The sequence below is a fragment of the Riemerella anatipestifer ATCC 11845 = DSM 15868 genome (genome assembly GCF_000252855.1).
Taxonomy (GTDB): Bacteria; Bacteroidota; Bacteroidia; order Flavobacteriales; family Weeksellaceae; genus Riemerella; species Riemerella anatipestifera.
On record NC_017045.1, the window covers coordinates 1,268,775 to 1,499,460 of the forward strand.

At 35.1% G+C, this 230,686-nt stretch carries 203 protein-coding genes, 2 tRNA genes, 3 rRNA genes and 1 pseudogene (2 of these 209 only partly in view); 117 read left to right on the plus strand and 92 right to left on the minus strand.

Features of this window, described 5'->3' with window-relative positions:
• Positions 1-716: the 3' portion of a citrulline utilization hydrolase CtlX gene (gene ctlX, locus RA0C_RS06095; protein WP_013446959.1), read on the plus strand. 205 nt of this gene lie to the left of the window's left edge; 716 of the gene's 921 nt are visible here — the last part of the coding sequence; its start codon lies off the left edge, out of view; the stop codon is at positions 714-716.
• Between the two features lie 62 nt (positions 717-778).
• On the opposite strand, the gene RA0C_RS06100 is transcribed toward ctlX, so the two are convergent.
• The 5 genes from RA0C_RS06100 to prfA all read right to left on the minus strand — a co-directional run bounded on the left by RA0C_RS06100 (position 779) and on the right by prfA (position 5,044).
• On the minus strand, positions 779-1,273 hold the full coding sequence (locus tag RA0C_RS06100; RefSeq protein ID WP_017686229.1) for an energy transducer TonB: 495 nt from the start codon (positions 1,271-1,273) through the stop codon (positions 779-781).
• A gap of 71 nt (positions 1,274-1,344) precedes the next feature.
• A complete protein-coding gene (lysA, locus tag RA0C_RS06105) occupies positions 1,345-2,547 on the minus strand; it encodes a diaminopimelate decarboxylase (protein WP_013446961.1) in 1,203 nt (400 codons plus the stop codon).
• A 35-nt stretch (positions 2,548-2,582) separates the two neighbouring features.
• Positions 2,583-3,488 carry a type IX secretion system protein PorD gene (porD, locus tag RA0C_RS06110; RefSeq protein ID WP_004917092.1) on the minus strand — a complete coding sequence of 302 codons (906 nt, stop codon included), beginning with the start codon at positions 3,486-3,488 and terminating at the stop codon, positions 2,583-2,585.
• A 54-nt stretch (positions 3,489-3,542) separates the two neighbouring features.
• Positions 3,543-3,956, minus strand: a complete 414-nt coding sequence (locus tag RA0C_RS06115; protein WP_004917089.1) for a RapZ C-terminal domain-containing protein — start codon at positions 3,954-3,956, stop codon at positions 3,543-3,545.
• Positions 3,956-5,044 (minus strand): peptide chain release factor 1, encoded by a 1,089-nt coding sequence (gene prfA, locus RA0C_RS06120; RefSeq protein ID WP_013446962.1) that lies wholly within the window; start codon positions 5,042-5,044, stop codon positions 3,956-3,958. The genes RA0C_RS06115 and prfA overlap by 1 nt, the downstream gene beginning before the upstream one ends.
• Positions 5,045-5,165: 121 nt before the next feature.
• On the opposite strand from prfA, the gene RA0C_RS06125 reads away from it, so the two are divergent.
• Positions 5,166-5,588, plus strand: coding sequence for an OsmC family protein (locus RA0C_RS06125; RefSeq protein WP_013446963.1), 423 nt, complete (start codon positions 5,166-5,168; stop codon positions 5,586-5,588).
• A gap of 49 nt (positions 5,589-5,637) precedes the next feature.
• On the opposite strand, the gene RA0C_RS06130 is transcribed toward RA0C_RS06125, so the two are convergent.
• From RA0C_RS06130 to smpB, 3 genes are all read right to left on the minus strand, one after another.
• Positions 5,638-6,378 carry a YebC/PmpR family DNA-binding transcriptional regulator gene (locus RA0C_RS06130; protein ID WP_013446964.1) on the minus strand — a complete coding sequence of 247 codons (741 nt, stop codon included), beginning with the start codon at positions 6,376-6,378 and terminating at the stop codon, positions 5,638-5,640.
• 107 nt (positions 6,379-6,485) lie between these two features.
• A complete protein-coding gene (locus tag RA0C_RS06135; RefSeq protein WP_013446965.1) occupies positions 6,486-7,952 on the minus strand; it encodes an OmpA family protein in 1,467 nt (488 codons plus the stop codon).
• Between the two features lie 76 nt (positions 7,953-8,028).
• Positions 8,029-8,487 (minus strand): SsrA-binding protein SmpB, encoded by a 459-nt coding sequence (gene smpB / locus RA0C_RS06140; protein WP_004917075.1) that lies wholly within the window; start codon positions 8,485-8,487, stop codon positions 8,029-8,031.
• A 96-nt stretch (positions 8,488-8,583) separates the two neighbouring features.
• On the opposite strand from smpB, the gene RA0C_RS06145 reads away from it, so the two are divergent.
• From RA0C_RS06145 to RA0C_RS06180, 8 genes are all read left to right on the plus strand, one after another.
• The gene (locus tag RA0C_RS06145) at positions 8,584-10,206 is read left to right on the plus strand and encodes an ABC-F family ATP-binding cassette domain-containing protein (RefSeq protein ID WP_013446966.1); all 1,623 of its coding nucleotides are present in this window, start codon (positions 8,584-8,586) and stop codon (positions 10,204-10,206) included.
• A gap of 85 nt (positions 10,207-10,291) precedes the next feature.
• Positions 10,292-10,822, plus strand: a complete 531-nt coding sequence (locus RA0C_RS06150) for an RNA methyltransferase (protein WP_004917069.1) — start codon at positions 10,292-10,294, stop codon at positions 10,820-10,822.
• A 40-nt stretch (positions 10,823-10,862) separates the two neighbouring features.
• Positions 10,863-12,668 (plus strand): DUF885 domain-containing protein, encoded by a 1,806-nt coding sequence (locus RA0C_RS06155; RefSeq protein ID WP_004917066.1) that lies wholly within the window; start codon positions 10,863-10,865, stop codon positions 12,666-12,668.
• A gap of 112 nt (positions 12,669-12,780) precedes the next feature.
• A complete protein-coding gene (locus tag RA0C_RS06160; RefSeq protein WP_004917063.1) occupies positions 12,781-17,757 on the plus strand; it encodes a translocation/assembly module TamB domain-containing protein in 4,977 nt (1,658 codons plus the stop codon).
• A 17-nt stretch (positions 17,758-17,774) separates the two neighbouring features.
• Positions 17,775-20,096 (plus strand): translocation and assembly module lipoprotein TamL, encoded by a 2,322-nt coding sequence (gene tamL, locus RA0C_RS06165; RefSeq protein WP_004917060.1) that lies wholly within the window; start codon positions 17,775-17,777, stop codon positions 20,094-20,096.
• Between the two features lie 13 nt (positions 20,097-20,109).
• A complete protein-coding gene (locus tag RA0C_RS06170; RefSeq protein ID WP_004917057.1) occupies positions 20,110-21,018 on the plus strand; it encodes a YihY/virulence factor BrkB family protein in 909 nt (302 codons plus the stop codon).
• 15 nt (positions 21,019-21,033) lie between these two features.
• Positions 21,034-21,843, plus strand: a complete 810-nt coding sequence (locus RA0C_RS06175) for an SDR family oxidoreductase (RefSeq protein ID WP_004917054.1) — start codon at positions 21,034-21,036, stop codon at positions 21,841-21,843.
• A gap of 8 nt (positions 21,844-21,851) precedes the next feature.
• Complete coding sequence (locus RA0C_RS06180) at positions 21,852-23,225, plus strand: aldehyde dehydrogenase (protein ID WP_013446967.1); 1,374 nt, start codon at positions 21,852-21,854, stop codon at positions 23,223-23,225.
• An 80-nt stretch (positions 23,226-23,305) separates the two neighbouring features.
• Here the strand turns inward: RA0C_RS06180 and ftsZ are convergent, their stop codons facing one another.
• The 13 genes from ftsZ to mraZ all read right to left on the minus strand — a co-directional run bounded on the left by ftsZ (position 23,306) and on the right by mraZ (position 38,941).
• A complete protein-coding gene (gene ftsZ, locus RA0C_RS06185) occupies positions 23,306-25,111 on the minus strand; it encodes a cell division protein FtsZ (protein ID WP_013446968.1) in 1,806 nt (601 codons plus the stop codon).
• A gap of 30 nt (positions 25,112-25,141) precedes the next feature.
• Positions 25,142-26,509 (minus strand): cell division protein FtsA, encoded by a 1,368-nt coding sequence (gene ftsA / locus RA0C_RS06190; protein ID WP_004917047.1) that lies wholly within the window; start codon positions 26,507-26,509, stop codon positions 25,142-25,144.
• A gap of 22 nt (positions 26,510-26,531) precedes the next feature.
• On the minus strand, positions 26,532-27,221 hold the full coding sequence (locus RA0C_RS06195) for a cell division protein FtsQ/DivIB (RefSeq protein WP_004917045.1): 690 nt from the start codon (positions 27,219-27,221) through the stop codon (positions 26,532-26,534).
• Positions 27,222-27,302: 81 nt separating this feature from the next.
• Positions 27,303-28,661, minus strand: coding sequence for a UDP-N-acetylmuramate--L-alanine ligase (gene murC / locus RA0C_RS06200; RefSeq protein ID WP_004917044.1), 1,359 nt, complete (start codon positions 28,659-28,661; stop codon positions 27,303-27,305).
• Positions 28,662-28,663: 2 nt separating this feature from the next.
• On the minus strand, positions 28,664-29,791 hold the full coding sequence (gene murG, locus RA0C_RS06205; RefSeq protein ID WP_004917042.1) for an undecaprenyldiphospho-muramoylpentapeptide beta-N-acetylglucosaminyltransferase: 1,128 nt from the start codon (positions 29,789-29,791) through the stop codon (positions 28,664-28,666).
• A 26-nt stretch (positions 29,792-29,817) separates the two neighbouring features.
• The gene (locus RA0C_RS06210; protein ID WP_004917040.1) at positions 29,818-31,059 is read right to left on the minus strand and encodes an FtsW/RodA/SpoVE family cell cycle protein; all 1,242 of its coding nucleotides are present in this window, start codon (positions 31,057-31,059) and stop codon (positions 29,818-29,820) included.
• A 6-nt stretch (positions 31,060-31,065) separates the two neighbouring features.
• A complete protein-coding gene (gene murD / locus RA0C_RS06215; RefSeq protein ID WP_004917036.1) occupies positions 31,066-32,391 on the minus strand; it encodes a UDP-N-acetylmuramoyl-L-alanine--D-glutamate ligase in 1,326 nt (441 codons plus the stop codon).
• 27 nt (positions 32,392-32,418) lie between these two features.
• Positions 32,419-33,660: a phospho-N-acetylmuramoyl-pentapeptide-transferase gene (mraY, locus tag RA0C_RS06220; protein ID WP_004917034.1), complete on the minus strand. Its 1,242-nt coding sequence runs from the start codon at positions 33,658-33,660 to the stop codon at positions 32,419-32,421.
• Positions 33,661-33,694: 34 nt separating this feature from the next.
• Positions 33,695-35,155 (minus strand): UDP-N-acetylmuramoyl-L-alanyl-D-glutamate--2,6-diaminopimelate ligase, encoded by a 1,461-nt coding sequence (locus RA0C_RS06225; protein WP_004917031.1) that lies wholly within the window; start codon positions 35,153-35,155, stop codon positions 33,695-33,697.
• A 13-nt stretch (positions 35,156-35,168) separates the two neighbouring features.
• Positions 35,169-37,160: a penicillin-binding protein gene (locus RA0C_RS06230; RefSeq protein ID WP_004917027.1), complete on the minus strand. Its 1,992-nt coding sequence runs from the start codon at positions 37,158-37,160 to the stop codon at positions 35,169-35,171.
• A complete protein-coding gene (locus tag RA0C_RS06235) occupies positions 37,150-37,506 on the minus strand; it encodes an FtsL-like putative cell division protein (protein ID WP_004917023.1) in 357 nt (118 codons plus the stop codon). Before RA0C_RS06235 ends, RA0C_RS06230 begins: the two co-directional genes overlap by 11 nt.
• A 21-nt stretch (positions 37,507-37,527) precedes the next feature.
• Complete coding sequence (gene rsmH, locus RA0C_RS06240) at positions 37,528-38,421, minus strand: 16S rRNA (cytosine(1402)-N(4))-methyltransferase RsmH (protein WP_004917020.1); 894 nt, start codon at positions 38,419-38,421, stop codon at positions 37,528-37,530.
• A 19-nt stretch (positions 38,422-38,440) separates the two neighbouring features.
• Complete coding sequence (mraZ, locus tag RA0C_RS06245; RefSeq protein WP_013446970.1) at positions 38,441-38,941, minus strand: division/cell wall cluster transcriptional repressor MraZ; 501 nt, start codon at positions 38,939-38,941, stop codon at positions 38,441-38,443.
• 217 nt (positions 38,942-39,158) lie between these two features.
• On the opposite strand from mraZ, the gene RA0C_RS06250 reads away from it, so the two are divergent.
• The 3 genes from RA0C_RS06250 to RA0C_RS06260 all read left to right on the plus strand — a co-directional run bounded on the left by RA0C_RS06250 (position 39,159) and on the right by RA0C_RS06260 (position 41,076).
• Positions 39,159-39,923 carry an alpha/beta fold hydrolase gene (locus tag RA0C_RS06250; protein ID WP_004917015.1) on the plus strand — a complete coding sequence of 255 codons (765 nt, stop codon included), beginning with the start codon at positions 39,159-39,161 and terminating at the stop codon, positions 39,921-39,923.
• 66 nt (positions 39,924-39,989) lie between these two features.
• Entirely contained in the window at positions 39,990-40,616 is a 627-nt protein-coding gene (gene yihA / locus RA0C_RS06255; RefSeq protein WP_004917013.1) for a ribosome biogenesis GTP-binding protein YihA/YsxC, read from the plus strand.
• The gene (locus RA0C_RS06260; protein ID WP_004917011.1) at positions 40,609-41,076 is read left to right on the plus strand and encodes a GNAT family N-acetyltransferase; all 468 of its coding nucleotides are present in this window, start codon (positions 40,609-40,611) and stop codon (positions 41,074-41,076) included. Before yihA ends, RA0C_RS06260 begins: the two co-directional genes overlap by 8 nt.
• Positions 41,077-41,084: 8 nt before the next feature.
• Here RA0C_RS06260 and msrA read toward each other — a convergent pair whose 3' ends face one another.
• Positions 41,085-41,714 carry a peptide-methionine (S)-S-oxide reductase MsrA gene (gene msrA / locus RA0C_RS06265; RefSeq protein ID WP_004917008.1) on the minus strand — a complete coding sequence of 210 codons (630 nt, stop codon included), beginning with the start codon at positions 41,712-41,714 and terminating at the stop codon, positions 41,085-41,087.
• A gap of 196 nt (positions 41,715-41,910) precedes the next feature.
• Between msrA and lon the strand changes: the two genes are divergently transcribed.
• The gene (gene lon / locus RA0C_RS06270) at positions 41,911-44,301 is read left to right on the plus strand and encodes an endopeptidase La (RefSeq protein WP_004917006.1); all 2,391 of its coding nucleotides are present in this window, start codon (positions 41,911-41,913) and stop codon (positions 44,299-44,301) included.
• Positions 44,302-44,402: 101 nt separating this feature from the next.
• On the opposite strand, the gene RA0C_RS06275 is transcribed toward lon, so the two are convergent.
• The 19 genes from RA0C_RS06275 to RA0C_RS06370 all read right to left on the minus strand — a co-directional run bounded on the left by RA0C_RS06275 (position 44,403) and on the right by RA0C_RS06370 (position 64,120).
• Positions 44,403-45,236: a GLPGLI family protein gene (locus RA0C_RS06275; RefSeq protein ID WP_004917003.1), complete on the minus strand. Its 834-nt coding sequence runs from the start codon at positions 45,234-45,236 to the stop codon at positions 44,403-44,405.
• 745 nt (positions 45,237-45,981) lie between these two features.
• Positions 45,982-46,089 (minus strand): 5S ribosomal RNA (gene rrf / locus RA0C_RS06285).
• Between the two features lie 111 nt (positions 46,090-46,200).
• A 23S ribosomal RNA gene (locus RA0C_RS06290) occupies positions 46,201-48,950 on the minus strand.
• 161 nt (positions 48,951-49,111) lie between these two features.
• Positions 49,112-49,185, minus strand: a tRNA-Ala gene (locus tag RA0C_RS06295).
• Between the two features lie 16 nt (positions 49,186-49,201).
• Positions 49,202-49,275, minus strand: a tRNA-Ile gene (locus RA0C_RS06300).
• Positions 49,276-49,473: 198 nt separating this feature from the next.
• Positions 49,474-50,990, minus strand: a 16S ribosomal RNA gene (locus RA0C_RS06305).
• Together the 16S, 23S and 5S rRNA genes with 2 tRNA genes alongside form the textbook arrangement of a ribosomal RNA operon.
• Positions 50,991-51,395: 405 nt before the next feature.
• Positions 51,396-52,061, minus strand: a complete 666-nt coding sequence (locus RA0C_RS06310; protein ID WP_004917610.1) for a hypothetical protein — start codon at positions 52,059-52,061, stop codon at positions 51,396-51,398.
• Positions 52,054-52,917 (minus strand): dTDP-4-dehydrorhamnose reductase, encoded by an 864-nt coding sequence (rfbD, locus tag RA0C_RS06315; protein ID WP_004917607.1) that lies wholly within the window; start codon positions 52,915-52,917, stop codon positions 52,054-52,056. The genes RA0C_RS06310 and rfbD overlap by 8 nt, the downstream gene beginning before the upstream one ends.
• 20 nt (positions 52,918-52,937) lie before the next feature.
• Positions 52,938-53,432 (minus strand): acyl-CoA thioesterase, encoded by a 495-nt coding sequence (locus RA0C_RS06320; protein WP_004917605.1) that lies wholly within the window; start codon positions 53,430-53,432, stop codon positions 52,938-52,940.
• Between the two features lie 62 nt (positions 53,433-53,494).
• Complete coding sequence (locus RA0C_RS06325) at positions 53,495-53,995, minus strand: OmpH family outer membrane protein (protein ID WP_004917603.1); 501 nt, start codon at positions 53,993-53,995, stop codon at positions 53,495-53,497.
• A gap of 55 nt (positions 53,996-54,050) precedes the next feature.
• A complete protein-coding gene (locus RA0C_RS06330; RefSeq protein WP_004917601.1) occupies positions 54,051-54,581 on the minus strand; it encodes an OmpH family outer membrane protein in 531 nt (176 codons plus the stop codon).
• 15 nt (positions 54,582-54,596) lie between these two features.
• Complete coding sequence (locus RA0C_RS06335; protein WP_004917598.1) at positions 54,597-57,149, minus strand: BamA/OMP85 family outer membrane protein; 2,553 nt, start codon at positions 57,147-57,149, stop codon at positions 54,597-54,599.
• Positions 57,150-57,181: 32 nt separating this feature from the next.
• Positions 57,182-57,928 (minus strand): isoprenyl transferase, encoded by a 747-nt coding sequence (locus tag RA0C_RS06340; RefSeq protein ID WP_004917596.1) that lies wholly within the window; start codon positions 57,926-57,928, stop codon positions 57,182-57,184.
• Between the two features lie 4 nt (positions 57,929-57,932).
• A complete protein-coding gene (gene porG / locus RA0C_RS06345) occupies positions 57,933-58,817 on the minus strand; it encodes a type IX secretion system protein PorG (RefSeq protein WP_004917595.1) in 885 nt (294 codons plus the stop codon).
• Between the two features lie 81 nt (positions 58,818-58,898).
• Entirely contained in the window at positions 58,899-60,203 is a 1,305-nt protein-coding gene (locus tag RA0C_RS06350) for a TIGR00341 family protein (protein WP_004917592.1), read from the minus strand.
• Complete coding sequence (locus RA0C_RS06355) at positions 60,203-60,856, minus strand: phosphatidylserine decarboxylase family protein (protein ID WP_004917590.1); 654 nt, start codon at positions 60,854-60,856, stop codon at positions 60,203-60,205. The genes RA0C_RS06350 and RA0C_RS06355 overlap by 1 nt, the downstream gene beginning before the upstream one ends.
• A 13-nt stretch (positions 60,857-60,869) precedes the next feature.
• Positions 60,870-61,748, minus strand: coding sequence for a phosphatidate cytidylyltransferase (locus tag RA0C_RS06360; RefSeq protein ID WP_004917589.1), 879 nt, complete (start codon positions 61,746-61,748; stop codon positions 60,870-60,872).
• A gap of 21 nt (positions 61,749-61,769) precedes the next feature.
• Positions 61,770-62,354: an LUD domain-containing protein gene (locus tag RA0C_RS06365; protein WP_004917587.1), complete on the minus strand. Its 585-nt coding sequence runs from the start codon at positions 62,352-62,354 to the stop codon at positions 61,770-61,772.
• A 104-nt stretch (positions 62,355-62,458) separates the two neighbouring features.
• Positions 62,459-64,120 (minus strand): DUF6909 family protein, encoded by a 1,662-nt coding sequence (locus RA0C_RS06370; protein WP_013446972.1) that lies wholly within the window; start codon positions 64,118-64,120, stop codon positions 62,459-62,461.
• 164 nt (positions 64,121-64,284) lie between these two features.
• Here RA0C_RS06370 and rlmD point away from each other — a divergent pair, with 164 nt between their 5' ends.
• From rlmD to RA0C_RS06385, 3 genes are read left to right on the plus strand one after another with little or no spacing between them, the layout of a single operon-like run.
• Complete coding sequence (gene rlmD, locus RA0C_RS06375; RefSeq protein WP_013446973.1) at positions 64,285-65,694, plus strand: 23S rRNA (uracil(1939)-C(5))-methyltransferase RlmD; 1,410 nt, start codon at positions 64,285-64,287, stop codon at positions 65,692-65,694.
• 1 nt (position 65,695) lies between these two features.
• Entirely contained in the window at positions 65,696-66,175 is a 480-nt protein-coding gene (locus tag RA0C_RS06380; protein ID WP_004917581.1) for a DUF6452 family protein, read from the plus strand.
• Positions 66,141-66,797, plus strand: a complete 657-nt coding sequence (locus RA0C_RS06385; RefSeq protein WP_004917579.1) for a DUF6048 family protein — start codon at positions 66,141-66,143, stop codon at positions 66,795-66,797. The genes RA0C_RS06380 and RA0C_RS06385 overlap by 35 nt, the downstream gene beginning before the upstream one ends.
• Positions 66,798-66,859: 62 nt before the next feature.
• On the opposite strand, the gene asd is transcribed toward RA0C_RS06385, so the two are convergent.
• From asd to mutL, 5 genes are all read right to left on the minus strand, one after another.
• Positions 66,860-67,867 (minus strand): aspartate-semialdehyde dehydrogenase, encoded by a 1,008-nt coding sequence (gene asd, locus RA0C_RS06390; protein WP_004917578.1) that lies wholly within the window; start codon positions 67,865-67,867, stop codon positions 66,860-66,862.
• A gap of 98 nt (positions 67,868-67,965) precedes the next feature.
• Positions 67,966-68,403 carry a hypothetical protein gene (locus RA0C_RS06395; protein ID WP_004917576.1) on the minus strand — a complete coding sequence of 146 codons (438 nt, stop codon included), beginning with the start codon at positions 68,401-68,403 and terminating at the stop codon, positions 67,966-67,968.
• An 85-nt stretch (positions 68,404-68,488) separates the two neighbouring features.
• Positions 68,489-69,469: an endonuclease/exonuclease/phosphatase family protein gene (locus tag RA0C_RS06400; RefSeq protein WP_013446974.1), complete on the minus strand. Its 981-nt coding sequence runs from the start codon at positions 69,467-69,469 to the stop codon at positions 68,489-68,491.
• Positions 69,470-69,483: 14 nt separating this feature from the next.
• Entirely contained in the window at positions 69,484-70,218 is a 735-nt protein-coding gene (locus RA0C_RS06405) for a rhomboid family intramembrane serine protease (RefSeq protein WP_004917573.1), read from the minus strand.
• Positions 70,219-70,233: 15 nt separating this feature from the next.
• Complete coding sequence (gene mutL, locus RA0C_RS06410; RefSeq protein WP_004917570.1) at positions 70,234-72,030, minus strand: DNA mismatch repair endonuclease MutL; 1,797 nt, start codon at positions 72,028-72,030, stop codon at positions 70,234-70,236.
• A gap of 379 nt (positions 72,031-72,409) precedes the next feature.
• Here mutL and RA0C_RS06415 point away from each other — a divergent pair, with 379 nt between their 5' ends.
• The 4 genes from RA0C_RS06415 (at position 72,410) to msrB (ending at position 77,321) form a co-directional block, all read left to right on the plus strand.
• Positions 72,410-72,949, plus strand: a complete 540-nt coding sequence (locus RA0C_RS06415; protein ID WP_004917569.1) for a hypothetical protein — start codon at positions 72,410-72,412, stop codon at positions 72,947-72,949.
• Between the two features lie 25 nt (positions 72,950-72,974).
• Positions 72,975-76,094, plus strand: coding sequence for a T9SS type A sorting domain-containing protein (locus tag RA0C_RS06420; RefSeq protein ID WP_013446975.1), 3,120 nt, complete (start codon positions 72,975-72,977; stop codon positions 76,092-76,094).
• A 380-nt stretch (positions 76,095-76,474) separates the two neighbouring features.
• Complete coding sequence (locus RA0C_RS06425) at positions 76,475-76,765, plus strand: hypothetical protein (protein ID WP_013446976.1); 291 nt, start codon at positions 76,475-76,477, stop codon at positions 76,763-76,765.
• 40 nt (positions 76,766-76,805) lie between these two features.
• A complete protein-coding gene (gene msrB / locus RA0C_RS06430) occupies positions 76,806-77,321 on the plus strand; it encodes a peptide-methionine (R)-S-oxide reductase MsrB (RefSeq protein WP_004917564.1) in 516 nt (171 codons plus the stop codon).
• Between the two features lie 121 nt (positions 77,322-77,442).
• On the opposite strand, the gene RA0C_RS06435 is transcribed toward msrB, so the two are convergent.
• Both RA0C_RS06435 and RA0C_RS06440 read right to left on the minus strand, forming a co-directional pair.
• The gene (locus RA0C_RS06435) at positions 77,443-77,901 is read right to left on the minus strand and encodes a hypothetical protein (RefSeq protein WP_004917563.1); all 459 of its coding nucleotides are present in this window, start codon (positions 77,899-77,901) and stop codon (positions 77,443-77,445) included.
• Positions 77,873-78,367, minus strand: coding sequence for a hypothetical protein (locus tag RA0C_RS06440; protein ID WP_004917562.1), 495 nt, complete (start codon positions 78,365-78,367; stop codon positions 77,873-77,875). The genes RA0C_RS06435 and RA0C_RS06440 overlap by 29 nt, the downstream gene beginning before the upstream one ends.
• 106 nt (positions 78,368-78,473) lie before the next feature.
• Between RA0C_RS06440 and RA0C_RS06445 the strand changes: the two genes are divergently transcribed.
• Positions 78,474-78,842 (plus strand): helix-turn-helix domain-containing protein, encoded by a 369-nt coding sequence (locus tag RA0C_RS06445; protein WP_004917561.1) that lies wholly within the window; start codon positions 78,474-78,476, stop codon positions 78,840-78,842.
• Between the two features lie 4 nt (positions 78,843-78,846).
• Here RA0C_RS06445 and RA0C_RS06450 read toward each other — a convergent pair whose 3' ends face one another.
• Together RA0C_RS06450 and RA0C_RS06455 are read right to left on the minus strand one after the other, a co-directional pair.
• Complete coding sequence (locus RA0C_RS06450) at positions 78,847-79,278, minus strand: nucleoside deaminase (protein ID WP_004917560.1); 432 nt, start codon at positions 79,276-79,278, stop codon at positions 78,847-78,849.
• 63 nt (positions 79,279-79,341) lie between these two features.
• Positions 79,342-79,842, minus strand: a complete 501-nt coding sequence (locus tag RA0C_RS06455; protein ID WP_004917559.1) for a superoxide dismutase family protein — start codon at positions 79,840-79,842, stop codon at positions 79,342-79,344.
• 118 nt (positions 79,843-79,960) lie between these two features.
• On the opposite strand from RA0C_RS06455, the gene menD reads away from it, so the two are divergent.
• On the plus strand, positions 79,961-81,634 hold the full coding sequence (gene menD / locus RA0C_RS06460; RefSeq protein WP_004917558.1) for a 2-succinyl-5-enolpyruvyl-6-hydroxy-3-cyclohexene-1-carboxylic-acid synthase: 1,674 nt from the start codon (positions 79,961-79,963) through the stop codon (positions 81,632-81,634).
• 88 nt (positions 81,635-81,722) lie between these two features.
• A complete protein-coding gene (locus RA0C_RS06465; protein WP_004917557.1) occupies positions 81,723-83,855 on the plus strand; it encodes a S46 family peptidase in 2,133 nt (710 codons plus the stop codon).
• Between the two features lie 77 nt (positions 83,856-83,932).
• Here RA0C_RS06465 and RA0C_RS06470 read toward each other — a convergent pair whose 3' ends face one another.
• Complete coding sequence (locus RA0C_RS06470) at positions 83,933-84,835, minus strand: DUF3078 domain-containing protein (RefSeq protein WP_013446978.1); 903 nt, start codon at positions 84,833-84,835, stop codon at positions 83,933-83,935.
• Positions 84,836-85,578: 743 nt separating this feature from the next.
• Between RA0C_RS06470 and RA0C_RS06475 the strand changes: the two genes are divergently transcribed.
• Together RA0C_RS06475 and RA0C_RS06480 are read left to right on the plus strand one after the other, a co-directional pair.
• The gene (locus RA0C_RS06475) at positions 85,579-86,769 is read left to right on the plus strand and encodes a phosphoglycerate kinase (RefSeq protein WP_004917555.1); all 1,191 of its coding nucleotides are present in this window, start codon (positions 85,579-85,581) and stop codon (positions 86,767-86,769) included.
• A 74-nt stretch (positions 86,770-86,843) separates the two neighbouring features.
• A complete protein-coding gene (locus tag RA0C_RS06480) occupies positions 86,844-87,341 on the plus strand; it encodes a hypothetical protein (RefSeq protein WP_004917554.1) in 498 nt (165 codons plus the stop codon).
• Positions 87,342-87,395: 54 nt separating this feature from the next.
• On the opposite strand, the gene RA0C_RS06485 is transcribed toward RA0C_RS06480, so the two are convergent.
• The gene (locus tag RA0C_RS06485) at positions 87,396-88,400 is read right to left on the minus strand and encodes an adenosine deaminase (RefSeq protein WP_004917553.1); all 1,005 of its coding nucleotides are present in this window, start codon (positions 88,398-88,400) and stop codon (positions 87,396-87,398) included.
• Positions 88,401-88,648: 248 nt separating this feature from the next.
• Between RA0C_RS06485 and RA0C_RS06490 the strand changes: the two genes are divergently transcribed.
• Together RA0C_RS06490 and RA0C_RS06495 are read left to right on the plus strand one after the other, a co-directional pair.
• A complete protein-coding gene (locus tag RA0C_RS06490; protein WP_013446979.1) occupies positions 88,649-91,594 on the plus strand; it encodes a SusC/RagA family TonB-linked outer membrane protein in 2,946 nt (981 codons plus the stop codon).
• 20 nt (positions 91,595-91,614) lie between these two features.
• Positions 91,615-93,078, plus strand: coding sequence for a RagB/SusD family nutrient uptake outer membrane protein (locus RA0C_RS06495; RefSeq protein ID WP_013446980.1), 1,464 nt, complete (start codon positions 91,615-91,617; stop codon positions 93,076-93,078).
• Between the two features lie 80 nt (positions 93,079-93,158).
• On the opposite strand, the gene RA0C_RS06500 is transcribed toward RA0C_RS06495, so the two are convergent.
• Positions 93,159-94,712: a M20/M25/M40 family metallo-hydrolase gene (locus RA0C_RS06500; protein WP_013446981.1), complete on the minus strand. Its 1,554-nt coding sequence runs from the start codon at positions 94,710-94,712 to the stop codon at positions 93,159-93,161.
• A 370-nt stretch (positions 94,713-95,082) separates the two neighbouring features.
• Here RA0C_RS06500 and RA0C_RS06505 point away from each other — a divergent pair, with 370 nt between their 5' ends.
• From RA0C_RS06505 to RA0C_RS06515, 4 genes are all read left to right on the plus strand, one after another.
• Positions 95,083-95,604 carry a hypothetical protein gene (locus RA0C_RS06505; RefSeq protein WP_013446982.1) on the plus strand — a complete coding sequence of 174 codons (522 nt, stop codon included), beginning with the start codon at positions 95,083-95,085 and terminating at the stop codon, positions 95,602-95,604.
• A gap of 166 nt (positions 95,605-95,770) precedes the next feature.
• Positions 95,771-95,944: a hypothetical protein gene (locus RA0C_RS10565; RefSeq protein ID WP_013446983.1), complete on the plus strand. Its 174-nt coding sequence runs from the start codon at positions 95,771-95,773 to the stop codon at positions 95,942-95,944.
• A 21-nt stretch (positions 95,945-95,965) separates the two neighbouring features.
• Positions 95,966-97,210, plus strand: coding sequence for a hypothetical protein (locus RA0C_RS06510; RefSeq protein ID WP_014411302.1), 1,245 nt, complete (start codon positions 95,966-95,968; stop codon positions 97,208-97,210).
• 18 nt (positions 97,211-97,228) lie between these two features.
• On the plus strand, positions 97,229-97,795 hold the full coding sequence (locus RA0C_RS06515) for a DUF6705 family protein (protein ID WP_004917547.1): 567 nt from the start codon (positions 97,229-97,231) through the stop codon (positions 97,793-97,795).
• A gap of 215 nt (positions 97,796-98,010) precedes the next feature.
• Here RA0C_RS06515 and RA0C_RS06520 read toward each other — a convergent pair whose 3' ends face one another.
• Positions 98,011-98,889, minus strand: a complete 879-nt coding sequence (locus tag RA0C_RS06520; protein ID WP_004918508.1) for an IS982-like element ISRa1 family transposase — start codon at positions 98,887-98,889, stop codon at positions 98,011-98,013.
• A gap of 115 nt (positions 98,890-99,004) precedes the next feature.
• Between RA0C_RS06520 and RA0C_RS06525 the strand changes: the two genes are divergently transcribed.
• The gene (locus RA0C_RS06525) at positions 99,005-99,442 is read left to right on the plus strand and encodes a DUF6705 family protein (RefSeq protein WP_015345384.1); all 438 of its coding nucleotides are present in this window, start codon (positions 99,005-99,007) and stop codon (positions 99,440-99,442) included.
• Between the two features lie 211 nt (positions 99,443-99,653).
• On the opposite strand, the gene RA0C_RS06530 is transcribed toward RA0C_RS06525, so the two are convergent.
• The 4 genes from RA0C_RS06530 to RA0C_RS06545 form a co-directional block, all read right to left on the minus strand.
• Positions 99,654-100,484 carry a class I SAM-dependent methyltransferase gene (locus RA0C_RS06530; RefSeq protein ID WP_004920430.1) on the minus strand — a complete coding sequence of 277 codons (831 nt, stop codon included), beginning with the start codon at positions 100,482-100,484 and terminating at the stop codon, positions 99,654-99,656.
• Positions 100,485-100,544: 60 nt separating this feature from the next.
• Positions 100,545-102,407 carry a tRNA uridine-5-carboxymethylaminomethyl(34) synthesis enzyme MnmG gene (gene mnmG / locus RA0C_RS06535; protein WP_004920431.1) on the minus strand — a complete coding sequence of 621 codons (1,863 nt, stop codon included), beginning with the start codon at positions 102,405-102,407 and terminating at the stop codon, positions 100,545-100,547.
• 176 nt (positions 102,408-102,583) lie between these two features.
• The gene (gene ybeY / locus RA0C_RS06540; protein WP_004920434.1) at positions 102,584-102,997 is read right to left on the minus strand and encodes an rRNA maturation RNase YbeY; all 414 of its coding nucleotides are present in this window, start codon (positions 102,995-102,997) and stop codon (positions 102,584-102,586) included.
• Between the two features lie 16 nt (positions 102,998-103,013).
• Entirely contained in the window at positions 103,014-105,179 is a 2,166-nt protein-coding gene (locus tag RA0C_RS06545; protein WP_013446986.1) for a patatin-like phospholipase family protein, read from the minus strand.
• Positions 105,180-105,297: 118 nt separating this feature from the next.
• Here RA0C_RS06545 and RA0C_RS06550 point away from each other — a divergent pair, with 118 nt between their 5' ends.
• The 8 genes from RA0C_RS06550 (at position 105,298) to RA0C_RS06585 (ending at position 117,158) form a co-directional block, all read left to right on the plus strand.
• Positions 105,298-106,200 (plus strand): GYDIA family GHMP kinase, encoded by a 903-nt coding sequence (locus tag RA0C_RS06550; RefSeq protein WP_013446987.1) that lies wholly within the window; start codon positions 105,298-105,300, stop codon positions 106,198-106,200.
• 133 nt (positions 106,201-106,333) lie between these two features.
• Positions 106,334-107,938 (plus strand): phosphoenolpyruvate carboxykinase (ATP), encoded by a 1,605-nt coding sequence (gene pckA / locus RA0C_RS06555; RefSeq protein WP_004920444.1) that lies wholly within the window; start codon positions 106,334-106,336, stop codon positions 107,936-107,938.
• Positions 107,939-108,094: 156 nt separating this feature from the next.
• Entirely contained in the window at positions 108,095-108,460 is a 366-nt protein-coding gene (locus RA0C_RS06560; RefSeq protein WP_004920445.1) for a hypothetical protein, read from the plus strand.
• A 126-nt stretch (positions 108,461-108,586) separates the two neighbouring features.
• Positions 108,587-109,669 carry an efflux RND transporter periplasmic adaptor subunit gene (locus RA0C_RS06565; protein WP_004920449.1) on the plus strand — a complete coding sequence of 361 codons (1,083 nt, stop codon included), beginning with the start codon at positions 108,587-108,589 and terminating at the stop codon, positions 109,667-109,669.
• A gap of 11 nt (positions 109,670-109,680) precedes the next feature.
• Positions 109,681-112,848 (plus strand): efflux RND transporter permease subunit, encoded by a 3,168-nt coding sequence (locus RA0C_RS06570; RefSeq protein WP_013446988.1) that lies wholly within the window; start codon positions 109,681-109,683, stop codon positions 112,846-112,848.
• Positions 112,838-114,274, plus strand: coding sequence for a TolC family protein (locus RA0C_RS06575; RefSeq protein WP_013446989.1), 1,437 nt, complete (start codon positions 112,838-112,840; stop codon positions 114,272-114,274). The genes RA0C_RS06570 and RA0C_RS06575 overlap by 11 nt, the downstream gene beginning before the upstream one ends.
• Before the next feature lie 43 nt (positions 114,275-114,317).
• Positions 114,318-115,700 (plus strand): phosphoglucosamine mutase, encoded by a 1,383-nt coding sequence (gene glmM / locus RA0C_RS06580; RefSeq protein WP_013446990.1) that lies wholly within the window; start codon positions 114,318-114,320, stop codon positions 115,698-115,700.
• 78 nt (positions 115,701-115,778) lie between these two features.
• Positions 115,779-117,158 carry a tetratricopeptide repeat protein gene (locus RA0C_RS06585; RefSeq protein WP_013446991.1) on the plus strand — a complete coding sequence of 460 codons (1,380 nt, stop codon included), beginning with the start codon at positions 115,779-115,781 and terminating at the stop codon, positions 117,156-117,158.
• Here RA0C_RS06585 and RA0C_RS06590 read toward each other — a convergent pair.
• From RA0C_RS06590 to RA0C_RS06600, 3 genes are read right to left on the minus strand one after another with little or no spacing between them, the layout of a single operon-like run.
• Positions 117,155-117,373 carry a DUF3820 family protein gene (locus RA0C_RS06590; protein ID WP_004920464.1) on the minus strand — a complete coding sequence of 73 codons (219 nt, stop codon included), beginning with the start codon at positions 117,371-117,373 and terminating at the stop codon, positions 117,155-117,157. The genes RA0C_RS06585 and RA0C_RS06590 overlap by 4 nt on opposite strands.
• Entirely contained in the window at positions 117,363-118,484 is a 1,122-nt protein-coding gene (locus RA0C_RS06595; RefSeq protein WP_004920469.1) for an AI-2E family transporter, read from the minus strand. Before RA0C_RS06595 ends, RA0C_RS06590 begins: the two co-directional genes overlap by 11 nt.
• Before the next feature lie 22 nt (positions 118,485-118,506).
• Complete coding sequence (locus RA0C_RS06600; protein WP_004920472.1) at positions 118,507-119,247, minus strand: hypothetical protein; 741 nt, start codon at positions 119,245-119,247, stop codon at positions 118,507-118,509.
• A gap of 44 nt (positions 119,248-119,291) precedes the next feature.
• Between RA0C_RS06600 and RA0C_RS06605 the strand changes: the two genes are divergently transcribed.
• The gene (locus RA0C_RS06605; RefSeq protein ID WP_004920475.1) at positions 119,292-120,269 is read left to right on the plus strand and encodes an aminodeoxychorismate synthase component I; all 978 of its coding nucleotides are present in this window, start codon (positions 119,292-119,294) and stop codon (positions 120,267-120,269) included.
• Complete coding sequence (locus RA0C_RS06610; protein ID WP_004920479.1) at positions 120,253-120,846, plus strand: aminotransferase class IV; 594 nt, start codon at positions 120,253-120,255, stop codon at positions 120,844-120,846. The genes RA0C_RS06605 and RA0C_RS06610 overlap by 17 nt, the downstream gene beginning before the upstream one ends.
• Positions 120,847-120,884: 38 nt before the next feature.
• On the opposite strand, the gene RA0C_RS06615 is transcribed toward RA0C_RS06610, so the two are convergent.
• Together RA0C_RS06615 and RA0C_RS06620 are read right to left on the minus strand one after the other, a co-directional pair.
• Positions 120,885-121,073 carry a DUF6132 family protein gene (locus RA0C_RS06615; RefSeq protein WP_004920480.1) on the minus strand — a complete coding sequence of 63 codons (189 nt, stop codon included), beginning with the start codon at positions 121,071-121,073 and terminating at the stop codon, positions 120,885-120,887.
• 2 nt (positions 121,074-121,075) lie between these two features.
• Entirely contained in the window at positions 121,076-121,360 is a 285-nt protein-coding gene (locus RA0C_RS06620) for a heavy-metal-associated domain-containing protein (protein WP_004920483.1), read from the minus strand.
• Between the two features lie 117 nt (positions 121,361-121,477).
• Between RA0C_RS06620 and RA0C_RS06625 the strand changes: the two genes are divergently transcribed.
• Positions 121,478-123,679 carry a TonB-dependent receptor plug domain-containing protein gene (locus tag RA0C_RS06625; RefSeq protein WP_004920485.1) on the plus strand — a complete coding sequence of 734 codons (2,202 nt, stop codon included), beginning with the start codon at positions 121,478-121,480 and terminating at the stop codon, positions 123,677-123,679.
• On the opposite strand, the gene RA0C_RS10620 is transcribed toward RA0C_RS06625, so the two are convergent.
• The 5 genes from RA0C_RS10620 to RA0C_RS06650 all read right to left on the minus strand — a co-directional run bounded on the left by RA0C_RS10620 (position 123,676) and on the right by RA0C_RS06650 (position 130,348).
• Positions 123,676-123,810 (minus strand): hypothetical protein, encoded by a 135-nt coding sequence (locus tag RA0C_RS10620; RefSeq protein WP_015345381.1) that lies wholly within the window; start codon positions 123,808-123,810, stop codon positions 123,676-123,678. The two genes, RA0C_RS06625 and RA0C_RS10620, sit on opposite strands and share 4 nt — an antisense overlap.
• A gap of 161 nt (positions 123,811-123,971) precedes the next feature.
• Positions 123,972-125,087: a Fic family protein gene (locus RA0C_RS06635; protein ID WP_004920486.1), complete on the minus strand. Its 1,116-nt coding sequence runs from the start codon at positions 125,085-125,087 to the stop codon at positions 123,972-123,974.
• Between the two features lie 194 nt (positions 125,088-125,281).
• The gene (locus tag RA0C_RS06640) at positions 125,282-126,556 is read right to left on the minus strand and encodes a DUF6080 domain-containing protein (protein ID WP_004920491.1); all 1,275 of its coding nucleotides are present in this window, start codon (positions 126,554-126,556) and stop codon (positions 125,282-125,284) included.
• Positions 126,557-126,595: 39 nt separating this feature from the next.
• The gene (locus RA0C_RS06645) at positions 126,596-128,128 is read right to left on the minus strand and encodes a protein adenylyltransferase SelO (protein WP_013446993.1); all 1,533 of its coding nucleotides are present in this window, start codon (positions 128,126-128,128) and stop codon (positions 126,596-126,598) included.
• 63 nt (positions 128,129-128,191) lie between these two features.
• On the minus strand, positions 128,192-130,348 hold the full coding sequence (locus RA0C_RS06650; protein WP_013446994.1) for an outer membrane beta-barrel family protein: 2,157 nt from the start codon (positions 130,346-130,348) through the stop codon (positions 128,192-128,194).
• Between the two features lie 165 nt (positions 130,349-130,513).
• Here RA0C_RS06650 and RA0C_RS06655 point away from each other — a divergent pair, with 165 nt between their 5' ends.
• From RA0C_RS06655 to RA0C_RS06735, 17 genes are all read left to right on the plus strand, one after another.
• A complete protein-coding gene (locus RA0C_RS06655) occupies positions 130,514-131,710 on the plus strand; it encodes a pyridoxal phosphate-dependent aminotransferase (RefSeq protein WP_004920496.1) in 1,197 nt (398 codons plus the stop codon).
• A 254-nt stretch (positions 131,711-131,964) separates the two neighbouring features.
• Entirely contained in the window at positions 131,965-135,363 is a 3,399-nt protein-coding gene (gene ileS, locus RA0C_RS06660) for an isoleucine--tRNA ligase (RefSeq protein WP_013446995.1), read from the plus strand.
• Between the two features lie 26 nt (positions 135,364-135,389).
• Positions 135,390-135,770: a TraR/DksA family transcriptional regulator gene (locus tag RA0C_RS06665; RefSeq protein ID WP_004920503.1), complete on the plus strand. Its 381-nt coding sequence runs from the start codon at positions 135,390-135,392 to the stop codon at positions 135,768-135,770.
• Between the two features lie 85 nt (positions 135,771-135,855).
• Positions 135,856-136,494: a lipoprotein signal peptidase gene (locus RA0C_RS06670; RefSeq protein ID WP_004920506.1), complete on the plus strand. Its 639-nt coding sequence runs from the start codon at positions 135,856-135,858 to the stop codon at positions 136,492-136,494.
• A gap of 4 nt (positions 136,495-136,498) precedes the next feature.
• Positions 136,499-137,140: a SanA/YdcF family protein gene (locus RA0C_RS06675; protein WP_004920509.1), complete on the plus strand. Its 642-nt coding sequence runs from the start codon at positions 136,499-136,501 to the stop codon at positions 137,138-137,140.
• Positions 137,141-137,219: 79 nt separating this feature from the next.
• Complete coding sequence (gene lepA, locus RA0C_RS06680) at positions 137,220-139,016, plus strand: translation elongation factor 4 (protein WP_004920511.1); 1,797 nt, start codon at positions 137,220-137,222, stop codon at positions 139,014-139,016.
• A 199-nt stretch (positions 139,017-139,215) separates the two neighbouring features.
• A complete protein-coding gene (locus tag RA0C_RS06685; protein WP_004920516.1) occupies positions 139,216-139,545 on the plus strand; it encodes a HesB/IscA family protein in 330 nt (109 codons plus the stop codon).
• 56 nt (positions 139,546-139,601) lie between these two features.
• Positions 139,602-140,018: a four helix bundle protein gene (locus RA0C_RS06690; protein WP_004920519.1), complete on the plus strand. Its 417-nt coding sequence runs from the start codon at positions 139,602-139,604 to the stop codon at positions 140,016-140,018.
• Positions 140,019-140,117: 99 nt separating this feature from the next.
• Entirely contained in the window at positions 140,118-141,563 is a 1,446-nt protein-coding gene (sufB, locus tag RA0C_RS06695; protein WP_013446996.1) for a Fe-S cluster assembly protein SufB, read from the plus strand.
• Positions 141,564-141,640: 77 nt separating this feature from the next.
• Positions 141,641-142,507 carry a substrate-binding domain-containing protein gene (locus RA0C_RS06700; protein WP_013446997.1) on the plus strand — a complete coding sequence of 289 codons (867 nt, stop codon included), beginning with the start codon at positions 141,641-141,643 and terminating at the stop codon, positions 142,505-142,507.
• Between the two features lie 68 nt (positions 142,508-142,575).
• On the plus strand, positions 142,576-142,887 hold the full coding sequence (locus RA0C_RS06705; RefSeq protein ID WP_013446998.1) for a hypothetical protein: 312 nt from the start codon (positions 142,576-142,578) through the stop codon (positions 142,885-142,887).
• A 20-nt stretch (positions 142,888-142,907) separates the two neighbouring features.
• The gene (locus tag RA0C_RS06710) at positions 142,908-143,639 is read left to right on the plus strand and encodes a copper resistance protein NlpE (protein ID WP_013446999.1); all 732 of its coding nucleotides are present in this window, start codon (positions 142,908-142,910) and stop codon (positions 143,637-143,639) included.
• A 55-nt stretch (positions 143,640-143,694) separates the two neighbouring features.
• Positions 143,695-144,102: a hydroxyisourate hydrolase gene (uraH, locus tag RA0C_RS06715; RefSeq protein ID WP_013447000.1), complete on the plus strand. Its 408-nt coding sequence runs from the start codon at positions 143,695-143,697 to the stop codon at positions 144,100-144,102.
• A gap of 55 nt (positions 144,103-144,157) precedes the next feature.
• Positions 144,158-144,646 carry a GlcG/HbpS family heme-binding protein gene (locus RA0C_RS06720; protein WP_014615085.1) on the plus strand — a complete coding sequence of 163 codons (489 nt, stop codon included), beginning with the start codon at positions 144,158-144,160 and terminating at the stop codon, positions 144,644-144,646.
• Positions 144,647-144,677: 31 nt separating this feature from the next.
• Complete coding sequence (gene sufC, locus RA0C_RS06725; protein ID WP_013447001.1) at positions 144,678-145,418, plus strand: Fe-S cluster assembly ATPase SufC; 741 nt, start codon at positions 144,678-144,680, stop codon at positions 145,416-145,418.
• A gap of 114 nt (positions 145,419-145,532) precedes the next feature.
• Positions 145,533-146,813, plus strand: a complete 1,281-nt coding sequence (sufD, locus tag RA0C_RS06730) for a Fe-S cluster assembly protein SufD (RefSeq protein ID WP_013447002.1) — start codon at positions 145,533-145,535, stop codon at positions 146,811-146,813.
• 66 nt (positions 146,814-146,879) lie between these two features.
• On the plus strand, positions 146,880-147,407 hold the full coding sequence (locus RA0C_RS06735; RefSeq protein ID WP_013447003.1) for a hypothetical protein: 528 nt from the start codon (positions 146,880-146,882) through the stop codon (positions 147,405-147,407).
• On the opposite strand, the gene RA0C_RS06740 is transcribed toward RA0C_RS06735, so the two are convergent.
• Both RA0C_RS06740 and RA0C_RS06745 read right to left on the minus strand, forming a co-directional pair.
• Positions 147,370-148,131: a type III pantothenate kinase gene (locus RA0C_RS06740; protein WP_013447004.1), complete on the minus strand. Its 762-nt coding sequence runs from the start codon at positions 148,129-148,131 to the stop codon at positions 147,370-147,372. The genes RA0C_RS06735 and RA0C_RS06740 overlap by 38 nt on opposite strands.
• A gap of 27 nt (positions 148,132-148,158) precedes the next feature.
• On the minus strand, positions 148,159-150,021 hold the full coding sequence (locus tag RA0C_RS06745) for a M1 family metallopeptidase (protein ID WP_013447005.1): 1,863 nt from the start codon (positions 150,019-150,021) through the stop codon (positions 148,159-148,161).
• A 118-nt stretch (positions 150,022-150,139) separates the two neighbouring features.
• Here RA0C_RS06745 and RA0C_RS06750 point away from each other — a divergent pair, with 118 nt between their 5' ends.
• The 8 genes from RA0C_RS06750 (at position 150,140) to RA0C_RS06785 (ending at position 157,063) form a co-directional block, all read left to right on the plus strand.
• Positions 150,140-150,496 (plus strand): hypothetical protein, encoded by a 357-nt coding sequence (locus RA0C_RS06750; protein ID WP_013447006.1) that lies wholly within the window; start codon positions 150,140-150,142, stop codon positions 150,494-150,496.
• Between the two features lie 163 nt (positions 150,497-150,659).
• Positions 150,660-152,168, plus strand: a complete 1,509-nt coding sequence (locus RA0C_RS06755; protein ID WP_014615084.1) for a sensor histidine kinase — start codon at positions 150,660-150,662, stop codon at positions 152,166-152,168.
• Positions 152,169-152,186: 18 nt separating this feature from the next.
• The gene (locus tag RA0C_RS06760; RefSeq protein ID WP_004920563.1) at positions 152,187-152,873 is read left to right on the plus strand and encodes a response regulator transcription factor; all 687 of its coding nucleotides are present in this window, start codon (positions 152,187-152,189) and stop codon (positions 152,871-152,873) included.
• Between the two features lie 160 nt (positions 152,874-153,033).
• Entirely contained in the window at positions 153,034-153,687 is a 654-nt protein-coding gene (locus tag RA0C_RS06765; RefSeq protein ID WP_004920566.1) for a DUF4290 domain-containing protein, read from the plus strand.
• On the plus strand, positions 153,687-154,994 hold the full coding sequence (murA, locus tag RA0C_RS06770) for a UDP-N-acetylglucosamine 1-carboxyvinyltransferase (RefSeq protein WP_004920568.1): 1,308 nt from the start codon (positions 153,687-153,689) through the stop codon (positions 154,992-154,994). The genes RA0C_RS06765 and murA overlap by 1 nt, the downstream gene beginning before the upstream one ends.
• Before the next feature lie 24 nt (positions 154,995-155,018).
• Complete coding sequence (gene miaA, locus RA0C_RS06775; RefSeq protein ID WP_004920572.1) at positions 155,019-155,927, plus strand: tRNA (adenosine(37)-N6)-dimethylallyltransferase MiaA; 909 nt, start codon at positions 155,019-155,021, stop codon at positions 155,925-155,927.
• 1 nt (position 155,928) lies between these two features.
• Positions 155,929-156,486, plus strand: a complete 558-nt coding sequence (locus tag RA0C_RS06780) for a thioredoxin family protein (RefSeq protein WP_004920573.1) — start codon at positions 155,929-155,931, stop codon at positions 156,484-156,486.
• A gap of 28 nt (positions 156,487-156,514) precedes the next feature.
• Positions 156,515-157,063: a hypothetical protein gene (locus RA0C_RS06785; protein ID WP_013447007.1), complete on the plus strand. Its 549-nt coding sequence runs from the start codon at positions 156,515-156,517 to the stop codon at positions 157,061-157,063.
• Positions 157,064-157,212: 149 nt separating this feature from the next.
• Here the strand turns inward: RA0C_RS06785 and rpmA are convergent, their stop codons facing one another.
• Both rpmA and rplU read right to left on the minus strand, forming a co-directional pair.
• Positions 157,213-157,470, minus strand: coding sequence for a 50S ribosomal protein L27 (gene rpmA, locus RA0C_RS06790; protein ID WP_004920580.1), 258 nt, complete (start codon positions 157,468-157,470; stop codon positions 157,213-157,215).
• Between the two features lie 34 nt (positions 157,471-157,504).
• On the minus strand, positions 157,505-158,131 hold the full coding sequence (gene rplU / locus RA0C_RS06795) for a 50S ribosomal protein L21 (protein ID WP_013447008.1): 627 nt from the start codon (positions 158,129-158,131) through the stop codon (positions 157,505-157,507).
• Between the two features lie 210 nt (positions 158,132-158,341).
• On the opposite strand from rplU, the gene RA0C_RS06800 reads away from it, so the two are divergent.
• Positions 158,342-159,022 carry a hypothetical protein gene (locus RA0C_RS06800; protein WP_004920587.1) on the plus strand — a complete coding sequence of 227 codons (681 nt, stop codon included), beginning with the start codon at positions 158,342-158,344 and terminating at the stop codon, positions 159,020-159,022.
• A gap of 89 nt (positions 159,023-159,111) precedes the next feature.
• On the opposite strand, the gene murB is transcribed toward RA0C_RS06800, so the two are convergent.
• From murB to RA0C_RS06835, 8 genes are all read right to left on the minus strand, one after another.
• Positions 159,112-160,131 carry a UDP-N-acetylmuramate dehydrogenase gene (murB, locus tag RA0C_RS06805; protein WP_004920589.1) on the minus strand — a complete coding sequence of 340 codons (1,020 nt, stop codon included), beginning with the start codon at positions 160,129-160,131 and terminating at the stop codon, positions 159,112-159,114.
• A gap of 67 nt (positions 160,132-160,198) precedes the next feature.
• A complete protein-coding gene (locus RA0C_RS06810) occupies positions 160,199-160,837 on the minus strand; it encodes an MBL fold metallo-hydrolase (RefSeq protein WP_004920592.1) in 639 nt (212 codons plus the stop codon).
• Between the two features lie 16 nt (positions 160,838-160,853).
• Positions 160,854-161,963 (minus strand): TolC family protein, encoded by a 1,110-nt coding sequence (locus tag RA0C_RS06815; protein ID WP_014411307.1) that lies wholly within the window; start codon positions 161,961-161,963, stop codon positions 160,854-160,856.
• Between the two features lie 20 nt (positions 161,964-161,983).
• Positions 161,984-162,259 (minus strand): hypothetical protein, encoded by a 276-nt coding sequence (locus RA0C_RS10570; protein ID WP_231919851.1) that lies wholly within the window; start codon positions 162,257-162,259, stop codon positions 161,984-161,986.
• Positions 162,240-163,544: an HlyD family secretion protein gene (locus RA0C_RS06820; RefSeq protein WP_013447009.1), complete on the minus strand. Its 1,305-nt coding sequence runs from the start codon at positions 163,542-163,544 to the stop codon at positions 162,240-162,242. The genes RA0C_RS10570 and RA0C_RS06820 overlap by 20 nt, the downstream gene beginning before the upstream one ends.
• Positions 163,545-163,554: 10 nt before the next feature.
• Positions 163,555-165,207 carry an ATP-binding cassette domain-containing protein gene (locus RA0C_RS06825; protein WP_013447010.1) on the minus strand — a complete coding sequence of 551 codons (1,653 nt, stop codon included), beginning with the start codon at positions 165,205-165,207 and terminating at the stop codon, positions 163,555-163,557.
• 254 nt (positions 165,208-165,461) lie between these two features.
• Positions 165,462-167,906, minus strand: coding sequence for a bifunctional UDP-N-acetylmuramoyl-tripeptide:D-alanyl-D-alanine ligase/alanine racemase (locus RA0C_RS06830; RefSeq protein WP_004920603.1), 2,445 nt, complete (start codon positions 167,904-167,906; stop codon positions 165,462-165,464).
• Positions 167,907-167,912: 6 nt separating this feature from the next.
• Positions 167,913-168,500 (minus strand): thymidine kinase, encoded by a 588-nt coding sequence (locus RA0C_RS06835; RefSeq protein WP_004920607.1) that lies wholly within the window; start codon positions 168,498-168,500, stop codon positions 167,913-167,915.
• A 63-nt stretch (positions 168,501-168,563) separates the two neighbouring features.
• On the opposite strand from RA0C_RS06835, the gene RA0C_RS06840 reads away from it, so the two are divergent.
• From RA0C_RS06840 to fabG, 3 genes are read left to right on the plus strand one after another with little or no spacing between them, the layout of a single operon-like run.
• On the plus strand, positions 168,564-169,406 hold the full coding sequence (locus RA0C_RS06840; protein WP_004920609.1) for a hypothetical protein: 843 nt from the start codon (positions 168,564-168,566) through the stop codon (positions 169,404-169,406).
• A 4-nt stretch (positions 169,407-169,410) separates the two neighbouring features.
• Positions 169,411-170,085, plus strand: coding sequence for a 16S rRNA (cytidine(1402)-2'-O)-methyltransferase (rsmI, locus tag RA0C_RS06845; RefSeq protein ID WP_004920612.1), 675 nt, complete (start codon positions 169,411-169,413; stop codon positions 170,083-170,085).
• A 48-nt stretch (positions 170,086-170,133) separates the two neighbouring features.
• Positions 170,134-170,877, plus strand: a complete 744-nt coding sequence (fabG, locus tag RA0C_RS06850) for a 3-oxoacyl-[acyl-carrier-protein] reductase (protein WP_004920615.1) — start codon at positions 170,134-170,136, stop codon at positions 170,875-170,877.
• Between the two features lie 208 nt (positions 170,878-171,085).
• Here fabG and RA0C_RS06855 read toward each other — a convergent pair whose 3' ends face one another.
• The gene (locus RA0C_RS06855) at positions 171,086-173,167 is read right to left on the minus strand and encodes an outer membrane beta-barrel protein (protein ID WP_004920618.1); all 2,082 of its coding nucleotides are present in this window, start codon (positions 173,165-173,167) and stop codon (positions 171,086-171,088) included.
• Positions 173,168-173,194: 27 nt separating this feature from the next.
• Positions 173,195-173,572: a DUF3887 domain-containing protein gene (locus RA0C_RS06860; RefSeq protein WP_004920621.1), complete on the minus strand. Its 378-nt coding sequence runs from the start codon at positions 173,570-173,572 to the stop codon at positions 173,195-173,197.
• Positions 173,573-173,696: 124 nt separating this feature from the next.
• On the opposite strand from RA0C_RS06860, the gene RA0C_RS06865 reads away from it, so the two are divergent.
• Complete coding sequence (locus RA0C_RS06865; RefSeq protein ID WP_004920624.1) at positions 173,697-174,455, plus strand: helix-turn-helix domain-containing protein; 759 nt, start codon at positions 173,697-173,699, stop codon at positions 174,453-174,455.
• Between the two features lie 165 nt (positions 174,456-174,620).
• Positions 174,621-174,875 (plus strand): hypothetical protein, encoded by a 255-nt coding sequence (locus tag RA0C_RS06870; RefSeq protein WP_014615080.1) that lies wholly within the window; start codon positions 174,621-174,623, stop codon positions 174,873-174,875.
• Positions 174,876-174,949: 74 nt separating this feature from the next.
• Here RA0C_RS06870 and rnr read toward each other — a convergent pair whose 3' ends face one another.
• The 4 genes from rnr to RA0C_RS06890 form a co-directional block, all read right to left on the minus strand.
• Entirely contained in the window at positions 174,950-177,115 is a 2,166-nt protein-coding gene (rnr, locus tag RA0C_RS06875; protein WP_004920628.1) for a ribonuclease R, read from the minus strand.
• A gap of 65 nt (positions 177,116-177,180) precedes the next feature.
• Positions 177,181-177,612 carry a ribose 5-phosphate isomerase B gene (rpiB, locus tag RA0C_RS06880; protein WP_004920632.1) on the minus strand — a complete coding sequence of 144 codons (432 nt, stop codon included), beginning with the start codon at positions 177,610-177,612 and terminating at the stop codon, positions 177,181-177,183.
• Between the two features lie 84 nt (positions 177,613-177,696).
• Positions 177,697-178,800 (minus strand): glycosyltransferase, encoded by a 1,104-nt coding sequence (locus RA0C_RS06885; RefSeq protein ID WP_004920635.1) that lies wholly within the window; start codon positions 178,798-178,800, stop codon positions 177,697-177,699.
• Entirely contained in the window at positions 178,797-179,009 is a 213-nt protein-coding gene (locus RA0C_RS06890) for a YgjV family protein (RefSeq protein ID WP_004920638.1), read from the minus strand. Before RA0C_RS06890 ends, RA0C_RS06885 begins: the two co-directional genes overlap by 4 nt.
• A gap of 146 nt (positions 179,010-179,155) precedes the next feature.
• On the opposite strand from RA0C_RS06890, the gene RA0C_RS06895 reads away from it, so the two are divergent.
• The 5 genes from RA0C_RS06895 to RA0C_RS06915 all read left to right on the plus strand — a co-directional run bounded on the left by RA0C_RS06895 (position 179,156) and on the right by RA0C_RS06915 (position 185,015).
• Complete coding sequence (locus RA0C_RS06895; protein ID WP_013447012.1) at positions 179,156-181,663, plus strand: ATP-dependent Clp protease ATP-binding subunit; 2,508 nt, start codon at positions 179,156-179,158, stop codon at positions 181,661-181,663.
• Positions 181,664-181,734: 71 nt separating this feature from the next.
• Complete coding sequence (locus RA0C_RS06900; RefSeq protein ID WP_013447013.1) at positions 181,735-182,700, plus strand: Gfo/Idh/MocA family protein; 966 nt, start codon at positions 181,735-181,737, stop codon at positions 182,698-182,700.
• Positions 182,701-182,721: 21 nt separating this feature from the next.
• Positions 182,722-183,141 (plus strand): SufE family protein, encoded by a 420-nt coding sequence (locus tag RA0C_RS06905; protein ID WP_013447014.1) that lies wholly within the window; start codon positions 182,722-182,724, stop codon positions 183,139-183,141.
• Positions 183,142-183,150: 9 nt separating this feature from the next.
• Positions 183,151-184,113 (plus strand): glycosyltransferase family 9 protein, encoded by a 963-nt coding sequence (locus tag RA0C_RS06910; protein WP_013447015.1) that lies wholly within the window; start codon positions 183,151-183,153, stop codon positions 184,111-184,113.
• On the plus strand, positions 184,113-185,015 hold the full coding sequence (locus RA0C_RS06915; protein ID WP_013447016.1) for a glycosyltransferase family 2 protein: 903 nt from the start codon (positions 184,113-184,115) through the stop codon (positions 185,013-185,015). Before RA0C_RS06910 ends, RA0C_RS06915 begins: the two co-directional genes overlap by 1 nt.
• A 20-nt stretch (positions 185,016-185,035) precedes the next feature.
• Here RA0C_RS06915 and surE read toward each other — a convergent pair.
• Positions 185,036-185,763: pseudogene (surE, locus tag RA0C_RS06920) on the minus strand (5'/3'-nucleotidase SurE).
• Between the two features lie 134 nt (positions 185,764-185,897).
• Between surE and RA0C_RS06925 the strand changes: the two are divergent.
• Both RA0C_RS06925 and RA0C_RS06930 read left to right on the plus strand, forming a co-directional pair.
• Entirely contained in the window at positions 185,898-188,018 is a 2,121-nt protein-coding gene (locus tag RA0C_RS06925; protein WP_013447018.1) for a carboxy terminal-processing peptidase, read from the plus strand.
• A 76-nt stretch (positions 188,019-188,094) separates the two neighbouring features.
• Positions 188,095-188,970: a mechanosensitive ion channel family protein gene (locus RA0C_RS06930; protein ID WP_013447019.1), complete on the plus strand. Its 876-nt coding sequence runs from the start codon at positions 188,095-188,097 to the stop codon at positions 188,968-188,970.
• A gap of 11 nt (positions 188,971-188,981) precedes the next feature.
• On the opposite strand, the gene RA0C_RS06935 is transcribed toward RA0C_RS06930, so the two are convergent.
• Genes RA0C_RS06935 through RA0C_RS06945 form a run of 3 tightly spaced genes read right to left on the minus strand, consistent with a single transcriptional unit; the run spans position 188,982 to position 190,714 of the window.
• Positions 188,982-189,779, minus strand: coding sequence for a GLPGLI family protein (locus tag RA0C_RS06935; protein WP_004920662.1), 798 nt, complete (start codon positions 189,777-189,779; stop codon positions 188,982-188,984).
• Positions 189,780-189,805: 26 nt separating this feature from the next.
• Complete coding sequence (locus tag RA0C_RS06940; protein ID WP_004920665.1) at positions 189,806-190,213, minus strand: thiol-disulfide oxidoreductase DCC family protein; 408 nt, start codon at positions 190,211-190,213, stop codon at positions 189,806-189,808.
• A gap of 6 nt (positions 190,214-190,219) precedes the next feature.
• Complete coding sequence (locus tag RA0C_RS06945) at positions 190,220-190,714, minus strand: heme-binding domain-containing protein (RefSeq protein ID WP_004920668.1); 495 nt, start codon at positions 190,712-190,714, stop codon at positions 190,220-190,222.
• A gap of 104 nt (positions 190,715-190,818) precedes the next feature.
• Here RA0C_RS06945 and aroQ point away from each other — a divergent pair, with 104 nt between their 5' ends.
• The 5 genes from aroQ to RA0C_RS06970 all read left to right on the plus strand — a co-directional run bounded on the left by aroQ (position 190,819) and on the right by RA0C_RS06970 (position 196,512).
• Complete coding sequence (aroQ, locus tag RA0C_RS06950; protein ID WP_004920670.1) at positions 190,819-191,235, plus strand: type II 3-dehydroquinate dehydratase; 417 nt, start codon at positions 190,819-190,821, stop codon at positions 191,233-191,235.
• Between the two features lie 100 nt (positions 191,236-191,335).
• The gene (locus RA0C_RS06955) at positions 191,336-192,604 is read left to right on the plus strand and encodes a PSP1 domain-containing protein (protein WP_004920673.1); all 1,269 of its coding nucleotides are present in this window, start codon (positions 191,336-191,338) and stop codon (positions 192,602-192,604) included.
• Positions 192,604-193,074 carry a gliding motility lipoprotein GldH gene (locus RA0C_RS06960; RefSeq protein WP_004920675.1) on the plus strand — a complete coding sequence of 157 codons (471 nt, stop codon included), beginning with the start codon at positions 192,604-192,606 and terminating at the stop codon, positions 193,072-193,074. Before RA0C_RS06955 ends, RA0C_RS06960 begins: the two co-directional genes overlap by 1 nt.
• A gap of 12 nt (positions 193,075-193,086) precedes the next feature.
• On the plus strand, positions 193,087-195,456 hold the full coding sequence (locus RA0C_RS06965) for a penicillin-binding protein 1A (RefSeq protein ID WP_004920678.1): 2,370 nt from the start codon (positions 193,087-193,089) through the stop codon (positions 195,454-195,456).
• Positions 195,457-195,759: 303 nt separating this feature from the next.
• Positions 195,760-196,512 carry a ThiF family adenylyltransferase gene (locus RA0C_RS06970; protein WP_004920681.1) on the plus strand — a complete coding sequence of 251 codons (753 nt, stop codon included), beginning with the start codon at positions 195,760-195,762 and terminating at the stop codon, positions 196,510-196,512.
• Here RA0C_RS06970 and RA0C_RS06975 read toward each other — a convergent pair.
• Entirely contained in the window at positions 196,509-197,267 is a 759-nt protein-coding gene (locus RA0C_RS06975) for a response regulator transcription factor (protein ID WP_004920684.1), read from the minus strand. The genes RA0C_RS06970 and RA0C_RS06975 overlap by 4 nt on opposite strands.
• A 394-nt stretch (positions 197,268-197,661) precedes the next feature.
• Here RA0C_RS06975 and RA0C_RS06980 point away from each other — a divergent pair, with 394 nt between their 5' ends.
• Together RA0C_RS06980 and RA0C_RS06990 are read left to right on the plus strand one after the other, a co-directional pair.
• Positions 197,662-198,243, plus strand: coding sequence for an ATP-binding cassette domain-containing protein (locus RA0C_RS06980; protein WP_004920687.1), 582 nt, complete (start codon positions 197,662-197,664; stop codon positions 198,241-198,243).
• 648 nt (positions 198,244-198,891) lie between these two features.
• Complete coding sequence (locus RA0C_RS06990; protein WP_004920695.1) at positions 198,892-199,671, plus strand: GLPGLI family protein; 780 nt, start codon at positions 198,892-198,894, stop codon at positions 199,669-199,671.
• Positions 199,672-199,842: 171 nt separating this feature from the next.
• Here RA0C_RS06990 and RA0C_RS06995 read toward each other — a convergent pair whose 3' ends face one another.
• Positions 199,843-200,379, minus strand: coding sequence for an SPOR domain-containing protein (locus RA0C_RS06995; RefSeq protein ID WP_004916114.1), 537 nt, complete (start codon positions 200,377-200,379; stop codon positions 199,843-199,845).
• 214 nt (positions 200,380-200,593) lie between these two features.
• On the opposite strand from RA0C_RS06995, the gene RA0C_RS07000 reads away from it, so the two are divergent.
• From RA0C_RS07000 to RA0C_RS07130, 28 genes are all read left to right on the plus strand, one after another.
• Entirely contained in the window at positions 200,594-201,943 is a 1,350-nt protein-coding gene (locus tag RA0C_RS07000) for a c-type cytochrome (protein ID WP_013447021.1), read from the plus strand.
• A 24-nt stretch (positions 201,944-201,967) separates the two neighbouring features.
• Complete coding sequence (locus tag RA0C_RS07005; RefSeq protein WP_004916116.1) at positions 201,968-205,018, plus strand: TAT-variant-translocated molybdopterin oxidoreductase; 3,051 nt, start codon at positions 201,968-201,970, stop codon at positions 205,016-205,018.
• A gap of 17 nt (positions 205,019-205,035) precedes the next feature.
• Positions 205,036-206,433 (plus strand): NrfD/PsrC family molybdoenzyme membrane anchor subunit, encoded by a 1,398-nt coding sequence (gene nrfD / locus RA0C_RS07010; RefSeq protein ID WP_004916117.1) that lies wholly within the window; start codon positions 205,036-205,038, stop codon positions 206,431-206,433.
• Positions 206,420-206,941, plus strand: a complete 522-nt coding sequence (locus tag RA0C_RS07015) for a DUF3341 domain-containing protein (protein WP_004916120.1) — start codon at positions 206,420-206,422, stop codon at positions 206,939-206,941. The genes nrfD and RA0C_RS07015 overlap by 14 nt, the downstream gene beginning before the upstream one ends.
• Positions 206,934-207,620, plus strand: a complete 687-nt coding sequence (locus RA0C_RS07020) for a c-type cytochrome (RefSeq protein WP_004916122.1) — start codon at positions 206,934-206,936, stop codon at positions 207,618-207,620. The genes RA0C_RS07015 and RA0C_RS07020 overlap by 8 nt, the downstream gene beginning before the upstream one ends.
• Before the next feature lie 14 nt (positions 207,621-207,634).
• Positions 207,635-208,966 carry a hypothetical protein gene (locus tag RA0C_RS07025; protein ID WP_004916124.1) on the plus strand — a complete coding sequence of 444 codons (1,332 nt, stop codon included), beginning with the start codon at positions 207,635-207,637 and terminating at the stop codon, positions 208,964-208,966.
• A gap of 85 nt (positions 208,967-209,051) precedes the next feature.
• Positions 209,052-210,224 carry an NTF2-like N-terminal transpeptidase domain-containing protein gene (locus RA0C_RS07030; protein WP_004916126.1) on the plus strand — a complete coding sequence of 391 codons (1,173 nt, stop codon included), beginning with the start codon at positions 209,052-209,054 and terminating at the stop codon, positions 210,222-210,224.
• 5 nt (positions 210,225-210,229) lie between these two features.
• Entirely contained in the window at positions 210,230-210,766 is a 537-nt protein-coding gene (locus tag RA0C_RS07035; RefSeq protein WP_004916128.1) for an adenine phosphoribosyltransferase, read from the plus strand.
• Between the two features lie 66 nt (positions 210,767-210,832).
• Positions 210,833-211,546, plus strand: coding sequence for a YfgM family protein (locus tag RA0C_RS07040; protein WP_013447022.1), 714 nt, complete (start codon positions 210,833-210,835; stop codon positions 211,544-211,546).
• Positions 211,547-211,575: 29 nt separating this feature from the next.
• Entirely contained in the window at positions 211,576-212,061 is a 486-nt protein-coding gene (ribH, locus tag RA0C_RS07045) for a 6,7-dimethyl-8-ribityllumazine synthase (protein WP_004916130.1), read from the plus strand.
• Between the two features lie 17 nt (positions 212,062-212,078).
• A complete protein-coding gene (ypfJ, locus tag RA0C_RS07050; RefSeq protein WP_004916133.1) occupies positions 212,079-212,933 on the plus strand; it encodes a KPN_02809 family neutral zinc metallopeptidase in 855 nt (284 codons plus the stop codon).
• Positions 212,934-213,019: 86 nt separating this feature from the next.
• On the plus strand, positions 213,020-213,349 hold the full coding sequence (locus RA0C_RS07055) for a hypothetical protein (protein WP_013447023.1): 330 nt from the start codon (positions 213,020-213,022) through the stop codon (positions 213,347-213,349).
• A gap of 121 nt (positions 213,350-213,470) precedes the next feature.
• Positions 213,471-214,565, plus strand: a complete 1,095-nt coding sequence (locus tag RA0C_RS07060; protein WP_004916136.1) for an acyltransferase family protein — start codon at positions 213,471-213,473, stop codon at positions 214,563-214,565.
• A gap of 55 nt (positions 214,566-214,620) precedes the next feature.
• A complete protein-coding gene (locus tag RA0C_RS07065) occupies positions 214,621-215,265 on the plus strand; it encodes a DUF4271 domain-containing protein (RefSeq protein ID WP_004916137.1) in 645 nt (214 codons plus the stop codon).
• 22 nt (positions 215,266-215,287) lie between these two features.
• On the plus strand, positions 215,288-216,031 hold the full coding sequence (locus RA0C_RS07070; RefSeq protein ID WP_013447024.1) for a uroporphyrinogen-III synthase: 744 nt from the start codon (positions 215,288-215,290) through the stop codon (positions 216,029-216,031).
• Positions 216,032-216,122: 91 nt separating this feature from the next.
• A complete protein-coding gene (locus tag RA0C_RS07075) occupies positions 216,123-218,171 on the plus strand; it encodes a S9 family peptidase (RefSeq protein ID WP_013447025.1) in 2,049 nt (682 codons plus the stop codon).
• A gap of 271 nt (positions 218,172-218,442) precedes the next feature.
• Positions 218,443-218,679, plus strand: coding sequence for a 50S ribosomal protein L28 (gene rpmB / locus RA0C_RS07080; RefSeq protein ID WP_004916140.1), 237 nt, complete (start codon positions 218,443-218,445; stop codon positions 218,677-218,679).
• A gap of 10 nt (positions 218,680-218,689) precedes the next feature.
• Positions 218,690-218,872: a 50S ribosomal protein L33 gene (gene rpmG, locus RA0C_RS07085; RefSeq protein ID WP_004916141.1), complete on the plus strand. Its 183-nt coding sequence runs from the start codon at positions 218,690-218,692 to the stop codon at positions 218,870-218,872.
• Between the two features lie 22 nt (positions 218,873-218,894).
• Positions 218,895-219,044 carry a DUF4295 family protein gene (locus RA0C_RS10310; RefSeq protein ID WP_004916142.1) on the plus strand — a complete coding sequence of 50 codons (150 nt, stop codon included), beginning with the start codon at positions 218,895-218,897 and terminating at the stop codon, positions 219,042-219,044.
• A 100-nt stretch (positions 219,045-219,144) separates the two neighbouring features.
• Positions 219,145-220,101, plus strand: a complete 957-nt coding sequence (ftsY, locus tag RA0C_RS07090; RefSeq protein WP_004916143.1) for a signal recognition particle-docking protein FtsY — start codon at positions 219,145-219,147, stop codon at positions 220,099-220,101.
• Between the two features lie 40 nt (positions 220,102-220,141).
• Positions 220,142-220,396: a GlsB/YeaQ/YmgE family stress response membrane protein gene (locus RA0C_RS07095; RefSeq protein ID WP_004916144.1), complete on the plus strand. Its 255-nt coding sequence runs from the start codon at positions 220,142-220,144 to the stop codon at positions 220,394-220,396.
• 186 nt (positions 220,397-220,582) lie between these two features.
• Entirely contained in the window at positions 220,583-223,102 is a 2,520-nt protein-coding gene (gene topA, locus RA0C_RS07100) for a type I DNA topoisomerase (protein WP_013447026.1), read from the plus strand.
• Positions 223,103-223,113: 11 nt separating this feature from the next.
• Positions 223,114-224,178 carry a formimidoylglutamase gene (locus tag RA0C_RS07105; protein ID WP_013447027.1) on the plus strand — a complete coding sequence of 355 codons (1,065 nt, stop codon included), beginning with the start codon at positions 223,114-223,116 and terminating at the stop codon, positions 224,176-224,178.
• 1 nt (position 224,179) lies between these two features.
• Positions 224,180-225,172 carry a glycosyltransferase family 2 protein gene (locus RA0C_RS07110; RefSeq protein WP_013447028.1) on the plus strand — a complete coding sequence of 331 codons (993 nt, stop codon included), beginning with the start codon at positions 224,180-224,182 and terminating at the stop codon, positions 225,170-225,172.
• 9 nt (positions 225,173-225,181) lie between these two features.
• On the plus strand, positions 225,182-226,306 hold the full coding sequence (locus RA0C_RS07115; RefSeq protein WP_004916152.1) for an EpsG family protein: 1,125 nt from the start codon (positions 225,182-225,184) through the stop codon (positions 226,304-226,306).
• A 161-nt stretch (positions 226,307-226,467) separates the two neighbouring features.
• Positions 226,468-227,256, plus strand: coding sequence for an MraY family glycosyltransferase (locus RA0C_RS07120; protein WP_228481896.1), 789 nt, complete (start codon positions 226,468-226,470; stop codon positions 227,254-227,256).
• Between the two features lie 202 nt (positions 227,257-227,458).
• Positions 227,459-228,358 carry a polysaccharide biosynthesis/export family protein gene (locus tag RA0C_RS07125; RefSeq protein WP_013447029.1) on the plus strand — a complete coding sequence of 300 codons (900 nt, stop codon included), beginning with the start codon at positions 227,459-227,461 and terminating at the stop codon, positions 228,356-228,358.
• Positions 228,359-228,360: 2 nt separating this feature from the next.
• Positions 228,361-230,686, plus strand: partial view of an exopolysaccharide transport family protein gene (locus RA0C_RS07130; protein ID WP_013447030.1) — the 5' portion only. The gene runs 185 nt beyond the window's last position; only the first 2,326 of its 2,511 coding nucleotides appear in the window; its start codon is at positions 228,361-228,363; the stop codon falls past the right edge of the window.

The window sequence follows — 230,686 nt, forward strand, 5'->3', positions numbered from 1 at the left end:
CACCCGACTCTATTTTCCCAAACAACTGGGTGAGTTTTGGTGCTGACGGAAGAGTTATCCTCTACCCTATGTACGCTCCTAATAGAAGAGACGAACGCCGTATGGATATTTTAGAAAATCTTAAAACCCAAGGATTCAAAATAAATGAAGTTGTAGATTTAACCTCTTCTGAAAAAGACAATGTTTTTCTAGAAGGTACAGGCAGTATTATTTTTGACCATGATAATAAATTGGCTTATGGCTCAGTTTCGTTAAGGTTAGACGAAAAGCTTTTCCGTGAGTTTTGTGAGAAGTTTGGTTATACACCTGTGGTTTTCCACTCTTACCAAACAGCTGGTACAGAAAGATTGCCTATCTACCATACCAATGTGATGATGTGCGTTGCAGACCGCTTTGTGGTCATCTGCCTAGATTGTATTGACGACCTTGAGGAACGCCAAAATGTGGTAGATACAATTAAAAAATCAGGAAAAGAAATTATAGAAATATCCGAAGAGCAAATGCAAAATTTTGCTGGAAACATGCTTCAGGTACACAATGATGAAGGAAAGAAATTTTTGGTAATGAGCCAAAGTGCCTACCAATCTCTTTCTCCTAGCCAAATAGAAAGTATAGAAAAATACTCAGAAATTATTTACTCTGACCTTAGCACTATAGAAACCAACGGCGGCGGTAGTGCAAGATGTATGCTTGCAGAAGTTTTCTTACCCAAATAAAAACAAGAAGGTTATAAAAGTAAATAGGCGAAAATCTGCTCTAGATTTTCGCCTATTTTTATCTATAATCCGTAAGTATCGTAAGATTCTGGACTGAATAAAGTCTTAATTTTTATATTAGACTTAACAGGAAGTCCGTTACAGGTTGCTGGTTTCCAAGCTTTCTTAACACGCTTTATTGCATATCTTACATCTGTTTGAAAATAATCATCATTCTTTAATCTCGGAAGCACTTCTGTTTTACCAACTCTTCCTTTTTCATCTATTTCCAAATTGATAGAGAATAACCCTTTGGCATAATAGGTATCTTTATCCAAATAAGCCACTAAATATTTTGCTAAGTCTTTAGAAAAAAGTGCATCTCCTCCTTCAAATCTAGCATGCTCATAGTTTGAAAAACATTTATTATCAGCTACAAATATCGGCTTACTTATTTTAACAAGAATGTGAGTATTAGTTCCTCCAAAGAAATTATAACCCTCTTGCATATCCTCTATATCCTGCCCAAATGCAGCAGTTGAAATCAAATAAAATAATAATAGAACTAACTTTTTCATACTCCTTCTCTTTTCAAAATTCTTAGTGTAAAGGTACAAAAAATGCCGCTCTAAAAACGGCATTTTACTTATTAAATCACCTCTATTTGATTTCTTAATAAGTCTTCAAACTCATCTCTTTTTCTTATCAAGTGAGCCTTACCATCTAACCAAAATACCTCTGCAGGCTTAAGTCTAGAATTAAAATTAGAACTCATCTCAAAACCATAAGCTCCTGCATTTCTGAATACTAAAATATCACCTTCTCTCACTTCATTTATTTTTCTATCCCAAGCAAATGTATCTGTTTCACAAATATTTCCTACTACAGTATAGATTCTTTCTGGTCCGTTAGGGTTAGATAAGTTTTCTATTTTATGATAAGAATCATAGAACATTGGGCGAATTAAATGGTTAAACCCAGAATTAACACCGACAAACACCGTTGCTGTAGTTTGCTTAATGACATTAGATTTCACTAAAAAATGTCCACTTTTTCCTACTAAAAACTTACCTGGTTCAAACCAAAGTTGAAGCTCTTTACCTTGCTCTTCGTTAAACTTAGCTAAAGCCTTTTCTACTTTTTTACCAAGGCTTTTAACATCAGTCTCCATATCTCCCTCTTGATAAGGGATTTTAAAGCCACTTCCCATATCTATATACTTAAGGTTAGGGAAATGCTCCGCCAATTCAAACATAATTTCTAGACCTTGTAAAAATACATCAGGGTCTTTAATCTCGCTTCCTGTATGCATATGAAGCCCCTCTACATTAAGCCCTGTGGTCTTAGCTACTCTCTCAATATGACGCATCTGGTGAATAGAAATTCCAAATTTGGAATCTATATGCCCTGTAGAAATTTTATAATTACCTCCTGCAAAAATATGCGGATTTACCCTTACAAAAATAGGGTAAGAACCTCCAAATTTAGTCCCAAACTGCTCTAGGATAGAAATATTATCAATATTGATGTGTACGCCTAATTCTACTGCCTCTTCTACCTCCGAAATATCCACGGAATTAGGTGTAAACAAAATCCTATCTTTAGAAAAACCTGCCTTCAAGCCTAGTTTAACTTCGTTAATAGATACACAATCTAAAGAAGCTCCTAGCTTTTCTACATATTTAAGTATATTGATATTTGTAAGTGCCTTAGCTGCATAGAAAAATCTCGTTTTCTCCGAAAACGAAGAAGTTAATTTTTCATACTGTTGCTTAATAGACTCTGCATCATATACATACACAGGTGTACCGAATTCTTCTGCTACACTCAGCAAATTCTGATTGGTTATCATAACATTATAATTATTGTAAAGTTATTGTATTTGGTTTACTTCCACTTGTCCCACTTACCATCTATATCTTTAGGAGCAAATACAGACATAAGACTCTTAAGCTCTGTCATATTTACGGAAGCATTGTTACCGCTATTGAAAATATTATAGATTTCGTCCTTTTTTGTATCAATAAAAATATTGAAAGGATAATTCATTTGAAACCCATTTTCGTAAGTTCTAAGATTTAACAAAGCATCAGCCACAGCCTTTTTAGAATTACTATTGGTATTTAGGTTGTACATATTATCTAAGCCTTGACGATGATATTGATAAAATGCCTGTCTAAAAGCAGAAAAATCTGATTTTAGGATATTATCTATCAATGCCCCTCGTGTCCTTTGTCCTTCCATTTGCGACCACCCTTTATAATTTTGATTTTGAGAGTTTTGAGCAATTTTTTGTGATTTTTCAAACCAAGGTTCGCCACCTTTATTCTGGAAAGAATCTGCATCGTAACCCAAAATAAGGTAAACATAGAAGCTTACCACATCTATTAGATTTTTGCCTGAAAATTGTCTTTCATTAAAAATTAAATTCTCATTTTCGGCATATTCAAAACTAAAGTTAGTGTCGTTGATATTGAGAAGCGGACTTTCATATTGTGTATTAAACACGGGACGAGTAGATTGCACCACCAAACTACCTCTAAACGAATTATTACCCGTTCTTTCCGAGATAATAATGGCAAAGTTGCATTTTATTTTTTCAAAATTCTGAAGTTTTTTCCCTGTCCAACTGGTATTATTTATAAACTCTCTTAAGTTTTTTTCTAGCGTCTTAAATACTTGTGTATTGCTCCCTCCTACCTGTGCAAAATTAATCTGCACATTAGCGTGAAGCTCTTGCCCAAAAGCCAAAGCTCCAAAAAGAATTCCAAAAAAAGCGATTATTTTTTTCATATCAAAAACTTATAAACCAAGTATTTCTAACGCTCAAAAAGAGAATATATTTTCTCAGTTAAGGTGAGGTTGCTCGTTATGTCTCAAACATACTTCCGCTTGAGGATATTTTTCTCTGATGAAATCTGCAGTTTTAATCGCTGCATACACAGAACGATGTTGACCTCCCGTACAACCAAAGGAAACTTGTAAACTCTCAAACCCTCTTGCTAAATAATCTTCTATGTTTATAGAAATGATTTTTTGTGCCAAATCCAAAAACTGAGGCATTTTAGTTTTTTCTTCTAGATAGAGTTGTACCTCCTGCTCTGCTCCTGTTTTAGTCTTATACTCTTCTTGTCTACCAGGGTTTAAGATGCCTCTACAGTCAAACACAAAACCGCCTCCATTATCTGTATCATCTTTAGGAATACCTCCTTTCTTATAGGAAAAGCTATATACTTTTATCTTTAATTTATTCTGTTCCATTATCCTATATTTTCTTCCTCACCTTTCATTTTCTCTGCATTTTCTGCCATAATTAAGGCATCTAGCATCTCTTGAATATCACCATTCATAAAATTATCCAAGTTGTAAATAGACTTGTTAATTCTATGGTCTGTAACTCGCCCTTGAGGATAGTTGTATGTTCTAATTTTAGCCGAACGGTCTCCCGTAGAAACCATCGTTTTTCTTTGAGCCGCAATATCTCCTTGTACTTTTTGCAACTCTATATCGTAAAGTTTTGTTCTAAGCATTTCCATTGCTAACTCTCTGTTTGCCAACTGAGAACGAGCTTGCTGACACACTACTACAATACCTGTAGGTTTATGCGTAAGCTGTACCTTAGTTTCTACTTTATTTACATTCTGCCCTCCTGCACCTCCAGAGCGAGAAGTTTGCATTTCTATATCAGCAGGATTGATTTCCACATCTACCTCTTCAGCTTCAGGCAATACCGCCACCGTAATTGCAGAAGTATGTACTCGCCCTTGAGATTCTGTCTCTGGAACTCTCTGTACACGGTGCACACCAGATTCAAACTTCATAATACCATAAACGCCATCTCCCTCCACTCGCATAATGAGTTCTTTATATCCCTTTGATGCTTCGTTAGAATCAGTTACTTCATGCTTCCAACCCTTAGACTTAAAATACATGGTGTACATTCTGTAAACATCTTCAACAAAGATAGCCGATTCATCTCCTCCCGTTCCCGCACGAAGTTCTACCATTACATTCTTATCATCTGCTGGGTCCTTTGGAATGAGTAAGTATTTTAACTCTTCCTCTATTGAAGGAATGCGGTCTATCGCCTCTTGCTTCTCCATTTTAGCAAGGTCTACCAAGTCTTTATCAGAACCGTCAGCTATAATTTCATCTGCCTCTTTTATGGCATTGAGTGCAGTAGAATATTCATCAAAAACCTTTACTATTTTCCCCAAATCACTATATTCTTTATTAAGTGAGGAATATCTTTTTTGGTCAGAAATTACATCAGGCTGAATAATCAAATCCGCTACTTCATTATAGCGTTGTTTTATGGCTTCTAATTTTGGTATTAAACTCTTTGACATTGTTCTCTAAACTATTAGTGAGCAAAGATAAGGATTTTTTTATGTAGTAAGAGATACTAAACACTATTACATTTCTAAGAAAAATAATTATCTTTACAAGCATAACTAATCCTTTTGAAAAATGAAAATAACTCTCAACAGAATTAATGACGATTTTTTATTTGAATGTAGCAATAGTGCAGGCAATAGCATTCTTCTAGACAACACTTCTCAACCTAACCCTAAAGGCGTTTCTCCTATGGAAACCATGTTAATGGCAGTGGCAGGCTGTAGTGGAATAGATATGGTTTCTATCCTAAAAAAACAAAGACAAAATTTAACGAGTTTTAAAGCTGAAGTGGAAGGAACAAGAGTACCTATTGATGATGCTAAGCCTTTTAAAGCAATCTCCGTGAAATTTTTATTGGAAGGAGAAATCGACGAAAAGAAAGCTTTGAAAGCTGCTCAGCTTTCTTTTGAAAAGTATTGTTCAGTATCCAAAACTTTAGAGCCCAATGTCAGCATTGATTATGAAGTTTATCTCAATGGCTCACTCCTTTCGTAAACAAGAAATAAAAAAGGCTACCTATATTCTAAGTAGCCTTTTTTTTATTTTATAGCTTCTGCATTAGCTCGTCTGTAATTTCCATATTATGGTATACATTCTGTACATCGTCATCTTCCTCAAACCTTTGTAACATTTTCATATTCGCAATAAATTGCTCTTCTGATACAGATTTGCTAATATTAGGTATCCTCTGTAATTCTGCATTCTTAACTTCTGTCCCCAGTTCATCTAACTTATGAGATAAAGATCCAAAATCCTCAAACGCTGTAGTTACTATAACTTCTGTTTCATCAGAGTCTATATCTTCTGCACCTCCATCTATCATCTCCATTTCAAAATCTTCCCAATCCATCTTTATCAAAGATTTTTCTAGCGTAAATATCCCTTTTCTATCGAATAGGAAAGAAAGCTCTCCATTCTTCCCAAGATTACCATCAAATTTATTAAAGATAGCTCTTACATTAGCCACAGTTCTAGTGGAATTATTAGTAGTACATTCTACAAAAAATGCAACACCTCCTTGTCCGTACCCTTCGTAAGTAATCTCTTCATAATTCTCAGCATCTGCACCACTTGCCTTTTTAATGGCTCTTTCTACATTATCTTTAGGCATATTAGCCCCTTTAGCATTTTGTATGCACCTTCTCAACGCAGGGTTAGAATCTGGATCTGGACCTCCTGCCTTTACAGCTAATGCAATATCTTTTCCTATTTTAGAAAAAGTTTTTGCCATTTTATCCCAACGAGCCATCTTAGAGGCTTTTCTATATTCAAATGCGCGTCCCATAATTATAATAACAATTTAGATGTGCAAAAATACTAATTTTAATACAATAAAAAAACGCCCTCTTACAAGAAGAGGACGCTTTTCTATTTAAGATTAGAAAATACTAATTATTTTCTTTTCTTTTTTACTACTTTTTTCTTCACTACTGGAAGATCAGACTTCTGAAGAGCTTCCCAAGCAGATCCGCTGATTGCTTCTACAACCACTTTTCTGTCTTTCATTCTCTCTTCGTTAGAAGCAGATGCAGGAACTGTAGCTTCAGCAGAACCAACTCCTTTAGATTTTAACTGAGATGGGTTAACACCTCTAGCTTCTAAAGCAGCTACTACAGATGCAGCTCTTTCTCTAGAAAGTTTCAAGTTATAGTTAGCATTACCTTTAACATCTGTATGACCAACTACTAAGAAAGTACCTCCGTTAGAAGACTTAATCACTTCAGCAGCTTGATCTAACTTAGTATTAGATTCAGATCTGATAGATGCTTTATTAAAGTTAAAGAATATACCCTTTAATGCTCCTGTTGCTTCAACTGCATACGCTTCCTGAGGCTTAGGACAACCTTTGTATTCTGGAAGACCTGGAACATTAGGACACTTATCATCTTTATCTAATACTCCATCATTATCTGTATCTGGCCAAGGGCAACCGTTATTTTCAGCTGGTCCTGCTACATCAACACAAGCATCGTCTTTATCCAATACACCATCTTTGTCTGTATCTGGCCAAGGGCAACCATTGTTTTCTACTGGTCCTGCTACTTCTGGACAGTTATCATCTTTATCTGGAACACCGTCACCATCTGTATCTGGACAACCTTGGAATTCAGGTAAACCTGGTGTTTCTGAACATAAATCGTCTTTATCTAACACTCCATCCTTATCCTTATCTCTGTTACCAAATCTAAAGTTCAATGAAGCTGACGCTTGCCAAAAGTTAGCCAATCTAGACTTATCTACTGGAGTAGAAACATAATCCCCTTGGATACCAAGACCAAAGTTCTTAGTTAACCAAATGTTTGTACCTAAACCTGTTGATAAAGCAAAATGATCCGCTCTTCCTTGAGTGTATGGTTTATTTTCGCTATACCCCGCGTAAGTTACATCATTGTAGCTATCAGTCACAGGGAACGTAAGACCTGTATAGTCGTGTCTCAAATAGTTGGCTCCAACTCTTACATAAGGGTCAAACCATGCATCTTCGTTGCCAAAAAGAAGACCTGCAAATTTAAGCTGAAGACCAAGTCCAGTCATCAACATAAATTCTTTACCCATTCCAATTCTCTTATTATCAATATTACCTACTGAAGTTTGCCAGTCAAGAACTAACGCCTTGTTCAAGTTTCTAGCAACTGTAAGCTTAGACAATGGCGGAGTAATTGTAAAATTATTGATATTGTACAAACTCTTGCCTGTAAATGCTGTTTTAAAAACATCTCCAGCACTTCCTCCAGCAGCTACATGATTCACGCCATGAGCACCAACACCTATTAACCAAGGATTGCTAGTAGTCTGAGCAGAAACAGTAGTAGCAACAGTAAGTGCTAATGCTGAAATTCCTAATTTTAGATTTTTCATAGAATTAAATAATTAAATAATTGATAATGCAAATTAAATATATTTTTTTGTTACTGCCAAAATTTTAGCTATTTTTTTAGTTTTTTTTGAATACGCGATTCAATTTAACTTTTGCTTCTCTCTCCTTAATCGCTTCTCTTTTATCGTAAAGTTTTTTACCTCTTGCTAATGCAATCAAAACTTTAGCTTTACCTCTATCATTGATATAAACCTTCAATGGCACTATGGTATTACCCACATCTTTCATCTTCTTACTCCACTTATCCAACTCTCTTTTGTGAAGAAGCAATTTTCGTTCTCGCTTTATTTTATGATTATAGAAAGTCCCTAATTTATATTCATCTATCGTCATATTGATAACATAGAGCTCCCCTTCTATAAATTGACAAAAACTTTCTGTAATGGACGCTTTAGAAGATCTCAAAGCTTTAATTTCTGTCCCTGTTAAAACTATTCCAGCTTCAACTTGTTCTAAAATTTCATACTCAAAACGAGCTCTCTTATTAGAAATACTGACTGTCCTCTGAATATTCATCGTTTAACTGCAAATACAATTACTATACCAATCATTGAAATACAAAAGTTGTATTTTAAAAATTCTTCTTACTTTTGTGCAAATTTACAAAACTATATGTTAACAGTATCAAACTTATCTTTACAATTCGGGAAAAGGGTTCTTTTCGACGAGGTTAATATAAAATTCACTAAGGGAAATTGCTATGGTATCATCGGCGCTAATGGTGCTGGAAAATCTACTTTCCTAAAAATACTTAGTGGTAAACAAGACCCTACTACAGGTAATGTGTCTTTAGAACCGGGCAAAAGAATGTCTGTGCTAGAACAAGATCACTTCGCATACGACCAATATACAGTCTTGGAAACCGTTTTAAGAGGCAATAAAAAACTCTTTGAAATCAAGGAAGAAATGGACGCTCTATATGCTAAACCTGACTTTTCTGACGAAGATGGTATAAAAGCTGGTGAATTAGGCGTTATTTATGATGAAATGGGCGGTTGGAATGCTGAAGCTGACGCTCAAACTATGCTTTCTAACGTTGGTATTAAAGAGGATATGCACTACCAAATGATGAGTGAATTAGAAAACAAAGATAAAGTAAGGGTATTACTTGCTCAAGCTTTATTTGGTAGTCCCGATGTACTCATCTTAGACGAGCCTACTAACGACTTAGATATTGATACTATAGCTTGGCTAGAAGATTTTCTTGCAGATTATGAGAATACAGTCATCGTAGTATCTCACGACAGACACTTCTTGGACGCTGTTTGTACTCACATTGGAGATTTAGACTATTCTAAACTCAATCTTTATACGGGTAATTATTCATTCTGGTATCAAGCCTCTCAACTAGCGACTAAGCAAAGACAACAGGCTAATAAAAAAGCAGAGGAAAAGAAAAAAGAACTTCAGGAGTTTATTGCAAGATTCTCTTCCAATGTGGCTAAAGCAAAACAAGCTACCGCTAGAAAGAAAATGCTAGACAAACTTAATATTGAAGATATAAAACCTACTTCTAGAAGATACCCTGCCATTATTTTTGAACAGGAAAGAGAAGCAGGAGACCAAATTCTAGAAATTAAAGATTTAGAAAAAACCAAAGATGGAGAGTTACTATTCTCAGGGATAGACCTTAACTTAAAAAAAGGAGATAAGGTAGCTGTCTTATCTAAAAACTCTCTAGCTATTACCGAATTTTTCCAAATTATTTCTGGAAACTCTAAAGCGGATAAAGGTTCTTATCAATGGGGCGTAACCACTTCACAGTCTTATATGCCTTTGGATAATACGGAATTCTTCCAAGAGGACATCAACTTAGTGGATTGGCTAAGACAGTTTACCAAAAACGATGAGGAAAGACACGAAGAATATATGAGAGGTTTCTTAGGGAAAATGCTTTTCTCTGGAGACGAGGCACTTAAATCTTGTAGAGTTCTTTCGGGAGGAGAAAAGATGCGTTGTATGTTCAGTAGAATGATGCTTCAAAGAGCTAACATTTTACTATTAGACGAACCTACCAACCACTTAGACCTAGAGAGTATTACTACACTTAACAACTCTTTGGTAGCATTTAAAGGAACTCTACTTTTAGCGTCTCATGACCACGAAATGTTAGAGACTGTTTGTAACCGTATCATAGAATTAACTCCTAAAGGTATTATTGATAGACACATGACTTATGATGAATATCTTCAGGATAAAAAAGTAAAAGAACTAAGACAACAGATGTACTCTTAAGAGTAAAAAGGATAATGACAATAGGAAGAGAGGGCTGTAATTTGATAGATTTCAGTCCTCTTTTTCAATAATAAAGATAGGAATAATGACAAAAAAATTAAAACTAGAAGAACTAGGCAGAATTGATATAGAAACTTTTAAAAAAACTTCTAAAACACCTCTCGTGGTTGTTTTAGACAATATTAGAAGCATGCACAATGTTGGTGCTTTGTTCCGAACTGCCGATGCATTCTTAATAGAGAAAATCGTACTCTGTGGCATTACACCACAACCGCCTCACAGAGAAATACACAAAGCCGCATTGGGGGCTACCGAAAGTGTAGATTGGGTTTATCAAAAAGACATCTCAGAAGCTATAAAAGAACTAAAAACACAAGGTTACAACATTATTGGAGTAGAGCAAACCACAGATAGTATTTCTTTATCCGATTTTGAAATAAATCCTAACCAAAAGTACGCTTTAGTCTTAGGCAACGAGGTTGAAGGTCTATCTGACGAAGCCCTTCCTTTATACGATAACTTTATAGAAATACCACAGCTCGGCACCAAACATTCGCTTAATGTAAGTGTTTGTGGAGGTATCGTAATATGGTCTTTTTTTAAAGCCTTAGTATAAAATTTTTAATTACTTTTGCTCGATATATAATTTATTGAATATGAATACCACAAAGTTTTTTTTAAAGTTTATCATATTATCCTCCGTTATACTAGCCTTATTTTCATGTAAAAAAGGAGATACACCTTTTGTTGTAAATACCACACCTAAGACCAGCTTAGACAGCATAGCAGAGGAATACTATGAAGGTTACCTTCAGTTTCATCCATTAGAAGCTACTGCACAGGGCGACCCAAGGTACAACGATAAATTACCTAGCTTAGAAAAAACTAAAATTACTGAAGAGATTGCTTTCTACAGTGATATGATTAAAAAGCTAGAAACTGTAGATTATGAATCTCTTCCTGATGATAAAAAAACGGTTTTCAATGTACTAGATTATTTATTAAAAGATTTAGTAGAAGGCTATGCCTATCATCCAGAATATATACCGTTTACACAATTTTCGGGATTACCATTAGACTTTCCCCTTTTGGGAAGCGGGAGTGGAAATCAGCCATTCAAAACAGTAGAAGATTATGATAACTGGCTAAAAAGAATGCAAGAATTTCCTAAATGGATGGAAACAGCTCAGGAGAACTTTAAACTAGGTATCAAAAATGATATTGTATTGCCTAAAAGTCTAGTGGTAAAGATGATTCCTCAAATGAGAGCCGAAGAAATCATCTCTAAAGACTCCAACAAAAACATATTTTATAAGCCTCTTAAAAATTTCCCTGTAGGCTTTAGTAACGCCGAAAGAAATCGTATTACTAAAAACTATCAAGAGGTTATTGTATCTAAAGTTATTCCTGCTTACCAAAAAATGGGAGATTTTCTTGAAAAGGAATATTTACCAAAGGCAAGAACTACCGACGGCTACAATGCTCTACCAAAAGGTAAAGAAATCTATAACTATCATGTAAAGCGCTGGACAACCACCAACCAAACTCCAGAAGAAATCCACAATATTGGATTAAGCGAAGTTGCGAGAATAAGAGGTGAAATGGAACAAGTAAAAGAAGAGCTCAAGTTCAGCGGAACTCTAGAAGAGTTTTTGGTGCATTTAAAATCCGACCCTAAGGCAATGCCTTACCAAACGTCTCAAGAAATTTTAGATGGGTTTAATGCTATCTTATCAAAGATTAAACCTAAGCTAAAAACGATGTTTAATAATGTTCCAAAAACAGGCTTTGAAATTAGACAAACCGAAAAATTCAGAGAAGCATCTGCTAGTGCAGAATATCAACCAGGTACTCCAGATAGAAAAAGAAACGGTATTTTCTACATTCCAATTCCTAATCCTAAAGCCTTTAATGTAACTTCTGGTATGGAATCTCTTTTCCTTCACGAAGCTATTCCTGGGCATCATTATCAAATTGCTTTACAGCAAGAGAATCTTAATTTACCAAAATTTATGCGTTTTGGTTGGATAGGTGCTTATGGAGAAGGTTGGGCTCTCTACTGTGAGTCTTTAGGAAAAGAATTTGGACTTTATACCGACCCATATCAAAAAATGGGAGCCTTGAGTGATGAAATGATGAGAGCCGTTAGACTCGTTATAGACACTGGACTACACACAGGGAAACTTAATAGAGAAGAAGCTATAAAATATTTCCTAAGCAATGTAGCATACGATGAAGCTGGAGCCACAGCAGAAGTAGAACGCTACATGTCTATGCCAGGACAAGCACTAAGCTACAAGACTGGAGCATTGAAGATACAAGCACTAAGAGCTAAATATGAAAAAGATTTAGGCACTAAATTCAACTTAGCTAAATTCCATGATGAGCTCTTAAATCAAGGTTGTCTTCCTCTACAAGTTCTTGAAAGAAAAATGGAAATTTGGGCAAAAAACCAAAAGTAGAAGTATGAAAATAGAGAAGTAATGTATAAATAGAGGTTTGTATTTTTAAGAATTCTTACAATCATCATTTTTAACACAAAATTTAGTTAGAAACTTTATTAAATTTGATTCATTGAAAAATAGTATAAAAAACACACTTAGAATAGGAGCTATTATTTTAGGAAGCGTTGTTATAATATTAAGTATATTAGTATTTAGCCTTAATATTCCTGTCGTTCAGAACTTCGTTAAAGACCGTGTTGTAAGTTATGTTGAAACTAAAATAAAAACTCCTATAAGCCTAAAAAGAGTTTGCATTAGCTTCCCTAATAGATTAGGACTAGAAGAACTTTATTTAGAAGAAAAAAACAAGGATACATTACTGCACATCAATAAATTAGACGTTGGTTTAGATATTTTTCAGCTTTTGCAAAACAAAGCAGACTTCACATCTATTGAATTAGATGGACTTAGAGCCAATGTGAAAAGAGACGAACAAGGGCGTTTTAATTTCGATTATATACTGGACGCTTTCGCTAGCAACAAAGACGAGGAAAAACAAGATTCTAAGCCTTTCATTCTATCTCTAAATAAAATAAAACTACAACGCGTTAATGTCAATTTTAATGATTTTCAGGAAGGAAACCATCTGAAAATAGAATTCAATAATTTCGAAACAAAAGTTAAAGACTTTAACCTTGAGAAAAACATTTATGCCCTCAATGGTCTTACCGCTGATGGTCTCAAACTGAGATTAAAACAAGAGATTTTAAAAGAAGCTATAAAAGAAACTGCAAAAACAATAGATAGTCTTTCAGCCAAAAAACCGATGCAGATAAAACTAGATTTTCTGCGTTTTACCAATTTTGATGTAGACTATGCAGATAATACCACTCAATCTTATTTCAAGGTTTTATTTAAAGAACTATCTGGGGATTTTAATAATATAGATTTACCTGAAAATAAATATGATATAGACCAAATTAAACTTCTAGGTGCCAAAATAAATGTGGATCTCAAAAGCTCTTCTCAAAACAAATCTTTACAAGATGAGCTTCCAGAGAACCCTGCAAAAGTCAAGAGTAAAACTCCCAATGTAAAACTTAATTTACTAGCTTTAGATGATGTGATATTGTCCTATAATGATAATGCCCAAAAACATCAACAGGGATTTGATGCTAATCATTTAAACTTCAAAAAACTCAATGTAAATATTAGAGATTTTAGAATGTTGAATGAAGAGCTGACTGGTTCCGTAAAAAAAGTAGAACTTTACGAAAAGAGCGGGCTTGCAGTAAAGAATTTCAAAACTGACTTCGCGTACAAGAAAAATATAGCATACCTTAAAAATCTGCTTTTGGAAACCAACAACAGTATTCTTAGAGACGAAGCTGTAATTACCTATAATTCTCCGCAACAACTGTCTAGTAACATAGGCTCTGCTGGGCTAGCCATTAACCTTAGAAACTCTAAAATAGGCTTCAGTGATTTGTATTTATTTGCTCCTGATTTAAAGAAAAATGAGATACTTAAACAATATCCCAATTCGGTGCTAAACATAGATGCTAACTTAAGAGGGAAAGTAAATGACTTAAATATAAACACATTACGCATTAGCGGTTTAGGTAGTACAACATTGGATATTTCGGGACAAATAAAAAATGTAACTAATCCTAATTTACTAAACTATAATCTCGCTGTTAAAGAACTAAAGACAACTAAAAAAGATATACAAAACTTAGCTCCTAAAAATAGTATCCCCTCAAACATTGAACTACCTCAAACTATTTCTTTAAAAGGCACTGCTAGAGGCAGTACTTCCTCTGTTTTATCCCACCTGAAGATAAATACCAGTTTAGGAGACCTTAGACTAGATGCCTATGCTAACCTTAAACCCAAAAATGGAGAAAAATACACCATCTTAGCAGAAGCGGAACAACTCGTTCTAGGAAAATTATTAAGGAATAAAGATTTAGGAATATTTTCAGGAGAAATAAAAGCAAATGGAGTAGGGTTTAACCCTAAGACGGCCCAAACATCAATCAACGGAAATATTAAAAAATTTGACTTTAAAGGCTATCGCTATACAGGTGTTAATCTGAAAGGGAGTCTAATGACAGGGAAATTAAATGCTCACATTCTATCTAAAGACCCTAATGCCAATTTAGATTTCAAGCTAGCTGGAAACCTCAACAAAACCTCAAGTGTACAACTTAGCGGAAATATTGAATTGCTAGACCTATACAAACTAAATTTATACAAAGAGCCTCTAGCCTTATCAGGTAAAATAGATAGTGATTTTAGTAATATCAACCCAGATTTTCTCAACGGTTATATTCTTTTAGAGAAGTTTAAAATTACACATAAAGACCAAACTTTACCTTTACAAGAAATTAAACTTGAAGCATTATCTACCCTCACCGATAACAAAATAAATTTAAAATCACAAGTTGTAGATGCCTCTATACAGGGTAAATACAAACTTACCCAAATTTCTGATGTTTTTCTAAAAACACTTAATAATTACTATGAATTTAACCCTGCATCTAAGTACAAAAAGAGCTTAGAATCTAACCAGCACTTCACGCTGGATGCTAAGGTAAAAGATGACAACCTTCTAAGAATATTTGTACCTGATTTAAAATATTTTAATGGAGGAGATATAACAGGTGCTTTTGATTCAAACCAGTACAAGATAGAGTTTCAGGCGGATTTTCCAATAGTAGAATATGCAGAATATAAACTTAGTGGGCTATCACTTAATGTAAACAACAATCAAGAAGAACTAAGATATAGACTCGGTCTAACAGAGGTAACTAATGAAAATTTAGCTTTACATCAACTCGATTTGAATGGAAGCATTAAAGACAATAATATTGGTATTAACTTCAGTACCAAAGACTCCAAAGGAACAGAGCAATATGCATTAGCTGGTATATTTAGAAATGAAAAAAACATCAACAAATTCAGTTTCGTTCCGCAAGGTTTAATGCTCAACTATGATAGATGGCGAGTAGAAGAGCAAAATGTTATCGGTTTTGGGCGGGAAGGTGTATTTGCTAGTAATTTTAATCTTACCAAAGGAAACTCTTCTATTTCGTTGCAAAGCCAAGAACAAAAATTAGGTAGCCCATTAAGTATCTCCATCTCTAATTTTAAAGTAGAAGATATTACAGAGATGGTAAAAAAAGATAGCCTTATTGCTAGTGGTTCTATCAATGGGAATGCATTGGTCTCTACTTTTAAGCCCAACTTAAAAGTAGAAGCCGATGTGAATATATCTAACCTAAAACTAAAAGGAAAAAAAGTAGGAAATCTAGATATACAAGCCAATACCAAAGCGATTGATTTAATTGATACCAAAATTGCCCTCACGGGAGAAGGTAACGATGTACAATTAGAAGGCAATTATCATCTCAAGAAAGGGGATTTAGGATTTATTGTAAACCTTAACACTCTCCCTACTAAAACTTTAGAAGCATTTGCACTAGGTAATATAAAAAATGGAGAAGGCTATTTTAGTGGAAAACTAAACATCAATGGTACGACTCAAAAACCTCAAATAAAAGGTGGGATAAAATTCAATAATGTAGGGCTAGAGATTGCTAAAACAGGAACCGTTTTTAAAAATATTAAAGATGAAATAAGATTTTCAGGACAAAATATTGTTTTTGAACAATTTAAACTACGCGATGCAGAAAATAACAGTTTACTCGTAAACGGAGATATACAAACCGAATATTTCAAGAAATATGCTTTCAATCTTGATGTTAATGCCAAAGATTTTAAGCTAGTAAATTCTGAAAAAGATAATGATAAGATGATGTACGGCGTACTCTCCCTAGATACCAATCTAAGGATAAGAGGTAATTTGGATTTGCCAAAAGTGGACGGGACATTATCTGTAACCGATGCCACAGATTTCACCTTTATACTCCCTCAAAGTACTCCTACGAAACAGGATAGAGAAGGTATCGTTGAATTTGTAGACAAAGCCAAATTTGGATTGGCTAAAAATGAGGCAGCAGACACTTTAAGCTCCAAAAATCAACTTAAAGGTATGGAGGTCTCGGTTAATATAGATGTAGATAAAAATGCGAAAATGTCTTTGGTCATAGACAAAGCCAATGGCGATTTTGTAAAACTACAGGGGCAAGCACAGCTCACAGGAGGCATATCTCCTTCGGGAAGAACCACTCTAGTAGGTGTCTATGAGGTACATTCTGGAGTCTATGAAATGTCCGTGAATATGCTCAGAAGAAAATTTGAAATCAAAAAAGGAAGTACCATTACATGGAATGGTGAGCCTACCGAAGCCGATATGAATATAACGGCAATTTATACCACAGAAACGGCTCCTCTAGATTTGGTACAGCAACAATTAGCTGGTTTAAGTCCAAGAGAACTCAACCAATACAAACAGCGTATTCCATTTAATACCCATCTCATTATGAAAGGGGAGCTTATGAAGCCCGAGATTTCTTTTGACATTACCACAGAGGATAAGAACGCAGCAGTAAGTTCTACCGTAATATTAAATACAGAGCAAAGACTAGCACAGCTTCGTCAAGAGTCTTCAGAACTAAACAAACAGGTCTTTGCCCTACTCCTTCTCAATCGTTTTATTGGAGAAAACCCTTTTGAAACAAGCTCAGGAATATCTGCTGAATCAATGGCAAAACAAAGTGTTAGTAGAATTTTAAGCCAAAGTTTAAACGATTTAGCTGGAGATTTAATTGCTGGTGTAGAACTTAATTTTGATCTAGAATCGTCAGATGATTATTCTACTGGAGAAAGAACCTCAAGAACAGACCTAAATGTAGCTTTGAGTAAAAAATTACTTAATGATAGGCTCAAGGTATCTTTAGGTAGTAACTTTGGATTAGAAGGAGCTACTAGACCTGGAGAACAAGCCTCTAATATAGCAGGAGATATTATGGTAGATTATATGCTTTCTAAAGACGGCAGATATCTTCTGAGAACTTACCGAAAAAATCAATATCAAGTAGCGCTACAAGGGCAAGTTATAGAAACAGGATTGGGCTTTGTAATTACTTTGGATTACAATGACCTTAGAGAAATATTAAAAAAGAAAAAGAATAAAAAGTAATAGATATCTTCATTATAATGAAACATATAATCAAACGATATTCAATACTAATATACATTGTTTATACTGGTATTTTCATCACAGGATGCTCTGGAGCCTCTACTCTTAAAGAAGGAGAAATTTTATATACTGGAGCTAAGGTCAAAATAAAATCAGACCGATTAAACAAAGGTGATATTTCTGAACTGAAAAAAGGCACAGAGAGTCAACTTTCTCCTAAACCCAATGCTTCGTTTTTGGGAATGCGCCCTAGATTGTATTTTTATAAATGGGCGGGAGAAACTAAACAAAATAAAGGTCTGCGATATTGGATTAAAAATAAACTAGGAGAAAAACCTATTCTTCTGCAGGATGTGGATAGAGAATTTAATAAAGAAATTGCAGTTAATTATGCAGAAAATATTGGTTATTTTAATACTAAAGCAAAATATGACACCCTTACAAAAGGTGGAACTGCTAAGGTTTTATATACTATAACTCCTTACAATAGATATTTTATAGATACCGTAAACTTCCTATCTAATACTAACGAAGAGGTAATGGAAGATATAAAAGCCACACAAAAACAAAGCCTAATAAAACCACAAGAACCTTATAATCTAGAAATAATAAAAAAAGAAAGACTCCGCATAGATACTTATATGAAGGAGAATGGATATTATTATTTTAGTCCTGATAATATTATTATTCAAGCAGATAGCACCTTAGGAAATAGCAAAGTTGCAATCAATGTAAAACTAAAAGACCAAACTCCAGAACTTAGCAAAAAAAAGTTTAGTATAGATAAAGTAATTATCTACCCTGATTATAGCATACAAAATGTAGAGAAAGGAAATATTACCATTCCCACTACAACCGAAGGACTGGAAATTTACAGAGATATGTACATTATAGACCCTGAAAAAAAATTTAAACCGCAAGTTTTTGATAGGACTATGTACTTTCACTCAGGTGAAGTTTATAACAGAAAAGACCATAATCTTACGCTTAAAAGACTTATAAATCTAGGTGTTTTTAAGTTTGTGAAAAATCAGTTTATCATTTCAGATTCTCTAAATAATAAGTTTGATGCGTACTACCTACTCACCCCAAACAATTTTCAATCACTCCGTATGGAAGCATTAGGTAAGACTAATTCTGCAAACTTTAACGGTGGAGAGATAAATATCAATTGGCTTCACAGAAACTTATTTAAAGGTGCAGAGCAACTAAGGGTTACTGCTTATGGAGGGATTGATGTGCAAGCTGGAGGTCCTAGAGCTTTCAGTAATATATTGAGATTTGGAGGCAACGCTCAACTTACTTTTCCAAAGATTATAGCTCATTTTAAGTTTCATACCAGTTCAGAATTTGTTCCAAGGACACAAATAAATCTAGGATACGACTATCAGCGTAGAACGGGGCAGTATACTCTGCATAACTTTAGTACCTCTTTTGGCTATTTATGGAAAGAAAATGCAGAGAGAGAACACGACCTTAAGATATTTAGCGCTACTTATGTTAACCCTCAGAATATTTCAGATGAATATCAATTTTTAGCAAATCTTTATCCTAGTTTAGCTAGAGCTATAGAAAAACAGTTGGTTTTTGGACCTGTGTATCAGTACACATACACCAATACCATCATACCTAGAACACATCAGTTCTATTTTCACGGATTAGCCGATTTATCAGCTAACCTTACAGGGCTATTATCCAATGCAAATGCAAAAGAAGGAAGACAAAAAACCATACTAGGAGTACCCTTTAGCCAGTATGCGAAATTGGACACAGACTTTCGCTATTACTACAATATAAACTCTAAAAATACTTTGACTGCAAGACTAATGATGGGATTAGCTTATCCTTATGGCAATTCTCTCACAGTGCCTTTTTCTAGACAATTTTTTGTGGGAGGAAGTAATAGTATAAGAGCCTTTAGAGCTAGGACACTAGGTCCAGGTAGTTATGACCCAAGAAACCAACAAGGCAGTTTCTTTTTAGACCAAGCAGGAGATATTAGGCTAGAAACTAATTTAGAATATCGTTTAAACCTCTATCGTTTTCTTAACTTAGGTCTCTTTTTAGATGCTGGTAACATTTGGCTTATCAATGATGATCCTACTCGCCCAGGTGCTAAGTTTGGTAAAGATTGGGCTTCTGAAATTGCTATAGGAGGAGGCTTAGGACTTCGATTTGATTTTAATATATTTGTACTAAGGACGGATCTTGCCATTCCTATAAGAGTACCCTATTATAACAAAGGGGAACGATGGAGATTTAACCATATTGATTTTAACAATTCTTCTTGGAGAAAAGATAACCTAATCCTAAACATAGCCATAGGCTATCCTTTTTAGAAAAAAGACCATTATGAAAGATAATCTTAAATTTTACTGGGAAACCATTAGAAAAGCAGGAGCAGATTGGAGCAACTCAAATGCAGATAGAGATGCGGCAGGAATTGCTTACTATGCTATATTTTCCATACCTGGATTACTTATAATTTTAATTTGGGTTATGGGGATTATTTTCGGAGATACCAATTTTCAACAAAAAATATTACAAGAGGTTACAAAAATTATGGGAGAAGATACCGCCAAAAGTTTAGATGGTATCTTAATATCTTCTATGATAGACCAAGACGGAATTATTATGAGAATTATTGGAGTGGTAACTCTCATTTTTGGTGCTACCACCTTATTTTTTCAACTTCAAAAGTCTCTCAATGAATTATGGGGTGTAAAAGCAGCTCCCAAAAAGGCTATACTCAAATTTCTAGTAGACCGTGCAAATTCACTAGGAATGATACTCATTATTGGCTTTCTAATGATGATTACAATGATTTTATCTACACTTATAGGGCTAACTAATGATTTTATCTCTCAACACCTAGGGCTAGAGACCTATTATATTATACAAATCATAAATACACTTGTGGGGTTCCTTATTGTTGTTCTACTGTTTGCTCTTATGTTTAAAGTCCTTCCAGATGTTCAGCTTTCTTGGCGTTCTGTATGGGTAGGAGCATTTATTACCGCATTTTTGTTTACTTTAGGTAAATCTCTATTAAGTCTTTACTTCAGTCATTTTAAACCTACATCTGCTTTCGGAGCAGCTGGATCCGTTATTCTAATTATGATGTGGATAAATTATACTTGCAGACTCATCTTTTTTGGAGCAGTATTTACCAAAGTTTATACCTACCGTAGAGGTCTAAAAATACAGCCTTCTCAACATGCTAAATGGACTTCCGACAGAAGAGAGCCTTCTTCATACTAACCATTCTCTCTAGGTATGAGCAAAAAATTTCAACATAAAAATATCCTCATCACAGGAGGCGCTAGCGGCATCGGTAAAATTATGGCTAGACTTTCGTTAGAGAAAGGTGCTAAAGTGATTATTTGGGATATTGACCAATCAAAAATTGATGAAACTATCCTCCAGTTTTCATCACTAGGTTCTATCTTCGGATATAAGGTAGATGTTTCCAATTATGACGAAGTACAACACTTCGCCATAAAAACTAAACAAAAGATTGGTAATGTTGATATTCTAATTAACAATGCAGGGATTGTGGTAGGCAAATATTTCCACGAACACTCTCAAAAGGATATTTTAAAAACCATAGAAATCAATACCAATGCACCGATGGTAATCACTAATTTATTTTTACAGGATATGCTTACGCAAAATTCAGGACACATCTGTAATATTGCCTCTTCGGCAGGATTGGTATCTAACCCTAAAATGTCCGTATATGCAGGGAGCAAATGGGCTGTTGTTGGTTGGTCTGACAGCCTTAGGCTAGAAATGGAACAGCTGAAAAAAAACATTAAAGTAACCACCATTATGCCTTACTATATCAACACTGGAATGTTTGATGGCGTGAAATCTGTTCTCCCTATATTAGCCCCTGAAAAAGCGGCTAAAACTATCATTAGTTCTATAGAAAACAACAAAAAAATGGTAACACTTCCTAGGTATATCTATCGTTTGACTCGTATAGGTCAAGGACTATTTCCTCTTCGTTTTTTTGATTGGTTTGCGGGAAGTTTACTAGAAATCTATAAAACAATGGCTGACTTTAAAGGTCATAAAAAATAATTATACCAATGGAAACTCCAAAAGCCCAAATATCAGCACTCGTCCAAAAGCAAAAAGCATTTTTTGCAACTCAACAAACCAAAGCCATTGATTTTAGACTAAAGCAACTATCTTTACTAAAACAAGCCATACTAAAGTATCAGCCCGAAATAGAAGAAGCCTTATGGAAAGATTTACACAAATCTAAAGAAGAGGTTTACCTTACGGAAATCAGCATTGTTCTAAGTGAAATTAATTATCATTTAAAAAAAATAAAAAGTTGGGCTCGTCCTAAGAGGGTTTGGTCGCCTATTTCGGTACTTCCTGCATCTAGCCGTATCATTTACGAACCTTTGGGTGTGGCTCTTATTATCTCTCCGTGGAATTATCCGTTCCAGCTTCTTATCAATCCTCTAGTAGGAGCTATTTCCTCTGGCTGTTGTGCTTTACTAAAAGCTTCTCCTGACGCTCCAAATCTCGCTAATGTAGTGGAGAAAATGCTAACAGAATATTTTCCGCTAGATTATATTGCCCTTGTTAAAGGTGGACGAGAAACCAACACCTACTTGCTAGAGGAACGCTTTGATTTCATTTTCTTTACAGGAAGCCCATCTCTAGGAAAAGTGGTTATGAAAGCGGCGGCAGAAAATCTAACGCCCATCGTGCTAGAATTAGGTGGTAAAAGCCCTTGTATTGTAGATAAAGATGCAAACCTCAACCTTGCTGCTAAAAGAATTGCGTGGGGAAAACTCATCAATGCTGGACAGACCTGCATCGCTCCAGATTATCTTTGGGTACACCGTTCGGTAAAAAAAGAGCTTCTTGAAAAAATAGCTTACCACATTAAAGAAATGTATGGCTCTGATGTTAAATCTAGCCCTTTTTATCCTCGTATTGTAAATGATAAATCAGTAGAAAGGCTTTCTAAATTTCTTAATGAAGGGAATATCTATTTAGGTGGAGAAGTAGATTCCAGTCAAAAATACATCGCACCAACTATTATAAATAATGTAGAACCTCACTTCGCTATTATGCAAGAGGAAATTTTTGGTCCCTTATTACCTGTAATAACATTTGACCATATTGATGAACCTATCTCGTACATCAACCAACATGAAAAGCCATTAGCTTTATATTATTTTGGTAAAACTAAAACTGCTAAAGAGGTAATTTCAAAAACAAGTTCGGGCGGAGTTTGCATCAACGATACGCTTATGCATATTGCCAATCATCATCTTCCTTTCGGTGGTGTTGGGAATAGTGGTATGGGCAAGTACCACGGGAAGTACAGTTTTCTAGCCTTCAGTAATGAAAGAGCTATCGTAAAAACACCAACATTTTTAGACCTTCCGTTCAAGTACGTTCCTTTCAGGTTTTTTGAATGGGTAAAGAAAATGATATAGTTTTACCAATAAAAAACCTCAGAATAAATATTTATTCTGAGGTTTTTAAAGAAGTCAATCAAGTATCAAAAATGTAGAAACTAATCTACATCTTTATTCAAAAATTTGTTTTCTCTAAGTTCTACTCTGCCATTGTTATCAGCTAAAAAACTACTGATACGCTCATCAGATGGGCTATCATCTAGTTTAATATTTTTTCTTCTAAAAGCAGGTACTGTTTCAAAAGTATTTTCCTCATCTACATTTTGGTAACGAGAATTAAATTCTTTTAGCTTATTTCTTCTCTCCTGTACTTTAGAGTCTTCTACTTTTTTCTCTATAAAAGTAAAAAGTGTTTCCTCTTGAGCTATTTCTTCATTACGAAATATAGGTTTTTCTTCTACTTCATGAATTACTTGAGGCTCTTGAGACGCAACAGTATTAGATACTGTTTTTACTTCCTCTTCAAAAGTAGGCTCTTCTTCTTTTATTTTAAAGCTGAACTCTACAGGTTTTTCATCTAAGAATAAAGATTTAGTAGGTTGTATGCTACTTTCGTCTTTTGATTCAAAAGTAAAAGATATTCCTTTTGGTTCTTCGTATCCTTCATCATAAGAGAATAAATCTAGTTCATTACTTCCTTCTTCAAATTCTTCATTAACCTCTTCAACATAGGTCATTGGTTGTATTTCTTGAACCGCTAACTGCTCTCCGCTTAATCTATTTGCTGAAAACTGTGGTGAAGAAAAATCATCTTCTTCATCTAACTTCACGATGTTTTTCTCTGTAACAACAGAACCTAATCCTGCATTCTTAGCATCAGAAGAAATTTTAAATGGAGATTCTCTTCTAACTGAATTTGCCGTTTCGTGCAATGGTACCTTAACTACTTCTGTAGGACCTGCATTGATGTGGTTTTCATTAGTAAATCCCGTAGCAATTACCAATACTCTAATAGCATCGCCAAGTTCTTCATCTGTCCCTACACCAAAGATAATGTTAGCTGTATTTCCTGCTTCGTTTTGGATATAATCGTTGATAAGACCAATTTCGTCCATCGTAGCTTCAGAAGCCTCATCAGAACCACTCTGAATAAGAAGCAATACATCTTGAGCTCCTGTAATTTTGTTATCGTTAAGAAGTGGAGAGTCTAATGCCTTTTTAACAGCTTCTTCTGCTCTCTTCTCACCTGTAGCACTTCCCGTGGACATCAAGGCTGTACCTGAATTCTGCAACACAGACTTAGCATCACGGAAGTCAATATTGATAACAAAAGAACCCGTAATTACCTCTGCCATACCTTTGGCTGCATTGGTAAGCACCTCATCTGCCTTAGAAAAACCTTGTTTAAATCCTAAGTTACCAAACTGTTGTCTTAGTTTATCGTTGTTTATCACGATGAGAGAATCCACATTATTTCTTAGTTTCTCTAGCCCTGCTTCAGCTTGGTCTAATCTTCTTTTTCCTTCAAAAGAAAACGGAACTGTAACGATAGCGACCGTCAAAATCCCCATTTCCTTCGCCGCCTTAGCAATAATAGGTGCTGCACCCGTACCTGTACCACCACCCATACCAGCGGTAATGAATACCATTTTGGTATTTTGTCCTAGAGTGCTTTTTATCTCGTCTATACTTTCTATTGCAGCCTTTTCTCCCACTTCTGGGTCTGCACCAGCACCTAAGCCTTCTGTAGTTGTGATACCTAACTGAACTTTATTAGAAACGGGATTGTTATTTAGTGTTTGTGCATCTGTATTACAAATGACAAAATCTACACCGTGAATCCCTCTTTCATACATATGTTTTAAGGCATTGTTTCCACCACCACCTACACCTATCACCTTGATAATAGATGAGTTGCCTTTTGGTAAATCAAATTCAAAACCTGTTTTATTGGTATTTTCCATTACTTCATTTTAAATGACTAAATTACTTAATTATTCCGATTCCTCAAAGAATTTTTTTATCTTTTCTAAGATGTTTTGCCCTATAGTAGGCTTTTTAGAGGCATTTTGCTGAACCACAGTCTCATTATGAGTTGGTTTATCACTATCTAAAATTTTATCTTCTTGGTTGGTTTCATCAGAAACTGTTTGGCTAGAAACAGATACTTCTTCCTGAACTAAAGAATTAGTTTTTTTATCTCTAATAGACAAACTTTCCATTAAAAGCCCTATAGATGTTGCAAATTCAGGGCTTTTTAAATGCTGATTTTTATCGTTCGAAATATATTCATTAGCGTAACCTATACGACTATCAAACCCTGTGATATAATTTGCGAGCTGTCTCAGATGTTTTAGATTAGAACCACCACCTGTAAGCACAATCCCCGCAATGAGTTTTCTTTTTTTCTCGTGTGCTCCATAGGCTTTAAGTTCGGTGTTTACCATCTCCAAAATTTCTTCCACTCTGGCATGAATAATTTTAGCCAATGTTTTTAGAGAAATTTCTTTTTCAGTTCTTCCATGAAGCCCAGGAATGGTAACAAAAGTACTCTCCTTCTCCAATTCTGGAACAGCAGACCCAAAACGAACTTTAAGCTGCTCCGCGTGTTTTTCGATAATAGAACAGCCATCTTTAATATCTTCGGTAATAATACCTCCTCCATAAGGGATAACACAAGTATGACGGATAATATTATCCTTAAATATTGCAATATCAGTAGTACCACCACCTATATCTACAATAGCTACTCCAGCCTCCTTTTCTTCCTTAGTCAAAACCGCTTCGGACGATGCCAATGGCTCCAAAGTAAGCGACTCCATCTCTAGCCCTGCTTCTTTAACGCATCTGCTGATATTTTTAATGCTACTCATCTGCCCTACCACCACATGGAAATTAGCTTCAAGACGCTTTCCGTGCATTCCTATTGGTTCTTGGATTTCGCCCTCCGAGTCTACCTTATATTCTTGTGGAAGTACATGGATAATCTCTTCGCCAGGAAGCATCACCAATTTCTTAACTTGATTTTTGAGCTCTTCTATATCCTCCTCGGTAATGTATTGGTCTGGATTTTCTCGCATAATGTAATCCGAGTGTTGCAAAGAACGGATATGTTTACCTGCAATACCCACCGTTACCTTAGTAATAGGCACACCTGCACTTTTTTGAGCCTCGCTAACAGCTGTTTTAATGGAATTGATGGTTTGGGCAATGTTGTTTACAATCCCTTTATGTACACCTAAACTAGGTGCCACACCTACTCCCATAACCTCTATCTTACCGTACTGATTACGACGACCAACGATAGCAACAATCTTGGTGGTCCCAATGTCTAATCCTACTGAATACTCTTGGCTTTCCATTTATTTTGATTTGAATTTGATTTTATTTGTTCTTTTCTTCTTCTTTATATGTTTCTTCTTTGTAACCTTTACTAAGTGTAGTTACAATCTGATTATCATATTTCAATGATATTTTGGTGTATTTATCAGATGGTTGATAAACCAAATACTTTTCTACAAACGCTTTGAAACCTTTAACTTTGAAATCTATATTTTCCAAGCTTCCTAGTTCTACTCTGTAGTTTTCTTCATTGGCAATAAGATAATAATTTTCTCTCTCTTTTACAACACCAATGAAAAACTTTTTACTAAAGTCGTCTTGATTTATCTTTTTTACCAATTCTATCAATTGAGGATATTCCTCTGGTTGCACATTACCACTTATGAGCATACACGATGCTGAATAGTTACGATTGATAGGAAATTCCACCCCTTTCTCATCTACATAAAACTCTTTCTTCCCTTTACTTAGCCTAAACACAGGCACTCTTTGCATAATATCTATATGCAATATACCATCAAGACTAAGATAAACATTGGCACTATCTACTGCAGAATATTCTGCAATTTTTCTTTCTAATTTTGGGATATCAATATCCCCAACTCTATTGGTAGTATTGGCTTTTTTAACAATGCTTTCTATTTCTTTCTCATCAATAAAATAGACTGGCTTCTCTCCTTGAATAATATTAACAGCCACTTTATCCATAGAGGCATTATTAAATCTTTTCATTGAAAAGTTTAACAAAAATCCCAGTAGGATAATCGTAACAGCTATTTTTAATATTCTGTATTTGTTCTTCATTTTAAAGTTCTATGCTTCCTTTAACCAGCTTACAATACCATCATAAAGCGTGTCTATATCTCCTGCACCTACTGTAAGTAAAATGTCAAAGTTTTTATTTTTAATTTTACCAAAAGCCTCCGACAAACTAGAAACCTCTTTATCTGCCAGTGTTACTTTTTCTAGCAACCAATCTGAACTAATGCCCTCAAAATCCTTCTGCAATTCTCTCGCAGGATAAATATCTAAAAGCATCAACTCGTCTCCTTGCGATAAACTTTTAGCAAAATCATCTGCAAAATCTCGCGTTCTACTGAACAAGTGCGGCTGGAATACTACCAAAAGTTTTTTATCTGGATAGAATGTTCGTATAGAGCCAATTACCGCATTAAGCTCCGTAGGATGATGGGCATAATCGTCTATATAAATCTTTCCATTAGGGAAAATATGCTTGGTATATCTCCTTTTGATACCTCTAAATTTAGACAAGGCCTCTTTTAAATCTTCCAAAGAAACACCCATTTTGTGCAAAACAGCCAATGCTGCCGTAGCATTTTCCACATTATGAATACCTGGTATTTCCCAACTAAAGCGTTGAGTTTCTCCATATGGAGTATAGAAATTAAATGATATAGAATCTCCCTCCAACCTCAACTCGTCTGAATAATAGTCTGCCTTTTCGTTCACAGCATAGGTGGTTACGCTTCTATCTAAGTTTATACCTTTTCGTACAAAAAGCTGACGCTCCTCCGATACCAAATGAGCAAAATCTCTAAAGCCTTTTTCTATGGTAGATTTGTCCCCATAAATATCTAAATGGTCTGCATCTGTAGAAGTTATAATTGCCCAATCTGGAGCTAAATTAAGAAAGCTTCTATCGTACTCGTCGGCTTCCACTACGGAATAATCTTTCCCATTAAATATAAAATTAGACCCAAAGTTTTCGGCAATACCTCCCAAAAATCCAGAAAATGACAAATTAACTTCCTTACAAAGATGGGCTACCAAGCTAGAAGTAGTAGTTTTACCGTGAGTTCCTGCAACAGCGATGCACTCGGTTTCGCTAGTAATAAGCCCTAGAACCTTCGCTCGTTTAAATACCGGAAAGCCTTTTTCTTGGAAAAAATCTAAAATCCCTAGTTGTTTAATTGCTGGCGTATAAATCACTAAAGTGTCTTCGGGTTTAAAGGCTTTTATTTGCTCATCAATACTATCTTCAAAACTAATTTTTATCCCTTCCGAAATAAGAGCCGAAGTTAGTTTAGTAGAAGTTTTATCATAGCCTAAAACCGTTTTCCCAATGGAATGGAAGTATCTCGCCAAAGCAGACATACCTATCCCTCCAATGCCTATGAAATAAAAATTTTGATATGTACTAATATTTTGCATTTCTATTTAAAAACTTTAATTATTTCATCTACAATTTCCTCTGTCGCCTTTGGTTTTGCGAAATAAGATAGGTTTTGCCCCATTTCCTTTCGTAAATTTTCGTTGCTACAAATTTCTGAAAGTGTATTCCAAAAACGCTCTTTCATTTCCTCATCTTTTACCATTCTCGCTGCATTTTTCTCAACTAAAACCATTGCATTTTTGGTCTGGTGATCCTCTGCTGCGAAGGGAAGAGGCACCAATAAAATAGGCTTCTTAACTACCGCTAACTCCGAAATAGCAATCGCACCTGCTCTAGACACAATCACATCTGCCGCAGAATAAGCTAATGCCATATCTGTGATAAATTCCTTTATTTGGATTGTATCTTCTTCTAAATTAACCTTATCTTTAATCGTTTGATATTCTGTTTTTCCTGTTTGCCAAATCAGTTGCCAATCTTCCTTTTTAATCCTTTCCAAATTTTCTAACCAACCATTATTAAGTGTTCTAGACCCCAACGAACCTCCTACGGAAAGAATACTCAATTTACTAGGGTCTAATCCTAACTTTTCTTTAGCCGTAGCAGTATCTGTAAGCCCCTCCATTAAAGATTGTCTAATAGGATTTCCCGAAAAAATCGTCTGGGTTTTTGGAAAAAAATGAACCATATCAGGATACGCCGTAAAAACAGCCTTGGCTTTCTTTCCTAAGAAAAGATTAGTTTTCCCAGGTAGAGAGTTTTGCTCCTGAACAAAAGTAGGTACCCCCAAACGAGAAGCTATATATAAAGCTGGACCACTGGCGAATCCGCCTGTCCCTATTGCCACATGAGGCTTAAAATCCTTTATAATACGATTGGCCTTTCTAACACTAGAAATAATCTTGAAAGGCAGTTTAAAATTTGCTAAAAGACTGCTCCTATTAAATCCTGAAATGTTAAGTCCTTCTATTCTAAACCCCGCTTGAGGCACTTTCTCCATCTCCATCTTATTCTCTGCCCCAATGAACAAAAATTCCGCTTTAGGAAAACGCTTTTGTATCTCTTGAGCAATGGCTATCGCAGGGAAAATATGTCCTCCCGTACCACCACCACTCATTAATACTCGAGGTGCAAAATCTTGATTGATATGATGTATATTTTCTGACATTTTATTCTTTAATATTAAATTAGCTTTTAGGCAATATCATTTATTTCCTCGATGTTTTGTTTTTTACCAATGCCTTCTTCATCATAGATTTGTATTCTAGAGCTGATATTAAGTATTAAGCCTAATTGAGCGTAAGTTACTAACATAGAAGTACCTCCGTAACTTATCAGTGGTAGAGGTTGCCCTGTTACAGGAATGAGATTAAGTGCCACCATAATATTAGCACTTAACTGAATGAAAATCATAATTCCTAAAGAAAGCACCAATAGAGAACCAAAGAAAGCCCTAGTTCTACTTGCTATAATTAGTATTCTTATAATGATAATAAAATACATACCCAATAAGCCAACTGCACCTATTACACCATATTCTTCCACAATAATGGCAAAAATAAAGTCTGATGCCGACTGTGGCAACCTCTGTTTAAGAGCACTTTTGCCTGGTCCTTTACCTGTAATACCTCCGTGTACTATGGCCGCCTTAGCATGCATCACTTGATAGTTTTTAGCCTTTACAGCATCTCTTTCAGCACTATCCAATTGTGCATCTTTTGAAGAGGAAAAAGATTCTACCCTGCTTATCCAAGTATGAACACGGTTGTTGGGCATTAAATTAGTGTTCAATGCTACCAAAATAAAAATAATAGACGCTAAGCCCGACAAAGAGACAAACCCTGCAATATACTTCCACGGAAATTGCCCTATTATAAGGACAATTAGTGAAGTAGCTAAAATCATCAATGCCGTGGAACCGTTATCTTTAGCCACTAAAATAAATACCAATAATATAGGTCCAAAAACATACATAATGTTTTCTATGGGAAGCCTCTGTCTTTGAATATTTTTAGTTAAATAACGGCATAGATAGATAACTAACATCAAAGCTGCCAATGCTGACGGCTGAAATGAAATTGCAGTACCTGGTATTTTAAGCCACCTAGAAGCACTCGCCCCATCTATGGTTTGCCCTGTAAAAATAGTAACTCCTAAAAGAATTACAGAAATTACAAGAAGTATGGAACTCAACTTTCCTATAAACTCATATTTTATCGCTCCGATGACTCTCATCAAAAATAACCCTAAAGCAATGAACATCACATGCTTGATAAGGTGGCTGGTGGTTGTTCCTGTATTTACAATGTACTCTAAATTAGAACTTGCCGAATAAACAGGAAGTATGGAGAATACAGAAATAAGAATTACTGTAATCCACAGCACTCTGTCTCCTTTTAGATATTCTATTTTTTTATTTACTTCTGTATGCTCCATGGTTTATTATTTTAGAACCTCAGCTTTAAACTTTTCACCTCTATCTTCGTAGTTTTCAAACAAATCAAAACTTGCACAGCACGGCGAAAGGAGTACAGCATCTCCTGCTTCTGCTATGGATTTTGAAATTTTAATAGCTTCCTCCATACTAGAAGTATTATAAATAAACTCTTTTTTATCTCTAAAGAAATCTATAATCTTTTGGTTATCTATACCTAAGCAAACAATCGCTTTTACTTTCTTTTTAACCAATTCTTCTATTTCGGTGTAATCATTGCCTTTATCCACTCCTCCTACAATCCAAACGGTAGGCTGAGTCATACTTTCTAAAGCATAGTAAGTAGCGTTTACATTAGTCGCTTTACTATCATTGATAAATTTAACTCCATTAAGATTAGCTATTTCCTGTAACCTATGGTCTACAGCTTGGAAAGTCATCAATGAATTTCTAATACTTTCATTACTAATATTAAGTATTTTACCCGCTATAGACGCTGCTAAGCTATTAGCCACATTATGATTCCCAATAAGAGCTAAGTCTCTAATTTTCATAGTAAACTCACCTTGAAATTTTACCACAATGTTTTCATCGTTCATATATCCACCCTCTGAGAGAGTTTCTTTTATGGAGAATGGTACTTTTTTAACCTTTAAATCTAACTCTTGAAGAATTTTTTGACTCATTTCATCATCTTTATTATAGATGAAGAAATTATCATATTCTTGATTTTCAGTAATTCGGAATTTAGCTAAAGCGTACTCCTCATAATTATAATTATATTGGTCTAAATGGTCTTGACTCAAATTAAGAAGCAACGAAATGTATGGTCTAAAATTCTGAATATCATCTAATTGAAAACTACTGATTTCCAAAACATAATAGTCAAAAGATTCATCGGCTACTTGTTTCGCAAAACTCTTGCCTATATTACCTCCCAAACCTACATTCATCCCATTATCTTTAAGGATATGATAGATGAGAGAAGTAGTAGTCGTTTTACCATTACTGCCCGTAATTGCCACAATTTTGGCATTAGTAAATTCCGATGCAAATTCTATTTCGGAAGACAGTCTTATCCCTTTCTGATTGATTTTAAATACAATATCTGCCTTTTTAGGAATACCTGGGCTTTTAACCACCCAATCGGCATTTAAAATTCGTTCTTCATCGTGCTGACCTTCTTCAAATTCTATATTATTCTCTATCAGTTGTTTTTTATACTCTTCTTTTATACTTCCTCTATCGGATACAAAAACCTCCATACCTTTCTTTTTAGCAAGGTAGGCTGCCCCAAAACCACTTTCTCCAGCTCCTAAAACTACTATTTTCATATTCCTTAATGTTTTTATTGAAAATATTTATCTAATTTTAAGTGTAATTAAACATACAATCGCTAAAACTACCCCTATAATTATCATTCTATTAACAATCTTACTTTCGTGGTAGCCACTCTTCTGATAATGATGATGAAGAGGAGACATTTTAAACAATCGGTTATTTTGAGCATATTCTAATCCATACTTTTTCTTTCTGTATTTGAACACTGCTACTTGAAGCATTACCGATAAGTTTTCAATTAAAAATATTCCACACAGCACAGGTATCAATAATTCTTTTCTTAGAATAATGGACAAAACCGCAATAACTCCGCCTAGCATTAAACTACCTGTATCACCCATAAATACTTGGGCAGGATAGGTATTATACCAAAAAAAACCAATAACCGCCCCTACCATCGCCACCGCAAAAATGGTAGTTTCTCCCATATTAGGCAGAAACATAATATTGAGATAATCCGCAAAGATGATGTTACCCGAAACATACGCAAAGAAAGCTAATGTGAGTAAAATAACCGCACTCGTACCTGCAGCTAAACCATCTATCCCATCGGTAATATTAGCTCCATTAGAAACAGCTGTAACAATAAATATCGCCATCGGAATGAAAACCACCCAAGCCCATTCTTCTGCTTCTTGCTCATCCATCCAAAAGAGAATACCACTGTAATCAAACTCGTTATTTTTAATCATCGGTACGGTAGAAATTACTTTTTTTTCTTCCTTCATAAAGTTCTGTTCTACATTGTTACGATTAATCTCTTTTGCATCTGCATATTTTCTTTTAACGGTAACATCAGAATTAAAAAACATTGTGACCCCAACAATTAGCCCTAAACCAACTTGACCTATGACTTTAAATTTACCACTTAAACCGTCTTTATTCTTCTTTATTTTCTTAAGATAATCGTCTATAAAACCTATTGCTCCCATCCAAAGCACGGATACAATGAGTAGAATAATATAGATATTCGTAATCTTAGTAAAAAGCAATACAGGTATCAAAGTGGCTATAATGATGATAAGTCCTCCCATAGTAGGAGTTCCTTCTTTTTGTTTTTGCCCATCTAATCCTAAATCTCGCACTAGTTCTCCCATCTGTTTTCTACGAAGAAAATTGATGATTTTTTTACCATAAACCAATGCAATAATAAGCGACAACAGAACCGCCATAGCAGCCCTAAAAGAAATGTATCTCAATAGGTTAAGACCTGGTATATGTATGCCGTTAGCCGTAAGATATTCGTATAAGTAGTATAACATAGTTTGTATTTCTTGTTTTTAAATTATTGTTTTTCTATTTACTCATCATTTTACACAATTCTAATATCACCTCTTTATCATCAAAGTGATGTTTTACCCCATTAACTTCTTGATAAATTTCGTGACCTTTCCCCGCCACAAGTATAATATCTTTTGGCTCTGCAAATTTTATAGCCATTTTAATAGCTTCTCTTCTGTCTGGAACTACCGTATATTTGCTAAAGCATTGTGGCTCCACGCCCGCCTCTATTTCTTGGATAATGGTGTTAGGATCTTCTGTTCTAGGGTTGTCTGATGTAATAATTGCTAGAGTAGATTTTTGTGTAGCTATTTTACCCATTTCAGGGCGTTTGCTATGGTCTCTATCGCCACCGCAACCAAACACACTAATCAACCTTTCGTTTTTAGTTCGTATTTCGTTGATAGAGTCTAGAATATTCTCTAAAGCATCTGGCGTGTGTGCATAATCTACCACAAAAAAGATTCCGCCTTCTGACTTTATCGTTTCAAACCTACCATTAACTCTTTTCAGTTGAGAAATTGCCGTAAGTATTTCCACCTCATCAAACCCTAACTCTCTCGCTATACCAAACACTAAAAGCAAATTATAAACATTAAACTTCCCTGTTAGGCTCGTCCAAACTTCTTTACCATTAAAATTGAGCAGCATTCCGTTAAAATCCACCTCTAACAATCGTCCATGGTAATCACTTAAAGTTTTTAATGCATAGGTTTTCTTTTTAGCCTTGGTGTTTTGGAGCATTACCAATCCGTTTTTATCATCTAGATTAGTAATTGCTACCGCTGAATCTGGCAAATTATCAAAAAATGATTTTTTGGTATTAAGGTATTCTAAAAAAGTTTTATGATAGTCTAAATGGTCGTGAGTAATATTGGTAAAACCTGCCACTTTAAAATGCAAACCTTCCGTTCTGTTTTGATGAATGCCGTGAGAAGAAACTTCCATAAAGGCATACTCGCAACCTTGTGCCACGGCTTTTGCCAATAGTTCATTAAGTTTAACCACGTCTGGTGTAGTGTGTGTAGATGGGAAAACTTCGTCGCCAATCCTATACTCCACCGTGGAAATAAGTGCAGATGGATAACCTAAATTCTTAAAAACATCAAAAAGCAAAGTAGATACAGATGTTTTACCATTAGTCCCTGTAACTCCTACAAGATTAAGCTTTTCTGAAGGATTACCATAGAAGTTAGAAGCCAATTGCCCCAATACTTTAGACAAATTTTTCACTTTAATATAAGTGATGGTTTCATCTAAAATTTCAGGTAAATCTTCCAATACAATAACTTTAGCTCCTTTTTCTACTGCAGAACCAATGAACTGGTGTCCATCTGAAACACTCCCTTTGATAGCTACATAAAGGCTTTTTGCTTCCGCCTTTCTACTATCAAAAACAATAGAGCTTACCTCAACATCTAATGCACCGATGGTTTCTAAAACTGGTATATTATGTAATAACTCTCTGAGTAACATATTTTATCAATTTTTATTTTTGTAGTGTAAGGTAAATTTTTTGGTCTTTCTTTATGATAGTTCCTTCTTTAGGAAACTGTTCTAAGACTTTACCTACACCTTTATAATCTACACGATAACCCAAATTCTCCAACTGTGGAATAACTTCTCTACCTGCCATACCTACTAATGCAGGCATCTGCCGACGGTTTATTGCTATCTTTACCTTAGGAGCGGTCATCTTATTTAAATTCACTTTTTTATCTTGGAGCATTTCTTTTTCCACATTCAGTGGTGTTTTTAAGAAAGTTTTTCCTGCTATTTCCTTAAATACAGGAGCCGCCACCGTACCTCCGTAAAACCCAATAGAAGTATCGGGCTGATTAACCATAACGATACAAGTATATTTTGGATTATCCGAAGGATAAAACCCTGCAAAAGACGCCTGATATTTCATTGGTCCAGCTTTCCAGTATTCAAATCTTGCCGTCCCTGTTTTTCCCGCCATTTTAAGATTAGGTGTGAAGATACTTTTTGCTGTACCTTTTTCTACCGCTTTAGTAAGTGCATCTGTCATCATTTTTATAGCTTTATCTGATGCCATCTTATTTACCATTACTTCTGGTTTGGCTTCGTATGTAATCTTACCGTCTTTCATTATTTTGTCTATGAAAAGAGGCTTTACCATTTTACCATTATTAGCAATACCATTATAAAATGTAGCTAACTGCAACAATGTAAAATTAGACGAATAACCGTAAGACAAAGACGCTAGAGTAGCCTTATTCCATCTCTTATCTTCTGGAGTAACTATCTTTGGTTTTGTAATCCCTGGAAGTTCTATATCCATCTTATCAAACATCTTCCATCTTTTAAGATGATTAAGGAATACCTCTGGTTTATCTGCATAATATTTAGTAATGAGTTTTGCCGTACCCACATTGCTTGATTTTGCCAAAACATCACTAATCTCATAAGTTCCTCCACCGTGTCCGTCAGAAATTCTTTGCTTAGCGTAAGTCCATACTCCGCCACCTACATTTACGGTTGTATTTTCATCTATAAAACCGTCGTCCATCGCTGCCAAAAGAGAAACTACCTTAAATGTAGAACCAGGTTCCGTAGCATTTTTTATAGCATAATTATATGAATCTACATAAACTCCACTTTCTTTTTTTCTGAGATTTACCATTGCTCTTACCTTTCCCGTTTGGGTTTCCATAACGATAACCGTCCCATGGTCTGCATTAAAACTTATTAGCTGCTTCTCCAATGCAGAGTGAGCAATATCTTGTATTCTTAAATCAAGAGTAGTATAGACATCTTGCCCATCAATAGGTTCTTTAGCCTTCCAATGGTCAATGGGTTTCCACTGGGTCGAATTTACCCTTTGCTCCAATCTTGAACCATCTTTACCCGATAGATATTCACTAAACGCTCCTTCCAGTCCAGATTTATAAGCTTCGTTATCCATACCTATAGTTCCCGAACCTATTTTTGCGGTAGCTAATTCTCGCTTGTATTTTCTATCAATGATAAAACCACCCTTATTTTTACCTTTATTAAAGATAGGGAACTTTCTTATACGGTCGTATTCATCAAAATCTAAATCTCTTTTAAGAGAATAATACTGATTGCCTTTTTTCCTTTGAGCATCAAAAGTTTCCCTAAAGTAATGTTTAGGTTTCCCAAACATTTTGCTTAAAGAATCGGTAAGCGCTCCTATATTTTTGCTATAAAGAGTATCTTTTATAGTCTTAAAATCTATATAAACATCATACCTCATAACTGTAGTGGCAAGTATAGAACCATCTGAGGCATACAAGTTGCCTCTCACTGCTTTTAGCGTTGCCTCTCTATAGTTTTTATTGATATAATCTTCTTCTATCTCCTGAACATTAGTATTTTGCAATAAGAAAATACGAATAATGAAAGTAATAAACAAAAAGAAAGCAGCACCTCCAAAAAGGTACCCCCACATCAATGTCTTGGTTCTTTTTCTATCAAATTCGTTCTTAGTTTGCATTAGTAGAATCTAATTTTATAATCAATTTATGAGGGTGATTCTCTAGCGGAACCAAAGAATCCTTCAGTACTTCTTTTCCCAATTCACTCTCTAGTTTTATTTTGATTAGTTTACTTTGTACGTATGCATTTCTAGATTTATATTCTTCCGTTTGCTCTTTCAAAGTATTGATTTGCTTTATTTTTTTGCTCGCTAAATGGTTGGTATAGATAATCCCTGCCATCATCACGGCTAATAATATAAAGTATTTGTAATGAGCTTGTATCTCATCACGATTTAAGAAATTACCCTTAACAATATCACTAAAGGTTAGTTTCTTTTTTTTATATGTTTGTTTTTTAGCCATCTCTAACTTTCAAAAAAACATTTATACCTTAATACCTACCCTCATTTTAGCACTTCTCGCTCGAGAGTTAGCCTCAATTTCTTCTTCCGTAGGAACAAACGCTTTAGATTGTAGCAACTCAAACGCTTTGGTATAGTTCCCATAAATATCTCTTTCAGGCTCACCATCAAACATTCCATTCTTCAAGAAACGCTTTACCAGCCTATCTTCCAAAGAATGATAAGATATCACCACCAATCTTCCTCCTGGTTTTAGAATTCTATAAGCCTGTTCCAACATTTCCTTTAAAGCCTCTAATTCTTGATTAACCTCAATTCTTATCGCTTGAAATAACTGTGCGAAAAATTTATTCTGCTTATGTGGAGGAATATATTTAAAAACACTTTTTAAATCTTCCGTTGTCTTAATCGGTTTTGATTTTCTGTAATGAACTAACTCTCTCGCCAATCTCCTTGCTTCTCTTAACTCCCCATAGTGATAAAATATATCAGCCAAATGCTCTTCTTCATACTCATTAACCACCTTTTGAGCATTCAAACCTTGCATTACATTCATTCTCATATCTAACGGCGCATCACTCCTTGTAGAAAAACCTCTTTCCGCTGCATCAAACTGATGAGAAGACACTCCCAAGTCAGCCAATATCCCATCTACTTGGGTAACCCCATAAAGCATAAGAGAGTTTTCTAAAAACCTAAAATTCTGATTGATAATTGTAAAACGCTCATCATCTAATTTATTTTCCAAAGCATCTAAGTCTTGGTCAAAGCCAAAATGCCTTCCAGCAGAAGACAGCCTAGAAACAATTTCCCTAGAATGTCCACCACCTCCAAAAGTACAATCTACATAAACCCCATCTGCATTTAGCACAAGAGCATCTACACTTTCTTTTAATAAAACTGACTGATGATACATCTTTTTAATTTACTATAATTTACAAACCTTCCCAATCACTCCCCATTACTTCCTCCGCCAAGCTAGCAAAGTCTTCTTCTTTCATTACTATATTTTCTTCATAGGATTTTTTATCCCATATTTCAAAAAAATCTCCTACACCAGAAATTACGATTTCTTTTTCCATACCAGCAAAGTCTTTTAAATCTTTAGGTATCTGAACTCTATCCGATTTATCCACCTCTACCGCCTTTACTCCCGCAGTGAAAACTCGTATGAAATCTACATTTTTCTTTACAAACCTATTCAGTTTATTTAGCCGCTCCATTAGAGCCTCCCAAGTACTTACAGGATAAACTTCCAAACATTTCTGAAACACCGCTCTCTTTATCACAAAATCTTTTCCGTGAGTTTCTGACAAAAGTTTAGCTAACGCCGAGGGCAGCTTTATTCTGCCTTTATCATCTATCTTACACTCATATGTTTCAAAGAAATAATTCATCGGATACAAAAATAGATAATATTTTCTAAAAATTTCCACTTTTTTCCACTTTTTAACTCATTGTGGATAAGTTTTATCCAATCCAATAAAGCAACCTAATTATCTGATTATCTAAGCGTAACGAAATATTTAACTCCCCTCCATCAAAACTGTAATTACACAAGGTTTTCTAAGTATAATAAAAATAAAACATTATGATTTTTATATCGTTTGTTTAATCATTAATTCGTACTTTTGCAAGGTTTAGTAGTGTTTTATGATTTTTAAAACTAAAAAAGAAAAGAAATTCAATTTTATTGAAGAGGGAGAGGGTCACCCTCTGGTACTCCTACACGGGCTTATGGGAGGACTGAGTAATTTTGATGATATGGTAAAATTCTTTTCTGAAAAAGGGTATAAAGTCTATGTCCCAGAACTACCTATATATGACCTTCCTGTTCTGAACACGAATTTAACTGCTATTTCAAAATTCGTTGCAAAGTTTATAAAAGAGGAAGTTAAAGAGCCTGTCACTATTGTAGGCAACTCTATGGGAGGACATATAGGGCTTATTCTTACACTATCAAAACCTGAACTTGTTAAAAACTTAGTTCTTACAGGAAGTTCAGGATTATATGAAAAATCTTTTGGAGATAGTTTCCCTAGAAAAGGAGATAAAGAGTATATTAGAAAAAAAACACAAGAAGTTTTCTATGACCCTGCTGTAGCTACAGACCAATTAGTAGATGAAGTATTTTCTGTAGTTAATGATAGAATGAAAGGCATTAAAACCGTAATGCTAGCTAGAAGTGCTATAAAACACAATATGATAAAAGATTTACCTAAGATTACTTGTCCAACCTGCATTATTTGGGGCAAACAGGACAATGTAACTCCGCCAGAGGTGGCCGTAGATATGCACAAATATATCCCCAATTCAGATTTATATTGGATAGATAAATGTGGACACGCAGCTATGATGGAAAAACCACAAGAGTTCAACGAAATTCTCCTCTCTTGGCTCAAGAAGGTTAATAAATAAGAACTAAAAAATAGAGGAAGCCTAAATGCTTCCTTTTTTATTATTTAAAATTTAATACTAATAAAAATGATTTCTATAAAAAGTGCCGAGTTTGTTAAAAGTAGCCAAAAGTGGCAAGAATGCCCCGAAGCTAATCTTCCAGAATATGCATTTATAGGGCGTTCTAATGTGGGCAAATCCTCGTTAATCAATGCCATTACAGGAAATAAAAATTTAGCTAAAACCTCCCAAACTCCTGGAAAAACCCAACTCATCAATCATTTCATTATCAACGAAGAGTGGTATTTAACTGACCTCCCTGGTTATGGTTATGCCAAAGTTTCTAAGACCCAAAGAAAAGATTTTGAAAAGTTAATCACCAATTATATCCTCAACCGAAAAAATTTGGTAAATCTTTTCATTCTCGTGGATATAAGACATACACCTCAAAAAATAGATTTGGAATTTATTGAATGGTGTGGCGAAAGTGGCATTCCGTTTTCTATTGTTTTCACGAAAGAAGACAAACTAAAACCTAATGCTGCTAAAAAAAATGTGGAAGACTACACCAAAACACTATTAGAGAGTTGGGAAGAAGCTCCACAAATGTACATTACTTCCGCCGAAAAGAAAACAGGCACAGAAGCTATTTTAGAATACATAGAACAAACCAACCTATTTTTACAACAGAATAAAGTTAACTTTAATGAATAGCATCAACTATACAGATTTAACTTGGCATATTAAAGCCTTCAACGAACTTTCCGTTTCGGAACTTTATAAAATTATGGTTGCTAGGCAAGAGGTATTCATCATAGAGCAAGCAGTGAAATACCAAGACGCTGATAACACAGACCAAAAAGCCTTTCATATATGGGCAGAGAATAGCAAAGGGCAACTATTGGCTTACTGTAGAATCTTCCCTGAAGGTGTAAAATACAACGAAACCTCAATAGGAAGAGTACTCACTACCTCTCTTGGAAGGGGAAAAGGCATAGGAAGACAACTCGTATCTTACGCCATAGAAGCCATAGAGAATATATATAAAACTTCCCGAATCAGAATATCTGCCCAAGACTATCTTTTGAAATTCTATTCAGAATACGGTTTTTCTGATACTGACAAAAAGTATTTAGAAGATAATTTACCACACACAGAAATGGTTCGACAGTAATTTTAATATTACTTCAACCAACCTAAAGCTCCAAAATAAGCTTTAAATTTAGCGACTTTTGGTCCCACCACCGCACTACAATAAGGCTGAGTGGGATTATCTTTATAATACCCTTGATGATAGCTTTCTGCTTTCCAAAACTTTTTAAAAGGAGCAAGCTCTGTAACATAAGTACCACTCCATTTTCCTGTTGCTTCAGATGTTTTTATAGCCTGTTCCGCTTTTTGTTTTTCCTCTTCCGAACGATAGAAAATAACTGAACGATATTGTGTTCCTATGTCTTCTCCTTGTCGGTTGAGTTGAGTTGGGTCGTGTAGAAAAAAGAACACCTCCATCAGCTGTTCAAAAGAGATTTCATTGGGTCTATAAGCTATCTGTACCACTTCCGCATGTCCCGTTTCTCCTGTACACACCTCTTCATAAGTTGGATTTTCTTTATGACCTCCTGAGTAGCCAGACTCTACCGTTTCCACTCCTTTTAGCATATTGAAACAACTTTCCACACACCAAAAACAACCACCTCCTATGGTTAAGTATTCTATATTTTCCATATTCTCATTTTTATTTAAAGAAACTTGGTTATTTTTACAATCAACCAAACTTATAAAACTCACCAAAAGTATTAAAAAATTCTTCATCAAAACAAGTTTTCATTTTGTTAATAGCCAATTTCTATCTTAAAAACCTACACCTAAAATTGGCATAGGAATTGGGACTATAAAGCACTGCTTTAATTCTACTTATTTAAAAGTAAAATAAAGACAAAAGTAACGATTATAAAAACAAAAAAGCGACAGTTTGTCACTTTTAACATTTATTTGAAGCCATAAAGATATGATTGATATTGAAGAACTTTCTCTAGACGGACTTTTAAATGAAAATTTCAGTTTCGTAACTGAAGAAATTCAAGAAAAGGCAGAAAATACAGAGCAAAACTTATTTCCTATCCTTCCTGTAAGAGATATGGTGATGTTTCCTAAAATTATTATGCCTATTACTGCAGGGAGAGAGAAATCTATAAAATTACTACAAGATGCACAGCTTAATAACGAAGTTATAGGCATCATTTCTCAAAAAAATGCTAAAGAGCAAAACCCTACAGAGAAAGATTTATACAAAGTAGGGACTACTGCCAAAATACTTAAAATCATTAAACTTCCTGATGGTAATATCACCGCAATTATGCGAGGTGTCAGAAGGTTTAAACTAAATAAACTCGTAGAAAAAGAACCTTTCTTAAAAGCCGAAATAGAAAAGCTAAACGAAACATCTACCAAAAGCAAAGAAGAGTATGAGGCACTTATAGAAAACATTAAAGACTTAGCTCTTAAAATTATAGAGTTAGACCCACAAATTCCTAACTCGGCAAGGTTTGCAATTACAAATATTGAATCTCAAGAGGAACTCCTCAATTACATCTGTGCTAATGCAAAATTTACCGCCGAGGAAAAACAAAAATTATTAGAGACCAAGAGCTTTTTAGTTCGTGCAAAAAAATGTTACGAACTAATGCACGATGAGTTTAATAAATTAGAACTTCGCAACATTATCCATCAAAAAACTACAAGAGAGATGGATAAAAACCAGAGAGAGTATTTTCTGAATCAACAAATAAAAGCCATACAAGAAGAGCTTGGTGGAGGTCCAGAAAATGATGCCGCAGAACTCCAAGAGAAAGCAAAAAAAATAAAGTGGAATGAGGAGATAGAACAACATTTCCAAAAAGAAATACACCGTCTTAACAGACAAAATCCTCATTCTCCAGACTACAATGTACAAAGAAACTACCTTGATTTTTTCACAGATTTGCCTTGGGAACATTACTCCAAAGATATATTTGATTTGAATAGAGCTGAAAATGTACTCAATTCTGAACACTTCGGTATGGAAGATGTTAAAAAACGGATTCTAGAATACATTGCCGTTCTCAAGTTAAAAAACAATATGAAATCTCCTATCCTTTGCCTTGTAGGACCTCCAGGCGTGGGGAAAACCTCATTAGGAAAATCTGTAGCAGATGCTTTAGGAAGAAAATACATCAGAATTTCTTTAGGAGGACTACATGACGAAAGCGAAATTAGAGGACACCGAAAAACCTACATCGGTGCTATGGCAGGACGCATACTCCAATCCATTAAAAAAGCTGGGACTTCCAACCCCGTTATCGTATTAGACGAAATAGACAAAATAGGTCAAGGCATACACGGAGACCCTTCCTCTGCCTTGCTAGAAGTCCTAGACCCAGAACAAAACAAAACTTTCTACGATAACTTCCTAGAGATAGGATACGATTTGTCTAAAGTAATGTTTATTGCAACAGCCAACAGCCTAAATACCATTCAAAGACCACTATTGGATAGAATGGAGGCCATTCAGCTTTCAGGCTATACCGTAGAAGAAAAAGTACAAATTGCAAAAAAACACTTAATAAAAAAGCAAATTGCAGAGAATGGATTAAAAAACACCCAACTAAAACTAGGAGTTAAAGAAATCACTCATATCATAGAATCTCACACTAGAGAAAGCGGCGTGAGAAATCTAGAGAAAAAAATAGCCAAAATAGCACGATGGGTTGCCCTGCAAATTACAATGGAAAAAGAGTATAATCCTAAAATCAACATTGCTACCATTGACGAAATATTAGGCGTTCCTATCAAAAAAAATCTATCCGAAATGCTCGATGTTCCTGGTGTAGTTACAGGTCTAGCGTGGACGAGCGTAGGGGGTGATATTCTTTTCATTGAAAGTATTTTATCCGAAGGAAAAGGAAATCTCACTATGACGGGTAATCTAGGAAATGTAATGAAAGAATCTGCCACCATTGCACTAGAATACATCAAAGCAAAGCACCAAAGCCTAGGAATAGAACAAGAAACTCTATCCAAAAACAACATACACCTGCACATTCCCGAAGGAGCTACACCAAAAGACGGTCCTTCAGCAGGTATAGCTATGCTAACCTCAATGGTTTCTAGCTTCAGAAATAAAAAAGTAAGACCTCATATCGCTATGACGGGCGAAATTACTCTAAGAGGTAAAGTACTCCCAGTAGGAGGCATCAAAGAAAAGCTGTTAGCCGCATCTAGGTCAGGCATCAAAGAAGTTATCTTATGCGAAGACAATAAGAAAGACTACGAAGAGATAAAAGATAAGTCGTTAAATAGCCTAAAAATCCATTATGCAAACACAATGGAAGAAGTCATCAATCTTGCCTTGGAAAGTTGAAAATTTAAAACAATAAGGCTATCAAATCAAAAATCTCCACCGAATTATACTACAGTGGAGATTTTTTTGATGCAATAACATACCTCTTTTCAAGCAAAACATCATTTAATTACTGGATAAGGAATAGCTTTATCCAATTCTATAGGAAGATAATGCTTTATAATCGACTCTTGCATCATTTTTCTTTTTTGGTCTAATTGAGATATTGAACTAATGTCCTCCCCATTGATATTCACAGAACCTCCACCTTTTAAAATTCTAGTCAAATACGCCACTGGATCTCTATAATCATCTAGCATCAACTTCACCAATTGCTCATGATCTATTTTCAACGGATTTTTTCCATAATAAGTTTCTAAAAAGTTTCTTGTATCATATACTTCAGGCAAAACTTTATTCTTTATCAAAACATAGTGAAACTTTCTCTCTGTATCATATATTTCGTAAATCAACCCAGGCAGACTATTAAATTTATAAGGTCCTTCCATCACTGGAATTTCTTTCGCAAACCAAGCTTCCCAATCTCTACCCCCAAAATGCGTCCGAGCCTTTTGCAATATAAAATTCTCAGGGCTTTTTTTAGTTATTGGCGTCACTTCCCAATGAATAGCATCTGAAGAAGGAATCACAAAGTAATCGCCATCATTATTAGTGAAAAAATTAAGATGTGTTTTTTTATTCCTCTCTCTCTTCAGTACTTGTTTCGTAGACGAAACTGTTCTGAAAACGTGCCCTGGTGTTTTTTGGGATAACGAATCACTTTCCAAAAATTTAAAATCATAAAACTTAACCTCTGTTGGATTTACATCTAATACCATTAAATCCTTCTGTGGCACCTCACCCACCTGTCTGGTAAGTTGATAGATAAATCTATTAGTCTGTGCAGATATGGTATAAGTATAAACTAATAAAGCAAAAAAAATAATTCTGGTCATAATAACAATATTCCTAACTTTTAATTACAAAAGATAAACAATGGCTAACCGAGAAAACGATTAGCCACTGTTTAAATTCTAATTTTGACAAGTCGTAGTTGTGGTAGTTGTAGTCGTTACAACCGTATTACCATTAGAAGTCGATGTTGTTGTTGACGTTGTAGTGGTAGTTACACATCCTCCTCCGTCAGTAATAGCTAAACTACTTGTTTGTGATGCATTCACAAATCCCGCCACTCCTAAAGCGGCTACTAATATAATTTTTTTCATAATTAAACACCCAAGAAGCTTTGGTTTTCATATCTTGGTATCGCAAAGCTAGAAACAAAATCTGATTTATCCAAATTTTTCATGATAAAAATCATGTTTTAGTATAAGTCTAATACTAGAAATCATATATCTAAATTATTCTAGTATATAACTATAACTCGATGTAACAAAAAAGACTGCAATATGCAAATATCAATCGTTTACACTCCTACAATGAGTTCCAGCTTTAGATAAGCCATTTTAAACTTTCAGAAAACACTGCGAGAAGTTATCCTATCTCTCGCACCGTTTTAATGAAAACGGTACAAGGAGTTTTATAATACCTACGCTGATGTGTTGCTTTACCCTACAACCCTCCGCTGTCTTAGGCTACGCCGAGGCGACGTCTGATAAGACAACACTCCTCCTTCCTTAACACTTCATAACCAAACAAAAAAGCCTCTAGCATTACTGCTAGAGGCTTTTCAAAAATAAAAACTGGCGGCGACCTACTCTCCCACTTTCGTAGTACCATCGGCGCTGGTGGGCTTAACTTCTGTGTTCGGAATGGGAACAGGTGAGCCCCACCGCTAAAACCACCCTAAAGTTCTTTATATAAAAATTAGTGTGTCCTAATTCTTTTTATCGGTAATTTTCATCACAAAGACAAAACCTTGCTCGCACTTATAAGGCTTTTTTAACATAACACCCATTAGGCTATAAATCTACGGGTAATTAGTACTACTCGGCTATGCTGTTACCAACTTTACACCTGTAGCCTATCAACGTGGTCATCTCCCACGACCCTTAAAAGATGTCTCATCTTGAGGCAGGTTTCGCACTTATATGCCTTCAGTGCTTATCCTTACCAAACTTAGCTACTCTGCGGTGCGCCTGGCGGCACAACAGATACACCAGAGGTTTGTTCAAATCGGTCCTCTCGTACTAGATTCAAGCCCTCTCAAACATCTAACGCCCGCAATAGATAGAGACCGAACTGTCTCACGACGTTCTGAACCCAGCTCGCGTGCCACTTTAATGGGCGAACAGCCCAACCCTTGGGACCTTCTCCAGCCCCAGGATGTGACGAGCCGACATCGAGGTGCCGAACCTCCCCGTCGATGTGAGCTCTTGGGGGAGACTAGCCTGTTATCCCCGGAGTACCTTTTATCCTATGAGCGATGGCCCTTCCATACGGAACCACCGGATCACTATGTCCTGCTTTCGCACCTGATCGACTTGTTGGTCTCACAGTCAAGCACCCTTATGCCATTACACTCTACGCACGGTTACCAAGCGTGCTGAGGGTACCTTTGAAAGCCTCCGTTACTCTTTTGGAGGCGACCACCCCAGTCAAACTACCCACCACGCAATGTCCTCGTTTCCGAGTTAGGCTCTAAGTAAACAAAGGGTGGTATTTCAACAACGGCTCCACCAACACTAGCGTGCCAGATTCACAGCCTCCCACCTATCCTACACATTGTTTACTCAAAGTCAATACGAAGTTATAGTAAAGGTTCACAGGGTCTTTTCGTCCCATTGCGGGTAATCGGCATCTTCACCGATACTACAATTTCACCGAGCTCGTGGCTGAGACAGTGCCCAGATCGTTACACCATTCGTGCAGGTCGGAACTTACCCGACAAGGAATTTCGCTACCTTAGGACCGTTATAGTTACGGCCGCCGTTTACTGGGGCTTCAGTTAATGCCTTCGCTTACGCTAAGCACCTTCCTTAACCTTCCAGCACCGGGCAGGTGTCAGACCCTATACAGCATCTTTCGATTTAGCAGAGTCCTGTGTTTTTGATAAACAGTCGCCTGGGCCTCTTCACTGCGGCCAACATTTCTGTTGGCGTCTCTTCTTCCGAAGTTACGAGACTATTTTGCCTAGTTCCTTAGCCACGATTCACTCGAGCACCTTAGGATTCTCTCCTCGACTACCTGTGTCGGTTTTGGTACGGGTTGCTTCACTTCGGCTTTTCTTGGAACTGCTTTCCCTACAACAACTTCGCCCGTAGGCTAGGTCTCAACTATTCCGTCAGTCTTCAGTAAGTACGGCAATCCGTCCCCTTTTTAGTGTGAGCAAGTATGGGAATATTAACCCATTGTCCATCCACTTCCCCTTTCGGGTACGCGTTAGGTCCCGACTAACCCTCAGCTGATTAGCATGGCTGAGGAAACCTTAGTCTTTCGGTGAGGGGGGGTCTCGCCCCCTTTATCGTTACTTATGCCTACATTTTCTTTTCTATAAGCTCCACAATACCTCGCGATACTGCTTCTGCGCCGATAGAATGCTCTCCTACCGATGTATTAATACATCCCATAGCTTCGGTAATATGCTTATGCCCGATTATTATCCATGCCGGACCGCTCGACTAGTGAGCTGTTACGCACTCTTTAAATGAATGGCTGCTTCCAAGCCAACATCCTAGCTGTCAATGCAGTCCAACCGCGTTATTTCAACTTAGCATATATTTAGGGACCTTAGCTGTTGGTCCGGGTTCTTTCCCTCTCGGACATGGACCTTAGCACCCATGCCCTCACTGCTGATGAACATTTATTAGCATTCGGAGTTTGTCAGGAATTGGTAGGCGGTGAAACCCCCGCATCCAATCAGTAGCTCTACCTCTAATAAACTTAACATCAACGCTGCACCTAAATGCATTTCGGAGAGTACGAGCTATCTCCCAGTTTGATTGGCCTTTCACCCCTACCCACAGGTCATCCGAAGACTTTTCAACGTCAACCGGTTCGGTCCTCCACTTTGTGTTACCAAAGCTTCAACCTGCCCATGGGTAGATCACAAGGTTTCGCGTCTAATCCTACTAACTATTCGCCCTATTCAGACTCGCTTTCGCTTCGGCTCCGTAACTTAATTACTTAACCTCGCTAGTAAAATTAACTCGTAGGCTCATTATGCAAAAGGCACGCCGTCACAGCAATAAGCTGCTCCGACCGCTTGTAGGCGTACGGTTTCAGGTTCTCTTTCACCCTTCTATTCGAAGTGCTTTTCACCTTTCCTTCACAGTACTTGTTCACTATCGGTCTTTCAGGAGTATTTAGCCTTGGAGGATGGTCCCCCCATATTCAGACAGGATTTCACGTGTCCCGCCCTACTCTTGTATCATCTAAATATGCCTTTCATGTACGGGGCTATCACCCTCTATGGCCACTCTTTCCAAAGTGTTCTATTAAACATATATAAACTTTTGGGCTAATCCGCTTTCGCTCGCCACTACTTACGGAATCTCTTCGATTTCTTTTCCTCCGGGTACTTAGATGTTTCAGTTCTCCGGGTTTGCTCTGCTTGCGCAGTAATACATCTTCAATGTATTGGGTTGCCCCATTCGGATATCTACGGATCAATTCGTGTGTGCCAATCCCCGTAGCTTTTCGCAGCTTACCACGTCCTTCGTCGCCTCTGAAAGCCTAGGCATCCGCCATACGCCCTTAACGATTTCTTTCCTAATATTTTTGGTTACTCAAGCACTTATAAGTGCTCGGTTTTCTCTTTGTGATGTCTTTTACCGTTAATGTCAATGTGCTTTACGCTCGCTAAATATTTAATGAACTGATGTTGTATTTGGCTCCATCCGTCACTTTTAAATTAAATATCTAACCCTTGTGGAGAATAAGGGAGTCGAACCCTTGACCTCCTGCGTGCAAGGCAGGCGCTCTAGCCAGCTGAGCTAATTCCCCCTCTATCTTAAATTAGTAGTCTCGGGCAGGCTCGAACTGCCGACCTCTACATTATCAGTGTAGCGCTCTAACCAGCTGAGCTACGAGACTGTCTTAGATGTCAGAGTTTAGATTGTTAGAATTTAGACTTGCATCCTTTTTCTAACTTCCAACTTCTAGTTTCTAATCTCTTTCTTATCCCTGATACTAATCTTAGGGGTTATTTCTTTTATATACCAACCAGTAAAAAAACCAAAGCTACTTTAAGTAAGCTTTCTTAATTTTGTTTATACTCCAAACGAGTCTCTAAAATGAGATGTTCCAGCCGCACCTTCCGGTACGGCTACCTTGTTACGACTTAGCCCTAGTTACTAGTTTTACCCTAGGCAGCTCCTTTTACGGTCACCGACTTCAGGTACCCCCAGCTTCCATGGCTTGACGGGCGGTGTGTACAAGGCCCGGGAACGTATTCACCGCGCCATGGCTGATGCGCGATTACTAGCGATTCCAGCTTCATAGAGTCGAGTTGCAGACTCCAATCCGAACTGAGACCGGCTTTCGAGATTTGCATCACTTCGCAGTGTAGCTGCCCTCTGTACCGGCCATTGTATCACGTGTGTGGCCCAAGGCGTAAGGGCCGTGATGATTTGACGTCATCCCCACCTTCCTCTCTACTTGCGTAGGCAGTCTCACTAGAGTCCCCAACTTAATGATGGCAACTAGTGACAGGGGTTGCGCTCGTTGCAGGACTTAACCTAACACCTCACGGCACGAGCTGACGACAACCATGCAGCACCTTGAAAATTGTCCGAAGAAAACCGTATTTCTACAGCTATCAATTCCCATTTAAGCCTTGGTAAGGTTCCTCGCGTATCATCGAATTAAACCACATGATCCACCGCTTGTGCGGGCCCCCGTCAATTCCTTTGAGTTTCAACCTTGCGGTCGTACTCCCCAGGTGGCTAACTTATCACTTTCGCTTAGTCTCTGAACCATATAGCCCAAAAACGAGTTAGCATCGTTTACGGCGTGGACTACCAGGGTATCTAATCCTGTTCGCTCCCCACGCTTTCGTCCCTCAGCGTCAGTTATAACTTGGTAACCTGCCTTCGCAATCGGTGTTCTGAGTAATATCTATGCATTTCACCGCTACACTACTCATTCCAGCTACCTCAACTATACTCAAGACTAGCAGTATCAACGGCAGTTCTACAGTTAAGCTGTAGGCTTTCACCACTGACTTACTAGCCCGCCTGCGGACCCTTTAAACCCAATAAATCCGGATAACGCTTGCACCCTCCGTATTACCGCGGCTGCTGGCACGGAGTTAGCCGGTGCTTATTCGTACAGTACCTTCAGCTACCCTCACGAGAGTAGGTTTATCCCTGTACAAAAGAAGTTTACAACCCATAGGGCCGTCGTCCTTCACGCGGGATGGCTGGATCAGGCTTGCACCCATTGTCCAATATTCCTCACTGCTGCCTCCCGTAGGAGTCTGGTCCGTGTCTCAGTACCAGTGTGGGGGATCACCCTCTCAGGCCCCCTAAAGATCATTGACTTGGTGAGCCGTTACCTCACCAACTATCTAATCTTGCGCGTGCCCATCTCTATCCGCCGGAGCTTTCAATACTAATTGATGCCAATCAGTATATTATGAGGTATTAATCTTCCTTTCGAAAGGCTATCCCTCAGATAAAGGCAGGTTGCACACGTGTTCCGCACCCGTACGCCGCTCTCAAGTATCCGAAGACACTCTACCGCTCGGCTTGCATGTGTTAGGCCTCCCGCTAGCGTTCATCCTGAGCCAGGATCAAACTCTCCATTGTATGTTTTTCCTGTCCCACTCAAAGTTTTGTTACGCTTTGGTTTTTTCCTTACTTGGTTGTTATAGTATCTTTCAATGTTCTCTATTCTTCTCGCTAAACCTCTCACTGATCATCTCAGTTCCGATTTGCGAGCGCAAAAGTAAAAAGTTTTTTTTAATTGACCAAATGTTTTTGAAAAAATTTTAATTATTTTTTTCAACACCAATAAACACCCCTCGCAACACTCCTCCTTATTCTTAAGGCTTATTACTATTAAGTATTTAATCTATCAATCCACTCCTACTCTCTCGTATCGAGGGTGCAAAAATATAAATTCTTTACCATTAACTCCAAATGTTTTACATCCTTTTTTTATCAATCATATATAATCGACTGATTTGCAAAAGAGAAAAATTTTGAACCTAACTAATGAGATGTGTAGAAATTTAATAAATAGTTAGCATAAACCTCGTCTAATCTTTCTAAATCTCCTGTCTTTAGATTGAGAAAACCGTCTTTTCCTCTAAGTGATGTATTGGATACATTAAAATATAATGAGTTATTAGTTCCTGTTTTCGTTGGAAGTTTAATCCTAGAACCAAGAAATCCACCTACTGAAACATCTATTGGCTTTTCTGTTAAATTTATTTTATAATAAGATTTTGGTAAAAGAGTTAATCTTTTATCTTCTATTTTTAATTTCTGAGCTTTGTCTCCTGTGTTAAATAAATAAACTTCATCATGAACCCTTGTTATATTTTCTACATTTATAGAGTACAATAATACTGTATAGTATTGTTTATTTTTAGCGTTTAGCCCATCTATAGTTTCAGGAAATATAATTTGATAAGCATTAGCTCCTATAAATTTAGCCTTATTGTATATTGCTACATAATTAACTCTGTCGTCCGAAGATGCATTAGCTACCTCTAATTTACCTAAATAGTGTGCTTTTTCAATATCTTCTTGGATAAGTCTAAAGAACGATTTATCTGTACTTTCTATTTTATCTTTAATTTCTACTAGGTCGTATCGTTGAGAAAACCCAACAATTGATAGACATAGGCTAAGGGCTAAAACAAATTTATTCATTTTCTTTAAGGATTTCTATGCAAGACTCTAAACTAGGTTGCCAATACTTTATTTCTATCTGATAATCTTTTTCTATTTTATCTAAAGCAAAGGTACTTCTATGTGGTCTCTTAGCTGGAGTAGGATAGGCTTCTGTTGGAATAGGGTTTAGTTTAATATTACTTTTTGAGAATTCTTTAATTTTTGTAGCAAACTCGTACCAAGTGGTCTCTGAATAGTTAGAGAAATGATAGATACCCATTTTCTTTGAAGGTGTTTCTATGATTTTCATTACAGCTTCTGCCAAATCATTTGCATTGGTTGGCTGACCGAATTGGTCGTTTACTATATTTAATTCATCTTTTTGAGAAAAAAGGTGAAGCATTGTTTTTACAAAGTTTTTATTAAACTCAGAGTAAAGCCAAGAAGTACGAATGACTATTGTATTAGGATTATTCTCTAAAGCCAATTCTTCCCCTCTAAGTTTAGACTTCCCATAAACGCCAAGAGGATTGGTAAAATCATCTTCTGAATATGGCAAATTTGTGTCTCCGTCAAAAACATAATCGGTGCTGATGTGTATCAATAATGTTTGATTTTCTTGACAAGCTTTTGCTAGATTTTCCACGCCATTAGCGTTAATGTTATAGGCTTTTTCTTGCTCCTGCTCCGCCAAATCTACAGCGGTGTATGCCGCAGCATTGATACAAACTGATGGTTTTTCCTCATTAAAAATATCTAAAACAGCTCCTTCATCTGTTATATCCAACTCTTTTGAAGTTTTAAATACAAAGTTATATTGTGGATAGTTTTGCTCTAACTTTTTGAAACAATTACCTAGTTGTCCACCAGCCCCTGTAACTAAAATTTTACTCATATCTTATCTTAATATTTACACTATATCCCCACAAATTTATTTATTTTTCTCAAGTTATCAACTCTTTCTTGGAATGTTTTTTCCGATATTTCTACCAAGAATTCACCAAACTGTTCCATAATTTCTGGAGTGTGTTCTTGTGATTTTCTTGTTTTAAGGTTAAAGTGAATAACCTTTACCCATAATACAGCGTAAACTAAATCAGAATCCAGAGCCTTCATTAAAATTTCTACTAAAGCTGTTCTTTTATCCATCATAATGGTTTTACTTGTAATTTTAGCTTTAGTATTAGCTCTTATTTCTCTTAGGTATGCTATTTGGTTTTCTATAGCAATCCAAGTACAGCCTGTTTTTTGTGCATATTCTTGATAGGTAAATCCGTAGTTATCTTCCACATGATCTTCTCTTGCATTGAGCATATACTCCAAATATTTTACATTATTAAGATGCCCTATTGGATCACAATCTGCGAAACGAATTTTAACTATACTCTCAAACTCTTTTAATTCTCCCATATATTATATTTAAATAAAAAAACCACTCAAAAAGAGTGGCTTTATAGATATTTTCAACTTAATTAAAGTCCTAATTCTTTTTTAACAGCTGCAGTAGCATCAGCTCCTCCTTTGTAGATTAACCCCATAGTGTTAGAGTCAAAAATAAAGTCCCAACCGTTAGCTTTAGCTGCTTTTTCTGTAGCTTCCATAAATTTCTTATCTATAGGAGCGTAAGCTGCTTGTTGCTTTTCCGTATAATCTTTCTGAGCAGCTTCTGACATTTGCTGAATATTCTGTTGTTTTTTCTGCAACTCTCCTTCTTTAGCAGTTCTCTGAGCTTCAGTCATTGTAGCTGCTGCTTTTTGGTAAGCTGCAACTTCTTCTTGCCAAGCCTGTGCTTGTTTCTGAATTTCTGCTTGTTTTGCTTTAAATACACTTAACAATTGTTCATCTGCTTTTTTCTTTTCAGGCATCATGCTCAAAATTGCTTCTACATCTACCGTAGCTACCTTCTGTGCTTTTGCAGTACCCATAGATACAAACATCATTACCGCTGCAAATAATACGCTTAATTTTTTCATAATAATAAATAAAGTTTAATTTTTCTAGTTTTTTTATTTCTCCCTGCAATTATACTTATTTTTTTTGATTTTTAAGTAAAATATCCAATACTTTATCGGTATAATCGTACTTTTTATCAGTAAATAGTATATTTGCATCGTTACCCTTATCAAGAACTATGCCTAAACCATTTTTATCACTAACCTGCTTTATGGCATTCCAAATTTGATCTTGAAAAGGTTTAGTTAAAGATGTTCTCAATTTATTAACCTCTCCATCTGTTCCAAATCTTTTAGAAATAAGCCCTTTAAGCTCTTTTTCCAAATCTAAAACTTCTTTCTCTCTTGATTTTAGTTGCTCTCCTACAAGAAGAACTTTCTCATTTTCAAACAATGCTTTTTTAGCTTCGTAATTGGTTTGCATTTGGCTAATTTCTGTTTGCCAAGTTTGTACCTGAGTTTCCAATCTTTTTTCTGCCTCTTTGTATTGAGGATACTTCTCCAAAATGTATCGTGTGTCCACAACTCCTATTTTCTGAGCTTTTATACCAAAACTTAGAAATAATAGGCTGAAAATGAAAACAATTTTCTTTAAAAAATTTATCATCTTTTTAATATTAGATTATAGAGGTTGATTCATCAGGAAGTGAGTATTCCAGCCAGAAGGTTGTGTACCTCCTATTGTTCTATCAAATCCGTAAGCAAAGTCAAATCCAATTAAACCAAACGCTCCCATAAATACTCTAATACCAACACCTACAGAACGCTTCAACTGGAACGGATTATAGGTTGAAAAACTATTCCAAGTGTTACCTCCTTCAGCAAAAGTAAGTGCATAGATTTTTGCCGTTTGGTTCATAGAAATTGGATATCTTAATTCTACTGCAAAACGGTTATATAATGTACCTCCACCTGTTGGCGTAACATCTTCTGTTAACCCACCTGTCATAGATGCGTTCTGATAACCACGCAATGGTATAAGTTCTCTACCGTCAAACCTTCCTGCAAAAAGCCCTACACCTCCTAAATAGAATCTCTCGAAAGGTGGAGCTCCTAGTTGTCTATTATACCCGTCCATAAAGCCCATTTCCGCAGTAGAACGCAGTACTAGTTTACCAACAACCGTATTATAGGTTTCGGCTCTAAGTTTTACTTTGTAAAATTCTAACCAATTATATTTTGCCGCAGTGGACATAGTACTATAATCTTTATTCGAAAATAAAGAATACGGTGGTGTAAACTTTACAGAAGCCTCTATATTAGACCCTTGAGTAGGGAAATGAGGGTCAAACCCTGCTGAATTTCTACTAAGTGAAACATTAAACGCAAAGTTATTTGCAGAACCATTACTTACTTGCTCTGACCCGAACTGGAATGGAAAGTTATTAAAGTTATAGCCCTGATAAGAAATCCCTGTATAAAGAGAGAAATTATAATCTGGCCATAATAGTCTTCTTGTTAAACCTACATTCGCAGAGAATATATTTAACCTTTGACTACCTCCTGTAAGGTCTGCATATTTTACTATGGAGTTATTTAAACTTATAGATAAAGCAGTTGGACGGCTACCAAACAACCAAGGCTCTGTAAAAGCAAAACTATAATTTTGGAAGAATTGCCCTGCCTGTGCTTGTAATGATAATACTTGCCCATCTCCTTGAGGAACAGGTTTAAAATCTTTACCTCTCAAGAAGTTTCTAAGAGAAAAGTTATTAAACGTTAGCCCTAAAGTCCCTATAAATGAGTTACCTCCATAACCTGCTTGTAGCTGCACTTGTGAAGAGCCTTTTTCTACCAAACTCCAAGCAACATCTACGGTATTATTTTGTGGATTAGGCTTGATGTCATATTTAATTTGCTGAGGGTCAAAAAACTGCATTCCAGCTAAATCAAAATAGGTTCCCTTAATATCTCTTTTAGAGAATAAATTCCCTGGTCTTGTTTGTAGAGAACGAAGTATTACATGGTCGTGTGTAGTCGTATTACCACTCCACGTTACTCTATCCCAAGAGGCTTTTTCTCCCTCCTTAATTCTTATTTCTAAATCTATAGAGTCTCCCTTTATTGCTTTCTCTACAGGCGTTACTTGGGAGAAAAGATAACCGTTATTAAGGTATAAAGACTTGATATCCGAGTCATCTTCTTTACCACCATCTTCACCTACTTTTTTATTAAATCCTACGGCATCATAAATATCTCCTTTTTTATACCCTAATACTTTCTGTAAAAACTCTGTACTATAAGCTGTATTTCCAATGAAATTAATGTCTCCAATATAGTATTTTTTACCTTCATTGAGTTTTACATTAATTTCATAATTATTGTTTTTATTTCTCCAAACCGAATCGGAAACAATTACCGCATCACGATAACCTAAAGAGTTATAATAGGTTACTAAGTTTTTCTTATCTTCTTCGTATTTCTCTTTAACAAACTTAGAAGATTTTAATATTCCTAATAAAAATCTTTTTTGTTTAGTTTCTTTAAATGCTTTTTTTCTAAGTTTTTTAGATGAAATATTCTCGTTTCCTTCAAAAGTAATACGGTCTATCTTTATACGCTTCCCTCTCTGCACCTCTATCGTCCAGTCCATCATATTAGGATCTTTAGGATTTGCTGTATTCTTTACATTCACCTTAGCATCAGAGAAACCTTTATCTATCTGCTGTTTGGCAATATTATGTTTTACCGAGTTTATTAAATCATTAGTGATTTTTACCCCAGGTTTTAAATCATTGTCTTTTATGATTTTTTCAGCCTTAGATTTACTTACTTTCTTATCTATCCCTACTACTTTTACTTCTCCTAAATCTTTTAGGTCTTCTAATAAAAACCTAAGCACAATATTTTGCCCATCTACACTTTGGACATAGACTTCTACTTCGGAGAAATATTTAGAGTTCCAAAGTTTTTTTATAGCCTCACTAATTTTTTGCCCTGGCACCTCTATCTGCTCTCCTTTTCTAAGTCCTGTAAATCTCAACACTTGATCTGGACTGTATTTCTTGATACCATCTACCACTATATCCTTCAAAATATAGTTTCCTTGTAGGACATCTACTTGTGTGGTACTTTCGTTCTGTACACCCTGCTGAGCATTAGTCTTAGGCACCTCTTGTCCAAATAAATGAGCTGACGCTGCAAATAAAAGAACTGGTAAAAATTTATATCTCATTATATAAAATCTATTCTTTTTCAATTAAAATATTAAGGAGCTACCTGCTCACTAGTTTTACCGTATCGTCTCTCCTTATTTTGGTAATCTACGACACATTGGAAGAAATCGTCTTTAGAGAAATCTGGCCATAGAACATCTAAAAACTGTAGTTCTGCATAGGCTATTTGCCATAAAAGGAAGTTGCTAACCCTTACTTCTCCACTCGTCCTAATCAGTAAATCTACATCTGGAATGTCTTTGGTAAACAAATTTTGGCTTATCGTTTCCTCTGAAATCGCCTCTACCGAAAGTTCTCCATTTTTAACTTCGGTGGCAATTTTTTTCACTGCTGTTAAAATCTCATGCCTAGAACCGTAACTTAGAGCTAAAACTAAATTTCCTTTGGTATTATTTTTAGTTAAATCTACTACATTTAGCAACTGGTCTTTAACCAAAGAGGGTAATCTTTCCACATCGCCTATAACATGCATTCTCAACCCTTTATTGAATATATCTTCCGCTTCCGCCAATAAAGTATCTGATAACAAATTCATAAGCGTATCTACCTCATCGGAAGGTCGTCCCCAATTTTCCGTAGAAAAGGTGTATAGTGTAAGATAAGGTACTCCTATCTCATTACAAGCATTGATAGCATTTCTTACAGCTTCAATAGCACTTTTATGTCCAAAGGTTCTTTCTTGCCCTTTGGATTTTGCCCATCTCCCATTGCCATCCATTATAATAGCGATGTGTTGAGGCAATTTGTTTTTATCAATTTTGTTCTTTATTTCTGACATTTTCTTAATCACAATAACATGGTGGACGCCCAAAAGAATAAGATATACCTAAAGTAACTGTATTTACCCAGTCGTTAGAGTTTAGATTTCCTACTCTTTTTGATTCCACATAAGGTTTTATAATTGTATTTATTTCTTCTTTTGATAACACCGTGTTACCTCCTCTTATAGCCTTTACAGCCTCTTTATCATAAAGAATTTTTACTTGGCTTTCTTGCATATTGCTGTAATCAATATTATCCGTAAAGGTAGGGCGAAAGGTTATCTCACCAAACAAAGCCCAATTATAATTAAACTTATACTTTAATCCTACACCAAATGGTATAGACATCGTCAATTTGTTAGCCATCGCTCGTTGCTCTTCAGGGTAATCTTCAATCGTAGGAGGCGTAAAAGCTCCTGTAGCATCCACTAGCTGATAATTAGAAAAATCTAATGTAGTATTGACGCTAGAATAAAGCATAGCTCCTATACCTCCGAAGATATAAGGGCTGAGCATAGGAGATTTCTGTTCATTATTAACTGGCAAAAACTGATACTCAAAAATAGACTCTAAACTATAAATGGAATTTGTGCCGTAGTTTCCTCTCTGATTACGATAGATTTCGTTAGCAACTTTATCGTTAAACTGAATATTGGTATATCCCAAATTAAATCTTAAAGTTTGATAAGGATTAAAGTTCATCCTATATAAAACTCCTATATGAATAGGTAAACCAAATTCAGACATCCTACTCAATGACAATGGTTTATGAAGAATATAATCGGTCTTCCCAATATCCCCTACTAGATTACTCATCCCTGCATAAACACCCACCTCATGCCTTTGAGCAAAAGATGTCGCAGAAATAGTAAATATACTTAACAGACCGAAAATTATTTTTTTCATAATTTATTGTTTTTGAGTAAAACAATGTGCAAATATAAACCTTTTTAAAGTTAAGCCAATCTTAAAGAAGCGTTAAAAAAACTATTGGGTATTGTAAATAATCTCTAGTTTTGGATTATTAACTCTCACTTTAAGCCATTCGTTAATTTTACTCTTCTCCACTTCTCTAATAGGAGCTTCTGCACTTATAAGCATCACATTCTTTTTAATTATAGACGAATCCGTAACCTCATCCATAGTGCTGAACGCAAACTTCTTTATATTATTATTTTGAACCTTAAGCTCTTTAAATATTTGCTCGGTTTCTTTTTTATGAGCGTTGATACTATCACTCCTCATTACTAAAAACTTTTTGAGTTGTTGCTCCGAATCATTAGCAGGAACAATATTATTCTGCCCATTAGCCGATGGCACAAAATTAAACCCTTGTTTTATAACTAATTTCACACCCTCCAAGTCGTAATTATTAGCCTTCTTTTTGAGTGCTTTCATACTCTCTTCACTTAGCTTTTCTCCACCGTAAGTTAGTTCTATTTCACCATTCTCATAACTAATTTTCTTACTTAAAAGAAAATTGTTTTGAAATACAGCCTCACCGCTAATAAAACGAGAGGCATTTCGTTCAAACTTGTTTTTATTTACCATTACATAACCAAAGTAAGTGCTTGGTATCAAAGTAAGAACGACTAAAAACCACATGATTTTCCTAGAGCGTTTCTCTATCCTCTCATCTTTGAAATGATAACGAGGGAAATCCACTACCTTAAGCACAATAAAGGTTGCTAAGGCTATATAAACCGTATTGATGAGATATAAATATAAAGCTCCAAAAAAATACGAAAACTGCAATGTTGCCAGCCCATATCCTGCCGTACACAAAGGAGGCATAAGTGCCGTAGCAATGGCTACTCCCGGTATTACATTACCTTTCAGTTTACTATAAGTAGCCACAATACCTGCTAAACCTCCGAAAAAGGCTATAAGTACATCGTAAATATTAGGAGAAGTTCTCGCCAATATTTCCGAATAGGCATCGCTAATAGGAGAAACTAGAAAATAAATTGTGGAAGTTACCAAGCCAACACCAGAAGCGAAGGCATAGTTTTTAATTGCTGTTTTAAGCATCCAAGGGTCGTTAATTCCAACAGAAAAACCAATCCCCATAATAGGTCCCATAAGTGGTGATATAAGCATTGCTCCTATAATCACCGCAGTAGAGTTCATATTAAGCCCCAGACAAGCTATAAATATGGCAAAAATTAAAATCCACAGATTAGTCCCTTTAAATGGAATATTTGCAGCTATGTTTTCTTTAACATTATCAAATGTTTCTTGCTGAGAAAGAAGGCTAAAAACTTCTTTTAATTTGATTAGTTTTTCTAACATTAGCTTTTCAGTTTAGCGATTACATCTAAGCCTCCCTTAGTTTTATCTCCTATTTTGCAAAGTACCTCTGTATCTAGTGGTAAAAACACATCCATACGAGAACCAAATTTAATAAATCCAAACTCGTGCCCTGCTTTGGCTACATCTCCTTCATTACAGTAGAATACAATTCTCCTTGCAACATAACCTGCAATCTGACGGAATACAATATTAGCCCCTAAAAGAGTTTTAACGGCAACCGTAGTTCTTTCGTTTTCAGTAGAAGATTTTTCGTGCCACGCTACTAGATATTTACCTGGGTGATATTTTTTGTAAACTACCTCTCCACTCACAGGATAACGGCAAATATGAACATTAAGTGGCGACATAAAGATAGATACTTGAATGCACTTCTCTTTTAAGAATTCATTTTCTTCTACTTCTTTTATCATTACTACTTTGCCGTCCACAGGTGCTATTACATTTTCTCTATGTTCCAAAATAGTTCTATTAGGCACTCTAAAAAACCATAAAACCAATCCTAAAAGCACCAAAAGAGGAAGTATAATAACCAGTGCCCACCCTTTCAAAAAATAAATGGACAAGCCGCTTACTATAGCCACCACACTTCCTACCACAAGTAATGTTCCTTTAGATTCTTTGTGTAATTTCATTATTATCAGTTTATTAAAATAACTTTTCTATCGCAAAATATAAATATAATACTGGAGCACATACCATAAAGCTGTCCAGCCTATCTAAAATTCCTCCATGACCGGGAATGATATTTCCACTATCTTTAACTCCGAAAGTTCGTTTTAATTGGCTTTCTAGCAAATCTCCCATAGGTGCAAATACAGATACCAGCACTCCTACTAATATCCAATTACCTCTAAGTTCCGTATAGTTTTGCTCTATAAAAAAACCTAACAACATTGTGCATAACACTCCACCAATAAAGCCTTCCCAAGTTTTCTTAGGGCTTATTTTAGGAGCCATTTTATGTTTTCCAAATAATCTTCCAAAAACATACGCAAAGGAATCACTGCTCCAAATAAGAACAAACATCCAAAATACTTCCATAGAAAAGGATTCTGGTAAACCTTTAATAAAAGTAGGTAGACCCAATGCAAAAGAAAAAGGTATCACGGTATAAATAACAGCAAAGATGAGTTTGCCATTTTCGTAATAAAGTTCTTTAGGATAACGGAACAATGTTAATGCCGCAATAGGTAATAATGATAATCCTAATATTTCTGATAGTGTAATGTTAGCATAAAAACCATTATAGAAATACTTCATACTAAAGCGGTAATACACAAGAAGTACAGCTGGGAAAACCAACCATTTCCAAAAGGTATTATCAAATTTCATCATTCTCACGCATTCCCATACGCCTACAAACAACAGAAATGTAATTAGTCCAAAATAGAGTTGTTCTGCCCCTACCACATAATTACCTAATAAATTATTGATAGTAATAGCTCCATAAGGCGTTGTACAAGCAATTATCACCAGTGCATAAACACCACCAAATATTATACGGAGTAATAAATTTTTATCCAAAACAGAATTGATTTAGTTAATTTAATCTTCTAGCAAAAGAAGAAAAAGTTTGGTATTCTTTTTTTGAGGGTCATCTAAATGTGATTGTCCTCCACTTATTGAAGTCAGATTTTTAAGAGTACTCTTTCTCCGTTTCACTTTCATCATCGCTTCGTTGAGATTGGTTACTATCTGAGAAACTGTTGCTATAATCACAATTTTCTCTGGAAGTCTAGAAGAGTTATAGTGTAAGATATTATTGTGAGAAAGCATAATTTTGCCATCATAAGCGATAAGATATTCACAAGTGATAAAAGCCGCATCGTTAAAAAGTTCTAATCTTTCTGTAGAAGACACCCCTATCACATTTAAGAAATCTCTAAGGTTTTCATCACAACAGAAAATAGAAGACATACCCTCTAACTTTACGATTTGATTGAGCGTTTTAAGAGCTTCTGCCTCGTCTGCACAGTAATTGAAAATCCCTCCAGAATGTGTAAACAACTGGGCAAATTTATAATCTAAATCTGCAGAACTAAGCTTATCACCTAATTTTATGATATTAGGCTTCTCTGCTTCCTCTTCTGTATTAAAAATTTTACCGACGATGTTCTTAAACCAACTCAAACCAACAGAGGTTTTTCAATATTTTCAACAAAAATAGTAAATATTTATTATATATGGCATTAAAAATTAAATTCTCAATCTTTAATGAAACGATAATAAAAGCCTTAATTCAATATTTTTTCTAAAATCCTCAATGTGATAAGATAGGTAGGCTTAACGCCTGTAAGCCCCAATCCTCCCGAAGAAAGGGTACTACCTGTTTCTAAAGGGTTATCCGAAGCATAGTAAGCATAACACACAAACAAATCTGGACTGATGTGATTTCTTATTTTAGAAGCTACTTGTATGGCTTTTTGGTAATGAGCTCCTTCCATCTCAAGACCTATGGCTTTCCAAGAGGTAGTCATAAAGAATGAAAGAATGTCCTTATTTTGCAAGGAAGTCCCTAATACCGTAATCATAGACCCTTGAAATGCCTTTAGTTCATCATCTTGAAAATCGGAGAGGCTTAACGCATTTTCAAAAGGGTAATTGTCTGCTGTTCCTTCAAAAATATGAGAGGTAGGTATCATAATATCTCCTTTTTTACCTTCCAAAATCCCTGCTTTACCCATAATAGAAATGGAACGAACCGGCATAAAACACATTTCGCTCTCTACTTTAAAAGGTTTTAAAAGCTCGTCCATAATTTCAAAGGCTTGTTCTCCAAAGGCATAATCAAACACCAAAATCACATCTTCTTTACCAATAGCTTTTCCTTGAAAAGGGGTATTCTCTGAAGTAAATTTCTTTAAATCTATAATTTGAACATCTATATTACTTCCGCTTTGGTCGTCTATATAGATAAGTCCTTTTGATAAGGCATAGTCCGAAACTTTTTTTCTTAGATTAGCATCATTGCTAATGTTTTCATATAGAGAATAATCTACACTACCTTTATTTTTGATATTAAGAGCATCATTAGCGTAAAGCATATTTTTAACACTGTGCATATTGGCACTGATGATATGCAAAGGTCTTTTGTGTAAGTTATTATCTACCAAAACTTCCTTAACCTTGTTTGCCCATTTTTCACCAAAGAAATGATGCCCCACACGCTCCTGAAGTATCGCACTAAAGAAGATTTCTCTTGCTCGTTCTTGTCTCCAATCTGCCAAACTTACCTCACCCATATTATAGATGATTTTGAATAATCGGTCTGGATTTTTTTCATCACCAAACTTTTCGTAAGCGTCTAAAGTTTCCTCAAAGGTTCTTCCCAAAAAGGCAGAAAGTTGTATCAATGCTACTTCTTTTTCTTTTCGTGTAAATTTCTTTTCGCCTTTAGCGACCTCTTCTATTGCCTTCCAAATACGGCGAGGCGTACCACCGTTTTCTAAATCAAAGCCGATGTTTCTTATTTTATCTGCCTCTATGTAGAAGAAAGTTAAGTGGGTGAGTATATCGTAAATTTCCGACCTTCCTAGAAGCACCTCAATATTCATTTGATGAGCATCTATCCTGTAGCAGTTTCGCCTTCTCTTTTTAGGAACGATAGGCTGAAAACTCGCTTTGTGGAAACCCTCATCTGAAGTTAAATGTATAAAAGCACATTCTTCTATACCTTCTGGCAAACGGTCTAGCACATAGAGTAACCCATCTAGCTCCACCTTTTTAGACGAAGACATAGAACCGTAGATTTCGGGCTGTATGACCATCAACAAATCTCTAAGACTCTCTCCCGATACACCACTTGGCTTGAAAAAGCCTCTGTAAAATAAGTGCCTCATACTCACAAACAACCTCTCAATAGCCTCCGTTGTTTCTCTTGCTCTAGACTTTACCATAATGTTAAAAAGAATAAATTTGACTACAAACTTACATAATTTTCCAAATTTATAAGTCTTTAGCTTAATTATCATAGTAATATTCGTCTCTGTATGCCTTTTTTGATTTTCTTTTTAGAAGTCTATTTTAAAACCTTATTTTTGCATCAATTAGTTTTAGAATTATGGGGAGAAAGCATAAAAACATCATTATAGAAAACCTAAAGTTAGTATCAGCGGGAGCTAAAGGCGTTGCTGTGGGAAAAACCACCGAAGGCAAAACGGTGTTGGTTTCGGGAGCAGTCCCAGGTGATACGGTAAACGCTAGAGTGAAAAAATCTAAAAAGCAATACTACGAAGCCGAAGCTGTAGAGATTGTAGAATTTTCTCAAGATAGGGTAGAGGCTCAATGCAAACACTTTGGGGTATGTGGTGGTTGCAAATGGCAAAACTTGTCTTACGAAAAACAACTAGAATTTAAACAGTCTGAAGTCCTTAATAATCTCAAAAGAATTGGTGGATTAACCGATTTTGAGGCTTTACCGATTTTAGGCTCTCCGCAAGAGTATTTTTACAGAAACAAGATGGAGTTTTCTTTCTCTAATGCTAGATGGCTGACTTCCGAAGAAATACTTAATGGAGCTGATATTGACAATAAAAACGCTCTAGGCTTCCATATCCCTGGTATGTGGAGTAAAATTTTGGACTTAAAAGAATGTTTCCTACAAGAAACGCCTTCTAACGAAATAAGACTTGCTGTAAAAAATTATGCCGATGCCAACCAGTTAGAGTTTTTTGATGTTAAAAATCAGGAAGGTTTTTTAAGAACACTAATGCTAAGACAAAACTCCAAAGGCGAGTGGATGGTGCTGTTCCAATTCTACAAAGAACAAAAGGAAGACCGAGAAGCCTTATTTGAATATCTCCTCAACACTTTCCCTCAAATCAAAACTTTGGTGTATGCCATCAACCCTAAACCTAATGACTCCATCTACGACCTAGAGGTGGAAACCTACTATGGCGATGGTTTTTTAATAGAAGAAATGGAAGATTTGCAATTTAAAATAGGTCCTAAATCTTTCTTCCAAACCAATTACCAACAAGCCTTAGCCCTTTACCAAAAAACACTAGAGTTTGCCGATTTAAAAGGAGACGAAGTGGTGTACGACCTCTACACAGGCACAGGGACTATTGCACAGTTTGTAGCGAGAAAAGCCAAGCAAGTGATTGGGATTGAGTCTGTACCAGAAGCCATAGCTGCCGCTAAGGAACACGCTAAGCACAACGGTCTAGACAACTGCACCTTCTACTGTGGGGATATGAAAGATATTTTTACTGATGAATTTTTAGCTCAACACCCTAAGGCAGATGTTCTAATCACCGACCCTCCTAGAGACGGAATGCATCAAAAGGTAGTGGAACAAATTCTAAAGTTAGCTCCAGAAAAAATAGTCTATGTAAGTTGTAACTCTGCTACACAAGCAAGAGATTTAGCCCTGATGAAAGAACATTATCGTGTGGAGAAAATCCTTCCTGTGGATATGTTCCCACAAACGCATCACATAGAAAATATTGCCCTACTAAAGAAGATTTAAAATGAAATTATTCAAACTTGTTTTTGTTTTAGGAATGCTACTGTCTCTCGCCTCTTGTGGAAGCGATGACGATATTTGCGAAAGTGGACTAAGCTCTCCTAGAATGAAACTTAAATTTAAAGACAGCTCTAACAAACTCTACCAGCCAGATACCCTTATTATTGGGGTAAAACTGACAGGGGAGGAGAACATTAAAACGGTAGTTTCTGCCTTAAAACCAGATTCGGTACTCGTGCCATTGAGAGTAGATGATACCAACTTTACAGACCTCTACATTAGTACTAGTGCCAAAGGAATGCCCTCCAAAGTAAGGGTGCTTTACACGCCTGTTTCAGAATATGTTTCTCCTGCTTGTGGTATGCGAAGGCTCTACAACGACCTATCGGCTGTTTTGGAAAATGCCACTCCTGTTAAAAATATAGAACTCAACGAAAAGAATGTCCACGATGAAAATAAAACCCATCTTTATCTTATTTTTTAGTGTTTTTTTCCTAAACCTATCTGCTCAAGACAAAGACAACCTAAAAACAAAATGGAAATATCAGCCTAACGCTATGGTGGGGATCAATGTTTTAGGGGCAGGGCTTTCAGTATTTTCTAAGCAAAAGAACATTCAGTTTTTTGTTTCAAGCGAAATTAAAGGCAAACTCAATGGGATTATAGAAGGTGGTTATGCCCAAAACATTTATGACAAAAATGCTTATAATGCAACTACTTCGGGTATTTTTGGTAAGCTGGGAGCCTTCTATATGATGGTAACTGATGCCGAAGACCGTCGTAATGGATTCTATGCAGGAGGTAAACTCGCTACTGCTTTTTATCAGCAAACCTACCACGCCATTCCTACCAAAGGCTCTCTAGGGCAAGTTTTTACGACTAGTTTGCCCACTTCTCGGCAATCCTCTTATTGGGTAGAAGCTACCGTGGGCGGAAGGGTAAGGCTTTTTAATTCTAACTTCTTTATAGATGTTAATGCACAACCCAAATACTTGCTTTACACCACAAAACAAGACGGCGTTTTCCCTATGATTGTCCCTGGATTTGGACGAAGTTCTGGGAAATTTAATATGGGATTTGCTTGGAATTTAGCGTATTATTTTTAACAAAAAAATCCCTTTTGAAAAAAATTCAAAAGGGACTTTATCGGTTTTTATAAACTTACTCTTTAAACCAACTGATGTTTTACCAAATATTCTGCAATTTGTACCGCATTGGTAGCTGCTCCTTTTCTTAGGTTATCTGCTACAATCCAGCAGTTAAGTGTATTAGGTTGAGAAATATCTCTTCTTAATCTACCCACAAAAACATCATCTTTACCTTCAGAGTATCTTGCCATAGGATATAGATTTTGGCTCAAATCGTCCTGAAGCGTTACACCACTAGTATTGGCTAATATTTGTTTCACCTCTTCTAAATCAAAATCGTTTTCAAACTCTATGTTTACGCTTTCAGAATGTCCGCCTTGCACAGGTACTCTTACCGCTGTAGCCGTGAGGTTAAAGCTATCGTCTCCCATAATTTTCTTAGGCTCACGCATCAGTTTAAGCTCTTCTTTGGTGTAGCCTTCATCAGAAAACACATCGCAATGAGGCAAAGCATTTTTGAATATTTCATAAGGGTAAACCTTCGGAACTGATGCTTCTCCACCTTCTACAGAAGTTCTAATTTCATCATTAAGCTGGTCAACCGCCGCCTTACCTGTCCCTGTAACCGACTGATAGGTAGATACTACCACTCTTTTTATTTTATACTTTTTATGCAACGGATTAAGCACCATTACCAACTGAATTGTAGAACAGTTTGGATTAGCAATAATCTTATCGTCTTTGGTTAAAACCTCTGCATTTATTTCTGGAACTACCAATTTTTTAGTAGGATCCATTCGCCACGCTGAAGAGTTATCCACCACAAAAGAGCCTACTTCTGCAAACTTAGGAGCCCACTCCAAAGAAGTGCCACCACCTGCGGAAAATATAGCAATGGCAGGTTGCTTTGCTACGGCATCTTCCATAGACACAATAGGATATTCTGCTCCTTTAAATTTTATCTTTTTTCCAACCGATTTTTCAGACGCTACAGGAATAAGCTCCGTTATAGGAAAATCTCTTTCTTCCAACACTTTAAGCATCACTTGTCCCACCATACCTGTGGCACCTACTACTGCTATTTTCATATCTAATTTATTCTGTATTTATTTTAGCACCAACGCTCTAAAACACCATAATTATTGATTTTTTAGAGCGTTGATTTAATTATTTTTAAACCTAACTTTTAAACAAAAAGTTTATCAAAAGGGAACCTCAACAAGAATAAAACTACCGCTAACAGCCCCATAATAACAATACCAAAGTTTAGCGTTTCAGAAGTTTTAATTTTCTTATTTACTATCGTCATCAGTACAGCAGCCACCAACATCGTTACAGGGTGTTCTACATAAGAAAACCTTAAAACGGCATCTTTCATAATGCCTCCCATACCTATTTCTTTAAGATAGAATAAAAACTGGGACTTAAAAAACAACATTCCCAAACCTATAAGAAACTGTGTGTGAAACAAAATCATTGTAAATAAGCTGGACTTTTTAAGCAACTTGGAAACCTTACCAGAATAACCAAACATAGCTACCAAAAGTGCTACTACAAATACTGCCGCTGCTAATAAAACCAAATAAGCAAACCCTCTATGAGCGTGCAAAATCATATTTTCCATAACTATCTATTTTTCGGTAGCAAATATAGAAAAAAATCCCAACGAATACCGCTGAGATTTTGTATAATTAGTAGTTATAAGTATTTTAATACTTGAATTCTCCAATGATAGGGCAGTGGTCGGACAGTTGTCTGCTTCTATCCGTATCTAGAGAAACAGGTTTTATTTCTTTAGTTGAAAAGAGATAATCTATCCTTATTGGAAATTTATAATCATGGAAGGTAGTTCCTAAGCCTTTGCCTACTTCTAAGAAGCTGTCCGTCATATTTTGGCTTAGATAATAATACTCATAAGAATTAGGAACGGCATTAAAATCACCGCCTAAAATCACAGGATAAGGTGATTTTTCTACGGCTAGTCTTATCTGCTCTACTTGTGTTTGGTGAGCTTTAAAGACAGGTAAAAATCGTGCTATTAAACTTTTGGCTTTTTCTTCAGAAACAGTAAGATTTGTGCTTGGCTTTACCATATCTTTATTTAACTCAAAAGGCTTTAAGTAAACATTTATGAATCTTATCCGCTTGCCTTTAATTTCGGTATCTATATAACTCGCATAGCCATTATCCGCATCAATTAGAATTCTCCCAGATTCTATTATAGGTGTTTTAGAATAGAACTCCAAGATGTCTATTTCTTTTCTGTAAGGCATACTTTCTATCTCTTCTTTAAAATCTCCTTTTTCTTGTATTAGAATAATGTCAGGAGAGAAAGATTCTAGATGATGGTCTATATTAGCGATACCAGCTTCTGCAGCTTTAATATTAAAACTAACCACCTTGAAATCGGAGGCATTTTTATTTTCTGTGGAATAGTTAACCCATCTCCTGATAGGCGTTAAAAGCAATACTAAAGCCAATAGGAAAAATAAGCCTCTCTTTTTCCAACTCAAAATCCAAAACAAACATAACAGACAATAGCCCAAAACTAAAATAGGGAAGGCTAAAGACAAAAAATTAAGTTCTGCAAATACTCTCGGCGGAATGTAGGCATTCATCATACACAAATAGAGCAATGCCAAAAGCCCTAAATGTATAATAAATACAATTATTCTAAGAATTTTCATCATTTATATTAGGACTATTACTGTATTCTGAAACGGTTTCTACTCCACATTTTTATAAGAATATATCCCACTAATGCTCCGCCTAAATGTGCAAAATGTGCCACATTATCTCCTGCCATCTGGGTAAACCCTAAATAAATAGACCCCACTATAATGATTGGAAATAGTATTTTAGCCTTTATTGGGAATGGTATAAACAAAATCATAATCCCTGCATTAGGGTAAGTCACTGCGAAAGCCGCTAACACACCAAATATCGCTCCAGAGGCACCTACCATTGGTGTTATTAAAAATTGTTGTAATTGTGCTACCTCATCACTTCTTCCGAAAATAGCTCTTATGTTTAAAGAAGGATTGTTGAGATTAGCTCCTCTAAATACCGAGGCTAAATCTACACCTTGCTGATGCAGACTGCTCGTAAGCTGATAGAAGTGATAATAGTTCCAAACATTAAATAGAATGAACGCTCCCAACCCACTAAAAAAGTAGAGTATAAGGTATTTCTTCTCACCTAAAGCCCTTTCCAAAACAGAACCGAAACTCCACAAACCTATCATATTAAACAAAAGATGCGGAAATCCTCCGTGCATAAACATATGCGTAATGATTTGCCAAGACCTAAAATTAGGCGACAACGGGAAATAAGCTGGTAAGAAATTCTCTATCCCTGCTGGTAAAAAGTAACCTAGTATAAATACAACCACATTGATGATGATAAGATTTCTAGTGATTGGTGGTATATTCTGAAACATCATTTTTTAGTTTTATCAATTTTTAATTTTATTCTTCAAGTCTTCCAGTGGCAGGGCAATGTAACATTTTTTTCCTGATGGTGTGTATTCAGGAAACCCTAAATCCGAGAAGTCTTTAATCATCTGCTCTACTTCGGTTTTATAGAAGAAATCAAAGCGAGATTTAGCGTTAATCTTCGTCCATTGATTTTCATAGTAAGCCATAAATTCTTCCTCGGTTTTGTAGTCCAACACTTCAAATAGTTTCTCCAAAAACTCATTGACTTGCTTCTCCTTCAATCCGTTAGGCACGGCGTTTATTCTCAAAACATTGTCGTCCCCAAGTTCCATTTCAAAGCCTAATTGTGGCAAATATTTCTTTATGGAACGGTACTTATTTTTCTCCATTTCGTTGAGCAGATACTCTATGGAAAACAGTAGTTTTTGACCTACGCCTGTCTCTTTTTTCTGTTTTCTTCGTTCGCTAACAACCACAGAGTGCATTCTTCCCAAATCTAGCATAAGTGTATCTTCTCCTCGGTTATAAAGCCAATAGCCATTAGGCAATCTCATTAAATCCTCATCAAAGTCTTCATCTTCAAATAAATTGATTCTAGAAGGCTCTGCTGTGGTAATACTTTGGCTATAAAGCTCTGTAAGGGCGATGCTTTCAGAAGGTTTTACACGCTCCTGCTGAAACGGATTATAATCTCTATCTACCTGTATAGACGGTGCTTTGTAACTACTATTACTGATGGACAGCGTAGCTTTAGGATAATGACTTTGCAAACCTAAAAGCTGACTTTGGCTTTCATCTTTATCAAAATCTAAACTAGGAGACACATTATAAACACCCAAAGATTTCTTTATTGTAGAACGAATAAGAGCGAAAATAAGGGTTTCGTCCTCAAATTTAATTTCGGTTTTTTGTGGGTGTATGTTTACATCTATTTTCTCTGGGTCTATTTCTAGATATAAGAAAAACGACGGATTGTAGCCTTGTTGAAGCAACCCATCAAACGCTTCCTGAACCGCTTTATTGAGATAAGCACTTCTAAAAAACCTACCATTAACAAAGAAAAATTGCTCTCCTCTCGATTTCTTAGCTCCCTCTGGTTTTGCAACATAACCATTAAGTTTTACCCAATCTAAATCTTCTTTTATAGGAATAAGCAAAGGCTGAAGTTTCCTACCGAATATATCTACAATTCTTTGTAGAAGACTTGCTTTTCTGAGTTTGAAAATTTCCTCATCATTATGATAAAGCGAAAATTCTATATCCTCATGAGCCAATGCTACTCTATGAAATTCGTCTATAATGTGCCTAAATTCTACATTGTTAGACTTCAAAAATTTACGCCTAGCAGGTACATTGTAAAATAAATTTTTAACTGCAAAATTAGACCCTTCCGAAGTTTGTACAGCCTCCTGAAATTGCAATTCTCCACCTTCTATATAGATATTAGTACCTACAATATCTTCTTCTTTTTTAGTTTTCAGCTCTACCTGTGCCACCGCTGCAATAGAGGCTAAGGCTTCGCCTCTAAACCCCTTAGTAGCAATCTTAAAAATATCTTCGGTAGCATAGATTTTAGAAGTGGCGTGGCGTTCAAAAGCCATTCTTGCGTCAGTTTCGGACATTCCCGCACCATTATCTACTACTTGTATCAAGTTTTTGCCAGCTTCTCTTATGATGAGTTCTACTTTAGTTGCCTTAGCATCTATAGCATTCTCTATCAGCTCCTTTACTACAGAAGCTGGTCTTTGCACCACCTCACCCGCTGCAATTTGGTTGGCTACATAATCTGGTAAAAGTCTAATAATATCTGCCATAAACTCACTTTATCCGCCCCAAAAATAGGCATAAGATTTTTAGTAAAAAAACGAATTTATTTTAATTTTTAGTATTTAATAACAATATTTAATATTTATTATTAAATTACCAATACAAACTATACAATACACAAAAAGTAAAAACTCTTTTATAAATATGTAATTATTATCACACTTTACCTTTAAAATGAATTTTTAATAAAATTATTAACTTTGCAAAAAACTTGCAAAGAATGCATTACAAGAACTATTTTCTAATGGAGAGTTTTTGTATTGTTATACTTTTTGCCTTCAAATCTTAAAACCAAGTGGAATTCCATACAATCCTTACATAATGAAATGGGAATGTATTACCCAAGGTTGTAGTGAATAAAAAATAATGATATTGAAAATATTATTTACTGGCATTGTATCTATTTTGTTAAATCATTGGTCTATTGCACAAGTAGCGATAGACAAAAGCACTTTACGAAGTACAAGCTCTATTTTGGAGTTCAACGATATGAAAGAAACTAATGGCTCTGCTAAAGGCATTATACTGCCAACATTATCAGACCATTCTTTGGCTCAACAAGGTGCTTTATGGTTTGATTTACAAAACCAAAAAGTGATGTATAAATCTGCCACAGCAAATATCCCCCTTACAACTGCTGCTCCTAATCCAGCGGTTGTTTCTAACTATACAGGAACAGAGAATACGGGAATGGAAGGAGTGGTCATTAGACGTACTACAGAAAATTCTTCCTCTGACGACCCTGCGGTTTTGAAATTAGATAGTAAAAGCACTGCTTTACTACTACCTTATATCAACGATGTAACTACTGATTTGGCAAGCCCCGAAGCAGGCACGATTGCCTACGACGGAAAGAGTAAATCTTTGGCTATCTTTAATGGTGAACATTGGTATTTTTGGAATTAATATTAAACCCTATAATATAAATTATATGTACAAAAAAGTATTATTATTAACCTGTTTTTATGCCTCATTACTTATGGGGCAGCAGCAAGAACTCTACGACCCCTACACCCCGGAGTATTTCTCGGTAGGTAAGGACGACCCTGCGTGGTTGAAACTCATTGTAGATAACCCAAGTGGGGTAAATTTCTTCGAAATGGAGAAAAAGTTTAGCGAGTGGCTAGAAAAAGACCCTGATGCTAGAAGAAAAACACCAGAGAAAAAACCTGCCGTAAATTTCTACCGAAGATGGCAGAAAGCGTACAGACCTTTTGTAAATGGTAATGGGGAAATTGTGCTTCCTACCAAAAAAGATTATTTTGATAGATTGGACAAGCAAAATCAAAGAAGTAATCAACTAATGGCTAAAAACCAGAGAGGTTTAACCCTATTAGGAACCAACTCCACTCTTGCGAATACAAACAAATGGAGAAATATCGGTCCTAATTCTACTTCCAGAAACACACCAAACCCCGATCCAGACGGGAATTATTATGTGGAATCCTTTGACTATCACGCTAATGTGTTTAGAATAGATGTATTCAAAAAAGACGCTAATATACTCTATTCTGGGGCAGAAACTGGAGCCGTATTCAAAACAACAGATAAGGGGAAAAATTGGACAGCTTGTGCTCCTTCCCATAACTTTGGAGCCAATATTACTGCCATTAGGATAGATCCTCAAGATGCAAATACTGTATGGGTAGGCTCTACATCAGGGCTATTTGTGAGTAAAGACGGAGGCAATACCTTTAGTCGAATAAAAGAAATCACCACTACCGTAAATAGCATAAGGGTAAGTGATGATAGAAAAATCGTAACTGTAACTACAGGAGAGGCTCATAAGTTTAGTAACAGTAGTATAAACAGACAAAAAGATGGTTTTTACATTTCAAAAAACGGAGGCACCACGTTCCGTAGAGTTATGAGTGGTATCTTTTACGACCACGAACTAAAACCAAAAAATTCTAAGGTAGTCTATCTTTACGGACGAAAAGATACAAATTGGTATTCCCAATTATATATTTCTTATGACGGTGGTAAAAATTTCGATAAGGGTAGAGATATATTATCAGGAGCCAGACCAGGCCGTTTAGCGGTGAGCGATGCTCCAGGAGGAGAAAACTACCTTTATGCCTTAGTGAACGTAGAAAACAAGGCTTATCACTACGGGCAGCCTCATATTCTACAAAGTAAAGACAGCGGACTTACATGGACCGATAAAACAACCATAACAACGGATAACCCCACAACAAACGAAAGATACAACTATAAAAACACTTTTTGCCCATCGATAGACGGAAGACAAGGGGGACAAGGCTACTACGATATGATGATAGGTGCTTCTGGCACTAACCCTGAACATGTTATTTTCGGTATATGCAGTGCCTATCGCTCTCTAAACGGTGGAGAAGGAGGATACTACGAAAACGCTATAGGAGGTTATTGTTTTGGAAATTTTAAAATGCATGCCGATATGCAAGACATCGCTATTGCGGGCGATGAAGTTTGGATTGCCAATGATGGGGGAATTAAGTACTCCAACAATTTTTTTAAGAAAGTGAATGGTAAAATTACAGGTGAAGACCGTATTAAAGGCATCTATGCCAGCGATTATTACGGGTTTGGGCAAGGCTGGAACGAAGATGTGCTAGTAGGCGGAAGATGGCACAATGGTGATGCGGTAATGATGAAAAGTTATGGTGAAGGTAAAGCGGTTTATGTAGGAGGTGTAGAACAAGCCACAGGATATGTTATGGTAAGCAATCCTAAAAAAGTGTATTTTTCTGATGCCGGAATGTTCATTATGCCTGATAAGATTGATGGTAATGTAACCAGTCCTCCTTTTATCTCTATTTTTAACAAACAACCTTACGAAACTTTAAGAGCTAACGGATTTTTTGGAACAGACCCTCGCTACGCACAAAGGATTTTATACCACCCTAAAGAGGGAGCTTGGAGTCCTTCTAGGCAAATTTGGGAAACACCCGACGAAGGGATTACTTTTAATATGTTGTACGATGCTAAAGACAACATATCTAATGTGGAATTTGCTCGTTCTAATCCCAATGTAATCTATGCTTGTGGAGAAAGTTTTATTTACAAATCCACAGATAATGGAATTACATGGCAGCAAATAGATATGCCTCAGTTAAACGGTTTCTTTCCAAATATTACCATAGATCCCAGAGACGAAAATAAAATATGGATAGTAAAAAGCTATACTCCAGGGGGAGTAGCTTATAGCGAAAATGGCGGAAAAACCTGGGTAAAACCACTGGAAAACAATCCCACTATGAACAAAATAGCCTTTCGTTGGTTAGTATTGGCTGGTGACGAAACCAACGGTATTTATTTAGGCTCTGATGAAGGTTCTTATGTCTATTACAAAGACGATACTATGAGCGATTGGATAAATTACTCAGAAGGGCTACCTCCTGCGGCAAGGCTTACCCGCTTAGTGCCTTTCTTTAAAGAAGGAAAACTAAGAGCTGCAACCTCTCAAGGGATATGGGAAATCCCTTTATATAGACAAACCTTTAAACCTATTGCGCAACCATTAGCCACCAACATCAGTGAGGCAAGATTGCCTAATGCCGATATGACGGTAGAGTTTGAATCTTATTCTATTGTGAACCAAGACAATGTTCAATGGGAGTGGTCGTTTAATCCTCAACCTTATTCCATAGATAATCCTAAAGCTCGAAACCCTAAAGTCGTTTTCAAATACAACGGCGAGTATGACGTTACCTTAAAAGTAACCACACCTCAAGGGACGGATAGCAAAACGATTAAAAAAATGATTGTGGTAAACAATGGGGTTCTTGGGACTAACGAAACGCAAGAGATGAGCAACCCTAAGAAAATCACGGTGTATCCTACCCTATTGAACCAAGGCGAAGAGCTTCGTGTTAAATTAGGCGAACCGAGAGAGAAAGCCCAATTCAAGATTTATAATGCCAACGGTACTTTGGTGAAAACAGTAGAAATAGAGACCAACGCTTCTAAGGAAATTACGGTTCCAACGCACGGATTACCGAAAGGCGTTTACCTTTTCCAATATTCTACTTATAGCTATATACAGCGTGGAAAGTTTATTATAAAGTAACATATTATATAATAAAACCTATTACGATACTGTCTATCAATAGACAGTATCGTTTTAATTTTATAGATGGTTTTTAATACTTTTAACATTGTTTAATTATTGTTTTTATAGTAAATCCGCACCTTTTTAAAAAATTAACCTACGAAAAAACATTTATTTTCTTCATTCTTAGTCGCAACATCTACAGTTGCATTTTATTAGATAGGAATTAACACTAAAAAAACCTAAAGCTACCCTAGATATTGTAACCAAATTCTGATTCTCCCAACTCCTCTGATATGATAGTATTCTAATGCCATTTTAATTTCTTGTTAGAAGATAACAGTTATGCATACTTTCATAATAATAGCAGATTTGGTAGTATCTTTAGTGCTAGATATATGTCAGATAACAAAAGATTTGATGTTTTACAAAGTGGCAAAACGATGATTAATGGCGTGAATAAAAACTACTTCACGACTAATTTCATTACGGATAACCTAGCCGTTTATGCTCTCCGTGTCGCTAATGACAACACCGTTGCACGAGTATGTTATATTTCTATAGATAGGGGACAAGCCAATCGCTCTTGGCGTGGAGAGATAGCAGAAGTTATCGTGTTTGATAAGCTATTAACTAATGAGGAGATGAAAGAAGTCAATACTTACCTTATGCAGAAATTTGGTTTGTAAAAACAGAATATATCATTAAAAAATCTCTACTTTTGTGATGATGAAATCAATAATTATCTCATTAGTAGGGATTTTTTCTTTACTACAATGTTTACCCAAAAACTCTAATATGGAAAAGCCACAATCTATAAAGCATAATCCTTACTATTCTCGTACAGACTCTACTCCAGTAAAGTTATCCAATGAAGAATGGCATAAAGTACTTTCGCCAGAGCTTTATTCTATTGCTAGAGAAGCCGCAACAGAAAGACCTTTTACAGGTATATATAACGATTTTGATAAAAAGGGAAATTACTATTGTGCCGCTTGTGGCAACCATTTGTTTAAGTCAGACTATAAGTTTGCTTCCTCTTGTGGTTGGCCAAGTTTTTTTGAAGTGAATAAAGAAGGTGTTATCTACAAGAGAGATTCTTCTCACGGTATGGAACGTACCGAAGTTTTATGCAAAAGATGCGAAGCTCATTTAGGGCATGTGTTTAATGATGGACCTCCGCCCACAGGCATACGCTATTGTATGAACTCTATAAGTTTAGATTTTGTTCCAGAGGAGGAATAAAATAAAAATGTCGCTCTGCAATATGAAAAATGTTAGACTATAAAAACAGTCTAACATTTTTCGTTTTATCAGTAAACAAATTCAAAATTAGTACGAAATTTTTTCATAGTTTTCCTCAAAATTATTGTTTAATAATAATTGCTGTGGTTTTTATAGTATTTTTCTTGATTTTAAATTCAGGATGAGTAGTGCTTACTAAAAGATATTTATCACCTTGTTTTCTAAATGCTTCAAAATAATAAATTTGCTCTGTATCTTCTTGTATATAAGAGGATAAATCAAAATTTGCAACTCCATTTATATCTGAAACAACCTCCTTTTCAACTGTGGGTAGAGGAGCATCGGCTTTAACTTTTGATTTAAACATCATAACTACAATGCCACTTTGAGGCTCGTTGTTACCATTAATCACATTTATTTTTACTGCTGTGGAAGTTTTTATTTTTGTCGTTGATGAAGATGAGGTTTCTTCCAATACACTCTCTGTCCTAGTACAAGAAACTAACCACAATACAGAACATACTAATAATAAATATCTGCTCATTTTATTGCTATTTACTTGTTTTTGTAACCTTATCATAAGCCAACTCTATTTTTTTACCTCCATTATATTCTACAATGCAATAGTTGGTGCTGATGCCTATTATCTTTCCTTCAATTATTTTTTCTTTCAATTTGAAAGCTACTGTGTCGCCGAGCTCTAAATTAACATCAGACTTAGCAGAAACATTTACTAAAACATTTGTATTTTGAATTCCCCAAACATCTCCAATCACTTTCACTTTTTTACCATCATCTTTTACAAAGATTTTAGCGTTTCTTAAAAATTCTCCCTCATATTTTCTAGTGAGATTATCTACTGCTTGTTCCAATGCGTCTGAGCCAGAATCGGCAATACTCTCAACCTCTCTACTTAATAGTACATAAGTTTTGCTGTCATCTATATTTCTGTTACTTACAGATGTTAAATCTCCTATTCTTACCCATGAACTACAAGAAGATACTACCAAAGGAAATAATAAAAAGGATAAATGTTTAGTTTTCATAACATTGCTTTAGAAATTGTTTTCTACAAAGGTCAAAAAAAATATTTGGCTGAAATTTTAAAAATTGTATATTTGTATACGCTTTTTGGATATAAAAATACATAATATGAATAAAATAGGAGTTAATATAAGAAGGTTGAGAGAGAGAAAAGGGTTTTCTCAAGAGTATGTAGCACAAGAACTCAACATAAGTCAAGCGTCTTATGCGAGATTAGAAAATGAAAATACTAAGGTAACTGTGGAAAGATTATCCAAAATAGCAGAAATATTAGAAACGGATATTACAGAGTTCTTCAACGAAAACAGATTGAGCATTCAAACTCAAAATAACTATGAAGGCTCTTATGGTAACGGGTATGTTCAAAATTTACATATAGAAAATAAGGAAGCTACCCAAAAGTTGATAGAATCTTACGAAGCTAGAATAAAAGAAAAAGATGATATAATAGTCCTTTTGAAAGAACTTGTACACTAATTTCTCACCTTTTAGATTTAAAAAACTCTTTTACTAGATTGCGGCAATCGTCTTCCATAATTCCAATGGAAATTTGGGTTTTAGGATGAAGGTTGATATTTTGCTTTAGAAAGCCTCTATGTTCGTCTCTAGCGCCTATAACCACTCTAGAAATCTGAGACCAAAATAAAGCCCCTGCACACATAGTACAAGGTTCTAATGTAACATACATAGTACAGTCTTTAAGGTATTTGCCTCCTAGGGCGTTAGCCGCAGAAGTTATGGACTGCATTTCTGCATGGGCAGTAACATCGTTTAGAGTTTCTGTAAGATTGTAACCTCTAGCAATTACTCTCTCATTGTGTACAATTACACAGCCCACAGGCACTTCGTCTTTTTCAAACGCAATTAAAGCCTCCTGAAAGGCCATTCGCATAAAGTATTCATCTGTAAACATATCTGTTATAAACAAAAGGCGAAGCAACCTTTTTATCACTTCGCCTAAAATATTGTATTCTAATTATTTCTTTATTTCTACACAGCCCACTCTTCCACCTGCATTACCTGTGGGTTGAGTACGATAATCATCTTCTCCAGCGTGGATGATGATAGATTTATTGTAAAGATTTTTAGTTTCGTCTTTGCAGCCCAAACACCATTTATCTGTACTAAATGTAAGCGTTGCATGTCCGTTTTTATCAGCATTGAGGTTTCCTATATCTCCTCTGTGGAAATGTTCAGTTTCCCATTTTCCGTGATGATGCCCCGTAGGATTCCAATGTCCACCAGCAGAAGAACCGTCTTTAGCCGAGCAATCTCCAAACTCGTGAATATGAATGGCGTGTTTACCAGGCGTTAGGTTGTGAACATCTATATTCAAAGTAACTGTTTTAGCTTTTTGGGTAAAAGTAGCTGTACCTTTTGTATTGGTATTACTTTTAGATTGTATGGTATAGGTTTTACTTGTAACACAAGAGGTTAGAGCAAAAACACTTCCTAATAACAAACTTAGTTTTTTCATTTGATTAAATTTTTTGATAAAGTTAAAAAAAATATTATAAATATAATATTTACACGGCACTACATTCTTCCTTACCTCAAAAATACCTTACCTTTGCATTAAGTTTTTAAGTTTTTCTATGAAACAATATACCTCTAAACGCAGTGTGCAAATTTTGGCTCACTTGCTGTCTCAATATGGCATCAGTAATATTGTAATTTCTCCAGGCTCTAGAAATGCCCCAATGGCAATACATTTTACAGAGTTTGAAGAGTTTAATGCTTACAGCATAGTGGACGAAAGAAGTGCAGGATTTGTAGCATTAGGTATGGCAAAAAGCCAGAAAAAGCCTGTGGCTTTGTCTTGTACTAGTGGTTCTGCAGTGGCTAATTATTACCCTGCAGTGGTAGAAGCTTTTTATCAAAATGTTCCTTTGTTGTTACTAACCGCCGATAGACCTTCTGATTATGCTGATATTTTTGATGGACAAACCATTAGACAAAATCAGATTTTTCAACAGCATTCTTACGGAGATTTTCAACTTTTAGAAGATAGCCACGAAGAAGCCGATGAGCATAATTTTAAAACCATTAAAACAGCCATAGAACTTTGCTTAGAGAAGCAAGGTCCTGTGCATATTAACATTCCTTTAGAGGAGCCTTTATACAATTTGGTATCCGAAATTCCTGTAATGCCTACCATAGAAAAAGAAAGCAAAAACAATAGTTTTGAGCTAGACATTACTTTGGTAGCAGAATGGAATACCTCCAAAAAGATAATGATTCTTACGGGGACTTTGGATAAAAATCCAGAGCTGGAAGCCTATCTTTCTCAGTTGGTTAAAAATCATACAGCGGTGGTTTTAACGGAGGTTAATTCTAACCTTCACAACGAGAAGTTTTTTGGGCATATAGACCGTTATATTTTTAATTTAGAGGAGAAAGATTTTCCAAATTATGCTCCAGATTTACTTATTACTATTGGGCAAAATGTAGTTTCTAAAAAGGTAAAACATTTTCTAAGAAAATCCCAAATCAAGAACCATTGGCATATAGATGAGCATTGGCACCCAGATACCTATTTTGTACTTAATAGAAAAATTGAAACCAAAGCCGAAGAGTTCTTTAAAAAACTTATACAAGGTATCAATCTAGAGCCAAGAACCTATTTTAATCTTTGGGAGGGTCTTAAAAATAAACTAGATGCTAAGCATGAAGAATATGTCTCTCTAGCACCGTTTTCTGATTTTAAATGCTTTGAAATTATCACCCAAAACACACCAAAAGAATACAATATCCACATTTCTAATAGTTCAGCTATAAGGTATGCTCAGCTATTTGATTTTCAGTATCAAAATACAATCTACTGTAACAGAGGAACTAGCGGTATAGATGGTTGCACTTCTACGGCTATGGGTTTTGCTATTGCTAACGAAAAACCTACACTTCTCATTACAGGAGATATTAGTTTTTTCTATGATATCAATGGTCTTTGGAATCCGTATATCCCGCCTTACACTAGGATTATTATACTCAATAATGGAGAAGGCAATATTTTCCGTATCATACCAGGACCTGATACTACTAATGCAATGGATGAGTTTATCGCTACCAAGCACTCCAAAAATGCCGAAACTATTGCTAAGCATTTTGGATTTTCGTACTTCAGAGCGGAAGATTTGATAACTGTAGAACGAAGTTTACCTCATTTCTTCTCCCCTGATGCTAAACCTAAAATATTGGAAATTTATACCAAAAATGCTTCTTCGGAAGAGGTGCTTAAAGCATATTTTAAAAGTTTAAAACTGGATTGATGAGTGATTCTCTCAATTTGTTGTTTTATTTTGAAATGCTTAATTTAGCCCATTGAACTTTTTAAATATTTAAAATTATAAATCTAACATGAAAAGATTGTTTCTTGGACTCACATTTTTGTTGAGTTTCCTACAAGCGAAAGCAGACGAAGGTATGTGGCTTCTGATGCTAGTTAAAAGATTAAATGGTGTGGATATGCAGAAGCAAGGGCTTCGTTTAACACCTGAAGAAATTTACTCTGTTAATAACTCCAGCCTTAAAGATGCTATTGTAAGTTTTGGCGGTTTTTGTACAGGTGAAATTGTATCTCCAGAAGGTATGATTTTTACCAATCACCACTGTGGATATGGTGCTATAGCAGCACTTTCTACACCTAAAAAAGACCACTTAACCAATGGTTTCTGGGCAATGAAAAAGTCTGAAGAACTTAATGCTAAAGGGCTTTATGTAAGATTTTTGGAAAGAATGGGAGATGCCACAGAACGCATTAACTCTAAGCTTAATAATAATATGACTGCTTCTGAAAGAGAAGCTATCATAAAAGCTGAATACGAAGCTATCAAAAAAGAAAACTCTGAAAATGGTAAATATACCGTTGTTGTTAAGGATTTCTTTAATGGTAACGAGTTCTATTACTTCGTGTACAGAGATTATACGGATGTTCGTTTGGTAGGTACACCTCCCGCATCTTTGGGTAAATATGGTGGAGATACAGATAACTGGGAGTGGCCTAGACATACAGCGGATTTTAGTATCTTCCGTGTATATGCAGACAAAAACGGAAACCCATCTGAATACAATGTGAATAATGTTCCTCTTAAGCCAAAACATTTTCTTCCTATTTCTTTAAAAGGAGTAAAGCCAGGAGATTTTGCAATGATAATGGGCTACCCAGGGAGAACTAATAGATATTTAACTTCTTACGGTATTTCTCAACTTGTTAATAAAGATTATCCAGCGTGGGTAGATGGCTCCAAAGCCGCTATGGACATTATGAAAAAATATATGGATAAAGATGATGCTACAAGATTAGGTTATGCTTCTCAATACGCTTCTGTAGCTAACTATTGGAAGAACAGAGCTGGTACTATAGAGGCTGTTAACAAAAATGGTACTATTGGAGAAAAGCAGGATTTGGAAAACAGATACTTGCAGTGGGCTGTTCAGCCAGCTAATGATGCTACTTATGGTAATGTACTTAATGAAATAAAAGCTTACTATAACCAAGTATCTGATAGAAATGTGGAGAAAAACTATAGCCTTATCTTACAAAGAAATGCTAAGTACATAGGTGTAGCTTACCGTTTAGGAAGCTTATTTAAAACTTATGCAGACCAAGATAAAGCTGGGCAAGATAAAATGAAGCCAGAGCTTGAAAAAGCAATAAATGACTACTATGAACACTTTGATGTTCAACTAGAAGGAGAAATGTTAAGTAAATTAGTAAGTCTGTACCAAGTAAGAGTAAAAAAAGAAGCTCAATCTAAAACACTAGCTAGTTCTAACGCATCAGAGCTTGCTAATTTAGCTTATGCTTCTATATTTGCTAATAAGCAGTCTGCAACTCAATTCCTTAATAATCCTGATAGGCTTAAAATTGATGGGGATAAACTTTATCAATGGGCTAACGCTTACATTACAGACCAAAGACTTCAAATGGAAACTTATGTAAAAGTAGAAGAAGCTTTTGATAAGAATACTAGATTATTCTTAGACGGTCTTAGAAAAGCGGTTCCTGAGAAGAAATATTATCCAGATGCTAACTCTACAATGCGTTTAACTTACGGTAAAGTAGATACACTTCCATTCCGTTCAGATAGACTTTATCATGGTGTTACTAATAATTACTACACTAATATGGAAGGTCTTATCGCTAAGTACAAAAAAGGAGATGAGGAGTTTGATTTACCACAAAGAGTATTAAAACTATACAAAAATAAAGACTATGGTATCTATGCAGATAAGGCAGGATATATGCCTGTAAACTTCTTATCTGATAATGATATTACAGGAGGAAATTCAGGTTCTCCAGTGATAGATGCTAACGGTCATTTAATAGGTATTGCCTTTGATGGAAATAGCGAAGCTCTAAGTGGAGATATCGTATTCGAGCCTAAATTACAGAAAACTATAAATGTAGATGTAAGATTTGTACTTTGGGTAATAGACAAATACGCAGGTGCTAAAAACTTAATAGAAGAAATGAAACTAGTTAAATAATTGATTGTTTTTTCTTAATAAAATAGGATGTATCAAGCTTTGATACATCCTATTTTATTGTTATTATGTTTATAATACTATTTCCAGCTTTGGTTATCCTTAGTATCAGATTTTTTAACTCCTTTATTAATATTATAAGCAAAACCAACACCTAGAGTTTGTCTCATTTGTGTCTTTCTAATTTGATTGTGGTCGTATAATAAATCAAGTGTAATTACGGAAGAAACATACTTATTAATCTTCATATTAAGTACTCCATTATATCCTAATACCAATCTTTCAGGGTGATTAAGGTAATCAGAAAATACAGAAGCTGTATTGATAAGCGACATATTTTCCATCAGCTGTACCTTGTAAACGGCTGTTCCCAAGAAACCAAACTGGAATAGAGAAGAATCTCCATCATGTTTTAAACCAAAATTTCCAGCTCTTTGCAAATCCTTATCCAATACCAAGGTCCATCTTGCATTAGCAGGTCTCAATGTTGCTGTAAAGTTTTCATTAGGTCTATAAGTAAAACCTGCACCAGCCATTATATAGCCAGGAGCCATAAAATTAGATATTTTTTTAGCAGAAGGGTCATTACCATTCTCATATCCAGGAGCAAACTGAGTTTGTAAACTAGCTCCAGCAGATGCATACCAATTTTGAGAAATCTTTCTACCATAGTTAGAAGAAAGATTGATAACATCTTGAGTTTTTCTGGTACCTACACCTTTAGTATTATTTTGCCCATAACCCAATACCACTATATTTTCCCAAAGGTCTTTACCTTTTTCATAAGTCATATTGTAGTTAGTACCTGCTAACCAACCCACATTATTGGCTCCACCACCTACCCAGTTAGAGAAAGCCGCTTGGTTAAGCATAAGTGTATTTTGCCCTACTATAGACCAATGTTTGGTACTATCTGATACTGTTTCTTGTGCCGACGCCGCTGTACCTACAAAAGCCAACGCCATTAGAAGTGTCTTTTTCATTATTATAATTATTTTTGAAGGGGCAAAAGTACAAAAACCTTTTCAAAAAATACAATTGTATTTTATTTTCAATCACTTAGCTAGTACATTAAAAAACTCTATTATCCTATTTTCATCTATATTATATGAACCTCTATATTTTAATTTTACTCACAATTACAAATAGGTTATATCTAATATTATCGATATTGATAATCAATCATATAAATAATTCATATAGTTATAAATATCACAATTACAAATAAATATTTCTATATGGATAAGTTTGTTAATATCTTTTAATACTATTGTGGATAAGATAGGAAAACTAAGTCTTATAATTTCAAAATATTTTTTCTATTGCTACATTTTGAAATATTATCCAAATCAAATTTTAGTTTTTTTGAGAGAATATTTTTAAGGTTTTTCCATAGGATAGTTATCCCAAATCAAGATAGTTTATAATTACCCACATTATGTTAGTAAGTACCCCAAAAGGTTAATTTATAAGTCTTTATATTGTCTATAAAATGTTAATTAAGTACCTATGATATGTGATGAAAAATAAGAGAAATACTTATCCACAAAATCACAACACTTAACAACATACAACAATCTTCTTTTTACAAATATATATCTAAAAAAATAATGTTATTGATGAATGTTGTTCGTGTGGATTGTGAAATATTTGTGCCAAAAATTTTAGTTTTTCAGACAGATAAATCTTAAATTTGTGAAGCAGAAAAAATTAAATAAAAGTAATTATGAAAACAATTAAAGACTATAATTTCCAAGGAAAAAGAGCCCTTATAAGAGTAGATTTTAATGTACCTCAAAACGAAAAACTAGAAGTTACAGACAATACTAGAATACAAGCGGCAAAGCCTAGTATAGATAAAATACTTAACGACGGTGGTTCGGTGGTTATCCTAACCCATCTAGGGCGTCCTAAAGGACAAGTAGATGAGCAATTTTCTCTAAAACATATTCTCCTAGAAGTTTCTAAAGTATTAGGCAGAGAAGTTAAATTTTGCCCCGTAATAGTAGGAGAGGAGGCCGAAAAAATGACCGCCGAACTAAAAGCAGGAGAAGTGCTATTGATGGAGAATGTGCGTTTCTACGAAGGAGAAGAAAAAGGAGATAAAAACTTTGCAGAGTCACTTTCTAAATTAGGAGATGCTTATGTGAATGATGCCTTTGGTACTGCTCATAGAGAACACGCTTCTACAGCGGTTATTGCGGACTTTTTCCCTTCAACTAAATTTTTCGGTTTGTTGATGGAAAAAGAACTAGAAGCTATAGACAAAGTATTAGGTTCTGGAGAAAGACCAGTAACTGCTATACTTGGAGGTTCTAAAGTATCTACCAAGATTACCATTATAGAAAATATATTGCCAGCTGTGGACAATCTTATTATAGGAGGAGGTATGGCATTTACATTTATTAAAGCTCAAGGAGGACAAATAGGAAACTCTTTGGTAGAAGAAGATAAGATGAGTTTAGCTCTAGAAATTTTGCAAAAAGCAGAACAGCAAAATGTAAAAGTTTATTTACCTGTAGATGTAACAGCTGCAGATAGTTTTAGCAACGAGGCAGAAACTCAAGAAGTAGATTCTAACGAGATACCAGAAGGTTGGATGGGCTTAGATGTAGGAGCAAGAACTAGAGCACTTAACAATGATGTTATTATGAATTCTAGAACAATACTTTGGAACGGTCCGTTAGGAGTGTTTGAAATGTCTAATTTCTCTGCGGGTACAGAAGCCTTAGGAGACAGCATTGCAGAGGCAACTAAACAAGGTGCATTCTCATTAGTAGGTGGGGGAGATAGTGTGGCATTCGTAAAGCAGTTTAATTATTCTGATAAAGTATCTTATGTTTCCACAGGAGGCGGAGCTATGCTAGAGTCATTAGAAGGCTTAGAGCTTCCAGGGGTAGCAGCCATTAATAAATAAATTTCTTAAAAAAAGTAAAAAAGGAATGGTTTTTGCCATGACGGAATGGAATTAATTTAATAAAATAAAATATTATGAAAAAATCAATTTTAAGTTTAGTATTAGTAGGAGCAGCATTAGCTTTCACTTCTTGTAAGGATAAGTGTAAAGGAGACTGCAAAGAAACTTGCGAAAAGAAAGAAGCTGTTGCTAGTGATAGCACTAAAGTAGAAAACCAAGAGGTAGCTACAGTAGTTGCTGAAAATGTTTTAACTCAAAATGTAGGTAAGTACCCTAAAGATTTAGGACTTCTTGATAAGAGTGATTTATCTGAAAGAATTAAAACATTAACAGGAGATAAATATGCTGAAATTGTAGCTAACTTTAATGTAGAAACACCAGTAGTATCTGAAAATGATGTATATAAAACTACAGGTTGTAAAAAGAATAATTGTTCAGATTATATGACTACTATTTTGTACGATAAGAAAAATGATAACCTTAATGTATTACTTACAAGCAACGATGCTGTAGTTAAAGAATACAACGAGAAAGGAAAAATAAATTATACAGAAGCATTAAAGTCTAAATAATTTATCTTATTACTAAAAATAAAATAGACCTCAGAAATGAGGTCTATTTTATTTTTAAATACTAAAATTCTCTACTTGAGAAAGGTATTTCTGTTTTTCAGTTTCTGGGAGGAAAGAGTATTTAAAACTATTACTCACTAGAGTTTTAATATCATTTTGGTTTAAATCCAAGGCATTTGCAGTTTGTATAAAGTTTTCGTTGAGATAACCCCCAAAGTAAGCAGGGTCATCAGAATTAACGGTAACTTTAAGCCCTAAATCAAGCATTTTTTTAAGTGGGTGGTTATCTAGATTTTCTACCACTTTAAGCTCCAAGTTAGAGAGCGGACATACCGTGAGAGCCATTTCGGTTTCTACCAATCTATTTACCAACTTTTCATCAGATAAGCAGTTATTTCCGTGGTCTATTCTTTTTATTTTGATAAGGTCTAGAGCTTCCCATATATATTCTGCTGGACCTTCCTCACCAGCGTGAGCCACAGGGATATAACCTTCTTTTACAGAGGCTTCAAAAACTCTTTGGAATTTAGAAGGTGGGTTACCTCTTTCCGAAGAATCTAATCCCACAGCAGTGATTAGAGGTTTGTAAGGAAGAGATTGTTCCAAAGTTTCAAAAGCATCTTCTTCAGAAAGATGTCTTAGATAACTCATTATGAGTAGGGAAGAGATGCCATATTTGCTTTGAGCATCCTCTCTTGCTTTTTGGATACCACCTATAACCGTCCCAAACGAAACGCCTCTTTTAGTGTGGGTTTGAGGGTCGAACATAATTTCTGTATGCACAATGTTTTCTTCTGCACACTTATCAAAATAAGCCATTGTAAGTTCATAGAAATCTTGCTCGTAGAGAAGCACACTTGCCCCTGCATAGTAAATATCTAAAAAGTCCTGAAGACACGAAAACTGATAGGCTTTCTTGACTTCTTCTACTGTTTGATAAGGAATTTTAACTTGGTTTCTTTGGGCTATTTTGAACATTAGTTCTGGTTGAAAACTCCCTTCGATATGGAGGTGAAGTTCTGCCTTAGGTATTTTTTTAATGTATTCTGTGATGTTCATAATATTTTATTTTAAATAAAAAAGGGAGCAAATGTAGTGATTTTGACTATTTATATTATAAAAAACTGATATTATTATTTTATTTCACTGACTTTTGTACTTGTTTTTTGGAAAAATTAAATAGTAATAGCAAAAGTATTATTAAACCATAGTGGATTCAGTAAAAAAATGAAAATTTGCATAATAGATACATAATGTATAAATTGCAGTAGTTATTTAGGAACTGTATTAACATAAATTTTGACATTATGAAGAAAACAATTATTACTGTTTTTTCTTTGTCATTGGTGCTTTGTGGAAACGAAGTCTATGGACAAAGGAAAAAAGATTCTACGAAAACAAAAGAAATTGAGGAAGTAGTAGTAGTGGCTTATGGTAAGCAAAGGAAAGAAACGGTAGTAGGAGCAAATGCCGAAATAAAAGCAAAAGATTTAGCTCAAAGGTCTTTAACTAATGTAGCTCAAGCTCTAGATGGAGCTACCCCAGGAGTACAGGTTTCTACAAGTACAGGGCAGCCTGGTAGTGGTCCAGCAATTAGAATCAGAGGATTTAGTTCCATAGGCTCAAACAATAGCCCTTTGTTTATAGTAGATGGAACGGTTTATAATGGAAATATAGCTAATCTAAATCCTGATGATATAGAATCTTTGAATATATTAAAGGATGCAGCTTCGACCTCTTTGTATGGCTCTAGTGCAGCTAATGGGGTGGTTATGATTACTACTAAAAAGGGAAAAAAAGGAAGATCTCAGTTTAATTTTAGTGCAAGTACTGGTATATCTACGAGATCTATTCCTGAATATGACCGATTGAATGCAGCTCAATATTATCCAATAGTATGGGAGGCTATAAGAAACGGACAACTTTATAAACCTAGTGGAGCGATGTCGTTGGCAGATGCTAATGCTTACGCTTCTAGAACATTGATACCCGATGTCTTGAAAAATAATGTGTATAATGTCCCAGACAACCAGTTAGTAATAGATGGAGTTTTAAATCCTAATGCATCTTTAATATATGATGATTTAGATTGGCAAAAGGAGTTTTTTAAGGTAGGTATGAGACAAAACTATGATTTCAATTATAGTGGGGGAACAGATAAAACGACTTACTATGCATCATTTGGATATCTTAAAGAAGATGCTTACGCTTTGAGTTCAGACTATGAGAGAATTTCAGCTAGATTAAATATAGATACCCAAATTAAAGACTGGTTTAAGGTAGGTAGTAATTTGGCTTATTCCAACTCATTTTCTAACCAAGCTATAGATGGAGTAGATAATAATAGTTCTTATGTTAATCCATTTAATTGGACTAGAAATATAGGACCTATTTATAATGTTTATGCTCATGACCCAATTACCGGAGGATATATATATGATAAAGAAGGTAATCGTGTTTATGATGCAGGAGATAAGAGAGGAGCAGGAGCGGCTGGAGGTAGACATGTCATTCAAGAAACATTACTGAACAGAAATTATGATAAAATATATAATATTAATTCAAGATTTTTTGGAGAGTTTAAATTGTTACCAGAATTAACATTCACTACCAATGTGGGTTATGACTTAAGAAATTATAAAGGAATAGCTTATCGTAATAAGATTATAGGCGATGCAGTGCCTAATGGGGCGGCATCAAGAACTGTTACAGAATCACGCACAATTACCTTTAATCAGTTACTTAATTATGATAAATCTTTTGGACATCATAATTTGAATGTACTATTGGGACACGAAAATATTTCTTACAAATATGAGTATGTTTATGGTCGTAAGACAAATCAAGTAGTTGATAATAATGATGAGTTAGTTAATTTTGTAACACCTACCAATTTAACTTCTTATGATAGAATTTTACCTAAGGAATCTTATTTTTCTAGATTAAATTATGATTATAACAGAAAATATCTACTTTCGGCTTCTGTAAGGAGAGATGGGTCTGCTAGGTTCCATAAAGATGTTCGTTGGGCTACATTTTGGTCATTAGGAGCAGGATGGAGAATAGACCAAGAGAATTTCTTAAAGGGTAATTCTACAATAAGTCAGTTAAAACTTAGAGGGTCTTACGGGCAAGTGGGTAATGATGGTAGCTATAGCACAGATGTCTCTTATTATGCTTGGCAACCTTTTTATAGTCTAGGTTATAACAATGGAGATTATGCAGGAGTAATGATGAGTAGCGTAGGTAATACACAATTAACGTGGGAAAGTAATACACAATTAGACGCTGCTCTAGAATTTGGATTTTTTAATAACAGAATTACAGGTAGTGTAGAATATTACAAGAGAGGTACAGATGGACTTATTTTATCTGTACCAAAACCAGATTCTTCTGGTAACCTTAGTAGAGATGAAAATTCAGGAGCATTAGTAAATTCAGGGATAGAGGTAGCCCTTAGTATAGATGTTATTAAAACAAATAACTTTAAATGGAACCTTAATGTGAATGCCTCAACTCTTAAAAACGAGATTACTAAATTCCCTCAAGATGAAAGAATAGTAGGAACGAAAAAGTATATGGTGGGAAAATCTATCTATGATTATTGGCTAAGACAGTGGTATGGAGTAGACCCAGCTGATGGTATGGGGTTATTCTATGCTTCCGATGAAGCTATAGCTAAAGGAGGAACTACTCTTAGAGAAATAAATGGAGTAAAAGTAACTACAAACCATAATGATGCAAAGTATGATTATTCGGGAAGTGCTATACCTCAACTCTTTGGTAGCTTTGGAACTACATTCCGATACAAATCAGTTTCCTTATCTGCATTATTCACTTATCAGTTAGGAGGTAAGACTTATGACAGTAATTATGGAGGTCTTATGAGTGCTTATCCTCAAGGAGATGCTCTTAGTACAGATATACTTAGAAGATGGCAAAAACCAGGTGATGTAACAGATGTGCCTAGGCTAGATGCATCTAATTACCAAAGTGTAGGGGTAGGTTCTAGTAGATGGTTGGTAAATTCGGATTATATTACTTTAAGACAAGTAACTTTATCTTACGAAATGCCTAGAGAGATTGTAAATCCGATAGGGGTTAATAATCTTAAGATATTTGTTAACGGAGAAAATATATGGTCTAAAACAGCTAGAAAAGGTCTAGAACCAGCACAAAGTTTCTCAGGTGTTACGGCTAATAGATTTACACCTGCTAGAATTATTAGTTTTGGTTTTTCTACTAATTTTTAATTTTTTAAACAAGTATTACAATGAAAAGATTTTTAATATACACTTCTCTATTAGGAGTATTTTTAACGGCAGAATCTTGTAGAGATTCTTATCTTGAAACGGTTCCTACTAGTGATATTTCAGCAGAAAGTATTACTCAAACAGCGGATAATATGATGTTATCTATAAACGGTATGCACCGAAGTATGTATACCAGTCAGGGTAGTCAATCACAATCTGGGCAGTCAGGCATTATGATTATGACGGACGCTTTAGGAGATGATTTGGTATTTCCTAGTGTGGGAAATAACTGGTATGTATCCGCTGTGAGATGGGTGAGTATTCAAGATGAAAATTCTGCTGATGTCGCATATCCTTGGAGATTTTATTATAAACTGATAAGAAATGCCAATGTTTTGATAAATGGGGGAGATAATGCTTCCGGAAGCGAAACTACTAGAAATAATGCTTTAGGTCAAGCCTATGCTTTCAGAGCATTTTGTCATTTTCAATTAGTACAATTGTACGCTAAGAGATACGATGGTACGCCTAATCCTAATGGTATTCCGTTGAGGTTAGAGCCTAATGATGACCCGTTAGCAAGGTCTTCCGTTGAGGAAGTATATAAACAAATCAATGCAGATTTGGATAAATCAATAGAACTTTTAAACGGAATTAGTAGGGTACATAAATCACACTTTAATGTTGAAGTGGTAAGAGGTATCAAAGCAAGAGTAGCACTAGTTTTAGGAAATTACAAAGAGGCTGCTGAGCAGGCAAAACTAGCAAGACAAGGTTTTACTTTAATGAGCAATAGTACTTACAAGGCTGGTTTTAACAGCTTAGATAATTCAGAATGGATTTGGGGTAGCTCTATTAAAGAAGATCAAACAGCCTATTTTGCTAATTTCGGGGCTTATATGTCTAGAAATTTTAGTTCTACTAATATCAGACAGAATCCAAAGGCTATGAATAAGTTGCTTTACAGCAAGTTTCCTAGCACAGATGTGAGAACGCAAGTAGTGGATCCTACAGGAAAACACCTAAGTTTAAGTTTACCTTCCAATTTTGCTAAGTACCCTTATACTAGTCAAAAATTCTTAGCAGTAGGTACTGGAGATAGTAGAATGGATGTGCCTTATATGAGAGCTGCTGAAATGTATTTAATAGAAGCAGAGGCTCTAGCAAGATTAGGCAAAGAACCTGAATCTAAGGTTGTATTTACCGAATTTTCTAAAAACAGAAATCCAGCTTATGTAGCTACTACTGCTACAGGAGAAGCTTATATCAACGAAATATTAGACAGCCGCCGTATAGAACTGTGGGGAGAAGGCTTTAGATTTTTAGATTTAAAGAGACTTAACCAACCTCTTAACAGAACAGGCAGCAATCATAATAGTGTTGTAGTTAATAATGTATTTGAGGTATCAGCAGGGGACTCTCGTTGGACTTTCTTAATACCTAGAAGAGAGCTAAACGCAAATCCTCTTATCAAACAGAATTAGTATTCTAATTAAAACACAAAAATGAAAAACCACCCTAAATTTTAGGGTGGTTTTATTTTATAAAACTAGTAAAAAAATGTCTAAAACCCGCCTTTACGGATAGGTTCTTTAATTTCAGGCCATTCGTATTGTTTTCCTGTGGTCGGGTTGATGGGTAAAACCATCTTTTCACGATTGCTTTGTTCAGGGTCTTCGCTCGCCATATAGGTCATTGTAGCGATGAGTGCCACATTGTGCTTTAAATCATCAAAAACTATTTTATCGTAAGTATCTCTATTGGTATGCCAAGTATAAGTACCGTATGCCCAAGTTAAAGAGCCCAGCATAAAGGCTGGTACACCAGCAGCCACAAAAGAAACGTGGTCGCTACTTCCGCCACTTGCAGAACCAGGGAAGGTATATTTTAATTCTTTTTTGATGTATTCAGGTGCAGGGGCAATCCATTTTTGGAGGTAATTGTAGGCGTGTACAAAGCCTGAACCATTGATGTATTGTATCCTACCAGTACCGTTGTCTTGGTTAAAAACAGCTTGTATTTTCGGTAATTTATCTTTGTTATCTGCTACGAAAGCACGGCTGCCATTTAGCCCTTGTTCCTCGCTTCCCCATAGACCAACTATAATAGTTCTTTTAGGGTTAGGATAGTATTTTTTGAGGATACGAGCTACCTCCATCATAGTAATAACACCAGTGCCATTATCTACCGCACCAGATGCACCGTCCCAAGAATCTATGTGGGCAGACAAGATAACATATTCGTCTTTATGTGTAGTACCAGGGAGCTCTGCTATTGTATTGAAAGTTTTAGCAGTGCCGTGGTTTTTACTTTGAACATTTAGATTGATTTTAGGGCGGTCGCCATATTGTACCATTCTGTAAAGCTGACCATAATCTTCTAACGCAATATCTACAACAGGGATTTTAGATGTAGTGGCATTGAAAATTCTACTAACTCCAAACCCACCACTCCAAGTGGACATAACGATGCCTACTGCACCTGCTTCCTCGATAGGTTTCTGAATGGTGCGTGTTGTATAGTTAATGGTTTTCATAGAAGCAGCCCATTCCTTATTTCTTTTTTCAGCCTCTTCTTTATATTTTTTGTAGGACTCTTCCGTAGCATATTCTTTCCAGTTATAATCAGGTCTTCCGCTAGGTTCGTATGGGCTAATCATTACAATTTTTCCCTTTACCCCTTTTAAAAAAGCATCAAACTCGGCTTTGGTTTTAAATACAGGCATTGTAATAAGTTCTGCTTCCACTCCATTTTTTGTTGTAGCAGGGCTGAATGCCAGTTGTCTCCCTTCCAAAGATTTGATGTAAGGCTGTGTAAGAGTGATTTGAGAAGTGCCTCTTTCCCAAGAACGCCACTCGCCCCAAGGTTCATTTTTTGCCGAAATTCCCCAAGATTTGAATTGATTTACTGCCCAATCGTGAGCTTGTTGCATTTTTGGACTTCCCACTAATCTCGGTCCTATTTTATCAATTAGCTCGTATCCCAGTTTTTCTAATTGAGAATTTTGATAGGTTTCGTCTACCATTTTTTCTACAATAGGGTGGGAGCTTTGAGCTAAGGCTACTGTCGTGATAGAAAATAACAGAGCAGCACTCATAGATTTTAAAGTACACTTCATAGTCTTTAGTTTAAAATTACTCCGTGAAAATAAGAATTATTTTTTAGAGCTTGTGATGGATTTAAAACTTTGATAAGTAACTGAAACTACTGTAATTGGCAATTCGCGTTTCCTTTTATGAAATACCTATTTCCCTTTCTTCCCGCCTATTTTTGCATTAGAATTTTACAAGATGATGGCTAAGTAACTCATCGATATATCCCATAAATAAAGAGATTTCAGCTAAAAAAACAAAAATTTGCATAATCGAAATGCAATTTATAGATTTATCATCGAAAGTTAAAAATCATTACCTATTTATCTCATTAGAGGCTAAAATAGTATGTGATTTTTAGTAAAAGTAGTATCAACCTAATAAAAACAAGTAAAAATGGCACAAGAGAACACCATTTCTGTAAACTTCAGTACAGAAGAAATCAAAAAAGTGAAAGACGCTATCAGCACCATTGCTAGTGTTTTAGAAGGTAAAGTAAAGAGCCTTACGCCTACGGAAAGGCAAGGTTTCGGGCGGGTAAAGTACGAAAAGGAGGTTTGGATAGACCGTGTGAAGCTCCAAATGGACGCCAACCCGACCAAAGTCCCTGCTTATGTGGACAAAACGGAGTTCGACCAAGACTACGCCGCCCACAAACAGCTCAACGAACTCATCAACCTCCTAGACCAACAACTGCAACTAATGAAGGATACCAATCTCCTCTTGGGCTACGATTTGGACGGTGCTGCCCTGATGTTTTACCGTGCGATAAAGGTGGCAGCTACCAATAACGACCCTGGAGCGGGCATTATCTACACCGACCTTAAGCAACAATACCCCGGAGGAAGGGCAAAAGCCCCGTTGCTAAGCCCTCCGAACAGACTAACTAACCCCTCTAATTCCCCTTGCTTACTATAGGGAGGGGCTATTTTAGGGGTGCAGGAGGCGTTATTTAGATACCCGCCCCCTCCAGAAGGGATAAAAAAGGGGTTGATAAGGGGGTAACAGGTCGTAAACTACGGGATAAAAGTCCGTTCCGAAGGGGACTAACCTAATAAAAAAACAATAACAAAAAAGATAAAATATGAAACAAAAATTAACTATTTTGGGTCTGTTCGGTCTGTTGTTATTAACAGGTTGTAGGGCAGACGACATGGTAACCAATGCCAAACGGCAAGAGGATTTGGCGAAGAAGTTCAGTGTCTTTACGAAGAAAACTGATAATGAAGTGATAGACTACCCTAGTGGATTTGCATAGTTGGTATTACGGTATGATAGTTTGCATAGCAAAAACCTATCAGGGAGGAGCCAACTAGAGCGTCTTAGGGTACTTTCTAAAAAGAATGAAGTAGCACCAACAGCAGTAGAAGCCGAAGCTTATATAGATTTTAATATCCGCTCTCAGACTATTGTTGAGAAAAATGGAGATAGGTGGGTAGTATTCCCTAGGATAAAAGGAGGTAAGGTAGCAGAGTTAGTAGCAGGAGTACTTTCGGAAGATGAGACCAAGGTTCATTTCTACAGTTTAAAACCTGATACGGATATTTATAAAACCAATGCGCATCTATTTGAGGAAAAGTATAGGGATAGATATGTATTTAAAGTAAACAAGCATAATCTCTTTGAGCTATTACCTATGGGTATTTGTAATAAAAAGAGAAGTTATTATGATAATTGTGTGATAGATGGGGTTATTATTTCTCCACCTCCGCGTAGAGGTATTGGTGGTGGCGGTGGTAGCACATCTCCTTGGTACGGTGATCATAATCCAGGAAGGGGGATTGATGGAGGAGGAGGTTGTAGTATGTATGATATGTGTAAATCGGATGATGGCAGTGGTAGTGGCGGTGGTAGCCAATCACCTCCACCACAAAACCCTCCCACAGACCCTTGCGAAAAAATGAAGACAATGAACTCTAGTGCAGGATACAGAAGCAAAATAGAGGAGCTTAATAGGGCATCTGTTCTTAACAGAACTTATGAAACAGGTTACAAAGAGAATAAAAATGGGACATTTGAAAATCTTACACCTAGTGCTTCTACAGGACATTCAGATGGGTTGAGAATCAATATCAATGAGGATACTAAAGGCTATATCCACACTCATGTTAATGAGTATGAATCGGGGCGTGTAGACGAATATGGCAATTCTGAAATAAGGCAACCCATCAAGATGTTTTCTCCTGCAGATGTAGATGCCCTAATGACCATGGCACAAATGCAAACAAGTGGTAACTATGCCGACCTATACGGAACTATGGTCTCCAGTGATGGGATTTATACCATTAAATTTACAGGTACTGCTGAAGATATTAAAACAGGATTTAATACAAGAGAATGGGGGAATAAAATGGTAGAATTTTGGAAAAGATCTAGGGGTAGCCATGAATTGAAATTTTTAAAATTTTTAAAAGATGAGATGAAAATAAACGGTGTATCTTTGTATAAGACTAAAAATAATGGCACTGTGCAAAATAAAACTTTAGGAAATAATAACAGAATACAGTCTAGTGACTGTCCATAATTTTTAAAAATATAAAAAATGAAAAAAATAATATTAATAATACTTTTGGGTATAGTACATTGTTTTAATGCCCAAAGAACAATATCATTAGCCCAAGCATACGAATACTCAAAATCTCCTAATGGAATTCCTGAAGATGTATCTTATGCAAAAGATATTAACGGTGATTTAAATAGATTTGTAGGTACATGGAAGGGAATATATAATGGAAAAACATATGAATTTAATTTTGTAAAAAAATTAAATGATGATAAATATGAGGTAAGATGGGATTTTTTGATAGGAAGGCTTAAAATCACAGATAGAAATGGAAAGATTATTTATAATACCTTTAATGAAGATGATGATAAAACTTATTTTAGTGGCTGGACCTTTCAACGAAGAACTTATATGATGGATTTTATAGCGAATACAGAATGTAATGATTCTGGAGTGGTGTTTATGGAGGTTTATTCTAAGCAACCTAACAAAATGCGTCTTTATATGGATAGAGACAAAATTTGGTATAATCCTGAAAGATGTCCTAATTATGAAACTTATGAAGTAACCATACCTAATGAAGAGATTATACTAACAAAGCAATAGGACATAAAAGCCCAGTATATACTATGCTGGGTTTTTCTTTTATAAAGTTAAAAGATAAGATGAAAGTAAAAGGTATATCTTTGTATAAGACTAAAATAATGGTACTGTAGAAAATAAAACTTTGGGAAATAACAACAGAATACAGTCTAGTGACTGCCCATAATTTTTAAAAACATAAAAAAATGAAAAAAATAATATTAAACTCGTTGTGCATTTTAAATAATACTGATTTTTAGATGATTTAATTTTCTTTGGAAGATAAATTTATTGATATATTGAATAACCGTTGCGGCGGTTATTTTACTGATTATCCTTGTTTTAAAGCCTTCAAAAGTTTTAGCATAGTTTCTTTTAATCATAAATTGGTCGCAAAGTTGAGAGAAAAATGTCTCAATTCGTTTTCGCTTTTTCTTGTACAATGAAAATTGAGGAATATAATCTTTCTGATTACTTCTCATTGGTGTATCTAATTTAATATTAGCATAGTTAAATAAATCTATTTGAACTTTTGCTGATAAATAGCCTCTATCTCCAATTAAAGTACAGTTTCGCATTTGCTCACCAATATCTTTTAAATAGTGGATGTCGTGAACGGATGCAGGGCTTATATCAAAATTCTTAATCACACCATTTAAAGAACATACTGCGTGTAGTTTATAGCCATAGAAATATAATTTCTGTGAAGCACAATAACCATATGTTGGTGAAGAATAGGATTGCTCTTTACAAATTTTTGAACGAGTAGAACGAGCGTTTTCACAAACTTTCATTGGCATGCTATCAACGATAAAAATATCTTCAAACTCATTGAACTCCATCGAAATACGCTGTCTAATTTGCTCTGTTTGTAGGGATAGTCTTCGTTTTCGCTTATTGTAAACACTTCTTTCAATTTTGTTTATCAGAGAGTTTGGCAATTTTCTAAATAACTGTAATTCGCTATCAATACTCAAGTATTCAGCAGTAATATTAAGACTTATGACTTCTAAATCGCTCATTTTAGGTGTTCTTCTCTGATAACTAATCAGTTGATTTTCTGAAAAAAGTCCTAAAACTTCCAAAATTCTTTCATATATTTGCTCTAAGTTGTTCATTTATATCGTTTTATAGCAAAAACAATATACTGATTTTCAGTCTAATAAACAACTCTTGTTTTTTTCATTTCATAATGCACAACGGGTAATATTAAGTTATTTACTAACGGTATTCTTGGTAAATATAGTTTACACACAACAATCAATAGGAACACTAAAGCAATTGGAAGATTGTGTTAATAGACCTAACTACCAATCCGAAGGTTGTCCTGATTTAGAATATCTCACTTATGTAAAAGATGTAGATAATAGGTTAGATAAATTTGTGGGCATATGGAAAGGAACATATAATGGTAAAATTTATACTTTTAAATTTAACAAAAGAATCAAATATGGTAGTGGAAAAGGTTTATATAGAGATTTATTGATTGGAAGAATGCAGGTACAAGATAGCAATGGAAAGGTAACATACAGTACTTTATCAGAAAGAAATGATGATAAAATTTATTTTCATGGAGATAATTTTCAAAGAAATATTTACATGATGAACTTAATAATCAATACAGAATGTAATGATTCTGGAGTGGTATTTATGGAAGTATATTCTAAGTAGCCTAATAAAATGAGGATATTTTTTGATAGAGATAAAATTTGGTATAATCCTGAAAGATGTCCTAATTATGAAACTTATCAAACCACTTTACCACAAAATTCTATTTTTGTGATTAAGCAATAGAGTACATAAAAGCCCAGCTTTATAAAGTTGGGCTTTTTGTAAATTTTACAAAAAAACGACTTTAATAAATGGGGTAAAAATCCATTTTCTATTTTTTTTTGACTATATATATCAAACTAGAAAAATCTCCCGTTTTTGACGCTTTAAAATTAGAAATCGCTCCATAGATACCTCCAAAAAGCCAAAAAAGTTTATTTTTTTTGTATTTTTCGCTAAGTATAGAAATATAAAACGCATCAAGTAGGAGAGGTGCTATTTTTTTTATTTTAAGTTGTTCCTGTTGCATTAGTGTTTCCATTCCTTCTCTTGAGAAATGAAATAGGTGTCTAGGCACATCATAAGCCGCCCAAAAATCTTGGTATCTTTCGGCGTCGTAAGATTTATAATTGGGAACAGCAATAATGAGTGTTCCATCAGATTTCAATTTTTGCTTGAATAAATCTAGTATTTCTTTCTGATTTTCTATATGTTCGAAGACATGCCATAGACTTATAATGTCTAATGTATTATCTTCTATTTCGTTCAGAGAGTCTATAAATTTTGTTTTAAAACTTTTTTTCTTAGCGAAGTTTCTAGCTTTTTCGTTGGGTTCGTAGCCGTAAGTAATGTATTTATTTTCTAGGGATTTTATAAATTCACCTGCTCCACAACCGTAGTCTAAAATTTTACAGTTTTTAGAATTAGGAGCAGAAAGATTTTCCCTAACTATTTTAGCCTTGTATTTAATGTTGAAACTTTGTATAAATTTATAAACAAATTCCTTTAAACTACCACTGTCCTGATGATGGGAAATGTACTTATCACTCTCGTAATATTTGCCAATATTTTCAGGTACAGGCTCTGTTTTTAAGATACCATTAATGGAGGTTTCTTTAAGTTCAAAAATTTCTTGAGAAAGAAAATGGTCTTTTATCTTCATATAAATTCTAATAAAAACTCGTTGAATGTTTCACGTGAAACATTCAACGAGTGCAAATATTTATCTTCCTAAAAATATAAGTAACACATTGATGTCAGCAGGGGAAACGCCACTTATTCTAGAGGCTTGTGCTATGGTTTTAGGTTTTATACTATTGAGTTTTTGCTTAGCTTCGGCAGAAAGACTATTGATTTTTGTAAAGTCAAAATCTTCGGGGATTTTGATGTTTTCCAATCTGTGTAATTTGGCTACATTTTCTTTTTCTTTTTCTATGTAACCTCTGTATTTTATATTGATTTCTGCTTGTTCTCTTACCTCGTCCGAATAGTTTCTACTCGTATTTTTTATCTCTTCTATTTCTTCCAGAAGTTCCAATTTCATATTAGGTCTGGTAAGAATTTGTGAGGCACGGTAGGCTTGGTCTACAGGAGAAGATTCTATACTTTCGAGTATAGGGTTAATTTGTTTTGGTTTTAAGGAATAATCCTTTAAAAAGTCTTCTAATTCTTCGCTTTTCTTTATTTTGTCCTCAACTTTTTGTAGTCTTTCTTCTTTTGCAAGACCTAGTTTATAAGATTTTTCTGTTAAACGAATGTCGGCATTATCTTGTCTAAGTAACAATCTGTACTCTGCACGAGAAGTAAACATTCTATAAGGTTCCTCTGTGCCTTTGGTGATGAGGTCGTCGATGAGTACACCTATATAAGCCTCATCTCTGTTGAGAATAAAGGCTTCTTTTTCGTGTACTTTATTGTGAGCGTTGATACCTGCTATAAGCCCTTGTCCTGCGGCTTCTTCGTAACCAGTAGTTCCATTGATTTGCCCTGCGAAATAGAGGTTTTCTATGATTTTGGTTTCTAGGGTATGATTAAGCTGTGTAGGAGGGAAATAGTCGTATTCTATGGCATATCCTGGACGGAATACTTTTACATTCTCAAAGCCAGGAATGTGTTTCATTGCCTTTATTTGTATGTCTTCGGGTAGGGAAGAGCTGAATCCGTTTACATAGATTTCAATGGTTTTCCAACCTTCGGGTTCTACAAATAGTTGATGTCTGTTTCGTTCTGCAAAACGATTGATTTTATCTTCTATACTTGGGCAATATCTAGGTCCGAGGCTTTGGATAGTCCCGTTGAACATAGGGCTTCTGTCAAACCCTGAACGGAGTATATCGTGTACAATTTCGTTGGTATAAGTAATGTGGCAAGAGCGTTGTTTGGTAAGTCTTGGAGTGTCTAGATAGGAGAATTTTTGAGGATTTTCATCTCCGGGTTGTTCTTCCATTTTGGAGTAGTCTAGAGTTCTTCCGTCCACTCTAGGAGGAGTTCCTGTTTTCATTCTTCCTGCGGTAAATCCTAAATCTACAAGCTGCTCGGTAATGCCGAAGGCTTTTGGTTCGCCCATTCTTCCGCCGCCTAGTTGTTTGTCGCCAACGTGGATAAGTCCATTAAGGAATGTGCCATTGGTTAATACTACGGATTTTCCTTTTATCTCTATCCCTAGCGAAGTGATGACTCCCGCAACTTTGTTCCCTTCTATGATGAGTTGTTTTACCATATCTTGGAAGAAGTCTAGGTTAGGTGTGTTTTCTAGAGCTAATCTCCATTCTTCTGCGAAGAGCATACGGTCGTTTTGAGTTCTAGGCGACCACATGGCGGGTCCTTTGGATAGGTTGAGCATTTTGAATTGTATGGCAGATTTATCTGCTACAATACCACTATAGCCTCCCATAGCGTCTATTTCTCTTACGATTTGCCCTTTGGCGATACCTCCCATAGCTGGGTTGCAACTCATTTTGCCTATGGTTTCCATATTCATAGTAATAAGGAGTGTTTTGGAGCCTAGATTGGCTGCGGCTGCGGCTGCTTCGCAACCTGCGTGTCCTGCTCCTACTACTATAACGTCATATACTTCGTTTATCATTATATGTATTTGTTTCTTATCTAAATTTAAAATGTTTCACGTGAAACATTTTTTTTACAGTTTTTGTAACTAGCCCCGATGGCAGCGGATACCCCGCAGTGAAGCCGCGGAACGAAGTGGAGCGGCGAAGCGAGGAGTATGAGCGTACAGCGGGAAATAGCTTCTAAAAAAGACAATTATTTTAAAAATAGATTGATATAATGGTCTTCTTTGTTTCGCATTTCTTTGATGTCTTCTTCTGTTTTGTCTTTGTATCCGCAGAGATGCAGAACGCCGTGAGCTAATACTCTTAGGAATTCTGACTGATAGTCTTTGGATAGGGTAGAGGCATTGTCTGAAATGCGCGGCAAAGATACAAAAATATCGCCTGATATGGTGTTTCCCCTAACATAGTCGAAAGTAATAATATCAGTGTAATAATCGTGCTGTAAATGGTCTTGATTTATTTTGAGTAGATACTCGTCATCACAGAATATATAGTTTATCTTACCTAGCTTTTTGTGCTCTGATAAGATGATTTGCTCTAGCCATTTGCTGATGTCGGTAGATATACTAATGGGCTCTATTTCTTCAAAAAAGAATTGTATCATTTTTAATTAAGTTTTTTTAAAACCAATGTCCTAATACGACATTAAACATTCCTTTGTTTTTGTTTAGTGGATTGCTGTAATTTATTTTTATTTGCCCAAAGGGCGATTTGTATCCTGCCGTAATGCCTAAGCCTTTATGATTGATATTTAGCATATCTTTTAAATTGATTTCATTGAAAAGATTTGCCATACCGAAATGAGCGATAATGAAATAGTTTTTATGTATTTTAAACTGAAAATTATTGGTTGCAGTTAATAGGTTTGGGCTACTTGTATATCCGAAATAATACCCTTGCATTTGTGCAAAATTTCCTAGTTTTTGTCCAAAAAAACCACCTATACGATACTGATAGAAATGAGATAAATTATCGTAATTGGTAGTGAACCCTCCAAAAAGGCTTAAATTATAGGTAAGCCAACTGCTAATAGGAAAATTCATTCTAAGGTCAGCTTTAACTTGTATGGGCGTTATTTCTGAATTTTTCTCATTAAATAACTCTAATATTTTAGCTTCGGCATCTAGAAAGAAACCTCTAGTAGGGAAGTTTTTATCGTCTTGGGTATCACTCTTTATGAAAAAGTAAGGGTTAATAAAATTTTTTACCTCATTGATGTTAAGATTACTTGTTTTAAAATAATCATGGCTTAGACCTCCTCCAATAGCGTATCTATCTCTCCATATAGAATGTATGAAAACTTCGTTTCTTAACCATGTCCAATCTTCTGTAATAGTACCTTTATTATTTTTAAGGTTTAGTTTCATTCCTGATGAGGAAACTCCAAGCCCTGGTATATAGCCATTATCCATAAAGTAGTTAAAGTAATATCTAGGGCTATCTCCCACTACAACATCTAATGATACAGTAGAGTTGGGTAGTAGGAGTCTTCTGGCAGTGGCATTGATGAGTAGTCCGGTTTTAAATAACTCATCATAATGTAATCCAAACTTTAAGTAATATCTGCTTTGGTCTTCATCTACTGTAACTTGGAGTATATTTTTTCCATTACTTTGAATAATGTCATAGTTAATGAGATTATAGTTGTTGGTAGCGTATAGCTTATCTACCATTTTATTGATACTTCCGTAAGTTTGTGGTGAAGGTGTTTTTAAATTCATTTTACCTTGCAGGTATGAACGACTAAATATTTTATTGTTCTTTACTTCCAAACTATCTATTTTGTAAATATTAGAATAAACAGGGTTAGATACTACTCTTAGTTGGGTATGTTTTCGTTTGGGAAGTTTGGATAGTATATCAATGTATTTTTGAGCTTCTTCGTAGCCTAGTTTTAGTATTTTTTCTTTGTCTCCGTAGCTAGTGGCATTCATACCGTCTAGTTTTGGGTGTATGTTGATGTCAATGTATTGATATTGATTTTTAGTTTCATTCTGTATGCCAAAATCTATCACTTGGTTAAGGATACTAATGGCACTTTGCAAATCCTCTCTTTTAGCTAAACCTTGACTTAAATCTACTCCTATGATAATATCCATTCCTTTCTCTTTGAGAGGTTGTGCAGGGTAGTTGATGGTCATTGCTCCATCTATATAAAGGCTATCACCTATCTTAACAGGATCCATAAGCGAAGGGTAGGCAGAACTCGCCATAATAGCTTTAATTAAATCTCCTTTTTCAAAAATTTTCATCTTACCACTTTCAAGGTTTGTGGTAACACACATAAATGGGATAGGAAGTTGAGAAAAATTTTCTACATTAGAAACATTTTTGAATAAATCTTTAAGCATATAAATGTTCTTCTGTCCTGTAGAAATAGCCTTAGGGAGTACATTTATTTTACCATTTTTTATGGGGATATTCAGAAGGTATTTGTCTGTGGCTTTACTGAAAAAGGAAGTTTCTTTTCTATTTTTTTCGTTAGCGATGATGTCATAAAAATCAGTATTGGTAATAATTTTCTCAATGTCGTTTCCTGTATATCCAGAAGCATATAGTCCACCCACAATAGCCCCCATACTCGTCCCCGAAATATAATCTACCTTTACGCCTAAAGAATCTAACACCTTAAGAACCCCTACATGAGCAAAACCTTTGGCTCCGCCACCTGCTAAAACAAGCCCTATTTTTGGCTTTTTTGGGGTGTTTAGATTATCCTTTACTTGAGATTTGTAAGTAAAAAATGTAAGTAGTAAACTCAGCCATAATACTTTTTTCATAAGCATAAAGGTTATGTGTTAGATAATAAACCAATGAACAAATATAACAATATATCAACTAATAATAGAGGCAAAATAAAGTTTACTTGTTTTAAAACCGAATAATTAGAATTAACTTTGCCTTATGGAACATTATTTCTCGCCAGGAAAATTACTCATCACTTCCGAGTATGTTGTTTTAGACGGTGCTAAAGCTTTGGCATTACCAACCAAAATGGGGCAAGATTTGTGGGTAGAAGAAAAAAAGGATAACAATGCTAAAATCTTTTGGGAAACTTATCATCAAAACCAGTTATGGCTGTCTATAGAGATAGATTATCGTAAGTGGGAAATTATTTCTACCAACTTAAAACCTAATGCAGAATTTATATTAAAAGTATTAAGGTATCTGCAATCTATTTCGCTGGAAAAGTTTAAAAAAGGAGTTTCCTATCATATCAAAACTAATCTTCAGTTTCCTGCCAATTATGGTTTAGGGAGTAGCTCTACGCTTATGGCTAACTTAGCAAAATGGGCAAAAGCAGATGCTTTTCTTCTTAACGAGAAGACATTGGGAGGTAGTGGCTACGATGTGGCAGTAGCGTTAGAAGAACAATCTATATTGTACCAATTAAAGCCTTCTAGGGAGGTTGTGCCTGTGTATTTTTCACCTAAATTTAAAGACGATTTACTCTTTATACATTTAAACCAAAAGCAAGACAGTAGAGAAGGTATTGCTTTATATAAGGCAAGAGAAAAATCTAAAAAAGATGTAGCTTTTTTTTCAGAACTTACCGATGCAGTTCTAAATGCAGGTAGTTTAGAAGAATTTTCAAAACTGATGATAGCACACGAGCAAAAGCTTTCTGAATTTTTAGGGATACCTACGGTAAGAGAACTCTATTTTTCGGATTATCCAGGGTTCATAAAAAGTTTAGGAGCTTGGGGTGGAGATTTTATTATGGCTGAGAATTTTTCTGGGGCAAGGGCTTATTTTGAGGAACAAGGTTTCTCTAATATTTTTAAATTTTCGGATATAATTTTATGATAATCAGTAATTTGTTTTTAAGTTGTATTTTCTGACTAATATCATTATCTTTAACGCACCGTTCCTCTTACGGAATAAGTAAATTTGTGAACCGAAAAATAAAACCATAAATTATATATAATTAATATCACCTATGAAAAATTTAAAAATTATCCAAGAGTTGCACAATTTGGGGATTACAGGTTACCATGAAGTCGTGTATAATCCTAGTTACGAAGAACTGCATAAAGCAGAGGTTTCTGATAAGAACAAAGGCTTTGAAAAAGGAGCTCAAACAGAATCAGGAGCAGTAGCCGTTAAAACAGGAATTTTTACAGGGAGATCCCCTAAGGATAGATACATCGTATTAGATGATATTACTAAAGATACAATACACTGGGACGGTAATGTTAATAGACCTACTTCTCCAGAGGTTTTTGCACATTGTAAAGATTTAGTTCTTAAGCAGCTTTCTACATCTAAAAAACTTTATGTGGTAGATGCTTTCTGCGGAACTAACCCTGATACTAGACTTAAAGTAAGATTTGTAATGGAGGTGGCTTGGCAAGCACACTTTGTTACTAATATGTTTATCAGACCATCTGTTCACGAGCTGGAAAACTTTGGAGAACCTGATTTTGTTGTGATGAACGGTTCTAAAACTACTAACCCTGATTGGGAAAAACAAGGTCTAAACTCTGAAAATTTTGTGATGTTTAACCTTACAGAGAAAATCCAAATCATAGGAGGTACTTGGTACGGTGGAGAGATGAAAAAAGGTATGTTCGCGATGATGAACTACTACCTACCACTTAAAGGTATGGCATCTATGCACTGTTCTGCCAATGTAGGAGAAAAAGGAGATGTAGCATTATTCTTTGGTCTTTCAGGAACAGGTAAAACAACGCTTTCTGCAGACCCGAAAAGATACCTAATAGGTGATGATGAGCACGGTTGGGATAACAACGGAGTATTCAACTACGAAGGTGGTTGCTACGCTAAAGTTATCGACCTTACAGAAGAAAAAGAACCAGACATCTTTAGAGCAATTAAGAGAGATGCATTGCTAGAAAATGTTGTGGTAAATGAATACGGTGAGATAGATTACAAAGACGGTTCTATTACAGAAAATACTAGAGTTTCTTACCCTATCTATCATATCAATAAGATAGTGCTTCCTTCTAAAGCAGGACACGCTAGTAAGATTATTTATCTATCTGCTGATGCCTTTGGAGTATTGCCTCCAGTATCTATACTTTCAGAAGACCAAGCGCAATATCACTTCTTGTGTGGATATACTTCTAAATTAGCAGGAACAGAGAGAGGTATTACAGAGCCTACACCTTCGTTCTCGCCAGCGTTTGGAGAAGCATTCCTTACTTTACACCCAACGATGTATTCTAAAACATTGATTAGCAAAATGAAAGAACATGGTGCTAAAGCTTATTTAGTAAACACTGGGTGGAATGGTACAGGTAAGAGAATTTCATTAAAAGATACAAGAGCTATTATTGATGCTATTTTAGATGGTTCCATAGATAATGCGCCTAAGAGTGTAGTTCCTGTAATGAATTTAGAAATTCCTACTTCGTTACCTAATGTTTCTGAAGGTATCCTAGACCCAAGAGATACTTACGCTACACCAGCAGAATGGGAAGAAAAAGCAAAATCTCTAGCAGCTAAGTATATTAAGAATTTTGAACAATATACAGATACTGAAGAAGGTAAGAGATTAGTAGCGGCAGGACCTCAGTTATAAATTTTTACTAGAAATATTTTGAGTGAGAATAGAGTGGTTAATCTAATTGACCACTCTATTTTCTTGTTATTAAAATATCAATAGTCAATTATGATATGTTAAAGTTTGTTAATACACATTGTAATAAGAAATCTCTAATTACCTTTGCTCACTAAAATGAAAAAGTATTTAGCCCTTTTATTAGTAGTTTTGATTACTTTATTTTCTTCTTGGAAAATAGAGGCAAACTCTATGAAGCTACCAATTGGTAAAGAGGTAGGTACAACATTGGCTAAATTTTCTAAAAAACATACACCTCTTATTGAGAAAGATTTATCTGAGGATACATCTAGTTTAATAGCTTCTTTAAACGAGATAGATGAAGACTTTAATACTATTTCTAGTACTATTAAGGAAGTTATTTTTTATTTCATACTCTCTATAGCTCTCTTTAAGGTAGCTAAAATACTGTACAGAGATACCTCTGTTTTTTCTTATCTAAAGGTAAAACGCTATATTTTCATTCGTTCTATTAGAATTTGATTTGTTTTTTATTGTAAAAATTATTGTGTATTTCCGTATTTATTGATATACGGGACCCACCCTTTTCCTATCAAACAAAAGTTTGATGAGAATCATAATTTTCTAATAACTTAACAAATTAACGAAATGAATAAAATCACACTTTTATCAGTACTAATAATTTTAAATCTATCCTCTTGCAAATCAGAAGATAAAGATAAAAAAGAGGAGATGCCTGTTTATCCTATAACCCAACCTCTAAAAATGGATACTAATATATCCAAAGATTTTGTAGCCCAAATACAATCCCAAAAAAATATAGAAGTAAGAGCTCAAGGGAAGGGTTTTTTGGATAAAATCTATGTGGACGAAGGTCAGTATGTAAAAGCAGGACAAGTTCTGTTCAGAATAATGCCACAAGTCTATGAAGCTGAACTCATGAAAACAAGGGCTGAAGTAGAACAAGCTAGAATAGAATATCAAAACGCAAGTATTTTGGCAGGGAATAATATTGTTTCCAAAAATGAAAAAGCTTTGGCTAAAGCTAAACTAGATGCGGCTAGTGCAGAAATGAGAATGGCTCAGTTACATTTGTCTTTTACCACTATTAGAGCCCCGTTTTCTGGTATTATCAATAGAATTCCTCTCAAATTAGGAAGTCTTATAGAAGAAGGAGATTTGTTAACAAGTCTTTCAGATAATACCAATGTCTACGCCTATTTTAATGTCTCTGAACCAGAATATTTGAGTTATCAAACCAATGCTGATGAGAGAAGCAAGCAGCAAGTAACTCTAGTTATGGCAAATGGTCAAGAGCACCCAGAGAAAGGTTTTATCCAAAATATAGAAGGAGAGTTTAATAATGAAACAGGTAATATAGCCTTCCGTGCCAAGTTTCCTAACTCAGATTTGCTTTTAAGAAATGGACAAACAGGAAAAGTAAGAATGGAGATTCCAGTGAAAAACGCACTTATTATTCCACAAAAAGCAACCTATGAAATTCAGGATCAGAAATATGTTTTTGTTGTAGATAAAAATGGTAAAGTAGAATCTAGAAATATTAAAGTTACTTATTCTTTACCAGATATTTATGTGGTGAGTTCAGGGCTTTCTGTAGGTGACAAAATATTATTAGAAGGAGTACAAAAGGTAAGGGATAATGATGTTGTAAAAACTCAGTTCCAGAACCCTAAAGAGGTATTAAAAACTCTAAAACTTAATGCCAACTAAAATATTAAGCTATGTTTAAAACATTCATAAAGAGACCTGTACTATCAATAGTAATTTCTCTTATTATAGTATTTTTGGGGGTATTATCTCTATTAAGTTTACCTATTACCCAATTTCCGTCTATCTCGCCACCTAAAGTAAATATTACGGCAGAGTATCCAGGGGCTAATAATGAACTTTTGGTAAAATCAGTGGTAATCCCTTTAGAACAAGCTCTAAATGGGGTGCAAGGTATGAAATACATTACCTCTGATGCAGGGAATGATGGGGTAGCCTCCATACAAGTAGTTTTTAATTTGGGTACAGACCCTAACTTAGCTGCTGTAAATGTGCAGAATAGGGTTTCTTCAGCCATTAACAAATTGCCTCCTTTGGTGGTACGAGAAGGGGTTAAAATTACGAGAGAAGAACCTAACATGCTGATGTATGTTAACCTCTATAGTGATGACCCTAAAGCCGACCAAAAGTTTTTATTCAACTATGCAGATATTAACATTCTACCAGAATTAAGAAGGGTTAATGGTGTTGGTTTTGCTGATATACTTGGAACCAGAGAGTATGCGATGCGTATTTGGTTAAAACCTGATAGGCTTACTGCATATAATATTTCTACTGATGAGGTGATGGAAGCGCTTAGTTCTCAAAGTTTAGAAGCTTCTCCAGGTAGAACAGGGGAAAGTTCTGGGAAGCGTTCACAAGCATTTGAGTATGTACTAAAGTATCCTGGGCGTTTTGATAATGAAAAAGACTATGGTAATATCATTGTAAAAGCAAATTCTAATGGAGAGTTTGTGAGATTGAAAGATGTAGCAGATGTAGAATTCGGAAGTTCAATGTATGATATTTACTCTACTCTTAATGGTAAACCTTCTGCAGCGATTACAATTAAGCAATCTTACGGTTCTAATGCCAGTGAGGTAATTAAAAATGTAAAAACACTGTTAGAAGAACTCAATAAGACCTCTTTCCCTAAAGGAATGCATTATGAGATAAGTTATGATGTTTCTCGTTTCTTAGACGCATCTATGGAGAAGGTAGTTCATACCTTATTCGAAGCCTTTGTATTAGTAGGGATAGTTGTTTTTATCTTTTTGGGTGATTGGCGTTCTACACTTATACCTGCTTTGGCAGTGCCAGTGTCTTTAATAGGTGCTTTTGCGGTAATGTCCTCCTTTGGGATAACGGTAAATATGATTACCCTTTTTGCATTGGTGATGGCGATAGGTGTGGTAGTAGATGATGCCATTGTTGTTATAGAAGCTGTACACGCAAAGATGGAAGAAAAGCACTTATCACCACTGGAAGCTACGCAAGAAGCAATGGGAGAAATAAGTGGAGCTATTATAGCAATTACTTTGGTTATGGCAGCGGTATTTATTCCTGTGGCGTTTATGAGTGGTCCTGTAGGAGTATTTTATCGACAGTTTTCTATCACTATGGCATCGTCTATTATACTTTCTGGGATAGTGGCTCTTACACTTACGCCGGCATTATGTGCTTTAATTCTTAAAAATAATCATGGTAAAGAAAGAAAGAAGACGCCTATCAATAGATTTATAGATGGATTTAATAGAGTATTTGCCAAAGGAACAAAAAGATATGAAACCCTTTTGTATAAGACTGTAAGTAAAAAATGGATTACATTAGGCGGATTATCAGTATTTTGTTTTCTTGTATATTTTCTTAATAATGGACTTCCGTCAGGATTTATACCTAACGAAGACCAAGGAATGATTTATGCCATTGTGCAAACACCTCCAGGCTCTACCATAGAAAGAACCAATCAACAGGCTCTAAAAATACAGAAAATAGCAGAGGGAATAGAAGGGGTAAAATCTGTATCATCATTAGCTGGATACGAAATTTTATCAGAAGGTACAGGAGCTAACTCAGGAACTTGTTTAATCAACCTTAAAAATTGGGACGAAAGAGATAAATCTGCTACCGAAATTATAGAAGAACTAGAGGAGAAATGTAAAGACATAGGAGGCTCTAATATTGAGTTTTTCCAACCACCATCTATACCAGGTTATGGTGCAGCAGGAGGATTTGAATTGAGATTGCTGGATAAAACAGGAAGTAACGATTATGCTAAAATGGAAGAGGTCAGTCGTAACTTTGTAAAGGAGCTAAGTAAGAGACCAGAACTTGCGTCTGTATTTACATTTTACTCTGCTAGTTTTCCACAATATATGTTGAAAGTAGATAATGATATTGCAGAACAAAAAGGGGTAAGTATAGGTAGTGCGATGAATAACCTTTCCACTTTAATAGGTTCTAACTACGAAACAGGATTTATCCGTTTTGGTAAGCCATACAAGGTTATTGTTCAGGCTGCACCTCAGTACAGAGCTTTACCTCAAGATATTATGAATCTTTATGTTAAAAATGATAAAGAGGAAATGGTACCTTATTCAGATTTTATGCATATGGAGAAAGTTTATGGTATGAGTGAAATTACTAGACATAATATGTATAATTCTGCACAAATAAGTGGTTATCCTTCGGAAGGTTACAGTAGTGGGCAAGCCATAGAGGCTATAAAAGAAACAGCAGATAAAACCCTGCCTAGAGGCTATGGGATAGATTGGGCTGGGATATCCAAAGATGAGGTAGGTAGGGGCAACGAGGCGGTTTACATATTTCTAATTTGTTTAGGATTTGTATATCTTATATTATCAGCACAGTATGAAAGTTTTATTCTTCCGTTACCTGTAATATTGTGCTTACCAGCGGGTATTTTTGGAGCGTTTTTATTCCTTAAACTTTTTGGTTTAGAAAATAATATCTATGCACAAGTTGCCTTAGTAATGTTGATAGGTTTATTGGGTAAAAATGCAGTACTTATAGTAGAATATGCAGTGCAGAGAAAAAATGAAGGAGCTACAATATTGAAAGCGGCTATAGAAGGAGCTGTAACACGTTTTCGTCCTATTTTAATGACATCTTTTGCATTTATTGCGGGGCTTATTCCTTTAGCTTTGGCAACAGGTCCAGGAGCAATTGGTAATAGAACGATAGGAACTGCAGCGGCAGGAGGTATGTTTATTGGGACAATATTTGGCGTAGTACTTATCCCTGGCTTATATCTTATTTTTGGTAAAATAGCAAGAAAAAATGAGTTGGCAGAATATGAAGACCTTAATCCATTAACAGAAGAAATTGAAGATGAAAACTAAACTAAAATATATATCATTGGTAGTCGGTAGCTTAGTGCTAGTTAATTGTAAAGCGCCAACAACATTACAAGTAAAAGATAATGTAAAAGAGACTCTACCAGAAAGTTATACAAAAGATGAAGTTTCTAATAAAAGTACAGGGACTCCACCTTGGAGAGAATTTTTTACGGATCCTCATTTAGTTTCTTTAATAGAAACGGCTCTTAATAACAATCAAGAGTTATTAATTACATTACAAGAGATAGAAAAAGCCAAAAGTAGTGTAATGTATAGAAACGGAAGATTGCTTCCCTCAGTTTCTGTGGAGGCGGCTGCTGGTGTTAAAAAAGTAGGGCGTTACACTAGTGAAGGTGCAGGAGATGCATCTACACAAATGGAAGAAGGAAAGCCAATTCCAGACCCATTGGGTAATTTTGGAATAGGTTTACAAGCAGATTGGGAGGTGGATATTTGGAATAAGCTCAGAACAGAAAAAAAATCTGCAATAGCTCACTATTTAGCTACAGTAGACGGTAAGAATTTTGTGCTTTCAAGTTTGATAGCAGAAGTGGCACAAAGCTATTATGAACTTTTAGCTTTGGATAGTCAATACTCTTATCTTAAAAAATATATTGAGCTTCAAAGAAAAGCCTTGGAGGTTTCTAAAATTCAAAAACAGGCGGCTGCAACTACAGAATTATCAGTTAAAAAATTTGAAGCTGAGTTAGCAAAATCATCGGCAAATTTATATACAGTTCAGCAAAGTATTTTAGAGAAAGAAAATGACATCAATTTGTTACTAGGAAGATTCTATCAACCTATTCCTCGTTCAAGTGCAGAATTTTTGGATATCGTACCACAGTCTATTAAAACAGGTATTCCTTCGGAGTTACTAGCTAATAGACCAGATGTTAAACAAGCAGAGCTAGAGTTAGAGGCTGCTAAGTTAGATGTAGAAGCTGCTAGAAAAGAGTTTTATCCTTCTTTAAATATTACTTTTGGAGCTGGTTTAGAGTCTTTTAAACCAAGTTACTTCACTCATTTTCCAGAGTCTTTAGCTTATAATATAGTGGGAGATTTGGTTGGACCACTAATTAACAAATCAGCGATAAAAGCAAAATTTAATACGGCAAATGCGTCTCAACTACAGGCTTTGTATGAATATAATAAAACGCTCATCAAAGCCTATATGGAAGTTTCTAATAATTTGAACAAAATTAAAAATTACCAACAATACTTTGACTTAAAACACACTCAAAGCAAAGATTTAGACGAGGCGATAGGGATTTCAAACCTTCTGTTTACTAATGCTAGGGCAGACTATATGGAGGTTTTGATGACACAAAGAGATGCCTTAGATGCCAAAATGGAACTTATAGAAGCTAAAAATACACAGCTAAATGCAACGGTATACCTCTATAAAAGTTTGGGAGGTGGATGGAAATAAGGCTTAATATTTTTACTTATCTTTGCGGTATAAAATTTAGGCTATGGCACTTATAAAATCTATCTCAGGAATTAGAGGTACAATTGGCGGAAAAGTAGATGAAAACTTAACGCCGCTAGATGTCGTAAAGTTCACTTCCGCTTTTGGAACTTGGCTTCAGAATACCAAACAGAAGAAAGACTTAACCTTAGTCTTAGGTCGAGATGCTAGAATTTCTGGAGGTATGGTATCCTCTTTAGTTACAGCCACTTTACAAGGGTTGGGGATTCATGTTATAGATTTAGGACTTTCTACTACGCCTACGGTAGAGGTTATGGTGCCAGAGTTGAATGCAGATGGAGGTATCATTCTTACGGCTTCCCATAATCCAAAACAATGGAATGCCCTTAAATTACTTAATGAAAAAGGAGAGTTCATTAGTGGTAAAGATGGATCTGAGGTACTTTCGATAGCAGAAAGAGAAGATTTTAATTATGCTGATGTGGATAGTTTAGGAAGCTATGAAACTCGTGATGATGCTTTTGATATTCACATCAAAAAAATATTAGCACTACCAATGGTAGATGCACAAGCAGTTAAAGCTAAGAAGTTTAAAGTAGTTTTAGATGCCGTTAATTCTACGGGAGGAATAGCTATTCCGCTTCTTTTAGAGGCGTTGGGTTGCGAAGTTGTAAAACTCTATTGTGAACCTAATGGGCATTTTCCTCATAATCCAGAACCTTTGAAAGAACACCTTACCGATATATGTGAATTGGTGAAAAAAGAAGGAGCAGATTTAGGAATTGTAGTTGACCCCGATGTAGATAGATTGGCTCTTATAGATGAGAAAGGAGAAATGTTTGGAGAAGAATACACGCTAGTAGCCGTGGCAGACTATCTTTTAAGAAAGAAAAAAGGAGCAGCTATTTCTAACCTTTCTTCTAGTCGTGCATTGAGAGATGTGGCTCAAAGTTTAGGGTCTTCTTATTTTGCGAGTGCTGTAGGAGAGGTTAATGTAGTTACTTTGATGAAAGAGAAAAATGCCGTAATAGGTGGAGAAGGTAACGGCGGAATAATCTATCCAAATTTACATTATGGTAGAGATTCTTTGGTAGGAGTAGCTTTATTTTTAACTCACTTAGCTAAAGAGAACAAAACAGTGTCTGAGCTTAGACAAACCTATCCTGCCTATTTTATGGGTAAAAAGAAGATAGAACTTACACCAGATATCAATGTAGATGCTCTTTTGGAACAAATGACAGAGCGTTACAAAAACGAAGAAATATCCACTGTAGATGGTGTTAAAATAGATTTTCCTAATAATTGGGTACACTTAAGAAAATCTAATACAGAGCCTATCATTAGAATCTATACAGAAGCTCAATCTCAACAAGAAGCAGATGAACTAGCTGATAGAATTATAGAGGAGATTAAGGGTTTGATATAAAGAAGATTAAATAAAGTTAAATTATCTATTGGTTTAGCATTCTTTTTGATAAGGAAAACAACAAAGTTTTAAATTAATTTGGAAGAGTTTTTTGAAAATGAACTGGCAAAGCAGTTCGAAGAAATGATAGAAAATAACGAGGAACGCTACTTCGATACGGATGATTTGGAGGAAATCATCATCCACTATTTGGAGTTGGGTGATACTACCTATGCCGAACTTGCCGTTAATTTTGCATTAAAACTTCATCCTAATTCATTAGATATTAAAACTAAAAAACTAGAAGTTCTTTTAGAATTACAGCAGTATAGAGAAGCTAAAGAGCTTATTAACGAGCTAAGGGAGGCATCTTTAGAAAATACAGATTTTCTAGTTTGTTGTGCTAAATATTATTCTAATCTAGGTAATCCTAGAAGGGCGATAGATTACTGTCTTAAGGCTTTAACGCTAAATGAAGAGGAGAATTTTCTGCATAATTTCATCGCTGATGAATATGTGAATTTAGAGGATCCTTCTAATGCTTTAATACATTATAAAAAAGCTCTTAATCACGACCCTTATGATGACTATGCTTTAGAAAATGTAATAATTTGTTTTTACAAGCTAAATAAAAATGATGATGCTATAAAATTCCTTAACCATTACATAGAAGAATTTCCTTTTTCGGAGACGGCTTGGTTTGAGTATGGTCAGTTTTATTTCAATAGAAAAAACTACGAAGAAGCCATACGAGGATTTGATTATTTTTTAGCCATTAACTCTAATTCTGTTGGGGTTTATGCCAATAAGGCTGCCTGTTATGAGGCGATGCAAGAGTGGGATAAAGCAGTGGAGGTATATGAAGAAATGCTAGAGTTAGAATATACTAAGGCGTATACTTACTACAAAATAGGCTTGTGTCATAAGGAAAATAAAAAGCCTTTACTAGCTTTAAAATCCTTTCAGAAATCTTTAGTAGAAGATCCTCAGTTTTATCTTTCTATGATGGAGCAATCTTTCTTATATGAAGAGATGGGGCAGATGAAAGAGGCTCTTCACTTCGCTAAAGAGGCAACGGCTCTTAATGATACCAATGTAGATTATCAGAAAAGGTTGGCGTTTTTGTATATAGATTCGGAGCTTTTTGAAGAAAGTTTGCCATGTTTAGAAAAAATGGTAGAGGCAGAACCTAATAGATTTTATAATTGGTATGCCTATACCGAAGTGCTGATGTTGGTAGGACAGTATAATAAAGCCTTAGAAACCTTACAAAAAGCCATTTCTTTGCACAAAGATAGAGCCGAATTTTACTATCAAATGAGTAATGTGCTGTTTAATCTTGGTAAAGAGGAAGATGCTAGGGAGTATCTAGCTACTGCATTAGTGATGGAGCCTAGTTTAGCACAAGATATGTTACAGAAATACCCTTTTATCCGAGATGAGGTAAAAAGGGTAAAAGCCAATAAGAAAGAAAGCTAGAGGCTCTTTCTTATTGGTTTTAGTAGTTCTTCTAATCCATTGATTTTAATTTCGTAAACGGTGGATAGTTGCATTCCTAGTTTATTTTTAGGGAAACCTCCATTTCTCATAAACCACTCTAAATAGGCTACGGGAAGGTCTGCCAAGATGTAGTTCTTATATTTACCAAAAGGCATTTTAGTAAGGCAGATTTCTTTTAGAATTTCAGGATTCATTGGTGGTAGTTTCAGTATTTTTATTTTCTGTGGTAGCTATGCCCGCTAGAGCTTCTTCATCGGAAGCAATAACTACATTATCCTCATCAGAAAATTCATCTCTATATATTTGTATTAGAAGTAAAGTTACAGAGACTAAAATTGGTCCAAACACTAATCCCATAAACCCAAAAAGATTCATTCCTAAGATGATGCCAAACACCGTATTAAGGGGGTGTATATCTTCTAATTTTTTGAGCAATGTGAATCTTAGTACATTATCTATAAGTCCTACTACAACAAGACAATAGATAGCCAATCCTACACCCGAAACAGTGTCGCCTTCAGCAATCATAAACAGAGCTACAGGAACATAAATAAGAGCACCACCAACAATAGGTATCATAGAAGCAATGGTGGTAAGAGCAAATAAAAGTATAACGCTAGGAGCTCCAAAGATAAGATAACCTACCAATGCCGCAAGACCTTGCCCAAAAGCCACAACAGGAATTCCTATGGCGTTGGCAATAATCATTTTTCTTATTTTTTCGCTGATGAGGTTAATGTTGGTTCTTTTAAGAGGAGCTGCATTGGTTAAAATACGCTCAAAAATCCTAGGCTTTACCAGCATAAAATAGAGAAGGAAGTAGGTAGATACAATAATCGTAACGGTATTAAGTGTGCTACTAAGAATAGTAGTAGATAATTGCCCTGCCGTTTCTTTTACCTTATCTAGATTTTCTTTACTTAGAATATCTATTTGTATTTCAGAAAGAATATAAGAGTGTATTTTGTCTAAAAAATCATTAAACCGCCCCATATAGGCTTGGGCATTGCCTAATTTTTCTATGAGAGTATCTATTAAAAAATAGAGAGGTAAAATAAGGATAACCACCGTAGCTAGCATAATAACCAAGGCAGAAACCCAAGGTTTCCAATTCTTTTTTTCTATGAGATAAAGGTTGTATTTTCTTGAGATTACATAAAGTGTTATAGCACCTAATAAAGAAGGTAGGAACATTGCTAGCTGATAGGCCATCAATAAAAATAATGTCACGATGATGATGATGAGGGCTATTTGCTTAATTTTAGTATTGCTTATAGCTTCACTGTGTTTGTTGTTGTTATCCATTGTATTTTAATAATATATTTAATTATGATTGATGTATTACTTTAATTTTAAATATCTGCTTATATAGGGTATAAATTATTGCATTCCAAAATGGGAAGGTTAGTAAGCCTCCTATACCTAATGCGAGAAAACCTGCGTAGCTGAATATAAATGCAACTAAAACTCCTACAAATATAGTAGTAAAATTAGCTTTCAAAGCCATAAAATTAAGATGAGTACTAGTAAAAATACCTACCCTTAGAAAATACATAAGAGGAGCCGCAAATAGTGTAAGAAATACCCAAAGTATAGGTAAAGGTTGAAGCATTCCTGCATAAGAATAAATCATAGACCAAAATAAATGATAGCCAAAAAATCTAAAGAAAAAATAGCCATTATAGCCAACAGTTAAATCTGATGTGGAAGGTATTTCTCCTAAATCAATCTTTTTATAAATTTCGTAAAAACCTATATTCAAAGGATATAATAATGATTTTACGATTATTATGGAAAATACGAAATACTGGAAAGAAGTATTTTCCATCAGTTCTGCTAGAGTTTGGGAAATTATAGTGTAATTTCCAGAAAATAACTTTCGGAAAGATTCTATCTCGGTCTCCAAACCAAAGTACTTGAAAAGTCCAACAGCGAAAGTCATCAGTAGCCCAAAATACAAAACAGAAAATAGTATTTGGAAGCCTATGGTTTTTTGCCAATAGCCAAAAGCGTCCTGTAAAATCTGGCTGATGTTATTCACTTTATTAAACTCTGGACTAGAACTCATACAATTTATTTTGCACAAAAATAAGCATTCTTTATTTTTGCCAAATGTTTTCTACAGAAAATCAGTTCACTTTAATGGATAAACTCTCTTTGGAGGGTGTTCCGTTTCTTTTCATCATAGATTTTATGATGACTAAAATAGAGGTGTTTACTTTAGAAAATTTGGAACAATCAGAGCTTAAAGTAGATTTTCCAAACTTTAAAATAAACTCAACTCCCGACATTCCAAAGCCTCATCGTTACGATTGGGAAGTATTTCCAGAAACGAAAGAAGAGTATCTTAAAGGTTTTCGTATAGTACAGAAACATCTAAAAAAAGGAAATTCCTATTTAACTAATTACACTAGAAAGACCCAGATAAAAACCAATCTTTCTTTAGAAGAAATTTTCTATTTCTCTAATGCCAAATACAAAATACTTTATCCCAATCAGTTTGTTTGTTTTTCTCCTGAAACTTTTGTGGAGATAAAGAATAATAAAATAGCCACTCATCCAATGAAAGGAACGATAGACGCTTCCTTAGAAAACGCTGCAGAGATTTTGAAAAACGATGTTAAAGAAAAGGCGGAGCATTACACGGTGGTAGATTTACTTAGAAATGATTTAAGTCAAGTAGCAGATAATGTTGAAGTTAAAGACTTTCAGCGAATTGATTTTATTAAAACTCAACAGCGAGATTTATACGCAATGAGTTCCGAGATAGAAGGTGTGCTAAAACCTCAATTTAGAAATAAAATAGGAAGTTTAATGCATAAATTGCTTCCAGCGGGCTCTATACTAGGAGCTCCAAAGCCTAAAACAAGAGCAATTATATTAGAGGCAGAAGGTTACAATAGAGGTTTCTATACAGGTGTCTGTGGTTGGTTTGATGGGAAGGATTTGGACTCTTGCGTGATGATAAGATTTATAGAAGCGGAAGGAGAAACTTTATTTTTTAAGAGTGGCGGAGGTATTACTCACTTAAGCAATCCCGATGATGAGTATCAAGAAATGAAAAACAAAATTTATGTGCCAATTTATTGAAAGCATTTGTTGGGAACACGGTAAATTCTACCTAGTTGAATTACACCAAGAAAGAGTGGATAGTTCTTTTCAGAGGTTTAACAGAAGCTCGGTTATTGATTTGAGAGAAATTCTTAGAAGTGTAGAGATTAGAACTCCACAGAAACATAAAATAAGAGTGGTCTATGATTTAGAAGGATATTATGAGGTAGAAGCTCTTCCATATCAACCGCCTAAACTTAGCTCTTTTGAAATAGTAGAAGCTCCCGAAATAGATTATAGTCTTAAATATAAAGATAGGAGTAGTTTAAATCAATTAAAGGAAAACTCTAATGCTTCGGAGGTGATTATTACTCAAAATGGACATATTACAGATACTACTTTTTCCAATCTTATTTTTCTTAAAAATGGGGAATGGTTTACTCCAAAATCTTACTTGTTGAATGGTATTCAGAGACAGAATTTGCTTCAAAAAAAACAGATTAAAGAGGTAGAAATAACTTTAGATAATCTATTAGAATACTCTTATTTTAAAATAATTAATGCTATGAATTGTTTTGAAATATCCCCTATGTTTTCAATAGATTTAATAAAATAAAGCCTTGTAAATCTTGTTTAAAAGACTTCAAGGCGGATTTATTTTTTGAATAGAGATAGAAACAAAGCTCCCATTATTCCTCCATAGAGTATACTGTTGATAGGCTTAGAGGTAATAGCACAAGTTCCAGTGCTACAGCCTACAAACTTCCAATATAGATAACCACTTACGGCACCTATTATTGCTCCTATAATGCTTAGTTTATGCTTTTTAATAAAATCTATCATTTTTACTCCACTGGGTCGCTCATTCTACCAATGGCACAGCTTACAAAAGATTTGGCTTTCTTTAGTATAGTATTATTTCCTTTTTCAGGATAGCCTAAACTAGACAATTTATCAACAAGAGAAGCACGGTCTATTGCTCCCGTAACTGTAACCGTTTCGGTATCTTTATCTATGGTAATAGTTTCTATGTTTTCTATTTTAAGAATGGCTTTTTTAATACTGTTCATACAGCCACCGCATTTTATGTTTTCTACTTCTATGTTGTGGGTTGTTGTGTTGTTTGACATCGCTTTATTTTTTTATTAGGTTAATAAATAATTCCAAATCGGTCTTAGGAGAGATGCTATTATAGCAAGGTTCTAAAGTTTTTAATTTTAAAAATCTTAAGCAAAGATAGGATTTTAATGATTATAAATTTATTAAATGGACTTTTTTCTCTACGGAAATCCTTTTTAAATCATTTAAAAAAAATTTTTATTTTCGTCAAAATAAAAATTATAGTAGGTATTCTTAAATTAAAAAGTAAAATGAAAAAGAAACTAATAACGCCGTGTGTATTATTTGTAAGTACATTTGGTTTTACACAAGAACTCAAGACAGATTCTGTTGCAAAAGCTAAGGAAATTCAAGAAGTTATTATTAAATCTCAACGCAAGAAGCAGTATAATGACCACGCTGCCTATACCTTTGATAAAGCAGCTCTGGAGAAAGCTAATAATGCTAAGGATTTGTTGGTAACACTTCCAGAGTTGGTACACGACCCTGTAAGTAATTCTACCCAAAGTATCCGTGGTGGGAAAACCTTGTTCCTCATCAATGGTATAGAAGCTACTGAAGCCCAAATAAGGAGTGTTGCCCCAACTAATGTGGTACGAGTGGAGTACTATGATATTCCTCCTGCTCGTTGGGCAAACCGTGCCGATGTGGTTGTAAATATGATTACTAGAAATCCAGAATTAGGCTACTCTTACGGGGCAGACATTACTTCCGCTCTTACTACGGGTTTCTTGAACGGAATGGTCTATGCCAATTATACCAAAGGTAAAAATGATTTTGGACTAGAGTATAATCTGAATGTTAGGGAGTATAATAACAGACGGACAAAAAAGCTACGAAATTATAGCATCAATGGTGTAGATTATTCTTCGGAGGGCTTAGGAAGAGATGCTTTTGGTTATACAAACCAAGATATAGCCTTGCGTTATACCCGTGTAGAACCAGAGAAATACACTTTCCAAGCTAAGTTTAATATCAATCCATTTACTTATCACAATCAAGGAGAGACCTCTAATATATTTATTCAAGGTGGTGTGGTAAATAGGCATCAAGCGGTGGAGCATTCTAATCAAAAATATACTAATCCAACTTTAGACCTCTATTATTCTAGAAATTTGGGTGCAAAAGATGAGTTGATAGTCAATTTTGTGGGCTCTCATTACAAGACGAACTCTACAAAGTATAATAGAGAATGGAATGTAGCTACCAATGCTGAAGTTTTCCTCAATGAAATGAAACTGAATGCCTCACAAACAGGAATTGTAGGAGAGATTGCCCATAGCCATCAGTTTGAAAAGGGTAAATTAACAAGTGGTTACCGTTTAACCAATACTAATGTGGATAATCAACTTAATAATATACTAGGAGCTTCTCAATTTGAAGTAAACTATTTGGAACAGTACTTTTATACAGAGTATAATGGGAAATGGGATAAATTCAGCTATCGTTTGGGTATAGGTGCTAATAATATACAGAATAAAACAGCCACTAATTTTACTAATGATTGGGCATTAACGCCAAAGTTGGTTCTGTCTTATGCGTTAGGCAAACAGGCGTTCCGTTTTTCTAGTAGTTATAAAAATGCGAACCCAGATGGAGAAATGATGAGCCCTAACTTGGTGCAGAGTGCACCTAACTTATTCCATTCGGGAAATCCTGACTTAAAGCCTCAAAGGCAGTTTAATAACCAACTGAATTATTCCTTTAACACTAATTATTTTGATTTGAATACTAAAGCATTTTATAATGTTGTCAAAGGGTATTTTGCTTCTGTTTATAAAGAAAATACAGCACTCAATGGCTATGTTCTTAACTATCAAAACGCACCGTATTACAGAGAGGCAGGTCTTGGGATTACAGGTTCTATTAAGCCCTTTGCTAGTGATTTGTTGGTGATACATTTGTATTTTCAGCCTACTTCTATGCTAATGGAAACACAGGAAGGGCACAAGGCAAAGGTAAGTTATGTACGGAATAATTTCACACTCACTTCTAAGTATAAACAATGGAGTTTGTTTTATCAATTTAATGTTCCTGTGTATAGTATCAGTGGTTCTTTTCTTAGCAAAAACGAGAATTCTAACCATTTTTCCTTGTCTTATCAGTTAGGAAATTGGAAATTATCCACAGGAATGTATTTTATGGGAATGCCTGCACAATATGAAACGAAAGCATTAGATTTTAGCCCAGTACAGAGCGAGGCTAAAACCCAGATTTTTGATAATAAAAATATGTTTGTGCTAGGAGCGTCTTATGATTTTTCTTTAGGGAAGAAACTACAAATACAAAAGAAACTGGATAATCAGACTAGTGGAGCGGTAACTTTCTAGAGAGGGCGATAGAATGCTTTAAAGTTAGGGTAGCGAAGTTGGTTTTGCTGCCCTAATTTTTGTTGGGGGTTTCTTGTTCCGCTGAAATGCGTGAGGTGTGCTGTAATGATGGCGATTTTTGGGTGTTTCAATGCGGTGTATTAAATTATTCTCAAAAAAATGAGTTCCTACTGTTCATTCTTCTATTCCTACGGGCTGTTTTTGTGTTCCTACAGACTGTTTTGAGAGGTTTTTGGTTTGAGTACCACTCTGAATTTGTTGTATTAGATTGGTTATAAATAATTTTAACTTTTTAAACTCTTACTAATCTCATCATTGGTTCAAACGAGTATAAGGCAGATCTGCTCCCTGCTGCAGCTTCTTTTGTTATGATGTAGTCGTTTTCTAATAGTTTCTTAATAATGCCACTTGCTGTAGCGTTGGGTATTTGGGTTTCTTTTACAAATCTATTTGTTCTAAAAACAGGGTTAGTGAAAATAAAATCAACTACTTGTATATTCCATTTTGAGGATAAAATACCTGCTAGACTTATTTTAGTTTCTTCATAAAGTGTCTTGATTTTTTCTGCAATTTGTAGATTTTTGATAGCCTGTGATTCAACTGCTTGAAGAAAAAACTGAATCCATTGTTCCCATTGATGTGTTTGGGATACATTTCTCATTTGGTAAATATATTCGTCCTTATGTGTTTCAAAGTAACCACTGATATAAAAATGAGGTTGAGATAATACGCCTTCTTTCCATAGCAATAATGTAATAAGCATTCTACCAATCCTTCCATTTCCGTCTTTGAAAGGGTGTAAGGCTTCAAATTCTAAATGGCTAATAGCCGTTTTAATTAATGGAGGAAAATGATCATTTTCAATAAATTCAAATAAAAGTTCTAACCCATCGGTGAGTTTTTCTGGACTGATGGGGATAAATTGGATTTCTTTTCTGATTTTATCGGCTAAAAAATTTTGTTCTTTTTTAAACTCTCCTGGTGATTTATCAGCTCCACGTCCTAAATATAATAGTTGTTGGTGCATCTGTCTGATGAAATTTGGAGATAAAGGATAGCCATCTTCCATAGCCTTTTGTGAATTTTTCAAACATCTTTGATATAATATGGTTTCTATAACATCTGATTTTATATTAGGTTGGTCTGTATCGTCATAATCAGCTTCATATTGTAGTATTTCGTCTATTGTACTGATAGTTCCTTCAATTCTTGAGGAAATTACTGCTTCTTGGTTTCTTAATGGTGTGAGTAATATTTCTGTATTGTAAAGATTTTTGAGCATTTGATCATACCTTGCTAATGCATCTGTAGCCTTTATTAAGCTATCTATTATGGTTGGGTAATCTATGTTTTTGGGAGGAAATTGATTGTAATGATATTCAACAGCACTATCTATTTTATAATCCATACTTTTTTATTTTCTTACAAAGATAATCGTTATTTTGAAAACAAATATATTTGTGTCTGTTTTTTTTTGCTATTATGAACACAAGTATAATTGTTTTCAAAAATGGGATACAAATCTATTTGTATTCGGTTTTTTATGAAATTTTGAAAACAATTATACTTGTGTTCTAATATGGAAAGCAATTTTACCTTGGCTTACTTCTCACTATAGTACTTTTCTAAGAATGCAAAAAACTCATTCATTCTATAAAAGTTGTTTAGGGCTAAAAAGAGTATCATCACCCCTAAAAGCAACTGAAGCCCTAGGGTGGCATTGGTGTTTTTTCGGTAAGAATGTAAAAGCCACCCCAAAATTAGAGGAATAACGAATACAAAATGCCCTCCGTAGATGTAGGAGGTATGCAGCCCGAATTTTAAGACACAATGTATCATAATATCCACAAGAAAAGACAACATCAGAACTTGAACGAGCGGCTTTCTGAACCCTCTTAAATATCCCCAAACAAGGAGTAGAAAAAGTACTCCTACAAACACATAAGAAAGGTTGGTGGTATAGACTTCCATAAATAAGGCTTTGTAGTGGAAGTTGTGTTTGTTGTGATAATCTCTGATAATAAAACTAGGGAATAACACATTGCCACCCCAAAACCAAGAAATTATCATATCCCAAATAGGCACGAGTTTCGGTTGCGAAAATTTTTCGTACTGTTGCCCTGTTTTATCTAAAAATGCAGAAAACTGAAAATTCATTCGGTACATAAAAAGTAGTAAAAATATTCCTACCGAAAGTCCCACCTTTGCCACCGCATTCGCTAAGTGTTTGATGTTGTTGTACCATTTCCTTTCAAACAAAATGGGAATATAAACTTTAACAATATTGGTAATGGTAAGTCCTCCTATCGCTAAGCTACTTAGGCATAGCATTCCCCAAGATAGCGTTCTTTTTTGTGTGAGCCTCAAGGCAGCATAGTAGGTAAATCCGCTTAAAAATAAAAGGCTGTAAGTATAGGTTTCTGGTGTGAAGGACAGCATAATGTTGGTACTAAACAAACTGAAAAACACCACTAAAATAAGACTGCTAGCCAATGATAGTTGAATGATATTTTTAAGATATTTAAAAATAAAAACCATTGTCCAACTAATGGCAAGGCTACTCAATAGAGCAAGGCTTAGCCTAAAGAGATGATTTTTCTGTCCGCTAGAAATCCAAAGGGAGAACTCTCTGATGGCATCAAAAAAATAGTTGGATAAAGGGTGTCTTTCGTACCCGCCACCTGTCATTACAATAGCTCTATTGTCAAAACTAAAATAGGCGTCCCAAGGGATTCTTTCATCAAATACAATGGTGGAAGTTAAGGCAGTATGCCCCGCCAAAATACCATACGCCACAAGGAAGAAAATAAACAAAGCCCACTCTACCGACGAGCTAGGGCAACTTTGTTTTAGAATGCCATAAAGTTTAGATTTCATTACAGTTTTACCAAAATTTCCGCAAAAATACTTTAATTGTTAAGAACTACAAGACAAAGTAGAGCAACCCACCACCTCATCGTATTTTTTTGGTCTTTTAACGCTCCATTCTGGGAATGTTTCTTGGTAAGGTTTTTTAAGAGCGCTAAGGAGTTGGTTAAAGTAGCTGATGTTCCCTTTATTAAGTTCCTTTATACACTCGTGTAGAAGGTAGTTTCTAAGGGTGAATTTTGGGTTGTTTTGACTCATTAGAGCAAGTCTTTCGTTGGGGGAGATTTTGTTTAAAGCTAATCGGTTTTGGTAGGAATTTATCCATTGATTGAGGCGTTGTAGGTCTTCTGTATGGAGAGATTGATAAGAAATATCCTGCCAGTTGATTAGATGAACATCTTTCTCCAATGCATTAAAAAATAAGGTATAGTCTAGTTTTAGCGAAGTCATTAGATTTTGCCAATCTGTAAAGAAATCAACATCGGTATCTTTCATAAAAGTATCCAATCCCATTTTAGAACACATCATTTGGTCGTATTGATTCCAAAAATCAGTGCCAAAATCTTCTAAAGTTTGCTCAATAAAATCCACATCGTTTATCAGAGGAAATAAAGCATTGCCTAGTTGCCAAAGATTCCATTGTGCCATTTCGGCTTGTCTTCCAAAAGCATAACGCCTACCGGGTAAATCGGTAGTATTGGGAGTGAAGTTCAAATCGTATTCATCTAGCATAGAGAATGGTCCGTAGTCTATACTAAGCCCGAGGATACTCATATTATCGGTATTCATCACACCGTGGGTAAAGCCTACTCTTTGCCATTCTACCATAAGGTTGGCGGTTGTTTCAGCAATTTTTTTGAAAAACTGATGATAAGGTTGAGATTCATCTGTTTTTATTTCACGGAAATAGCGTTGAATACAGAAGTCGGCTAGATTTTTCAGAGTGTCTATTTCGTTTTGGGCTGCCAATAGCTGAAAGTGTCCAAACCTTATAAATGAGGGTGCTGTGCGTATAACTACCGCTCCTTTTTCTTGTTTAGGATTGCCATTGTAGAGTATATCTCTTGTTACCATTTCTCCTGTTTCAGCGAGAGAGAGGGCTCTAGTGGTAGGTACACCTAGATGATGCATTGCTTCGCTCATAAGATATTCTCTCACAGAGGAACGAAGCACGGCTCTCCCATCTGCAAATCTAGAGTAGGGCGTTGCTCCTGCACCTTTCCATTGGATTTCGGTGGTTTCTCCGCTAGTGTTTTGTATCTCTCCAGCCAATATTGCCCTGCCATCTCCTAGTTGTCCTGCCCATTGCCCAAACTGATGCCCAGCGTAAGCAGTAGCATAGGTCCTGATATTTTTGGGTAAATCTTGGGCAGCTAAAAAAGCCTCGTCTTCGGGTTCAAAAGAACCTAATCCTATGTCGTTAGAAAGCTCTTGATTGAAGGTAATAGTCTTGTAATTGGTAAATAAGGCAGGTTCTACCGTAGCAAAAAGCATTTTTGGTGTTTGTCTTTGCATGGTATCACCAGAAAAATCACCAGGGAATTGGTCTAAAAAAGGTTGAGTGATGAGGTGTATATTCATTTAATTTATATCAAAAATAATGGGGTAAAGTTAAGTAATTTACCCCATTAAGTTTTTTTTGATTTAGTTGGCTCTGTTTTTTTCTTCTTGGTTTCCAGAAGCACGGGAGCTTACCGATATTTTATTGTTACCAAACTTATAGTTGAGAGAAAATCTCACATATTGAGAGTCATTGTATTGCGAAAAAGATTGTAGTATGCCTTGAGAAATTTCTTTATAAATAGGTTGGGAGCTTCGGAATATATCATTAAAATGAAGTCCTAAAATCAGGTTTTTGTTTAATAATAAATACTTAAAGCCAATGTCTAGTGAAGAATATTCGGTTATATCATTAACTCCTTTTGCTGGAAAATTATAGTCATAATTTACACTTGCAAATAGTGTTTTTTTGGAATTGAGTGTAAAGGTATTTTTAGAGGCTGTATAGCCAAACCACGAAGAGTATCTATTGGAATAAACATCTATATAGGGACGAACTTCGGCGTAAGCAACATCTATTTCTGCTGAGGCTTCCCACCAACTAAACGGTTTGTAATTAACTCCAATAGATGCCCCAAAAGAAGTATTATTAGAAAAGTTCTCAAACCTCATAATGGTAATGTTCTCTGCAACATTGTGTCTAGAGATTTGGGCAGTATTATCTATATATTTTCCGTAAGATAGTTGGAAGTTGAGCAGACTTTTATAAGCGTAATTAAATTCTACATTGTTTATAAAGATGGGTTGTAAAAATGGATTTCCTGTGGTATAAGATTTTGGGCTATCGTACCATCTAGCTGGATTTAATGCGCCCCAAGAAGGTCGCCCAATACGCCTACCATAATTGGCAGAGAAAGAGTGGTTTTCGTTAGGCTTATACATAATGTAGAGGGTTGGGAACAGTTTGGCGTAATTTCTTTGGGTAATTTCGTTAGTAGAAATAGAGTTAGCATTGGTTTGGGTGGCTTCTCCACGAAGTCCAACTTTGGTTTCCCATTTTTCTCCGAAAGATTTAGAAGCACTAAAGTATAGCGCCTGTATATTTTCGGTGTATTCAAAGTGGTCTTTTTGAGAAAGAATTAAATTGTTGTTGTCTTGATTAAAGAAATTTATATCTACTATGTTTTTAGTTTTAGTAGAAGCGGCTCTACCTCCAAAGGACAAATTAGCCCAAGATAAAGGCATTTCAAAATCAGCCTTGATGGAATAGTTCTTTACATTTTGATGAGAGTTGTTTTGAGAATATTGTGTTTCTGTAGTTGCAGGGATAAAATCTTGTAACAAAGAGGTAAAATGATTAGCCTCAGGATTAGCCATATCAAAATAATCTGCATCTACAGACAGCTTTTTACCATCATCGCCTAGTTTCTGAACATAATTAAGGTTTAGAGAGATGTTGTTAGGCGTTCCTTGAGATAACCCTTCCGTTTTGTAGTAATGAATTAAAGAATGGTCGTTGTACCTTCTCGCAAAATTATCTGCAAATTCATCGGAGTATCTATCTGTAAAAGAGCCCATAAATTGCAACCCTAGACTGCTTTTATCTGTAAAGGCGTACTCTAAATTTAACAAAGTACCCCAGTTTTTTCTGTGGTTACGATTAAAGAGTTTATTGTTCCATTGGTAATCGGGATAATCGTAGAATATATCGTTAGTATAGAGGTTTCTTCCGTAGCTATAATTAACATCTACTAGGGCAGAAAACTTATCTTTTTTATAATTGAAATTAGCACCGTGTACTAATCTTTCGTAAGTGGCTTGTAGGTAGCTAGAGCGTAGTGTAGCACTCCAGTTATTTTGTTTAGAGCGTTTGAGTTGTATGTTAATAAGTCCACTATTTCCTTCGGCTTCATATTTTGACGGTGGGTTGGTAATAACTTCTATCTTTAAGATATTGGCAGAAGGTATAGACTTTAGATAATCTTGTAGAGCCTCTCCAGAGAGTTGAGTTATCTTATCATTTATCATCACTCTAACGCTGCTTTTACCTACAAGTTGTATATTGTTTCCTTGTATTCTTACACTAGGAGTAGCTTTCAGTGCGTCCAAAGCATCACCTCCCACTACAGAAACGGCGTTTTCTACATTAAAAACCAATCTATCTACCTTCCTCTCTATAAGTTTTTTTTGAGCTTTGAGTTCTACAGCTTGGATTTCTTTTTCTATACTGTCCTGTTTTTGTTGTTGAGCTTTAGCCACGCCAAAACTGATAAACGATATTGTAATGATGAGTCTTTTCACGGTGATTTATATTAGTTTTAAGTTTTGTTGCCGAAGTTAAATAAAATTGATTATTTGTGCAATAGCTTATAATAAAGATGGTTAGCGAGGTATGAAAACTCCACTCTTCCTATTTTATAAATCATAAGTAAATGCTTACTTTTGTAGCAAATAAATAATTTAGCAATGCCAAAAATATCAAACAGAGCAGCCAATATGCCTGCTTCCCCTATCCGAAAATTAGTACCTTACGCTCTAGCAGCAAAACAAAGAGGAACTAAAGTCTATCACCTTAATATAGGTCAGCCCGATATAGAAACGCCAGAAACAGCACTAGCAGAACTGCAAAAGATTGACTTAAAGGTGCTAGAGTATTCGCTTTCAGAAGGGAACTTAGAGTATAGAAAGGCTTTAGAAAACTATTACCATAGTTTGGGGTTTACGGACTTAACAGCAGATAACTTCATCGTTACCAATGGTGGTTCTGAGGCGTTGAACTTCGCACTTTCTACTTTGTGTGATGAGGGTGATGAAATCATCATTCCAGAGCCTTATTATGCCAATTATAACGGTTTTTCTAACCACATCAATGCTAAAGTAGTAGCGGTGCCGTCTTCCATAGAGACAGGTTTTGCATTACCAAGCATAGAAGAATTTGAGAAAAAAATCACCAATAAAACTAGAGCGATACTTATTTGTAACCCAGGCAACCCAACAGGCTATCTTTATACCAAAGAAGAGTTGAAACGATTAGCCGAAATTGCCCTTAAACACGACATTGTAGTTATTTCCGATGAGGTGTACCGTGAATATGTTTACGATGGAGAGAAACAGACTTCGATGTTGGAGTTTCCTGAACTAGCAGAAAACTGTATCATCATAGACTCCGAGTCTAAAAGATACTCTATGTGTGGGGTAAGGATTGGCTTTATGGTTACCCGTTCTAAAGTGATTAAAGACGCCGCTATGAAATTTGCTCAAGCAAGGTTAAGCCCTGTATTGCTAGGACAGATTATTGCAGCGAAGGCTCACCAAAACGATACCGCTTATATCCAAAGTGTGAGAGAAGAATACACTAAAAGAAGAAACCTTTTAGTACAATTACTTAACGAGATACCAGGAGTTAATTGCCCGATGCCAAAAGGAGCATTTTATTGTATGGCAGAGCTGCCTATAGACGATGCCGATAAGTTTGCACAATGGCTATTGGAGTCTTACTCTCATAACAACGAAACTATTATGGTGGCTCCAGCAGGAGGGTTTTATTCTAACCCAGAGTTAGGTAAAAAACAAGTGAGAATAGCTTATGTTCTCAAAGAAGAAGATTTAGAAAGAAGTGCAGAATTGCTTAAAGACGCGTTAGAAAAATACCAAGCTTTGTAGATAAGATTTTAGTTTGCAAAAGCCGAGAGTTGTTCAGACTTTCGGCTTTTTTATTTTATCTTCCTCAGATTGAAAATAGGAGGAAATTGAATTTGAATTCGTCTAAGTGTTTTACTAGAGTGTTAGGATGTTTTTCAATCGGTAGTAACTTTTTTATAAATAATGAGAGACAGCAGGTCTTGTATAGGTTTTATTATCGGTATTTTTTTGTATTTTAGCAAACTATTTTTAGAAAAAGCAAATTTTTTATCAAGATGAGTAAATTTACAGAATACAAAGGGCTTAATCTTACGGATATATCAGCACAAATAGCTGATTTTTGGAAAAAGGATAATACATTTCAGAAGTCGGTGGAGATTAGAAAAGGCAAACCAGAGTTCGTCTTCTACGAAGGACCACCTTCTGCTAACGGTATGCCAGGAATTCACCACGTAATGGCGAGAGCCTTAAAAGACATTTTCTGTAGATACCAAACTCAAAGAGGGAAACAAGTATTTCGTAAAGCGGGTTGGGATACTCACGGACTGCCAGTAGAGCTGGGGGTAGAGAAAGAGTTAGGCATTACTAAAGAAGATATAGGTAAGAAAATTTCGGTGGAAGACTACAATCAGGCGTGCCGAAATGCCGTAATGAAGTACACCGATGTCTGGAACGACCTAACTGAAAAGATAGGCTATTGGGTGGATTTAGAAGACCCTTACATTACCTATAAGCCTAAATATATGGAGACGGTTTGGTGGCTTTTAAAACAGCTTTACACCAAAAATTTGCTTTATAAGGGTTATACCATTCAGCCATATTCCCCTAAGGCGGGTACAGGGCTTTCTTCTCACGAGCTTAATCAGCCAGGGACTTACCGCGATGTAAGCGATACCACCATTGTGGCTCAATTCAAAGTAAAACAGCTTTCGGATAGTGTGGCTTCTAAGATAGGTCAGCAAAGTGGGGATATCCACATTCTTGCTTGGACGACAACGCCTTGGACGCTTCCGTCTAACACGGCTTTGGCAGTGGGTAAAGAGGTAGAATATGTCTTGGTGAAAACCTTTAATCAATACACCTTTGAACCAATCCAAATCGTTCTTGCAAAGGTACTTCTTGAGAAAAACTTTGGTAAAAAATATTTTGAAGCCACAGATGAAGATTTGGCTAAATATCAATCCGAAGATAAGCAAATCCCTTATCAAGTGTTAGGGCATTTTTCGGGTGCAGATTTAGCAGGAACGCAATACGAACAGTTGGTGCCGTGGTTTTTACCATACGAAAATCCAGACCAAGCCTTCCGTGTGATTGTAGGAGATTTTGTAACCACAGAGGACGGGACAGGGATAGTACATATTGCACCTACCTTTGGTGCTGATGACGCCCGTGTCGCAAAAGAAAACGGAATACCTCCAATGCTCATCAAAGATGAAAATGATAATCTAGTGCCTTTAGTAGATTTACAAGGGAAATTTGTTAAAGGAGAGGCGGTGCCAGAGCTATTTAGTGGTAAATACATCAAAAATGAATACTATGATAATGGCGCTGCCCCAGAGAAATCTTGGGACGTAGAAATGGCAATCCTCCTTAAAACGGAAAATAAAGCATTTAAGGTAGAGAAATACCTCCACTCTTATCCTCATTGTTGGAGAACAGATAAGCCTGTATTGTACTATCCACTAGACTCTTGGTTTGTTAAGATGACTTCGGTTAAGGAGCGTCTAGTAGAACTAAATAAAGAAATCAACTGGAAGCCGAAGGCTACTGGAGAAGGGCGTTTTGCTAACTGGCTAGAAAATGTAAACGATTGGAACCTCTCTCGTTCCAGATATTGGGGAATTCCGTTGCCGATATGGAGAACGGAAGACCTAAAGGAAGAGAAAATCATAGGTTCGGTAGAAGAGTTGGTAAATGAAATCAACAAGTCCGTAGCAGCAGGAGTGATGGCGGAAAACCCTTTCAAAGATTTTGAAATAGGGAATATGAGCGAGGAAAACTATGCTAAGATAGATTTACACAAAAATATTGTGGACGAGGTGGTGCTAGTGTCCGAAACGGGTAAACCGATGAGAAGAGAATCCGACTTGATAGATGTTTGGTTTGATTCTGGAGCGATGCCTTATGCACAGCTACATTATCCTTTTGAAAATAAGGAATTCATAGAGCAGAACAAGGCGTTCCCAGCGGACTTTATCGCGGAAGGAGTAGACCAAACTCGTGGTTGGTTCTACACGCTACACGCCATTGCAACCAGTGTTTTTGACTCTGTGGCGTACAAAAATGTGGTGTCCAATGGTCTTGTGCTAGACAAAAACGGACAAAAAATGTCTAAACGATTGGGCAATGCGGTAGACCCATTTGATACTTTAGCGAAGTACGGTCCAGACGCCACCAGATGGTATATGATTTCCAATGCAAACCCTTGGGAAAACCTTAAATTTGATATTGATGGTGTAGATGAGGTGAGAAGAAAGTTCTTCGGAACACTTTACAATACTTATTCATTCTTTGCACTTTACGCCAATGTAGATGGCTTTAAATATGCCGAGAAAGAGGTGGAAAACAGACCAGAGATAGACCGTTGGATTCTTTCAGAACTTAATATATTGGTAAAAGAAGTTACCGAGTTCTATAACGATTACGAGCCAACCAAAGTCGCTAGAGCCATCAATACCTTTGTTAATGATAATTTGAGTAACTGGTATGTAAGGCTTTGTCGCCGTCGTTTCTGGAAAGGAGATTATACCGAAGATAAAATTTCGGCTTATCAAACGCTTTACACTTGTTTAGAAACAGTGGCGAAAATATCAGCACCAATCGCTCCATTCTTTATGGATAGGCTTTATCAAGACTTGAATAAAGTGACCCAAAGAGATACGGCAGAAAGCGTGCATCTTACGGATTTCCCTGTAGCTAATGAAGGTGCGATAGACATCAATTTAGTAGAAAAAACACACTTAGCACAACAGATTACCTCTATGGTATTTTCACTAAGAAAGAAAGAAAATATCAAGGTGAGACAGCCATTGCAGAAAGTAATGGTGCCTGTTCTAGATAAGAAAACGGAAGAGCAGATTGTGGCTGTTTCGGACTTAATTAAACAAGAGGTGAATGTAAAAGAGCTGCAAATCATCAATGATAAAGAGGCAGAGGGACTTATCGTAAAACAAATAAAGCCTAACTTTAAGACTTTAGGTCCTAAATTGGGTAAAGATATGAAGACGGTAGCCCAAGAGATTTCAGCGTTTGATAATGCTCAAATTTCCACTTTGGAGAAGGAAGGTAAGGTAATGGTTGGAGCTTATGAGATTTGCCTAGAAGATGTGGAAATATCGACTAAAGATATTCCAGGTTGGACGGTAGCTAGCGAAGGTAAAATCACAGTAGCGTTAGATTTAACGATAACCGACGAGCTTAGGTCCGAAGGTGTAGCTAGGGAGTTTATCAATCGTATTCAGAACCTTAGAAAAGAAAAAGAGTTTGAACTCACAGATAAAATTAAGATACAGTTAACACAAGATTGTCCATATTTGCAAGAAATTTTGAACAACGAGCAGTACATCGCTTCGGAAGTGCTTTCCGAAAAAATAGAAGTTTTAGAAATATTAAACACAGGTGATGAACTAGAAATAGACGAAGTGAAGTTTACTGTAAATATTGAAAGAAATTAGAATACTTACATCATGTTTTGATAATTATGGAACAAGAAAGACAAAGATATAGTGATGCCGATTTGAAAGAGTTTAAAGAACTTATAGAAGGCAAAATAGAAAAGGCAGAGAAAGATTTGGCGTTGATTAGACAAAACTTTATCAACGACCAAAATAATGGCACAGATGATACCTCGCCTACATTTAAGGCTTTTGAAGAAGGAGCAGAAACTCTAAGCAAGGAGCAAAATGCTATTCTTGCCGTAAGACAGGAGAAATTTATCCGAGACTTAAAGAATGCTCTTATCAGGATAGAAAACAAAACCTACGGAATTTGTAGAGTTACAGGTAACCTTATTGGTAAGGAAAGACTGAAAGCTGTGCCTCACGCTACTTTAAGCATTGAGGCTAAAAATATGCAACGATAATTGCAGAAAAGTTAAATATTAGCTGTGTGTCACAAGAAATATTTTTTGTGATACACGGCGTTTTTCATTAAAATAAAACATATACATGAAGAAGATAGCATTCGTAACTATTTTGGTATTGCTTTTAGACCAACTCTCTAAAATCTATATTAAAACTAATTTTGAACTCAACGAATCTGTGAGGGTTTTGCCAGGTTTTAGATTGACCTTTGTGGAAAACCCAGGTATGGCTTATGGTTTACAGTTCGGAGGACTTATTGGTAAATACTTTTTAGTAATTACTAGAGTGGTTCTTATTGGAGTGATGGTTCATATCTTTAGGAAATGGCTAAAAGAAGGAGCGTCTAATTACAGACTTATACCTATGGCAATGATATTTGCAGGAGCGATAGGGAACTTAATAGATGGTATGTTTTATGGGCTTATCTTTGATACAGGAACGGTGTTTGATGACAGTATAGGGCGATGGATAGGTTACGATGGGGTTTCTCATATCACTGCTTTTGAGCAAGGTTATTCTCATTTTATGAAAGGTTGTGTGGTAGATATGTTTCATTTTGATATGATTGATTGGTATGTGCCAGAGCATTACCCTATAATTGGAGGCACTAGAATACAGTTTTTTAAATATATCTTCAATGTGGCAGACGCCGCTATTACAGTCGGCGTGAGTATATTATTTTTGTTCAGAAGAAAAGCCTTTCCTAACGGATTAGAGTTTTAAGTAGATGAAAAAACTAGGGAAAGCTCTACTGGTTACATGTGTTTTATCCATCTTTAGTGTCGTAACGGTAATATTGTGGTGTAATTATATCATTAAAAGCCAGTCCGAAAGCTATATCTTCAGCAATATTTCTGAGGTACCAACTAAAAAAGTTGGACTTGTTTTGGGAACGAGTAAATATCTCCAAAACGGTATTCCTAACTGTTACTTTAAATACAGAATAGATGCGGCTGCGGAGCTTTATAAAAATGGCAAAGTGCAGTATTTTATTGTAAGTGGAGACAATTCTCGTAAAGACTACAACGAAACTGAGGATATGAAGCTAGATTTAATGGCTCACGGCATTCCCGAAAATCATATTTACCAAGACTTTGCAGGGTTTAGAACGTTAGATTCCGTAATAAGAGCAGAAGATATTTTTGGTCAAAAGACATTCATTATCATTTCACAAAAATTTCATAATGAACGAGCGGTTTATTTGGCTAGGAAAAATGGCTTAGAAGCGTATGGATACAATGCTCAAGATGTAAATGCCTATGCAGGGCTTAAAACCCAAGTCAGAGAATATTTTGCAAGAGTAAAAGTTTTTTATGATTTACTATTAGGCGTAGAGCCTAAGTATAGCGGTGATAAAATTGAAATATAGTTTGGCTGCGATAGTATAACCACTTTTTTTGAGAAAATTGATATAAATCAATATCTTTGCAGACTACGAATTCGTTTTCATGAAGAATATAAGAAACTTTTGCATTATAGCCCATATAGACCACGGTAAATCTACTTTGGCAGATAGGCTTTTAGAATATACCAATACGGTAACACAAAGAGAACTCCAAGCCCAAACCCTAGACGATATGGATTTGGAAAAAGAGCGAGGAATTACCATAAAATCTCACGCCATACAAATGGACTATGAGTATAAGGGTGAAAAATATGTTCTCAACCTTATTGATACCCCAGGGCATGTGGATTTTTCCTACGAAGTATCTAGATCTATAGCAGCGTGTGAAGGGGCATTGCTGATTGTAGATGCGGCACAAAGCATTCAGGCACAAACAATTTCTAATCTTTATTTGGCATTAGAAAATGATTTGGAGATTATCCCTGTACTTAACAAAATTGACTTGCCGTCCGCAAACCCAGAAGAGGTTACAGATGAAATAATGAACTTATTGGGGTGTGAGTACGAAGATGTTTTAAGAGTTTCAGGAAAAACAGGAGAAGGTGTACACGAGCTTTTAGAGCAAATTGTGGAAAGGATACCAGCTCCGAAGGGTGAGCCAGACGCTCCGTTACAAGCCTTGATTTTTGATTCTGTTTATAATCCTTTTAGAGGAATAGAAGCCTATTTTAAGGTTGTTAATGGCAAGATAAGAAAAGGCGAGAAAGTTAAGTTTATGGCTACCGATAAAACCTACGAGGCAGATGAGGTAGGGACACTAAAACTGAAACAACAGCCAAAACAAGAAATCAAGTGTGGAGATGTAGGCTACATTATTTCTGGGATTAAAGATGCCAGAGAGGTTAAAGTGGGAGATACTATTACAAGTGTAGAAAACCCAGCTACTGCTCCAATAGAAGGTTTTGAAGAGGTAAAACCTATGGTTTTTGCAGGGATTTACCCAGTGGAAAGTGAGGATTTTGAAGAACTAAGAACCTCCTTAGAAAAACTTAGGTTAAATGATGCTTCTTTAGTTTTTGAACCAGAAAGTTCAGCGGCTTTAGGATTTGGTTTTAGATGTGGATTCTTAGGTATGCTCCATATGGAAATTGTTCAGGAAAGGTTAGATAGAGAGTTCAATATGAATGTTATCACTACGGTTCCCAATGTATCCTATCACGGATATAGCAAGAAAGAACCGGAAGTGCCAATCCTTATCAATAATCCTTCGGAAATGATGGACCCAACGGTAATGGATAGAGTGGAAGAACCTTATATTAAAGCCTCTATCATTACCAAATCTGATTTCGTAGGAGCGGTGATGACGCTTTGTATAGAAAAACGAGGAGAAATTGTTAATCAAAGTTATCTAACTTCCGATAGAGTAGAGCTTGTCTTTAATATGCCTCTTGCAGAGGTGGTTTTTGATTTCTATGACAGATTAAAATCCATTTCTAAAGGCTATGCTTCTTTTGATTATCACCCAATAGGTTTCCGTGCTTCTAAATTGGTTAAGATGGATATTCTTATCAACGGGGATATGGTAGACGCATTGTCTTCTCTCATACACCAAGATAATGCCTATGGTATTGGTAAAAAAATGTGTGAGAAGCTGAGAGAACTTATTCCTAGACAACAGTTTGATATAGCAGTACAAGCAGCCTTAGGGACTAAAGTTATTGCTAGAGAAACCATAAAAGCCTTAAGAAAAGATGTTACAGCAAAATGTTACGGAGGAGATATTTCAAGAAAAAGAAAACTCTTAGAGAAGCAAAAAGAAGGTAAAAAGAAAATGAAACAGATAGGACGAGTGGAAGTTCCGCAATCGGCATTTATGGCGGTACTAAAGCTAAATGATTAAACTTCATTAAGGAATAGTTTAAAATAGAACAGAGCCTAACCTAGCTATTTATAACAAGCGGGTTAGGTTTTTTTATTTTAAGTAATCTGAATTTTAAGAAAACATCAATCAAAGTAATAGGTAAAAATGAAAAATGATTTTTGTCAGTCCATAAATTAGTTTGTATTTTTGTTGGCGAAAATCATTCTAAATAAACACAATGATAAAAGTATCAGACCAAGCTAAAGATAAAGCTGTTCAGCTTATGGCAGAAGATGGGTTTAATCCTAGTGAAGATTTCATTAGGGTAGGCGTTAAGAGTGGAGGCTGTTCAGGGTTAGAATATGTGTTGAAATTCGATAATCAGACCACAGGTACAGACCAAATCTTTGAAGACAACGGAATTAAAATAGTAATAGACAAAAAATCAATTCTCTATTTAGCAGGGACAACTTTGGAATATTCTGGAGGTCTTAACGGAAAAGGATTTGTTTTTAACAATCCCAATGCTGCTAGAACTTGTGGTTGTGGAGAGAGTTTTTCGCTATAATTGGTTTAAGGTTCAAGGTTTAAGAATTCAAAGGAGTAAGGAAGTTGTAAAATTATATGCAGGATATTATAGTTCCAGAAGATATGTCAAACATCAAAACTTTTGAAGACTTAGAAATATGGCAGTTATCTAGAGCCTTGTGCCAAGATATATTTGTAATTATAGAAGAAACTCCTTTGAAGAACAACTTTAGACTTGCTAATCAGATAGACGGAGCATCGGGTTCCATTATGGATAATATTGCAGAAGGCTTTGAACGAAACGGGAATAGAGAATTTCTACAGTTTTTATCTGTAGCAAAGGCATCTTGTGGAGAAGTACGTTCGCAGCTATATAGACTAAAAGATAGAAATTTTGTTAATGATAAAACCTTTGAAGATTTAAAAAATAAAACCTTACTTTTAAGTAAGAAAATAAGTGCTTTTATAAAATATTTAAAGAATAGTGAAATGTCAGGAACTAAATTTAAGTAGAAAAGAAATAAGTAGAAAGTAAGGGTTTCAACTTTGAGTTTTAGTAAACCTTAAACCTTGAATTTTGAACCTTGAACCTAAAACTTTAAACCTTGAACAATGAAATATACAGAAGACGATTTAAGGGAAGACCTTAAAAATAAAGAATACGAAGCCGGATTTTATACAGATATAGAATACGAAGATTTTCCTACGGGGCTTAACGAAGATATTATTCGTCAGATTTCGGCAAAGAAAAATGAACCAGAATGGATGACAGAATGGAGGCTGGAGTCTTTCCGTATTTGGCAAAAAATGGAAGAGCCAGACTGGGCGAATGTGAAGTATGAAAAGCCAGACTTCCAAGCCATAAAATATTATGCCGCTCCTAAAAAGAAACCAGAATTAGCGAGTTTAGATGAGGTGGACCCAGAGTTATTAAAAACTTTTGAGAAGTTAGGCATCTCTTTAGATGAGCAGAAGAGGCTTACAGGTGTTGCCGTAGATGTGGTGATGGATTCTGTATCGGTAAAGACCACTTTCCAAGAAACTTTAAAGGAGAAAGGCATTATCTTTTGTTCTATATCAGAAGCGATACAGGAGTATCCTGACTTAGTTAAAAAGTATATTGGTAAAGTAGTGCCAAGAGGAGATAATTTCTATGCGGCACTTAACTCGGCGGTATTTTCAGATGGTTCTTTCTGTTATATACCTAAAGGCGTAAAATGTCCTATGGAACTTTCCACTTATTTCCGTATCAACCAAGCGGGAACAGGGCAGTTTGAAAGAACTTTAGTAGTAGCAGATGAGGGAAGTTATGTGTCTTATTTAGAAGGCTGTACCGCCCCTTCTAGAGATGAAAATCAGCTCCACGCTGCGGTGGTAGAGCTTATCGCGATGGAAGGTGCAGAAATCAAGTATTCTACCGTTCAAAACTGGTATCCTGGGGACGAAAGTGGTAAAGGAGGCGTATTTAACTTCGTTACTAAGAGAGGGCTTTGCGAGAAAAATGCTAAAATCTCTTGGACGCAAGTAGAAACAGGCTCGGCGGTAACTTGGAAATACCCTAGCTGCATTTTGAAGGGCGATAATTCTATCGGAGAATTTTATTCTATTGCCGTAACCAACAATCATCAGTGGGCAGACACAGGGACGAAGATGATACACATCGGGAAGAATACCAAATCTACCATCATCTCTAAAGGAATTTCTGCAGGGAAATCCAACAATTCTTACAGAGGATTGGTAAAAGTAATGCCATCAGCAAAGGGAGCTAGAAATTTCTCCCAGTGCGACTCCCTTTTGATGGGGAACGAATGTGGTGCTCACACCTTCCCTTATATTGAAATTAAAGACCCTTCGGCACAGCTAGAACACGAGGCTACCACCAGCAAAATAGGCGAAGACCAGATTTTCTACTGTAACCAAAGAGGTTTAGACACCGAAAAGGCCATCGCCCTTATCGTAAACGGATTTAGCAAGGAGGTACTTAACAAACTTCCGATGGAGTTTGCCATAGAAGCCCAAAAACTCCTAGAAATTAGTTTAGAAGGAAGTGTAGGGTAGAGGAGCTAACCTTAGGGAAGCTCCCCAAACCATTGAAACACCTAGTATAAAGGGACGAAAATAACACCGATGAGTTTATGAAACAATGGCTTCTGTTTATCTATCTAGCAACTTGTATCAGAGTGATGGCACAGGCGGATACGCTTTATGTTTATGGTCCAGGCGGTCCTTATGCACCCATAAATGAGGCGGCACAAATCTTTGCTAAAAGAAATAACCTAAATATTAAGGTAACCAAAGGTCCATTTTCGCAATGGAAAGACAAGGCACGAAACAATGCCCATTTAATTTATAGTGGAGCAGAGTTTATGATGACCCAGTTCATTTCAGAGTTAGGAAATGTGCAGCAGCAGACCGTTTATCCCCTTTATTTAAGGAAATCTGGACTTATCGTAAGAAAAGGAAATCCTAAGAACATTAAAACTTTAAAAGATTTAATGAAACCCAAACTTAGAATAATGGTGGTTAATGGGGCAGGACTTACGGGAGTATGGGAAGATATTGCGGGGAAAACACAAGATATAGAGGTGCTAAGGAAGATTAGAAAAAACATTGTCCTATTTGCTGAAAATAGCGGACAGGCTCAAAGTTTTTGGGCGAAAGACCCTAGCATAGATATCTGGGTTTCTTGGAATATTTGGCAAAAAAATAACAACGGGAGTGCTGATTTTGTATCTTTGGAAGATAGATATACCACTTATAGAGATTGTGGGATAGCTCTTACAGCCTACGGAGAGGCTAATCCTAAAGCCTTAGAGTTCTATCAATTTCTAAAAGGTAAAGAGGTACAAGCCCTTTTTGAAAAGCAAGGTTGGATAGAACGAAACCCATCTGCCCAGAAAAAAAAGGAAGATAGGAAACCTCAAAAGGTATATTCCCGAAAAGAAAAGCGGTCTTCCTTAAAGCAAAAGAAAGAAGGTTTATTGATAAATCATCAGTCCTAAAATAAAAGGTAGATAGATTTCGTAAAAATAAAGAAGAAATAGAGAAACAAATTATAAAATATAAAGATATGGCAACAAAATCTTACGCAGAACGCATCACAAAAGTAAAATTGATGCTAGATGCTATGACACAGAACAAGTCAGACCTTCCTAAAAAGCTAGATGACGACTACATCAGCCAGATGCAAACTCTAAAAGACAAAATAGAGGTTCTGAATACCGAACAAGAGAAGCTCAAAGCAGATTTAAAATCTAAAACAGAGGCCCTTAATAAAGAGATAAGTGCCTTAGACAAACTTTATAGCGAAGCTAAAAAGCGGATTAAACTAGATTTTGAACAAACATGCTGGATTGCATTTGGGATAGAAGACAAAAGATAACTTAGACCTAAAAAATCAAAATGAGAAAGTACATCATAAACGGTATTTTAGCCTTGGGGCTATTGTCTTTTGGGGCTTGTAATAAATCCGAAAAAACAGCTCAAAATCACCCCGCCGAAGGGAAAGCCATAGATACTATAATCTCTACACCAGATGAAATGTATCAAGGCATAATACCTTGTGCCGATTGCGAGGGTATTTTTACCACCATTACTTTGGCTCCAGACCAAACCTTTGATAAAACCGACTATTACTTAGGTAAAAATGAATATTTTATTGAAGAAGGCTCCTACACCGTAGATGCTTCCACGGGGATTTATGCGTTATCTTCTAACAATGATAAGGCTACTCAATATTATCAAAGGGAAGAAGGTAAGTTAGTCCTTTTAAACGATAAAAAGGAGAAAAACACAGGAGCTAATGCTCATACTTATGAGTTAGAACAACTTTCTAACGATGATTACCACTTTACCCCAACTCCCGTGGAGGGCTTCCTCATCATAGGGCACGAGGTGAGTTCTTTCAGACCTTTTAATTCGGCTAAAGTCTATTGGATAGAAGACCCTTCGGGCGAGTTACAGAAGAGATATGAAGCAATAGTAAAGGATAAAAAGACACCTTACTTTCCTGTAAAGGCAAATTTGGTTTTAGAAAAAGATACCAAAAAAGCGGAGGGCTTTGCCGAAGACTATGATGGGGTAGTAGTAGTGAAGAAACTACTAGATTTAAAGCTAATTTCTGTGGGAAATTAGGATAGGAAAGACGATGATAATTAAATAAACAAAAATTAAATTAAAACATTACATTATGAAAAAAGTAGCGTTATGGTTAGCATTCCTATTTACAGGAATTCTTTTCGCACAAGAAGCCAAGTATCAGTTGTCTAGTCATATTTTAGACATTACTCAAGGAAAACCAGCTCCAGGAGTAAGCATTACCTTGTCCAAACAAAATAAAAATGGTGTTTGGGTAAAGGTAGATGAAAAGGTAACAGATGAAAACGGGAGGATTAAGAATTTTCTAAAAGAAGAAAAAGGAGTAAGCCATCAGGGGATATACAAACTTACCTATCATACTACACCGTATTTTGAGAAGTTAGGGCAGCAGAGTTTTTATCCGTTTGTAGAAGTTGTTTTTGAGCTAAAGGACAACAGCCACTATCATGTACCTATTACCTTAAGCCCTTACGGATATTCTACTTATAGAGGGAACTAAAACAAAGAGCAGAAGCTCATTAGAAAAGTTAATCCTTATTTCAATATTGCAGATTATGAAAAAAAGTATAATGGTTTTAGTAGGTTTATTGTTGGTTCAGTTTTCTTTAGCACAATATACCGAACAAGGGACTTCGCTCAATCAAGAGGGAGCTTTAGAACTGGCAAAGCAAGCCCACATAGAAGCTCGTAAATTAGGTAAAAAGGTATCCGTAGCAGTCCTAAACAATTCGGGCGTAAGTCTTTTATTATTGAAAGGCGACCAAGTAGGACCTCATAATACCGAAGCCTCTAGGAGAAAGGCTTACACTTCGCTTTCCACCAAAACCCCTAGTTTTGAATTGATGCAAAAGGCAGCCAGTAATCCTACGGCACAAAACTTAAATACCCTGCCAGAGCTTCTACTTTTAGGAGGAGGCGTACCCGTTTGGAAAGATGGGGAGCTGATTGGGAGTCTAGGGGTTTCTGGAGCTGGTGGTGGAGAGCAAGACCATAATGTGGCCAAGAAGGCGGTTGAGAATATGGGCTACGAGATAACCAAATAAAAATTAACAATAAATAGAATTATATATAGAAATGTTAAATATAAAAAACTTATATGCTAGGATAGAGGACGGAGCGGAAATCCTTAAAGGGATTAACTTAGAAATAAAACCGGGTGAGGTACACGCCATTATGGGACCTAACGGAGCTGGGAAATCTACCCTTTCTTCTGTAATTGCAGGAAAGGAAGACTACGAAGTTACCGATGGAGAAATCCTTTTTGAAGGGGAAAATATAGTAGAAGATGCTCCAGAAGAGAGAGCTCATAAGGGGATTTTCCTTTCGTTCCAGTATCCAGTAGAGATACCGGGGGTTTCGGTAACCAATTTCATCAAGGCAGCCATCAACGAAACCAGAAAGGCTAACGGACTGGAGGATATGCCTGCGAAAGAAATGTTGGCACTTATCCGTGAAAAATCTGAACTTTTAGGTATAAAGAAAGACTTCCTTTCTCGCTCACTTAACGAAGGTTTCTCTGGAGGAGAAAAGAAAAGAAACGAAATTTTCCAAATGATGATGCTTAATCCTAAACTGGCCATCTTAGATGAAACCGATTCGGGGCTAGATATTGATGCGTTAAGAATTGTATCCGAAGGGGTTAATCATTTCAAAAATGAAGGGAATGCCGTGCTTCTAATCACTCATTATCAGAGATTGCTTAACTACATTCAGCCAGATTTTGTACACGTATTGGCGGACGGTAAGATTATTAAAACAGGAGATAAAACTTTAGCGCTGGAGTTAGAGGAGAAAGGGTACGATTGGCTACTCTAATCAATCCAAAACTTTTAAAAGTTTATAAGTTGTGTAAATCTATTATAGGTTTATCAATATAAAAATAAATGGTAAGGCACAACAGTCTTACTTAATTAGTCAAAAAAGATTTTTATGTCATTATTTGAGAACATTAAAACACATTCTTCTTCACTTTCGGGGGATAAATTAAATGCTTTGGAGCGATTCTTAAGCAAAGGTTTTCCTTCTAAAAAAGATGAGGAATATAAATATACCAATCTAAAAGAAATTATAGAAAAACAATATCAGTTTTTACCACAAGAAGAACATCATATTTCTGAAGAGGAACTGAAAGCATTGCGTCTAGGAGAAGAAGATTTTGATTGGGTAGTGCTAGTTAACGGGAAATGGTGTCCAGAGCTTTCTAAGATTTCAGATAAAGATATTAAAGTACTTGCCTTAGAAGAGGCACTTTCTAATGGAGAGAATGGGGCTTTGTTCCGTCCTTATTTTAATACTATTGCTAACGAGAGTTGGGCGTTTCCAAATCTTAATTTGGCATTCGCTCATTCGGGAGTAGCACTTTATGTGCCTAAAAATACGGTGGTAGAAAAGCCTATACATATTTTCTATATTTCACAAAATCAATCAGAAAATACGTTCTATAATCCGAGAAATATATTGGTGGTAGAAGCTGGTAGCCAGATAGAAGTGATAGAAAGTCATCATAATTTTGATGATTCGTTTACCTTTACCAATAGCCTTACTGAAATTTTTACTAAACCTAACGCTAAAGCAGATTGGCATAAGTTACAGAACGATACAGATACTTCGTATCTGGTAGACCATACTTTTGTGAAGCAAGAGAGGGATAGCTTAGCTACGGTAAATACTTTCTCTTTCGGAGGGAAGTTGGTGCGTAATAATTTAGATTTTATTCAGGAAGGAGAAAATATCAACTCTTTTATGAATGGAATTACCATTATTGGTAAAGACCAGCTAGTTGACCATCATACTGCTGTACACCATAATCAGCCTAATTGTGAAAGTTATCAGAACTACAAAGGAGTATTTAAGGATAATGCTCATGGAGTGTTTAATGGGAAAGTATTTGTAGATAAAATAGCTCAAAAAACCAATGCTTATCAGCAGAATAATAATATTTTACTAAGCGAGGGTGCTACGATAGATTCTAAACCACAGTTGGAGATTTTTGCAGATGATGTAAAATGTTCTCACGGTTGTACGGTAGGGCAGCTAAATGAAGATGCTTTATTCTACCTTCGTGCTAGAGGAATTTCTAAAAATGAGGCACAAGCATTATTGCTTTACGCCTTTGCAAATGATGCAATGGAAAACATAGATATAGAGCCTCTAAAACTCAAAATATCCAAGCTCTTAGCTGAAAAATTAGAAGTTAATATAGAGTTCTAAAAATAAACAAAGGTCTTATCAAAATATTTTGATAAGACTTTTTTCTAATAAGTATAAGAAACAAGGATGGACTTAAATAAAGTAGAATTTCACATAGATGCTTACAAAACATATGGGCAAATTCTAGATGCGGCATCTTTTGTGATTAAAGCTTTTGGGTTAGAGCATTTTAATTTTGCAGGATTTGATTTTAGAGAGGAGATGGACGCTAGGTCTATTGTACTTACTACGGAGGGAGAACTATCCCAGCCACAGAAAGTTAAAATACCTAAAAATCTTTTTGATTTTGATTTTAATTTAGTTCTTAATCTTATAGCACATGAGATGCTACATGTAAGACAAAAGGCACAGGAAACATTGGTAGAGGATAAAAATGAAAGAGAGTTCCAAGCCTATTATGAAACTTTATTCCATAAAGTATTTCCTCAAATACCAGATGCACCAGACTTCAATAGAAAACAATTTGCTGATAAAGCACTAGAGTACTACCGAAGAATGGGAGAGGGCTCTGCTTTACAAGAAAAATATTATTCCCAAAAAGAAGAAGTAGAAGCGCTTAAAAGAGAGCTTTCCCAAGAAAATAAAGACCTTTAAGGGTATGCAGCCTATCGGCTATATGGATTTTGTCTGATAAAGGCTTATAGACATGAGAAACGCCGCCTGTAGCTATTACAAAGGCCTCTTCTCCTATTTCTCGGTTGATTCTTTCTATAAAACCTTCTACCATACCTAGATACCCATACACCATACCACTTTGCATACAACTCACAGTGTCTAATCCTAGAACGGATTTAGGTGCTTGTAGCTCTATTTCTAGGAGCTGTGCAGTATCTTGTATTAAACTTTTAAGAGAGGTAATAATTCCAGGAGCAATAATAGCCCCCAAAGTTTCGCCGCTGTGAGAAATACAACTAGCCGTGAGTGCAGTACCAAAATCAAAAATTATCTTTGATTTATTAGGATAGAGATGATGAGCCGCAACTAAATTTGCATAGATGTCGGTACCCATTTGTTTGGACTTTGGTTTAACTTCAGAGGGTGTATTCCTATCTACCAAAATAGGTTTTAGGTGGTGTATTTTTTCTAATGCTCTTACAATATCGTTGGTCATTTGTGGTACAACGGAGCCTATTATCAGTTGGTCTATTTCTTTGGGTTTGATGTCATAAGATTGATAATGCATCAGAAACTGAACAAAAAGTTCGTCTTTAGTTCGGTAGGGTTTAGTGTTAATAACCCACGAGAGGCTACATCCCTCATTATTAAATAACCCAAAACGGATATTGGTATTTCCTATGTTGACTACAATAGTTTTCATAATGATAATTATTTTTTAGCAGAGAAACTATTTTACTTCTAAAAAGTTATCTTCTGGATTTACATCTGCTAATCTTTGTGAAAAATCAATGCCTAGAACGGAAATTTGTTCTTTGTTAAAAGGTATTTCAAAAGTGTATTCTAAGGAAGTCCAATTCCAATAATCCAAAGTAGTGAAATTGCCTAAAAAGTCAGATTTTTTAGGTGTTCTCATCATATTTAATGGGATATGGTAAGAAGTTATTTTTTTATCTTTGGTAAGTACTCCAAAATCTATAGGCATAGGAACTCCGCCTTTGTTTACTAAAGTAATGGTAGTAGAGTTGGGGTTATACTTTACTTCTTTTATGGCGTAGTCTATGGTTTTGGTGGTGTTAATCCAGTAATGTTTAAACCATTTTAAATCCATACCAGATATTTTTTGAGCAATATGGAGAAAATCTCTATCAGTAGGGTGTTTTAGATGCCATTCATCATAGTATTTTAGTAGTGTGGTCTTCAAAAGGTCTTCTCCCATAATATACCCTAGCTGCACTAAGAAAAGCTCTCCTTTAGTATAGGAAGCTACGGAGTAGGCTGTGCCGTCGTCGTGATGGTCTGCAAACCAAACGGCAGGTTCTTCTTTTCCTGTTTTTACAAACTTTCTATAACCCTCTAAAGCACCTATAAAAGGGTTTGGCCAAGCCTCTTTAGGAGGGAAAAGCTGATACATAGCAAAGTCTTCGGCGTAAGAAGTAAAACCTTCGTCTAGCCAAGGTGTGGTACTTTCGTTAGTTGCTAACATCTGCTGATACCAGGAGTGTGCACCTTCGTGAGCCATTAGCCCAACTAGGCTTTCTAAACTTTTGGCTTCTCCAAGTATCATAGTACACATACCATATTCCATACCACCATCGCCACCTTGAACGAACGAATAGCTAGGATAAACATAGCGACCGAAGTTAGCATTCATAATTTGAAAGAACTTATTAACATAAGGTTTGGCTTGTTTCCAATACTCGGTTTTTTCATTTTTTTGATAAACGAAATAGACTTTCGGTCCATCAGGTACAATAAATTCCTCTACGGAATAGTCTGGGTCTGCCGCCCAAGCAAAGTCTAGAATATTTTTTGCTGTCCAATTCCAAGTCGCTTTACCATTGGCATCTGTTTTAGGTTTAGACTGCAAAGAGTAGCCTTTAACTTCGGTAGGGTTTGTAAGCGTTCCACCCGCACCTATAACATAGCTAGGGTCTATTTTGATATTGATGTTATAATCCGAAAAAGGAGCATGGAACTCTCTCCCTATATAATCAAAAGTTGCCCAGCCATCGTAGTCGTATTCTGCTAGTTTTGGGTACCATTGGGTCATGGTCATTTCTATGCCTTCTCGGTTTTGTCTTCCTGCTCTTCGGATTTGATAAGGGATATTGGCGTCCCAATCCATAGTGAAAGTTGTCGTAGAGTTTGGTTTTATAGGTTGATTAAGATAGACCTTCATAATGGTTCCTTGAACTTCAAACTGGAGCTCTTTACCATTTTGTTTAATCCAATTTATTTTTTGGTTGCCTTCTTTCCCTTCAGGAATAGAAGCTAATCTAGAAACTATTTTTCCTGCTTTATTTTTTTCTACTAGCCTTTTGTCAGCATTGTCGCCTTGGTTTCTTACTCTTTCATCCATCATAGAGTTTGGTTTAAAGGCATTCCAATAGAGATGAAAGTAAACTTCCTTTAGCTCATCAGGAGAATTGTTGGTATAAGTAACGGACTGCTTGCCGTGGTAAGTGTAGTTATTAACATCTACATCAATATCCATATTGTAGCTAGCGTGTTGTTGGTAGTATTTACCTTTTTGTGCATATCCCAACGAGGTTAAAAAAAGCGATAATGATAGAAAAAAATATTTTTTCATTTTTCTGATAATTTTTAGTCTTCAAATATAACAAAATCTCATTTATTCATTATTTGAATGGATTTCTGGTGAAAAAAGGTAACTTTGCAAGCGTAATAAAGACAACAAATATTAAATTATGGCTACAGAACAAGAGCTTTGGGGTAGGGTAGAACAGTTTTTTGTAGAGCATTTTCAGAGTGAAAGCAATCCGTCATTGGAAACAATATCGTTTCTTATAGGCGTACAGGAATTGGGTGGTGGAAAACAAAAATATACCAAAGATGACAAACTAAATCTTCTCCATATAGCGGTGTGTAGGTTATTAGAGCCGTTTGGTTATTATAAATTTAAAGAGTACGATGCGGAAGGCTGGCCTCACTACGAGGAATTAGAGCCTCTGCCTGAGCTAAAACCTAATGAGCAAAGTATTCTTATGAAAAAAGCAATTATACAATATTTTATAGATGAGGATTTGCTAGAACAAGAAAGTTAGAGGTGCGAAACTCATAATAATCTGTTAAAAAACTCGTTTTTAAGATAAAATTTCTAAAAAACGAGTTTTATTGTTTTTTTGTTGATAAGAAATATTTAATTTTAACATCTGAAAAATAACCTGAAAAGTGCGTAACAAATTTATTCCTATTATATCTATTTTGATGACGATTTCTCTATTGGTGTTCGTCAGTTTTCAATTTTATTGGCTTAAGGAATATTATAGCTCTATTGAAGAAGAATTCGCAGGCAAGGTTCAAAAAGTTTTGGAACGCTCCACGCAAGATATTTCTAATATTGAAATAGATAAATATCTAAAAGAATATGAAGGCTTCCAAGCTTCTATAAATGAGGATAAAAACAAACCTACTCTAAATATTATCAGGCAAGTACAAGATTCGGCAGATAAAAAACTTATTTCCTTTAGTAGAAGTATTATAGAACCTCAGAAAATACCAGTTTCCTCTAAAGGAGACACTTTGGAAAGGGTTAAAGTCTATGCTGATGAGGGTATTTATCGTTTGAAAGGAGCAGGGCGTACAACAGAATTGCTTACGGCACAACTGAGTAAAGATATCAATGATAATACTTTTACTTTCAGAGATTTTGCTAAACTAAATGCGAATAACTTGCCCATACACAAAAGAGTAAGTGGTAAGGAGATAGATTCAGTACTGTCTAAAGAGTTTCAAAAAATAGGTATTAGTGCTAAATTTGGTTATGGTGTGCTAGATAAAAATAAAAAACTAACCACTATTGCTGATGAGGTTTACCTTGAAAATCAATCTAAAGCTAATTATAGTTTTCCTCTTTTTACCGATAAAGAAGAGCAGCCTATTTACACCTTGTCGCTTGTTTTTCCAGATAAAAAATACTCTTTGTTAAGGGATAATTTGCCATTGCTTTTAGGAACTGTTTTTTCACTTTTAACTATTGTATTTATTTACATTATTTCTATCAATTATATGCTGAGACAGAAAAAAATAGCAGAAGTAAAAACAGACTTTCTTAATAATATGTCTCATGAGTTCAAAACGCCTTTAGCTACAATTTCGGTGGCTACGGATTCTTTGGCAAACGATAAAATAGCTAGTGATCCAATTAAAGTAAAATATTACTCTGGACTCATAAAGCAAGAAAATCTCCGAATGAAAAAACAGGTGGAGAATGTCCTCAATATGTCAAAGTTAGAGAGGAACGAAATGAAGCTTTTCTTGCGAGAAACCAATTTGAGGGAGTTGATAAGAAACATTGCTAATTCTGTTAGGCTTATTGTAAACGAAAGAGGCGGAAGGCTTACAGAAGATTTTAAGGCAGAACGCTATAATCTAAAAGTAGATGAGTTTCATTTATCTAATACGCTTATCAATCTACTGGATAATGCGAATAAATATTCACCAGATAAGCCCGAAATTAAAATTGCAACCCGCAACGAGGGAAATTATTATGTGATAGAAATTTCGGATAAAGGTATGGGAATGGAGCCTCAAAATAAAACTAAGATATTTGAGAAGTTCTTTAGAGAAGAAACAGGGAATGTACATAATGTAAAAGGTCAAGGTTTGGGGCTTTCCTATGTTAAGAAAATAATAGAACTCCACAAAGGACAAATTAGTGTAGAAACCCAAAAAGGAAAGGGAAGTACCTTTATTGTAAAACTTCCAATGATTTAATTATAAAAAAATTAAGCTATGAGCAACAGGATATTATTAGTAGAAGATGACCAAAGTTTCGGAGCGGTGCTTAAAGATTACCTAAGCATAAATAACTTTGAAGTTACCCTTGCTACAGACGGCGAGGAAGGTCTTAAAGAATATACAAATAACGATTTTGATATTTGTATATTTGATGTTATGATGCCAAAAAAAGACGGCTTCACATTAGCAGAAGATGTTAAGAAATTAGGGAAAAATATTCCAATTATCTTCCTAACAGCACGAAATTTAAGAGAGGATATCTTGAAAGGTTATCAGTTAGGTGCAGACGATTATATAACAAAACCTTTTGATACCGAACTGTTACTTTATAAAATTAAGGCGATTTTATCCAGAAGTACTTCTTTGGAAGAAGAAGAGCAAGAGCAATTTAGCATTAGCAATATAGAGTTTGACTCTATGTTGAGGCAGCTTAAAGTACACGATAAAGAATATAAACTTTCTCCAAAAGAGAACGAGCTTTTGAAGTTGTTTTGTCTCCACAGAAACGACTTTATGCCTAGAGATTTAGCACTTCGTAAAATATGGAAAAAAGAAAACTATTTTACCGCTAGAAGTATGGATGTATATATCGCTAAATTAAGAAAATTGCTTAAAGATGATGATGGTCTAGAAATCATCAATGTACACGGGGAAGGGTTTAGGCTTCTAGTTAAAAATTAAATTAAATAGCTGGTTCAAAATAATTGTGAATCAGTTTTTTTTTGTTAAAGCAAATAGAGTTCTACAGATGATAGATAAAGTAGTTAATCATCGCCTCATAAAACTCGCTCAGACATAAAAAGAGATTTATATCAATACAAAATTTCATTATCTTTGCGAAATGGAATACAATACCCAAAAGACAAACTTACAATTACCCGAATATGGGAGAATTATACAAGAACTTGTAGAATATTGCAAGACGCTTCCTTCCAAGGAAGAAAGAAATAAAGTTGCCAAAGCTATTGTTGATTTTATGGGACAGAGAAATCCGCAACTTCGAGACGAGGAAAACTACGCACATAAGCTTTGGGATCATTTGTATATTATTTCAGGTTATGATTTAGATGTAGATGCACCATATCCTTTTCCTACGCCAGAGGAAATCAATCAGAAGCCTAAAAAGATGGATTATCCTAAGCTACAAGGAGACTATAAATTCTATGGTAAAAGCATTTTGCAACTTATAGAAAGAGCTTTAGAACTAGAAGATGGCGATGAGAAAGAGGCTCTTATAGAGGTAATTGCTAATAATATGAAAAAGTCGTACAATGTTTATAATAAAGAACATGTACAAGACGATGTTATCTTCCGCCATTTAAAGGAACTTTCTGAAAATAGATTAGATTTAACAGGGATAGATTCTTTAGAAAAGAGTAAAATCTATTATAATTCTAATAAGAATAACCCTAAATATCAAAACAAACATCAGAATAATAATGGAAATAATAGAAGAAAATATAACTCTAACAATAAATACAAAAGAAAATCATAATGAGTGGTGCTTTTCAAATCAGAGGCGGTAAAAGACTTCAAGGCGAAATTACGCCCCAAGGAGCTAAAAATGAAGCTCTACAAATATTATGTGCTGTTTTATTAACAGATCAAGAAGTAAGAATAAAAAATATACCTGATATACAAGATGTTAATAAGCTAATTGGTATACTGGGAGACCTAGGTGTTAAGGTAACCAAAAATGGAAAAGGGGACTATATCTTCAAGGCTGATAGTCTTAATTTAGATTATCTTAAATCCGAAGAATTTAAAAAAGAAGGAGCTAAACTTAGAGGTTCTATTATGCTTTTAGGTCCTATGTTGGCTAGGTTTGGCGAAGGTTATATGCCAACTCCAGGAGGAGACAAGATAGGAAGAAGAAGGTTAGATACTCATTTTCAGGGATTTGTTGAGCTTGGTGCAGAGTTTCATTTTAATGATGTAGAAAGTTTTTATAGTCTAAAAGCAAAGTCTTTACAAGGTAAATTTATCCTTTTAGAAGAAGCATCAGTAACAGGTACGGCTAATATTATTATGGCGGCTGTATTAGCGAAAGGTAAAACTAGAATTTACAATGCTGCTTGTGAGCCTTATTTACAACAGCTTTGTAAAATGCTTAACCGAATGGGAGCTCAAATTTCGGGTATCGGCTCAAATTTATTAACCATAGAAGGTGTTTCATATTTACATGGTACAGAACACACTATGTTGCCGGATATGGTAGAAATAGGCTCTTGGATAGGGTTGGCAGCAATGACGAAGTCTGAAATCACCATTAAAGATGTTCACTGGAATCAGTTGGGGATTATTCCAAATACTTTTAGAAAATTGGGTATTCAGCTAGAGAAAAGCGGTGAAGATATTTATATCCCAGCACAAGAACACTACAAAATACAGAAATTTATAGATGGCTCTATTTTAACCATTTCTGATGCACCTTGGCCAGGTTTCACGCCAGATTTGCTGTCTATTATGTTGGTAGTAGCAACTCAAGCTAAAGGAAGTGTATTGATACATCAAAAAATGTTTGAATCTCGATTGTTCTTTGTGGATAAACTGATAGATATGGGAGCTCAGATTATCCTTTGTGACCCACACCGAGCTACGGTTATTGGTCTTAATCAAGAAACGCCACTTAGAGGTACTGTGATGACTTCCCCTGATATTCGTGCAGGAAATGCACTTTTGGTAGCTGCACTTTCGGCTGAAGGTAAATCTATCATTCATAATATAGAGCAGATAGACCGAGGTTACGAAAATATAGATGGCAGGCTCAAGGCTTTAGGAGCAGATATAGAGCGTATATAATAGTCAGAAAATACTTTTGTCATCTTGGCTAGAACACTTATATCTGTTGTAGGTCCTACGGGAATAGGTAAAACCGAATTGGCAATAAAAATAGCCCAGTTTTTCGGTACTGAGATTTTATCCTGCGACTCACGACAGTTTTTTAAGGAAATACCTATTGGTACAGCCGCTCCTTCTAAGGAGGAGTTGGCTATTGTGCCACATCATTTTATAGGGCATTTATCTATTACAGAAGATTATTCTATCGGTCGGTACGAAAAGGAAGCTTTGGCTTTATTAGATAAGTTGTTTCAGAAATATAAAGTCGTGGTAATGGTAGGCGGTAGTGGTATGTATGAGAAGGCGGTAGTGGAAGGTCTTAATGATTTGCCAGAAGCTAACGAAGATTATACTAAAGAACTTGAACAAATCTTTAATAAGGAAGGGATAGAAGCTTTACAGAAGCAGTTAGAAGCACAAGATGAGGTCTATTATCAGCAGGTGGATAAAGATAATCCTAGACGCTTGATAAGAGCTTTAGATATTATTAAACAAACAGGGAAACCTTATTCTGAAATTATAGCTGAAACTAAGCCTAAAAGAAACTTTAATACTATTAGGATTGTACTCACAGCACCCAGAGAAATTATCTATGAAAGAATCAACCAAAGGGTGGATAGAATGATGGAGAAAGGCTTGCTAGATGAGGTTAAAGGTTTACTTCAATATCAAGATAGAGTAGCTTTGAATACAGTGGGTTATACAGAGTTGTTTAATTACTTGAATGGTGATTGGGAGTTAGATTTTGCTGTTTCCGAGATTAAGAAAAACTCTAGACGCTATGCGAAACGCCAAATGACCTGGAACCGAAAACTTCCTCATCTGATAGAACTTCCGTACCAATATTCTAAGGAGGAATTAGTATCTTTGCTTAATAACTTAAATTTAAAATAAAATGGCTAGAACACCGTCTAATATGTTGGATTTAGGAACTAAAGCTCCTTTTTTTGAGCTTCCTAATCCTGCTAAAAATAACGAATTACAATCTTTAGATAACTTAAAAGGAGAGAAAGGAACATTGGTAGTTTTTATGTGTAACCACTGTCCGTTTGTGATTCATGTGATAGATAAATTAGCAGAACTCTATGAAGATTATAAGGCTAAAGGAATCGAGTTTATCGCAATTAATTCTAATGATATAGAGAACTATCCTGCGGATTCACCAGAGTTAATGATTGATTTTGCTGAAGAACACAGTGTTAATTTCCCTTATTTATTTGATGAGAGTCAAGCTATTGCTAAAGCCTACGATGCTGCGTGTACTCCAGATTTTTATTTCTTTGATGAAAAATTAGACTTAGTATATAGAGGTCAGATGGACGATTCTCGCCCAGGAAATCAGCACGAGGTAACGGGAGAGGATTTAATTATTGCTTTTGAAAACCTTTTAGCAGAACAACCACAAGAAGAACTACAAAAGCCTAGCTTAGGTTGTAATATTAAATGGAAATAAAAGATTAAGTCTAGAAAGTATCTGTAAAGTGAAAAATAGAAGCAGAGTAATTGCGTTGGGATTGTTATTTCTAGTTGCGGGAGGATTTATTGTTTATAAATTAAATAAAGACTTTTTGCTTTTATGGAATAGTAATTCAATGAAAGTAACTGCTGACAGTCCATTAACAAAAGATAAAGTGAAGATTGAATTTGGTAATGGTGTTAATTCAATTAATCGTACAACAGATGCTGAACTTTTCAGTAGGAGAGAGAAATATATCATTTTATATGACGGTAAGATTAAGGATAAAATGATGAATGAATATGGAGAGAATGATTTTTTGATTACCTATGATGATAAGTACTATTTCTCTTTCCGACAGTTTAAACTTAATAGAAGACACCAACACGACTATAAGTTCCATTTTTACCCTAAAGGCGATAAAATATACATTGCTGTTGATATAAAAGGGCAAGATGCAATGAAATTTAAGAGACCTATGATTGATATTAAATTAGTGGATAAATATATATGCAATACTCCAATTGATAGTGCTGGAGGTATTTATAATATGATTGAGCTAGAAAAAGAGTAGATATTAAGTGTTGGTTTCAAGATAAATTTTATTTTAATACTCATAACTACAAAAAAAACAAAATAAAAACTCCGCTTCAAAATTTTTGAAGCGGAGTTTTTTCATGTTTAACAATTAAACTTTACGTATGCAAAAAGTTATTTTTCTTATTAAGCGTTAGGCTCTACAGATACAAAAGATCTGTTGTTAGCTTTTTTCTTAAATACCACTGTACCATCTACTAATGCAAACAGAGTATGGTCTTTACCAATCCCTACATTTTCTCCAGGGTGGTGTTGTGTACCTCTCTGTCTTACAATAATATTTCCAGCGATAGCTTCTTGCCCTCCGAAAATCTTCACACCTAATCTTTTAGAGTGAGATTCTCTACCGTTTTTGGAACTACCAACTCCTTTCTTGTGTGCCATTTTGTTTTAAAGTTTTTTTAGGTTGAAAAAATACTTAGGCTTTTCCGCCTTTTAGTTGTCCTTTAAGAGCTTCTAACTCTTCAAACTTTCCATCAGCAGCTAGTTGTGCTTGTTGAGGCCAAGTTGTAGGATCCATAGCTGCATATACAGCACCGTTAGGATCTAAGATGGCTTCTAGCTCCTCTTTAGTTTTCTTTGCTAAATCAGCAAAAGAAGTAATACCTGCTCCTGCGAAAAGCTCCGCTACTTTAGGACCAATACCTTCAATTAGAGTAAGGTCATCTCCTTTTTTAGAAGATTTTTTTGCAGTAGCTTTGGTTTCTGTTTTTGCAGAAGATTTTTTAGCACCATCAAAACCTGTTATAGAAACAATTTTGATTTGAGTAAGAGATTGTCTATGCCCGTTTTTCTTAGCATAACCTTTTCTTCTTTTCTTTTTGAAAACGATAACTTTATCAGCTTTCAAATGCTCAATAATTTCCGCTTCTACAGCGATACCACTTACAGCTGGGGCGCCTACTGTTGTTGCTCCGTTTACGGTAAGAAGTACTTTATCAAAAGTTACTTTGTCTCCTTTCTCACCAGAAAGACGGTTTACAAACAATTTTTGGTCTTGCTCAACTTTGTATTGAAGCCCTGCTATCTCTACGATTGCAAACATTGTTATAAATATTTATTAGTTAGTTAAGGGTGCAAAATTAAGTATTTTTTTTGAATTATAGATGTTTAACTCAAAAAAAGTGAGAGTTAACTTTAAAATAGGTTTACAATGCAAATATTAAATCTACTGAATAAGATAAAAAACTGAGTGTGAGAAGATAATGATATTGCTAAATAATTATAAATTTGTGTCGGAGAAAATAAAAAAGTTATGTCTAAACTGGCGAAAATTTTAAAGGGTTTGTTGGCTTTGCTTGTTCTAAATTCGTGTGCGTCTATGATGCTGAATGACAAAAGTATTCAGCCGAGTGAAATTAGTAATCTAGGAAATTTTGAAACTATTTCAATGATTAGGTTGATTAAGAAAGGTAATCAATCTGAGCCGAGCGATTCGTTGTCAAACTTGTCTTCAAAAATTATGGATTCGATTATTTGGAGTTCAAGTAGTCCCAAAATTACAACTAAGTTTAATCTAACTGATGAAAAATTAAGGCAGAGAGTTGAGGATGATATTCTAAAAACCATGCTTCATATTAGAGATACTCGAAAGCTAGACCATATCAAGACGACCCCAGTTATGGATTCTATTGTGAAAGCACAAAATCAAAGATTTGCGTTATGTGTGGTTAATACAGGCTTTGATAGAAGGAAAGGTAATTATGGTAACCAAATTGCGAAAGGGGTAGGGATAGGTATTTTAACTATGGGAATGTACGCACCTGTTCCTATAAAAGCTAATACTGCCGTATATGCAATGATATTTGATGCGGAAAAAAGTACAGTTGTGTTCTATAATACGATACCTTTTGTTGAAAAATCGCCAACGGATAAAAAGAATTTGGGTCAACTATACAGCAAACTTTTTGAAGGTTTCTTTTATAAAAAAGAATAAAAAAGTATTTCTACTGTAAAAGTATTATTCTTATATAAAGAAAAGGTGTTTTTAGAATTTTCTAAAACACCTTTTTGCTTTTTATGATATTAGATAATATTAACCTCTCGTTCTAGAGTAATCCCAAAGGTATTTTTTACGGAAGAGATGATTTCAGATGAAAAACGATAGATTTCTTCGCCTGTGGCATTTCCTGTAGCATTGATGATGACTAGTGCTTGTAAATAATGTGTCGCTACATTGCCTATTTGTTTACCTTTCCAGCCTATTTGTTCTATCAGCCAACCTGCAGGAACCTTGGTATGGCTGCCTTGTGGATAACCAGGGAGGTTAGGGAATTGTTTTTGTAAGTTCTGATAATCCTCTGTGCTGACACTCGGGTTTTTGAAAAAACTACCTGCATTACCTAGCTCTTTAGGGTTAGGAAGTTTAGATGTTCTGATGTTTATGACCGCTTGTGCCACCTCTTGTATGCTAGGCTGGGTAACATTTAGACTAGAAAGTTCTTGTTGTATAGCACCGTAGTCGGTTCTAATGGAGTGGTTTCTTTTTGTTAGTCTAAAGCTGACTTCTAGTATAACATACTTGCCCTTGCCTTCTCGCTTAAAAAAGGAATCTCTATATCCAAAATTGCATTTCTCCTTATTAAAGGTTTCTACTTCTAGTGTTTCTAGGTTGAGGACTTGGCAAGACTCAAAGTGGTCTTTAATTTCTACGCCGTATGCTCCTATATTTTGGATAGGGCAAGTACCTACATTACCTGGTATTAGAGAGAGGTTCTCCAGTCCACCATAGTTTTTCTCCAAGCTGTATTGTACAAACTGATGCCAATTTTCTCCTGCTTGTGCCGTGAGTAATACTTCATCATCGTTTAGGTGTTGTTCTTTGATGCCTTTTAGGTTGAGTAAGATGGTAAGCCCATTAAAATCTTTTGTTAATAAGATATTGCTCCCACCACCTAGAAATAATATAGGTAAGCCTTTAATCTCGTCTAGTTTTAGGACAGCGGTTAGCTCCTCTAAACTACCGACTTCTGCAAAGTATTTAGAAAATGCTTCTACCCCAAAGGTATTATGGTTTTTAAGAGAATAATTGGTCTTAAGTTGCATAATTAAAAGTTTACAATCCTTCCACAAAGATATTAAAACTACATTAAACCATCTGTTTGTAGTAAACTTACTTTAAAAACGGATTGTATTGTTGTTCAAAACCGATATTGGTACTCGCTCCGTGTCCACTGTAAACTTGGGTATTTGGTGGTAAGGTGAGTAGTTTAGTTTTGATGCTTTCAATGAGTTGTTCGTAATTGCCTTTATATAAGTCGGTTCTGCCAATGCTACCTTGGAAAAGTACATCGCCAGAAATTACCCAATTTTGCTCCTTGTGGTAGAAGCTAATGCTCCCAGGTGAATGCCCAGGAGTGTGTAATAGATGTAGAGTATCAGCTCCTAGGTGGAGTGTTTCGCCTTCGTCTATAAAGGTGATTTGTCCTACAAAGGGTAGCATATTAAATCCATACTGCCTTGCGGTAAGGGGAGCCCTGTCTAGAAGTTCTTGATCTAACTGGTGCATTAGCACAGGTACTTGGTAGGTGTCAAAAGCCCACTGCAATCCTACGATATGGTCTATATGAGCGTGGGTTAGTAGAATGTTTTTAACCGTTAAGTTCTGTGAGGTTATAAACTCGGATAACGCTAAAGTTTCGTTTGCGGTAAAATTACCTGGGTCTATAATGAAGGCTTGTCTATCCTCGTTATAAACTATATAGGTGTTTTCTGAAAAGGGATTGAAGGTAAATGTTTTGATACTAAGCATAATGAAGATTGTTTTTTTAGGGCTGGGTATTCATATTCATTTGGAATAGTTTAACCCCGTTATAGGATTTTATAATTTTGTTTTCGGTGTTGTAAATTTTCTTTTGGATATCCAAAAGTTTAGACTCTCTAGAGTTGAGTATAAATAATGAACTTTCTCCGTTTTTAAATTTAATCTCTTCTCCTTTTACCAGTTTGTTGTAATTATCGTAATACTCTTTGTAGAGTTCTAGCTGTTTGGTGTAGCCTTCAAAATCATTTTTATAAACTTCTAACTTGGTAAAGAGTTCTTGTTTTTTCATTTTTAAATCCTCTTCGTTTTGGAGTTTTTTTAGTTTAATGATTTCGTAGTCCGCCCGAGCTTCTCTCATAAAAATAGGAACTTCCAGTTTGAGACCGTATTGGAAATTATTAAATAGAGGGAATACCTCAATAGGTTTGCTAGGTTTACTAAAGAGATTATAACTGAAGTCTATCTTCGGGAGGAAGCTCTGCCACTTTAATTTTTTCTCTACATTTAGAAACTCATCTTTGTGTAGATAGTATCTTAGGGCTCTATGTTGCGAACTAAAGTTTTCTTCTATATAATTTTTCAGCATAGGGTAATCTGCTACTTTTTCTGAACTAAATACCTCTAGCGGATATACAGACGGCGGTAATGTTACCGACTGGTTATCTTTCCAGAGAAAAAGCTCAAGCTGTTCCATAGTGTTTTTATAATCCAATGATGCCTGCTGATAACCCAGTAGAAATTCTTGATACAGAGTTTCGGCTTCGGTTACGCCTATGGATGCCATTTCGCCGTAGTCATAAGACTTTTTTATCATTTCTAACCTTTCCTCGCTTATATTGAGCCTTTCTTTATAAACGGTAATGATTTGATATTGCTTTACCCACTCCCAATACATATTTTCGGCATCTACCAAAATCTCGTTGATGAGGGTGGTTTGTTCGGCTTCTGTCATTTTATACAAGGCTTCGGCTTGGTGCAAAACGGCTCTTCTTTTATCGTAAATTAGCCCTTTGCCTAAAGGGATATTAACGCCTACATTGTATAGCTCGCCAGAGGTTGTGCTGTTGTCTAGTTTTTTTCCAGAGATATTGCTCACGCCACCTATTACATTCATTCCGTACCATAGTGGGATATCTACTTCAAGCCCTTTTTTATCATAATAGATGGTATTATCAATGTTTTTTGTCCCAAAGCTCCTGATAATATAGGGTCGAAATTTCCTTTGGATTTTAGGATTTCGTTTTTGGCTATTTCTTTGCCATAGCGGTATTTTTTGATAACAGGGTGATGCGTAGATACGGCGGAGAGATATTCGCCTAATGAAAACGAAAGGCTATCTCCTTGTGCAGACAAGCAATAGGAGAAAACCCAAAAAACAAGATATAGTGTTTTATTTTTTATTTTTTTCATCTTTTTGTTTGTTTGCGATGTAGTAATCAGGAGGGAAGCCGTTGATGTTACGCCATATCTCGTACCAGATAGGGACATCGTTTAGAAGAATAATACCCTTTGAGCCTGCTCCCATTTTGATGTTTGGTGGCCACTTTTTATCACCACTTTCTACTACTACTACTTTGAACATTCCGTTTTGAGAAATGTTGTTTTCTACAGCGATTATTTTACCAGGGAAAGTCCCATAGCTTGAGTTGGGCCACCCAGAGAATACAATGGCAGGGAAGCCATCAAAGGTACAGCGTATCTTTTGCCCTTCCTGTAATAGTGGCAAATCTACTGGAGATACATAAAATTCTACGGCATATTTTACCGATTTTGGAACAATAATACCTATGTTTTCGCCTTCTTTTATAATCTCACCAATCCCTGTTTTGCTGAGCTGGGTAATTTGTCCGTCTTGAGTAGCAATAATGTAGTACTGCCCCTGTCTTACTTTATAGTTGGTAACTTGGGTTTGTAGTTTGGCTATTTCGCCATCACTTCCTGCTACCTGTCCCATACTTTGGAAACGCTCGCCTTCTAGCTTGCTTATTTTTTCGTTATAGTCTTGTATAGTCGCATTTTGTTCTACTTGTAGAGAAAGGATTTCTTGCTGAGCTTCGGCAAGTTTGTTTTCTATACTATTTTTCTTTGCTAGGGCATTTTGGTAAGATACATTTCTCCTTTGGAAATCTGTTAAAGAGACAAGCCCTTGTTTGTACATTTCTTCTTGTCTTCTGTACTGGTCTTCCGCCATTCTAAACTCATTGTTGGCAGCTTGAAGTTCAGCATTAGTTGCATTGATTTTAAAGTTGAGTTGTTGCAGTTTTATTCTGATTTGGTTCAGTTTGAGTTCTCTAGCAGCGTTCAAAGCATCTAGCTGTCCTCCAATGGTTTTTATTTTTGCAGAGTAGTAATCTCTTACATTGTCTTTCGCATTGATTTGGTCTTCTGCTCTTTGCACCAATAGAGGATCCATATAGTCCTCCTTTATTTCGGAAATTCTAAGAAGAGTGTCACCTTTTTTTACTTGGTCACCGTTTTTTACATACCAGTGTATGATTTTCCCAGGTATTGGAGATTGTATGCTTTGGGGTCTCTGCTCTTGGTAAAGCCCACTTACATAGCCATTGGTATGGATGTTCTGTGTCCATGGAAGTAATAGTAATAAAAGCAGAATGCCAAGTCCAATAAAAAACCATTTTTTGATGTTGGTTTTTTGGTGTATTCGGTAGATTTTATTGTGAGATTTGTAGTTCATCTTTGCGTTTTTATTTTATGACTTCTAGTTTCCCTTTATTCATAGATAAATGATGTTGGCTTGCTTTAATCAAATCTTTATCTTGAGAGATGATAATATAGGTTCTGTATTGAGATGTTTTTTGGATATATTTTATCAGCTTAGGTTTAATGCTTTCGCCTAAGCCTTCTAATGGTTCTTTTAGAAGGATTAATTTTTTATTTCCAATTAAGGCTCTCAGAAGCATAATGATTTTTTTTGTACTGTAAGGGAGCTGATAATTAACATCATTAATTACACTAAGTAAGTCGTTTGAGAAGTAATGGCTGTCTATACCTATTTCTTTTGCCAATGCAACCACATCATCTAGTTTTATATTTTCATTGCCTACGGATATGTTTTCAAAAATAGTTCCTTTAAAAATACCTCGCTCGTCTATCATTAGCCCCAGCTTACTTCGGTAGATATTCATATCGATGTTTTCTATCCCCACACCATTGATGAAAATATTTCCTTGAGTAGGAGTATAAAAACCAGCTATTAAGTTAAGGAGTAAGCTCTTACCAGAAGCGGTGTCTCCAGAAATTACGGTAATGCCATTAGCTGTAACATCAAAGTTTATATTTTCTAGTTTATTGGTTTTGCCATCAAAGGAATAGTTGACTCTATTGAAACTAATATTGACTCCAGTATTACTATTGTGATAGATATCGTGTTTGCCATTGTTTTCCGTCTTTAATTCGGTGATTTTATCTAGCTTTGCTAGGGCGGTAATGGTGTCATAATAACTTTCTAAACTTTTTATTAGTTTTTCTACTGCGCTTAATAGTAGCAAAATAACAATTTCTACTGCCATAAATGCACCAATGTTCAGTTTTTGATTGATGAGTAAATATACGCCAATAGACAACATTACTAGTGTAATGATAACCTTGAAAAATATAACTAATTTGTACTGGAATTTTAGAACATGAAAATGCTGTGTACGGTAGTCTAAATACGGCAACATCCTTTTATCGGTTTCTTCTAAATGAATATTTGAGTTAGAACTTACTTTAAATATTTTAATCGCTGATGATAAATCCTCTAACCAAGCTGCTAGATGATATTTGCTATCGCTTTCTTTGAGGCTGGTTTCTATACCTTGTTTCATTGTAAGTTTAAATAAAACAACAATGCCTATGATGAGAAAAATACCAAAGACCAAAAACCAAACATGATAGAGAGATAGTAATATAACTCCAAAAATAATTTGTATAATAGATGTAGGAATGCTCAATAGCATTTTGGAGAATGATTTTTGTAAATTCTGTGTATCAAAAAAACGATTGATAAGTTCAGGAAGATGATAATTGTTCACCGAATAGAGGTCTATATCGGGTAATCTTTTAGCGATTTTGAAAGTATAATCAACAAATATCTTTTGTTGGATTTTCTCTATAATCATCATTACCTTTATTTGGAAATAGCCAGTCAGCCAGGTACCTAGTACTACAAATGCAATCAATAGATAGATGGAGGTAACCATAGTGGCTCCAAAGGCATAACTAATGATGGCTTGTATACCTAGAGGAATACTCAAATATACCAGTCCGCTAAGGATACCATATAAATAAATATTGATGATATCCTTTCGCTCTAGTTTTATTAGGTTGAGTAATAGTTCGTTTAGTTTTTTATTCATAGAGTAGTTTATTTATTTTTAATAAAAATTAAAAAATCATTCATAAAAAAACATCCTAAACCAATGAGGTTATAATTTGGATGTTTTTATAACATTTTCCATATGTATGGAAGAGCTATTCAATCGGCTAAAATATGCCTTAGTAACTAAATTACCAAACAAAATGAAATGCGTAAGATTTTGTATTTGGTTAATAGCATACATCAATCGTGTAGCAAGAAGTATTCCGATTTATCTATAACTTTGTTAAAATTTTAATCTTTAATATAAACTCTTTTCACTCGTCTAGAAATAGAGGTGAGTACTTCGTAAGGTATCGTTTGTGAATACATTGCGAAGTCTTCTAGAGAAGGCTTTTCGTGGAATATGGTTACCTCGTCGCCTTCTTTGGTAGGGAGGTCAGAAATATCCACCATCATCATATCCATACAAACACTACCTACAATAGGGCATAAAGTATTTTTAATACCAACATAGCCTACGCCATTACTTAACAGGCGAGGGACACCGTCTGCATATCCCACGGGTATGGTAGCTATCCTTGTGCTTTTAGAGGCTTTGTAGCGTCTGCCGTAGCTTACACTATCATTGGGTTGGATTTCCGAAATTTGAGAAATAACAGATTTGAATGCCACTACAGGATTTAATAAAGGCTGAATTTCGGGTGAGGCGGAAATTCCCATCATGCCGATGCCAATTCTTACCATATCCATTTGATAATAGGTGTAATTGGTAATTCCTGCCGAATTGAGGATATGCCTTAGTGGTTTATAGTTTAGGTCTTTGATGATGTTTTGTGAAAGTTTATCAAATTTTTGGCATTGTGCCAAGGTATAGTCTTTTTCTTGAGGAATGTCAGAACTAGAAAGATGGCTGAAAATACTTTCTACCTTTACACTCATTTGATTTAAGTAGTCTTTTAATTGGTCTATCTCATCTTCTTTAAAACCAAGACGATGCATGCCTGTTTCTAGTTTGATGTGAATGGGATACCTTCCCTCGTAACCGTTTTGTTTTAGTTGTTTGTGGAATAGTTCTAAAACTCTGAAACTATAGATGTTAGGCTCTAGATTATATTCTATAATGGTATTATAGCTGTGCTGCTCTGGGTTCATTACCACGATGGGAACTGTAATTCCGTTTTTACGAAGTTCTACACCTTCGTCTGCAACAGCAACGCCTAAATAATCTATATGGTGATGTTGTAGAAACTCTGCTATTTCGTAACCACCTAGTCCATAAGAGTAAGCTTTAACCATTGCCATGATTTTAGTTTCGGGTTTTAGCAATGATTTGTGAACATTGATGTTGTGGAGTAGATTGTTTAGATTAACCTCTAGTACCGTATCGTGCTTTTGTAGTTCTAGGTAAGTTTTTACTTGCTCTATTTCAAACTTTCTTGCTCCTTTGAGGAGGATAAGCTCATTTTCTAAATCTTTAAATTCTTGATTACTAAATAAATCATTGGTAGTATTGAAACTAAAGCTTTCAGTATTTAAAAGGTGTTGATATTGGCTGATTTCCTCTCCAATTAAAAAAACTTTATTAAAATTTTGCTCATTGATAAGACTTGCGACTTCTTGGTATAGATTGTCTGCGTCCGATTTTTCTGTAAAATCAGTAATGATTAAAGACTTTTTAGGTTTTTGGTAACTTTTAATAAATTCAAAAGCGATTTTGAGAGAGTCTAAATCTAGATTAAAAGAATCGTTGATGATGAGGTTGTTTTTAATGCCATTAACGCTTTCTAGCCTCATTTCCACCGCTTTCAGATTGTTAATTTTTTCTATCATTTTCTCTGTAGAAAATTCCAACAGATGCATCACGGCTATGATGGCTAACACGTTGGATAAAGTAGCCTCGTCTCTTTGCTGAGCTGGGAAAGAGAAAGATTTATCAAAGCATTGAACAGTAATGGGTTGTTGCCGGTCTTTCCAATTCGAAGAAATGTGAATATTGTTATCCTTATTAAATCCGTATGATATTAAATTTTTACTTGAATATAGTGTGTTTATTTTATTACTAACTAGAATGTTGTCTCCATTAAATATGATGCTTTCAGAATCTTTAAAAAGGCTTATTTTCTCATCTACAAGATGCTTTTCAGATTTAAAATTAGAAATATGAGCTGAGCCAATGTGAGTTAAAACGCCTATTTTTGGTGAGAAAATTGTTTCTAAAGTTGTCATCTCATTGGGTTCGGAAATACCCACTTCAAAAATACCTACTTTATGTTCGGGTTTTATATTTAGGAGAGATAAAGGTAGACCAATTTGAGAGTTAAAACTCTTTGGGCTTTTAACGCATCTAATGTCTTCGGATAAGCATTGATAGAGCCATTCTTTAACGATGGTTTTTCCGTTGCTGCCTGTAATTCCGATGGTTTGTATGTTGTGAGATTTAAGATGTAGATGGGCTAATTTTTGTAAAAATTTTACGGTGTCATCTACAATGAGCCACGAGAGATGTTCGTTATCCAAAGTTTTATGTTCCGAAACAATGAGTTCTATACCCTTTTCTACCGCAGAAGCAATATACTTTTCGCCGTTATTTTTTTTAGTTTTAATGGCTACGAATCCTGTGTTTTTGGGAGAATAGATAATGCGGCTATCAAAGGCAAAATGTTTAATAATTTTGTCGCCAGCACCAATCAGTTTTGCTCCTGTGATTTCGGCAATTTGCCTTGCGGTGTAGTTCATAGGCTGTTAGGATTTCTTATTTAAAAACTCATCTACAAAAACGCGTCTACTTACAGCCTCGTAGCTTTCGGTTTCACCTAGTTCTACTAAATCTTGGCTAGTGGACGTTCTCATAGAGTAATTAGCAAGGTTGCCTGTTCTTTTACAGATGGCGTGTACTTTAGTAACATATTCTGCTGTTGCCATAAGGTAAGGCATAGGTCCAAAAGGTCTGCCTTTAAAATCCATATCAAGCCCCGCAATTACTACCCTAACTCCGTTGTTTGCTAGTTGGTTGGCTACTTCCACGATGCCTTGGTCAAAAAACTGAGCTTCATCTATGCCTACCACATCACAATTAGAACCTAGTAATAAGATTTCGTTAGGCGTATCCACCGCTGTACTTCTTATTTTATTTCTGTTGTGAGAAACCACATCTTCCTCGGAGTAGCGAGTGTCAAGTTTAGGTTTAAAAATCTCTACATTAAGCCCTGCCATTTCTGCCCTGCGAAGCCTACGAATGAGTTCCTCAGTCTTTCCAGAGAACATAGAACCGCAGATGACCTCCATCCATCCACTTTGTTTTGCGTGATTGATTGTATTTTCTAAAAACATTTGTTATTTTAGCCGTAAAAATAAAGCACCCCAAAATTAAGGATTTTTTAATAACGAAACATTATGGTAAACTTCAATTATACGGAAGAAAAAGTGTGGGAAGAATGTAAAACCTTGTTAGATAATCTATCAGCGATAAATAATTCCGAAGATTTTTTAGAAAAAGAAAACTTAGTATCTTCTCTCTATGAGAATCTTATTTTTCTTAAAAAACTTAAAGATTATGAGGTAGAATTAAGTTTAAATGAGGTTGGTAAAATTGATGTTAATCAGGAAGAAAAAACTGTTTTTGAAGAGTTATCTGTTGTGGTAGATGAAACTAATCATCATACAGAAGTAGAGGAGCTACACGAAGTAGAGTTAGAAATAGAAACGCCAGCCTCTACTGAAATCGTAGAAGAATTAAAGTTTGAATTTGCGAATGCCAAGGAAGAAGAGTTTGAGGTACTGGAGCTAGAGGAGTCGGTGGCAAATAACGAACCACAAAGTGTAGAAGAACAGCAAGAGGAAAATCAAGAAACAGAAGAGGAAATATCCGAAGAGCAAGATAAAAAAATAAAGTTAGCACATATTAAGGGGCTTTCGGTGCAGTCTCTATTTGATGAAGAAACTATTACAGAACCCAAACAAGAAGCTGTGGTTTCAGAAGAAGTAACGCCTTTGTCAACACCAAGCAAACCTAGACAAGATTTTAAACTTGATTTTAACGACCGATTAGCTTTCCTAAAGGTGTTGTTTGATAATAGCCAAGTAGATATGAATGAAGTTATCAAAAAGTTGAATTCTTTTGATAATATAGAACAAGCTAGAGAATATCTGAGTGATGTTTACTACGAAAGAAATTGGGGTAAGGTAGATGAGTATGCTCAGAGATTGTGGGCATTGGTAGAGAATAAATTCTTGTAGTATTATGTCAGGTAATTTATATTTTGTTCCTACGCCTGTTGGGAATTTGGAGGATATGACTTTTAGGGCAATTAAAACACTCAAAGAGGTAGACTATATTCTCTGTGAAGATACCCGAACTTCGGGAGTGTTGCTGAAACATTACGAGATAGCCAAACCACTAAAATCCTACCATTTACACAACGAGCATCAGGCGACGGATAAAGTTGTGCAAGACTTACAAAACGGCGTGAATATAGCTTTGATAACGGATGCGGGAACGCCAGGTATATCAGACCCGGGCTATCTTTTAGCAAAAGCTTGTGCCGACAACAATATAGAAATGATTTGTCTGCCTGGAGCAACGGCATTTGTACCAGCTTTGGTAGTGTCTGGTTTACCCAATAATGAGTTTGTATTCGCCGGTTTTCTTCCACCCAAGAAGGGTAGACAAACTAAACTCAAACAATTAGCAGAGGAAAAAAGAACAGTAGTATTGTACGAAAGTCCACATAAAATTAACACCACATTAGAACAAATTAAAACTTTTTTTGGAGAACATACTAGGGTGAGCCTCAGTAGAGAAATTTCCAAGAAATTCGAGGAAACTAAAAGAGGTAGTATAGATGAACTAATTGCATTTTCTCAATCTAAAACTTTAAAGGGGGAAATCGTTTTAGTTATCAATAATAGTATTTAGAAAAATATCATTACATTTGACTAGAGAACAAAAAATAAAATTAGATATATGAGATTATTAGAAGGAAAAGTAGCCCTCATTACAGGAGCTACCAGAGGTATAGGAAAAGGTATTGCCGAGATTTTCGCAGCGCAAGGAGCACAGGTGGCATTCACTTATGCAGGGTCTGTGGATAAGGCACAAGCTCTAGAGGCAGAACTTAATAAGACAACCAAAGCTAAGGCTTATCAAAGCGATGCTTCGGATTATGAAGGCTCTCAAAAGCTCGTAGAAGAAGTTTTAGCAGAGTTTGGTAAAATAGATATTTTGGTTAATAATGCAGGGATTACCAAAGACAACCTAATGTTGCGTATGTCTAAAGAAGATTGGGATACTATTATAAAGGTTAATTTAGACTCGGTGTTTAACCTAACCAAAGCTGTTATCAAACCAATGATGAAAGCAAGAGGTGGTTCTATCATCAATATGACTTCCGTGGTGGGTATCAAAGGAAATGCAGGTCAGGCGAATTATGCAGCCTCTAAAGCTGGGGTAATCGGATTTACTAAATCTATTGCGTTAGAATTAGGCTCCAGAAATATCCGTTGCAACGCCATCGCTCCAGGTTTTATAGAAACCGAAATGACGGCGGCACTAGACGAAAAAACAGTACAAGGTTGGAGAGAAACCATTCCGTTAAAAAGAGGAGGTCAGCCAGAAGATGTAGCTAATGCTTGTGTGTTTTTAGGTAGCGAGTTATCTAGCTATGTTACAGGGCAGGTGCTTAATGTAGATGGTGGAATGCTTACCTAGAAAGTTTTTTGTAGATATAATAAATTTTTGGGCGTGCCCCTCTCCTTGGCTTTATCCTAGGCTAGGGTCGGTCTTCGGGCAGTCGCTATTTTACGATAAAGGTTCGGAGCAAAGCTCCGAACCTTTATCGTAAAATGAGCTCCCACAATGCCCTTCGCCCTCACGCAAAACAATCTCCATTATAATTTTTATGAATATAAAAGTATCTTTATTTCAATCTATCTATTGTATTATCCGTAGTTTCTTCAATATTTCCCCTCTTATATGATTTACCTGTAATATTCCACTTTAATATGATTCCAAATGCTCTCATATCTCCATAGCTTTTATTGCCGTAAAAATAGTTAGGAACAGTCGTTTCGTGCCATACTCTATCTGTTTTAAAAATATCGTAAGCAAAAAACATCATATTTAAATTGGAGTTTATTTTTTTAGACAATGTTAAATCCAACCTTTGTCTAGTGTAATGCTTTAGTAAACCATCTTTGTTGGTAGGTGTAAGTTCATAATTTATATTTAATTTCAATGTTTTTGAAAGTGTAATCACATTATTGGTTGATAATATCAAGGATGCTGATGATTTTGATATCATTTTTTCATATTCTGTATCATTCAACTTTACATATTGTAGCGTTGCAGATACTTTGGTTGTCCATTTTCTATTAAAAAATGAATTATTGTACTCTGTTCCTAATTGCCCTACATATACATTTTCAAAATTTTTGTAAGTGGAATTGATTCTATTATTTTCCAAGTCATAGAAAGAGCTTGTAAAGTCTTTGAAATATCCTGCTAAAGCAAAATATGCCCACTTATTTTTCAAAGTCTGGTAGCTTAATGTAAAGAATTTAGTTGGTACTATTTCAGAATCCCCCGATGTATAAGTAACATCTGTACTTACCCTTTGGAAAGGATTCAAGTAGTTATAATTTGGTCTGAAAATTTGCTTTCTAAATGTTAGATTATTATCCCAACTACCTGATGACCAATTATAACTAATATCATAGAGTAAATTAGTATAATCATTTTTGTTATGATACGATTTTGTGCCCTCAGTAAAAGTATAATCAATATAGGAGGTTTCTGAACGCAGCCCCAAACGCAACGACTTTCCCTTAGACAAGGAAAAAGAGTGGTTAATATACGATGCTAAAACTTTTTCATTATAATTAAATGGTGCATCTAAGACAAATGATTGATAGACATTTTGATTTTTGTTCTCTACATTAATATTGTGAAATTTAATTCCAACACTTGTCTTTCCAAGTTTATTTTTATTAGTATAATCCGTAAAAGCAATGATAATAGGGGTTATTGTATTTGTCTTTTGATAGTCTGTTTGTAAAGAGTTAAATGTTCCTAAAATTTCAGAATTTCCCTTGTTAAATACTTGATGGCTCCCTACTTTTAAGGTATTATCATCATTAAATTCGTGCTTGAAAGTCTGTGATAATTGTAAAAATTTACCACCTGCTTCTACCTCTATTCCCCTGTTAAAAGTCTCATTTTGTGTTAATCCTACTTTACTAGAATTAGAAATTGCATAAGTTCCCGTAAAATCTATCACACTTTTTTCTCCTAAATCTAACGTTCCATTGATAAAGAATTTATGACTTCTCGCAATATTTTTATCCCTATAATTAACTGATAATAAAGGTGTATCTGCAATAATTTGCTGTACTTCTGACTGCGTATGTGTAGGAGTATATCCAAAATTATAACTTGTATAAAGCCTAAATTTTGATTTACTCACTCCATAATTAACCCCTGTAGAATTGTAAAATTTGGTTCTTATACCATTAGTTGTATTAGCCCCTATTTGATAGCTGCCTTCTCTTTGATTAAGTGTGATATTAACAACCGCATATACCTCTGAACCATACGAAGAGTCTGGCGTAGTATCAATAGTTATTTTTTTGATATTTTTGGGGTCTAAGGTCTTAAGATAACTTTCCAAATCTGCGCTATCCATTTGTAGTTGAATACCATTTACTTCTACTATGGCTACTTTTCCCTGAACTTTTATAGGAGCTCCTTCGGAAATACTCAACAATGGAATTTGCTTCATTCCTTCCCAAACACTTGGAGTGTCCTGAAAATCTTTACCTACTACAGAAACTTCATATTTGCCCTCTTTTTTTACAATCTTGGGACTTCTTGAAGATTGTATCACAACTTCTTCAATAGTTTTTTCCTTTTTATTTGTTACTTTAGAGTCTTCTTTATTGGATTGCCCATAAGTGAAAATACCCGTAAGTATAGAGATGGCAAATATGATGTTCTTATTCATGGTTTTGTTTTATTGTTCAATAACCCTTTATTTCTTTGATTTAAATTCTTTATGCTCTGATTTTAATGCCAAACCACTGATTTTATTATCCTTATCAAACCCTATCACTACATCCATAGATTGATTTTCAAATCTTACATAGTAGTAATAAAGTTCTTTATCATCTTTATTTACCTCAACTACTCCTTTGTACTCTCCCAAAGCTTGCAATAACTGATCTGTTTGTGCTAACTTATCCTCTGGAAGTTTCTTTTTAAAATCTTCACTAAAGTAAGAAGTTACTTTCTTGTAATCTTGTTTTTGGAAAAGATGGTAAATACACTCTCTTCCTAACGCCTCCTGTGATTGGGCAAATGTAAAGGCTCCAAACATTGTGATAAACACAAATACTAATAATTGTTTCATAATATTTATTTTTTGTACAGCAAATCTATTGTGTCTCTATAATTTTTAAACTACACTTTAGTGTAGTTTTAGGTGGTCTTTTATTATATTTGTTCTTTTTTAAACCAAAGTGTAGTTTTTGTCTATGGGGGATTTTGACGGTTTTTTTGATGAAAGAAATTCGGTTAAGAATATATCAGCCAATGATTTAGAGCAATTAAAAAATTATTTGTCTGTGATAGATGCTTTTTCCAGAGTTTCATACAAAAGCATTTATGTAATTGACTATCAAACTCAGTCTTTTGAATATGTTTCGGATAATCCTTTATTTCTGTGCGGATTGTCCGCTCAAGAGGTTAAAGCATTAGGGTATGCTTTTTATTTTAGAAATGTAAAAAAACAAGATTTAGAGCTTTTAATGAAAATCAATGATGTAGGATTTTCATTCTATGAAAAAATTCCTTTAGTTGAAAGGAAACTTTATACCATTTCCTATGATTTTCATTTAATCAATGAAAGAAATAGACCAGTGCTTATCAATCACAAACTTACACCCATCTTTCTCAACGAAAAAGGACAAATATGGAAAGCAATATGTATTGTATCTCTTTCTTCTAACCAAACTGAGGGGAATATCATTATAAGCAAACAGGGAAGCGAAGATTTTTGGAAATTTAATCTTGATACAAATATTTGGGAAAAGGAACAAAAAGTTAAACTTTCCGAAAGAGAGGCTACGGTGTTGGAACTCTCTGCCAGAGGTTTTACCATCAATGAAATTTCGGAGAAGTTATTTGTAACTCCTGATACCGTAAAATTTCACCGAAGAAAAATTTTTGATAAATTGAATGTTCAAAACATTTCAGAAGCACTTGCTTATGCTAAAATTAATAAATTAGTGTAATTTTAATCCCATATCTTCAAGTTTATTATACTATTATTTACAATACTTAGTTGTACTTCGCCAAGTAAATTTGAGCAGTCGGTAATTGGAGAATATACCTCGCCTAAGAATAGTTATTTCAATAAAGTGAGGTATGGCAGTTTTGTGTTAAACCTTAATCTCGAGTTGAAACAAGATGGTACTTATACATTAACTTCGTGTGCTCAAATTACCACAGGAAAATGGAAGCAAGAAGGTAATTTTATTCTTTTAGAATGTTTGGATAGAAAATTCATTATAGATAGTGCAAACCATAACGAAGCCTACGCTAAAGGAAAAATCTGTAATGATATAGAAAAATACGAAATCAAAGATTTTGGTTTGTACAAGGAGGAATTGGTGGGTAATAGACTAGCCAAGTTTGTATTACTCAAAAAATAGTCATACAAGAAACTTGGAATATATTTAAAATAAAAAGGGTTATCTTATTTGGAGATAACCCTTTAGTATTAAAATTAGTTTTCAGACTTTTCTATAATTTTAAAATCCAATTGTTTTTGGATGAGATTCGCTTTCATTACTTTAATTTTAACGGTGTCTCCTAATTGATAGCTGTTACCTGTTCTGCTACCATAGACGGCGTGGGTTTTGGCATCGTACTGATAAGAATCATCCATCAAATCTCTTAGTTTTATTAAGCCTTCTGCACCATTTTCAGGAATTTGAACCCAGAAACCAAATTCGGCAACGCCAGAAATAACGCCAGTAAACACTTCGCCAAGATGTTTCTCCATAAACTTAACTTGCATAAATTTAATAGAATCTCTTTCGGCATCTGCAGCTAGGCGTTCCATTGCAGAACAATGTTTAGATTTTTCTTCGTATTCTGCTTTGTCGGGAGATTTGCCTTGGTCTAGATAGTGCTGTAGTAGTCGGTGGGCTATAAGGTCGGGGTAACGGCGGATAGGAGAAGTAAAATGGGTATAATACTCAAACCCTAAACCATAGTGTCCTATTGGCTCGGTAGAATAAACGGCTTTACTCATAGAACGCATTGCGAGGGTTTCAATCATATTTTCTTCGCCTTTGCCTTTAACGGATTTTAGAAGTTCGTTCATACTCTCCGCTACCTTTTGAGAGTTAGCAAGGTTCATTTTATAACCAAAAGTAGCTACAAAATCCCTTAGTGCTTCTAATTTGGTTGGGTCTGGGTCGTCGTGTACTCTATAAATAAAGGTTTTGCCAGTAGGGCTCCCTTTTTTGTTAAGAGAAATAAACTCAGATACTTTTCTGTTGGCGAGGAGCATAAATTCTTCTATAAGATGATTGGAGTCTTTGCTTACCTTGAAATAAACGCCTAGAGGTTCGTTGTTTTCGTCTAAGTTAAATCTGACTTCACTTCGGTCAAAAGTAATTGCTCCTTTTCTAATACGCTCTTCTCTAAGGATTTTAGCGAGCCTGTCTAAGGTTAAAATTTCATCGGCTAAATCTCCTTTGCCTGTTTCTATGCGTTCTTGAGCTTCTTCATAGGTAAACCTTCTGTCAGAGTGTATTACGGTGCGTCCAAACCATTGTTTCTTTATTTCTGCCTTATCATTGAGTTCAAACACAGCGGAGAAGGTGTATTTGTCCTCATTAGGACGAAGTGAGCAAACCTCATTACTAAGAACTTCAGGAAGCATAGGTACTACTCTGTCTACCAAATAGACCGAAGTGGCTCTCTGATAGGCTTCCTGGTCTAACAATGTGTTGGAAACAACATAATGAGACACATCGGCAATATGTACCCCAATTTCCCAATTTCCGTTTTCTAACTTTCTTATGGAAAGAGCATCGTCAAAATCTTTGGCATCTTTTGGGTCTATGGTAAAGGTACAAATACCTCTCATATCCCATCTTTTTTTAACCTCGTCGTCTCTTATCTCTCGGTCTATGGCATCTGCTTCTTTCTCTACTTCCTCTGGGAAAGCATAAGGAAGACCATATTCTGCTAATATAGAATGTATCTCAGTCTCATGGCTACCAGGAGTTCCTAATACCTTAACGATTTCTCCGTGCGGATTCTTTTCGGTAGGGTTCCATTCTACCATTTTTACCACTACTTTATCGCCGTCTTTAGCTCCATTGATTTTGTTTCGTGGTACAAAAATATCTGTGTTGATTTGCTTTTTATCACAAACTACGAATCCAAAATCTTTATGTTTTATAAATTCAAAAGTACCTACAAACTCCTCACGGTTTCTCTCTAGAACTTCTATTACAGAGCCTTCTAGCTTTTTTGATTTGAAATGATAGGTTACAATAAGAACTTTGTCTCCTTGTAAGGCATCTTTTACATTTTTAGAATGAATGAAAATATCCTCCTCTAAGCCTTCTACTCTTACATACGCATTGCCAGAGTGGTTAAAATCTATAATTCCCGTTAGGGTATCTTTTATTTTAAGGTCGATAATATATTTACCTTTTTCTACTTCTTTTATTCTTTCGTCCGCTAATAGTTTATGTAAAGCTTGTATAACTTGCTCTCTTTGGCGAGGGTTTTTGTAGTCTATACCATCAGCAATCTGCTTATAATTGTATATTTTAGCGGATTGTTTATTCATAAAACTAAGGATTTGTCTTCCTAAATCCTTTAGTTTTCCCTCATTTTTTTTTGATATGTATTTTTTTTTCTTTGCCATTTTGATATGTATTTTTTATGATTAAGAATTTGTTAGAGGGGTGTGACGGTAAATTTTGTTAAATTTTAGCAGAACGCTATTTTGGACACTCTATTTTGGTGTCTTCCTCCTTCAAACTCAGTATTTAAAAATGTTTTGATGATTTCTAGTGCCAGTTCTTTTGAAATAAAACGAGCAGGAACGGCTACCATATTGCAATTGTTATGTTGTCTAGCTAAGGCTCCAAGCTCTGGCATCCAACACAACGCACATCTAATGCCTTGGTGTTTGTTAGCGGTAAGCTGTACACCTTGCCCACTACCACAAATGAGTATGCCCATTTCATTTTCACCGTTTTCTACAGAACTCGCTGCAGGATGTACAAAATCTGGATAATCTACGGAGTCAGCAGAATTTGTGCCAAAGTCGGTAATTTGGTATTCGTTGGCTAATTCTTTTTTTATAAATTCTTTGTATTCAAACCCAGCGTGGTCACAAGCGATAGCAATTTTTTTCATTTTTAAATTAAATTTTCATTAGACTATTTCACAAAAATAGTATTTAAAAATGAAAACATATGACTTTATATCGTACAAATGTTTTTATATAATGTTTGATTCTGCAATTACTTGATGATAAAGCGAAAGGATTTTCTCCTCGTCCTTTTCCCAGCATAGAGCTTCGGCGGCTTTTTCTAGTTCAGATTGGTAGTGCAATCGTCCCTTTTCTAGCACACGGGTTATGGCATCAGCGAGTGCTTTTGGGTTGTGAGAATCTACTATTTCTCCCACTTTAAAATCGTTATAAACCCTCTTCATTTCAGGGAAGTTTATCATCACGAGCGGGACTCTACTCTGTATATAATCTGCCACTTTGTTCGGTAGAGAGTAGAGGTAACTTACACCGCCGTTTTCTTCAATGCTAAGACCAACATCTGCCGTTTGAGTAAGTTTTCTTAGCTCCGTAGGATGTAGCTTTCCTAAGAACGAAACTTTATGATTGAGATTTAATTTTTCAACCAATGCTTCGTATTCCTTTCTTTTGGGGCCGTCTCCTGCGATTTTAAAAATCACATTATCAATGTAGATTAAAGCTTGTATAGCTTTGTCTATGCCTCTGGATTGGTTGATGGCTCCTTGGTATAAAATTACTTTTGGAGTGTTTTGAGGTATGGTAATAGGTGTAGTGATTTTTCTAGGGATATTTCTCACTACAACAGGATTTACGGGATAGCGTTCTCTAAACCATTGGGCGTAGCTTTCGCTTTCCGTCATCATATATTTGATTTTAGGAAGCGAATATCGTTCTACCATTTGCCAAATTTTTTGAGTCCATCTTCCTTTAATGGCTGGCATTTCGGTGAAGATTTCGTGACTATCAAAAATAAGAGGAACACCTAATTTTTTGGAAACCCAAAGGTTGGGGAGTATTGCATCTATATCGTTAGCATGTAAGATGGTATTTTTGTCCGCTTTTTTTAGTAATTCGGTATAAAGCTTTTTATTAAACTCAAGGTATGCTCCACGGAGATTTTTCGATTTGATGTGTATTCTGCTAAAAGGATAAGGGCGCTCCATTGCTCCATTTCCTCCCCAATCGTTTCCAATGAGTTCTATTTGATAACCGTTGTCATAGAGAGTTTGGCAAACTTTTTCTATCCTCTGGTCTGTATATAAATTGCTGAAAGCTGATACAATTACTTTCATTGCTTTTTGGCTAAGAAAAGATAATATACCTGAACTACAGAAATAAGAATATTGGTGATAATTACAGGTAGACTGTCTATCAAGAAACCATAAGCTACAAATAGTAGGCAGCCAATTAGGTTGACCAATCTTATCTTGTTAATTTCTTTTAGTAAAAAACTGATAGCAACAAAGGCAGACGCTAAATAGCCTATATATTCAGGATTCATAGTTTTATTTTTCTGCAAAATTAAGAAAAATATGCCATAAAGTCATTTTTTATCTTTGGTAAAGTATTTGTAACTTTGGACAAGTCTAAATAAACATTTTGACAAATATATCACAGAGTTTGTTTAGAAATCAATGACGAACAATTATGATGAGTAATAAATTTTCGGGAGGATTGGATAAAGTCCTCAAAGCGAGTGCTAAAGAAGCAAAAAGATTAGAAAGTGAATTTCTTAATACCGAACACCTTCTTTTAGGGATTATTAAAACAGATAATTCTGCGAGGGAAATATTACAGAATTTACAGGTAGATTTAACCCAAATAAGACGAAAGATAGAAGCTTTAAACTCTTTAAGTTCTAATGTTTTTCCACCGAAAGAAATGGAGGTAATTCCATTTACTAAAATGGCAGATTATGCACTTAAAAGAGCTGATTTGGAAAGTAAAAGTTACCGTTCAGAACATATCAATACGGTTCACTTGCTATTGGGTATTCTTTACAAAATGGAAGACCCTACCACTCAGATTCTAGAAAGTTATGATGTAGATTATGAGGCGGTTACTAAAGAGTATCGCACGATGTTAGAGCAGAACGGGATTTCGCCTAAAATGAGTAGTGAGTATGATGATAGTAATGAGGAAAGAGAAAGCTTTGGGCAACCTAATAAATCAAGTAGCAGTATCGGAACTGCAAAAAGTAAAACACCTACCTTGGATAATTTCGGTAGAGATTTAACGGCTTTGGCTAAGGAAGGAAGGTTAGACCCAGTAATTGGTAGGGAAAAAGAGATAGAACGAGTATCACAAATTCTGTCCAGAAGAAAGAAAAATAATCCACTCCTTATTGGAGAGCCAGGTGTGGGGAAATCTGCTATTGCAGAGGGGTTAGCATTAAGGATACATCAGAAAAGAGTTTCTCGTGTATTGTACAACAAGCGTGTAATTACTTTAGATTTAGCAAGTTTGGTTGCGGGTACAAAGTACAGAGGTCAGTTTGAGGAAAGAATGAAAGCAATTATGACAGAACTAGAAAAAAATAGAGATGTCATTTTGTTCATAGACGAGTTGCATACTATTGTAGGGGCGGGAGGTTCTACGGGAAGTTTAGATGCGTCTAATATGTTCAAACCTGCTTTGGCAAGGGGAGAAATACAATGCATTGGAGCTACTACTTTAGATGAGTACAGACAGCATATAGAGAAAGATGGTGCTTTGGAGAGACGTTTCCAAAAAGTAATGGTAGAGCCGACTTCCATAGAAGAAACCATTCAGATTTTGTATCAAATTAAAGATAAGTACGAAGAACATCACAATGTAATTTATACAGATGACGCTATCAAGGCTTGTGTTAATCTTACCTCTAGATACATCACAGATAGATTTTTACCAGATAAAGCCATAGATGCTATGGACGAAGCGGGTTCTAGGGTTTACATTAAAAATATGAAAGTCCCTACCGAACTTGTAGATTTTGAAGCCAAAATAGAAGAAGTTAAAGACCTTAAACAAAAAGCGGTTAAAGCTCAAGATTACCTAGAAGCGAGAAGGCTTAAAGATGAAGAAGAGCGTTTACAAATAGAACTTAATTTGGTTCAGGAAGAATGGGATAGAAATGTAAAAGAGATGAAAGAAACGGTTACGGAGGAGAATGTCGCAGAAGTAGTATCAATGATGAGTGGTGTTCCTGTAACTAAAGTTGGCAAAAACGAACTTGATAAACTTGCCGAAATGGACAAAAACCTTAATGGTAAGGTAATTGGTCAAGAAGAAGCCGTTAAAAAAGTAGTGAAATCTATCCAAAGAAATAGAACAGGACTAAAAGACCCTAACCGTCCTATTGGTACTTTTATTTTCCTAGGAACAACAGGAGTTGGTAAAACAGAGCTAGCTAAAGTGATGGCTAAGGAATTATTCAACTCCGAAGATGCACTCATAAGAATAGATATGAGCGAATATATGGAGAAATTTGCGGTGTCTAGACTTGTAGGGGCGCCTCCAGGATATGTGGGGTATGAAGAAGGCGGACAACTTACAGAAGCCGTTAGAAGAAAGCCTTATTCGGTAGTGCTTTTAGATGAGATAGAAAAAGCTCACTCTGATGTGTTTAACCTATTGTTGCAGATTTTAGATGAAGGTTTCGTAACCGATAGTTTGGGTAGAAAAATAGACTTTAGAAATACGATTGTTATTTTGACCTCTAACATTGGTACTCGTCAACTGAAAGATTTTGGTGATGGTGTAGGCTTCGGAACTTCAGCGAAAAAATCTAGTACCGATGCCCACGCAAGAAGTACGATAGAGTCGGCTCTTAAAAAAGCATTTGCTCCGGAGTTTTTAAATAGAATAGATGATATTATTATTTTCAACGCTTTAGAGAAAGAAGATATTAAGAAAATTATAGATTTAGAACTTAATAAACTTTACCAAAGATTAAGCAAACTAGGTTATACCGTAAGTCTTACAGAGGAAGCCAAGGACTTTATTGCTGAGAAAGGTTGGGATAAAGACTTCGGTGCTAGACCACTGAAAAGAGCGGTACAAAAGTACATAGAAGATTTACTAGCCGAGCTTTTGGTAACCAAACAATTAAGCGAAGGCGAAAGTGTAGTCTTAAAATTAAATGAAGCTAAAGACGCTTTAGAAAAACAAAATTAAATAATTGATGTAGGTAAAATCCACTAAATCTCGCATTTAGTGGATTTTACTTTTTTAATTTAAATGGAACTATGATAAATATTGCAATTCTTGGGTTGGGGTTTATGGGAAAAAAATACCTCACAGCGATTGAAGAAATTGATGAAGCACAAGTTTCTGCAATCATAGATGATTCAGCTACTGAAAACATAGCGAATATACCTTACTTTAAATCTTTAGATGATGTTTTATGTTCAGAAATTAAGATGGATTTAGTGGTAATATCAACGCCAAACTATCTGCATTTTTCCCAAGCAAAAACACTTTTAGAACACGGTTATCATATTTTAATAGAGAAACCATTTTGTCTAAAAGGTTCTGATATGGAAGTCTTAATTAAAATAGCTCAAGAAAAGCAACTAAAAATATTTTTTTCTACTCCTAATAGATTTTCTCCTGCTTTGGCGTGGTTGAAAAAAATTCAGTCCGAAAATATTCTGGGGCAATCGTACCTTGTTCAAGTTAATTGTTTTTGGAATAGAGACCAAAGATACTACACACCACAATCGTGGAAGGGTAAAAAAGAGCTAGATGGAGGCACTTTATACACTCAGTTTTTTCATTTTTTAGATTTAATACTTTTTACCTTCGGAAAGGCAGAGCTACTGTCAAGTTATATGGGTACCTTTAGACATCAGTCTTTGATAGAGATAGAAGATACAGGAGTACTCACTCTAAAGTTGGCAACGGGAGGTTTAGTTAATTTTAATTTCACTACGGCGGTTTGGGATAAAAATATGGAAACTTCTATGAATATCATTGCTGAAAATGGGAGTGTTAAAATTTCTGGGCAGTACTTTGATGAGGTAAGTCTTTGTAATCTTAAAAACTATAAATTTAGTTTATATGAAATTACTGATAATGAGTATTCTAATTTGCAATTAAATTTAAAATATGCATTGAAAAAACTTTACGATACAGAATGTGATTTGGAAGAAATGCTTTATCATCAGAATTTAATTTCTTTGGTGGAGAACATCTATAGAAATTCAAAATAAAAAACTTCTTATCTTTGTGATATGACTATAAAGGAAAAACAACAAGAATTGATAGAAGAGTTTGCTTTTTTAGACGATTGGGAGCAAAAATACGAGTATATTATAGATTTAGGCAAAGAGCTTAAAGGGCTTTCTGAAGATAAAAAGCAGGAAGAAAACCTAATAAAAGGGTGTCAGTCTAAGGTATGGTTAGATGCTTGTTTCAAAGATGGGAAAGTCTTTTTTGAGGCAGATTCAGATGGTATTTTGCCTAAAGGGATTATAGCAATGCTACTTTCTGTGTATAGCGAGCACTCTCCTCGAGAAATTCTAGATTCCGATTTTGAATTTATTTCAGAGATAGGGCTTCAAGAGTTTCTGTCTCCTTCTCGTGCCAATGGTCTAGCCTCAATGATAAAACAAATTAAATTCTATGCTTTGGCATTCCAAGCCAAGGTCTAATAAAAAGAGATGACGATACTAGCTTACCGTTTTTCTGCCTTTGGAGATGTGGCGATGATAGTGCCTGTGCTCAGAGAATTTTTGGAGCAAAATCCTCATGTGGAGGTAATTATGGTTTCTCGTAAAAACTTCGCTGATTTATTTAACGGAATAGATAGGCTTAAATTTCACGGAGCAAATTTAGAAGAATACAAGGGTTTTTGGGGATTAAATAAGCTTCACAAAGAGCTGTTGAGTATTTACAAAATAAATGTTGTAGCGGATTTACACGATGTTATTAGGACTAAAATTTTGAACCGATTGTTTAAGCTAAAAGGAATTTCTGTATTCAAGATAGATAAAGGTAAGGAACAAAAGAAAAAGCTTACTGATATTTGGAATTTAGACAAACGACAACTCAAATTAACTACAGAACGCTATGCAGATGTGTTTAGAGCTATAGGCTTTGAGGTTAAATTATCTCACCAGTATCGTACTCAAGCAGTTGATAAAAAGGGGGGTGGTTTTGCACCATTTGCACAGCATCAAGGGAAAATGCTTCCGTTAGAAAAGTCTTTTGAATTGGCAAAAATGATAGCAAAACAAAAGCCACTTTTTTTATTCGGAGGAGGAGCTAAGGAAGTGGAGGTTTTAAGTCAATGGGAAAAGAGAATTCCAAATACAAAAAGCGTTGCAGGACAACTTTCATTAAAGGAAGAATTAGAGAAAATTGCAGGGTTAGAAGTGATGATTTCTATGGATTCTGCTAATATGCACTTAGCAAGTTTGGTGGGGACTCGTTGCATTTCGGTGTGGGCGGCTACACATCCTTTTGCAGGTTTTTTAGGGTATGGTCAAAAGGAAGAAGATATTGTGCAAGTGGAAGACCTTACTTGTCGCCCTTGTTCTGTCTTTGGAGATAAAACCTGTTATAGAGGTGATTGGGCTTGTTTGCAAGAAATAGATATACAAAAAATAGTAGATAAAATTTAATGATATCTATCTGTATTCCCATCTATAATACTGAAGTTACTACGCTAGTAACCGATTTGAAATCCGAAATAAAAACGAACCATTTAAATGCAGAAATCGTTTTAATAGACGATGCTTCTGATGAGTATTGCCGAAAGCTAAACAAACCGCTTGAAACTGTTGTGGATACAATGGTTTGGCTTCCTAAAAATGTGGGAAGAGCTAGAATAAGAAATTTGTTTTTCAAGCACACTAAAGGTCAGTATCTTTTGTTTTTAGATGGTGATGGCGAAATTATATCTAACCAATTCATTCAGAATTATCAAAAATTCATTACTGAAAATAAAGATGCAAAAGTCGTTTATGGAGGAAGGTGTATTCAAAAAGAAGAGCCTTCAGTAGAGAGATATTTGAGATGGAAGTTCGCTAATGAAAGAGAAAATTTACCTTTATTTCAACGAGAAAAAAATAAACATTTGTCTTTTCAGACCAATAATTTCCTTATAGAAAGAGAGACTTTTTCACAATGTTTGTTTGATGAACAACTTACAGGCTATGGCTATGAAGATTTAGTTTTTGCGAAAGATTTAAAGGATAAAGGCATAGATGTTTTCCATATAAATAATCCTATCCTAAATATTGATTTAGAAACTAATGAAGTTTATTTAAAAAAAGTGGAAGACTCTATAAACAACCTTTGTTTTTTATTGAAAAATTCTCCTAAAAAAGTAGAAGATATTAAACTTGTCAAAGCGTACTATATGGTAAAGAAACTAAAATTGAGTTTTGTTTTATCAAGGCTTTTTTCATCTTTTGGAAAAGAGTTTATACGAGAAAAATTGCTCGGTGGAAAGGTTAGCCTTAGATACTTAGATATGTATAAACTAGGGTTATTGTTAGAAAAAACAAATCCCTCCGTTTAAGAAGGGATTATTTATGAAGTTTAGGAGTTTAGTATCTCTTTTAGGCTTTCCAAATGCTCATAAGCAGTAAGGTCAAATTTCACAGGAACTACAGAAATATAGCCTTCGGCTAGAGCATTTTCGTCTGCTTCTTTGCTCGTGTCCATGTTGTTGAAATAGCCAGTAAGCCAATAATATTTTTTACCGTGCGGATTTACTCTTTCATCAAAACTTTCTTCCCATTTTGCATGGGCTTGTTTACAAACTTTAATCCCTTTTATATCCTCCTTTTTCAGATTGGGTATGTTTACATTTAGTACCATACCTTTAGGCATAGGATTTTCTAAGGATTTTTTAACGATGGTTTGGATAAACTCTTTAGCTTGAGAAAAATCGGCCTCCCAACTGAAATCTAAAAGTGAAAACCCAATAGCAGGAAGTCCCTCCACACCAGCCTCTACGGCATAGCTCCGTGATTGATGCCCGAAACTACGATATCAGGTTTGCGAGTAAGTATCTTATCCAACGCAAATTTCACGCAGTCCACAGGAGTACCGCTAAGGGCATAGTCTTTCTGTGGTCCTTCCATAGAAATTTCTTCGTAGGTAAGGGTAGAGTTGATGGTAATGGCGTGTCCTTTTCCAGATTGAGGAGAGTTAGGTGCTACTACAACTACATCTCCAATTTCGTTCATAAAAGAAACGAGGTTTCGTATGCCAGGAGCGGTAATTCCGTCATCATTGGTAACCAATATAAGAGGCTTTTTCATAATTTGAAACAAATTTTCACAAAAATAACCAAAAAAAATAGAGCAATAAAAAATAAGTATTAAATTTGGCATTCCTATTGCGTTTCAGTAGCTGAAAAAGGATTGTTTTAATTATTAAAATAAAGTATAGTTTTATGTTTAAAAAAATAAAAATTAATACACTATTATTATTTATTCCACTTACCACTTTAATATTTTGCTTTAACTCACCTAAGAATGATGATGAGAAAATGCAGACTATTATGATGAGTGTTCGTAATACGTTGTCTTATTTGCATTATAGCCCAAAGCCTATCAATGATGCGTATTCGCAAGATGTTTACAATAAATATTTTGAAAAGATAGACCCATTTAAACGCTACTTTTTGAAGTCTGATATGCAAGAGTTTGAAAAACATAAAACTAAATTGGACGACTATCTTAACCAAGGAGATTTAACTTTTTATAAACTCACTACCGACCGTCTTTACCAGCGTATGGAAGAGCTAGATGGCATTACACAAGAAATTTTTAGTAAGCCTATTGATCTAAACGAAGATGAGGTATTGGTTTTAGAACCAAAAGATAAAGAATCTCCAGTTGATAAGGCAGACTTAACCAAAGAGTGGAAGAGGTATATTAAATACAATATTCTACAAGAAATGGAAGTGATGAGCAATAGAGAGGAGCGAAGAAAAAAACTCAAAGACTCTCTCATTGCTAATAAATTGAAGGACACTGTAACACTCAAGATTCTTTCTCCAGAAGAGAAAAAAATAAAAGCGACTGAAGAGATTAAAGACTTGATGTCTAATATGTTCAAGAGATTCCAAAAGAGAAAAAAAATGGATTGGTTCTCTGTTTATATGAACGCTTATACAGAGGTTTTTGACCCGCATACTAACTATTATTCTCCTAAGGATAAAGAAGATTTTGATATGCAGTTTAAAGGTTCATTTATAGGGATAGGGGCGGTGATACAAGAGAAAAAAGGAGGAATATTCCTTGGAGCTCTTACCGTGGGTGCTCCTGCTTGGAAGTCTAAACAACTTACAGAAGGCGATAAACTCATTAAAGTAAAACCTTCTCCTAAAGAGGAAGCTATTAGTGTTAATGGTATGTTGGTGGACGAGGTAGTAAGATACATAAGAGGTAAAAAAGATACGCCTGTTACGCTTACTGTAATGAAGAAAGACGGAACGATAAAAGATGTTACCCTTATTAGAGATGAGGTACAGATAGAAGACACATTTGCTAGAAGTTTGGTTATCAATACGGCTAAAGGCGAGAAAGTAGGTTATATTTATCTGCCGAGCTTTAATGCTGATTTTGGCGATGCTAAGGGAAGAAATGCTTCTGATGATGTAAAAGCCGAAATAGCAAAACTTAAAAAAGAGGGTGTTACTCGTCTTGTTTTAGACTTGAGAAATAACGGTGGTGGCTCTCTTTCTGAGGTGGTAGATATGATGGGATTGTTTATGAATAATGGTCCTGTGGTACAAATAAAAGACGGAAACGGTAAGATAGAAGTCTATAAAAATAAAACAAATGCTCCTGTGTGGGACGGCCCTTTGTTAATTATGCAAAACGAACTGTCAGCCTCGGCATCTGAGATTTTAGCGGGAGCGATGAAGGCTTACGGTAGAGCAGTTATCTTTGGTTCACCTAGTTCTTACGGAAAAGGGACGGTGCAAACTTTTGTGGATTTGAATAGATTTTTAAATACTTCTGATGACTTCGGAGCGTTGAAACTTACCATACAAAAGTTTTATGGTATAGATGGGGCTTCTAATCAGCGTAAGGGGATTACTTCGGATATTAGTCTTAAAGACTTCTTCTCTTATGCAGAAATAGGAGAGCGTTATCAGGACTATGCTTTAGCTTGGGATAAAATTGGAACTACAGACTTTAAACCACTTAACCAGATTAATATAGCAGCTTTAGTTAAACGAAGCCAAGAGAGAATGGCTAATAATGGCACTTATCAGCTTTTACAAGAGTCTGCTCAATGGAAGGAGAGTTTGGATAAAGAGAAATCCATCACTATCAATCAGACTAGGTTTAATGATTTGATGAAGAAAAGAAAGCAGGAAATAGAGCGTTTTAAAGTATTAGATAAGTATAATAACGGGCTTAAATTCACTCTTCACAAAGAAGAACAAATGAGAGGGAAAACAGATACTACTTTTGCTCATAAAAGCGATATTTGGCTCAAAGGTTTAAAGAAAGACCTCTTCTTACAAGAAGGTGTTAATGTAGTTTTAGATATAAAGTAGAATAATTTAATTGATTTTTTAATGAGGGAGTATAGTAAATTTTACTCCCTTATATTTTGTTGAAAGTACTAATTATATGCACGAGAATGTAAATCAAATTACAGATGATGTAAATCTTACGCTGAAACAAATCTTAGAATACCAAATTTTTTCCATCGGTAAATACAGTTTAAGTGTCTATCAGATAGTGGTGGCTCTTATCATTTTTATCATAGGTGCTCTGTTGGCTCGTATGATTAAAGTGCTTATTTATAGAACAGATAGATTAGATTTAGGGAAAAAATTTGCATTTTCTCAGATACTAAAATATACGGTATTTATCGTTACATTTTTCATTGCAATGAAATCACTAGGTATCAATATTTCTCCTTTGCTAGTAGGGTCTGGAGCTATATTGGTAGGGATAGGTCTTGGGCTTCAAAATTTGGTTTTAGACTTTATTTCTGGGGTGATTATACTCGTGGATAGAACAATAAAAGTAGGTGATGTAATTGAAATAGATAATATAGTAGGGAGAGTAGAACAGATACACATGAGAACTACTTCTATTATTACGAGAGATAATAAAAACATGATTTTTCCTAATTCGGTACTTACGAAAGAAAAGCTAATAAACTTCTCTCATGCAGATGAAATTGTAAGATTTGATGTTGATATTAGAGTACATTATGCCGCAGATGTAGACTTGGCGACAGAACTACTTATTCAGTCTGCTATGGAAAATAGTTCTGTGCTGAAAGAAGAGCCTAATAAACCATTTGTTAGGCTAGAGCACTTTGGAGAAAGTTCGTTAGAATTAAAGTTGTTTTATTTTTCTACTCAATTATTTAGAGCTCCACAAACCAAAAACGAAATAAGGAGGACTATCTTAGCCAAGTTTAGAGAGAATGGTATTAGAGTTCCGTATCCTATCAGAACAGTGGAGTTTCCGATGGAAGAGCTGAAAAAATAAAAGAGCTAGTCTTAGTCTAGCTCTATAGGATTATTATTTTTTGTGTTATTTTCTTTTTGTCTTTCCTCCATTCTTTTTCTTGCGTTGGCGTCCATTTCTATTCTTACAGGACCACCGCTTCTGTTAATGAAAGAGAGAGGGTCTTCTTTAAACCTTTGTTCTATTTTTTGATAATCTTTCTTTTTAACCTCTATTGGTGCTGAACGATAAGAGAAAGTGGTAGGAGCTGCTATCTTCTTACTTTCCTTAAGGTCAAAGCTATAATCTCCCTTGGTATCTTCTACCTTCACAATAAGACCAGGAAGACCAAAAAATTTGTAAGGTCCGTCGGGCATTGGGATTTCTGTGGTAAACCAAGCGATCCAAGTCCTGCCACCGTAGGTGGTTTTTGCCTTTTGGGTTTCATAATTACCTATTTTAGTGGTCTCGGGTAAAATTTCCCAAGTAGTAGGGTTGTTTTCTGTATAGCTGTAAGTATCGGCAGCAATACGGTTCTTAAAGGTGATGTTTTGGGAGGTATAATTTTTTTCTATGGAAAAATTGACGGCGGTGCGGTAGTTATCCATAGCTCCTCTATCAAAATTGAAATTTCTAGTTTCTCTCATTCTAGAAAATAGCGAATCTCTCTGCATTCTTTTTTCGGAATAGAAGATAGATTTATGGGCATCTACATCTAGAAATACGGTTTCTGTCTTAGTTTGTGTTCTATTGGTAGAATCTGGCTTGAAACTCATTTCGTAAACAAAACGAGTGGCTTGTGCTACTAAAGCTTGAGTTGCTAGAGCTAGAATTAAAAAGTAAAATCTCATAATGTGTAATTGTGATTTAAGTTGTGCTATTTGATGAATTTCTTTTGTTCCTCTTCGGAAAGTAATAAACAATGTTTACCTGCAATATTCATTCTGTTTTTGGCAACGAGGTCATACATTTTATTCCTGATGAATGTAGGAACTACTTTGCCAATATTTAACAGACTAAACTGACCACTTAAAACACTACCTATTTTAATAACGGCATCAGACTTAGTAAGGTAAAACGCATTGGGTTTCCAAAGGTAAAGTGTTGAAAAGTTAGAGGTAGGTAGATTTCTGTCCTTTAAAAAGCTTTGTCCAAAAGAAGATTGCAGTGCGACAAACCGAAAGTTATCATTTTTGTCATTCTTGAGTACCCATTGTACCCATCGATTACAGACACCACAATCTCCGTCGTAAAAAAGGTAATATTTAGAAGAATCTAAATTCATTTAGATTTAATCTTCGTCTTTATCTCCATCTTCGTCCGCTGTAGCGTGAGAAGTTTGAGCGTTGTTACCAATAGATTGTTTTAGGAAGCTTACTAACTCTTGTTTTTGATTATCAGATAGCTTTGCTTCAGGATGAGCCAATAAATAAGATTCTAACGGCATACCTCCTTTTTCTATTTCTTCTATAGACTCTTCTATTTTTTCTGCTTGCTTTTCTGGGCTATAGGTTGCAAATGTAGAGAAGTTAAGACGTTTTCTTCCGTCATCTATATGCTCTTTTACAAACCAAGCTACAGGTTGTATGTTGGTGTACCAAGGGTATTTGGTTTCGTTAGAGTAGCAGTCATAACAAGCACTTTTAAGGATGTTTGCGGTAGACTCTGGCATTTTTTTGATTTGAACAAAATCCATTCCTTTGTCTACGGGCGGATTAGTTTTATCTATTTGAAAGAATTGGAGAATTACTCCAGCGGCTAATAAAGCCAACGCTACTTTTTTCATTTTATAAGTTTTATAAGTTGAGGAAGTAAAGTTATAAAAAATATGCCGTAAAATGATTTTTATGAAAACTTTTTGTAAGTTTATCCCCGATAATTAGAATGATGATGAAAATATTGATTATTAACGGAGCGAATCTTAACCTTTTAGGGACTAGAGAACCAGAAATTTACGGTAATATTTCTATGGAGGAAGTTTTAGAAAATCTAAAAGATAAATTTTCAGCATACGGAGTGGATTATTTTCAGTCTAACCTAGAGGGAGAAATCATCAATAGAATTCAGAATGAAGACTATGATGCTTTGGTGATTAACCCTGGGGCATTCACGCACTACTCTTATGCTATTGCCGATGCACTTAAAAATCTTAAGAAACCTAAAGTGGAAATACATATTAGTAATATTTATAAAAGAGAGGAGTTTAGACAGAAGTCTGTTACAGCAGCTTATACAGACGGTATTCTATCAGGTTTTGGTATTAAAGGTTACCAGTTAGCTGTAGCTGCAGTCGTAGATTTGATGTAACTTACTTTAGTATTTTACCAAAAATATAGTAGGCTATTAGCTGAAATAGTGCTATGAAATAAATTTATATTAAATTTGCAAGAATTAAAAAATGTAAATTATGAGTTGTGGATGTGGAGCATCTGGAAACTCTACTCATACTTGTGGGACAAAATCAGCCTCGGGGTGTGCTAGTGTAGACACCTGTGGTAATAGTTATAAATTAAGTGTTTTTGATTGGCTTTCAAATATAAAGCCACCAGCACCTTCCCAAAATGAATTTGTAGAGGTAAGATTTAAAAACGAAAGGAAATGTTTTTTTAGGAATGTTCATAACCTTCCGCTTAGTATAGGGAGTGTGGTAACGGTAGAGGCAAATCCGGGACACGATGTAGGGGTGGTAAGCCTTACAGGGGAGCTAGTAAAAATACAAATGAAAAAAAAGAAGACTAGCCCTGAAGAGTGCCTTAAAATATACAGAATATCCAATCAGAAGGATATAGATGTGTGGCAATCCACTAGAAATAAAGAAGAAGAGGTTAAACTAGAGGCTCGCAAAATAGCAAGAAATCTTAGGTTGCAGATGAAAATTTCTGATGTGGAATTCCAAGGTGACGGTACCAAAGCCACTTTTTACTATACTGCTGAAGGCAGAGTAGATTTTAGACAGCTGATTAAGGAGTACGCCACAATGTTTCGTACTAAGATAGATATGAAGCAGATAGGCTACCGTCAAGAAGCTTCTAAGGTTGGAGGAATCGGCTCGTGTGGGAGAGAGCTTTGTTGTTCTACTTGGCTTACTGATTTTCGTTCGGTTAATACCAATGCGGCTCGTTATCAACAGTTGAGTATCAATCCTCAAAAGTTGGCTGGGCAATGTGGCAAGCTTAAATGTTGTCTCAATTTTGAGTTAGATAGCTATCTAGATGCCTTAGATGCGTTTCCTTCTACTAACACTACTATCAATACCGAAAAAGGTAAAGCGTTTTGCATCAAAATAGATGTTTTCAAAAAGAAAATGTGGTTTGCTTATGTAGAAAACTCCATGATGTGGTATGATTTAGATGTAGATGAAGTGAAAAAACTTATTAAGCAGAATAAAGAAGGTAAACAAGCTCAGCCTTTAGAAGAACTTAAAAGTCAAACGCTTCCAAAAGAGGTGCAGAGTGTGGATCTTATTCAGGAAGATAGTATAGATAGATTTGAGAAAAAAGATAAGTCTAAGAGAAAAAATAAAAGACGAAATAGTAATAATGAGGGAGGGAAATCTCAGAGCAATAATAAAAATCCTCAAAATAATTCAAATAAAGAGGTAGGAACTGATGGGACTAAGAAAACTCGCTCGAAATATAAAAATAAAAGAAAACCTAACCCAAGAAATACAGAATAATGATAAAGGTTAATGTTTTTTGGATTATGTTAGTATTGTTCTCTTTGGCTTCTTGCTCGTCGTTTGGAGATGAAGAGGTTGAGATGAATGACCTTAACGGAGTGTGGCATAAAAATAATCCACAAAAATTTGAGTTTGAAATAAAAGATGCTCAGAATCCTAAAAATATTATCTTTGTTATACGAAATAATAATGATTATCCTTTTAGTAACCTCTACCTCATTAGTAAGATAAGTAAAGGGAGTAAGGTTTTAGGGAAGATAGACACTCTAAACTATGTGTTAGCAATGCCAAATGGAGAATGGGTAGGCAGTGGTTTTGGTTCTACAAAGGAAATATTATTTCAATATAAGGTTAATTATAAATTTCCTGAAAATGGAGTCTATAACATAGAGCTTAAACAAGCGATGAGAAAAGATACTTTAAAGGGAATAGAAGATATAGGGGTAACAATCCAATCACTAAAATAGAATTTAATTAAGATGACTTCTGATAAAAATCAAAAACAAACCTTTCCTCTTCCTCCCAAAAAGAAGAAGAAGAATAACGGATATAGAAAATGGATTAAGTTAATATGGCTAGGTTTAGTGGGCTTTGTAGTAGGTGTAGCAGCTTTGTTTTTTGCAACCTCTCAAGGTCTTTTAGGAGAAATGCCAGATGTACAAGATTTGGAGAATCCTGATATTTATGTAGCTTCGGAGATTATCTCTTCAGATGGGGTAACTTTAGGTAAATTTGAAATGGAGAAAACAGATCCTATTACCTATAAGGATATGCCTCCTCATTTAATTTATGCTTTACAAGCTAAAGAAGATGAGAGATTTAAGGAGCATTCAGGGATAGATTTAAAGTCTATACTGAGGGCTATTCGTTTTGGAGGTGATAGAGGTGGAGGTTCTACCATTACCCAGCAGTTAGCGAAACTTTTATTTACTAAAAAAGCGTCCATTAATAAATTTAGAAGGGTTACCCAAAAACTTAAAGAATGGGTAGTGGCGGTAAGTCTTGAGAAGCGTTATACCAAAGAGGAAATCATTACGATGTACTTCAATAAGTTTGATTTTACATACAACGCTCATGGTATAGAGATGGCGTCAAAGATTTACTTTAATAAGAAAACAAAAGATTTAACACTTCCTGAAGCTGCTATGTTTGTAGCGATGTTGGAAGCACCTGTGGCTAATAATCCGCTTCGTAATGAGGAACGAGCTAAGAAGAGGAGAGATGTGGTACTTAAGCAGATGCTAGAAACAGGCTACATAGACCAAGCAACTTACGAAAAGGCAATAGCAGAGCCATTAGTGGTAAATTATACTCCAATTAAAAATATTACAGAAGGAAATTCTGCTTATTACAAATATTATCTTAGAAAAGAAATCGCTCAGTATCTAAAAGATTATGAGAAAAAGACAGGTAAGTCGGTTAACTTGTTTAGAGATGGGCTTAAGATTTATGTAACATTAGATTCTAGAATGCAGAAGTATGCAGAGGAAGCTATTAAGGAGCATTTAACTCAACTACAAAAATCTTTTGATGCAGAGCAGAGAAGAAATCCTAGTCGACCGTTCTATAAGGTAAGTAAAGACCGCCAAAATAGAATTATGATGAGAGCGGTTAAGCGTACGGGGCGTTATCAGCAGCTTTTAGCATCAGGTATGCCTGAAGACTCTATCCTAATGGAGTTCCATAAGCCTACTAAGTTAACCAGATTTACTTGGGATGGAGAGGAAGAAGTTGAAATGTCTCCTTGGGATTCTATCCGTTATCATAAGCAAATTGCTCAGGCTGGACTAATGTCTATGGATCCATCTACGGGGGATATTAAAGCTTGGGTAGGAGGTATAGATTGGCAACATTTTCAGTATGACCATGTAAGACAAGGTAAAAGACAGGTGGGGTCAACATTCAAACCATTTGTTTATGCTGCTGCTATTATGAATTTGGGAATGACGCCTTGTACTCCTATTTCCAATGCAACATATACAAAAGGAAGTTGGAGAGTGTTAGGTTCAGGAGGCTCGCTTACTCTTAGAGATGCATTAGCTCATTCTAAAAACCCTGTGGCTGCAAGGCTTATAGAATCTGTAGGAGTAGATAATGTGATTCAGTTAGCTAGAGATTTAGGAGTTGAAAGTGATATTCCTAGAAACAATACAATTGCATTAGGTTCTTCCGAAATTACAATATACGAAATGCTTGGAGCATATAGTACTTTTGCTAACTTTGGTAACTATGTGAAACCTGAGATGATATGGCGTATAGAAGATGCTAATGGTAGAGTAATAACGGAAGTAAAATCTGAGCTAAAGGAGATAATGAATGAGAAGTATGCTTATTCTATGATTGATTTGATGAAAGGTGTGTCTGCTTACGGTACGGCATCTGGAGAGTTAAGAAGAAAAGGTATTAGTGCAGGTGTTGAAATAGCAGCCAAAACAGGTACAACTAACGATAACTCAGATGGTTGGTTTATAGGTGTGGTGCCAAAACTAGCCACAGGTGTTTGGGTTGGTTGGGAAGATAGAGATACCCACTTCTGGAGTACAGGTGAAGGGCAAGGTGCTAAAATGGCACTACCTATATGGGCGATATTTATGAAGAAAGTTTGGGAGAATAAAGAGCTTAACATTTCTCCAGAAGAAAAATTCGTAAAACCTTCGGATTGGACTAATGGTTGTGATGACCTCAGAGGTATGGGTGGCTATGGTGATGAAGGAGGTTTACAAACTTTAGATGAGTTAAGAAATCCGAAGCCAGTAGAACAAATGCCTAGATCAGGCTCTTCTACTAAAAAAGAAGAGAATATAAATGAAAAACTGAATACTTCAGAAGAAATAGATTTTAATCAATAAATAGATTTTTATACTAAAAAAATCGCTCTTAGAACTTCTAGGAGCGATTTTGTTTAATAATAATCTAAAATTTATAATTATAGATTTGCTTATATCCAAAGTAAGTGATTAGGTTTTGCCGTACCCTTTTTATTCTATAAGTTATATTCTCTAAAAGAATCTATTAGCTTAGCGTTAATTTGTAGAATGGTCTGAATTTAGGCTTTTGGATTATTTTAGTTTTATAAAAGAATAATTTAGTCTAATAATTACACTTTTGTGTAGCAGTATATCTTATATATCATTATAAATTTGTAGAAAAAAATGCAAAGATATACTAGAAATAGGATTTATATAGCTCCTGAGGAGCAGGAAAAAATTAGACTAGCTCCTATATTAATAGGAGGGTGTGGATTGGGAAGTAATATTGCAGAGTGTATACTTAGGTTAGGTTTTGAAAATATTACAATTGTAGATGGCGATAGTGTAGAGCTCTCTAATCTTAATAGGCAAAACTATATCAATGATGATATTGATAAATTGAAAGCTAATCAACTTTATGAAAGGCTTGTGAATATCAATCCGAAAGCGAATATTAAAGTAATTACTGAGTTTATTAAGGAAGATAATTTAGAATCTATTTTGGAGGGGCATTTTATAGCCGTTAATGCTTTAGATTTTACTAGTGACATTCCAATTCTTTTCGATAAAAAGTGCCAAGAAAAAGGAATTTTTGTGATTCATCCATATAATTTGGGTTGGGGTGGGTTAATAACAGTTATCAAGCCAAGTGGCTTAACATTAGATTTATTGACTAAAAATAAAGAGGACTTTAACGAGTTGGAAGTAGTGGAATATGTAGCGACTTATTCTCGATTTTGGAACAATCCTAAAAAATGGTTAGAAGATATTATTGAAAAGTATAAGAATGAAGAGGAAGCTCAGACACCCCCACAACTTGCTGTAGCTTCTTGGATTGTATCGGGTATGTGTGCAAATGTAATGTATGACATTGTTACAGAAAAACCTTATAAGGTTTTTCCAGAATTTTATTTCCTTTCTACAAAAAACTATTAAATCAGTTTATTAATTTTAGCATAAGACAACGCTTCCGAAATACTCTGAACATTGAATTTATCAAATATTTTTCTTCTATGAAATTTCACAGTATCGGAACTTACGAATATTTTTTCGGCTATTTCATTGATGGTAAAACCTCTGGCAGAAAGCTCTAAAATATTAAACTCTCTTTCGGAGAGTTTTACTTTTTGTTCCTTTTCCCAAACATTTGTGTCAAGATTAAACTTCCAAAAATCCTCGCTTCCCTGTTTACTTATAATGATGTTGCCTTCAGTTTGATTAGACGAAAGAGCTACCAAGCACATTGCTTTCCATATTTTACCTTTTTCGTTGAGGAAAATAGGAGTTAGCTTATGGTTAACGAGTACAGGTTTATTTCTTTCATTGATGAGATGGAAGTCATAGGAAATAGTGTATAGTTTTCTTTCCTCGATGGGAATTCTTTCATAGAATGAAAATCCCACTTCATTGATTTTCATTAAAAGTTCTAAGTCCTCTTTTTTTACATTTCTAAAATAGAAAGCATATCCTAATTCCTTTACTTCTTGTGAAGAAAGCCCACATAGAAATAGCGGATTATTAGAAACATATTCAAAGGATTGATTTTGATAGTCAATAACATAAATACTCTTGTAAGACAGCCTTGCAAAGGCATCTACTACGGATATATAATCTTTCAGTTGTTCTAAATCATTATCAGATAAATGATGAAATGTATTTCTATCATCAAAAAAACCATTGATATCTTCCATACTACACTTTTGTTTAAAATTACATAGATAAGAACAAATATAAACAAAAGTGTCGTGTTAATAAAAAATCAATAACTACACTTTTGTTTAGTGATATTGTAAAAAAATCAAAATACATTTGTAGTGTAAAAATAAGTTTTGTGTCAATGAAAGGAGAAATATCTAAGCAAAATGTTTCTAAATGCATGATTTGACCGTGACTGGAACTTGTCTTACAAATTGTACTAGGGACAACAAATGTTCTGATAAGTCAACTTCTGTAGGTGTAGGAGTTTGTGTAGGAGAGTGTGCTATTGATTGTATTGTAGTTCAATTTTAGAACAACTTTATAATAGAAGAGATTTAAATTATACTTCAAAAACTAGATTTAATAAATTTAAAAACAGATTGTCTCATGCTTATTCATGTTAAAAGTTTCTCATACAACAAGGAGATTGTTTTACAAGATATTGTTCTTAATGTCAAAGAAAAAGAAAAGTTATCTATCAGTGGAAGAAATGGTTGTGGGAAATCTACATTGCTCAATATCATTTGTGGTAAGCTAAAAGGAGATATTGAAATTAAGAACCCCCTTTCAATGGGGTATTATGGAGGGCATATTTCTCTAAACAAAGATTTGTCATTAGCTAATCATAAAGATTTATTTAAAGAAGAATTGTTGTTAGATGTTTTTCAGAATCTAGTATTTGGTTTGGAGTTTAAATCTTTTTACAACACTAAGATAAAAAATCTATCTCAAGGAAATGTCGTAAAGGCACATATGGCATTTATTCTTTCTCTAAATAGGGAAATATTTATTTTGGATGAGCCTACTGAAAACTTAGATAATGTTTCTGTAGATTATTTATCAAACTTCATTAGACAATCTGACAAAAGATATATTATTGTTTCTCACGACCGTCACTTTGTATCCAAAACTTGTGAAAATCATTATATGATTAATGAAAAAACACTGCAAAAATATGAAATCGATTAAACTATTCTTCGCATCCAGATATAATGTTGTTTCCATTACTATAGTGTCTATAGTGCAGTATTTACTCTATTATTTTTTCTTGGATATTAGCAGTAGCAGTCATAAAAACAACATTTTTTTTCAGTCTAATATAGTTTCTATACTCAGTTTTTCATTCTATATGTTCGTTTTTTATAAATTATTTAGTGATGGTTATTATCGACTTATTGCTATTAATTTTTCGAAAAATAAGAGTATTGGTATTGTTTATACAGATATTTTAAGGATATTACTTATTGGTGTTTTTAGTTGGGTACTTGTTTATTGCATATCCATTCTTATTTATTACGGAAAAGCAAACTTTGATTTTGAATATATAAAAAAGTATTTTATTTACTTCGTGCTATTTCAGTTTTTTCTCTCTCTCTTTGCTTATTATTTGATGTCTATAAAACCAAGTGTTTGGACTGTTTTTATTAGTATAGGGTATCTGTTTTTTGAAGATACTATTGTGATGATGAATAAAGATACAATCGGGAATTATCTACCGAAAGAAAGTTTTGTAAGATTGTTTACAGAAAACTCTATACTAACTATTTCTGTTAGTTTGGCATATATATCTATATTGTTATTATTAATTTATAAAAAAAACTATAAAACGATTTAATTATGAAGAATTTAGTTATATTAGTTTTAATATTGGCATTTGAGAATATGTTTTCTCAATACAGATTTGTTTATCGTATAGATTTCAAGATTGACTCCTTGAATAAGGATTTCGTTCAATCAGAAAATTTTAATTTGGACATTACCAGTAATGGGTCTGTTTTTTACCCAGAAGTTTTTTCAGAGTGGGCTTCTATTTATCAAAATAATAGGTCTGTAAGCAAAAGTAAGCTCCCAGAAACTAAATTAGATTATATGATACAGAAGAATTATAAAGATGGAGAAACTTATTTCAGAGAAATGATTGGTGCAAATTTGTATGAAATGCGTGAACCACGAAAAATTATATGGAAATACTCTAATGAAACACAGCAATATAATAATTATAAAGTAAAAAAAGCAACTACCACTTTTGCTGGGAGACAATGGGAAGCGTGGTTTTCAGATGAATTCCTTGTCAATGATGGACCGTATAAATTTAAGGGATTGCCAGGTTTGATTTTGAAGATAAAAGATACGCACTCAGACTACGAAATCTATCTTGTAGAAGTAAAGAAAATAGACCATCCGTTTACCTTTGATTTTTTTAATCATATAAGAATTAAGACATTGAGTATAGACTACGACACCTATCTCAAAAAGAATCAAAGTTTTAAAGAAAATCCAGCATTAATGTTTATAGAAATGGGTATCCAGTTGCCGCCTGAAGAAATGAAAAAGTTTTCAGAAACCCGTAAAAGTATAAATGCCAAACAAAATAATAAAATAGAATTAACCTATTAATTTCCCATACTGTTCTGAAAAGTGCTTGAAATTCAATCTTTGTTATTTTTGAAATTGGGAGGAAACTAAAAAACAAATACAACCTTTTTTGTATAAAAGATATGAGAAAAAACAAAAAAACTCGTTTCTAAATGTTCTCAGAAACGAGGTTTTTATTTTTAGAGAAATGTCTTAGAGGGCATCTGTACAAAAAATCATATATTTTACGGGAATAGCAGATTTAAAATAACCTCTTATATTTCTTAAATCGCTTGCTGCTCCTTCCTTGGTGAAATAGCTACCCGCCAATACTTTGTAATTCGGTCTAAGAGAAGCATCTAGCTGTACTTTTATGTACGGAAATCTCCTTCTGAAATACTGAGCAACCTCGTCCGCTTCGGCTTTACTTTTTACAACTACAAGTTGTATTTTATATCCCAATATTCTAGGATTTTTTCTGCAAATTTCAGCATTAGACAAATTTTTGTTAGTATTTGTTGTGTTAGAGGATGCTATATAATCAGATTTTTCTGCTTTCTTCACCGTGCTTTCTTTTGTTGTACACCCTTTTTCTAAATTATCTAGCAGAGAACTAATGTTTTTATCAGTAGTGATACTAAGTTCTGTACCTTCTAATGTATCTTTTTTTATAACCGTATTTTGTGCATTACAAAAAGAAAAGGCAAGAAAGAATAAAGCATAAAAGCTTGAGTTTATTAATTTTTTCATTTGAAATTGTTAAAAATATTCGGCAAAAATAGTAAAAGTAAAAAATATACCAAGTGCCAAAATTTAAAAAGAAGGTTGAATAGTTTAGAATAATTATAAATTACTTAAATATGATAATTTACACCCATTCTAGTCTGTTAAATTTGTGTTAATGTCTTATTTTTGCCCAACTGAATATAAAATTCATTTTTATTAATAACCCAAGATTATATAAATGATTAGTTGGAGAAAGCATTACAAAAAGGGATTGATAGCTATAGGATTATTGCTATCAACTAGTGCTTCTGTGTATTCACAGGATGCTGCAAGTGGAGACCCAAAGAATGGGGAAACGCTTTTTAAAACCAATTGTGCTGCCTGTCATGCGTTGGATAAACAAATGGTAGGTCCTGCTCTGGGAGGTGTGGTTGATAGGCTGCAAACCGAGCAAGGGCTGGGGGCAGATTGGTTACATAAGTGGATAAAAGATAATAAGGCGCTTAGAGAGTCTGGAGACAAGTACGCTAACGAGGTCTTTGAGAAATTCAATAAGACGGAGATGACGGCGTTTCCTAGTCTCTCCGAGAAGGATATTGATGATATACTAGCGTATACCACAAACCCTCCTGTTGTTGACCCACCTGCTGCTGATGCGGCAGCAGAAGCTAATAATTTAGATACTATAAAGAAGGCACAACAGGAGCGTACTAACTCTACAATAGTTTTGGTATCATTACTATTTATTGCGGCATTGTTAGTATGGTTGTTATTAAGACTTAGACAGTTGGTTAAACTTAGCCAAAGTGATGAGTTGTCAGAACTTAATGCGACTAGAACGCAATCTTTTGGAGAGCTTTACCAGAAGTATCATTATGTAGGTAAGGGTGTTTTAGCGGTACTGGCTATATTGGCGGTTTACGGTGTTTGGAATTGGTTGATGTGGGTAGGTGTTTATAAAGGGTATAAACCTGAGCAACCTATCTATTTCTCTCATAAAATTCACGCAGGTGAAAATAAGATAGACTGTCAGTTGTGTCACTCAAGTGCTAAGTATGGTAAAGTTTCAGAAATTCCATCACTTAATGTTTGTATGAACTGTCATAAGAACATTTCAGAATATAAAGGTAGCTACATTGAACCAGGTAAGTCTAAAGAATTCTATACTTCTGAAATTAAAAAGATTTACGCTGCAGTAGGTTGGGACGAAACTACTCAGTCTTATACAGGTAAAACTCAACCTGTGGAATGGGTGAGAATTCACAATATGCCAGATTTTGTTTACTTTAATCACGCACAGCACGTAGTAGCAGGGGAAGCGGCGATTAAAAAGGCTAAAAATGTAGATGTGGTTTGTAAGGCTTGTCACGGTGCTATAGATACTATGAATGTGGCTAAAATGGCAAATGATTTCACTATGGGATGGTGTATCGATTGTCATAGAAGTACAGAAGTAGATATGAATAACGATTACAACAAAGAGTATTTCAAAAACTTACATGATAAGTTGAAAAAACAGTACGGCGAAGGCACTAAAATTACAGTAGATGCTATCGGTGGACTAGAGTGTGGTAAATGTCATTATTAATAACAGAAAACTAGAAGTATCAAAATGGCTTCAAATAAAATACAATTCAGAAGTATTCACGAATTAAAAGACCCAACGCTTAATAATAAGTTGGCTCAGAAGGAATTTCAGAACGAAATTCCCGTAGATGAGTTCTTGGGCAATGATGATAAGATGAATAATTCCGGAACGAGTAGAAGAGACTTTCTTAAGCTATTAGGATTCTCTACTGCTGCGGTTACTTTGGCTGCGTGTGAGTCTCCGGTAATCAAAACAATTCCTTATGTTGTAAAACCTCATAATATTATTCCTGGGGTGCCTAACTACTTTGCGTCTTCATTCTTTGATGGATATGATTTTGCAAGTGTTTTGGTAAAAACAAGAGAAGGAAGACCTATTAAAATAGAACCGAATCCAGTAGCGGGTTCTTTGGGGAAAACTAACGCTAGAGTTCAGGCAGGATTGTTATCACTGTATGATAATGATAAATTAAAACAGCCGAAGCTAGACGGTAAAGATGAAACTTTTGATAAAGTAGATGATTTTGTTATCAAAGGATTGGAGGAAGCTAAGGCTTCAAACAAGAAAATTGTTTTATTATCTCACTCTTTTGCGAGTCCTACTTTTAAGAAGTTGTTTGGCGATTTCAAAGCAAAATATCCTAATGCAGAATTAGTAACATATGATGCTATACCTTACGCAGCAGCTTTAGATGCCGCAGAGGAAGTTTTCGGACAAAGAGCATTACCTGTTTATGATTTGTCTCAAACCGAATTGGTAGTATCTTTCCAAGCAGGTTTCTTAGGAGATTATAATGCAGGGTCTTTAGAGACTTCTTATGCAGTTGCTAGAAAACCAGGCGCTAATATGCTTCGTCATATTCAGGTGGAGTCTAATATGTCTCTTACTGGAGCTAATGCGGATACTAGGTTGAGAATGAAACCTAGCGAAGTGTATAAGACATTGGTAGAGGTTTATAACGGACTTAATGGTTCTACTTCTAACCAAGTAGCTGCTAAGATTGTTGCAGAACTTAAGGCAAAAGGTAGCAAAGCTGTTGTATTTGCAGATGGTTCTAAAGCAGCCTATGTTTTAGCCCATTTAATCAACCAGAAATTAGCTTCTGTAGCGTTTACAGGAAAAGCTAATTACCTAAAAGAATATAATGCTCAGAGATTTAACGAGTTTGTAACTTGGCTTAACTCTGGTCAGGTAGGAGTACTTATTTCTAATAATGTTAATCCTATCTATTCTTACAAAACAGGTGCTAAGCTTAAGGAAGCTATTAAGAAAGTACCTTATCATATAGCTGTAACACAGAAGAAAGATGAGATGTATCAAGTAGCTAAAGCAGCTATTCCTGTTGCTAATTGGCTAGAGTCTTGGGGAGATATAATGCCTGAGACAGGAGCATACTCTTTAATGCAGCCTACAATTCAGAAAATTTATAAATCAAGGCAAATAGAAGAGTCTTTATTAGTATGGACTAATGGTAAAAATCATCCTGCTAATAACTATTATGCTTATCTTAAAGCTAATGCTTCTACTATTTTAGGAGAGACATCTTTCAATAAAGGTTTATATAATGCATTTAATAGCGTTGCTGCAGGTAGTACTTTATCGTATGCAGGTGGTAATGCAGGTGGAGCTGTAGCAGAATTATCACAATTCAAATCAAGTGATTTAGAATTGGTGCTTTATACAAAAACTTCTATGGGAGACGGTACTCAAGCCAATAACCCTTGGTTACAGGAGTTACCAGACCCTATTTCTAGATTGTCGTGGGATAACTATCTAACGGTATCTCCTAAAGATGCGGAAAGACTAGGATTAGAAAACGAGCTTAACGGAAGAATGCAGTTAGACGGTTCTAAAGTTAATGTTACCGTTAATGGAGTTACAATAGAAAATGTACCTGTATTCATTCAACCAGGACAGGCTGATGGCTCTGTAGGGTTAGCTTTAGGGTATGGTAAAAAAGATTCAGGAAAGGTAGCTGAGACAGGTGTTAATGCTTATCCTTTATTTGACGGATATAACTTAGCGGTTTCTAATGTTAAAATAGAGAAAGTTTCTGGTGAGCATGAGTTTGCTGGAATGCAGCTTCAAAACACTCTAATGGGGCGTTATGAAATTGCTAGAGAAGTTTCTTTAGATACTTTCCTTAATGTTCCTTTTGACGACCACCTTAAAGGTTGGAATAAGCCTTTGGAATACCACACTATCAACGGTGCTTTACCAGCAGGTAAAATTACGCTTTGGGACGCTTATGATGATACAGATGGTCCACACTTCAATTTATCAGTAGACTTAAATGCTTGTACTGGTTGTGGAGCCTGTGTAATTGCATGTCAAGCAGAAAACAATACACCAGTAGTAGGTAAAGAAGAGGTAAGAATGTCTAGAGATATGTACTGGTTGAGAATAGACCGTTACTACTCTGCAAAAGAAAAAATTGAGGTTAAAGAAGGTATAGATAGAGGTCTAGATGTTCCTAACCTTTATGATATTCTTATCCAACCAAATGAAAGTCCAGATGTGATTTTCCAACCAGTGATGTGTCAGCATTGTAACCATGCACCTTGTGAAACGGTTTGTCCAGTAGCTGCGACTTCTCACGGTAAGCAAGGACAAAACCAAATGGCTTACAACAGATGTATTGGTACTAGATATTGTGCAAATAACTGTCCATACAAAGTAAGAAGATTCAACTGGTTTACTTACAACTTGAACGATAAGTTTGACTTCAATATGAATAACGATTTAGGAAGAATGGTACTAAATCCAGATGTTGTGGTAAGAACCAGAGGGGTTATGGAGAAGTGTTCTATGTGTATCCAAATGACACAAAGTACAATTCTAGAAGCTAAGAAAGATGGTAGAAAAGTACAAGATGGAGAGTTCCAGACGGCTTGTTCTAAGGCTTGTTCTACAGGAGCTATGACCTTTGGTGATATGAATGATAAATCTTCTAAAGTAAGAGAGTTATTCAAAGATGAAAGAAGATACTTCTTACTAGAGGAGATAGGAACTAAACCGAATGTATTCTATCATACTAAAGTTAGAAATAGAAAAGAAGAAGAAAATAAAATTTAATTATAAATAGGTAAAAAATGTCAGGACATTACGAAGCTCCAATTAGGGAACCTTTAATTATAGGGCATAAGACTTATCACGATATTACAGAAGATATCGTAAAGCCTATAGAAGAAAGAGCAGGTAAGTTATGGTGGGCGTCTTTATACGCAGCCTTAGTGTTATTCATTTATGGATTTGGCTGTATAGCTTATACCATTGGTACTGGTATCGGTGCTTGGGGACTCAATAGAACTATCAACTGGGGTTGGGATATTACCAACTTCGTATGGTGGGTAGGTATCGGGCACGCAGGTACACTTATATCAGCTGTACTCTTACTATTTAGACAAAGATGGAGAATGTCTGTGAACCGTTCCGCTGAAGCGATGACTATCTTTGCGGTAGTTCAGGCAGCTATTTTCCCAGTGATACATATGGGTAGAGTTTGGGTTGGTTATTGGGTGTTCCCGTTACCTAACCAGTTTGGTTCTCTTTGGACAAACTTTAACTCTCCTTTACTTTGGGACGTATTTGCTATCTCTACTTATTTCTCTGTATCGGTGGTATTCTGGTTTATGGGACTTATTCCTGACTTTGCAATGATTAGAGATAGAGCTAAAACACCATTTACTAAGAAGATATATACAATATTAGCTTTTGGTTGGGGTGGTAAGGCTAAGCACTGGCAAAGATTTGAAGAACTATCACTTGTGTTAGCAGGTTTGGCAACACCTTTGGTATTCTCGGTACACACTACGGTATCTTTTGACTTTGCTACTTCGGTAATTAAGGGTTGGCACTCTACTATTTATCCTCCTTACTTCGTGGCAGGAGCTATCTTCTCAGGGTTTGCAATGGTACAAACTCTATTATTAGTAGCTAGAAAAGTATGCCACTTAGAGGAGTACATTACAATGTACCACATTGAGATAATGAACATCGTTATCATTGTTACAGGTGGTATGGTAACTGTGGCTTATGCAGCAGAGTATTTCATCGCTTGGTATTCTGGAAGTCGTTACGAAGACTTTGCATACTTAACGCCAGGTGCAGCTACAGGACCTTATTGGTGGGCGTTCTGGGCACTAATTATATGTAACTTAGTGATTCCTGCATTATTCTGGTTCAAGAGAGTAAGAACTAATATTTTTGCAACATTCATTATTGCATTAGTAATTAACATAGGTATGTGGTTTGAGCGTTTTGATATCATTGTTATTAACCTTTCTAGAGACTATCTACCTGGTTCTTGGACAATGTTTAAACCAACCATTATCGATGTAGGCGTTTATTTAGGAACTATCGGATTCTTCTCTGTATTGTTCTTATTATACGCTAGAACATTCCCTGTAATTGCACAGGCTGAATTGAAGAGTATTTTGAAAATTTCAGGTGAAACTTATAAAGCAAAAGAAGGAGATGAGCACCACTAAAAGAATATACGGACTTTACGGCGATGATGATGATTTAATGCACGGCGTAAAGGCTTTCAGAGAAAGAGGTATTGAAATAGAGGAGGTTTATACCCCTTTTCCAGTACACGGTTTAGATAAGGCACTAGGTTTAAAGAAAACTAGAATTTCAGATGCCGCATTCATCTACGCAGTTTATGGTGTGATGATAGGAGCTCTTACAACATGGTATACCATGAACCATGATTGGCCTCAAAACATAGGTGGTAAGCCAGCTTTTGACTGGGCTCATAATATGCCAGCTTTTGTGGTGCCAATGTTTGAGTTAATGGTGTTTTGTTCGGCTCACTTGATGTCTCTTACTTTCTTATTTAGAAATAAGATGTACCCAGGAGCTAAACCACAAAACCCAGATCCAAGAACTACAGATGATAAGTTTATGATGGAGTTTGTGTCTTCTGATGTAGAGACTATTAAACAACTTCTTATAGACACAGGAGTAGAAGAAATAACTGTAAAAGATGCTTAAAATGAAGAAAAATATTTTTAAATTATCAGGTATCTTTGGTGTGTTAGCAATAGTTTTGAATTCTTGCGGACCTAAAGAAAATCCACCATTGGTGTATTTCCCAGATATGTATTTTCCAGTGGCTTATGATCCGCTAATGAAAGCAGCAGATCCTTATTCTAAGCATGAGAATGAAATTCCTGCTTTTGTTAAGAATAATGGTGCTACGGCTTTAACAACAGTAGAGGGAACTGTATCTCAGAATCCAGAAGGTTTAGCAGAAAGTACTCCTGGGGCTGCGATGACGGCAGATGAGTATAATGCAGGATATGATGCATCAAAAGCAATAGTAGAGTCTCCTCTAAATCCAGCAAATAAAGCTAAAGATTTAGCAAGAGGAAAGCATTTATATGAAATAACTTGTGCTGCTTGTCATGGTACAGCTGGAGATGGACAAGGATCAATAGTTCAATCTGGAGCTTATTTGGGAGTGCCTAAGTATTCTGATAGACAAATTACAGTAGGATCTGTTCACTATGTATTAACTTATGGTAGAAATGCTATGGGGTCTTATGCAGGGCAGCTAAAGCCAGGTGATAGATGGAGAGTTTCTATGTATGTAATGGATGCGTTTAAAGGAGCAGCATTGCCTGCACCTGTAACAGCATCTGCAGATCAAACAAAAAACAATACTAAATAATAAAACTAAAGAAAATGTATAGTTTTTCACCAAAATTAAGATTATATTCTATCGTATTCATCATTTTGGGATTGGTGCTTTTCGGTGCAGGGTATTTTATGAATCATGGAATAGATGATGCTAAAATAGAGCATATGATGGAAGCAGTACATGCTTCAGGACACCATAATCCTACTCATTCTAGTGAACTTGTAGGTCCTCAGGATCATGCGGCTCATTTGGAACACGCAAAAATGCAAGTGCACAATCAGCCTTTAGCAGCTATTCACTCTGTGGCGGTTTTCTTCTTCGGACTTAGTTGCTGTGTAATGTTTTTCTACTCAGTTCAGCATGCGGCTCATGCAGGGTGGTCTATTATCATTACTAGAGTAATGGAGGCTATTGGAGCTTACATTCCTTACGGTGGAGCGATTCTTATCATTATAATGATTTTAAATGTAACTCATAATGGGCATCTTTTCCATTGGATGGATCCTGAACTTACTGATCCAAACAGCCCTCATTTCGATGTTATTTTATACGAAAAGAAGAAGTTTTTAAATATTCCTTTCTATGTTGTAAGAAATATTGCATATGTACTTGGAGCTTCTTTCTTCGCTTGGAAACTTAGATCTATGTCTAAGAAAGTAGATGAAACTAAATCTTTGAGAGATTACCAAATGCTTTATAGATGGAGTGTGGGGTATATTGCTTTCTTTGGATTTGCTTCTGCACTATGGGCATGGGATTGGTTGATGTCTATAGACCCTCACTGGTACTCTACTATGTATATTTGGTATTCTATGGTGAGTTGTTTAGCAAGTGCTATAGCTGCTATTATCCTTGTGAGTGTTTATCTTAAGAAAAATGGTTTCTTACCTCAGTTTAATGATAATCATTTGCATGATTTAGGTAAGTATCTTTTCGCTACGAGTATGCTATGGACTTATACTTGGTTTGCACAGTTTATGCTTTATTGGTATGCAAACGTACCTGAAGAAGTAAACTATTTCTTTGGAAGATTTGAGTACTATGCACCAACTTTCTTACCAATGTTAATCCTTAACTTCTTAATACCTCTATTAGTAATGGTAAGTAGTAGTATTAAGAGAAACTATAAGGTGGTAACTACTATGGCAGTGATTGTAATTATTGGGCACATTGTAGATTACTTCAATATGGTAATGCCAGGAACTGTAGGTCCTCACTGGAATAACTTTACAGTTCTATTGCTAGTTTTAGGTTCTGTTTTGTTTGTAGTAGGTTTATTCGTATTCGTAACTATGACACAACTTTCTAAAATGAAGCTTATTCCTAAAGGAAACCCATACCTACATGAATCTGAAATTTATGAATATCCTTTCTAATTAGGAAAAGACTATAAAATAAAATTAAAATCCCGATGTATTTGTCGGGATTTTATTATTTTTGTGAAGATATAAATATTAAATAATGAATAGATTAAAACTACTACCAATACTTTTCTTGCTCTTCTTTATAGGTTGTAAAAAAGATCAGGTAGATGGTAGTAATATAAGAGCATTTCAATCGAGTATCAATGATATGTCTTCGTCTTTAACTACGCTTGAGCAAGTCAAGTTTAATGAAGCTCTTTACATTCTCAAAACATTTGGAGTAGAAGCAGATGGAGATATACAAGAGTTGAATGCGTTGTCAAAATTACTTGATGGTAAAAAGGTACCTGAAATTTTAGCTATGGCTAATGAAGTAGCAGCCAAAAATGAACTAGAATGGTCTAGTACTTCTCCACCATCTTTAGGAAAGATGAATATCTTCCAAAGTCAAGAGCCTACTATGATAGACCCTAATGATGTTAAGGCTTCGTCTATTAGCTTACAGATAAACCCTGTTTCTGTTGATAGTGTATTAGGTGCTAGAGCTTTACAAGTTGTTCCGAGATTGATAGATACAAGGGGGAATTTAGTAGACTTTTCTAATGCAGGATTAGAGACAACATTGGAGGTTTACAGTAATGATTTAAAGCTGTTAATATCTAAAAGACTGATGACGGATAATAATTTTAAAGGATTTTATGTAAATCTAGCGTCTATCCCTCAAGAAAAAGTAACAGACGGAGTAATCGATATTAAGGTAACTGTAAGAACGGCACAGAAGTTTTTACAAATGACAAGACGAGGAATGTCTGTAAATACCAAAGCATTAAAGCAACCTATTACTGTTGATGAAGCTGTACCTACCGAAAGTGGAGATGGAGAAATAAAAGAACAAGATGCGGGAACAGTTCAACCAAAAGAAAATACTCCAAAAGTTAAAACAGACCCTAAGTCTACAGTTAGCAAGTTTTTAAACAACATAGGGAGTAATAATTTAAAGGCTGCTTATGAGATTTCTTCAAATCCAAAGTGGGGTTCTTACGACCAGTTTTCTAATCCAACATCTGGTTTTGGCTCTGTGAAAAACATTTCTGTAAAAAACATTTCAACTCAGTCTAGTTCTGATAATTCTGCAACAGTAAATGCAAGTTATAATGTAACGGATAATAATGGCAACACTTCTGCATTAGATGTTACCTATACGCTTAAATCAGACGGAAATAGTTGGAAAATTACAAACTATAAAATTAATTCTACACAAAAACAATAGTGCTAATGGCAACTCAAGAACTCATTAAAAAATTAGAAAAAACCATTGATAATATCCCAAACTTCCCTAAAGAAGGGATACAGTTTAAGGATATCACACCTATTTTCCTTAATCCAGAACTTTACGAAGAGGTCATAGATGATTTGGTGGCGTTTAGTAAAGGTAAGGTAGATGTAGTCTGTGGTATAGAAAGCAGAGGCTTCCTTTTTGGAATAGCTGTGGCGGTAAAGTTAGGAGTTCCTTTTGTGTTAATTCGTAAGAAAGGTAAACTTCCGCCTCCGTTTATTTCTCAAAAATACGATTTGGAGTACGGCTCATCAGAGATAGAAATGAAAGAGGGGCAATTAAAAGCTGGTGATAGAGTTCTAATTCACGATGACCTTTTAGCAACAGGCGGAACTACTGAAGCTGCAGCAAAACTAGTGGAGAAACAAGGAGCAAAAGCAGCACAGTTTAGTTTCTTAATTGGGCTTAAGGCTCTTGGAGGAGAGGCGAAATTAAAGAAATTCAATTCAGAAATTTATCAGTTATTAGAATACTAAAGCACGGATTAAGTTTTGTGTATCAGAAAAGAAAAAACTAAATTTGCGGACTAAATAATAATCAAAATGTCAGGAAAATACAATAAATTAAGTGAAGAGCAGATAAAAGAAGGAAAAGAAACTGTAGAGATATTTCAGGAGCTAGATCAAACTGCACTAAAATCTGAAAAATTTTTAGAGAAGTATTCTAAATACTTGGTTGGTGTATTTGCATTGGTGTTAGTATCTATATTGGGATATTTTGCTTATCAACAATTTATAGTAGCTCCTAAAAATGAGGAGGCTACAAAAGGATATTTAGCAGCACAGAAAAACCTATCGGAGGGGAATAACGAGCTTGCATTAGGAGGTAAATCTGCGGCTAACCCAGGTTTTCTAGGAACATACCAAGAGTTTTCAGGTACTAAGGCAGGAAAACTTTCAGCATATAATGCAGGTCTTCTTAAATTTAAAGAAGGGAAATATCAAGAAGCTTACGATTTGTTAGATGCATTCAAGTCAGATAATAAAATATTGATGGCACTAAAATACGGTGCTATGGGTGATTGTCTGTCTAGCCTTAATAAAGCTGATGATGCTATGGCACAGTATGATAAAGCATCATCTACATCTGATGACCCATTCACATCTTATTACTTCACAAGAAAAGCAGGTTTGGTAGCAATTTCTCTAAAGAAAAATGCTGATGCTAAAAAATATTTTGAAGCTATTGATGAGAAATATCAAGACTATGATGGTGGTGCTTCAGATGCTTATATAGAAATGGTAAAATATTACTAAATTTACATCATAACTCTAAAATAAAAAATATGGCAACTATTAATCTTTCTGATTATAAGCCACTCGATATTAAAAATGCCGATGAGTTCAACATCGGCATTGTTGTCTCTGAGTGGAACGATTTTGTAACTTTCAATCTTCGAGATGCAGCTATAGAAACACTACTCAAAGAAGGTGTGAAGAAAGACAAAATAAAAATTTACTATGTACCAGGTGCTTTTGAACTTAGCTATGCTGCTATGAGACTTTGTGCTAAGCAACGCTACTTTGATGCTGTTATAACCATAGGGTGCGTTATCAGAGGAGAAACCCCCCATTTTGATTATGTTTGCCAAGGTGTTACACAAGGCATTACAGCATGTAATACACAAACAGACACCCCAACAATATTCTGTGTGCTTACAGATGATACCAAAGAACAATCTATAGCACGAAGTGGAGGGAGTTTGGGTAACAAAGGTGTAGAGGCTGCTGTTACAGCTCTAAAAATGGTAGATTTTAAGAAAAATATTTAATCTAGATTAGTACTAAAATGAGATGGACTAATAATAGAGGGGATAATGTAGAAGACCGAAGAGGAAGAGGAGGGATGGTTGTAGGCGGTGGTCTAGGCATAGGAACCTTAATCATAGCTGCTATTGTGTTTTTTCTAGGTGGCGACCCTTCTTCAATTATAGGAAGCGGTGGTCTGGGAAGTACTCAACAAACAGAGCAGAGAGAGTTAACCCAAGAGGAATTACACGTAAGAGAGTTTATTGAGATGTTAATTTTTGAAAATGATACTACTTGGCAGAAAATTTTTTCGGAAAATGGTATGCAATATCGGAAGCCTAAAGTTGTGCTTTTTGAAAGCGTAACACAATCAGGGTGCGGGACAGCACAGTCTGAAATGGGACCTTTCTACTGTCCAGCTGATGAAACTATCTATATGGATATGAGTTTTTTCTCAGAGCTTCAGAGTAGATTTGGTGCTAAGGTTACCGAATTTTCTGTAGCCTATGTTTTGGCACATGAGGTAGGGCATCATGTACAGACCATTTTAGGAACTACTGAAAAAGTAAATTCACTTAGAGCTAGTGGAAAGTATTCGGAAGCAGAGATGAATAGAGTATCTGTGGCTACAGAGCTTCAAGCTGATTTCTATGCAGGGCTTTGGGCAAAAAAAACAGATGAAAGAGAAGGTATTTTAACGCCAGGAGATATAGAAAGTGCAATTAGTGCTGCTGAAGCTGTGGGTGACGATAATATTCAAAAAAGAGGACAGGGGTATGTTAATCAGGAAAGCTTTACTCATGGTAGTTCTGCTCAAAGGAAAGAATGGTTTATGAAGGGGTATGAGACTGGCGATATTCGTCAAGGAAATACCTTTGGTGTTTTGCTAAAGTAATTTTATGAAAACATTAACTAAATTTTAGTATTGTTTGGGTAAAGTGGGTCTGGTTTTTGATACTATACCAAGCAAATAATATTAAAATGAAAAAAATACTTATCGCAATGTCATTCGTACTAGGATTGAGTACAGCTTACTCTCAACAAGTACAAGGTTCAGTAACATCTAAAGCTCAAGAAAAAGTTATAAAAAAGGAGCAAAAGATGCAAAGCCAGAAAAAAGATTTCAAAAAGGAATATTCTGAGTCTGCTGAAAAAGGTAAAGAAGGAAAGGAGGCTTTTGAAAAAGGAGAATATAAAGGGAAGTTAAAAGCAGATGGCACGCCAGATAGACGCTACAAGGAAAACCGTAAACTTAAAAAAGACGGCACACCAGATAAGCGTTTTAAAAATAGAAAAAATGACAAAGAATAGGTAGTTATATCTTTAAACTAGTAAAGTTCGGTTGTGAAACAACCGAACTTTTTTGTGTGCATATATTTCATTCCTATATTTTAAGACGTATCTTTGAGGTGTTATAATTAAATGCTGGAAAATGAAAAGAGATTTATATATTGATTTTGCAAAAGGCTTAGCAACTTTATCCATTATCTTTATCCATACCACTTTTTGGAGCGGTCAGTATTATATTCCTACGGAACTTAGAGTATTGTCATTGTTATTTGATGTTCCTATTTTCTTTGCACTTAGTGGTCTTACCTCTGGCGGAAATGTAGAAAAAACACTTTATAGATTATTGAAACTCCAGATAACCTATATGATTTTTGTAACACTATTGTTTTTTGTAGATTATTTCTTTAAAGTTTTTGGGCTTTACTTTTTTGGTTTAGAGAGTTTGAAAAGTTTTTATGCTACTTTTGGAAGCAAGTTTGTACCACAATCCATAGCTTATTTTCCTCAATGGGAGAATTTAGGGAATTGGTATTTACATCAATATTCTACTTGTGATACTTTTCCAGTGGTGATGGGTAGTTTTTGGTATCTTAAAGTCTATTATATTTTAACGGTATTTGGGGTACTAATACTCAGGTTTTTCCAGCAACATATCAATTGGTTTATAGCCTTATGTTTTGGTTTAACTTTATTGTTTAATATTTTCCCACATTATTATCCAACGGGTCAGGTGGGATATGTTTCTTTTTATCTTGGTGTATTTTTGGTGGCTCATAAAATGAAAGGTAAGAGGATAAAGAATAATTATATTCCGCTGTTGTATGGAGCTTTGTCTCTGTTTTTAGTATGGATGTTTTGGTTCTATGGAACGGATATTTTTTATAAAATAAATAAACAAAAATTTCCTCCAAGAATACCGTATATTGTATGGTCGTTCCTTTCTTTGATAACAGTATTTGTACTTTATAACAGGCTTAAAATCACTAAGGATAATTTTATAAACTATATTGGTAAGAATGCCATTTTTTATTATTTTGCACAAGGTATTAGTTCATCGTTGGTTTATTTTATGGTAGTTCCTTTGCAGGATAATATCCATTGGGGTGTTTTAATTTTAATGGTTTATTTGGTTAATGTGGTTTCGGCTATATTTATTGCAGAGCTGCTTAAAAAGATAGATGCTTTAGGTTGGAATACTTTAACTTGGTTGAGAAGAAAGACGGCAAGTGCTGGTTAGATAAAATTTACTTTTGTAGAAATCTAATAAAGAGTATTTTTGCAAAAAAATAATCTTGATAAGAATTGTAGAAAATAAAGATTGGATTATATACTCTCTTTTAGGAGTTGGGTTTTTGTATGTAGTGATGTTTCGTGTTCTTTTAAGGGATATAAGTTTAATTAAATTTTTTACTCTTAAAGAAGAATTTGCTAATAATACCATTCAGTCTTGGGTTGTAACTAGTGTGGGGTTTATTATTTTAGCGGCTGTAGCGTTATCTAATATTCTTCCTATAAACCCACGCTTATTTGCTGAATATCTTAATGTTTTTGGGTATACTCCTAATAAGGTAGGCAGTATTATTTTAGCATTAGTTTTTCTGTTTTTTTTTAGAACCGTATCTACCTATTTCTTTCTAGCAAGTATAGGCGAAGTGGAGAGATGGAAGAGTTTTTATTTTTTAGCTACAAAATTCTTTTTAGGGTATAGTTTAGCTCTAATAGTATTGGTACTCGCTCAGAATTATTTTCCCATAGAAACAGAATGGATGATATATATGTATGCCGTCTTTTTCTGTATGTCTTTTATTTTTAAAAACTTGGTCTATTTGTTTCATCATAAGACCATCTTGCCAGATGAATGGTATTATAAAATTTTGTATATTTGCACGCTCCAAATTTTACCTTTTTTGGTAGTTGGGAAATTTTTATTCTTTTAATCAATTTTTCAGGATTTTAAAAATGTCAAAAATTAAATCTATTCTAATATCTCAGCCTCAACCTGCGGAATCATCTCCTTATTTAGAACTTGCGAAAAAGGAAAAAATAGAAATAGATTTTCGTCCATTTATTTATGTTCAGGGGGCGGATGCTAAGGATTTGAGAACACAAAAAATAGACCTTTCTAAGTATACAGGAATTATTTTTACTAGTAGAAACGCAATAGATCACTACTTTCGTTTAGCTGAGGAGATGCGTTTTTCGGTGCCAGATTCTATGCGATACATTTGCCAGTCAGAGGCTATCGCCAATTATTTGCAAAAGCACATTGTTTACAGAAAAAGAAAAATTAGTTTTGGTGAAAAATTACCCACTGATATAATCCCTTTGCTTAAGAAATATCCATCAGAGAAGTATCTTTTACCCTCTTCTGATATTCTTAATGATGGGATAACCAAAGTTTTAGACGAGTCTGGAGTAGATTGGACTAGGGCTATTATGTATCGTACCGTTAATAGCGATTTGTCTGATATAAATATCAATGGCTATGATGTTCTAGTGTTTTTTAGCCCACAAGGGATAAAGTCTTTGGTAGAAAACTTTAAAGATTATAAAAAATCTAAATTTAAAGTAGCTGTTTTTGGTAATTCTACTAAAGCAGAAGCGGAAAAAGCTGGGCTAACAGTAGATATTGTGGCGCCTACCAAAGAAAATCCGTCTATGACAATGGCATTAGAAAACTTCATCAAAAAAGCCAATAAGTAGAAAGTAAAATAACATATTAACCCATTATAAAAGGTCATCATCTTTCAATATAACGAAATGAAGATGACCTTTTTAGTAAAAATAAAAAAAGATGCAACCACCTAAAGCAATACAAAAACCACAGAAGTTGGTTATTCATAATGATGAAAGGATAGACCCTTACCTTTGGTTAAACCAAAGAGACGCTCCAGAGGTTTTAGAATATCTTGAGCAAGAAAATGCTTATACAGAATTTATATTAAAGGACACTGAAGATTTTCAAAAAGAGCTTTTTGAGGAAATGAAAGCGAGGTATAAAGAAGATGATGCCTCGTTGCCGTATTTTTTTAATGAGTATTGGTATATTGTGAAATTTGAAAAAGGGAAAGATTATCCACTCTTTTTCAGAAAGTACCAAACTCTAGAAGAGGAGGAAGAACTTTTGCTAGATGCTAATCAACTAGCGGAAGGTAAGAAGTTTTTAGATGTGGGAAGTATGGCGGTGAGTCCTAATAACAAATTAGCCACTTATTCTACAGACGAAACAGGAAGGCGTATTTATAGTATTTTCATTAAAAATTTAGAAACAGGGGGTGTCTCCAACGAAGTTATAGAAAACACCACAGGTAAAGTTGTTTGGGCTAATGATAACGAGCATTTTTTCTATATCAGAAAAGATAAAAGTCTCAGGGCATATCAGATTTTTAGACATAAACTAGGAACTTCTCCTAGCGAAGATGTCTTGGTTTTCCACGAAAAAGATACTTCATTTGATGTCAATTTATTTAAAACTAAATCTTTAGAATATATATTTATTGCGAGTTCTAGTACGGTTTCAGATGAGCATCGTTTTATTCCAGCTGATGATGTGTCTGCACCATGGCAAATTGTTCAAACTAGAGAAGAAGGCTTAGAGTATGCGGTAGAGCATTATCAAAATCATTTTTATATCATTACTAATGAGGGAGGAGCAACTAATTTTAAATTAGTGAAAACACCAGTGGCTACACCACAGAAAGAAAACTGGCAAACAATAATTCCTCACAGGGAAGATACTTTATTAGAAGGCTTTGAAATTTTTAAAGATTACCTCGTGGTGGAAGAGCGTAGAGAAGGTTTGCTTCAAATTAGTATCAGGCATTGGGAAACGAATGAACAATACTATCTTCCGTTTCAAGAGGAAACCTATACAGCATATATTGGATTGAATTTGGACTTTAATTCTACAAAATTAAGATATGGATATTCATCTCTTGTTCAGCCATCTGCCACTTTTGAATTCGATATGAATAGTCAAACCCAGATACTTCTTAAAGAACAAGAAGTTTTGGGAGGTAAATTTTCAAAAGAAAATTATACTTCGGAGAGGTTATGGGCGTCTTCAAGAGATGGTGTTACACAAATACCTATATCTTTAGTTTACAGAAAAGATACGGTGCTTTCTCAGGATACACCATTATTACTTTATGGTTACGGAAGTTATGGTCATACCATAGATGCTTCATTTTCTAGAGGGAGATTGTCATTACTAGATAGAGGTTTTGTTTTTGCTATTGCACATATTAGAGGAGGAGAATATTTAGGTAGAGAATGGTACGAAAAAGGAAAGTTACTTCACAAAAAAAATACCTTTTATGATTTTATAGACTGTGCCAAATTTCTAATTGAGAAAAACTACACTTCTTCAAAACATCTTTACGCTATAGGAGGTAGTGCAGGAGGACTATTAGTAGGGGCTGTTATTAACGAAGAACCTAGCCTTTTTAATGGAGCGGTTGCGCAAGTTCCGTTTGTAGACGTGGTTACCACGATGCTAGACGAAGAAATTCCTTTAACAACAGGTGAGTTTGACGAATGGGGAAATCCTAAAGAAGAGCAATATTACCATTATATGAAGTCTTACTCTCCATATGATAATATTAAGGAGCAAAGTTATCCTCACTTACTAGTAACTACAGGATACCACGATAGTCAAGTGCAGTATTGGGAACCAGCAAAATGGGTAGCAAAGCTACGAGATATGAAAAAAGATCAAAATTTTTTGGTTTTTAAAACTGATTTTTCTTCAGGACACGGAGGGGCTAGTGGTCGATTTGAATCACTAAAGGAAGATGCTTTAGAGTATGCTTTTTTAATGAAGTTAGAAAAACTGAGTAAATAAATATAGATAAATAATAAAAAACCTTCGGAATATGCTATCTGAAGGTTATTAGTGTGTATAATATCATTTTGTTGTACTAAACTTACTGAAAACTTTGGTTTAGAATGTGTGTTTAATATAGCATTTTTCGTGCCAAAAAAAACAGATGATGAGTAAAATTTAATGAAAGTGCTGGTTTTGAGAATTAATTTAGAAAAATATTTGGCTATGTCAAAAAAACTTCTTTATTTTGCACTCTCAAATATTTAGTAGTAAAAAAGAACATCGAGATATGTCAAGAATTTGCCAAATAACAGGAAAGCGTGCAATGGTAGGAAACCATGTTTCTCACGCTAATAACAAAACGAAGCGTCGTTTTGAGATTAACTTATTAGAGAAGAAGTTTTACCTTCCTGAGCAAGAGAAACATATTACACTTAAAGTTTCTGCTCACGGATTGAGAGTAATTAACAAGATTGGAATTGAGGAGGCTGTAGAAAGAGCAACTCGTAACGGATTTATCAAATAATTAAGAAATCATGGCAAAAAAAGGGAATAGAGTCCAAGTGATTTTGGAATGTACAGAGCATAAAGAAAGTGGTGTTGCTGGAATGAGCAGATACATCACGACTAAGAATAAGAAGAATACAACGGAAAGATTAGAGCTTAAAAAGTATAATCCTGTTCTTAAAAAGTATACACTTCATAAAGAAATCAAGTAATCATCTTTAAAGATATTTTACAATGGCAAAAAAAGTAGTAGCAACCCTACAAACATCTTCTAAGAAGATGACAAAAGTAGTGAAAATGGTAAAGTCTCCTAAAACTGGGGCTTATGTTTTCGAAGAGAAAGTAATGAATGCAGATGATGTAGATGCTTATTTAAAAAAATAAGTATTACTCGTTCTAGTATAAGAAATATAAAAGCTATCCAAATAATTTATTTGGGTAGTTTTTTTATATATTTGTTTCTGTTAATCGTACACAAAAATATATGAGTTGGTTTAAAAAAATATTCAAAAAAGAAGAGAAGGAAACTTTAGATAGAGGGTTAGAAAAGTCAAGTCAAGGCTTTTTTGAAAAAATATCCAAAGCAGTCATAGGGAAAAGTAAGGTAGATGATGAAGTTTTAGATGATTTGGAAGAGGTTCTTATTGCATCAGATGTAGGGGCTCAGACAACTATCAAGATTATCGAACGAATTGAAGATAGAGTTGCTAGGGATAAGTATGTTGGTGTAGATGAACTACATAAGCTTCTTAAAGAAGAAATTACAGCATTGCTTTTAGAAAATCCTCATGCTGATACGGGGAATATAGATGAGGCTAAAAAACCTTACGTAATAATGGTGGTGGGAGTCAATGGAGTAGGTAAAACAACTACGATAGGTAAATTAGCACATCAGTTTAAAACACAGGGTAAAAAAGTGGTGCTAGGAGCAGCAGATACTTTTAGAGCGGCGGCGGTGGACCAGCTGGTGATATGGAGTGAGCGAGTAGGTGTACCTATTGTAAAGCAAAATATGGGTTCTGACCCTGCTTCTGTTGCCTTTGATACAGTGCAATCTGCAGTAGCTCAAAATGCAGATGTAGTACTTATAGATACAGCTGGGAGGCTTCATAATAAAGTAAATCTAATGAATGAATTGTCTAAGATAAAAAGAGTAATGCAGAAAGTAATTCCTGATGCTCCACATGAGGTTTTATTGGTATTAGACGGTTCTACAGGGCAAAATGCATTTGAACAAGCTAAGCAATTTACTGCTGCAACAGAAGTTAATGCTCTTGCGGTTACAAAATTAGATGGTACAGCAAAAGGAGGTGTGGTTATTGGTATTTCTGATCAATTTCAAGTTCCTGTAAAATATATAGGGGTAGGAGAGAAGATGGAAGACTTGCAGTTATTTAATGGCACGGAGTTTGTTGACTCTCTCTTCAAGAAAAAGAGTTGATACTCAGAAAATAAATACTAAATCTTAAAACTATTAAATTATGGGAATTTTATCTTGGCTATTATTTGGTCTTATTGCAGGTGCTATTGCTAAAGCTATTCATCCTGGGAAGGATCCTGGAGGATGGTTAGTAACTATTGTTATAGGTATTTTGGGAAGTATGGTAGGAGGCTGGTTGGGCTCTATGTTGTTTAACATAGATGTTACAGGCTTTAATCTCAAAAGTTTCTTTGTAGCGGTAGGAGGAGCGTTAATTTTACTGGTACTTTATTCAAAAGTAATCGCAAAAAAGTAGAAACATTAATTTGAATACGGTTATATACTGGCATTTCTGATTAATTTAATTATAGAGAGGTTGTTCTAAAATAGAGAACTACCTCTTTTTTTTATATCAAAAAAAGAAATTCTTTCAAGTAATTAAATAAGATAATAAATAGTCATTTGTTAAAAAGTTTATACTTTTGCAAAAAATAAAAAACACATGCCCAAAAACTTAGTCATCGTAGAGTCTCCTGCAAAGGCGAAAACTATCCAAAAATATTTAGGTAAAGATTTTGAAGTATTGTCTAGTTTTGGACACATTAGGGATTTGCCTAAAAAAGGGATGGGGATTAATCTTAATACCTTTACTCCAGAATATGAGGTGTCTACGGACAAAAAGGAGTTGGTGTCGGATTTAAAAGCAGCAGCGAAGAAAGCGGATATGGTATGGCTAGCATCTGATGAGGACCGAGAGGGAGAAGCTATTGCTTGGCATCTGGCTCAAGAGCTTAAGTTAAAGGATGAAAAAATAAAAAGAATTGTGTTCCACGAAATTACTAAAAATGCAATTCTAAAAGCTATAGAAAATCCTAGAAATATAGATAAAAACTTAGTGAACGCTCAACAGGCTAGGCGTGTTTTGGATAGGATAGTAGGTTTTGAAATGTCTCCCGTCCTTTGGAAGAAAGTAAAAACAGGACTTTCTGCGGGCAGAGTTCAGTCGGTTGCAGTTAGGCTTATCGTAGAAAAAGAAAAGGAAATACAAGACTTTGTTCCTAACTCCTATTATAAAACAGAAGGGAAGTTTTTAAACGCTGATAATCAAGAAATATCAGCTCAGTTGAAAAAGAGCTTTTTTGAAGAGTCAGAGGCGAAAGAATTTTTAACCTTAGCGAAAAATACAGCGTTTAAAGTTCTTAATATAGAAAAAAAGCCAGGTAAAAGAACAGCTTCTGCTCCTTTTACGACTTCAACTTTACAACAAGAAGCGAGTAATCGCCTAGGTTATGGAATTACCACTACGATGAGGGTGGCTCAGCGATTATACGAGGAAGGGTATATTACTTATATGAGAACCGATTCGGTTAATTTATCTCAAGAAGCGATAGAGGGAGCCAAAGAACAAATTATCAAAGAATTTGGGCAGGAATACTCTGAACCGAGAAACTATACTACTAAATCATCTTCTGCACAGGAAGCTCACGAGGCTATTCGTCCTACGGATTTCAAACTAAAAACAGTTGCGGGAGATACTCAACTTAATAGGCTTTATCAGCTCATCTATAAGAGAACGCTGGCTAGCCAAATGGCAAATGCTCAAATAGAAAAAACCGTTGTTGAGATAGGTAATCCAAAGTTGCCGTATAATTTTGAAGCTCAGGGGGAGGTTATTGTATTCGATGGTTTTTTAAAGGTTTATGGTATATTAAAATCGGAGGAAGAAGATGCAGAAGATACCGAAAAAACTTTACCAAAGGTAAGTGTTGGGGAGAGTTTAACTTATCAAAATATCATTTCCGTTCAGAAGTTCACTCGCCCACCTGCACGATATACAGAGGCAGGGCTTGTGAAGAAACTTGAAGAATTGGGTATTGGTAGACCTTCTACTTACGCTCCAACCATACAAACCATACAAAATAGAGAGTATGTAGATAAAAAAGAGATTGCTCCGCAGGAAAGGGAAGTTATTAAACTTAACCTCACTTCAAATAAGATAGATAGAAAGGTTTTAACCGAAAATTACGGTGGAGATAAAAATAAATTTGTACCTACGGATATAGGTATTGTAGTTAATGATTTCTTAACCAAAAATTTTGCAGAAGTTTTAGACTACGGTTTTACAGCTAAGGTGGAACAAGATTTTGATGACATTGCGAACGGTGATGAAAAATGGAAGGAGGTGCTTTCAGGGTTTTATGAAAAATTCCATGATAAAATAGAAGATGTAGAGGAAAATGCAGATAGAGCGAATGGAGAGAGAATTTTAGGGGAAGACCCTAAAACGGGAAAGACGGTTTTAGTGAGAATTGGTAGATATGGAGCTATGGCTCAGCTAGGAGATAGTGATGATGATAATCCCATTTACTCTTCGTTATTGTCCCACCAGAATATCAATACCATCACATTAGAAGAAGCCTTAGACTTGTTTAAAGTCCCTTTTGATTTAGAAAAAGTAGACGGCAAGACTGTTTCGGTGGGGGTAGGTCGTTTTGGACCTTATGTGAAGTGGGGCGAAACTTACATTAGTATTCCCAAAGAGGAAGACCCCTTAACTGTAAATCAAAAAAGAGCTGAAGAGCTGATTAGAGAAAAACAAAAAGCAGATGCTCCTATAACAACATTTAAAGGAGAGCCAGTAACTAAAGGGACAGGGCATTTTGGACCTTTCTTGAAGTATAAAAATATTTTCGTAAATGTGCCTAAGAAGTATGATTTTGAAAATCTTAGTCAAGATGATATTGTGGAACTCATAGAAGCTAAGTTAGAGAAAGAAGCTAACCGTTACATTAAACAATGGGAAAAAGAAGGTATTTCTATAGAGAATGGAAGGTGGGGACCGTTTATCAAATTTAATAAAACTAATTTCAGGATTCCTAAAAATGGAGATGAGAAATACACTGCTGAAGAATTGAAAGAAGTACCTTTGGAAGAGATTAAAAAATGGATTGTAGCACAGGATAAAAATGCTTTTGCAGAGAAAAAAACAACTAAAAAGAAAACCGTAACTAAGAAAAAATAGTACAAATATTCATGACTATTGAAGAGATTGTAAAGCCTTTTCCTTTAGGAGATTATAAACCATGGCAACTGGGTAGTTTGGTATGTAATGAGATAAAAGAAGGTGGAGTAGTGCTATTATTTTGCTCCGATGATAGAGGAGCAGGAGGATCTGCGGTGGCGAAAGATTTTAGTGCAATAAGAAAATGCTTATATCAACTTTCTAAGAGTGATTTTGGTTTTCCCATTTGTGATTTAGGAGATTTAATATCAGGAAAATCATTGGAAGATACTCAGTATATTGTTGCTGAAATTGTTTCTAAATGTATCGCTGAAGGTGCATTACCTATAGTTATTGGTGGTAGCAATGATTTGGCTCTTTCGTTATACACTGCGGTAAAAAATCATAAAGAGAAAATTTCTTATACACAAATTAACTCGTTTATACATTTAGAAGATGTGAAAGAAAGTATCAACGAGCGAAATTTTGTATCAAAAATATTGAGCAAACTTTCACTGAAGAATTATTATCATTTAGGCTATCAAAAACATTTGAACGAACCTCATTCGGTTTCTGTACTTAAAGAGATAGATTTTGAAGTGTTAAGGCTCGCTGATATGATGAACAGTACAGACCTAGCAGAACCTTTCTTAAGAAGGGCAGAAGTGGTAAGTCTTAGTGCTGATGCGGTGGAGAGTTTTAGTGGAGAGTTTTCTTTTCACGCTCAAGTTAACGGGTTGAATAAGAGAGAAATTTGTGCCTATATGAAAGAAATAGGCTTAGGTGAAAACTTAATGGCTTTTGGTCTGTTTAATGTAAATATAGACGCTTCTTATTTGGTTTACAATCAACTTATTGCCCAAATGATTTGGTATTTTTTAGAAGGTTTGAGCATACAGAAAACTCACCCTAAAGAACGCCAGTACGAAAATTATTTAGTGGTAATCAATAATCAAGATTATACTTTTAAGAGAGATACCTTTAGTGGATTATGGTATTTCGGAAATACCGATGATATTTTAAAATGTTTGCCTTGTGCTGAGAAAGATTATTATAATGCTAAAAAGGGACTTTTGAACCCTAGGTTTTTAAAATAATATGAAGAAAGTTTCCGTTATTGTCCCTGTTTATAATGTTGAACGCTTTTTAAAAAAGTGTTTGGATTCATTGGTCAATCAAACATTAGAGGATATTGAAATTATCGTGGTAAATGACGGAAGTAAAGATAGCTCTCAGGCTATTATTACTGAGTATGAAGATAAGTATCCTAATAAAATAAAGGCGTTTCAAAAGGAAAATGGTGGATTAAGCGATGCTAGAAACTTTGGTTTAGAACAGGCGAACGGTGAGTATATAGGCTTTGTAGATAGCGATGATTTTGTGAGAGAAACAATGTTCGAAGAAATGTATCATCTTGCAACGAAGCATCAAGCAGAAATGGTAATATGTAATCTACAAAAAGTGAATGAAGCTGGAGAGGTCACTCAGTTACTCACACAAGTACCTAATATGCCTGAAAAAATAGTTTTAGAAGAACATTTTTCCGTTTTCTCTGATATGAGCTACTTTGCTTGTAATAAATTGTTTCATCGTAGTTTATTTCAGAATAAAAGATTTAAAAAAGGAGTTCATTTTGAGGATATACAACTTATTCCTCAATTATTGTTAGAGTGTAAAGTTGTTGCCCAAACTCAAACCTATCATTATCAATATTTAGAACGAACGGATTCTATCACTAAAACCCATACAGAGAAAGGTTTGGATATTTTAAAAGCGGTAGAAGATGTGGAAAATGCATTTGAAAACTCACTCTATAAGCATAAAAAAGAAGAGCTAAAAGGGTTTCAGATTTTAGAGGGTTTTTATACTTTTCTAGCCTATTTAGCATTTGTTAAAGATGATGAATTGTATAAGCAATTATCTCAAAAGTTAAATGCTTTTCTCTCTGAGCGAGCTATTTCTAAGAAAGAAATACTTGGTTATCGTAGATTTGGAAAGAATTATCTCGTATCTTTGTCAGTTAAAAAACAGATTTATTATCTGTTTTATTTGTTAGGGTTAGATAAAATTTTAAGAAGGCTAATTCACTAATTACCAACAATGAATATTGTTTTTTTACATCCTGTATTTACAGCGGTTACTCTAATTCTTATTGCTTTTAGTTTTTTAGAGGTGTATAACTATAAGAATTATAAAGCGGTATGGATTGTTGTATTTGGGATGATTGTATTCGTGGGCTTTAGAGATTGGATTGGAGCTGATTATGGTGCTTATGTACAGATGTATGAATATTTTGGACAGAGAACAGCATATTCAACCGTCTATAATAAGGCTTTTTTCTCAGGTAGTGAGAGGTTAGAGGTAGAGTGGCTTTATGTTTTGATAGGAAAATATGTTTATGACTTTGGTTTTCCTTTTTTTATTTTTACATTTGTAATTGCTTTATTTTCAATTGTTCCAAAATATTTCACATTTGAAAATGCAGTAGTTTATCCATCATTGAGCTTATTGCTTTATATGTTCCCTTCTTATTTTACAGCAGATGGAGGGCATATGCGACAAGCAATGTCTATGTCTATTCTTATTTTTTCTTTTTATTTCATTAAAAAACGAAATTTACCGTTGTTTTTATTGATGGTCTATTTGGCAATGGGGTTTCATAAATCCGCGGTTGTTTTTATTTTTGCTTATTGGATTGTTTTATTGCCTATAACTAAAACGAGAATTATTATAGCTTTAGTGATTAGTGCTATTTTATCACCGTTTCAGTTGTATCAGTATTTTTCATTACTTGACACATTAGCCCCTGCTGAAGTTTATGAAGGCTTTTCTGCATATGAGATGATAGAGAATACAGATACTGGAAAAATCAATTTTACAGATATGATGGTTATTTTCTATAGCTATTTTTTAATATTTTATAATAGAGAAGCGTGTGAAAAAATACCTTATTATGAATATATGAGAAATATAGCGTTGTTTGGAATGTGTTTGTACTTTATATTCAGAGGAAGTCCAATATTCTCTTCAAGATTAGCTATGATATATATGATTTTTATAGTAATGGTTCTTCCCAATATTATCGCAGCTGTAGAAGATGATAAACATAGAAAATATTTACACTTCATAGTAGTTTGTTTTGTGGTGTTTTATTATTTTGTTTATGCCAGCTTTCAATCAAGAGCAGGATATATAATGGATGTTTACAGAAATTATTTATGGTAACCAATTCAATATAATAGTTTATGATAATATTAGAAGAATTTTTACATAATTTAGGGCTACCTTTATTTTATCTTAAATTAGTGGGAGCTATGCTATTATCTATGATTTTGAGCTATAGAGCTATACCTACAATATTGAGGATTTCCAAAAGAAAAAATTTAATGGATGAACCAGGGATAAGAAGTTCACATGTAAGGAAAGTTCCTAATCTGGGAGGAATAGCTATATTTTATGCGATTGGTATTACGGCACCTATATTTGCTTATGAGTTGTTTGATATGTATAAGTTTTTGTTCCCTACGCTTATCATATTACTCTATGTAGGTGTTATGGATGATATTGTAGTAATGAGAGCTTATAAAAAACTATTAGCTCAAATAGTGGTTGCTACACTTATAGTTATAGGTTCGGATGTTAGGATAAGAAGTTTGTTTGGATTATTTAATATCTATGAACTACCTTATTGGGTTAGTATCATTTTTTCCATTGTTACTATCATTATTATGATAAACTCATTTAACTTGATAGATGGAATAGATGGTCTGGCGGGGTTTTACTCTATCTTTTGTAGTATAATATTTGGTGTTAGTTATTATAGATTGGGAGAATATAACTATCCGATGATTATTCTGTGTAGTATCATAACAGGTTCTTTAATAGGTTTTTTATATTATAATTTATCGGATAGGAGTAAGAAAATATTTATGGGTGATACGGGGTCTATGATCATGGGATTTTTATTGGCCTTCACAGCAATATATTTTATTGATATATTTATGTATAAAGGAGAGTTGAATGCTCCTAGATACCATCTTGATGCAACACCAGTTATAGCATTCTCTATCCTTATACTGCCTATGGTAGATACGCTTAATGTAATAATAATAAGGCTAATGAACAAAAAATCGCCTATGGAAGCAGATAAAAATCATATACATCATAAGTTTTAGATCTAGGGCTTTCACATAAAAGAGCTACATTCTATATCATATGTTATTATCTGTTTGTAGTTTCTGTAACATATTTTTTGAGGCACACTAATATTAATTTACTCTTGTTTATAGTATTAGCATTAGGCTTTCTAGGAGCTTATATACCTAGGATTATTATTAAAATGAAAAATTAAAACCGTATTTTTGTAAAAAATAACAGATGAATAAAATGAAAGTATATTTATTGTTGTCGTTAGTTACTGTTTTTACAACCTCGTGTTTAACCACAAAGGAAGTAAGATATCAGCAGCCAAATGAACATTTAGTTCTTAATGAAGAGGGCTTAATTCCATATAGTAATGAAGTTTATCGAGTGACCAAAGCAGATATTCTCAATCTCAATATAGTAACTACCCCTAAGGGAGATGCGGCTCAGTTTTATTCTAGTTTCAATACTTCTGGTGGGGAAAATGGAAGCCTAGGAAATGGGGGAAATGCAGGTGGTGCTGTAGGAGGAGGTATTGCTGGTGGAGGAAATATTGGAGGTGCAGGAGGAAGAATAGGAGGGAATAGAAACTTTTATTTTAATGGATTAAAGGTGAACTCTAGAGGTAATATAGATATAATGGGGATAGGGGAAATAAAGGCAGTGGGTAGAACTATTGAGGATATAGAAGCGGAAATACAATCTCGGGTTAATGAAAACTTTATTGAAGGGAAAACCCAAGTAAGACTTAACACAGATGGAATCACTTTTTACCTGTTAAGTGATATAGAAGAGATGGGTAATCTTACAGGAGAAAAGAGGTCTTATACTAATATGTTGAGCATTACAGAAGCTTTGGCTCAAAATGGGGGGCTTAATAGAACAGTGGATAGAAGACATGTGGTTTTGCAAAGAAAATATCCAGAGGGTATTAAACGAGTTGCATTGGATTTAACAAGAGATGATATCATGAACTCACCATATTATTGGGTTCAGAATGGAGATATGATTTATCTTAATACACGCTCTAAGAGTTTATATGGATTTGGCAAAGAACCTTTGCAAACACTAACTACAGGCGTTTCTCTTATAACTACAGCACTTTCTGTATATTTATTAATTTCAAGATTTTAGATATGATACCAGATAAAGTAGGACAAAAATCATCTAATATTCAGTCTGAAAAATCAAAGATTGGTACTTTTGATTTCTTCAATGTGGAGTTTTTTATAAGAAAGCTGATAAAGAATTGGTATTGGTTTTTGTTATTAGCTATATTAGGTTATGTTATTAGTTACATTTATAAAAAATATTATGTACAATACATTTATGAATCTAGTATTTCTCTCAGTGTTTCTAATAATACAGCAAGTTATTTAGCTCCTAGCCAGTCCATTAATTTTATATGGGGGCAGAGTGGTAACCAAGACGGATTGTATGTAAAGAAACTACTTCTTTCAAGAACTCATAACGAGTTTATTACTAGAAAACTTGATTTGTATATCGACTATAGCACCTCTGGTAAACTAAAAAGTACATTTTTAGACAAGAATGATGCTCCTTTCTTTTTAGAAATAGACAAAGAGCATCTTCAGGCAATCAATACACCAATTACATTTATACCTAATGGTAATGCTTATGCAGTAAATTTACCAGAAGTTTTACCTAATTCTTTGTATAGTTACAAAACAGAGGATTTTCATTCTTTAAAAGACGCTCATAAAGACAAATCTGTTCCTCAAAATATACAGTTAAACCAATGGTATGACTCCCCTTATTTTAGGTTCAGAATTGTTAAAAATCCAGTGCAGCCGAGTATTGATTATGATAACATAACGGTTACTTTAAGGAGTATAGACCAAAAAGTAAGAGAGAATATAAGTAGTATCAATGTAGAGTTTGATAAAGAGCTACCATCCATAATGTCTATATCAAAGAAGGGGACTAATCTAAACTCTACGGTTAACTTTTTGAATAGCACAATAAAGGAACTTATAGAAAAAAGAAAACAAGACAAGAGTTTAGTAGATAAAAATACAGTTGCCTTTATAAAGAAAAATCTAGATAGTGTAAAAATAAAGTTAGACTCATCAGCACAAAGTCTTAATGGGGTTAAGATAGATGAAAATATTGTTGATGTTGGAGGAGGTGTAGGTCCTATAATGGAGAAAATGAAGGATATAGAAAAGAAAAAAGCAGACTTACTAACTCGTATTTCTGCACTTAATAATATCCGGAACTCCATGAATAAAAATTTAGATGAGGTTATCAATATCAATGCTGCAGGAGTGGAAGATGGTAACTTTATGGCCTCCGTTGCAGAGCTAAAAGCTCTTATACAGAAGCGAGAGGAGATGAGGACAATCTATACGCCAAACTCTGAACCTATGAAAGAAATCAATCGTCTCATTAGAGAGGCAAGGGGTAAATCTTCTGGGGTTGTAGGGAATTATTATAGTATGTATTTGAACGAGATAGAAAAGCTAAATGCCGAACTCCTACAATACGAAAATGATATTAGGAAACTTCCTCTTAAAGAGCAAAAATTAATTGATGCAGAGCGAGGCTATTCAATTAACGAAACCACATATAATACCTTGCTTTCAGAGCAAGCAAAAGCAGAAATGCGTCTTGCAATAGGTCAGTCAGACATCACTGTTTTAGATTGGGCTAAAAATCTTGGTCAAGGTCCAGTAGGTCCTAATACTTCTATGTTTGGGGTGGCACTCATTGGAGGGCTGTTATTTATACCATTTCTTATACTGCTTATAAGCTCTCTTTTAGACAATAAGGTGAGAAATATTAAAGAAGTTATCAGTGCTACTAAAATACCTTTACTAGGGGTTATTGGTAAAAACACTAATGAAAATAATCTCACCGTAATTCAGCAGCCTAAATCTTCTGTTTCAGAAGCCTTTAGAGGGGTTAGGTCTAATTTGAGATTCTTGTATGATGATAATAATAAGGAAGGTGGTAAAGTAATATTGGCTACATCTTCTATCAGTGGGGAAGGGAAGACTTATTCTTCTATAAATATAGCTTCTGTTTTAGCATTAAGTGGTAAGAAAACGATATTGCTTGGAATGGACTTGAGAAAACCTAAAATTTTTGGAGATTTCAAGATTAATAATAAATATGGTATATCTAACTTCCTAACGGGAGAAATACCTTTAGATCAAATAATCAACAAAACTCAAGTGCCTACCTTAGATGTGGCTACTTCAGGACCTATTCCGCCTAATCCTTCGGAATTATTGATGAGTGATAAAAATATTAACTTTATAAAAGACCTTAGAAAAGACTACGATTTTATTATTATAGATTCTCCTCCTGTTGGTCTAGTGGCAGATTCTTTTGAGCTGATGAAGCATACTGATGCCAACATCTATGTGGTACGTCATGAATATACAGAAAAATATATGCTTAAGATGGTTATAGAAAAGTATCATAATCAGGAAATTA

Bases quoted from the DNA above. Each gene is read 5' to 3' on its own strand.
- RA0C_RS06600 (WP_004920472.1), bottom strand. From the start codon at position 119,247: ATGAGTTCTAGTCCAGAGTTTAATAAAGTGAATAACATCAGCCAGATT.
- RA0C_RS06755 (WP_014615084.1), top strand. From the start codon at position 150,660: ATGACGATTTCTCTATTGGTGTTCGTCAGTTTTCAATTTTATTGGCTT.
- RA0C_RS06865 (WP_004920624.1), top strand. From the start codon at position 173,697: ATGGGGGATTTTGACGGTTTTTTTGATGAAAGAAATTCGGTTAAGAAT.
- rpmA (WP_004920580.1), bottom strand. From the start codon at position 157,470: ATGGCACACAAGAAAGGAGTTGGTAGTTCCAAAAACGGTAGAGAATCT.
- RA0C_RS07020 (WP_004916122.1), top strand. From the start codon at position 206,934: ATGCTTAAAATGAAGAAAAATATTTTTAAATTATCAGGTATCTTTGGT.
- RA0C_RS06350 (WP_004917592.1), bottom strand. From the start codon at position 60,203: ATGTTAGAAAAACTAATCAAATTAAAAGAAGTTTTTAGCCTTCTTTCT.
- ypfJ (WP_004916133.1), top strand. From the start codon at position 212,079: ATGAGATGGACTAATAATAGAGGGGATAATGTAGAAGACCGAAGAGGA.
- RA0C_RS06685 (WP_004920516.1), top strand. From the start codon at position 139,216: ATGATAAAAGTATCAGACCAAGCTAAAGATAAAGCTGTTCAGCTTATG.
- RA0C_RS06420 (WP_013446975.1), top strand. From the start codon at position 72,975: ATGTACAAAAAAGTATTATTATTAACCTGTTTTTATGCCTCATTACTT.
- RA0C_RS06995 (WP_004916114.1), bottom strand. From the start codon at position 200,379: ATGAAAAAATTAATAAACTCAAGCTTTTATGCTTTATTCTTTCTTGCC.
- lon (WP_004917006.1), top strand. From the start codon at position 41,911: ATGATTGATATTGAAGAACTTTCTCTAGACGGACTTTTAAATGAAAAT.
- RA0C_RS06655 (WP_004920496.1), top strand. From the start codon at position 130,514: ATGCCAAAAATATCAAACAGAGCAGCCAATATGCCTGCTTCCCCTATC.
- RA0C_RS07110 (WP_013447028.1), top strand. From the start codon at position 224,180: ATGAAGAAAGTTTCCGTTATTGTCCCTGTTTATAATGTTGAACGCTTT.
- RA0C_RS06480 (WP_004917554.1), top strand. From the start codon at position 86,844: ATGAAAAAATCAATTTTAAGTTTAGTATTAGTAGGAGCAGCATTAGCT.
- RA0C_RS06385 (WP_004917579.1), top strand. From the start codon at position 66,141: ATGAAAATAAAACCCATCTTTATCTTATTTTTTAGTGTTTTTTTCCTA.
- RA0C_RS06590 (WP_004920464.1), bottom strand. From the start codon at position 117,373: ATGAATCCTGAAATTCTAAAAGAAATCTGCCTTACTAAAATGCCTTTT.
- RA0C_RS06895 (WP_013447012.1), top strand. From the start codon at position 179,156: ATGATGAGTAATAAATTTTCGGGAGGATTGGATAAAGTCCTCAAAGCG.
- RA0C_RS06130 (WP_013446964.1), bottom strand. From the start codon at position 6,378: ATGGGACGCGCATTTGAATATAGAAAAGCCTCTAAGATGGCTCGTTGG.
- RA0C_RS06780 (WP_004920573.1), top strand. From the start codon at position 155,929: ATGGCTAGAACACCGTCTAATATGTTGGATTTAGGAACTAAAGCTCCT.
- RA0C_RS06465 (WP_004917557.1), top strand. From the start codon at position 81,723: ATGAAAAGATTGTTTCTTGGACTCACATTTTTGTTGAGTTTCCTACAA.
- RA0C_RS06965 (WP_004920678.1), top strand. From the start codon at position 193,087: ATGACTTCTGATAAAAATCAAAAACAAACCTTTCCTCTTCCTCCCAAA.
- RA0C_RS06195 (WP_004917045.1), bottom strand. From the start codon at position 27,221: ATGAAAAGATTTAATAATGCCTCTATGGATAAAGTGGCTGTTAATATT.
- rpmB (WP_004916140.1), top strand. From the start codon at position 218,443: ATGTCAAGAATTTGCCAAATAACAGGAAAGCGTGCAATGGTAGGAAAC.
- mraY (WP_004917034.1), bottom strand. From the start codon at position 33,660: ATGTTATACTACTTATACGAATATCTTACGGCTAACGGCATACATATA.
- RA0C_RS07030 (WP_004916126.1), top strand. From the start codon at position 209,052: ATGAATAGATTAAAACTACTACCAATACTTTTCTTGCTCTTCTTTATA.
- ftsA (WP_004917047.1), bottom strand. From the start codon at position 26,509: ATGGAAAGCCAAGAGTATTCAGTAGGATTAGACATTGGGACCACCAAG.
- rpiB (WP_004920632.1), bottom strand. From the start codon at position 177,612: ATGAAAAAAATTGCTATCGCTTGTGACCACGCTGGGTTTGAATACAAA.
- RA0C_RS06700 (WP_013446997.1), top strand. From the start codon at position 141,641: ATGAAACAATGGCTTCTGTTTATCTATCTAGCAACTTGTATCAGAGTG.
- rpmG (WP_004916141.1), top strand. From the start codon at position 218,690: ATGGCAAAAAAAGGGAATAGAGTCCAAGTGATTTTGGAATGTACAGAG.
- RA0C_RS06435 (WP_004917563.1), bottom strand. From the start codon at position 77,901: ATGATAAGGTTACAAAAACAAGTAAATAGCAATAAAATGAGCAGATAT.
- RA0C_RS06710 (WP_013446999.1), top strand. From the start codon at position 142,908: ATGAGAAAGTACATCATAAACGGTATTTTAGCCTTGGGGCTATTGTCT.
- ftsY (WP_004916143.1), top strand. From the start codon at position 219,145: ATGAGTTGGTTTAAAAAAATATTCAAAAAAGAAGAGAAGGAAACTTTA.
- RA0C_RS06935 (WP_004920662.1), bottom strand. From the start codon at position 189,779: ATGAGATTTTACTTTTTAATTCTAGCTCTAGCAACTCAAGCTTTAGTA.
- RA0C_RS06735 (WP_013447003.1), top strand. From the start codon at position 146,880: ATGGACTTAAATAAAGTAGAATTTCACATAGATGCTTACAAAACATAT.
- RA0C_RS07025 (WP_004916124.1), top strand. From the start codon at position 207,635: ATGTATAGTTTTTCACCAAAATTAAGATTATATTCTATCGTATTCATC.
- RA0C_RS06595 (WP_004920469.1), bottom strand. From the start codon at position 118,484: ATGGATAACAACAACAAACACAGTGAAGCTATAAGCAATACTAAAATT.
- RA0C_RS06765 (WP_004920566.1), top strand. From the start codon at position 153,034: ATGGAATACAATACCCAAAAGACAAACTTACAATTACCCGAATATGGG.
- RA0C_RS06520 (WP_004918508.1), bottom strand. From the start codon at position 98,889: ATGAACAACTTAGAGCAAATATATGAAAGAATTTTGGAAGTTTTAGGA.
- RA0C_RS06135 (WP_013446965.1), bottom strand. From the start codon at position 7,952: ATGAAAAATCTAAAATTAGGAATTTCAGCATTAGCACTTACTGTTGCT.
- RA0C_RS06425 (WP_013446976.1), top strand. From the start codon at position 76,475: ATGTCAGATAACAAAAGATTTGATGTTTTACAAAGTGGCAAAACGATG.
- RA0C_RS06210 (WP_004917040.1), bottom strand. From the start codon at position 31,059: ATGGAGCATACAGAAGTAAATAAAAAAATAGAATATCTAAAAGGAGAC.
- RA0C_RS06635 (WP_004920486.1), bottom strand. From the start codon at position 125,087: ATGGATTATAAAATAGATAGTGCTGTTGAATATCATTACAATCAATTT.
- RA0C_RS06235 (WP_004917023.1), bottom strand. From the start codon at position 37,506: ATGGCTAAAAAACAAACATATAAAAAAAAGAAACTAACCTTTAGTGAT.
- RA0C_RS06750 (WP_013447006.1), top strand. From the start codon at position 150,140: ATGGCTACAGAACAAGAGCTTTGGGGTAGGGTAGAACAGTTTTTTGTA.
- glmM (WP_013446990.1), top strand. From the start codon at position 114,318: ATGGCACTTATAAAATCTATCTCAGGAATTAGAGGTACAATTGGCGGA.
- RA0C_RS07125 (WP_013447029.1), top strand. From the start codon at position 227,459: ATGAATAAAATGAAAGTATATTTATTGTTGTCGTTAGTTACTGTTTTT.
- RA0C_RS06820 (WP_013447009.1), bottom strand. From the start codon at position 163,544: ATGAACTACAAATCTCACAATAAAATCTACCGAATACACCAAAAAACC.
- sufD (WP_013447002.1), top strand. From the start codon at position 145,533: ATGTCATTATTTGAGAACATTAAAACACATTCTTCTTCACTTTCGGGG.
- RA0C_RS06440 (WP_004917562.1), bottom strand. From the start codon at position 78,367: ATGAAAACTAAACATTTATCCTTTTTATTATTTCCTTTGGTAGTATCT.
- RA0C_RS10570 (WP_231919851.1), bottom strand. From the start codon at position 162,259: ATGAAAAAAATAAAAAATAAAACACTATATCTTGTTTTTTGGGTTTTC.
- RA0C_RS06310 (WP_004917610.1), bottom strand. From the start codon at position 52,061: ATGAATAAATTTGTTTTAGCCCTTAGCCTATGTCTATCAATTGTTGGG.
- RA0C_RS06740 (WP_013447004.1), bottom strand. From the start codon at position 148,131: ATGAAAACTATTGTAGTCAACATAGGAAATACCAATATCCGTTTTGGG.
- nrfD (WP_004916117.1), top strand. From the start codon at position 205,036: ATGTCAGGACATTACGAAGCTCCAATTAGGGAACCTTTAATTATAGGG.
- mutL (WP_004917570.1), bottom strand. From the start codon at position 72,030: ATGGCAGATATTATTAGACTTTTACCAGATTATGTAGCCAACCAAATT.
- yihA (WP_004917013.1), top strand. From the start codon at position 39,990: ATGATTTCTATAAAAAGTGCCGAGTTTGTTAAAAGTAGCCAAAAGTGG.
- RA0C_RS06900 (WP_013447013.1), top strand. From the start codon at position 181,735: ATGATAAATATTGCAATTCTTGGGTTGGGGTTTATGGGAAAAAAATAC.
- sufC (WP_013447001.1), top strand. From the start codon at position 144,678: ATGTTAAATATAAAAAACTTATATGCTAGGATAGAGGACGGAGCGGAA.
- asd (WP_004917578.1), bottom strand. From the start codon at position 67,867: ATGAAAATAGCAGTAGTAGGTGCCACAGGTATGGTGGGACAAGTGATG.
- RA0C_RS06915 (WP_013447016.1), top strand. From the start codon at position 184,113: ATGATATCTATCTGTATTCCCATCTATAATACTGAAGTTACTACGCTA.
- RA0C_RS06395 (WP_004917576.1), bottom strand. From the start codon at position 68,403: ATGGAAAATATGATTTTGCACGCTCATAGAGGGTTTGCTTATTTGGTT.
- RA0C_RS10565 (WP_013446983.1), top strand. From the start codon at position 95,771: ATGAAACAAAAATTAACTATTTTGGGTCTGTTCGGTCTGTTGTTATTA.
- RA0C_RS06100 (WP_017686229.1), bottom strand. From the start codon at position 1,273: ATGAAAAAGTTAGTTCTATTATTATTTTATTTGATTTCAACTGCTGCA.
- RA0C_RS06665 (WP_004920503.1), top strand. From the start codon at position 135,390: ATGGAACAAGAAAGACAAAGATATAGTGATGCCGATTTGAAAGAGTTT.
- RA0C_RS06810 (WP_004920592.1), bottom strand. From the start codon at position 160,837: ATGCTTAGTATCAAAACATTTACCTTCAATCCCTTTTCAGAAAACACC.
- RA0C_RS06960 (WP_004920675.1), top strand. From the start codon at position 192,604: ATGATAAAGGTTAATGTTTTTTGGATTATGTTAGTATTGTTCTCTTTG.
- RA0C_RS06275 (WP_004917003.1), bottom strand. From the start codon at position 45,236: ATGACCAGAATTATTTTTTTTGCTTTATTAGTTTATACTTATACCATA.
- RA0C_RS06970 (WP_004920681.1), top strand. From the start codon at position 195,760: ATGCAAAGATATACTAGAAATAGGATTTATATAGCTCCTGAGGAGCAG.
- RA0C_RS06330 (WP_004917601.1), bottom strand. From the start codon at position 54,581: ATGATAAATTTTTTAAAGAAAATTGTTTTCATTTTCAGCCTATTATTT.
- RA0C_RS06155 (WP_004917066.1), top strand. From the start codon at position 10,863: ATGAATACCACAAAGTTTTTTTTAAAGTTTATCATATTATCCTCCGTT.
- RA0C_RS07115 (WP_004916152.1), top strand. From the start codon at position 225,182: ATGAATATTGTTTTTTTACATCCTGTATTTACAGCGGTTACTCTAATT.
- RA0C_RS06940 (WP_004920665.1), bottom strand. From the start codon at position 190,213: ATGAATTTAGATTCTTCTAAATATTACCTTTTTTACGACGGAGATTGT.
- RA0C_RS06405 (WP_004917573.1), bottom strand. From the start codon at position 70,218: ATGTTTCAGAATATACCACCAATCACTAGAAATCTTATCATCATCAAT.
- RA0C_RS06840 (WP_004920609.1), top strand. From the start codon at position 168,564: ATGGTAAACTTCAATTATACGGAAGAAAAAGTGTGGGAAGAATGTAAA.
- RA0C_RS06610 (WP_004920479.1), top strand. From the start codon at position 120,253: ATGTGCCAATTTATTGAAAGCATTTGTTGGGAACACGGTAAATTCTAC.
- RA0C_RS06980 (WP_004920687.1), top strand. From the start codon at position 197,662: ATGCTTATTCATGTTAAAAGTTTCTCATACAACAAGGAGATTGTTTTA.
- murA (WP_004920568.1), top strand. From the start codon at position 153,687: ATGAGTGGTGCTTTTCAAATCAGAGGCGGTAAAAGACTTCAAGGCGAA.
- lepA (WP_004920511.1), top strand. From the start codon at position 137,220: ATGAAGAATATAAGAAACTTTTGCATTATAGCCCATATAGACCACGGT.
- ileS (WP_013446995.1), top strand. From the start codon at position 131,965: ATGAGTAAATTTACAGAATACAAAGGGCTTAATCTTACGGATATATCA.
- RA0C_RS06495 (WP_013446980.1), top strand. From the start codon at position 91,615: ATGAAAAGATTTTTAATATACACTTCTCTATTAGGAGTATTTTTAACG.
- porD (WP_004917092.1), bottom strand. From the start codon at position 3,488: ATGAAAAAAATAATCGCTTTTTTTGGAATTCTTTTTGGAGCTTTGGCT.
- RA0C_RS06450 (WP_004917560.1), bottom strand. From the start codon at position 79,278: ATGTTTACAGATGAATACTTTATGCGAATGGCCTTTCAGGAGGCTTTA.
- rfbD (WP_004917607.1), bottom strand. From the start codon at position 52,917: ATGAGTAAAATTTTAGTTACAGGGGCTGGTGGACAACTAGGTAATTGT.
- RA0C_RS06470 (WP_013446978.1), bottom strand. From the start codon at position 84,835: ATGAAAAAGACACTTCTAATGGCGTTGGCTTTTGTAGGTACAGCGGCG.
- RA0C_RS06145 (WP_013446966.1), top strand. From the start codon at position 8,584: ATGTTAACAGTATCAAACTTATCTTTACAATTCGGGAAAAGGGTTCTT.
- RA0C_RS06930 (WP_013447019.1), top strand. From the start codon at position 188,095: ATGCACGAGAATGTAAATCAAATTACAGATGATGTAAATCTTACGCTG.
- RA0C_RS06885 (WP_004920635.1), bottom strand. From the start codon at position 178,800: ATGAAAGTAATTGTATCAGCTTTCAGCAATTTATATACAGACCAGAGG.
- RA0C_RS06720 (WP_014615085.1), top strand. From the start codon at position 144,158: ATGAAAAAAAGTATAATGGTTTTAGTAGGTTTATTGTTGGTTCAGTTT.
- RA0C_RS06115 (WP_004917089.1), bottom strand. From the start codon at position 3,956: ATGGAACAGAATAAATTAAAGATAAAAGTATATAGCTTTTCCTATAAG.
- RA0C_RS06690 (WP_004920519.1), top strand. From the start codon at position 139,602: ATGCAGGATATTATAGTTCCAGAAGATATGTCAAACATCAAAACTTTT.
- RA0C_RS07105 (WP_013447027.1), top strand. From the start codon at position 223,114: ATGACTATTGAAGAGATTGTAAAGCCTTTTCCTTTAGGAGATTATAAA.
- ribH (WP_004916130.1), top strand. From the start codon at position 211,576: ATGGCAACTATTAATCTTTCTGATTATAAGCCACTCGATATTAAAAAT.
- RA0C_RS06230 (WP_004917027.1), bottom strand. From the start codon at position 37,160: ATGCAAACTAAGAACGAATTTGATAGAAAAAGAACCAAGACATTGATG.
- rsmI (WP_004920612.1), top strand. From the start codon at position 169,411: ATGTCAGGTAATTTATATTTTGTTCCTACGCCTGTTGGGAATTTGGAG.
- menD (WP_004917558.1), top strand. From the start codon at position 79,961: ATGAAACAATATACCTCTAAACGCAGTGTGCAAATTTTGGCTCACTTG.
- pckA (WP_004920444.1), top strand. From the start codon at position 106,334: ATGAAAAATTTAAAAATTATCCAAGAGTTGCACAATTTGGGGATTACA.
- RA0C_RS06400 (WP_013446974.1), bottom strand. From the start codon at position 69,469: ATGATGAAAATTCTTAGAATAATTGTATTTATTATACATTTAGGGCTT.
- RA0C_RS06485 (WP_004917553.1), bottom strand. From the start codon at position 88,400: ATGAACATCACAGAATACATTAAAAAAATACCTAAGGCAGAACTTCAC.
- RA0C_RS06640 (WP_004920491.1), bottom strand. From the start codon at position 126,556: ATGAAATCTAAACTTTATGGCATTCTAAAACAAAGTTGCCCTAGCTCG.
- RA0C_RS06605 (WP_004920475.1), top strand. From the start codon at position 119,292: ATGTTTTCTACAGAAAATCAGTTCACTTTAATGGATAAACTCTCTTTG.
- prfA (WP_013446962.1), bottom strand. From the start codon at position 5,044: ATGTCAAAGAGTTTAATACCAAAATTAGAAGCCATAAAACAACGCTAT.
- RA0C_RS06945 (WP_004920668.1), bottom strand. From the start codon at position 190,714: ATGAAAAAAGTAGCGTTGGCTTTATTAGCCGCTGGAGTAATTCTCCAA.
- RA0C_RS06675 (WP_004920509.1), top strand. From the start codon at position 136,499: ATGAAAAAACTAGGGAAAGCTCTACTGGTTACATGTGTTTTATCCATC.
- RA0C_RS06625 (WP_004920485.1), top strand. From the start codon at position 121,478: ATGATTATAAATTTATTAAATGGACTTTTTTCTCTACGGAAATCCTTT.
- RA0C_RS07005 (WP_004916116.1), top strand. From the start codon at position 201,968: ATGGCTTCAAATAAAATACAATTCAGAAGTATTCACGAATTAAAAGAC.
- sufB (WP_013446996.1), top strand. From the start codon at position 140,118: ATGAAATATACAGAAGACGATTTAAGGGAAGACCTTAAAAATAAAGAA.
- RA0C_RS07000 (WP_013447021.1), top strand. From the start codon at position 200,594: ATGATTAGTTGGAGAAAGCATTACAAAAAGGGATTGATAGCTATAGGA.
- RA0C_RS06335 (WP_004917598.1), bottom strand. From the start codon at position 57,149: ATGAGATATAAATTTTTACCAGTTCTTTTATTTGCAGCGTCAGCTCAT.
- RA0C_RS06530 (WP_004920430.1), bottom strand. From the start codon at position 100,484: ATGAAGATAAAAGACCATTTTCTTTCTCAAGAAATTTTTGAACTTAAA.
- RA0C_RS06505 (WP_013446982.1), top strand. From the start codon at position 95,083: ATGGCACAAGAGAACACCATTTCTGTAAACTTCAGTACAGAAGAAATC.
- RA0C_RS10310 (WP_004916142.1), top strand. From the start codon at position 218,895: ATGGCAAAAAAAGTAGTAGCAACCCTACAAACATCTTCTAAGAAGATG.
- RA0C_RS06825 (WP_013447010.1), bottom strand. From the start codon at position 165,207: ATGAATAAAAAACTAAACGAACTATTACTCAACCTAATAAAACTAGAG.
- RA0C_RS07035 (WP_004916128.1), top strand. From the start codon at position 210,230: ATGGCAACTCAAGAACTCATTAAAAAATTAGAAAAAACCATTGATAAT.
- RA0C_RS06975 (WP_004920684.1), bottom strand. From the start codon at position 197,267: ATGGAAGATATCAATGGTTTTTTTGATGATAGAAATACATTTCATCAT.
- RA0C_RS06955 (WP_004920673.1), top strand. From the start codon at position 191,336: ATGAGTTGTGGATGTGGAGCATCTGGAAACTCTACTCATACTTGTGGG.
- rnr (WP_004920628.1), bottom strand. From the start codon at position 177,115: ATGGCAAAGAAAAAAAAATACATATCAAAAAAAAATGAGGGAAAACTA.
- RA0C_RS06180 (WP_013446967.1), top strand. From the start codon at position 21,852: ATGGAAACTCCAAAAGCCCAAATATCAGCACTCGTCCAAAAGCAAAAA.
- RA0C_RS06860 (WP_004920621.1), bottom strand. From the start codon at position 173,572: ATGAAACAATTATTAGTATTTGTGTTTATCACAATGTTTGGAGCCTTT.
- RA0C_RS06830 (WP_004920603.1), bottom strand. From the start codon at position 167,906: ATGAACTACACCGCAAGGCAAATTGCCGAAATCACAGGAGCAAAACTG.
- RA0C_RS06565 (WP_004920449.1), top strand. From the start codon at position 108,587: ATGAATAAAATCACACTTTTATCAGTACTAATAATTTTAAATCTATCC.
- RA0C_RS07075 (WP_013447025.1), top strand. From the start codon at position 216,123: ATGCAACCACCTAAAGCAATACAAAAACCACAGAAGTTGGTTATTCAT.
- mnmG (WP_004920431.1), bottom strand. From the start codon at position 102,407: ATGATAAACGAAGTATATGACGTTATAGTAGTAGGAGCAGGACACGCA.
- RA0C_RS06550 (WP_013446987.1), top strand. From the start codon at position 105,298: ATGGAACATTATTTCTCGCCAGGAAAATTACTCATCACTTCCGAGTAT.
- fabG (WP_004920615.1), top strand. From the start codon at position 170,134: ATGAGATTATTAGAAGGAAAAGTAGCCCTCATTACAGGAGCTACCAGA.
- RA0C_RS07060 (WP_004916136.1), top strand. From the start codon at position 213,471: ATGAAAAGAGATTTATATATTGATTTTGCAAAAGGCTTAGCAACTTTA.
- ftsZ (WP_013446968.1), bottom strand. From the start codon at position 25,111: ATGGAAAATACCAATAAAACAGGTTTTGAATTTGATTTACCAAAAGGC.
- RA0C_RS06340 (WP_004917596.1), bottom strand. From the start codon at position 57,928: ATGTCAGAAATAAAGAACAAAATTGATAAAAACAAATTGCCTCAACAC.
- RA0C_RS06515 (WP_004917547.1), top strand. From the start codon at position 97,229: ATGAAAAAAATAATATTAATAATACTTTTGGGTATAGTACATTGTTTT.
- RA0C_RS07040 (WP_013447022.1), top strand. From the start codon at position 210,833: ATGTCAGGAAAATACAATAAATTAAGTGAAGAGCAGATAAAAGAAGGA.
- RA0C_RS06670 (WP_004920506.1), top strand. From the start codon at position 135,856: ATGAAGAAGATAGCATTCGTAACTATTTTGGTATTGCTTTTAGACCAA.
- RA0C_RS06455 (WP_004917559.1), bottom strand. From the start codon at position 79,842: ATGAAAAAACTAAGTTTGTTATTAGGAAGTGTTTTTGCTCTAACCTCT.
- RA0C_RS06855 (WP_004920618.1), bottom strand. From the start codon at position 173,167: ATGAATAAGAACATCATATTTGCCATCTCTATACTTACGGGTATTTTC.
- RA0C_RS06475 (WP_004917555.1), top strand. From the start codon at position 85,579: ATGAAAACAATTAAAGACTATAATTTCCAAGGAAAAAGAGCCCTTATA.
- RA0C_RS06800 (WP_004920587.1), top strand. From the start codon at position 158,342: ATGTCTAAACTGGCGAAAATTTTAAAGGGTTTGTTGGCTTTGCTTGTT.
- msrA (WP_004917008.1), bottom strand. From the start codon at position 41,714: ATGAAGAATTTTTTAATACTTTTGGTGAGTTTTATAAGTTTGGTTGAT.
- RA0C_RS06910 (WP_013447015.1), top strand. From the start codon at position 183,151: ATGACGATACTAGCTTACCGTTTTTCTGCCTTTGGAGATGTGGCGATG.
- RA0C_RS06905 (WP_013447014.1), top strand. From the start codon at position 182,722: ATGACTATAAAGGAAAAACAACAAGAATTGATAGAAGAGTTTGCTTTT.
- RA0C_RS06760 (WP_004920563.1), top strand. From the start codon at position 152,187: ATGAGCAACAGGATATTATTAGTAGAAGATGACCAAAGTTTCGGAGCG.
- RA0C_RS06835 (WP_004920607.1), bottom strand. From the start codon at position 168,500: ATGTTTTTAGAAAATACAATCAATCACGCAAAACAAAGTGGATGGATG.
- RA0C_RS06745 (WP_013447005.1), bottom strand. From the start codon at position 150,021: ATGAAAAAATATTTTTTTCTATCATTATCGCTTTTTTTAACCTCGTTG.
- RA0C_RS06645 (WP_013446993.1), bottom strand. From the start codon at position 128,128: ATGAATATACACCTCATCACTCAACCTTTTTTAGACCAATTCCCTGGT.
- topA (WP_013447026.1), top strand. From the start codon at position 220,583: ATGCCCAAAAACTTAGTCATCGTAGAGTCTCCTGCAAAGGCGAAAACT.
- RA0C_RS06705 (WP_013446998.1), top strand. From the start codon at position 142,576: ATGGCAACAAAATCTTACGCAGAACGCATCACAAAAGTAAAATTGATG.
- RA0C_RS06990 (WP_004920695.1), top strand. From the start codon at position 198,892: ATGAAGAATTTAGTTATATTAGTTTTAATATTGGCATTTGAGAATATG.
- RA0C_RS06575 (WP_013446989.1), top strand. From the start codon at position 112,838: ATGAAAACTAAACTAAAATATATATCATTGGTAGTCGGTAGCTTAGTG.
- RA0C_RS07055 (WP_013447023.1), top strand. From the start codon at position 213,020: ATGAAAAAAATACTTATCGCAATGTCATTCGTACTAGGATTGAGTACA.
- RA0C_RS06620 (WP_004920483.1), bottom strand. From the start codon at position 121,360: ATGTCAAACAACACAACAACCCACAACATAGAAGTAGAAAACATAAAA.
- ybeY (WP_004920434.1), bottom strand. From the start codon at position 102,997: ATGATACAATTCTTTTTTGAAGAAATAGAGCCCATTAGTATATCTACC.
- RA0C_RS06490 (WP_013446979.1), top strand. From the start codon at position 88,649: ATGAAGAAAACAATTATTACTGTTTTTTCTTTGTCATTGGTGCTTTGT.
- rlmD (WP_013446973.1), top strand. From the start codon at position 64,285: ATGGGGAGAAAGCATAAAAACATCATTATAGAAAACCTAAAGTTAGTA.
- RA0C_RS06170 (WP_004917057.1), top strand. From the start codon at position 20,110: ATGAAAGATAATCTTAAATTTTACTGGGAAACCATTAGAAAAGCAGGA.
- tamL (WP_004917060.1), top strand. From the start codon at position 17,775: ATGAAACATATAATCAAACGATATTCAATACTAATATACATTGTTTAT.
- RA0C_RS07015 (WP_004916120.1), top strand. From the start codon at position 206,420: ATGAGCACCACTAAAAGAATATACGGACTTTACGGCGATGATGATGAT.
- RA0C_RS06570 (WP_013446988.1), top strand. From the start codon at position 109,681: ATGTTTAAAACATTCATAAAGAGACCTGTACTATCAATAGTAATTTCT.
- RA0C_RS06225 (WP_004917031.1), bottom strand. From the start codon at position 35,155: ATGTTACTCAGAGAGTTATTACATAATATACCAGTTTTAGAAACCATC.
- RA0C_RS06250 (WP_004917015.1), top strand. From the start codon at position 39,159: ATGATTTTTAAAACTAAAAAAGAAAAGAAATTCAATTTTATTGAAGAG.
- RA0C_RS06355 (WP_004917590.1), bottom strand. From the start codon at position 60,856: ATGAAATTACACAAAGAATCTAAAGGAACATTACTTGTGGTAGGAAGT.
- RA0C_RS06380 (WP_004917581.1), top strand. From the start codon at position 65,696: ATGAAATTATTCAAACTTGTTTTTGTTTTAGGAATGCTACTGTCTCTC.
- rsmH (WP_004917020.1), bottom strand. From the start codon at position 38,421: ATGTATCATCAGTCAGTTTTATTAAAAGAAAGTGTAGATGCTCTTGTG.
- porG (WP_004917595.1), bottom strand. From the start codon at position 58,817: ATGAAAAAAATAATTTTCGGTCTGTTAAGTATATTTACTATTTCTGCG.
- RA0C_RS06415 (WP_004917569.1), top strand. From the start codon at position 72,410: ATGATATTGAAAATATTATTTACTGGCATTGTATCTATTTTGTTAAAT.
- RA0C_RS07070 (WP_013447024.1), top strand. From the start codon at position 215,288: ATGTCAAAAATTAAATCTATTCTAATATCTCAGCCTCAACCTGCGGAA.
- RA0C_RS06545 (WP_013446986.1), bottom strand. From the start codon at position 105,179: ATGCTTATGAAAAAAGTATTATGGCTGAGTTTACTACTTACATTTTTT.
- RA0C_RS06325 (WP_004917603.1), bottom strand. From the start codon at position 53,995: ATGAAAAAATTAAGCGTATTATTTGCAGCGGTAATGATGTTTGTATCT.
- RA0C_RS06320 (WP_004917605.1), bottom strand. From the start codon at position 53,432: ATGGGAGAATTAAAAGAGTTTGAGAGTATAGTTAAAATTCGTTTCGCA.
- RA0C_RS07095 (WP_004916144.1), top strand. From the start codon at position 220,142: ATGGGAATTTTATCTTGGCTATTATTTGGTCTTATTGCAGGTGCTATT.
- RA0C_RS06500 (WP_013446981.1), bottom strand. From the start codon at position 94,712: ATGAAGTGTACTTTAAAATCTATGAGTGCTGCTCTGTTATTTTCTATC.
- RA0C_RS06370 (WP_013446972.1), bottom strand. From the start codon at position 64,120: ATGGTAAAGTCTAGAGCAAGAGAAACAACGGAGGCTATTGAGAGGTTG.
- uraH (WP_013447000.1), top strand. From the start codon at position 143,695: ATGAAAAAAGTAGCGTTATGGTTAGCATTCCTATTTACAGGAATTCTT.
- RA0C_RS06175 (WP_004917054.1), top strand. From the start codon at position 21,034: ATGAGCAAAAAATTTCAACATAAAAATATCCTCATCACAGGAGGCGCT.
- murC (WP_004917044.1), bottom strand. From the start codon at position 28,661: ATGCAAAATATTAGTACATATCAAAATTTTTATTTCATAGGCATTGGA.
- RA0C_RS06615 (WP_004920480.1), bottom strand. From the start codon at position 121,073: ATGATAGATTTTATTAAAAAGCATAAACTAAGCATTATAGGAGCAATA.
- murD (WP_004917036.1), bottom strand. From the start codon at position 32,391: ATGAAAATAGTAGTTTTAGGAGCTGGAGAAAGTGGTTTTGGGGCAGCC.
- RA0C_RS06560 (WP_004920445.1), top strand. From the start codon at position 108,095: ATGAAAAAGTATTTAGCCCTTTTATTAGTAGTTTTGATTACTTTATTT.
- lysA (WP_013446961.1), bottom strand. From the start codon at position 2,547: ATGATAACCAATCAGAATTTGCTGAGTGTAGCAGAAGAATTCGGTACA.
- rplU (WP_013447008.1), bottom strand. From the start codon at position 158,131: ATGTTTGCAATCGTAGAGATAGCAGGGCTTCAATACAAAGTTGAGCAA.
- RA0C_RS06125 (WP_013446963.1), top strand. From the start codon at position 5,166: ATGAAAATAACTCTCAACAGAATTAATGACGATTTTTTATTTGAATGT.
- murG (WP_004917042.1), bottom strand. From the start codon at position 29,791: ATGTCAGAAAATATACATCATATCAATCAAGATTTTGCACCTCGAGTA.
- RA0C_RS06815 (WP_014411307.1), bottom strand. From the start codon at position 161,963: ATGAATGTAATAGGTGGCGTGAGCAATATCTCTGGAAAAAAACTAGAC.
- murB (WP_004920589.1), bottom strand. From the start codon at position 160,131: ATGCAACTTAAGACCAATTATTCTCTTAAAAACCATAATACCTTTGGG.
- msrB (WP_004917564.1), top strand. From the start codon at position 76,806: ATGAAATCAATAATTATCTCATTAGTAGGGATTTTTTCTTTACTACAA.
- RA0C_RS06445 (WP_004917561.1), top strand. From the start codon at position 78,474: ATGAATAAAATAGGAGTTAATATAAGAAGGTTGAGAGAGAGAAAAGGG.
- RA0C_RS06890 (WP_004920638.1), bottom strand. From the start codon at position 179,009: ATGAATCCTGAATATATAGGCTATTTAGCGTCTGCCTTTGTTGCTATC.
- aroQ (WP_004920670.1), top strand. From the start codon at position 190,819: ATGAAAATATTGATTATTAACGGAGCGAATCTTAACCTTTTAGGGACT.
- smpB (WP_004917075.1), bottom strand. From the start codon at position 8,487: ATGAATATTCAGAGGACAGTCAGTATTTCTAATAAGAGAGCTCGTTTT.
- RA0C_RS06260 (WP_004917011.1), top strand. From the start codon at position 40,609: ATGAATAGCATCAACTATACAGATTTAACTTGGCATATTAAAGCCTTC.
- RA0C_RS07120 (WP_228481896.1), top strand. From the start codon at position 226,468: ATGGATGAACCAGGGATAAGAAGTTCACATGTAAGGAAAGTTCCTAAT.
- RA0C_RS06925 (WP_013447018.1), top strand. From the start codon at position 185,898: ATGTTTAAAAAAATAAAAATTAATACACTATTATTATTTATTCCACTT.
- RA0C_RS06150 (WP_004917069.1), top strand. From the start codon at position 10,292: ATGACAAAAAAATTAAAACTAGAAGAACTAGGCAGAATTGATATAGAA.